This window comes from Pedobacter xixiisoli (assembly GCF_900215335.1).
GTDB classification, from domain to species: Bacteria; Bacteroidota; Bacteroidia; order Sphingobacteriales; family Sphingobacteriaceae; genus Pedobacter; species Pedobacter xixiisoli.
The window spans coordinates 173,014-403,699 of sequence record NZ_OCMT01000004.1; the positions used below are offsets into that span (position 1 = coordinate 173,014).

Here is a 230,686-nt window from a genome sequence, read left to right on the forward strand (position 1 = left end):
TGTTACGCATCGCACCAGACACCTCCATTAGTATTTCCAAGCGCTCTAAATCACTTATTAATTTATATGCTGTAACGTTAGATTTTTGTATTATTCCTTCTATTTTTGACACATCTACAATTGGTTGTGTATATAAATATTCTATTACTTTTTTTGCATCGACACTACGAGTACCCAAACTTTTAATCTTTACCTCCAAGTTCTTCTGCAATTGCATAATTCCATCAAAAGTTGTTACTCCCTTTTTTGCTGTTTCTATTACTCCTGTTAAAAAAAACTTTAACCATTGATTTAAATCATGATTAACCCTTACCCTCATCAAGTTATCGTAATATAATAATCTATTTCGTTCGAAAAAGTCGGATAGATATAATATAGGTTGTTTCAAAATTCCTCTCGCAACCAAATAAAGTGTAATTAGCAACCTACCAACCCTACCATTACCATCTAAAAATGGATGTATCGTTTCAAATTGATAATGTATAATTGCTATTTTTAGTAAATCTGGCAACGGATTAAGCTCGTCATTTGCAAATTTTTCCAAATCAGACATCAGTTCCGGAATATTGGAATGTATTGGCGGAATAAAAGTAGCATCATTTAAAGTAGCGCCTCCAATCCAGTTTTGACTCGTTCTATATTCGCCTGGAAGTTTATGTTTGCCCCTTACTCCATTAAGCAATATTTTATGTGTTTCTCTTATCAACCGCGATGAAAATGGCAAACTATGCAGCAATCTCACTGCTTCATTCATCGCAGAAATATAATTCTGCACCTCCTCCCAATCATCTCTTTTCTCTTGGGTAACTTCCTCCTTACTAAGAAAGGCCTCCTCCATATTTGTTTGTGTTCCTTCAATTTTTGAAGATTGCGTCGCTTCTTTAGCGATATGCATTCTAATAAACAAGTCTATGTTTACATACTCTGAATACATATCTAATCTCCCCAACTGCCTGTCTGCATTACTAAGCAATTGAATAATCTCCATATCGTTAAGCTGCCACTCCTTATTTATTTTAGAGGGTTCAAAACTCTTATAATAGCCCTGATTAATTTTAATTCCTGATTGGTAATTATTCATATTCAATAATCTCTTAACTAAAGATAGTCCTTATTTAAGAAAAAACATAAAAACTTAAATAAAGAAAACACTATTTAAGAAAAAAACATAAAAACTTAAATAACAGAAACTTTATTTAAGAAAAACTTTAAAAAAAAGCCCCATGCTTAAATAAAACATGAGGACTATATTTGGTTTTGAAAAGATTACAGTTTGATACCGATACCGAAGCTGCACAGCCAAGGATCTATTTTGGTATCAGCAACTACAGTAGCGCCACCTGCCACGCTAGGAACGGTAGTTACTGTTGCATCGGTGCTTAACCAAAGTTTCTTCACATCGAAGTTCAAAAACAACTTTTTAGTGATATCGAAATCTACACCTAATTGCGCTGCCGGCGCAAACGCATTTTTGTAAGAGGTTTCGGCAATGGCTGGCCCGTTTTTAACGCCATAGAAAATGGTATAATTAACTCCGGCGCCAACATAAGGCTGCACTTGCTTACTTACTGGCATGTGATATGCAAAAGTTAAAGTTGGAGGTAACAGCCATACTTTTCCTAGATCTACGTTTCCTAATGCAGTATTTATGGCATTTACTTCGTGCCTAGTTGTACCTAATATTAAATTGGCAGAAAAGTTTTTAGCCAAGAAATAGGTAAAATCCAACTCGGGAATAACCGTATTGGAAATATCCACATTGCCCTTGATTACGCTAATGTCTGCACTTTCTTGTGGAATTACTGCCGTAGCACGTAAACGCATTCTAAAGTCACCTTTTTGTTGTGCAAAACCGTTAATTGATAGTCCTGCGAATAGGAGGAAGGTTAATATTTTTCTCATTTTGATGTATTATTTTGTTGAGACAATATTAACAGGTGTAGCCGATGTAATTAATGAGGAACTACAGTTGTTTTAGTGATTTTGGTTACTCACTTTTTTTGATTTGCGAATATTTCAAACCTTAGTATTTAATCTTACCGCAAAGAAAGTAAAGAGTTTCGCAAAGAACGCAAAGGCTTTTTTAGTGACATTAGCTTTGACAAACTTCTATAAGTGTGTTAGAAGTTTGTCAAAGCCGGCTAGGAGTACAGGTTTGGATTATCAAAACCCTATTGAAGTGCTAATACTTTTTGGTAGCGGAAAACCTCATAGGTTTAATAGGCATGATGCAAGTAAACCTTGAGGTTTGTGTATGGGCATCAAAAAGATTATAACGAAAAGCTCCCGACTATATCGGGACAGGTGGACTTTCGTAACCTAAGCACTACTGACCTTGCTTTTCTAAAACAAAAAATCCCGCTCTTTGCAGAACGGGACTTTGTATTTAATAGCTTAAAATTCTTATTTAGTAACGTACATTACTTCTTTTACCGCTTTAACAACCTTTTCTGCATTTGGTAAACTTGCCGCAATTAAAGTTGGTGCGTATGGAAGTGGCACATCTTGACAAGTAACACGCAAAATTGGTGCATCTAAGTGATCGAATGCATTTTTTTGTACGTTAAAAGTAATTTCAGAAGAAATTGAAGCCAATGGCCAAGCTTCTTCGACAATTACCAAACGGTTAGTTTTCTTCACAGAGTTGATGATAGTTGCATAGTCGATTGGACGTACCGTACGTAAATCGATAACTTCTGCATTGATACCGTCTTTTGCTAATTCTTCGGCAGCCGGATTTACTACACGGGTTAACATTTTACCGAAAGTTACGATGGTTACATCTGTACCTTCTTTTACCACGTTAGCTTTACCGATTTCTAAGTAATACTCTTCTGCAGGCACATCACCTTTATCGCCATACATAACCTCAGACTCCATGAAAATTACTGGATCTGGATCTAAGATGGCTTGTTTTAATAAACCTTTAGCATCGTAAGGTGTAGCTGGGATAACCACTTTTAAACCTGGACAGTTTGCGTACCAGTTTTCGAAGTTTTGTGAGTGCTGTGCACCTAATTGACCTGCGTTACCAGTTGGGCCACGGAAAACGATTGGCACTGAAAACTGACCACCGCTCATTGACAACATTTTTGCTGCAGAGTTGATGATTTGGTCGATAGCTACCAACGAAAAGTTGAAAGTCATGAACTCGATGATTGGTTTTAAACCATTCATTGCAGCTCCAATTCCAATACCTGCAAAACCTAGCTCGGCAATCGGCGTGTCTATGATACGTTTATCGCTAAACTCATCTAACATACCTTGACTTACTTTATAGGCACCATTATACTGCGCAACTTCCTCGCCCATCATGAAAACGTTCTCGTCTTTGCGCATTTCTTCGCTCAATGCTTCGCGTAATGCTTCTCTGAATTGGATTTCTCTCATTGTTTTGTTGAAAATTAACGAAGGCAAATATAATATTTAGTTTATTGCTATGCAAAGGTTTAAAAAGCTCATAATTGTAATATTATAATTGCTTCGTAAGCAGTAGAAAATGTGTTAAAACGTTTGATTTGCCAAATGAAAATCTGAAAAGGTTTATTTTTCTCCAGAAATATCTTCGCCAAAATGGATGATGTTGCCATTATTATCTAAAATAGAGAACTGGCGCATGCCCCAAGGCATGTTTTTCAGTAGTCCGTTGGGATGAACAACCCCGTGCTGCCTATACAACGCAAATAGCGCATCTACTTCAGTTACTCTCACATAACAACCTGTAGCTTTTGGAACTTCTTCATCTGTAGTTGGCCATAAATGTATTTCAATCTCATCCTTACTAAAAATGAGATAGCCATCCCAATTGTTATGAAAGGTAAAACCTAACTTTTCGGTGTAAAACTTGATGGTTTCATCGGCGTTTAGTGAAGCGAGAATTGGCACTGCGGCTTTTAGCATGGCATTATTGTTTATTTTTGATGTAATATTCAGAGTCTATTTCTTCTTCTTGAAAAGTCATTTCCTTTTCCACTAATCTATCAAATTGGTAATGATTTCTTAGTAGGATTTTCCTAGAATTATCATTTCTTGGGTCTATTTTAGCTTCGATGATTTCTAAGTTGATTTGTTCGAAACCGAATTTTTCTACTTCTAAAATAGCTTCTGGCACATATCCTTTCCCCCAATAATCTGGATGGAGCATATAACCTATTTCGGCTTTGCATTGTTCTGGATAGAAATTGACATAGCCAATCATCCCAAAGATTTGTAATGGGTCCTCGATATTTGAAATAGCCCAATTGATAGACTTGCCTTCAGTGATTCCGCTAGTTAACACTTCTATCATAGCCGACGCATCTTCTACTGTTTTTGACCGAGGTCTTGGGATGTAGCGCATCGCTTCTTCGTTTCCTCTAATTTTCATGAGCGATTCAGCATCTGCTGGCAGCACTTGTCTTAACAACAACCGTTCGGTTTTTAATTCAGGAAATGGATTAAAATTGAGGTTTAACATGGGTTGAATTTACAGTTTTTTAGTTGATGAACTTCTACTTGGCTTTAGCTAATTAAGTTAAATCAGAATTAAAAGTAGGCACTAATTAATAATAAAATTCATAATTCCATTTCGCTCCTAAGCCGTCATTTCGACGATAGGAGAAATCTAACAGGTTACACTTTCTTTTTGCGAGATTTCTCCTATCGTCGAAATGACGAGAGTTTAATAAACACAGAAAAAAATAAATTAGATTTCCGCTTCGTCATCGGCTTTAGCCAAATCAAACCCCAAACAAAGTCTTATAAATAGAGTAACTATAATTATCTGGTACTTGACTAGCCCTAAAAGGAACGTTAACATCAAACAATTCTGCAATTTTAGCCTGTAGCTCTTCTAGAAAAATAGGTTTCACCTCCTCCAAATAAACATCAGACAACACCAATTTCCTCGAATTAAAATGCACCTTACCATCAGCCATAGTTTTTACGATAAAAAGATTAGGCTCTACGCCAGCTCTGCCCGATTGCCTTTCATAAGCATAAGTATAAATTAAGGTTTGTATCAAAGCCTTGTTGATGCTTTTTCCATTGGTATCAAAAAGCTTTTCGATGGCAGAAAAAGTCAATTTATCGCCGCCTGTTTTATAATCTACAATACGGACCACACCATTTCTTTCATCTACCCTATCAATAAAACCAAACAGTTTAACCTGTTCTTTTTTTCCGTTCAGCTCAAATTCTAATTCCGTGCTAATTTTTTCCTCCAAACTTAAGATGGTAAACGGTGCATCGGCCTCATCTCTGTTTAAAATGATTCCTGCATAAGCTTCTACAATAGCCAAAATCACTTTCTGCATACCAGAATACTCCAACGTGCTTTCTTCTTTGTTAGTCATCACAAGGTTGAATGCTTTTGCAACCATTTGTTTTATACCTTTTCTTTTGAGTTTGATGACTTCTGGAGTGACCTCTTTATTGATTTCATTTTCGTAGAAATACTCCATCACCTTGTGCAAAATTGAACCAATCTGGTTAGCTTCAATCACGGCAGTTACTTCTTCCGGCTCCTTAATTTCCGCAATGTAACGGAAGAAAAAATCTATTGGATTAGAAATGTACATCGTTAACGCCGAGGGCGATAGCACCTTTTCTCCGCTCAAGTATCGCTTTAAGGCCTTTTGGATATTTTCGTCGTTTTTATCAATCTCGATAGCTTGCTGAGGTGCTGTGCTAACTGGCAAGTTTAATGCACTATAATTGAATTTGAAGTTACTTTCATACTCTAGCTGTTTCAAAATCCTGCTCACTTCGCCAGTGTTACTTTCATCAGTCAAACTATTATAGACAAAATTGATATTCTTTGCTCTTTGCAATAGACGATAAACCATATAAGAAGAAATTGCATCCAAATTCTCTAGTACTGGCAAGCCATAAGCTCTACGAATACCATCTGGAATGAAGCTATTTCCAATGGAAGTTTTAGGGATAATCCCTTCGTTAAAGCCTAAAAATACGATATTATCAAAGTTGAGGTTACGACTTTCTAACAAACCCATCATCTGTACACCTTTCAACGGGTCTCCACTTAAGGGCACCGAAACAACTTGCAATGATTTTTGAATGAGTTGTACCACAAAGTGAAATTCTTCATCCTGCACAAAATCTTTTAGGGTGTCATTCAAACGGGTTAACTCCTCAATTGTCTTTACAAATAAATCTGCATCAATCTTTTTTAATGATTTTTGAGAAGATAAACGCGTTAACAAAAACCTCATCACATCAAGCAGCTCGCTTACTAAACCTGAAGGTTCATCTACTTTGTGATAAAATTTCTCGAAAATGCCACCTTGCTTTTGCAGACGAGCTAAATCGACGTTTACCACATTATCCTTCAATAACGCTTCTTGAATATTTGATTTCAGTTTGGCACTTAACCCTGTGAGCGGGTGCGTTACAAAAGCTTCGAGGGTTTGGTAAGTTACTTTGTCATTTTCTTTGAGCTCCAACTGGGTTGTCAACCATAAATCGGCCAAGCCAAAAACGGTAGAACTTGCCAAAGCAAAACCCATGGTCACATTCAAATCTATCTCATCATTGAGAGTTTGCAAAGCAGGCATCAACAAACTTTCATCGGCTAAGATAATGGCAGTTGTACCAATTTCTTCATCAACATCTTCGTTAATTTCAACTACCTGATTTAAGATTTTAGCCTGCGCACTTTGACCTTGAACTTTGTAAACATTTACCAAATGTTGTTCCGAACTAAAAGTATGGTTATGTGTTTCAAAAACATTTTTCAATCCAAGCTGATGTAAGTTTTTACGCAAGAACAAACCTGCTTCCTGCAGCTCATCTTCTACATAATAAGCATCCGTATCAAAATAAAATAGAGCCTTGTCCGCTTCTTGCAGTCGTGTAAAGACCTTCGCTTCAGCACGAGTCAGCGCATTAAATCCAACGAAAATAATCTTCCCTTTTTCAAAAGATTTGATAAAATCTAGAGCAGTTAAATCTGTGCCTGCCAATTGACGATAGACTCGTCCATTGGTGATATAATTTTGCGCTTTCAACTCTTCGTGAAAACGATGATATAGCTTTGGCATTCTGCGCCACATTTTAATAAAAAGCTCTTGCTGCTTTTTATGTTTCCCTTCGCTGTACGATTGCCAAAATTGTGCTAAAAATTCATATTGTTCTTTAGACAAATAATCGAATTCTAGGTTGATTTCAGCGACTTCTTCCATCTCCTGATACAGCTTATCTGCATCTACCAAATCGTTGTCTATTTGCGCAAAATCGCTCAGCATAATTTTAGCCAAGGGAAAAAACTGACTACTTTTCATTGGCAATAAACCTTCGTCCGCCAAAAGCTGATTATATACTTTCAATAGCGTGAAAAACTGCAAATAGAAATCAGCATTTTTTTCTTGTACACTGCCTGAAAAAAATTGCTGTATGGTGTAAATAGACGGACTAAAAAATGGCTTTTGAATAATATCTGCCAAATATTTTCGCAAATAAGTAGCAGGCCTATTGTTATTGAAAACGATAGCACAGTATTGTAAATCATCGCCAAACTTGGCAACTAAATCTTGAGCAACTTCTTTTAAAAATGGGGTCATTTTAATTTACGTATTTGCGAGTACAACGCAGTAAAGCGAAGTGGACTCTTTTTCTTTAACTCAACTGTAGTTTATTAAAGACCGCTTCATTTGTCACAGCGACGATAATAGGAACGTCTTTGCGAGGAGGAACGACGAAGCAATCTCTTTTTAATTAAATATTAATCTCATCAAACAAATCTTTCCATTCAGGATTTAAACTCTTTATCAATTTAATTTTAGAGAGCCTACTTGCTCCCTTAATTCTCTTTTCTTCAGCGATAGCATCTTCAATTGTTGGATAAAAACAATAGTAAACCAATTTATCACAATTAAATTTCGCTGTAAATCCCAACGAATACTCTTTATTTTTGTGTTGCAAAATTCTAGATAGAATATCTGACGTTACACCAGTGTAAAGTACGGTATTCAATTTATTTGTTATTATATAAACCAATCCACCTCTCTCCATATTTTCAAATCAGCCTTTTGCTTAGAGACTGCTTCGTACCTCGCAGTGACGACCTTGATTAAACCTCCCTTAGTTCTTGCTTAACGGCATAGAACAGATAGCTTTTCACTTTACCAAAACCCATCTGTGTTAGCAAATCCTTATAGTTTAAAATCTGCTCGATGTGTTGGTCCGTTTGTTCTAAAGTAAATTTGTAGTCGATAATGGTTACGCCATCTGCATGCACCACAATCCTATCAGGGCGATGCAATTTTCCGTCTGCATCGATGATATTCTTCTCAATAATATTTTCTGTGGATTGTGCTAAAATTGCTTTCAATTCTGGATGGTTGAGCACTTCCATCACACCGTCTCTCAATCCATCAAATTCATCCTTAGCAATTACACCTGAGAGCAGCATTTCGTTCAAGCAATCTTCCACTTCTTGGGCTGTAGTGGCATTTGCCAAAACTTCGTGTTTTATAGAACCAACCCGACCAGACTGCTCAATGTTGAGCACATGTTGTAAATGTTTTTCTTGTGACGGAACATACAAAGCCGACAAACGATTGGTCGTTGGATATTCTTCCAATTCGAAACCATTATTGTCTTCGGCTTTTTCAGGTTCAATTATATCTGCTATAATCTCATATCGATTGGTAGCTTCAAAGCCCTCTTCTTCACCAACATTTAACTGATTAATTACCTGTGCTAAAGCATCGCCAACCGAAGTGATATTCGAAGCATCTTTCTTTTCCATCACCGATAGGTACAGATAATCCTTAGACCTTGTTGTGGCTACATAAAGCATATTCAAAGCATCTAAATTACTATCTAACACTTCTTTATAATAGGCTTTGGCCACACTCGAATTACTCAAATCGTCTTCAAATTTTAGCGGAATTCCACCTAGTTCTTTATACGCAGTTTCGGCAGCCGAAACCCAAAAAATAGAATTGGCTTTGGTCTTTAAATCCCAGTTACAAAAGGGCACAAAAACCGCTCTAAAGGCCAACCCTTTTGATTTATGAATAGTAATAATTTGAACCGCATCAGCTTCGTCTGGCGAAGGCAGCGATTTCTTCACGCCATCTTCATCCCACCAAGTCAAGAAATTGACGATACCTTTTTCGCCCATTCGAGTTGCATTGGCAACTAAATCTCTAAAAGCTAGTAAGTAAGGAATATGTTGTTTCAAACCTGCAATACCATAAGCTTCTATCAGGTTTTCTACCAATTCTATCAATGGTAATTGCATCCAGTTTTGCCAATTTTCGCATAGCGATTTCGGAAGTAGTGCGGACAAATCGGTCAAAGATTTCCCTGTTAAGCCCAAATAAGCCGTTGGCGATATCTCTCTAGCATGCAAACGATGATAGAGCGAAATGCAATTTGCTTTGTAAAGTGCTGTTTGTTTGTCTATTCCTACCAAAATTTTAAGCGTATTGATAATCAAATCAATTGCATTATTATTTGCTATCATTAAAGCTTCGCCAGATAAAACTGGGATATTTTGCTCCATTAAACGCGTTACACAAAGCATTGCCTCGAAGTTAGAGCGAACCAAAATGGCTATATCTTTAGCTTGATAAGCTTTCTCCGTTTGTAGCACTTTGATTTCGTCAATCACATCTTGAAGAGCGATTTCCCTATAAACTGTTTCTGTAAAACGTTCTTCCGCTCGTTCTTCACCTACATCAGCTTTGCCAAAACGCTTAACTTTGATGGTACCACCTGATTTAGTAAATGGCGATAAATTCTGTTTCGCTTTTCCGTAAACCGAAGTTACAATATCGCTGTAGCCATTTTCATCCCACCATTCCAGTAATTCATCTGATTTTTCGGTAACGTTGGTGTTCAACTGGTTTTGCACTACCAAAGGCAGCGCTTGGTACAGATAATTATTAAAAGTGATGATATTTTCGGTGCTTCGGTAATTTTCTTCTAGATTCTCATCCAGCACATTATGCTCGCCAATTTCGTGTTTGGCCTGTTGATGCAAGATATTCCAATCGCCGTTGCGCCAGCGGTAAATAGATTGCTTGGTATCACCAACAATTAAATTATCGATGTGTTTTTGACTTGGCGAAGCAATGGCGTTGGATAAAATGGACCGAAAACTTTTCCATTGGTTAACGGAAGTATCCTGAAACTCGTCGAACAAGAAGTTACGGTACTTGCTACCCACTTTCTCCCAAATAAAGGACGGATTATCTCCAGCGTCATCGGTAATTCCAGTAATTAATTTTTGTGCATCACTGATAAGCAAATTGTCGTTTTCGTTACGATAGTCGCTCAATAAAACAGCCACCTCTTGCATTAAACGCAAATAATAAAGGTTTTTGTTAAAAGCGATGGATAAGCTGTAAGTTGCTAAATTTTGCTCGTGATAAGTCTTGATATTGCCCAATTGAGCATTCAATTCGCCATAAAAAGCTGGCAGATCAATGCCTTTTTGAAACCATTCATCCGGTTCATCAATGAGTTTAAATACCGCATCTAACTTGGAAAAATCTCCATCCGAAATATTGCGAACTTTTAATAATCCATTTCTAGATTTTCCTTTCAGTTGCTCTACTAAAATGCCGTGATTTTCGAAAACTTGCCATGCTGATGAACCCAACTCTTTCAATCTATTTTGAAATTGATTGATTTCTGCTTTAGTAACACTGATGTAGTTTTTAAAAAGTTCATCCAAACTCGACAAACCCAATGCATTAATTGCAGTTTCAAAAACCTCGTAACTATCTTTAAAAACCTCGCTAATTAAGTTAACGAGCTCAGATTTATAATTCCAACTTTTGTTCTCTCCAATGCGTTCTAAAGCCAAATCAATAATCCATTGTAATAATTGTTGGTTATGATTTAAACTTTCATCTAGCTTCTGCACCAACTCATCTTTCACCTTGTCGTAGTTCATCTCCAAGGTGTAATCTGCATTTAAACCAAGTTCAAAAGCAAATCCACGAATTACTTTTTGTACAAAGCCATCAATGGTACTCACCGCAAAGCGACTATAATCATGCAGAATTTTACGATAAACTTTGTCGGCTTTAAGCTTTAAGCTCTCTGCACTAAGCTCAGGATGTGCAGCCAAAACAATCACTCGATAATCCTCAATTTTCTTCGAAGCATCGCCCATGGCAAAACCTTTGAGTACTTCGAGAATACGGGTTTTCATTTCTTCAGTAGCCTTGTTGGTAAAGGTTACCGCTAAAATTTCCCGATATTTATTATCGCCACTAAAAAGTAGAGTAAGGTAATGTGCCGCCAAGCTGAAGGTTTTCCCAGAGCCCGCCGATGCTTGTAGTATTTTGAGTGGTTTTACAGCCATGAAGTGAAGTTAACCAAACTCCATCAATCAACAAATTTATTGAAACGCTTTAGGCTGGTCTTCTTTGCACCATTCTGCCCAAGAAGTTGGTGTTTCGTACAAGCGAATAGCCTGCAAAATAAAACCATCATGTTCAAAAGCAGTCTGTAATTTAAACTTCATATCGAGCAATAAATTTTCGCAAGTGGGCTGGAAAGCAACGAAGTGCACCTTCTCAGAAATGGCATAACAACTTGCTCGTAAAGACGCAGGAACAGCTTCGTTAAGCACCAAAGCATGGTCATATTTATCGATGATTTTTTCGGTGACGATTTTTTTGAGCTGGCCAAAATCTATCAACATACCACATTTTACATTTTGAGGATCTTGGTTAGCATAACCCGAAACCGTAACCTGCAAGCGATAGGTATGTCCGTGGATGTTTTTGCAAGGCCCATCATAATTAAAAAGCGCATGCGCCATGTCGAAAGTAAATTCTTTTGTAACTCGTATCATCTGATTTTGCATAGCGCCAAATTAGCTCAAGCAAAGCCGAAGAAAAATGAGCCACATCAGATATAAAAGTTACTTCAAACAAATAAGTTTTAGGATTTCTTTTCGCCTTTTTGTTGCGCCTTTGCAATTGCTTTTTTATTGATACGCTCTGGACGTTTTTCGATATCCACTTTATAGCCCAACAAATCTCTGATCACTACCGATGCACAAACGCCACCAAAAGCAGCGGGCAAATAAGACACAGTACCGTAAGCCGACCTTTTAAAATTGCTCCCATCAGTCATAATCAATGAATCTTTCATTATTTCTTCGATAGAAAACACAGCTTTGATGGTACTTGCATTGCCTAATTTCTTCAAACGCTTACGTACATATTGTGCAAAAACACATTGATAGGTATCGGGCAAGTAAGTAGTGCGAATTTTGGTTGGATCCATTTTTCCACCAGCGCCCATAGAACTCACTATAGGTAAATTGAACTGCAAAGCTGTAGAAAGCAAAGTAACTTTCGGCGTAATGCTATCGATGCAATCCATCACGTAGTCGAATTTGGCGGTCAAAATTTCTCTACACCTTTCGGGAGTTAGAAAGTCTTCTACTACGTGTAGCTTTAGTTCTGGATTAATGGCCAGCAAACGTTCCTTCATTATTTCAGCTTTGCTAACCCCGTGATTAGTTGCTAAAGCGGGTAATTGTCGGTTCCTGTTACTTGGATCTACCACATCTCCGTCTACAATGGTCATTTCGCCAACACCACTTCTGCAAATAAACTCTGCGGCAAAAGAGCCAACACCTCCCAAACCAATTACCAATACATGTTTTTGTTGCAACAGTTTAATTCCTTCGTTGCCCACCAATAACGCCGAACGCGATAACCAAGCTAAATCAGACATCTACTTAAGTAAAAAGTTAAAAATAAAAAGTTAAAAGATAGGATGGCGCACACCCAAACAACCAACAAACCAAACAACTATAAACCAATTTTCTTCCAATTCGCAAAAATAATATCTTTCAGTTCATCCAATGATATTTTTTTTATTTCGGCCACTTTGGTATAAATTTCTTTAATATCAACCACAGCTTCATCTGTTTCTAGAAAGAATGGATGTTTTGTCTTTTCTATAGCAAAAGCTACTTCTTCAGATTTTAAAACCGCAGCGCCAAACGACAAATAAAAACCTTGATTAATCAGTTGCTCTGCCATTTCATGCTTTTTATTAAAGCCGTGTATAATCATTGGAACGCTAGGTTGTAAACGTTTTTTCAACGCAATCAATTCATCGAAAGCTTTTACACAGTGCAGAATTAATGGCTTTTGCAGTTCTTCTGCCAAGGTAACTTGATCTTCCAGTATTTGCAGCTGGCTTTCCATTGTTTCGCCTTTCAACTTATCCAAGCCACACTCGCCGATCAGCTTTACATTTTTTTGCCGAGCCAAAACGCTTAAATATTTCATGTTTTTAGGCAATTCCTCCAATTTCCCATACCAAGGATGAATACCAATAGAAATAGGTTTGGTCTTAGGCATGGCCAAAAAAGTGCTTTCGGTTAAAGAAAGACTTTGGATGGCAACCACTGCTCGTTCTTGTTTGGCTTGATGGGTATGGATATCTAGAAACATGCTCATTTACTGCAAAGATAAACAAATGAACATTGCAAAAATTTACTCTACAAAAACAGTAGTCTATTCTTGAAAGGTGTATATTTGTAGCACTTATTATTTATCTTAATTTAAAATGATGAAGAGATTTCTGTTTCTTTTGATAGCCATGAGCATTGGTGTGGCAGGTTTTTCGCAAACTCAACCACAAAAAAATGAGAGTGCTGGCGTTAAAATTTATAATCCTACGGCAAATGCCCAAGCAGATATTGATGCTGCAGCAGCGAAAGCCAAAAAAGAAAACAAACATGTTTTTGTACAAGTTGGTGGCAATTGGTGCGTTTGGTGTATCCGTTTTCATAATCTGGTAGAAGAAACTCCTGAATTGAAAAACTATCTAAACAGCAACTTTGAAACTGTCTTGGTAAATTACAGTCCAGAAAACAAAAACGAAGCGGTATTAAAGAAGCTTAAAAATCCAGGTCGCTTTGGATTTCCTGTATTCTTGATCCTAGATGGAAATGGCGAAGTGATACATATACAAAACTCAGGGTATTTGGAAGAGGGAAAGGGTCACAGTGCGAAGTTAATTACAGATTTTTTAAAGAATTGGACCTACAAAGCGGTAAATCCAAGTTTGGCAAAATAAAAAAAGTCCCGAAAGATTATTTCGGGACTTTACTTTTATAAGTCTATTCTATAATCCGTCTCCGTATTTGAAGATATCATTTACAGAAACTGGCAATTTACCCGTCGGCAATAGTTTCTTAGTAAAAACCGAAGCCGCTGCTTTTTGCATAAAATCTTCTTTCTGATAAGCCACTACGATAGATCTCGCCATCTCAATTCCTGGTAGGTTTGCCAAGTTGTAAGGATTAGCAAAGAAAGCCACCATCGCATTTCTAGCGGACAAAGTGGTAATCAAATCTTTCGCATCTTTACCCAACGGAATGTTATTTCCAGGACGAGTTCTAGTATCTACAATAGCTAATACAATTTGGTCATCATCTTTGATTTGTTTGATGATGTTAGCAACCGTAGCTGCGTTCGCACTTCTATCTACGTTAAAAGCAATAGAGTTTTTGTAAGTACCTACAATTTCATTTTGGAAAGTTGTCGCTTGCGCAGTTCCAACATTGATGATTAACGTTCTTTTCTTAGGTGTTAAGCTCGAAATTCCATCACGACTCTTTAGCAAAGTCATACTGGCATCAGCTAATTGTTGCACCAAGGCCTGGCTTTCTGGTCGATTAATATCTTCTACAACATTATTTTCGTCGATCACTGGCTTTACATTTAAACCAGCCCAATACTTAGCAGTTAGCACTTTTTTCACACTTTCATCAATGCGTTCCATGCTGATACGCTGGTCTTTTATCGCCTCTTTAATTTTTTTAACCGCTTGTTTAGTATCGTGAGCCAATTCTAAAATATCATTTCCAGCAATGATTCCCATTACTTCCGCTTCGCCATCTTTATAGAATTTGGTCACCCCTTTCATATCCATCGCATCAGAAATAATTAAGCCTTTAAAGCCTAATTCATTTTTCAGCAAATCGGTAACAATTGGTTTAGATAAAGTTGACGGCAAGTTAGGCGTAGCATCTAACGAAGGAATATTCATATGAGCAATCATCACGCCTGCAGCACCTTTTTTAATCAGTTCTTTAAACGGATAAAGTTCCAAAGTATCTAAACGCTCTTTGGTAAATTTCAGCTGTGGTAGGTCGTAGTGCGAATCTACATCAGTATCACCATGACCTGGAAAATGTTTAATGCTAACTAAAAGCCCACCTTCTTGCATACCTTTTAAATAAGCTGCACTTTTCTCGGCAACGTTGTATTTATTTTCTCCGAACGAACGGAAATTGATTACCGGATTTTTAGCATTGTTGTTTACATCAACATCTGGTGCCAAATTCATTTGTATACCTAGTCTTTTGAAGTCTTTGGCAACTTCCAAACCCATTTTATACAACAATTCTTTGTTTTGTACGGCACCTAATGCCATTTGATAAGGATAAGAAACGGTACTATCTAAACGCATTCCTAATCCCCATTCTCCATCTATAGAAATGATTAGCGGAACTTTAGATTTACTTTGATATTTATTGGTTAAAACCGCTTGCCTAACCGGACCTCCTTGAAAAAATACAACACCGCCTAATTTCTCTCTCTTAATTACTTTACCAACAGAATCTTGATAAGCTTTACTTAAGTTAGTGTGCGCTCTTACAAAGAACAATTGTGCAATTTTGTGCTTGGTGCTCAGTTTATTAAATACAGAATCTACCCAAATTGGTTGCTGCTTTAGCAAATCTAGATAAGATGGCTGTTGAGCATTGGCTTTTCCCATAGCCAAAAGGGAAACGATACCGAATGCGTAAAGAAATTTCTTGTTCATTTTGTGTTGAAAATTTTGGTTGTTCTTCTCTACAATTGCAGTTTATTGCGGAAAATCCTTTAAAGATGCGTAATCAATTCGTTCTTGCCAATTATTTGCCTTACATTTTTATAAAGCATCATAAAAAATACACCATAGGCGATTTTCAAAACAGCATTGTATCAATTTCAATACACTACAGGCGGTTCTAAAGTTCACGAAAAAGCAGTTAAATATTTTTCTCAAACCATTAAAAATCTGCCTCTTACATACTCTAAAAAGGGGTAACACCTCGTCTTGCAAATAATCTACTTTCTTATTTGGCACATTTATTTGAGAGGGCTTATCCAGAATGAAGCTGCTAAAAAAGGCTTCGTCAACATCAAAAAACAAAAAATTAAAGAAATGAAAAAGATACTTATCCTAGCATTAGGTTTGTTCGTTACAGGTCTTACAGCAAACGCTCAATCAACAGACAGTTTCATTAGATTAGGTATTAAAGGTGGTGCTAACTTCTCCAACATTATTAAAGACGATGGCAACAACGATTTCAAAACAAATTACTTAACAGGATTTAATGCCGGTTTAACTTTAGACATCAAATTATTGGAAAACTTAGCCTTTACTCCAGAGCTTTTATACTCTACTAAAGGTTACAAAACAGAGACGGTTTTCGGTAATTTTACTCAAACTACTCACTTTATCGATGTGCCTATTTTAGCAAGCATTAAGTTAGCAGAGGGTTTTAACGTAGTTGCTGGACCACAAGTTTCGTTCTTAATGTCTACCAATAATAAGTTTGAGAATGGATTTGGAACAGCTCAGCAACAAATCGTTGAAGACGAATCTGACCGCTTTAAAAAGGCAATTGTTGCAGGTGTAATTGGCGCTCGTTTTGACTTTAACAACAAAGTTGGAATCTTCGGTCGTTATGCATTGGATTTCCAAAAAACGAATGAGAATGGAGATAGAGTTACTCCAGAATTTAAAAACCAAGTATTCCAAGTAGGTTTGGGACTAAAATTCTAACCGATTGATCGGTTTCAACATAGATCGAAACCCCCATTAAGCGTTCGCTTATCGGGGGTTTTTCTTTTTATTAAAACTAAACTGGAAGTTATGAGGTTATTCTATAAATCTATTTTTAATCACTTAAATTATAAAACGATGAAAAATACAGATCTTCCAAAAAATAATGGCTCGATGCATAAGAATTCGATAGCCGACAGAGCACACTACGATGTAAAACAAGACAAGAAGATGAATGGCATTACCAATGCCGGAGGGCAACGTTCCGATCAAACTTCCAACAAAGACAACGAGCGCAAACGCGGTCAATAATGAAAAAGGCATGGATAACTTCCATGCCTTTTTTTGTAAAGCTCCCTTTACATGTAATTATCTACATCCTATTTTAATATCTTTAAGGAAAATTATCCTTTTTGAAATAGCCATGTTTCCAAAAATGTTATAAAGATGAAGAGAACATCGCTATTCCATATTAAAGCTGAAAATATCATTATCAACATATGAAACTTCAATTCTCTAAACAACCTTTAAAATTGCTCCTAATGCTAGTGGTTTTAGTTGCTTCTGGCTTATTAATGAGCCATTGCAATATTTCCTCTAACAATGCAGACCTTACCGAAAAAAACCTAAAATCTGAAACTATAGTTACTGGTTTAAATATGCCATGGGCGATGGCTTTTTTACCTGATGGAAGAGTTTTGGTAACGGAAAGAGGAGGCAAATTACGTCTCGTAAAGGGCAATCAATTAGACCCACAAGAAGTTGCGGGCATACCAAAAGTTTACTATCGTGGACAGGGTGGTTTGTTAGATGTGGTATTACACCCAAATTACAAAGAGAACGGTTGGATTTACATCAGCTATTCGTCTCCTAAAAAAGAAGGCGAAGCAGGTGAGGATAATGGCGCAAACACGGCTTTGATGCGTGCAAAGTTAGACGGTCATCAATTAACCAATATCGAGCATTTATACAAAGCTAGTCCAAATGTTAGAGGTGGCGTTCACTTTGGAGGAAAAATTTTATTCGATAACAAAGGCTACGTTTTCCTTTCTTTGGGAGAACGCGGACAGAAAGAAAATTCTCAAAACCTGAGCAAAGCACAAGGCAAAATGGTTCGTTTACATGAAGACGGAAAAATTCCTACAGATAATCCTTTTGTGAAAACCAAAGATGCTTTACCTGAGATCTGGAGCTATGGACATAGAAATCCGCAAGGTTTGGTGATACACCCAGCTACAGGAACCATTTGGGCACATGAGCATGGTCCACAGGGTGGAGATGAACTAAATATTGTAGAAAAAGGCAAAAATTACGGCTGGCCTTTAATTACTTACGGTATCGATTATGATAATTCTATCATCTCCGACAAAACCGAAGCACCAGGCTTAGAGCAACCGGTAATTTATTGGAAACCTTCTATCGCTCCATGCGGAATGACTTTCGTTAACAGTCCTAATTTTAAGGATTGGAACGGAGATTTATTGGTGGGTTCATTGAAATTTCAAAACTTGGAGCATTTAATTATCAAAGGAAATAAGGTAGTAAAGAAAGAAATCATTTTTGATAAAATAGGTAGAGTAAGAGATGTAAAGCAAGGACCTGATGGCAATATCTATGTGGTAATAGAAAGCTCTGGTTCTATCGTTAAAATTAGTCCGAAAGCATAGCATGAAATTGTTGACCACCCTAGGTTGCGGAGCGATCTACGCCTTTACCTTTTTTTCTAATGTACAAGAAGATTTGAGCGCAAGTATTTCCAGAGGAAAAGAACTTTACAAAGAAAGCTGTATCACTTGCCATCTAGCCAATGGCGAAGGCGTAAAAGGTACATTTCCTCCTTTGGCAAAAGCTGATTTTTTAACGAAATACCCTGAAAAATCTATCTATGCGGTTAAGTTTGGAATGAGTGGCAAAATAACAGTAAACGGCGTAGCGTATAATAATGCGATGCCTCCATCAGGTTTTGGGGATGATGAAATTGCAGATGTGATGAACTACATCAGGAATTCTTTTGGGAATAAAAATACACAATTGGTTACCGAGAAAATGGTAGCAGCGATAAAAGAGAAATAAGATTCTCTTAAATTATTTTTGAGTTAAGAACTTCAGCTAATGCCAGAAATTTCCAATATTTTTGCGCATACAATGATGGAGCTAGCATAGCTAGGACCAATGAAAAGCCTACTTTCAATAAATGTTGTTTGTTGCTTTTTATAAGGCATAGAAATAGTCTTGAGGAAGCGCATGCCACTGCTCCTTATCGAATAAATAAGCACACGTAAAAAGCTCAATGGCTTTTTATTGCACTACGGAAATCTTTGCAGATTTCATTTCTGAAATTTAAACTTGTTCTGTCCTTTGCTATCGCCTGTAATTAAGGCTCTGCTTTAGAGAAATTTAAACCAATTGATGAGATTTTAGACTTTCTAAATATCGCTTCCTTTGGAATAATAATTTTTGAGATTGAGTAGTTTTTGTCTTCATAAAATTAGTTATAGATGGTCTGTTTTCGGCTTATTTATTCAATCAACCCTTATATTAAAAATACGCAATCTTTCTAGCATTGTCAGTCATTTTCCAACTCCTTTTAGAAGTACTTATAGGCTTTTCACCCCTTTTCATAGCCATAACATCAGAAAATTTAAAGCTTAAGGGAAACTATTAGTTTATCCTTTTGCGAAGGTAAATTTTAAGATCAAAAAAAAAATTTACATAGGCTTTAGGCCTATGTAAATTCCTCTTTTCGATTTTACCCAAATTAATAGGTCAACACAACATCATCTATATTCGCTCTCATTCTGTTATTTGTGCTTCTAAGGAAAGACTGGTTAACAATCTTCACTCTCACATTTTCTGTTGGCCCAGCATTTACCGTATACTCCATTTCTGTGAAGCTACCTTTAAGTCCAACTTTAGTTCCTAGTGATGTCCAGGTTACTCCGGCGTCTTTAGAAATCAATGCTTCTACCGCATAGTCTTTTCCATCACCGTCTCCTTCGCCAAGCTTGGTGCCACCAAATAAAAATTTGATAGATTTCAGTCCCTTCACATCAAATAGCGAGTAGATATGGCCACCACCAGTGTTCTTTCCCCTTAAACGTACGGATCCTACACCATTTCTCAGGTCATTTACTTCAACAGGACCTAGTACAGAAGCATCATTAAACACCCAACTACCAGAAGCAAGATTAGTAAAAGTTTGATCCCCAGAAGCATAAGAAGCTGGGCCTCCCATTTCAAAATCTTCTACGATGGTCTTTATTGTTGGAACTGCATATTTAACGATGTCACTACCCGTTCTAATTCTAATTTGAAGGTTGTTTTTGAATTTGGTAAGGTATCCCGTTACCGATAAGGCACTATCTGGAACCGTGTAGTTTAAGCGTTTACTAACGTGAAGTTGAATCGTATTACTCGTTAAGGAATCTTTAAAAACAAAGGTAGAATCATCTATTGTAGCAGTTTTTTTAAGGCTCTTTAACTTAACTAATGTAGATGACCAATCAGCATAATTGGTCGTAGCCAGTGCAATAGTTGTTTCTCTGGGAGTAAGTGTAGCCGCAGAAATTCTATTTGCGAAAATAAGGGGCACATTCCTCAAAACGTAGTCTCCATCTACAATTTGTAGATTTTGTTTAGCCAAGTAAACATTCAGAAAATCTCCTGATTTGAAACTATGTGGCACATCAAAACGAATCCTAATACTTTTATTGATCACTGAATCTTGGAGGATAACTGTGTAACTATCTTCTTGAGACACGTTTGAAATCACCTGTCCTGCAACTGTGTAGCCATCCGGAACTACTTTGCTCTCCGTAGAAGTTAAAGATAATAGCGAGCGCAAGGTGCCTATATCTGTAGCTTGTTTAGGCGCTGAGAATGTAGGTTTTTCTTCTTTACAGGAAGAAATACTAATGATGGTCAAAAGGCAAAAAGCCAATAATTTGATATATTTTTTCTCATAACTTATATTTTTAAATTTTGATTATGGGTCTAAGGGATCTGTTGAATCCATGTAAAGGGATGGAAGAACAGGGATGTATTCTAAATCGATTTCTGAGGTTTTTTTAAGCGAAAAAAAAGGCACATGGCCAATTTCACGGATGCACCTATCCACGAACAAAGGGTCGGCAATTTTTGCGGCTTGTTTTTTATCAGTAGTGATCAATATTTTTTTGCCTATTGGAAAACCATATCTGTATACAATTCTGTTTGCATTACGGAGATTGGTTGTGGTATGTCTGGCATGAGGTTCCATGATGATAGCTTTCTCTGGGATGTTGTAAAGCGTCATTAATTCCTTTTTCATCTCTATAGCCTCGTTATAAGGCGTTTGAAAAGGGTGCACATTACCTCCTGATATCATAATAAAAGGAGCCAAACCACTATTATATCTTTCGACAGATGATTTTAATCGCTTCTTAGCATTTTCGCTAAGCCTCTCATTTGCTTTCGGTCCATTACCGGGCACTAAAATCACAGCATACTCATAGTCCTTCCATTTGGTACGCTGTAGCTGTTCAAATGCTTTCTTATTTTCGCCAGCTTCCATAGGTTCATATCTAGCAGCCTCGTCTCGTTTGTTAATCTTTAAAAGATGCATAGCCATGCGCAAGGAAGGTTCAAAAAACAGTTCGCTTTTATCGCCCTCCTTAGCAATACCTGTTTTCTCATAAAGCTGTGCTACCAAATTCTTATAATTTTCAGATTTGATATCATAACTGGCAGAATCTATCTCGCTAAATTTACCTTTAAGTCCGAAACCATAAACCTTGTATATATGATTTAAACCGTACAAAGCCTGTTCTACAACACTCACAAGAAGTACGCTGTCTTCCTCTCCATCAAAACGATTAAAATATTGGGATGGCCTTAAATGATTGCTGATCAAACTTTTGAAGGAATCTCTGTTTTTCGAAAAAACATCTCCTAATGAACTCTTTACCTGCTCGATATCTCGGGCAGAAAACATGATATCTTTTAGGTAAGACAAGCTCTTTGATTCCTTGATATCTTTGCTAAGCAGTCTGTTCTTCTCTACAACAAACTGATTAAATGCACTCGATTTCAGGAGGATATTTTTGATATCCTCCTGTTGCTGAAAAAGTGTTAAAATATAAAAGTTTTTATCTTGAACTAGGTTTCCGCTGGATATAAAACGATAGTCTTTCTTGACAGCTTGTGAAAATACGCTTGTCGTGATCAGCAAAAATATGAGTAATACGAACAGTAACTTTTTCATATCAGTAGTTTGGATTTTGAGGGAAACTTTGTGCATTGTTCATAATCTGTACCTCAGTTAAAGGAATTGGATACAAAAACTGCCAGTTTTGAATGGTTAAGCCTACCTTCTTCATTGCCTCGATAGCAGTATTAGTCCTGATAAGGTCAAACCATCTGCTCCATTCTAAAGGAAGCTCCAATCTGCGTTCTTGATAAACAGCATCTCTAAAAGACACCTTATCGGCTAATAATGCTCCGGTAAAAAGAGAGGTATTGGCTCTAAAACGAATTAGATTCAAAGCTTCCATAGCACTGCCATTAGCTTCATAATTTTGCTCATTAAGAGCTTCAGCATACATTAGCAACACATCTGCATATCGCAAAATTGGAAAGTCATTACCTACATTATTCGTATTTAGATCAAAGGTGTCGTAGTATTTTTTTACTGGGTTTCGCGTATTAGATGATAGGGTATTTAGTAAATCTCTACGAGTATCCGTTGCAGCATAGCCACTTAGAAGCGCAGCATCCAGAACCGGTCCATCAAAATAGGTAGGTATAGCACGTCCTTCACCAACTACAGATTTATTAAATCGTACTGCAAAAATGATTTCGTTGTTCATTTTGTTATCTGTAGCAAATACACTAGATACGTTATCTAGAAGAATATAAGTTTTACTATCTATTACCTCTTTTAATACGGTAGAGGCTAAAGCATATTTTTGTTGTGTTAAATAAACTTTACCCAAAAGACTTTTTGCTGCACCTCTTGTCGCTCTCCCTAAATTATCACCTGTAAAAGTAGCAGGCAGATTTTCGGCAGCAACCTTTAGATCATCCTCGATAGCTTTATAAACCTCACTCTTGTTATTTCTAATCACTTTGTAAGATTCTTCTGGAGAAATGGGAGAAAGAACAAGCGGAATATCTCCCCAAAACCTAACTGCATTAAAATAGTTTAGGGCCCTTATAAATCGAAGTTCACTTTCGTATTGTGACTTTAGTGCACTATTAGCAACCACATCTATTTTCGAAAGCGCAGCATTGCAACGGTAGATTGTGTTATAAATGCTTCTCCAAGATTCTAAGAATACAATGTTGTCCGAATTCGCTAAAAAACGGTCAACATTGTAATCTCGACCAGCATTGCCGCCAGAGTTGTTATCCGAAATATTATCGGAACGCGTTTCCATCATGGTAATAAAGTGACCACGGTATTGGCTTCCGCTTTGCAAACTTGCATAACAACCACTTAAGGCATTTTTGATATCATCTGAGGTTTTGTAAAATGAGGCAGAGGTAGGGTCAGATTGAGGTACGATATCTAAAAATTTCTTGCAAGAGCATAAGCTGATCATCAGCAAAAAGCATATTAAAAGCTTAATTTTCGAGTATTTTTTCATAGGATTAAAAATCAAGGTTGAAACCGATATTAAAAGATTTGGCAATTGGATAGGTACCATAGTCTACACCTGGCGTTAAAGGATTATCTCGACTACTTACTTCAGGATTGTATCCACTATATTTAGTGAACGTAAATGGATTTTGTAAGGCAACGTATACACGAAGTTTGCTAACGCTGATGCTTTTCAATAATTCTTTAGGAAGAGTTGCACCCAAGGTAATGCTTCTGATTCTTAGGTATGATCCATCCTCTATATGTGCGGTAGATATCTGCCCATTTAAGCCTTTTGCCGTACGATTCGCACGTATGGTTTTTCCATCTCCATAATCCACTTCAGATTGCCATCTATTAATTGCATCTGCCATATTATTGGTATTTCCTTCCATGTTGTTGATGTATCTTTTGTAGATATTGGCAACCTTATTGCCATAAATACCTTGAAGGCTAGCTCCAAAATCGAACATACCATGGGTAAGGTTAACAGAATAGCCATAGGTAAATTGGGGTTGATAATTTCCAGTAACAGCTTTGTCGTTACCATCAATTACGTTGTTCCCATCCATATCATTAAACTTGTAATCACCAGGCCTTGCTCCTGGCACTTTAGGTAGAGAGTTATTTACGTCGTCCCAACTACGATAAATACCATTGGTTTCGAGGGTATAATAAGAAGCTATCGGCTGACCAACTCTTGTTACAAAGAAGATAACGTTATCACTACTTGAAATTATTTCTGGAAGCCCGCCCAAGTCTACAACCTTATTTCTGTTGAAAGAAATATTAGCACTATGGTTCATGCGTAATTTTCCTAAATCGTGGTTGGTGTTTAAGGTAAATTCTAATCCTTTATTATTTACTTTTCCAACATTTCTTAACGCGGTATTAAAACCAGAAGTTGCAGGAACAGGTAGCTCCAAAAGAAGATTAGAAGTATTGCTGTTGTAGGCGTCAACCTGTAGTGTAAGCTTATCATTGAAAAAGCCTATATCAGCACCAAGGTTAAACATTGCATTTGTTTCCCATTTCAAATCTTTGTTACCAGCAGTAGTTGGCACATAACCTGGAGCGAGAATTCCGTTTCCAGTTCCGAAAATATAATTGTCTCTACCGATTAGGGAAAGATGACCATAATTGCCAATACCGAAATTTCCAGTTACACCGTAACTGCCTCTTATTTTTAATGAACTGACGGCTTTTTGTTTAGTGAAGAAGCTTTCCTGATCTATGTTCCAGCCAACAGATGCTGATGGGAAATAGCCCCACCGAGTGTTTGTTCCAAAACGAGAAGATCCATCGGCCCTAAGCGCTGCAGAAAAAAGATACTTCCCTTTGTAGTTATATTGCAAACGAGCTAAACCAGATAACAGAGACCACTCTTGAACGATAGAACTCCAATCGGTAATCGTAGTAGCATAATTTAAGGTTTGTACCAAGTCATTCTGATAGCCTGTTCCTGAAATCAAATTGGTTGCAGAGTGCTCTGCTTGTGCTGTAAAACCACCTAATAGATTAAATGAGTGGCCATCTATGTTTTTCTTATAAGTAACGGTATTTTCAGAAACCCAGTTTGTGTTTCGTTTGGTTCTAGAGGTTCCAGTAGGTATTGATGGCACTGTTCTCGTAACATCGCTTGGTAAAGTAGATGGCCTAAATAAACTTCTTTGCCAATCTTTGATATTTGCACCAAATGAAGACTTTAAATGAAGTCCTTCTGCCAATTTTAGCTCAGCAAATACATTACCTACCAATCTAATCTCATTCATCTTGTCACTTTTTAAGTTAGCCAATGCTACAGGATTGATAGCCTGTGCTCTTGAATAGCCCCAGCTGTACTGATCGAAATTATAAGAGCCATCGGCATTATAAACCGGCATCGTTGGTGACATCGCCAAGGCAGTTGATACAATATTTTCATCGTTGAATCTACCTTCTGTTGGCACCCAATTGTAAATTGAATTGGTAATGTTTATGGAAGTCCCGAATTTAAACCTATCGTAGGTTCCATCTAAATTCACCCTTCCATTATATTTCTTAAATCCGCTTCCAATTACAGTTCCTCTTTGGTCTGCAAAATTACCTGACACGTAATATTTAATATTTTCAGAACCTCCTCTTAGAGACATCGAATGGCTTTGGATAGGTGCTTGCCTAAGTACCTGATCTTGCCAATCTGTGTTTACCAGCCCTTCTTCACCATTAAGATAAGGCAATAGATCTGTTGGTATAAAAGCCGCAGTGTTATTACCAATTTTACTTCTCCTAACATCATTTCCATCAAGAACACTTCCAGTTTTATTCTGATCGGCCAATAAATCTAGATAAGTATTATTTCTAGCATCATAAACCAATTTGGCAAAACCATAGGCATCTAGCATTTCAATTTTTTTGCTCACCTCTTGAAATCCAGCAAACCCGTTATAGCTAAAAACTGCTTTACCTTTATTCCCTCTTTTGGTAGTGATCATTACCACACCATTAGATCCCCTCGAACCATAGATTGCCGCAGCAGATGCATCCTTTAATACTTCGATAGAAGCCACGTCATTGAGGTTAAGGTCGTTTAATGAGTTTACCCTTTTACCTGTTCCATTATCGTCTTGGTCGGACATCGGTATTCCATCTATAACATACAAAGGGCTGCTACCTGCAGTAATTGTACTAGTTCCACGTACTTTAATAGCAATTCCACTTCCTGGCGCACCGCTTTGCTCTAGCACCTGTACACCTGCCATTTTTCCTGTCATGGCTTTATCTAAACCTACACTTGGAAAGTTATTGATATCGGCTTCTTTTAATGAAGCTATGGACGTAGTAATGTCTTTCTTATTTTGAGTACCATAGCCCACTACCAGCACTTCGTTTAATTGCTCATTTTCGTCTTCTAGTCTAATGAGGATAGAATTACTCTCTCCAGATTTCGCTAAGATGTTATTATGGATATATTTTTTGTACCCTACGTAAGAAAAAATCAAATTATACTTAGTGCCATTTTTCAAATTCTTTAAATTAAAAAAGCCCTTTTCATCTGAGACTGTCGTAATTGGCTTGCTATCTTCTTCAGATGTAGCAACTACAGTAACGCCCGAAAGAAATTTACCTTTTTTGTCGGTCACTGTACCACTAATCTGAAGGTTGCTCTGTTGGGCCATAACACTACTACTAAACAGGATTAGTAAGCAGATGACCCAATTCTTAATAATAGATGGGTATTGATGTTTCATAAATAAATTGTTTTGTTTTTTTAAAATTTTAGGCATAAGGGTAACTTGTCGCTTTATCGCAACTACTATAAATATTGATATGTCATTCTGATTATTTTTTTTGAATAGTGATTTTAGATTTGTTTTCCATAAAAGTTAGATTGTTCATTTCGCACACCACAGACAGAATATTTAATAAATCTTCTGAACGTTTAAAAGTACCGGTAAATAACATGCTGTCTATTTCTTTCGCATCGAATTCAATTTGTTTGTTATAGTTTTTGGAAAGTGTGCTAAATACGTTTGTTAGGCTAGTTTGATTAAAAGCCATGGTAGCATCTGATGGATACCCTGTTTTTATTGGCTTAACGAGCCCCATCGCATTTTTACGCTTAGTAATGATTCCTGAGCTTCTATTAACCGTTAAACCTTCGCCAGGCAGCAAATAAGTATCTTTTAAGTTATTACCTTTTAGATCTTGTGATCGCACTACCACTTTGCCACTTTTCAGGAGAACATTAACCAGGTTTTGCTCCCAAGCATCAACTGTAAATATAGTGCCTAAAGCAATAGTATGCACATTGTTTGCACTTACTGTAAAAGGATGCTCTTTATCTTTTTGAACAATGAATTCGGCTTTACCCTTTAGATTTATATTTCTATATCTATTCCCATAATCTGGATTGTGATCAAAAGAACTCTTCGGATATAGCATAACAATTGAGCCGTCGGGGAGAGAAATATTTAAGATATGCTTTGCTGTGTTGGAATAATTGTTCTTAGTGGTTGTGAGCGCTACTGATTCGTCTTTTTGATGGTCCGCCTTTTTATTTGAATAGAAGATGGCTACAGAAATAGAAAGTACTACTGCAATACTTGCTGCCCATTTTAACATTTGGAAATTTCTTCTCTCAAAAACGGCAGGCATTTGAACAGCCACAGCCATTTTGTGATGCAGGTTTTTTAAAATCATTTCAGCTCTCGCTCTTTCAATTTTAGTTGTTGTAACTTTTGTAGTTAACATTTGTTCATATTCTGTCCTTAGCTCTTGTTCCAAAACTTGACTTTCTTTTTCAAGTCTATCGTGAAGCCCTAGTAACTGCTCCTTGTTTAGTTGTGCTTTCCAGAATTTGACTACTAAATTTCTCATGCTTACTTACAATTATTAATACTACAGTGATTGAAAAAGGGGGTGCTTCTTTATGTTATTAAACCGTTAACATATCGTTAATTTAGAGAAAGTGTATAGCGTGATTTCGCTAACGTACCGCTGACCGAGAATAGCCGAAGAAAAAGACCACGACTTATAAGCGTTGACATACTCATGAGATTTATATTTTGGTTACTATAAATACTCTACTAAATTGAAAAGGGGGTATGGCTGATTTGATTTTTTTAGAGAAACTAGATATTTGCCATGATGAAGAGCAAAGAAAGCTTAGTTGCATTACTTAAACTATCTTTAGTTGCAACGTAATCCTTTATAATTTTCTTCGCTTCTTTTAGATAAGATTTTACAGATTCTTTAGAAAGCCCTAATATATTCGCAGTTTCTTCCTGAGATTTCCCTTCAAGTTTGCATAGTTTAAAAACTTTTTGCCTCTGTGGAGAAAGTTGATTTACCGCTTCTTCCAACACTCTCAACTGATCTTCTACTAGAATTTTGTCCGTAAAAATATCATCAGCAATAGAAACATAGTTGTCGTAATTTTCTACAAAATCAATGGCATCTTTTACTTTCTTTTTTAAATAGGAAAGTGATTTGTTATAGCTAACCACAAAGAGCCATCCAGCGGGAGACTTTTCATCGTCTATTTTTTGGCGGTTTTCCCACAGGGAGAAGAACACATCTTGCAAGATATCTTCTGCCGCAGTATCCGATTTTACCAGCTTAAAAATATTAGCATACACAACTTGATGATATTTATGATAAATATCATCGAAAATTGCTCTATCTTTTGACAAGTCTTCTCTAAACAACCCACTCATAGGTATATGATAATGTTGTTGGTGATTTTATTTGAGTAAAACTAGTACACTATTTTTAATTCAATATTAACAAATAGCCACCACTATTAGTATTTTTAAAACCTGTGGTTGTAAGATGCTTTGTAGTCCATCTCTAATCCCAAGAAGTAACTTATAAAAGCGTTACAATTCGATATCAATTGAATTGCCATCAACGGCTTAATCGAACCTAAAACATTAAGTATCGTTATTAACAAATTCATGAGCCTTTTTTGAGGTCTTTCAAAAAAGGCTCAATTCATAAGCTGAAAGTTTTATAAAATTCTTTCGTATTATTTTATGTCCTACTTCTGCTCTTGGTTTGCTCCTCTCAAATTATATTCTCTCGGAGTTGCTACACCCTTTAAATGTTTCACAAAGTAATCCCAACGGCGACGCATCATGTACGGATTATAAGCACCAAACCCGTGCGAGCTATGCGGGAAAAGTACCAAATCATAATCCTTATTGGCTTTATTTAACGCATCAATTACTAGATAAACATTATAAGGAGGCACATTATTGTCCATCATTCCGTGGGCTAACATGAGTTTTCCCTTTAGGTTTTTAGCATGAGTTTGGTTGGCTTGCGCTTCATAATCTGAGTTTTCTAACAGGCCATTATAGCGTTCGCCCCAATCATCCTCATAGTTTCTATTGTCATGATTTCCAGCCTGAGATACTCCTACCTTAAAGAACTCTGGATAACGAAACAACGCTGCAGCGGTCGCAAAGCCACCACCCGAATGCCCCCAAATTCCTACCTTATCAATATCTATTGGATATTTCTCTGATAGCTGTTTAATTGCGGTTATTTGGTCCGGCAAAGTATTTTCGCCCATATTACCATAGTTCATGTCATGGTAACTTTTTGATCGCATAGGGTTGCTCGTTCCCTCTATTAGCACAACGATGAAACCTAGTTCTGCCAAAGCTTGGTGATCAGACCTAAACGCAGAAAATGACCAATTCCCCACACTTCCACCCTGTGGCCCAGGATAAATATAATCCACAACTGGATATTTTTTTCCGGCTTTCATTTGAGTTGGCGTGAAAACCAAGCCATAAATATCCGTTTTACCGTCTGCCGCTAAAAGCTTAACTACATCTGGCGCTTTCCAGCCCTTAGCTTGTAATCTAGAAATATCTGTTCTGCCTAACTCTTCGATCTTTTTCCCATTAATATCCCTTAAAACTGTAATGCTAGGTACATTTGGTTGTGAGTATGTATCCACCATATATTTAAAGTCTGGAGAAAAAGACACTTGGTGGTTACACAAATCTGGTGTTAACAGCGCAAGACCTTTTCCATCAAAGCCTATTTTATATAAGTAAGAAAAGTATGGATTTCCTTGCTCGCGACCATATCCAGTAAAATAAAGCGTTCTGTTTTTTTCATCAACCTTCAATAATCTACCCACCAGCCAATTTCCTTTGGTAATTTGATTTTTCACCTTGCCTGTTTTGGCATCATACAAGTACAAATGCCCCCAATTATCACGCTCAGAGTACCACAAAATTTCATCAGTTTTAGGTAAATACCGCCAATTAATAGATCTAACTCCCGATTCGAAGTGTGTTTTAACGGTTTCTGTAAATACCTCTCTAACTGCACCAGTGGTTGCATTGGCAATTTGCAGTTTAGAAACTTTGTGGTCACGAGACGTTGACAAAAATGCAAACTCACTTCCATCAGCGTTCCAATCTACATCAGCCAATTGACCACCGTCTTTAATATCATCACTTAACGAACTTCTGTGCTCATCCAGAGGAATTTGCAAACTCACCACCTTCGCATTTTCCACATCAATAACCACTCTACGAAGTTTAGCAATCTCTTTGTCCCCTGGCAACGGATATTTCCAAGCTTTTAAAGTTGGCGAACCTACATTGGTCGTCACCAAGTACATATCTTTCAAATGACGCTCGTCTTGCTGGTAAGTGGCTATCTTTTTAGAATCTGCCGACCATTTGACAATCGCTCTTGCACTATTTGTCCAGCCTGCGTTATCGGTAGCATAACCATAATCTTTCACACCATCAAAGGTGAGTTGCATCTCCTTTTTAGATACGATGTCTTTTACCCAAAGATTCCAATCTTTAATAAAAACAGCCTTTTTACCGTCTGGCGATACAGTTTCTATGGTACCGCTCATCATTCTACCTCTTACTGGTTCAGTTTTGTTTGTTTTGCTTTCTGTTAGGGCATTCGTCTTGATATCGTAACTCCACGATTGCCCCTCTGCATAAAATGCAACGGTTAACGCATGAGTACTATAGACCAATGTTTGAAAAGGTAGTTTGGTAGCTTCCTGTGTTTTATTGGTTGCCTTGCTTAACTCTACCGCCAATTGTTGATGATTAAAAAGAGGTTGTTTGGTTTTCTTTGCGGGATTTACCAATAGGAATTGGTTTCCTTTATCAGTTTTACTTAAATACCAAAATTGTGTACCAACCCAGAAAGGCATACCCGCACCCTCATCTACAAATGGTTCGATGTGATAGCCTAGAAATTGTTCTGCCCTTGCATAATCTTGCTCGGTTAGTGGTTCATTTTGAGCCTTCAAGGTAAAAAAAGTTAAAATAGTACCAATGGTTAGTAATTGTTTCTTCATTTTGAAATACAAATAATTAAACTAAAATAGGATGCTTAATTCATTTGTAAATTAAGGTATTGATAATAATACAAAACGAAGAAGCTGGCGCTATTTTTAGCGCTTAAAATTGCTTTGGTTTCTGTTTTTTAGCAGCAAGTTCAGCCACTTCAGTAATTCTTTTTTCGCGGGTTTCTGTTTTTTTAGCAAAGGCGATCCATTGTAATATCATTTTCCTCACCGATTTGCTAAGGCTTAGGAAAAAATCTTTTGACCCAATATTTCTTGCAAAAGCAGCTTCCAAATCTGGAGAAATTGTAAGCTCTTCAACCTCATCTAACAAAGTCCAAGAGCCGTTTTGCTTGGCTATTTCTATACTTTTAAGTCCCGCTTCGGTCATTAAACCATCAGCAATCAAGCGCTCTATTTTTTCTTTATTGATTTTAGACCAGCCACTCTTAGGTTTGCGTTTACAAAGAAATTGTACAAAACTTTCATCATCAATGGATTTGCGCATGCCATCTATCCAACCAAAACAAAGGGCTTCATCTACCGTTTCGCTCCAAGCAATGGTCTCTTTATTTGCTGATTTTTTATACGCCAACAACCAAACTGCTTCTTCAGAAGCATGATTTTCTATTAGCCATTGCCGCCATTCTTGTTGATTTTTAGGAGATATGGTAGGGATGTCTTCTTTCATTAATCTAATATACCATCAAATAAGTAAGGACATAAAAAAAGTTTTTGAGGAATCTCAAAAACTTAACTGCGGAGAGGGAGGGATTTGTGAAACTCAAATAAATAACTGAATTACAAAAACTTATAAAACAAAAAAAATAACAGACAACGATTAAGACACTATTTGTCTTTTGAAACGACATCCCCATTTTTAAGCAGATTAGGCTTAAAAATTTTGTTTTCAATTTTCTGGTTATTAATATAATAAGATTTGACTAATAGCTTAATGTCCTTTGAAAAAATAAGTAAAGTCCATAAGAAAGTTCCAACACCAAGTAAGATCAATATTTTCCAGATGTACGTTCTTAATTTCTCATAAATATCGCCTTGACGAATCAACAACATCAAGAATACAAAAAAGCCTAAAGAAACAGCCAAACAAACAACAAATAAGGATGCTTGGTATGCATTCTTTATAAATTGAAAGTTCGCTACTGAACTTAATACGAAAGTCACAATAGTGGTAAATATAGCGATGGTTTCCATGGACTTCATCTCCTTGTCCACCAACTCTTTTTTCAAAGTTATTACCTCTTCTTTCATTTTACTCAGAGAACTTAATTCATCTTCTACGTTTTCTATAATTTTTAAGGAGCTTTCAACGTTGCCAATTCTTTCATTAAATTCATCAAACTCATTGATATAATTAGTCTTATTTAATGGTAACACGAAAGATGAGGCTAGAAATATTTTATCAATTTCTGAGTTGCCAGCCTTCACTAGGCATTCTTTGAATGGAAGATGGAAAACATAATTATAATTTCTCTCCGACCATTTAATATTTCTCTTGTAATCCTTCATTATCTCCTTGCACTTAGAAATAATTGATCGCAATTCTGTCAAGTCCTTTAATACTTTCTTTTCGCTAAATTTATTTTCCAAAGATTTTGCAAGAAAACTAATTACTTTATTCTGCGGAAAGAAATTTCTAATACCCGTTGTTGCTTGGACATCTATAATGAAATCGTAATGTTCTATAAGTTTTTCATACCCTCCATTCTCCTCAACTAATGACAGCTCATTGTTTAATGCATAATTAACTAAAATTGAGTATACAAACTTATCATAAGCATTGCTAGAGTCTTTAGATATTTCACACCTTCTAACAATTTCTAGTCTTATTTTCTTTAGGTTACTAAGGTTTTTAGATACATCTTTATAATACTTTATTAATCTATGAAGTTGAAGAATTGAAAGGCTTTCAAGGCTTCGGTTTTTTAATTCATTAAAGTCAGAATAACTTCCTTGCTTCCATTCAGAGTCAAATTGATAGTGCGACTTAATTATATCAATCCATTCCTTAAATGGATTTGTAATCAGATCATTTACATCTAATTCTTGTTCAATATTGTTTTTTATATGGTGAATTGGAAAGCTGCTTATATCTTTCTTTCGTAAAATCCACTTACATAATAAATAGTCATTTTTTTCTTTTAGCAAAAGAGAAAACTTATAACCACCCAGTTTTTTAGGTTTTAACAAATCTCTAGAGTAACCTAATAAATCTCTGTAAACCCTAATGTCAGGCGTTTGAAAGTGGTCGATACGGCTTATCATTAAATTAGCTTGGACAAAAGCTAACGACTTGTAAGATTCTTTATCGAATTCTTCATTTTCCAGCGCATCTGACAGCTCCTCATTATTATGACTTATATAGTCTACACTAGATAATTTTAATTTAACCGACACCCAAACGGTAAAATCTAAATACATGTTTATAGCAACCTTAAGGCATTCAATGTAATTTCGATTTAAAACCGATTGTAATTTTTCCTGTAGTTCAGCCGCTTCTGGCAATGGCTGCGGTATATTGGCTAGTCTCTCTTTTATACCGTTAAGTATTTCTTGAAAATTATCGGCACTAACATATTCCCCTGTTAGAATTGAGATATTAATATTATCAAAAAAACTTTCCTTCGATATTTTGATAAGTTCCAAAAAACTATTGTAATCTTCCTCTTTTGTTTCTTCTACGACTTCTTCTAGATTGAATTTCTTATACCATTCTTCAGGAAAATTTTCTGAAATAGAAGAGAGCAATTTTTCAGATGGAGTAGCCATGTATTTAGAATGGATTTAGTTTGAACAACTTATCCTCTGACTTGATAACTTCTGCTGGGATCTGGTTACTTAAAACACCTGCCCTTTGCGCCATCTTATAATATTTTTGCCAAGAGTACCACGCATGACTTAAGTTTACTAAATCAAAAGGAGGAAACTTGACCAGTAATTTATTTTGAGACTTCAGATAATCTAGTGAAAGATCTATTTCTTTTTTTATGTTCTCGTCTAAATTATCAAATATAGAAAAATCAGCGTCTTGCTTAACCTTTACACAACTGTTACTAATCGTATAAACATTCAATTCTCCATTTCTTTGTTTAATCTGTTTATAAACGGAACTTTCAACATGGCCATACGGCATAGCATAAAAATCGTCAAAAACTTCCTCCAATAAAATACTTTTTTTCTCAAGTTCGGAAGTTGCTGCTGAAACAAAGAAAAGAAGTTTTAAAGATTTAAGGACACTAAAGTTATTGGCAGACTCCTCTTCTCCTAATTCAGTGTACCAATCAATTAAGCCCTTAATAATATATTCAAAGTAAATAAGTTTATCTTCTGGCTGCATTTTGGTGAGATTAATCCCTTGTAAGATAGTTTAATAAACAATATCGATTCAGAAAAGTTATTCACAAATTCAAAAAGTATATTTGTTACAAACGCAAATATACTAATTTATTTAGCAATTAAGCCCCGCTGTAAATCTCTGAATACATTGACATACAATAGTCGTAATTGCAACTCATTGATTAAATATACATATAAGACTGTGGAGGAACTGCGTTAAAGGCATCTTTAATACTTAACGGCTCACTGTACTTTATAGTATTCTTAATTTTAATAGCATGAGCAATATCTCTATCTGCAAAATATTCGTCAAAAAAATCCTTTGTAATTCCAGAATATTTTTTTGTTAAATTCCAGATGCTATCTGGATCAAAACTCAGTATTGTATCTATTTCAAATTCGCCGATTACTTGTTGTACTGGAGATGAAGCGTAAACTACAACGGTTTTAATATTCGGCTTTTTAAATATCACTTTTCTAAATTCAAATTTCTTTGTTCCTTCAAAAATTTTAAAGGCATATTCTGGTTTAATTGATAGTAATACTTTCATTTTTTGTAGGAATATTTTGCAATGTTAATCAAATCTTCTCTTTTAATGGCACGAAATCCTCTAGGCATATCATTAATCTCTGGAATAACCCCTACTTCATTTAGCCATCTTAAATTTGGCCGCTTCGGCAATGAATGAGCATAAATAAAGTTTACTATAAAAGGTCTTCTAATTAAATGAACAGGTTTATTAAATGGGTTATGATTCCAGTGCTCTTTCAATTGCGCATCGGTAAAAACACTTCGTTTTCTACACAATAATAAAAACGTCTCTTCATCTGGAATGTTATCAATAACAGATTCAACAATACCAATAGTTGTTACCACTCCAGTATTTATAGCATTTCCAGGTATTCCAGTTCTATAAAAAACAATTATATCTCCTGACACCAAATTGCGTTCTTGCGATCTAGAAATATAAACTTTACTAAGTGCATTTCTATAAGGCTCACTTTCGATAAAATCCTTTGGTGATTCCGTTTTCAGTATAGAGTCTGGGAAAAGTTCTGTATGATACGCTGGGTATATTGGAACAATAAAAATATTAGACTTCTTAGAGAGAAATGGTGTTGTAAACTTAGGATTTTTTATGTTTGCTGGCAATGACTTATCGAATGATCTAGTATATACATTCTCTCTACCATTTACAGTTTCTTTCACACCATGAAATACAAACCCCCAGTCTTCTAAAAGATTAATTAGCAGCCGCTGTTCTTCTCGCTTGTCAAAGATGGTTACGTAAATTTCACTGACCTTCTGTGCCAACGCATTATCAAAAACAATCTTTAAAAACCTTTCGCCTAATTTAAAACCATTTGCAGTAACTTTAAAAGTTCCAATTTTTAATCTTTTCTTTTTGGGAAGAGCGGGATTCATATCTGAATAATTTTCATCTTCCCCTTCAACTTTAAGAAACAGAAATGCACTTAAAACATCATCTTGATAACATACGTATGCTAGTTCATCTGACTTGTTTGCAAACCATTTATCGAAACCTTGGTAGTCACCTCTAAAGCTATCAAAAAAAGCATCTTTTATGTCTGTTTCTCCAAAATAAAGCCTTTTTACCGCTAGCACTTTGTAATCCACTAATTCTGGATTTTCTGCGGTAACTTTTTCCAAGAAAGAGTTAATCTTAAACACTCTATCGCTAATCCCTAAAAGATTTGCCTTTTTATGTATTTTCTTGTCTTCAGATATTAAACAATCGACTCTGCCCTTAAATACTTCATTTAAGATTTTAGAGTCATTTACATCATTTTCATTATTGTCTACACTGTCACAAACATTTTTTATATCGTCTTCATAAGGCGCAACAGTCTTTAGTAAATGATAGTTAGCGATCTTAATATTAATAGTTTTAACTATATCCCTGTCTTTATGGGTATTAAGTTCTTCTACTGTAAGTGGGTGAATACATTTTATAGCTTTAATTTTGTCGAGCCAATTAAAGAGTATCCCTATATCATTGATATAAATTTTTGCAGCCTCACGATGAATTATAATGTTTGTATCTAAAAGAACTCTCATAAGTTATCGCATTAAAGAGGTTATTCCATCCTTGAATTTTTTCAAACCGTCTCTGTTGCCAACTATGAGGTTTTTTCCCAGTTCATTAGATAAAAAACTGGCGTATTCGACTTCTTGATTTTGCATCGACAATAAAAAATCAGCATCATAAGGCCTTTGATCTCTTTCCTCCAGGCCTTTTTGTATTTCAGTCACATTTCCAGTTACTAGGCAAAAAAGTCGTGGATTTATAGCGCTAAATAATGACAAAGGGACATTTGAGGCAATGCCTTCGGCATTCAATAAACAGTAATGCCCATCTAAAATGTAATTGCCATCGACTTCAACGTTTTCAATTAGCCCATTTATTAATCGATTTTGAGTTGACGGAATATCTCTAACTTTTTTATTTTTAGCATCAGAGTTAATCTCTGACCACTTAATAAGTTCGCTAGCAGATAAATATTCTAAATTAAAATCTAAACAAAGCTGTTTACACAAAGTGCTTTTTCCAACACCATGTATTCCCCCGACAAAAATTATGTTATTGAAACGGGGAGTTTGTTCATTGAGAGTGTTATTATTCATTTAGTGTATTGATTTAAAGTAATTATAAAAAAACTATTGCCTAAAATCAATTTTCAATTATTAACAATCACACACATTAAGATACAAAAACCTCATTATCAATATTTTAAATTGCATTTGTACTTTTTAAATAGTATATTTGTATTGTGAAACATAACTTATTTATAAGCGAAATAAGTTCATCAGATGTATTACATTCATATAAATCATCCGATTTAGAAAACCTATCTAATAAAATATTTCTTGGTTTAGACTTGTCAAAACCAACTATAACTGACTATAAATATAGGATAGGTAAGTTTGTTGAATTTATTAAAGAAAACGGATTTGAAAGAAATACACTTTTGAACTATAAACGACAACTGCACGAAAGCAATTTCAGCATATCAACGAAGAACAAGTATTTCATTTCAGCAAAGATCTTTCTTCGTGAACTTTATCGATTAGATTATTTAGATAAGGATATTACAGTAAACATTAAAGGGTTTAAACAAAATCAAGGGCATAAAAAGGATGGATTAACAGAAGATGATATTTTAATCATTCAAGAACATTGCAAGGCACTTACCCCAACTTCCGAAAATTTACGATTGAAAGCGCTTTTAGCGTTTTTTTTATTTCAAGGCCTCCGGCAGATTGAAGTTTGCAGAATGGATATAAATGATATTGACCTAAAAAACAAATGTGTTTTTATAACTGGAAAGGGTAGAGACGATAAAGAAATTGTTTGGTTACACCCTTACACTGTTAAAGCAATAAAAGACTACATAAACATTGAAAAAATAAATACTGGAGCAGTATTTAAAAGCAAAAGTAATTTCTGTAATGGCAATAGACTAACTACTAAATCAATTGGGGCGATTATAAAGGCCCTGTTAAACGATCTGGATATTGACGGCACAACTCACGGATTCAGACATTTCTTCACAACAAAGCTCATTAAAAACTATAAAGGAGAATTGCTAACAGTATCAAAGTATACTCGCCATCGCAGCATTCAAATGCTGGAGGTTTATAATGACGAAATAATAAGGCAAGCAGATTTGCCTAGGTTTTATAATGTATTTAACGATATTAAAATTTAAGTATGAAAGTAAATCATGTTTATCAGCATGATGACACAGGCTGCGGTATTGCTTGTGTTGCAATGATAGTTAACCAAACCTATTTCCAAGTTAAGGAAATATTAAAACAAGCAGGCTTCTTTGATAATGATGATTATTTAGGGACTGACTTTAAGGATATGAACAAAGCACTCAATATTTTTAATTTTAGTTCTGCTTCTAAACGAAAGTTTAAAAAGTGGAATAATATTCCTGCAAAAATTGCGATAGCATCAACTAACTATGACAGCGAAGGTGGCTGGCATTGGGTTTTGTTTGTTAGAGATATAGAGGGATGCTTCATTTACGATCCAGGTAAACGAAAGAAGAAAATACGAGATTTAAGAGGAAAGCGATCTGGATGGTTTATTGAAATTATTTAAATATGTAAGTATTTAATGATTTTACTATTTCTTCACTAGGAATGCCCGCAGCATAGGAAGGCTTACCTTTTTCAAAGAATTGCTTTTGTTCAAAAAAATCTTGCGCAACAATTCCGACAACTAACCCATGTTTATTTATAATAGGACTTCCACTATTGCCAGATGATGTTTTTGCTGAAATTAAAAAGAACTTATTGCCGTCATAATCCTCTACAAAAGAATTTACTTCCCCCTTATGATAAACTTGATAAGCTGCCTTTGTCATTGGAATAGAGGGATAGCCAATTGTAATAATTTCAGAAAGCACATCTGGCTTCGGTTCGAAATCCAAGTATAGAGATCCTAAAGGTTCTTTCAACACTATATAAGCCAAATCCAATTTAGGATCTTCAACAATCTCTTGATAAGGTAAAGCTGTATCATTATCTAAGTAAACATTAATTTTACTAGCGTTTTCTACTACGTGACGATTGGTAATTATCAAGTACTTGCTAATTTTACTATCCCCTGCCGCGTAATAATAGCCAGTACCTATAGAGCTATCACCAATTTTATTTATGTGTTCTATCTTCACTACAGACAGCCTGTACCTATTAATTATTTGTGACCAACCACCAATAAGATTTAATATTAGACCTCTTTTATTCAAATACTCCGCAAACTTCCCATTAGCCCTATATCTAATTCCAAAGGATTTTTCAAAAGAGGTTGGCGCAGGTGTAAGAACATGTTCTTCAACGAGAATTTTTAAAACTAATTCTACTGCATCAAATGAAATCCCTCCCTTAATCTTTCCTCTTTTATGTGCAAAATCTAAAAACTCATCAATTGAAAAGTAACCAAAATCAATTGCATCATTTAGTTTATCCCTTTTCATCTGAATATTTCGTTGTTTGCTTATCGCTTTTATTTCGTCAAAGTTTCCATTCACCTCAGCTGTAAAAAAGAGTATGACTTCATCAATCAAATCTTTATGTGTTTCGAGAAATAATTTTGGGATGTAAGTCATAGTTTACGTTTCAGAAATATAATTACAGAACGTTGAAGTTAAATAAAAAAGGAGGTCATCACAACCTCCTATGTTTTTTAGATTTTAAATATGTAAAAGTTAAACCCTCCATCTCTACGCTTCGTAACTATTATTTCTAATTTCTTCTTATCATTTGAATAGTATCTCTTCAGTGAATTACTAACTGAGCTGCGGAAATAAAAACCCGAGCCTAGGGCAGATTGAATTAGTTTATCACATTTTAAACTAGTAATGTCTAAAACATTAATTCCAGTAATTGGTGCGCTAATTTCTTTGTCAATGCTAATGATAAAACTTGAGGTTGGGTTTCCGTTCTTTAAAAGCACGTAAGTTATTTCATATTGTGGAATATCATGGTCTTTCGTTTGCTCATTATAAGAGAAACTAACTTTACCCTCGTCAACAAAATTCGGTAAATTTTTATCAAAGGTTTTTTTATTGGTTTTGATGATTAGCGTTTTTTGAAGACTCGAAAAATCCAATGAGAAGGTACCATTACCATTTCCACCAATGCAAGTCTCTGATATTATCTTCTTATGTAATTCATATTTTGAGGGATCTTGTGCCTTTGTTATTATTGGCAATAGGCATATTATTAGTATTAATATTCTTTTCATGTTTAGTTATTTTAACGTTTGAACGACTTTAAATTTTGGGTTTACAACAAATGTTTCAGAATAAATTTCTTTTCCAATTAGATATTTACATGCAATTAGATATTCGGACACTTCGACTTTATTCTTTTCATCCTTAACAAGAGCCAAAGCTTCGTTCTTATTTCTATTGAAAAGTTCTAATCCAGCTTCAAAATTTTTTATTGTTCTACTGATATTCTCATAAGTCTCGTCTATTTTGTTTTGATTCTCTTTATTTGAGAATAGACTAGCCATACCTGCGATATTATCATATTCGGCTTTATAGTCAATTGTCTTTTTCAACTCAGTATTAACATGTTCTATCTTTTGATTTATAACCTTAATTTCATTAACCAGTGAATCGTACCGAGTAATAGTATCAAAGTTGCTAAATTCTTGAAATGATATTTTTCGTGTTTTTAGACTGTCAGTGATATAAGTCTTTACAGATGTTTGAGTGCTGTCTTCGGGAGAAGGTTGTTTGCACGAATACAGTATGCCAGAAAAGGCAATAACTGTTAGAGTGGTCTTTCTATTCATATAATTCAGATTAATTACAAAAAATACGTGGGACATCTACAGAATACTTGCCACTGAGGGGGTCGAATCCCTATGCACAAAGTATAAGTAGCGCCCACGTATTACGTGGACGTACCTTCCTATACTTCTCTCTGTGCATTTTGAATTTTCGACCTTTCAGTTGGCAGAGATTTTAGGCGGTTACGCTAAATCTTGAATTCTATGTTATCTTCGTTTTATCTATATGTCATTTTTAATACGACTAAGTTAGTTATATAAATAACCACCCCAAAACTTCGCTCAAATTATTTATACCGTGAAGGAAATATAAATAATTTATAATCCTTAATCTGTAATTCTATTTTCTTTGCCTCACTATTCCCTCCTAATACCTCACTTGTATACAAAGGTAAACGACTACTATATTTACTTCAACTGAATATATAAACTACTATACTTATTTACACTACAGAAACTACTACTTCATCCGCTCTTCGTTTGACGATGTTGGCTGTACATTTTCACAACTCTAAATTAAGAGTACGGTTTTTTGCTATCTGAGGAACTTGTATCTTATACAAGTTAAGTCTATTGCGCTGTAAAGGCATATTGCTTTCCGTTGATTTTTAAACCCTTAAAAAATAGAAAAACAACTTGTATCCTAGGAAAACGTGAAATTTCAGTATTAGGAGGTAAGCCCTATTGTTTCATCAACTTAAAAATTATCCGCAATCTGTAAAAATTGCTGATCTAAAATTCTAGTGAGCTCACTCGGCTAAAAGCATCTAGCTGTAGGGTTGTTAGGGGCTATCAATATTTAATGACAACAACTCCTTTGCTTCCGAGGGAGTATCATCAAACACTCCATTACATCTAGAATAGACGGAAGCAAAGGAGTTGTTGTCTTAAAGGTATTTATTAAATAATTATTTATTTAACTCTTAATTTATATATGGTATTGTCTTGCTATTAACCGCAAATGGAAAAACGAAAATCGAAATTAGCTTATTAAAGAATTAACAAATCAATATGCCCGTAGTCAAAAATCCTTTTGACCCTATTATTATCTATAGAATACCATGTTGTTTGGTCATAACCATGTTTATTAAAATTTCCCCTAATAATGATACGATCATCTAATAGTTTATCGATAGCAGTCCTAAGCATACTTACTGATAAATATGGAAAATATTGATCCAATAAAAATTCTAATGTGCCGTATGTCCAATACCTATCTTCAAAATAATTCATTTTGCGTTCTTCATTATGCTTTATCCAAAAGCTTACATGGTTAAAGAAAATAGCAGAGTTTACTCCATAAGCACAAGCAATAAGAGAGTTAAAATAATTAGTCATTCCTAAAGGGTGCCTGCTCGCATAAGCAAGTTGTATTTTACTAAGTCCACGCTTTTTTAGCAAATCAATTCTAGTATCCTCTTTTCTAATTCTAAATTCGGCAGGCATTGGTCTAGACATTTTTTTTAAATACTTAGCCATTCATACCCCCCTCCATCATTTTAACTACATCCTCATACTTGTAAAACCATGTGCCATTGATTTTTTTGGAAGGTAAGGTGTTACTAATTCTTAGACGTTGCAGACTGCTATCAGAAATATTAAGAAGTTTTTTCACATCAGAAGATCTAAGATATTTCTGCTCTAATTTGGGAGCAATTATTAATGTCTTTAATTGCTGTACTGCGTTCATCAATTCTTCAATGTCCGCTTTTGTGGCTATGTCAGTTGTTTTCATTTTAATTGAGTTTATTAGCCATCTAAGACTGAAAAAAACTATTTAAAAAGCAAACTAAATTTTAGCCAATAAAAATTTAGTTTCAGAAAAAAGTACATAAAACAATGACTACTAGATAATTAAAAACAATATTATTTTTAAAAAAATATTGTTTTTAATTTTTTTAACCCGTTTTTTGACCACTTTTCAGCAAATCATTTACCAAATCCATTTCAGAATTAATTTTCTCCGCTACAATTTTTGCATAAATCTGAGTGGTTTTTAAATTGGTATGTCCGAGCATTGAACTTACCGATTCCATAGAAACTTTTTTTGTGAGCATTAATGTTGCAAACGTATGTCTAGCTATGTGGGTAGTAAGATTTTTTTCAATCTCGCATACTTCTGCAATTTCTTTTAAATACTCGTTATGTTTTTGATTACTCTTTGTCGGAAGAAGTCTATTATTATAAACACAGTCTGGATCGTCACTATATTTCTCTAAAATTTCCATTGCTTTATCTAACAATGGAATCTTAGCCAATATATCTGTTTTGGTTCTTCTAATTGAAATATGCTTTCTACCATTTATTCCGACACCGATATTTTCCTTATTTAATTTGGCAACATCAGAATAAGCGAGGCCTGTATAACAACAGAAAACAAATACATCTCTAATTTCTGAAACTCTTCCACTTTGAAAACTTTTTGTTTCAATTTTCTGTAGTTCTAATTCAGACAAATGACCTCTATCCACTTTTTCTAACCTACTTATGTATGTGTTTAAAGGGTTAGCATTCAACCATCCCATTCTGACGGCAAAATTTATAACCGATTTTAAATTTTTGATGTATTTAATAGCCGAGTTATGTCCACACTTTCTTATAGTCTTTAAGTAAAATTCATAGTTAGTAGCAAATGCAAGATTTAATTCTGAAAGAGCAATATCGGTTGATGAATATTGATAAATAAGAAACTTTTTAACATGCGCTAGTGACGTGCTATATCTTTCATAAGTTCCCGCAGCATAATCCTTACCAATTAAAGGTTTAACATGTTTTTCATTGTGGTAACTAAGTATTTCAATTAATGTATGCTTACGTTCTGTTTTACCTAAATGTGTATTAACCACTAATTCTGGCGTGATAATTTTCCCTTGCTCTTGAAAATTAGCTCGTATATTATAAAGATTTGTTTTAATAGCTTCAATCGTGTGATTTGCTGTTCTTGCAAATTCGTTGTTGCCGATAACTTTAGATGCTGCGGAGTTCCATTTTTTGTCCAGCATCCAAATTTGAGTTGAAAACTCTCTCGATTTACCCTGAATAGTTAATCTACAATAAATAGGGCATTCTTCATTTTTGTTTTTTTTGCCCCTGTGTATAAACATTAAAATTGAGAACGTATTTCTTTTAGTTACTTGCATAATAAATGTATTGAATACTCTTTAAGATACGTTATAACTAATTAAAAAGCAAATAATTAACTGTTAATCGTTGACTTTTTTAAAATTAAAAAACAGACAACGATTAGGGCATATTAAGTTGAGGAAATATGGTTAAATTGGATAAACCTACAAAAACAAAAACCCATTTAACTATAAAATTAAATGGGTTTGACTGCTACTGAATAACTTAACTGCGGAGAGGGAGGGATTCGAACCCTCGATACCCTTGCGAGTATACAAACTTTCCAGGCTTGCTCATTCGACCACTCTGACACCTCTCCTTTGTTTTGCAAAAATATAATTTTTGAGCAATAAAAATGCGCTAGCCAAACCGACTAGCGCATTTTGTATTTTTCTGATCGAAAAAATTACTCTATTACAGTAACCTTAACTGTATTGGTTCTGCTTCTTTTCTCCAAAGGAACCGCTGCTGTGTTAATTACTACATCGCCTTTTTTAACCAATTTTTTCTTTTTCAATACATCATTAACTTCTTCGATAGTGCTATCTGTGCTTTCAAATTTGTCGTAGAAGAAACCTCTAACACCCCAAACTAAACTTAAAGTGTTTAACAAGCTTTCGTTACTAGTGAAAGTAAAGATTGGCGCTTCTGGACGGTGACTAGCGACTTCAAATGCAGTATAACCGCTTGATGTCATCGTTACAATACCTACAGCATCCGTCTGTTTAGCTAAGAAACAAGCCGAATCACAAACTGCATCACCTAAGAAGCTATCAGATTTTGGCTTCAAAAACTTATCAGAGTGGAATGGATAGTTATTCTGTTCGATATTGTTAACGATTTTCTGCATCGTTTCAATAACGATTAAAGGAAATTCACCTACCGAAGTCTCACCGCTTAACATTACTGCGTCAGCGCCATCCAATACTGAGTTAGCCACATCATTTACCTCTGCACGAGTTGGGCGAGGTGTAGTAATCATGCTTTCCAACATTTGCGTAGCGATAATTACCGGCTTAGAAGCAGCTCTACATTTGTTTACAATCATTTTTTGCAACAAAGGAACTTCTTCCATTGGCATTTCTACCCCTAGGTCACCACGAGCAACCATTACCGCATCTGTTACCGCAATAATCTCATCGATATTAGCAATAGCTTCAGGTTTTTCGATTTTAGCAACAACTCTCGCTGTTTTTCCTCTTTCTTTGATGATATCCTTTAACTCAACAATATCTGCTGCGTTACGGACGAAAGAAAGACCAATCCATTCGACATCGCTTTCTAGTACAAAATCTAGGTTTTTTCTATCTTCTGGAGTTAATGAAGGGATAGAAACCTTAGTATTTGGCAAGTTAACTCCTTTTCTAGAAGTTAAGATACCACCGTGAACTACCTCGCAAACTACCTCATCCTTGTAGTTAGTTTCCAACACACGCATTTGCAGTTTTCCATCATCTAAAAGGATAATTTCACCCGCTTTTACATCTTTCGGGAAGTTCTCGTATGTAATGTAAATACGCTCTTCGTTACCGATGCACTCTTGTGTAGTAATAGTGGTTTTGCTACCGTTAATTAGGTTAATACCACCATCTTTAACCATACCAATCCTAATTTTAGGACCTTGTAAATCGGCTAAGATTCCAACGTTGTACTTATGTTTTTTATTGATATCTCTGATGGTATCAATTACCGCTTGATGATCTGCTTGCGAACCATGCGAGAAGTTTAATCTACAAACATCTAAACCAGCATTAAACATGCTATATAGAACATCTGGCTTTGCCGATGCTGGGCCTAAAGTGGCTACGATTTTAGTTCTTGAATGAAAAGGTTTCATTAAAATTGTCTTGTTATTTATTACTTACACAAAATGCTATTCGCAAAAGTTGTTTAAGCGATGGATTATACTATTTCAGTTTGATTTGATATTCAAATATAGTGTATTTACTACACTAACAATATAAAATTTACATTACCAAATTTTCCTTCGACTTCAATTTGCGTACATCAATTTGCGCAGCAACCTGAATATCAGGCATTTTGTTAAGGCTGCTGATGATAAAATTTAGGTCTTCCTTATCTATAAATTGATGAATCACAATAAAAAAATCTACCTTATTCATCTCCGGAATTAGAAAACCTTCGCTATTTCTATTGCTTACCAAAAAATATTCACGCTCTCCTTCTTCAACAAAAAAATAATATTTTGAGAATGATAATGGCGCCTCATCTGTATTAAAATATACCTCGTGATCTTCAATTTTATAAAACTCAATATTAAGATTAGTGTTTATCTTGTGACACAAAACATAATCCTTTAACGAAGCTGTAACTGCAATTAGAACGAAATCTAAATCGAGTGATAGTTTTAAGTAAGTTTTGTTCAAAATGTATTTTTTTATTAGGATTACGAAATTATAAAACTAATTTTACTTTCGGTTTTAAACGTATTAAAATTGACAGAGAAATAAAAACATTTGAAAAGTGTTAGAATTTATTTTTCTTTGCACAGAATTATTTAACCATTAAATTATAAAATTATGTCTGATATTGCTTCAAGAGTAAAGGCTATTATCGTAGAAAAACTAGGTGTTGACGAAAGCGAAGTTACGCCAGAGGCTTCATTCACAAACGACTTAGGTGCTGATTCATTAGACACTGTAGAGTTAATCATGGAATTCGAAAAAGAATTCAATGTAGCTATTCCTGATGACCAAGCTGAAACTATCGGTACTGTAGGTCAAGCAATTGCTTATTTAGAAAAAAACGTTAAGTAGAAATACTTTTTCTGTACAATACTTATAAATGGGATTAAAAAGAGTAGTAGTTACTGGGTTGGGTGCGCTCACTCCAATTGGAAATACTGTTCCCGAGTTTTGGGAAGCATTAACAAATGGTGTGAGCGGCGCTGCGCCAATCAAAAGTTTTAATACTGAAAAATTCAAAACGAAATTCGCTTGCGAAGTAAAAAACTTTAATCCAGAAGATTTTTTGGATAAAAAAGAAGCTCGCAAACTGGATCCGTTTGTTCAATACGCACTAGTTGCCACTGAAGAGGCTGTTAAAGATGGAGGATATGATTTCTCTAAACTTGATACAAACCGGATTGGTGTAATTTGGGGCGCTGGAATTGGAGGTTTAAAAACTTTCTTAGACGAGGTTACAAACTTCGCCAAAGGAGATGGAACGCCTAGATACAATCCTTTCTTTATTCCGAAAATGATTATTGATATTGCCCCAGGGCATATCTCGATGAAGTATGGATTGCGTGGACCAAACTTTGCCACTGTTTCTGCTTGTGCATCGTCAACCAATGCGATGATTGATGCATTTAACTATATTCGCTTAGGCACAGCCGATATTATTATCAGCGGTGGTTCTGAAGCGATTATAAACGAAGCTGGTATGGGTGGTTTCAATGCAATGCATGCTTTATCTACTCGTAACGATGACCCTGCAACCGCTTCTCGTCCATTTGATAAAGACCGTGATGGTTTTGTGGCCGGAGAAGGTGCTGGCACCATTATTTTAGAAGAATTAGAACACGCAAAAGCTCGTGGTGCTAAAATCTATGCTGAAATTGTTGGTGGCGGTATGAGTGCAGATGCACATCACATCACAGCTCCACACCCAGAGGGATTGGGCGCTAAAATGGTAATGACAAAGGCGTTGCAAGACGCAGGCTTAGAAGCCAATCAAATCGATTACATCAACGTACACGGTACTTCTACTCCACTTGGAGATATACAAGAAGCTAAAGCCATCGTAGATTTATTTGGAGAACATGCTTATAATTTAAACATCAGTTCTACAAAATCTATGACTGGACACTTACTAGGTGCGGCTGGTGCAGTTGAGGCTCTGGCAGCTATCTTGGCAATCAATAACGATACTGTACCGCCAACAATTAACCATTTTACAGACGACCCAGAGATCGATCCTAAACTGAATTTTACTTTTAACAAAGCTCAAAAACGTACAGTTAGAGCTGCAATTAGTAATACTTTTGGTTTTGGTGGACATAACGCTTCTGTAATTTTTAAGAAATACGAAGAATAAGCCAAAAAGCTTAGGGTTTAAGGCTATTGTGTCGTATATTTATACGAATGCCCCTCTGTATTAAATTTTGTGAAGCTAGTTGATGTCCTTGTTAAGCATTTATAAACTATATCTTTCGCCCAATAAGCAGTTTGTAAAAAAACTCAAAAACGTACTTGGCTTTGTGCCTGGTAACGTGGCGCTTTATAAAATGGCGTTTAGGCATCGCTCTGTAGCTAAAATTTTAAAAAATGGCAGCAGAAGCAGTAACGAAAGGCTAGAGTTTTTAGGTGATGCCATCTTAGGCTCTGTAGTTGCCGAGTTACTTTTCAAGAGCTATCCTTACAAAGAGGAAGGTTTTTTGACAGAAATGCGTTCCAAAATTGTAAATAGAGCAAACCTTAATCAGCTTGCACGTAAAATGGGCTTTGATGAATTAATCATCTTCGACCAAAAGACGGTAAACTTCCAATCTAAACATCATTCGATGTATGGTGATGCTTTCGAAGCGTTGATTGGTGCTATTTACTTAGATAAAGGTTACGATTTCACTAAAAACCTTATTCTAAAACGTATCATTAAGCCTTATGTAGATATTCATCACCTAGAAATTACGGAAACCAATTTCAAAAGCCGCTTAATTGAATGGTGCCAACGCCAAGGTAAAGAAGTTGCTTTTGACGTAGTGGAAAATGGTGAAGGAGAAAGTGCTAAATTATTTACCGTAAAAGTGATGATTGATAGTGAAAACTATGGCATTGGCAGAGATTACAATAAGAAAAATGCTGAAAAGTTAGCTGCTGAGAAAGCTTGCGAGGCTTTATCTATTTAATGCGATAATTGGTTGATTTGATAATGGGCTAATTGTTCTAAACAGTAAAAATGATCTACCCAGCACTCTTAACTTTTTCTACTTTTGACTTTTAACCTTAACAGTATCGCTATACTTCTTGTACGATTCGTTAATCCATTTGATGCTATCGTAAACATTCCAATTTTTTGATTGCTCGTAAGTTGGCCTATAGTTTACCAAAAAATCTTCCAGTTCTTTTCCTGTTAAGCCTGTTTGCTGATTGATCGTTGTTTTGTTAAAAAGCTGATCTACTTGGCTATCCTGCATCTCTGTCTGGTACATTTTGTTAAAGCGCCTAGCCTGCTTTGGCGTTTTTCCAAAGAGTTCGTAAAAGAAAGTTAAGGGAGACCCAAGTAAAGACAAAATGGGCGGTTTCCCTCCATAAAAAGAGCCTTTATTTCGATAATCTTTTTTAATCTCGTCTAGAGCCTGTTTTTTAGTTTGTCCAGTTACCGTTACCTCGTTTAATGTAGTTCCCTTGTTCAGGTAAAGTACCAAATCTTTATTGTTTCTAACTACGAACTCTAAGTCGCTAAAATTTCTTTTAGTAATGAGCAAAGTATCTCCTATATTGGCTTTAATAGTGAAAAGACCTATATCGTTACTACCTGTAGCAAAACCCGATTGTTTATTTTTAATTTCAGCTAAAGCAATCCTATTTTTTGATGCATACTCGAAAAGAACACCAGTAAGCGTGAAATTTTGTTGAGCGAACGCTGTGTTGACAGCGAATAGCACAACAACTAAAGAAAATATCAGACTTGCCTTTGTATACATTGCGGCGTAATTTTATAATTTGTAAACTTAACAAATGTTTTGCTTGCACTAAGTTAAAAAAGGTTAATTCATGAGAAAAGCATTATCAATTGTATATCTTCTTTATGCAGCCATCATCTTCATCACACTGATGTTTGCCGCATTACCTTTTGTGCTGATTTTCTCTGCAATGTTACCTATAGATACTGGTAAGCGATTTATTTTAACCGTACTAAGAACTTGGGCCTGGCTTTTTAGTTTATTCAGTTTCTTTTGGATAACTACAAAAAATAAAGCAAGCATCAATCGCTCCAAATCTCATATCTACGTAGGTAATCATGGCTCATACTTAGATGCAATAGCTGTTTGCTTAAGCATTCCCCAATATTTTAGTGCATTGGGCAAAGTAGAAATGACCAAAGTCCCTGTATTTGGTTTAATTTACAAACGTATTGTGGTAATGATAGACCGTAGCAGTAAAGAAAGCAGGGAACAATCTGTAACGCAACTGAAAAAAGACATCGCCAATGGGCAATCGATATTGATTTTTGCGGAAGGTACGATGAACCAAACCGAAAAACCCTTGGCCTATTTTTACGACGGCGCTTTTCGCATTGCGATAGAAACCCAAACGCCAATTATTCCTTTTGTGATGATTAACAACCGTAAATTGTTGCCAAGGAAAAACCCATTGAAGGTAAGGCCAGGCTTAATTACCACTATTTTTTTGCCAGAAGTTAGTGTGGTTGGTTTAACGATGGATGATGTTCCTACCTTGAAGAAGAAAGTTTATGATTTGATGGAAGAAGCAATAAGAAGCCCCTCTCTGCCTTCGGCATCTCTCCCCAAAGGGTAGAGAAAGGCTCATAGCAGGTAACTGCACAAGTTTTAGTTAGATAAACCTGATGGTAGCGGTTATACTTTTTTGTTGCGTCATTTCGAAGGAGGCACAACTGAGAAATCTATTCTTAGATGCTTTTAACTTCGAGATTTCTCACATGCGTTCGAAATGACGGTAAGCTGCTCAAAAAAGATAATAGCGTACAGCAGGATTGATGTTACCGAAGAACCAATGGCATTGTTTTTCTAAAATGATAGCTATAATCAAAACCTTAAGCCTTAACCTTTCAGCTAAAATCCTTTTTACTATCTTTGCACATGATAAAATCAATGACCGGCTTTGGCTTGGCTTCTACAGATCACGGAAGTGTGAAGTTTTCTGTAGAGATAAAATCTTTAAACTCGAAATTTCTTGAGTTAGGTTTAAAAATTCCTAGAGCGTTTTCTGACAAAGAACTTTACTTACGTAACCTTTGTAACAAGGCTATTGAGCGTGGTAAAGTAAGCATGGCAATTACGGTTGAACGTAGTGAAGAATCTCAGAAAGGCGCTTCGATTAACGAAACCCTGCTAAAGAAATACTACACGCAGTTAGTTGAAGTCAACAAAAGTTTAGGCGCTGATATTTCGAACTTATTGCCATCGGTACTTAATTTACCAGAGGTGATTACCTACACCGAAGAAGAGGCCAGCGAAAGTGAATGGGAGGTTTTAGAGGCTACCTTCCAAAAGGCATTGAGTAATTTCGGGCAATTTAGAGAAGATGAAGGAAAGGTATTAAAAACTGATTTGGAACTTCGCATTAAAAATATTCTAAGCTTTTTTGCAGAGGTAGAAACGTTGGCTCCACAGAGAATTCCGCACATCAAAACTCGTTTAACCCAGTTTTTGGAAGATACGGTAGGAAAAGTCAATTATGACCAGAATCGCTTTGAGCAAGAACTGATTTACTACATTGATAAATTAGATATTACCGAGGAGCAAACTCGTTTAAAAAGTCACTGCGACTACTTTGTTGCTACTTTAAAGGACAAAGATGCCAATGGCAAAAAACTTGGTTTTATTTCTCAAGAAATTGGAAGAGAAATTAATACCATGGGTGCTAAAGCTAACGATGCGCAAATACAGCAATTGGTAGTGGGCATGAAAGAAGAACTAGAAAAAATTAAAGAACAATTATTAAATGTATTATAGAAGCTTAAAGCTTTAAGCTCAAAGATTAAAACTTTGGACTTTTCGCTTTAGTCTTTGGTCTCAAAAACATGAAACAAGGCAAACTCATTATATTTTCTGCTCCATCGGGCGCTGGTAAAACTACCATTGTAAAGCATCTGTTGAGCAAATTTGACAATCTTAGCTTCTCTATTTCTGCAACAACTAGAGAGTTGAGGGGCGATGAAACTAACGAAAAGGATTATTATTTTATCAGCAAAGAAGAGTTTTTACATAAAGTAGCACACCAAGAGTTTGTTGAATTTGAAGAAGTTTACACTGGTACATTTTATGGTACTTTACGTTCGGAAATTGAGAGAATTTGGGAAGGTGGCAAACATGTAATTTTTGATATTGACGTAGAAGGTGGACTTCGCTTGAAACGTAAGTTTGAAGATGATGCATTAGCTATTTTCGTTCAGCCGCCATCTTTAGAAGTGCTAAAAGAACGTTTGGCAGGCAGAGGTACAGATAGCGAAGAAAAACTACAAGAGCGCTATGCTAAAGCTGAAAAAGAGTTGGCTTACGCTGATAAATTTGATGTTATCCTAAAGAATTTTGATTTGGAAACTGCTTGTGCCGAGGCAGAGCAGCTGGTGGGGAATTTCTTGAAATAGTTAACAGTTCTCAATTAGCAGTTTTCAATTGCTTAAAAAGCCCATACGGTTTTCCATCGACCTTAATAGAAACAAATGAGCGATTTTAATGATTTATTGGCTTACAAGAGGTCGTTTGATTTGGCAATGCAAATTTTCGAAATCACTAAAGCCTTTCCAAAAGAGGAAATGTACTCTTTAACCGATCAAATTAGGCGTTCTTCTCGTTCAACTAATATTTGTATTGTAGAGGCCTATAGAAAACGTAGGTATCCAGCTAATTTTGTCAGCAAACTATCTGATAGTGATATGGAGAATAGTGAAACAAAAGGCTGGCTCAAATTCGCCTTAGAATGCAAGTATTTAGCTGAGAAAGATTTTAATGATTTGATTAGTCTGAGCGACGAAGTTGGCAAACTGTTGAACCACATGATGAACAACCCTGAAAAATACGGAGCTAAGTAATTGTATGCAACACGAACTGAAAACTGAAAACCGAAAACTGATCACTGGTCTCTTCTTCGGTTCCTTCAATCCCATCCACATTGGGCACTTGGTAATAGCTAACTACATGGCCACCTACACTGATTTGAGTGACGTGTGGTTCGTGGTATCTCCTCACAATCCGTTAAAGCAAAAAAGCGGATTGGCAGACATGTACGACCGCTTGGAAATGGCTCGCTTAGCTACCGAGCATGCGCCACATCTCAAAGTTAGCGACATCGAATTCAAATTGCCGCAACCTTCTTACACCATTGATACACTAACTCACTTGAAAGAAAAATATCCAGATAAGGAATTTGCTCTGATTATGGGGGCAGATAACTTGGCTTCTTTTAAAAAATGGAAGAACTACGAGCTTCTACTCGAGAATCACAAGCTATTTGTTTATCCAAGACCAGGAATTGATTTAAGTGAATGGGAAAGTCACCGTTCAGTAGTGATTACAGAAACACCTCAAATGGATATTTCTTCGACGTTTATCCGCGATGCGATTAAGCAAGAAAAAAGCATCCAGTTTTTAGTGCCGGATGCTGTAATTGATTTTATGGATAAGAAGAGTCTTTATAAATAATTACGATTTTAGAGTTACGAATTACGATTGGGCTAGATGTATAAATCTAAAATCGTAACTCGTCATTCGTAACTTGCCTTATCCTTTCCAGCCGTCTTTTAACGAAACCACTCGGTTAAACACCAAATGGTCTGCTGTCGAATCTTTATCTAAACAGAAATACCCCTTACGGATAAATTGATATCCTGTTCCTAAAGTTGCGTCGGCTAGCGCAGGTTCGATATAAACGTTGCTCAACACCTCTTTACTGTTCGGATTTAGATAATCTTTAAAGTCACCTTCTTCCGCATCTGGAGAAACCACACTGAACAAGCGATCGTATAATCTCACCTCTGCAGTTTTAGCATGTTTGGTGCTCACCCAGTGGATGGTTCCTTTTACGGAAAGCCCACTGGTATCGTTGCCACTTTTTGAATCAGGGAAATAGGTACAGTGAATTTCAGTTACGTTTCCATCGGCATCCTTCACGAAGTTTTCACACTTCACAATGTATGCAAACTTTAAACGCACCATTGAACCTGGCGCCAAACGGAACCATTTTTTAGCGGGTTCTTCCATAAAGTCTTCGCGTTCTATCCAAAGTTCTTTACTGAAAGGAATTTCTCTAGTACCACCTTTATCTTCTGCTTCTGGGTTGTTTTCTCCAATTAGAATTTCTCCATCACCTTCGTAATTAGTAATTACCAATTTGATTGGGTCTAGCACCGCCATTGCTCTGGTTGCTTTCTTGTTTAAATCCTCACGGATACAGAACTCTAATAGGCTCAGTTCAATTAAGTTCTCTCTTTTGGCAATACCAATACGTTCACAAAACTCTTTGATACTTTCTGGAGTGTAACCTCTTCTTCTCAAACCACTAATTGTAGGCATGCGTGGATCATCCCAACCAGAAACTAAACCTTCGTTAACTAATTGCAGCAATTTACGCTTACTCATTACCGTGTAGGTAAGATTTAAACGTGCAAATTCATATTGTTTAGAAGGAAAAATACCCAATTGTGCGATGAACCAATCGTACAATTCTCTGTGCGAAACATATTCTAAAGTACAGATAGAGTGCGTGATGTTTTCAATACTATCGCTTTGTCCGTGGGCAAAATCATACATCGGGTAAATGCACCAAGCATCTCCAGTACGGTGATGATGCGCATGTTTGATGCGATAAATGATTGGGTCACGCATCAACATATTAGTGCTGGCCATATCAATTTTAGCTCTTAAAATACAAGCGCCATCCTCAAATTCGCCAGCTTTCATTTTGGCAAAAAGTTCCAAATTTTCTGCTATACTTCTATCTCTGTATTGATTTGGCGTTCCTGGTTCGGTAGGCGTTCCTTTTTGAGCAGCAATTTCTTCTGCCGTACTCTCATCTACATAAGCTAATCCTTTTTCAATCAACTGCACAGCAAAACCATGCAACTGATCGAAATAATCAGAAGCGTACAATTCGTTTTTCCACTGGAAACCTAACCATTGGATATCTTCCTGCTGGCTGTTTACGTACTCTGTTTTTTCAGTAACCGGGTTAGTATCATCAAACCTTAGATTGGTGTAACCTCCGTATTTCTGAGTCAATCCGAAGTTTAAGCAAATTGCCTTAGCATGGCCAATATGCAAATAACCATTTGGTTCTGGCGGAAAACGTGTGACCAATGTTTCGTACTTTCCACTTTTTAAATCATTCTCTATAATTTCTTCTATAAAGTTTAATGATTTTTCCTCGCTCATATAATTGTAATGTTTAAAGCTCAAAGTTAACCAAATTTGGTACAGACCTGCAAGGTTTTAAAAACCTTACAGGTCTTTTTTGTATTTTACCTACATTTACATTTATCAAGTACACCAGATATGAACAAAACTTTAAATAGACCCATTAGGGTTCTTGTAGCTAAAGTAGGCTTAGATGGTCACGATAGGGGTGCGAAAGTTATTGCCACCTCTCTACGTGATGCTGGAATGGAGGTGATTTATACCGGTTTAAGGCAAACACCAGAAATGGTTGTAAATACGGCCTTGCAAGAGGATGTAGACGCCATAGGAATCTCTATTTTATCTGGAGCTCACATGACTGTATTTCCAAAAGTTATTGACATGATGAATCAAAAAGGGCTTACAGATGTTTTAGTTACTGGTGGCGGAATTATTCCTGAAGCAGACATGAAAAAACTGCAGGGAATTGGTGTTGGCGAGCTTTTCCCTCCAGGCACAACCATGAAAGACATTGTAACTTATATCGAAAACTGGGTGGTAGAACACCGAAATTTTTAACCGTTATGACTTATCAGCAACTACTCGTAGAAGTAAAAAACAACATTCTATATATCACTATCAATCGTCCTCAAAAGCTAAATGCACTTAATAGAGAAGTATTGGCAGAAATAGCTCATGCAATAGCATCTGCTCAAACCGACAAACAGGTTCAGGCTATTTTACTTACTGGTGCAGGCGAAAAAGCTTTTGTAGCTGGCGCTGATATTTCCGAGTTTCAGAGCTACACATTGGAAGAAGGAAAACAACTAGCTAAAGATGGGCATGACAATGTTTTCAATGCTATTGAGAATTCTAGCAAACCTGTAATTGCAGCTATTAACGGTTTTGCTTTAGGTGGTGGCTTAGAGTTAGCCATGGCCTGCCATATTAGAATTGCAAGCGATAATGCAAAACTAGGTTTGCCAGAAGTAACTTTAGGATTAATTCCAGGCTACGGTGGAACGCAACGTTTGGCACAATTGGTCGGCAAAGGCTTAGCCTTCGAAATGATTTTTACTGCAGATATGATTACTGCCGAAAAAGCACATCAAATTGGTTTGGTTAACCATGTTGTTGCACTAAGTGATCTACAAGCAAAAGCAGAGGAAATCCTTGAAAAAATTAAGCAAAGAGCACCATTGGCCCTTGCTAGTGCTATAAAAGCTGTAAATGCAGGTTTTAATCCAAAAACTAATGGTTATCAAACAGAAATAGATGAATTCGGCAACTGCTTCCAAACGAATGACTTTAAAGAAGGAACATCCGCGTTTTTAGAAAAAAGGAAAGCAAATTTTTCAGGCTCTTAAAATCATTCCATTTCGTAAAAGTGATAGTTATCACTTTACATCAGTAATACTTCACATTTATAAAAAAGTGTAGAATAAATTTCCCATGTGCTTTTTTTTCTATACTTTAGCTATATAAATGTCTTACACCTACCTAAATTAAATAACGCGTATGAAAAAAATATTAATCGTTGACGATGAGATAAATATAGGATTATTACTTTCTAAATTTTTAACAAGAAACTCTTTTGATGTAACTAGTGCAACTAGCGGAAATTCTGCTATGGAATACCTCTCTAAAGACCACTACGACTTGGTGCTTTGCGACTACCGTTTAGAAGATACCGACGGCAAAGAAATGCTGGTTAAAATCAAAGAAAACTATCCTAAAACTGGAGTGATTATTATTACTGGATATTCGGATATTAAATTAGCTGTTGAGTTGATTAAATTAGGTGCCTACGACTATATTACCAAGCCATTATACCCAGATGAGATTTTAAATACCATCAACAAAGCTATTGAAACTCAAATTGCACTTAACGAAAGTGCAACCGAAACACAAACAACAGCTGGGCAAGAAAAATCAAAATCTACCAAATCTACCTACGCTTTTACCGACGAATTTGTAATTGGCCAAAGTAGTGCTTCGAGAGATTTAATGAAGCAAATTTTATTGGTTGCTCCTACCTCTTACAGCGTAATCTTAATGGGCGATAGTGGTACAGGTAAAGAATCGGTGGCCAAAGCAATACACCTAAATAGTCCTAGAAAAGACAAACCTTTTGTAGCTATGGATTGCGGTTCGCTTACAAAAGAGCTAGCAGGAAGTGAATTTTTTGGGCATGAAAAAGGTTCGTTTACTGGTGCACTATATACAAAAATTGGTCACTTTGAGATGGCTAATGGCGGTACTTTATTTTTAGATGAAGTAGGCAATTTGTCTTATGACATACAAGCGGCCTTATTAAGAACGGTACAAGAACGTAAAATAAAACGTATCGGTAGTACTAAAGAAATCGATTTAGATGTTAGAATTATCGTTGCCACCAACGAAAATCTGCAAGATGCCATTTCTAAAGGAAAATTTAGAGAAGACCTTTATCATCGTTTCAACGAATTTGCTATTAATCTTCCACCAATTAGCCAAAGAGGTAAGGATATTTTAGCATTTGCAGAAAGCTTCTTACAATTTGCGAATCAAGAATTGAATAAAAACATCAAAGGTTTTTCTGCTGAAGTGATCGACTGCTTTTTAACCTACAACTGGCCAGGAAACGTTAGGGAGTTAAAAAATGTGGTTCGTAGAGCAACTTTATTGACTGAAACAGAAGAAATTCAGTTAAAGGCACTTCCTTTAGAGATTTCTACTTACGCAAAGGCTCCTATGTTAAACTCATTTGCTTCAACTTCGGACAGTATTACTACTGAACGTGCGAAACCTAGAGACTTGAAAAATGCTGCTCTAGAAGCTGAATACGAAACGATCTTAAAGGTACTAAGAGAAGTAAATTTCAATAAAACGAAGGCAGCAAAAATATTAAACATCGACAGAAAGACACTTTACAATAAAATGAAAGCAATAGACCTCGATAACAAATAAATAGTGCTTAATCTATTCAAAAATTTGGGCTCGTCTCGGTTCAAAAACCGATACAATATTTCCAAGAAAATACTATGGATAGTGATGTTGCTGTGCATTGCACCATTGCTTTCCGTAGTATTGTCCATTTTTTTTGAAAACTCGTCTAAAGAGGTTCTATTTTTCAATGTAAAACCCAATTTCTACACTAGCATTTGGACAACCTTTGGCATTGCCGCCGCGTTTTTCACAGGTATTCTCGCAGCCATCGACTATAACATTCGCAAAGAAATTACCATTACACTTTTTGGCATTACGCTATTTATTTCAGCAATATTAGATGCCTATTACCTGCTTATCTTAAACGAAAATGCTTCGATAAAAGACATTTCAGATAACTTATACTTCATTTGGTGGATTAATCGGATATTTTATTCTCTGACATTGCTAATTGGCACCATTGCTTATCTTAAAATAAAGGCCAAGAATCTACGTACTCCAGAGCAAAAAATAAAAATCATTTATAAAACTGCCGCAATATGCATAGTAGCTGGTGTTACCTGTGTATTTATTATGGCCAATACCGATGCCATTTTGCAGAGGAAACAAGCGTTAAATGAAATCTCTCCAATAGATTTGCTTTCTTTTCTTCCATTGATTTTCCTATTTGTTTGGGCAGCCTTTTATTTGCCAAAATTTATGCTGCGCTTTCATGGCATTTTTTCGAAACTTTTGATTCTGAGTATAGCTCCACTCTTTTTGGCCCAACTGTTCATGGCGTTAAGCACTTACGCTTTCGATACTTATTATAACGCTGCACACTACTTGCGTTTTCTCAGCTATCTTGTACCTCTAGCGGGAATTATCCTCAATTACATAGAAACGGTTAGAAACGAACAACGTATCATCGCCAGATTGGATGTAGAAGTTAAGGAAAAACAAGCGCTTACTGCAAATTTGATAGAGAGAGAAGGTTTATTGGCCAATGCCGAAAAGATATCTAAACTGGGAAGTTGGGAACTCGATATTAAAACTAACTCTTACAAATGGTCTGATGAATTATATCGGATTTACGGTTTTGAAGGCAATACTTTTCATCCAACGCACGCCATTGCAGAGCAGGTAATTGTTCCCGAGTACAGTAAAAAGATTACCAAAGAACTAAGCAGCGCTGTAAAAAATAAAAGCACATTTGCGGTAGAATATCAAATTATTCAGCCTAATGGCGTAAAACGATATGTATTAAATCAGGGCTATTTTACAGGCAAGGAAAGTAAATTAGTAGGCACTATACAAGACATTACCGAACTTAAAGAGGCAACACTCAAACTGCGCAAGAACGAAACTTTGCTGCGAGAAGGCGAAGCTGTTTCAAATAATGGAAGCTGGGAATGGCACAGCAATGATGAACATGTTTTTTGGTCGGATGAAATGTTCAACATACACGGTTATTTGCCGCATTCTACCATTGTGAGCATTACTAGTTACTTCAACTTTGTACATAAAGAGGATACTGGCGAACTGCGAAGGACTTTTGCCGAAGCAAGAGCAAATAGAGCTTCCTTTAAAGCTAACTACCGTATCGTTAGACCAAATGGCGAGGTGAGATACGTTTCTACTACGGCCAAATTTAAAGAAGACGAAATCGGCAAAGGCTATTCCTATTTAGGCAACACACAAGATGTTACACTGCTCAAAGAAGCTCAGCGCAAGCTAGAAGAAAAAATAAGCGAGCTCAATGTCTCGAATAAAGATTTAGAACAGTTTGCCTACGTTGCTTCGCATGATTTGCAGGAGCCACTTAGAAAAATTAGAGCTTTTGGAGATAGGCTAAAGACAAAGTTTAATGATGAAATTAACGAAGAAGGCAAGGACTATATCGAGCGCATGCAGAATGCAGCCGAACGTATGCAAATCTTAATCGATGATTTATTGGCTTTTTCTAAGGTAACCCGAGAAGCAAAGGAGTTTCATTCGGTAGATTTAAACCAACTTTTCACCAAAGTACTTCTTGATTTAGATTACACGATAGAAAGCACAAATGCGAAAATCAAACTCTCTATTCACGAAACAGTAGATGGCATCTCAGCACAGCTAGCGCAGGTTTTCCAAAATATCATCAGCAATTCGCTAAAGTTTACAAAACCAGGTACACCGCCTTTAATAGAAATTTCTTCCGAAATTGTATTGGGTAGTACGTTGCCAACAAATGCAGCTTTACCTCAGGCATTGTACTGCACCATCAAAATAACAGATAACGGTATTGGTTTCGATGAAAGTTATGCCGGCAAAATATTCGATTTATTTCAGCGCTTGCACTCCAGAACAGAATATAAAGGAACTGGTATAGGATTGGCTATCTGCAAAAAAATTGTCGAAAACCACTCCGGATTCATCTTCGCCAAAAGCAAGGAAGGAGAAGGAGCATCATTTTTTATCTCTTTACCCCTTAAACACAACGCTGCTTAATGACTATCATGAACAACCCACTTATTTTAATTGCTGAAGACGATCCCGACGATGCACTGATGCTAAAAGACGCTTTTTCTGAAATTAACCAAAATGCCATTACCTTTTTAAACAACGGAAAATTATTGATAGAACATATACAAAAGTTATTAATTACTAAAAAGCTGCCAAACCTAATCTTGATAGACCTTAACATGCCTGTTCTAGACGGCAGAGGTGTCATTAAAGAACTTAGAAAAAGTGCAGAAACAAAAGATATCCCTTTGGTAGTGCTTTCTACCTCAAAAAACAGGGACGATATTGATTCTGTATTGGCTTTGGGTGCAAATGAGTTTTTCACCAAACCAGCATCTTTTAGTGATTTAGTAGGGATTACAAGTATGATTACCAATAAATGGTTGCATACCTAATATAGAATATATGGACAAAGTAGTAAAGGTCTTATTAATTGATGATGATGAAGATGATTATATCATCACCAAAGATATTTTTAGCCGTATCAGTAATGCTGGTAAATACGAACTTTCATGGATAGACACTTTTGAAAAAGGAATAAATGCAGTTTTAAAACATCAATATGATATTTACCTGGTTGATTACCGACTGGGCAAACATACCGGCGTAGATTTAGTGAACGAAGCAGTACTTTCTGGCGTGAAGCAACCTATCATCATCCTAACGGGTAAAGGGGATTATAAAATTGATGAACAGGCAATGAACGTTGGTGCGGCCGATTATTTGGTTAAAGATAAAATAGAACCCGATACCTTGGACAGAACTTTGCGCTACGCGTTAAAACAGGCAGAAACTTTAAAGGCCTTAAAAGAAAGCGAAAATAAATTCAAGATTATTTTTGATAAAGCCAAAGAGCCTATCCTTATTTCAGATTATACAGGCAAGATACACGACATCAACAAAGCTGGATTAGATTTTTTTGGTTACCACATCAAGGAAATACTGGTTACCAACGATAGATCTTTGTTTTATACGCAAGAAGACAGAGAGAACTTTATCCAAGAATTGGAGACTAAAGGCGCTGTAAGCGATTTTGAGTGCCAAATGGTTTCGAGCAAAGGACAGGTTTATTTTTGTAGTCTGTCTTCATTTTTGCAAATTGACCTTCAAAACATGGTAGAAGTTTACCATACGATCATCCACGACCTTACACATAGAAAACACCTAGAAACAAAGTCGATACATGAGAGCAAATTCTCTATCTCAGAACATATTGCTAAAGGCTTTGCAGAAGAAATTAGAAATCCTCTCTCTACCATTAACCTTGTTTTACACGAGCTTACCACAGATGAAAGCTTAGTTTATAACGAAACCCTACAAACCAGCCTAGAAGTTATCAAATCTAACTTCGACAGCATTAATCAACTCACAAAAAACTTTATCTCTAGCACAGAAAATAAACCTATCATTACTCAAGAGGTAGGAATTAAAGAGGTGATTGAAGAAGCGCTATCCGAAATTAACGACCTGATTTTGGGCCATCGAATTGTGTTGGAACAACATATTTTACCTACAGAAATTTATCTTTCGATAGATAGAAAACAGATTAAAAAAGCACTAGTTAACATCCTCAATAATGCCCTAGAAAGCATGGAAAGCTATCCAAAGGTTTTAAACATTAGTACCATTAACGATAGCGGATTTTACTCTATTTTAATTGAGGACAACGGAAAAGGTATTAGCTCAGCGTTAGAACATCAGATTTTTGAGCCCTTTTTTACAACTAAAAAAGATGCAGAAGGCTTGGGACTAACCGATGCGGAAAGGTCTATACTTGCGCATAGAGGGAACATCATTTTTAAGCCACAAGATAAAGGAAGCCTGTTCGTCATCCAGCTACCCATCAGCTAATGTGAGGTTCGTCAGTTATTGTTAAAATACTGGAATAATATTTGTTTCTGATTTGTCAGCGGCTTTTTTTTCCTTATCTTGGGATAGTCCAAAAAGGGAAAATTAGGCCACGATAAAAAGCAAATACTTAAAACAATTGTGTTTGTAAGTAGTTTAATTACTATAGTTTAGACAATTTTTCATTTTTAACATAAAACTATAAAGACATGAACGATAATTCAAAAGTAGTAGTAGCCTTATTGGCTGGCTTAGCTGCAGGAGCGGCGTTAGGAATACTTTTTGCACCAGACAAGGGTACAGATACCCGTGATAAACTGGGCCAATCTTTAAAAGATTTTGGAGATTCTATCAAAGAAAGAGCTGCTGATGAAATCAACAACTTAACCAGCCTGAAAGATAAAGTAGTAAATTCTATAAAAGGTAAACTTCGTGATGTTGAAGAAGAATATTCTGATGAAGTAGAACACGTATAAGAACACCCTCTGAAAAACGATAATGGAAGAGAAAAAAGAAAAAACCATTGAAGAACTAGTTTCCGATGCGAAGAGCTATGTAGATACTCGTATAGATTATATACATTTAAAATCCGTAGAAAAAGGTTCTAAATTATTTGCAGACCTCATTACCAATACTGTGGTAGTAGTATGTTTCCTATTGGCCTTTTTATTAGGTACGGTTACATTGGCCCTATACCTTGCTGAGGTATTTGGCAGCTTAGTCTCGGGATTTGGCTGTGTTGCAGGGATTTATTTGCTCCTATCCATTATCGTTTTCTTAACCAAGGATAACATCATCGAGAAGATTTTAGTGAACATGTTTATTAGGAAATATTTTAATAAAATAGCAGATAAAGACGATGAGGAATAGAGACATAAAATCCTTGGCAGAATTACATTTAGAAATTAGCCGCGTTAAAACTGACTATCAGTTTAAAGAAACGCAACTAAAAGCAGATGCCAAAAGTTATATCAAACAATTTTCGCCTATCAACTTAATCAAGGATTTCCTTAATCCTCAGAGCATAATGAAGTTTGACGAAAAAACCAATTTGAGCGGAAGCATCATGTCTCTAATTTTACCTATGTTTTTGAATAAAACTGTATTTAGAGGTTCTGGTTTTATTACTAAAAGTATTGCAGCCTTAGTTTCCGGCAAAATTGGTAAATCTTTAGATGCAGAAAGTTTAACTGGGATATTCAGTAAGGCAAAATCACTGTTTTCATCCTTTACTTCTAAAAAGAAGAAAACTAATGTAAACTTTGTTGATTATGGTATTCCACCAGATAGCGAGACTTACTAAAGTTTTAACCACCTTAGTCACCTAAGCATGTCGATAGTGACTTAGCTTCTATGAAGTGACTAAGATGGTCTCTGAAAAACTATTTTCCTTTGTAGATTAAGAATACGGTAGGCTTTTTATGAAAATCTACTTTTTCCTTACGCCATAGGCTGATGGGTAAAGTTTTAATGAACTCATCTTCAGCATTGATATTACAAGCTACACACAACATGGTAGTAGGTTGGCAGTTTTTCAGGATATCTTCAAAAAGATGGTTGTTTCTGAAAGGTGTTTCCATAAAAAGTTGAGTTTGCCTGTATCGCTGGGATAAATTTTCTAAATCCTTAATTCGCTGCACCCTGTCTCCTTTATCAATTGGCAGATAACCTGTAAAAGCATAGCTCTGTCCATTAAAACCTGATGACATTAGGGCCTGTAACATGGCATTTGGCCCAACAAGAGGTACAACTTTAACATTTCTTTTGTGTGCTTCGGCAACAATTTCCGCTCCTGGGTCTGCTACTCCTGGGCAACCCGCTTCACTCATCAAACCTACATCTATGCCTTTATTCAGTTCCTCGAAATAAGGAGACATAGACATCCCTCTTTTGTGCTTTCCATAATCGTGAATCACCAATTCGCTTTGTGGAGTTTTTATCCCCGCCTCTTTTAAAAATTTACGAGCCGTTTTTTCGTTCTCTACAATGTAGGTTTTGATACTATTAATGGTATCTACTAAAAATGGCGTAAAAGATTTATGAGCGGCATTATCTGCCAACGGAACGGGAATTAAGAACAAGGTACCTTTTTTCATCTATGATTGAGTTTATTCAGGTTGGCGGATATTACCACCTCGCCAACAAAATTAAAATTTACAAAAACAATAAAGTGCAACAAAGTGTTTTGTTTGGTTACTCATTGTATCAAATTTAGTTCTGTCCACAACAACAAATGACATAATTTCAATACATAATTTTGCACTTTCTGGCCGAAACTTACGTTAATTCTTATAAATGAGCAACTTTCTTGTTGCTTTTACAGTATTTAACAAAAGTTGGATTTTAAATTGATATAAAACTACCGTTAGGTTAATTATAAATTTTAAAACACACAGGACATGAAAACCTTAATCAAATTTCCGGCTATAATGCTGGGGCTTGTGCTTCTCCTCACCGGAACCACACAAATTGCAAAAGCACAGTATGATGATGTTTCATTGCAAACATTCTATGATGAGCTTTCTCCGTATGGAACCTGGATTAACGACCCTGAGTACGGGTACGTTTGGAGACCAGATGTAGACCAAGCAGACTTTAGGCCGTATTACAGTAATGGCCGTTGGGCTATGACAGAGTATGGCAACACTTGGGTATCTAACTATGATTGGGGATGGGCTCCATTCCACTACGGACGTTGGATGTACAACAGATACAACAACTGGGTTTGGTTACCCGATACCACTTGGGGACCAGCATGGGTAGATTGGAGAAGCGGTGGTGGACAGTATGGCTGGGCGCCAATGGGACCAAGCATTAACATCAACATTAATATTGGCCGCCGTTATGTAACTCCTGATTTTTGCTGGAACTTTATTCCCGTTGGACATATTTACTATAACAGCTATCCACGCTATTACAGTGGAAGAAACAGAGTTTATATTCAAAATACGGTAATCATCAACAACACTTACGTTCGTAACAATAGAACTTATTATACCGGACCCAGAATTGATGATGTGAGAAGAGCAACCAACCAAAATGTTACCGTATATAATGTTTCTAGAACTAGCAGATCAGGTGGAAATAGGATTGAAAACAATACCGTTAACGTTTATGCACCACGTCCAACTAGAGGAAGCGATAATGCCAACGCTGCGCCAAGACAAGCAATACGAGGTAGTGTTACGAGAGACAGAATAGAAAGAAATAGCGCAGTAACTAGAGAAAGTCGTGGTAGAGATAACAACGTTTACTCTAACAACGGTAGAGGTGAAAGAACTAGCGATAGAACCTTTGAAAACAATACAACCAGAGACCGAGGCAATAGCGCTCCTACTAGAGAAGGTAGAGTTGACAGCAACAACGAACGTAATACTGACAGAGGTGGTCTTTTTGGAAGGTCTAGAGAAAGGAGCGATGCAGGTAGTACCGAAACTAGAACAACTAGTCCTTACAACCAGCCCCGTGTAGAACGTAGTAGAGAGCGTAGTGAAAGTTCACCTTCTCGTTCATCATCTTCTGAAGGAAGGACGCAACAAGCTACACCTCAAAGAAGCATGGAAAGAACCGAGCGTTCACAACCACAAAGAACCGAAAGGGTAGAACGTTCGCAACGTTCCGAACGACCTCAATCTTCGGGTTCAAGTAGCCGATCATCGGGCGGTTCAGAAAGATCTAGCAGAAGCGAAAGTGGAGGCAGACCTGGCAGAGGTTAAATAGAATTAAAAGGATGGGCAAATAGACCATCCTTTCTTATTATAACTTATGTGTAAGTATAAAATAATTAAGTAACAGGCAGGCTACAACTTCCCTTTTTTTATTCCTCTTGTTTCTGTCTTTTGCAATCCTACTTTTTAATACCTTTGCTGCTCAAATAATTTTTATGGTATCTTTTTTCGAATCGAATTTAGCAGAGCTTTCAGTACATCACGTAGGCAATAAAACAAACGAAGAGTATTATTCGTTTTCCGAGAGTTCTATGCACGTAGAAGACGAAATGCTTAACCAACTGCTGAAACAATACTTCCTTTCTCCTTTCCAAAAGGTAAATGAAGTTTATCGTTTTACGCAGCACAGCAACGATTTAAATTCGAACGAGATTTACCGCTTAGTTTCGGAAGTTTTTGCCAATGGAGGTAAATTCCATGAAAACAGCCAAGAGATTGCGAAGTATCTTTTCGAGGTAGCAGATCATCCCAAGGTTAAAGGCGGCGAGCTTTATGTAGGTTATTTCGAAAACCTTCAAATCGAGGGTGATCTACATGATGCTATCGGTTTTTTCAGATCTGAAAGCAAAGAAAGTTTTATCAAAGTTTATCCAGAGCAAAGCGGATTTGGTATCAGCTATGAACAGCACGGCATCAACATTAATAAATTAGACAAAGGCTGCCTGATTTTTAATACCGAAAAAGAAGAAGGTTACAAGGTAGTGGTAATTGATACCACTAGTCGTACCTCTGATGCTGCTTATTGGAAAGACCAATTCTTGATGTTAAAAATAAGGAACGATAATTTTAACAAGACCCAAAACGTAATGGATGTTTACAAGAGCTTCGTTACTGAAAAACTGGACCAAGAATTTGATGTAGAAAAAACAGACAAAATTGACTTGTTGAACCGTTCGATGAAGTATTTTAAGGAAAAAGAAACTTTTGATATCGACGAATTTGCCAATGAGGTAATTGCTAACGAAGAAGGTATTGAGTTGTTTAAAAACTACAAACAGTCTTACGAAGAGGAGTTTGATACGCAAATTGCTGATACCTTCGATATTTCTGATGCAGCAGTTAAAAAACAAGCGAAAGACTTTAAGAGTATCCTTAAGTTAGACAAGAATTTTCACGTATATATTCATGGCAATAAAGAATTGATTGAAAAGGAATACGATGCCGAAAAAGGAATGAATTGCTATAAACTTTACTTTAAGGAAGAGCAATAGTTTCCAGTTTGATGGAACAATCGTTAAATTAGTACATGCCAATCCCTAAAAAATTACTGAGCCGTAAAGAAGAAATCACGAAAGATTTTTTTGTGCTGCTAGAAAAACATATTGATGATGTGTTGACGGGAAAAACAGATACGATGTACCACATCAAAGATTTTGCCGCGTTGCTTTTTATACACCCTACTCATTTTAGCAACACTATTAAATTAACTACAGGCTATTCTCCTTGCCATTTCGCAGAGCAGCGTGTAATGGAAGAAGCTAAAAAAATGCTAAGCGACACGAACAAACCCATCAACGAAATCAGTTACCGACTTACTTTTAACGAGCCTACCAATTTTACCAAATTCTTCAAATCTTTCGAGGGCATTACGCCAAAACAGTTCAGAAAACAGCTGCTCGAAAATACTTAAACTAGCACCATTTTTCAATTAGGTTTCCTACGGATATTTGTATCGTAATTAAAAGATACAACAATGATGGAGACACAAAAAATAGCCTTAGTAACTGGCGGAAGTCGTGGTTTGGGCAAAAACATGGCGCTTGCCCTAGCACAAAAAGGGAATGATTTAATTATCACTTACAACAGCAACAAAACGGAAGCCGATGAAGTGGTAAATTCAATAGAAGCCTTAGGACAAAAAGCAGCAGCCTTACAGTTAAATGTTGGCGAAGTAAAAAACTTTGATGGTTTTGTTACCGCGTTAAGCACTGTTTTAATCGAAAAATGGAAGAGACCAAGCTTCGATTTTCTAATCAATAACGCTGGTATCGGTATTTACACTCCTTTTGCAAGCACTACAGAAGAACAATTCGATTTATTGACGAACATCCATTTTAAAGGCGTTTACTTTCTTACCCAAAAGCTACTTCCGGTTATTGCTGACGGCGGTAGAATTATCAATGTTTCTACAGGTTTAACTCGCTTTTCACTGCCAGGCTATAGTGCTTATGCCGCATTAAAAGGTGCAATTGAAGTGCTTACCAAGTATTTGGCAAAAGAACTAGGAGCTAGGGGGATTGCAGTAAACGCAGTGGCTCCTGGTGCAATAGAAACTGATTTTGCTGGTGGAGTTGTGAGAGACAATGAACAGATGAATCAAGGCATTGCTGCTAACACCGCTCTAGGCCGTGTAGGCTTACCAAACGATATTGGGGGCGTAGTGGCGTTCCTATGTTCTAAAGAAGGTAGTTGGATAAATGCTCAAAGACTAGAGGTGTCTGGAGGGATGTTTATTTAAAACCGTACATATATTTATCTAAAGTGTCGTTTTTTCGTGCTTAAAAATGTAATTTTAATGTTGGTTGGCAACGTTAATCTATTGCCAATCAAATCAAAAGAGCTTTGAAATCAAGCAACACTATTAAAGCCCAGCGAATTGATTTCGTTGGGCTTTTTTTGTTAGTTTTAAATTAACGCTAGACTTACGAAGTTTAACTTTTGTCTTTTACTTCTTTTTTATGGTAAAGTTGAGGGCTTCGCCGTTTAAAGACTTCGTAAGTCTAGCGTTAATCTAAAGCACGTACTCCTCATTAATAGGTGTAATTGGTGGTGGAGTATTTTCTTCGCCCATCATCTGCAATAGGTTAATTTCGATAGTTCTGGTAATTTGATTTAAAGGAATACCTGCCACATTGTTTTCAAAAGGATCAACTAGGTTCATTCCGTTAATTTGTGTAGATACAAAAACAAAACCAATCATCCAGCCCATAAAAATAGACCAAACTCCCATTTCCTGACTAATAACCAAAGTAAAAGTAACTACAAATAACCAGATAAAAACCTTCGTCAAGTAACTGTAAGTAGTAGGGAATACCGTGTTCTTAATACGCTCACTCATTCCCATTTCATCACTAAATCGAACTAGCATTTCGTTAATCTGGATGAATTTAAAGCCATCGATCTGTCCACTTTGGGATAATTTTTGCAAATCTTCCGACTGTTTTAAAAGGATCGCATTATGCAGATTATTATGTTTTTCTATTTCCAGCCTATCACTTTCCTCCAAATATTTCACATAAATCAAATCTACTGTACTTCTTAAGTTTGCCTTTAAAGCATACAGAAACGCAATATGACGGCGAATCATTCTTTGTACAATCACATCATTTTCATCACTTTGCGGTACAAAAGCGATTAAGCTACGGGCGAATGAACGCGAATCGTTTACCAATCCGCCCCAAACTTTACGGGCTTCCCACCATCTATCATACGCCTGATTGTTATTAAAACCGATGAAAAATGCTATAGCTGTTCCTAAAACCGTAGGGATAATGGTTGGAATAGAAAAATGGTGCGCAATGAGGTACTCGCGAATAAAATAAGCGCCCATACAAGAGGCTATCATAATTAAATCTACATGCCAAGTATTTCTAATAATTCTACTTAGTCTAATGTTGTTAACAAGAAGCATAGGTGTTTTTTCTGTTTGTTGGTTTCTTAACAACAAATTAGAAAAATAGTTAGATATTTTTTCAAAAATAAGCTCCTTAGAATTTACAAACGTTTTTAATCGGCAATGTAAGAAACCGTATCTATTGTGTTTTTAGATTTTTGCGCTAAATATTTCATGATTTGATTTTGCTGATCATCATCATTTAAACTACTCATAGTATTCCAATAATTACCATCAATAAATTTCACGTAGTAATGCGGATATGGACTAATCTTCTTCTGGTCCTTTGAAATAGTATTTTCAACGTAGTAGATGTTTTTGATTTGTCTAAAAGCGTAACTCTTTTTCTCTGTGGTTAAAAAATCATTTAGTACGATTTGCTTCTCGGTAATTTCAATTTTATAATCTGACATTAGAAACAGTGAGACGATTGAAGCTAAACCAAAAATCCAAGCTATTGGTCGGTAAATTCTCATTCCATCAAATCCGTGCTTCAAATTAGTGTAGTGGAGATATTCATCGTAACGGTCTCTTAAAATCAATCTATAAATGGCCGTCATTGGAAAAATGATGACTGCAAAAGCCAAAAAAGTAGCAGGTACAAACCACATATAAAGGTTGGGAACAATTGAAAATATCAGATCCTCACTTTTTTCGGGAGAAGAATTCATCCACAAGAAAAAACTCCCAAAACTATAAATTATTGCTGCCATGAATATGAAAAAGGGAACTATTGCTAAAGCTTCCCATATGGCATATTCCTTTTGTAGAACTTTAAAATTACCTCCAAAAAATGTTTGTTTTGGCTTGTAGGGAAATAGGTTGGCCAATAATAAAAACACAAGAATTACCGCAACTTCTGTTGGAAAATGCATACTTCAAATATTTAAACGACTCTTACTAACAGTCCTTTTAGGTATTCTCCTTCTGGAAAAGATAATCTCACAGGATGATCCTCTGGTTGGCAAAATTGTTTAATGATTTGCACTTCTTTCCCCGCATCTAAAGCTGCCCAAGCAATAATTTGTTTGAAAGTATCGATATCTACCGCACCCGAGCAAGAAAAAGTAGCCAGTAATCCACCACTTTCTAATAATAACAAACCGCGGCGATTTAAATCTTTGTAAGCTCTAGCCGCTCTATCCAATACAGAACGAGATGGCGCATATTTCGGTGGGTCTAACACCACTACATCAAACTTTTTCCCTTCATCATTAAACTGTCGCAGCTGTTTATTTACATCACTTTGTATGGCGGTGTGTTTGCCTGCATCAAATTTATTCAGGTCGATGTTTTGCTTCAACGTTTCTATTGCTAAAGCAGAACTATCTACAGAAGTTACTTCGGCAGCACCTTGAGCATATGCGTTTAAGCTAAAACCACCACTGTAGCTAAAGCAATCTAGCACAGATTTTCCTTTGGTGTAAGATGCTAAGATTTTTCTATTATCACGTTGATCGCAGTAGAAACCAGATTTTTGCCCTTCGGCAATGTTGATATTGTACAAAATCCCGTTCTCTTTCACTTCAATAAACTCAGCGGGAGTTTCGCCCCAAAGCAAGCCATTTTCGGCGGTAATTCCTTCGTGTGTACGAGCGGTTGCATCACTTCTATCGAAAATCCCTTTGGGTTGTAAAAGCTTCACCAAAACAGCGATGATGATATCTTTTGCTTTCTCAATGCCAGAACTTAAAATCTGTAAAGAAAGAAAATCGGCATAGCGGTCTACAATTAAGCCTGGTAAAAAATCAGCTTCACTAAAAACCAAACGACAAGCGGTAGTTTCCTCGTCTGCTAACAGATGCGCTCTTCCAGCAATCGCAGTTTTAATTTTCTGCTCATACCAAGCTTCATCAATGGTAGTTTCTTCGTTCCATTCTATCAAACGAACAGCTACACGAGATTGGTCGTTGTAGTATCCATAGGCCAAAAAATCTCCACTTGCATCTACCAAACGTACGACATCTCCATTTTCGGGCTTTCCTTTCACTTTGTCCAATGCTCCAGAAAACACCCAAGGATGACGTTGATGAACCGCTTTTTCTTTTCCTTTTTTTAGCTTGATTTCTACCATTTTGCAAAGATATGTAAAAGTGGTCAGTTGTCAGGAAACAGTATTCAGTTAGCGTTAAAACTAAAAACATTAAAATCTATATAGTATTTTGGCTAAAGCCAACAACAGCTCAAACAATCCGTCGGTTAAAACCGACGGCAATGAAATGCATAAACTAATCTATTCATTGCCCTTGGCTTCAGCCAAGGGTATATTAAAACACAAAACTGGCTTTAGCCAAAAATTAAGACCTGTAGTATTGAAAATACAATCTCAAAATAAACCTTTGTGTACTTCGTGTCTTGGTGGTTTAATATTATTTTTACAGAATGGAAGAAATCACTTGGAACGATTTTGAGAAAGTAGAATTAAGAGTTGGAACTATTATCGAAGCTTTTGAATATCCCGAAGCAAGAAAACCAGCATACAAGGTAAAAGTAGATTTTGGCGAATTAGGCATCAAAATGAGCAGCGCCCAAATCACTAAGCATTACACGTTAGAAGAATTAATTGGCCGACAAATCATTGGCGTTGTCAATTTCCCTAAAAAGCAGATAGGTAAATTCATGAGTGAGTTTTTAGTGACTGGCTTTGCTGATGAAAACGGTGATATTGTACTGAGCACAGTTGAAAGAAAAGTACCTAACGGAAGTAAGTTAATCTAGAGCAAAGATGAAGGAGCAAGGAACAAAGATATATCGCCTAACATTCTAGTCTTTTATCTTTACTCCTTGCTCTTTATTCCAAAATATACAACATGAGTTTCTATAATTTCGAAGAAAACGCCAACCCACAGCAAGAAGACGAACACTACATGCGTTTGGCTTTAAGTGAGGCAAAAAAAGCGTACGATGCGCAAGAAATTCCCATCGGTGCAATAGTAGTTTGCAAAGGGAAAGTAATTGGCAGAGGCTACAACCTTACAGAGCAACTGAATGATGTAACCGCCCATGCCGAAATGCAAGCCTTTACCGCAGCTGCACAAACCTTGGGAGGCAAATATTTAAAAGATTGCACGTTGTACGTCACCATAGAACCCTGCGTAATGTGTGCAGGCGCCAGTTATTGGACACAAATTAGTCGAGTAGTTTACGGAGCAAAGGAAGAAAAGAGAGGTTTCACCAAAGTAGGGCAAAACCTTTTACACCCCAAAACGTTGTTAACTGGAGGTATTTTGTCCGAAGAGTGCGGAAGTCTCATGTCGGCGTTTTTTCTAAATAAACGCAAACAAAGTTGACAAACATTTGAACAAAACTTAACCTATCTCTATTATATTTGTAGAGATAACATTTTAAATAACCCTTAATCATATACATTATGGCATTTGAATTACCTGCGTTAGCATACGCAACAGACGCATTAGAACCACATATCGACAAAGCAACCATGGAAATTCACCATGGCAAACACCACCAAGCTTATGTTACCAACTTAAACAAAGCTTTAGAAGGTAAACCAGAAGCTAACAATAGCATCGAAGATATCGTTAAAAACATCTCAAAATATCCAGCTGCAGTACGCAACAACGGCGGTGGTCACTATAACCACTCTTTGTTCTGGACAGTTTTAGGTCCAAATAAAGGCGGCGAGCCAACTGGTGATTTAGCGAAAGCAATCAACGAAGCTTTCGGTTCTTTCGCAGAATTCAAAACTAAAATCCAAGATGCGGGTGCAACTCGTTTCGGCTCAGGTTGGGCTTGGCTTTCTGTAGGTGCAGATAAAAAATTAATAGTTTCTTCTACACCAAATCAAGATAATCCTTTGATGGATGTTGCTGAAGTAAAAGGTACGCCAATCTTCGGTATAGATGTTTGGGAGCACGCTTATTACTTAAAATATCAAAACAAACGCCCTGATTATTTAGCGGCAATTTGGAACGTAGTAAACTGGGATGCAGTAGCTGAGCGTTACAAAAAAGCTTTATAGTAAGCTTTTAACATCAGGTAAATAATTCAATTTTCTTTTTTAGAAAATCAATAAAAGCGGGGCGTCGGTTATGATAGTCCCGCTTTTCGTTTTTATCTTTTTGATGCCCACGCACAAACCTCATAGGTTTACTTGCATTAAGTCTATTAAACCTATGAGGTTTTCCAGCGACAAAAAAATAACCACTTCAATCGGGTTTATAACCGAGCGGAACTTCCTACATGGTTTCCTAAAAATTTCTTAAATTGCAGGTTCAAAAGTAAACTCACAATGAAAAAGTTTTTATCTGCTCTTTTCCTTTTTACAGCAATTGCAGTTTCTGCATTGGCACAGCCTAAAATGCCAACTCCAGAAGAAATAGCAAAAAAGAACGTAGACGAATTAGAAACTCGTTTAAAACTTACACCTACTCAAAAAGGTGTAATCTACAATTACGCCTACAACATGGCCAAAGAGCAAGTGGTTTTAATGAAAAAACAACAGGCAACTGGCTACGATGACGAGGAAGTAACCAAAATTTATCGTCTAAGTAACGAAACCAATAAAAACATCAAGGCAGTTTTGAAGCCTGAGCAAGCTTTAGAATATGATAAAATTGTAGAGGAACGCTTAGCAGGTATCGACCCTAAAAAGAAAAAGAAGAAGAAAAAAGGTGAAGAAGAGGAAAAAGTAGTAGGTATAGAAGGCTTAAAATCAGTGAAAGCTGGTCAGCCGTGAGCTTACAACTCTTAGATTATCTTTTCACCATTGTACATCTGCTCATCATTGGAGCAAATCTTTTTGCTTGGATATGGCCTAAAACCAGAAAAATCCATCTTTATATTGTAGCTATCACCTTATTTTGCTGGTTAATTTTGGGCATTTGGTACGGCATCGGCTATTGCCCAGTTACCGATTGGCAATGGGAGGTGAAGACCAAATTAGGGGAAACCAATTTACCAAGCTCCTTCGTTAAGTACTACCTAGACAAAATTTCTGGCAAAGATATTCCAGACACTACTGTCGATTTCATCACTTTAATCTCATTTTTGGCAGCTATTATTTGTTCTATCAAAATCAACTTTTTTAACAAAAGACAAACCAATTAACGCTTATGAAATTTCTAAAAATAGTTGCTCTACTTTTTTGTTTCATCACAGGTAAGGCCACTGCGCAAACAGTTAATATTCCTTTCGAATTAACGAATTACAACAACATTTCGATCGAGACTGTACTTAACAAAAAAGACACAGTTAAACTGATGTTTCATTTAGCGGCATCCTCAGTTACCTTAACAGAAGAAGCATTACAAAAAATTAACAGTATCAAATTTGAAAGAACCGATAGTGTAAATAGCTGGGGCGGCTCGGGAAATACATCGAGGTTCAGCAAGAGCAACGAGCTACAAATTGGCAGCTTAGTTTGGGAAAAAACGCCAATTTGGGAGAATAAAAATTCTGGTCAAAATACAAGTGGTAAATTTGGACTAGACTTATTTAAAGGAAAAATCATTAGCATCGATTTTGAGAAGAAAATCATCAGCATTAGCGAAGAACTTCCAAAAAACATCGAGAAATATCAAAAGTTAAATATCGACTACAAAGACGACATGATGTTTGTAGCCGCTAATTGCGAAGTTGGAGGAGCCTCCATTGCCAATAAGTTTTTAATCCATTCGGGGTATGCTGGTTCGATTTTATTTGATGACCAGTTCTCCAATGCAAATAAACTATCAGACCGACTTAAAATTACTAGTGAAAAACAGTTGAAAGATTCTTACGGCAATGTTTTAAAAACAAAAAAGGCAATTTTACCAACCTTCGCTTTAAGCAATTTCAATCTTAAAAATATTCCAGTGGGCTTTTTTGATGGCGCTATGGGTCGTCAGAAAATGAGTGTATTGGGCGGCGATATTTTAAAGCGCTTTAACATCGTTATCGATGCCAAACGTGAGTTCATTTACCTTAAACCAAATAAATTGAAAAATGCAGCTTATTTGGATGTTTAAACATTAAATCCCCACTACATCCTTTTTCTTTCTATTTTTCATTCCCTTTGGAATAAGCGCTAAAACTTCCTCTTTTAATGCATTGAGCATTTTCTTCTTCACGAAGCTTTTATGCGTTACCAAACTGATTTCGCGTACTGGCTCTGGCGACCTAAAGTAACGTACTTTGTTCAGTTGCTTGGTATTTAAATCATGTAGCGAAAGCTCGGGCAAAAGTGTTGTTCCATCGTTTACATCCACCATTCTAATCAAAGTTTCTACACTTCCTGTATTGTAAGTTAGGGCTTGCAGCTTATTGTTTTTGGTAGACCTGCAAATATTCAACACCTGCGAGCGCATGCAATGTCCTTCGTTTAGCAACCAAATATTTTCCTCTTCAAAATCTTCGGCATCGATGGTTTTCTTCTTGTAAAGCTTGCTGTTTTTACTCACATAACCCACAAAGGTTTCATAATATAAAGGTTGTTCACTAATGTTGGCATCAATCAGAGGAGTTGCCAAAATACCACAATCAATTACGCCAGTTTTTAAATGGTGAATGATATCTTCTGTAGTGTATTCCCAAATCATCAACTTTAAATCTGGATATTTACCTAACATCGAAGCAATTACTTCTGGCAATAAATACGGAGCAATAGTTGGGATAATACCAATCTTTAACTCTCCGGTAATTTCCTGCTCTTGGTCGCTAATAATTTCCTTGATCTTGCTATTTTCTTGCAATACAATTCTAGCCTGCTCTATAATTTGTACACCAATTTCTGTAGGCGTTACCGGCTGTTTGCTTCTATCGAAAAGTTTTACGCCAAGAAATTCTTCCAACTTTTGTATCTGCATACTTAAGGTGGGCTGGGTTACAAAACACTTTTCTGCAGCACTTACAAAACTTCTGTAAGTATCTACCGCAACAATATATTCGAGCTGAACTAAAGTCATATAGTTAAAATTGATATTAATTTTCTTTAACTATAAATTTAAACAATATTTATTAAAAAAGAAATCAACCATTAAGGAGTTAAGATAAATTAAGAGCTAACTTAACTCTTTAATGATTTTTATACTCCCACTACTGTACCGTATATTCCTTACTTTGTATAGTGTGTGCACTGAAATAACCTATTGCACCGCCTTTAATGTTGGTGACAGGGTTGGCTGGAGCTGCACTATCGCCACCACCCTGCGCTCCGTTATCTACACTAAACCAATATTTGTAAACGGGTTCGTCAATGGTTAAAAACTCCAACTTAATTCTATCACCTTTTTTAAGCTTACTTTCATCGTCAAATTCATAAGGAAATATCGTTTGATTTACTGTTTTTCCATCTGTAAATTCATCATTTGTAGCCATGATAGATTTGGTATAAACCCCATTTTTATACTCTATGAACCGATAGAAATTTTTCACTCCTATTGGATCCGTATATTTCACATGTGTAAACAACCTAGGGCCATCAAATAAATTTAACTCATAAGGATAAACATCTTCCAAGGGAACCACAGCAGGCATGATACATGTAGAAGTAAAAGTCTGTCCGCCAACAGCAATTTTAAGCTTATAAGTCTGTGTAGGGGTACCTCTTAACGTAGAATGCAGATATACTCCTTTCTTTGCACTTTCATCTAATCGGGTTATATTGCCCAACTGATCCTCTATTTCCACCACAGCTCCACTAACGCCAGCAAAATCATTTGAGCTGCTATAACTTTTAGTTTTGCTGATCAATACGCGGGCTCCATTTGCATGGTCTGTTAAATTCGCTTCAATTACATACTTTTCTGCCGCCGTATCTAAATTTAATTCAATTACTTCCTCACAAGAAGAAAGCAAAAAAACTATTGAAAAAAGTGCAATGAGATATTTAAAACTATTCATGAGTATCGGCTATTTAAATTTGAAATTGTAAGAGATTGATGGGAGAAATTGGAATAAGGTAGTACGCACCACTTCTGTTTTTGAAGGGTCATTTTCCGCTTCGCGGAAGTTAATCGAGTAAGCATTTTTTCTACCGTAGGCATTATACAAACTAAAAGATAGCTCAGAACTGTAATTCTTTCTTTCCCTTAACTGCAAATTAGCACCCAAGTCCAATCGGTGGTAAGAGGGCATACGGTACATATTTCTATCAGTATAGTAGAAAAATGTTTGTCCATCCATGTTATATTTTCCTGTCGGAAAAGTAATCGCATCACCAGTGTAATAAACCCAAGAAGCATTTAGATTCCATTTTTTGTTTAATTGATATGAACCTACCAAAGCTATTTCGTGTGTACGATCTTGACGGGCGTTGTACCAATTGCCATTATTAATTCCGTCTATTTGTCTTTCTGTTTTGGAAAGCGTGTAACTTAACCATCCCGTAAAATCACCTTTCTTTTTCTTGAACAAAACTTCTAAACCATAAGCTCTTCCAATACCATACAATAGTTGTGTTTCGATATTATCCGAGTTAAATGTTTCGGCTCCATCTCTATAATCAATTTGATTATCCATCGCTTTATAATAACTTTCTACATTCAATTCAAAAGCATTATCAAATAAATTTCTGTAGTAACCTACCGCGAACTGGTCAGAAACTTCTGGTTTTACCATTAGTGAACTTGGCAACCACTTATCGCTAGGGCGGCTAGAGGTTGAGTTAGAAATCATATGCATATTTTGTGCGTTTCTCACATACGAAGCCTTTAAAGAACTCTGCTGATTTAGCAAATAACTTAACGATAAGCGAGGTTCTAAATTGAAGTAATTTTTCACAAACTCTCCCTTGCTGTAGTAGGTAGAATTAAGGATATCTCCCTCTGGGCTTACCGTTAGAAAATCGCCGCCACCTAAAACACTAAAACCCGTTAAACGCAAACCAAAGCCAATGTTAAGTTTCTCGGACGCTTGCCAGTCGCTCGATGCGAAAAGGGCATTTTCCAAAGAGAACCTCTCCTGATAGTTTACTGGATTATAGCTAGAAGCCCCTTCAGAGGTAATCTCTCCAGGAGTAACGGTGTGGTAAATCGAGTTAAAGCCAAACTTCACTAGGTTCTTATCTGAAGCTTGCCAAAAGAAGTTTTGTTTTAATCCCCAATCTTTTAGTTGTGAAAATATGCGTACGTTGTCGATGCCCGTATTCACTTCTATTTTATTTTGATAACTCGTGTATGAAGCCGTTGTGGTTGAATTCAACTTCTCTGAAAAGATGTGCTTCCATTGTGCACTGGCAATTCCATTTCCCCAGCTTAATCCAAACGTTTTTGCTAAACCTAATTTATCGCTTCCTAAATAACCCGAAAAGGTTAGCTTATTGTTGTCTCCTAATTGAAAATCTGCTTTACCATTTACATCGTAAAAGTACATAGTGTTTTGGTTGATGGAGCTATCCGGAGAAAGTCGCAATAAAGCATCAACATAAGTTCTTCTCCCAGAAATAATGAAGGATGATTTGTTCTTTTGTATCGGCCCTTCCAAAGTAAGCTTAGAAGAAATTAATCCGATACCGCCCGAAGCTGAGAACTTTTCGGTATCTCCTTGTCGCATTTTGATATCCAACACAGATGACAATCTGCCACCGAATTGCGATGGCATTCCTGTTTTATACACCGTGATATCATCAACCGCGTCGGGATTAAAGGTAGAGAAGAAGCCTAACAGATGTGCTGCATTGTAAACAGGCACATCATCCATTAGTACCAAATTCTGGTCTGAAGAACCACCACGCACATAAATACCTGCACCACCTTCACCTGCAGATTTAATTCCTGGCAAAAGCTGAATGGCCTTTAAAACATCACGTTCGCCAAAAATGAGCGGAATATTTTTAATGGTCTTCATGCTCAATCGCTCTGCACCCATTTGCGGGCTAGCCAAGCTACGGTCGTCCCTAGCAGTAGAAATCACTATCTCATCCAAATTATTGGCGCTATCTTCCAACTCAAAATTGAGCGTCGTGTTTTTAGAAACCCGTACAGTCTTTCTTAAAGTAGTCATCCCAATTGCACTGATTACGAAAGTATAATTACCAGCTTTAAGTTCCACTTCGTAGCGACCCAAGCTATCAGCCATTACATTACGTTTTGCCTCAATAATGTTGATGGTTGCCGCTTCTATTTGGCTGTCACCAGATTTTACTTGGCCAGAAATTTTAAAGTTTTGCTGCCCGAAGACATTTGTAGCGTTGAGAACGTGGAGAGAAAATAAGCTGAACAAAAATATGAAGAGCTTAAAGAGATTTGATGTCATTTACGTATCGGAATTTACTATGTTAATTAAAAGGTATTTTGATTATGACAATGAAAAAAGGACATACCCCTATGTATTCCTTAATTTTTTCGCAAGTTAAATAGAATGAAAGCATTTATCTCTTAAAGAAATGTTAATTTTTAAGCATTAGATGGCATTTTCCTCGAATAGTTACTTCATATACAGAACGGAATAGACAATTAAATCTTACTTTTGTACTTTAATTTTTAGTTGTGGGAAAAGATAAACTCAGAAAATTCGCGGAAATAGACACCTTTCCAAATGTATATCAGTTAGATGAAGCAAAAGTACTGAAGGGAAATTGGGCAGAAACGCACTTCAAAAACAATAATCCTGTAGTACTAGAACTAGCTTGCGGAAAAGGAGAATATTCGGTTGGATTAGCTAGGCTTTTTCCTGAAAAAAACTTTATCGGTATCGATTTAAAAGGCAATAGAATTTGGAGAGGAGCGAGAACAGGTGTAGATGAAGCGATTCCTAATCTTGCTTTTTTACGCATCCAAATTGAGGATTTATTGGAATATTTCGGCGAAAATGAGATTGACGAGATTTGGATAACTTTTGCAGACCCACAACCTCAGATCAGCAGGGAGAAAAAGAGATTAACGTCTCCTAACTTCTTGGCGAAATACAAGCCATTATTGCGTGAAGGCGGTAAAATCAACCTAAAAACAGATAATGATGGCTTATATGGCTACACCAAAGAAAAAGTAGAGCAATTAGGTTTGCTTACACATAAAGATACCGACCATTTATATCAATCTGATTTAGCGGACGAAGTGCTTTCTATCAAAACGCATTACGAACGTATTTACCTTAAAAAGGATAAAAACATTAACTATATTCAGTTTTCGTTTAGCTAAACATTATCGTCATGCTGAATTTATTTCAGCATCTGCTTGAAAAGATCCTGAACTAAATTCAGGATGACGGAAAGGAGTAAAATGGATACCAATTTCTATGAACAGGTTTTCGAAGTAGCGAGGTTAGTCCCAAAGGGAAGGGTTACTTCTTACGGAGCAATTGCCAAGGCTTTAGGTGTGGCCAATTCATCGAGAATGGTGGGGCATGCCATGGCTTACGCTGGTCAGGCTAGTCCGCAAGTGCCGGCACATAGAATAGTAAATGGCAGCGGCTTACTAACAGGCCGATTTCATTTCTCTCCACCAACATTAATGCAAGAGTTGTTAGAGAAAGAAGGAATTACTGTAGCTAACGATAAGATAAAGAATTTCAAGCAGGTATTTTGGGATCCGTTGCAGGAATTGTAGAGGTCTGAAGTACGAGGACAGAAAGTCCAATGATATTATTACCAATTTAATCATTCAAAACTCACTCATTAGTCATTTTAAAATATGGGAAAATTAGCAGAAGAATTTAACAACTACCGCTCAAAAATGAACGAGCGAGTAATGGAAACCGCCAATACTAACATTAAACGTTTTTTTGCGCTAGATACCACCTCTTACGCAGAAGGCGCATTAAACGTAAAGACTAAAGAAATGCTTGGGTTAGTAGCTTCGATGGTTTTAAGATGCGATGATTGTATTAAATATCACCTAGAAAAATGCTATAACGAAGGCGTAACTAATGAAGAACTTAACGAGGTTTTCATGATTGCCAATTTGGTTGGTGGTTCCATCGTCATCCCTCATTACCGCAGAGCTGTTGAGTTTTGGGATGACTTGCAGAAATAGACTTTTACCACACCCCGTGCCGATGCTTTGGTAAAGGCACTAAGAACACAAAGAGAATTCTACTATGAACAAGCCTATCGTCACTATCGAATATTGCCCAAAATGTGGCTGGATGTTACGTTCTGCTTATTTCGCTCAAGAGTTATTGACCACTTTCTCCGAAGAACTTGATGGTGTAACCTTAAAGCCTAGCGAAACGAGTGGCACATTTTTGATTTCCGTGAATAACGATTTGATTTTTGACAGAAAAACAGAAGGTCGTTTTCCAGAAATTAAAGAGTTGAAGCAATTGGTAAGGAATATCGCTTGCCCAGATAAATCATTGGGACACTCGGATAGATAGTTTAAACCATTAAGGATTTAAGATACATTAAAACTACCGAAGTTTTTAAACGGCGAAACCCTCAACTTTAGCGCAAAAACAATAGCTAGAAAAAGTTAAACTTCGTAAGCTTGCAATAATCGTAATTCGTAAATCTAAAATCGTAAGTTACTTTACTGATTCGTTGTAGGATTTTACTAAAGCAATCAACATTTTTTCATCAAAATATTCAGTTGCTTTGATACTTTCCGTTAATCCTTCGTCTCCAGTAAGTTTAGCTAATAAAAGGTTTTTTGTAGCTGTTGTCCTAGAGCCGTCGGCAGCAATTTCTTGCATCGGTCCCGTGCCAGGTTTTTCAATGAAATAGAATAGTTTTGCTTTTGGAGGCGCTCCTGCTGGTCGTTCAACACCACCACCGCGATTACCGCCTAAGTTAATGCTTACACCGCCACCTAGACCTCCGCCCATTCCACCACCAGTACCCATGCCAACTCCGAAAGTAGGACGAGCCTTTACACGTGGCTGCACAGGCTCATCAACGCCAGAAGTACCACCAACTGCGTATAGATTCACTTTTCCCCCTTCTACCAATCTAAAAAAAGTGACCGTGGCTTTTTTACCTATAATGTAAGGTTTACTTTCGTAGGTATCGCCATTCCACAAAAATGATTTGATATCCTTGGCCTTATATTCCTTTAATCCCTGTTCCTCAATTTGTATAAAAACAGATTCGTAATTGGTGCCTTTAATTTCTCCTCTCACAAAATTGCCATCACTAATTAATACCGCATCTTGAGCTTTTGCGGTGAAAGCCAGCAAACAAATTACGACTATCAATTTCAAAATTTTCATATTCAAATTAACGGAAAATAACGTAGTATTGTTATACCTATAACATTTATTAACATCTTAATACCATGAAAAAATCGCTCTTATTATTTTATCAATTTCTTAAAAAGCCTTCATTTCTTAAAAAAAAAGACAAAGAAGTATTAGTCAAAGATTTTGCAGCGCTTTTTCTGCTCGATTTATTTTTTTCCGTGTTGATAGTAGGGCTGTTTTACATCTTACTACATTTCAAAATTATTAGAGAACATGAAAGTGCAGACCTCTTAAAAGAATATGGCATTTTAGGCACACTAATTATTGCTTGTTTTTTTGCGCCAATCTTAGAAGAGATATTTTTTCGATGGCATTTAAGAGACCTCCACGGATCAATCTATTTTACTTTTCTATCTGTATCGGGATTAATTGTTTCTCAGATCAATGGTTCCTTACTTCAATTTTCGATAGTTCTTGCGGCTTTAATAAGTGCAGCGTTCACCATTAGTTTTTTGAAGAAAAAAGGGAAGTTCTATTCGGTTAGAATTTGGCGAAAAAGCTATCCTTTTCTATTTTACTACACGGCAATCATTTTCGGGCTTATACATCTTAGTAACTTCAAAGACCTCACGATTACCGACCCAACTTTTCTAATTTACATTGCTTCGCAGACCTTTGGCGGACTTAGCCTTGGATATATCCGTATTAAACATGGACTCGTTTATAGTATACTTTTTCATGCTTGCTTTAACCTTGCGGCAGTTTCGCTTTCAATTCTTTTCCCTTAGTTATTTTCAATTTATCGTTACCTTTATCATCTGTCTTAAATATCAAATACGATTAAGCAAATGAGCAACAAAAAACTTTTCCTTTTAGACGGGATGGCGTTAATCTACCGAGCGCATTTCGCATTGAGCAAAAACCCTCGTTTTACCTCAACAGGTGTGAATACTTCTGCAGTAATGGGCTTTGCCAATACCTTATTAGAAGTACTTAAAAAGGAAAAACCAAGTCATATAGCGGTAGTTTTTGATACCGATGCACCAACCGAAAGACACACAGAGTTTGTAGCGTACAAAGCCCATCGAGAAGCTATGCCAGAAGATTTATCGAAAGCGCTTCCATATATTTTTAGGCTGATAGAAGGCTTTAACATTCCAGTAATTACTAAGGACGGTTATGAGGCGGATGACATTATTGGAACGCTTGCCAAAGAAGGCGAAAAAGCAGGTTTCCAAGTGTACTGCATGACACCAGATAAAGATTTTGCTCAATTGGTTTCTGATAATATTTTCATCTACAAACCTGCCCGTATGGGTAACGAAATGGAGATTTTGGGCGTACCTGAAGTTTTAGCGAAATGGGAGATTGAAAACGTGTTGCAGGTGATTGATATTTTGGGTTTGTGGGGCGATGCCGTAGATAATATTCCTGGGATTCCTGGTATTGGCGAGAAAACTGCCAAAGCGCTAATTAAGCAATATGGTAGTATGGAAAACATTATTGCCAACAGTCACGAGCTTAAAGGAAAGCAGAAAGAAAACGTAGAAAATTTTGCTGAGCAGGGATTAATTTCTAAGAAATTGGCCACAATTATTCTGAACGTTCCAGTAGAATTTAACGAACAAGAACTTTTACTAGAAGAACCTAGCAAAGAATTGTTAGAGCCATTATTTGCCGAATTAGAATTTAGAACTATCGGTAAGCGTGTTTTTGGCGATGCTTTTAGCGTGAACGAAGCCAAGACCAATGGACAACAAGATTTGTTTGGCAATACAGTAGCCAAAAAAGAAATCGAAAATCAGCCTTCGTTATTTGATACACCTATTGATGCAAAAAACATCGACAATACACCACACGACTACCAGTTAATAGCTACACCGGAAGCGAGAAAAGAACTAATTGACCTGCTATTACAGCAAAACAGAATTTCATTCGATACTGAAACCACAGGAACAGATGCTAACTTTGTGGATTTGGTAGGCTTGTCTTTTTCAGTAGAAACTGGCAAAGCATATTATATTCCAACACCTCAAAACAAGGAAGAAACTCAAGCCATTTTAGAAGAATTTAGGCCGGTTTTTGAAAGCGAAAACATCATTAAGATTGGTCAGAATATTAAATACGATATGTTGGTGCTTAAATGGTATGATATCAATTTAAAAGGCGAATTGTTCGACACTATGTTGGCGCATTACCTCATCGACCCAGATACCAGACACGGAATGGACGTGCTTTCGGAAAACTATCTGGGCTACACACCTATTTCCATCACCTCGTTAATTGGAGCCAAAGGGAAAAACCAATTAAACATGAAAGATATTCCGGTAGAAAAAGTAGTTGACTACGCTGCCGAAGATGCCGATGTTACCTTACAATTGGCTAATATTTTTGAGCCGATGTTATTGGAAAGAAATGCGACTAAGCTTGCTACGGAAATCGAAAATCCTTTGATCTATGTACTAGCAGATATGGAAAAAGAGGGCGTTAGAATAGATGCTGAAACTTTAGCCACTTATTCGGCACAGCTACAGGAAGAAATTTCTAAAGCAGAGCTGAATGTTTACGAAAAAGCAGGGCTTAAATTCAATCTGGCTTCACCAAAACAATTGGGAGAAGTTCTTTTCGACCATCTAAAACTCGACCCAAAAGCGAAGAAAACTAAAACTGGTCAGTATCAAACTGGTGAAGACGTGCTAACGGCATTAGCTAACAAAAGCGATATTGTTCAGGATATTCTGGATTTCCGCCAGATGCAGAAACTGAAATCTACTTACGTGGATGCTTTGCCTTTGCTGGTGAATCCAAGAACGGGCAGGGTGCATACGAGTTATAATCAGGCAGTTGCCGCTACCGGAAGATTGAGCTCTAACAATCCGAACTTACAAAATATCCCTATCAAAACGGATAGAGGTAGAGAAGTGAGAAAAGCATTTATTGCGAGAGATGAAAATCACATCCTTTTATCTGCCGATTATTCGCAAATAGAGCTAAGAATTATCGCCGAAATTAGTAAAGAAGCAAATATGTTAGATGCTTTTTTAAATGGCATTGATATTCACACCGCAACTGCGGCTAAAGTGTACGGAATTGGTATTGATGAAGTAACCTCTAACCAACGTAGAAATGCAAAGGCAGTAAACTTCGGGATCATCTACGGGCAATCAGCTTTCGGCCTATCGCAAAATTTGAACATCCCACGTAAAGAAGCTGCCGAAATTATCGAACAATATTTCGTTCAATATCCAGGCATTAAGAACTACATGAGTGATACAATGAATTTTGCTCGTGAGAATGGTTACGTAGAAACGATTATGGGTCGTCGTAGGTACCTAAGAGATATCAACTCGGCGAATATGACCGTGAGGGGCTACGCAGAGCGAAATGCGATTAATGCACCAATACAGGGTTCGGCAGCGGATATGATCAAGATTGCGATGATTAATATCCACAAAGATATGAAGGAACAAAAATTGCAATCGAAAATGACTATGCAAGTGCATGATGAGTTGGTGTTCGACGTAATTAAGAGTGAAAAAGAAGCTGTAAAAGAGATCATTACGCATAGGATGAAAACCGCTATTAAAACCGAAGTGCCAATTGAAATAGAGATTGGCGAAGGGATAAATTGGCTGGAAGCACATTAAAAAACAAATCGTGTACGGGCGAAACATTTTTCGCCCCAATTATAACAAAACCATGAAAAAACTAACGCTTATCTTATTTCTAGCCGTTACAAAAATCGGCTTTTGCCAAAATGCCCAACAAGACACAACGCTAGTTTACAATAGCCCAATATATACCAAAGACCCTGTTCGTTCTAAATGGCGACCGGTGGTTCAACAAGTCGGCGAATTTTACCAAGTTACTTTTTACAACGCTAAAGATGTAATTCAAGAAGTGATCAGTTTTGCTGATAAAGACTTAACGATTAGAAAAGGCCCCTATCTTTTGTATTTAGCGGGAAAACTTACAGATAAAGGTTTTTATGAACAAGGAAATAAACATGGCGAATGGATTCAATACAATAATGACGGAACGGCTCCATTAAAGATAGAAACTTTTAGATATGACAAACTAAATGGCCCATACAACGAATACTGGGCTAAAGGGGATCTATTTGCCTCTGGAAATTATATCAACAATAAAAAAAGTGGTGTTTGGAAATATTATTACTCTGAGGGAGAATTTGCGGGAGAAGAAACCTTTGACGAAAACGAAAAAAAAATTACTCACCAGTACTATGACAGAGAAGGTAATATAGCTGATTTCGATAATATATTTACAGCGCCAAATTATAAGGGAGGAATCAACAAATTTTATAGATTTCTAGCTAACCAGATGAGATATCCAAAGCAATCTGCAAAACAAAAAATACAGGGTATAGTAGTTCTGAAATTTGATGTGAAGAAAGACGGTAGTGTAGAAGATATTGAAGTTGTAGAAACTCCTAACGAAGAAATGGCCACAGAAGCGGTTAGAGTTTTAAAACTATCTAAAGAATGGACACCTGGAAAAATATTTGGGGAACCCGTGACCGTTAAATACCATATCCCAATTAGATTTGCTTTGTAATAAAAAATTAATTGTATCGTTATTAACCCACTTAAAAACTACTATAACAATGAAAAAATTATTAACCCTTGCTGCTATTGCCTTGTTCGGTTTTAGCGCAACTTTCGCTCAAACTACTACAACGGTAAAACAAGCTCCTAAAAAAGTAACTACAACAACTAAAACGGAAGCCAAAAAAGTAGAAAAAAAAGCTACTTCTACAGCTACTAAGCTAAAAGCAGACGGTACACCTGACATGCGTTACGCTGAAAACAAAGCAGCAAAAGTAAATCCGGCTGGACCAAAGAAAAAAGACGGAACTGCAGACATGCGTTATAAAGCAAATCAAGCCGCAGCTAAAAAGAAAAATTAAACAACGTTTAATATGCTACTAAACTTAAGACTTACGAAGTTTTCGAAACTTCGTAAGTCTTATTGGCCTATAAATCTATAGTCTCGCCAATAGCTGGCAACAACAATGTTTTCTGCGCTCTTTTGAAAGTTTCCAACGCAAAATCCTTATTGATTGCAATTACAGGGAAAGAGTCATAATGAACACCCATTACTTTCGAACAATTCACATACTCCGCAGCAATTACCGCATCATCTGGATCCATCGTATAATTACCACCAATTGGAAGGATAGCATATTCTAATTGGTACAATTCAGCTAGTAATTTCATGTCTAATGTTAAACCCGTATCTCCAGCAAAATAAATCTGCGTGCCATCAACATCTAAAACAAAACCTGCCGGATTACCTCCGTAAGAACCATCTGGCAAACTGCTAGAATGTGTTGCTGTAACCATTCGTACCGTTCCAAAATCGAACTTAAATTTACCAATGTTCATATCATGGATATTGGTAACACCTTGTTTTTGTAACCAACCAGCAATTTCTGGCATACAAATCACTTTGGCATTGGTTCTCTTGGCAATATCCACCAAATCTCCAACATGATCACCATGACCGTGACTTACCAGAATATAATCTGCATCGATTTTCTCTACATCAATCTCCTTGGCTAACGGATTTCCGCTAATAAAAGGATCAAACAACAACTTAACAGAAGAAGTCTCTAGCAAGAAACATGACTGACCGTAATACGTATATTTCATAACGATATATTTTATTGTCCAAATAAACCACCTAAACCGCCCAACATATCTTTGGTTGCAGCTTGCATTTCTACAGCACTCACTTGGTCTGCCTGCGCCAACGCTTTATTTACTGCGGCTTGCAAAAGCTCTTCCAGTTCCTCCTTATCAGATTGCTCATAAAACTCATCCGAAATGGCAATTGCAGTAATTGCCTTATTTGCAGTAGCAGTAACTTTAATTGCACCACCTTCTACCTCACCAAATACCGAAATAGTATCTAATCTCTTTTTTATTTCTTCGGCCTTGCCTTGCGCTGCCATTAATTTATCAAACATATATTTTCTTTTGAATGCTCTAAAATACAAAAAACCCTCTAGTTAAACTCAGAGGGTTTTGTATTGGTTTTAAAATTTTATAATTATTTTAATTGTTGATGCCCGTAATTTGCAGTTCAACCCTTCTATCATTTTTTTCTCCTTTTCCAAGCGGAAAGTTTCCCATCATTCCTTTGTAAGCTAGTCGGTGTTCATCTACCCCATTTTTAATAAGGTAATCGTAGACCGCTTTCGCTCTTGCTTGAGATAAATTTAATTCTCCAGTTACAAAATCTTTAACGTCTTTTCCTGGTGGATTACAGCATATATGGCCCAGAATAGCAATATCATATTGTTTTTTCTCTTTAATGATATTTGTTATTTTTTCTAATACTGGAATAGATTCTTTAAGAAGTATCGACTTACTATTTTCAAAAAGTACATTTTCTAGGATAATTTTATCGCCCACCTTAAGTGTATTTGGCAGTATAGAGTTATCAATTCTCAGGTTTTTCTTCACATATCCAATTACCAAATCTACTCGCCTATTATTGATTCGTTGCTTGTTTACATTACTAGGCTCAATAAGGTCTATCTTTCCATTCCCCGTTAACACCTTAACTTTCTCTGTATTGATTTCATGTTGCTCAAGCAGCTCCTTAATGTGATTAGCCCTATTTACAGACAGCACATCATTGTAACCTTTTCCTCCACGATCATCACAATAGCCAATAATAGATATAGAAACAATATCTACAGAATCCAGTTCGCTCAAAAATTGCGAAAAGGCTTTTTTCTGTTGCGCATCCAATACTCTTATATTCGTATCAAAAAAGAAACTGGCTATCTTTTTTTTCTGCGCATAAACCGAACTTATTAAAAGTGAGATTGAAAATAGGATCAGTATAAAACCCTTTCTTAACATGGCGTTTTTCATTTGGTATTTAAAGTTAGAAAAACTTAACCCTTAATAAGAATTAACGAAGCACTTCTTTAAACACCACAGGAGTAAGGACTTATTTAGCTCTTTCGTACTGTTTAGGCCAAGAGACATCTACTCCCAATTGTTTTGCTGCCTGTAATGGGAAATACGGATTTCTCAGCAGTTCGCGGGCCATGAAAATCAAGTCGGCTTGGTTTTTCTCTAATACTTCTTCTGCTTGCACAGCTTCGGTAATTAAACCAACGGCGCCCGTTAAAATAGCGGCTTCTTGTTTAATCGCTTCTGCAAATTTCACTTGGTAATTTGGTGCCACCGGAATTTGTTGCTCTCTAGCCAATCCCCCAGTAGAAGTGTCAATTACATCCACACCTTTTTCTTTTAAGATTTTAGATAGCTGAATGGATTCTTCCTCATTCCAACCTCCATCAACCCAGTCGGTAGCAGAAATACGCACAAATAAAGGATTTTCGCTAGGCCAAACTTCTTGCACCGCAGCAACTACTTCTAACAAAAACCTGATTCTGTTTTCGAAACTTCCTCCGTATTCATCGGTACGTTGGTTACTTAAAGGAGATAAAAATTGATGTATCAAATAGCCATGTGCAGCATGCACTTCCACTACTTTAAAGCCAACCTCTAAAGCTCGTTTAGTAGCTGCTTTAAAATCCGCTTTCACTTTTTCAATCCCTGCTGCATCTAAAGCAATTGGCATTTTATCTTTCGGATTAAACTGAATTGCACTAGGCGCAACCGTGTCCCAACCACCTTTTTCCTCATTAACCTGCGCAGGGTTTTCCCAAGGAATATCGAAACTTGCTTTCCTGCCTGCATGAGCTAACTGGATTCCTGAAACAGAACCATTCTCGTGAATAAAATCTACAATCTCTTTTAGCTTCGCTTTGTGCTCGTCTTTCCAGATACCTAAATCTACAATAGAAATTCGTCCTTCTGGGGAAACCGCAGCGGCTTCGGTGATGATTAGTCCAGCACCACCAACAGCTCTACTGCCTAAATGCACTAAGTGCCAATTGTTTGCAAAGCCATCAATAGAAGAATATTCGCACATTGGCGAAACCACAATGCGGTTCTTTAACACCACATTTTTTATCTGTATAGGGGAAAATAATATCGACATATCTAAATTTTTAACACAAATTAACGGAAGGTTCTATTTGCATCAGTATTTCCAATTCGAATATGACCTTTCAGCGACTGATATTCCTTATTTACCGATACTCATTTGAACTGATATGGCCAATGCTGTATGTTTGATTCATTAATAAGCACTTATAAATTCCTTAATAGTTTAAGCGGGCAAAATGTGGATGCATGGAACCCGCTTTTTTTAGTATTACAACTTATCTATCGGCATGTACCCCAAAACAATTTCGTCTTCTGGCAAGCCATCCATAGGTGTAAAAACCAATTTATATTTCGACTTCATTTCTTCCGGCAATACCTCCTCAATTTCAAAAACATCATCTACATCTACACCGTATTTATCATCAATATGTGGACTAAAAAATTGCTTAAAGAACTCACTTTCCTTCGCATTTTTAGTGGCAACCGCTTTGTCTTCAGCTACCATCAACATTTTATAGTGCAACTCCTCAAAAACATTGCTTTGATATCCACCTAAATTCATAAAAAACAAGTGCTTTGCTGATTCAATGGCCTTACTTTTCTCTACCACATCTACTTTATAACCATTCACATGATTAACAATTCGATAGGCATCTAAGTGGATTTTACCTTTAGCTTCTGGCCAAAATGCATTAATTGCAGGCACTAGCTCCTTTACCTCATCGGCAATAGCGAAGAAGATATCATGTTGCTCGGTGTGTCTTCCTTTGGGCTTACAGCCCAATAAAATCATAAATAGCTTTGGATTTGTCATGTGTTTTTGAATTTTGCCACAGATGCACAGATATCTTTCTTTAAATATTAAATTATCTATTTTGAAATCTGTGCATCTGTGGCGTCTTTATTAACAGAAGCATAAAGTTAAGCTAAAACAAAAACATTTATCTTCACGTTTTAAGAAGAAATCTACACACCATGCCAATTAACCAACTCCCTCCAGATGGCGGAATGCTCTACACGGAAACCAACATGGCTCAGCTTTTTCCAGAGCCATTAAATGCCATCACTGCTGTGTTTTTCTTATTCATTGCCATTTTCTGGACCATTAAAATCAAGGGAAATTTCAAAGCTAATCCGTTTTTAACCTATTGCTTAATCTTACTTTACATAGGCGGAATAGGAGGAACTGTTTATCATTCCCTTCGTCAATGGTCTGTTTTTATCATGATGGACTGGCTGCCGATTATGCTGCTGTGCGTATCCGCTGGAATCTATTTCTTAGCTCAAAGCACCCGATGGTATTATGCCGTTTTAATGGTTTTCGGCTATGCTGGATTACAATTTGCCCTTCGAGATTTACTTACCGCTGAAAATGCCCATCTTTTCATCAACATCAACTATGCGATGATGGCACTGCTAGTTTTAGTTCCGGTTTTAATTCATCTCATCTACACCAAATGGAAAGCAGGGAAATGGGTTGGCTTTGCATTGCTATCTTTCGCTTTTGCACTTACTTTTCGCATAGCGGATAAATGGGAATGGGTAAGTTTTGGAACACATTTCTTATGGCACAGCTTTGGAGCGATAGCTACCTACTGTATGTTTAACTACATCTATCTTACCCAGCAGAAAAGAACTGAATTGTCAGCTACGGTTTAAAAAGTTAAAATTCGTATTTTGAGCACATGAAGATTTTATTTTTCTCTGCCAAACCCTACGACCGTCAATTTTTCGAAAAAAGTAATGAAAGCTATGGCTTTGAATTAGAGTTTTGGGAAACGCATTTAGGACCACACATTGCGGATGCCATTAAAAAAGATACTTTTGAGGCTGTCTGTGTTTTTGTAAACGATAAACTCACTGCCGAAGTAATTGCTGTGCTTGCAGAAAAGGGCATCAAAATTATTGCCTTAAGGTGCGCTGGTTTTAACAACGTTGATTTAGATGCAGTAAAGAAACACGGACTGAGGCTTTGTAGAGTTCCTGCCTATTCGCCACAAGCCGTTGCAGAACATGCAGTTGCCATGCTGTTGACCCTTAATCGCAAAACACATAAAGCTTATAACCGAATTAGAGAGCAGAACTTCTCGCTCAATGGATTGATGGGCTTTAATCTGTACCGAAAAACACTGGGCGTAATAGGGACTGGAAAAATAGGCGCTGCATTTTGCAAAATCATGCTAGGTTTTGGCTGTAAAGTATTAGCCTTCGACCCCTACGAAAACGAAGAGTTAAAGAAGTTAGGCATCAACTACCTTCCATTTAACGAAGTCATTAGCGCTGCTGATATTATTTCACTGCATTGTCCTTTAACTGAAGAGAATCGCTATCTGATAAATGCTGAAACACTCCTTGGAATGAAAAAAGGTGCGGTAATTATCAACACAAGTAGAGGTGCATTGATCAATACCAAAGATGTAATTGAAGCATTGAAAAATGGTCAGATTGCGAGCTTAGGGATAGATGTTTACGAGCAAGAAGAAAAATTGTTTTTCAAGGACTTATCGGGCAGTATTATTGGCGATGACGACATTCAACGCTTAATCAGCTTCCCGAATGTTTTAGTAACAGGCCACCAAGCATTTTTTACAGAAGAAGCACTAGCGGAAATTGCATCAAGTACATTAAGCAGTGTCGCAGCATTAATTAAGGATGAAAATCCGAGTGATAAAAATGCCGTATTGGTATAGTGTGAAATCAGGAAGATGATATTAAGGTGTTCGCTAGCGATAGCAGCTCATTTCTCCGTTCACCGAGTTTTCGGTCTCTTATTTTTCGGTTTGCAACAATAAGCCGAACCACTTACTTTGAAAGAAACCTGCGGAGCAAGCATGAAGACAAATGAAAACATAAACCAACACTGAATAAATAAGCAACCGAGAGTTTTTGTTACTTTTTGCGGTCAAACCTGAGCATAGCGAAAGCTTAAATACCAATGAAAGAAATTAAACAAATATGAAAAAAGTAAGAGCCCAGCGGCGGCGAGCAAAAAACCTTACCTAATTTCTGTATATCAAAAAGGAGCTACCCACGTAGCTCCTCTAATATTTCTTTACATCTCTGTTCTACCTCTAAACTTACAGGCCCAAACAAATCATTATCGTAATAAGGGTCGGTCACTTCTCCTTCATCCACCAAAAACAACCTTACTTTTTGCTTATGCTCATTAGTTTCTGCTAAAGCCAAAACGTCTTTCAAGTTGTTTTTATCCATCACTAGGATGTGGTCATATTCATCAAAAAAACTCGGACTAAAATGTCTCGCTCTTTGCGCTCCAATCTCGTAACCTAAATTTCTTGCAGCCAACACACTCCTTCTATCTGGCGGATTGCCCACATGCCAGTTACCCGTACCAGCGCTGTGCACTTGCCAACCTAAATTTTCTTTATCTGCTAAATGTTGCAATATGCCATGCGCCAAAGGCGAACGACAGATATTGCCTAAACAAACCATGAGGATTTTCATACCCGAAATTAGGTATTTTGACAATTTGTTTTAACAATAAAATTGTAAAAGGGTAACTTGCAGGAAAAACATAATTATAATGAAAAAAACAAATCTAATTGTGGCCGTTATGCTGGCAGCTTTTGCTTTTACATCATGTAAAAAAGACGAAACTGAAACAGACGAAACTTCTACAGAATTAACGTTCGCTAACCTCTCAGTTGAAGAAAACAAAAAAGCACTTGAACAAAATGGAATTGAATTCGTGAATCACATAAATTCTTTACCAGATGAAAAATTTATAAGCGCATTAGAAAGTTTCGCAAAAATTTCTGATAGGGCAACAGGCGAAATTCCTTTTGAAATTAAGGAATTGGGTATTATTGGTGATGCAGCAAAAGCAAAAAATCTTGTAAAGATATTTGATGCTTCAACTTCTTTAAACTCATCAATAAACAAATTAGGAGATTATTATGGCACTTATACCTGGAATGCCAGTAATGATTCTTGGACAAAAGTAAGTTCGAATTCTAAACTCGAAATTAAGTTTCCAAGCGTAGGTTCATCTACTAATAACGTTACGTTTACTGCGAGCTACGTAGCTTCAGGTAAAACAGCTACAATTGATGGCGAAACTTTCGAACTTCCGTCAAGCGCTACAGCTTCCTTAGTGGTAGACGGTAAAGAAGAATTGAAATTAACATCTACATACCAATATTTGTCAGATGGGTCGCCATCTTTAGTTGATCTAAAACTAGTTTTTGGTAGTTTCTCGCTAACTACAAACGTAACTAGCGACAGCAAAAAAGGCACATACACTTTTAGCTTAAATAAAGGAAATGTTATTTTATTAGAAGCTGCTGGTGGAGGTAACGGAAACGCTAATATCAGCAAAATTGAAAATGCTGAAGATGTAGATGATTTATTAGAGAATGCTAATTCAATCGTAAGTTTAATGAATATTCAATTTGTTGGTAATGTAGATGTTAAATCAATTGCTACCGAACTTGACAAAGCAAATGGATTATCTGATAAAGCTTACAGTCAAAAAGAAGCAGAGTTATATAACAAGTATGCAGAAGCTTATGCTATTTACAAAAAGGAGAAAACACTTATAGCAAAAATAGCTTACGAATCCGTTGAAGAATCTTACTCTTACCAGACTTATTATGATGACAATGGTCAATACCTTCAAATCCCAAGAACAATAACCTATTATTATTATAATCTTGAGCCTAAGTTGGTTTTTAAAGATGGTTCTAAAATTAGTTTTGAATCATTTACTGATACAGGATTTTCTCAAATTATTGATAAGCTAGAAAGTTTAGCAGACAGAATGGAAGCCAAACTTCCTTAGTTGAAAACATAACTTTTAAAAGCCAGATTCTAGAAAAGAGAATCTGGCTTTTTATTTAGGAGCGATAATTTGATAGTAATTAACGCCGTATCCACACCAAATTCCGTTGGCTCTACCCACAATGTTTCCTTTTAGTGCAAAGCTGGATCCCATAAGTGGGTTAGAAGCGTTTACAATTTCATTCTCGTAAGATTGCCAAAATTCAAAAGCTTCTTTGTTCATCGTAGCAAACTTTACTGTAACTGTATCTCTCGAAGAAAAATGCGGCGTCCATGTTAGTTGCGTGTTACTTTTTTTACCGCGATTAAGCTGTAAGTTGACGCTTCTACCATTAAAATATTTATCATCATGGTTTGAGACAAAACAGCGAATAAAATCTTCTTCTTCTTGAGACTTGGTGTATATTTTATAGTAGTTTTTCGCATTCTCATCATCATCAAAATTAATATTTAATTGTTGTTTGCTCTCGGGCATTGCCGTAAACCAAATTCGATTCAACTTAGCATCCTGAGGAATTTCTGTTTCCGAAGTGAGCGTGTATCCACCATAAACTATCTCCAAGTAATATTTTTTACCAAGTTCACCCGTTAGACTAGATCCTTTATAGTAGAAATAAGGTACTTTTTTATTATCATAATAACCCGTTAAAACTTCCGAATTCTGACCATCGCTTACGGTCACCTTAGCATGACGTATTACGTTTTTTTCAAGTTCTTCAGAATTCACTGGAGCGTAAAAAGGCATATTCAGCATAATAGTAACATAAGCTGGTTTGCCATTTTCAATATATCCATTTACAATAAATTTCTGTTCAAATTTACTTTCATCTTCCTGCTTTTTACACGATCCTAATATGATAACAATAAAAAATAAGTAACTTAAATTTTTCATCTTAAAACTTGATTTTATAAGTTAGGCTAGGAAATATGGGCAATAAAGCAAGTTGCTTTTGACTTATAATAACTGAAGTTGATAAGTTGCCCTTATAATCGTAGTAAGCGAAAATAGGGTTGGCTCTATTATAGACATTATAAACAGAAAGTAAGAGTTCGGATTTTAATGCCTTTTTATGGCTAAACATATAAGCAACAGAGAAATCTAGTCGATGATAATCGGGCATTCTAGCTGCGTTAAATAAGCCATATTCATTTACCACATTGTCTTCAATAATATAACGACCAATTGGGGCTGTGTACGTGTTTCCAGAAGCATAGGTAAATAGCAATGAAAAAGCCCACTTTTTATTTAAATGAAAACTTGACGTAATATTAATATCATGCGGACGATCGAAACGAAAAGGAAATTGTTTTCCTCTGTTAATTTCAGGAAAAATACGTGTACTTTTAGATAATGTGTACGCAAAGGTTGTTTGCAAGCGTCCTGTTCTCTTTTTTATATAAAATTCTACACCTAGAACTTTACCCTTCCCAGTTATCACATTTTCTTCGATATTCAAATTATCAATCAAGCTTCCTATACCACCATTAAATTCGATTACCCGTTGCATATTTTTATGAAAAAAATCTACGTAAGCTTCAAAATTAGTCCAATCTTTAAACAAGCCAACAGATAGTTGATAAACATATTGAGGTTTGATTTGATTGAAGCTTGGTATCCAAAAATCTGAAGGAAAACTAGATGAACTTATAGGTAGTAAATGTATTGTTTGATAGTTTTTGTTAGCAGTAACACGCAAACTCAAATCACGATTAAAATTATATTTTACCAATAATGATGGCTCTAATAACCAAAAGGAACTAAAACTGCTTTCGTTACCTCGTTTATTTTTAACACTTGAGAAGTTAAGCCGAACCCCAGGTGTAACTGTTATTTTTTCAAAGAAAATGTCATTATTTGCGAAAATAGCAAAGTCGTTAACATAAAAAGTTTTATCTGGTCCAAAGTCAAAAGCAAAATCTTGATTAATTAAAGATGGTATGTTTGGCTTGATTTGCTGGCTCGAAAATTCAACACCTAGATTGATAGTTTGTTTGGAAAGAAAGAAGGTTAAAAAGTTCGAAATTTTTAAATCTCTTATCGACGATAATACGCCAATCTGAGAGTTTTCTTGACTAATATTAAAATCGAAATTATATCCAGAATGAGCTAAAGTACTTCGAAGTACAACATTAGTGTCAATAGGGCGTGTCCATGATAGAGAAAGTGCATCGTTACTCCATTTCATTTTATTTGTAAGCACTGCGCTGGTAATATCAATATCAAAAATATCTTTGCCATGATATGCCGATAGAAAAAATTTATTTTTACCTGATCGAAATGAACTATTTAAATTTATATCGTAAAAATCATATCCTATTTGACTTCCTTTTTCAGTTTTGTTATGTATAGGCCAAAGAAATAGATTCATAAAGGAAGTCCTCCCTCCTACAGTTACCGACCAGTTATTGCTCAACGGAATGTCAATCGAAGTATCTGCTGAAATCATACCAATACTTGCGTTGCCATTAAGGCTATCAGCTATTTTTGTATTACTAGTAATGTCTATCACAGACGACAAACGCCCTCGATAGTATGACGGTAAGCCAGATTTATAAAGTTTAACATTATCTACAAAGTAACTGCTAAAAACGGAAAATATTCCCAAAAGATGAGTCGGTTGATATATTACCGCATCATTAAAAAGAACCATGTTCTGTCCTGATGAACCACCTCTTACATATAGTCCACCGTTTCCTTCACCGCCCTTGCCAATACCTGGCAGCGTTTTTAAGGCACTTAAAATATCTGAATTACCGAATAGAGATGGTATACGACTTAAATCCGCACCTTTAAATAAAAAATAGTTAGAAGAAGCTAATGTATTATTCAGCTTAGATTTTTTTGTTGCGATTTCTACCTGTAATAGCTGTTCATCTTTTGGATTAAGATATAATGTGTCGAACATTTTTTTCGACGTAAAAGAATAATTTAAGGGCAAATAGCCTATGCTACTTACTTTCAGAGTTAAATTTTTTAATAAACTAATACTGAATAGCCCAGAAGAATCAGAAAGAACAGTTTTAAATCCATCTGATACGTTAGCTTTAGTAATTGGCTTATTATCTTTTGCATCTAGTATTAACCCTTTAAAATTATGCTGTCCATAGCTAAATAATGTCGATAAAAAAAAAATGACTGAGAGCGTTACTTTTAAATGTTTCAAGCTTTGTTACTATTTATAAATCTCGTTCAAAACTTTAGCCAAACGAACACCACCTTTTAACAATTGATTGTTCAGCGTTCCAACCCAATCGAAATTATAGTTATAGCTTAGTTTGTCATCGTTTTTAATTCCTGTAGCGTAGATTTTATTGCAAACTTCGTACGATTCGAAAATACAATCTTTCAAGCTAGCTTTGTTCCACTCGGTTAATTGTTGTGGCGTAGCAAAGTTGATGGCTTTGGTATATTCTGTATAGCTCAACTGTTGGAAATCGATTAATTGCTCATCCCAAACTCTATGTAAGTTAGATTTGGTACCGAACCACATTACAGAAATTCTGTTTCCACCTAAATCTTCTTTTCTTGCAGTGTGCATTGGCTGGTGCATGTCTCCCATTAAGTGAACCAATAATCGCATGGCAAATACTTTCTTATCTGCAGGAGTTTTAGGATTTTTCAACAGCGCAATCATTTCATTGGTTTTGCTGTAGATATTAGCATCCTTAAAACCATCTAAGAAATTGCTCATTCCGTTCTTATCCAAACCTTCTGGCAAGTTAACGTAGTGCCAATTGTTCAAATACCTGTAACTCGTATCCGATTTGATGAAATCTGCCCAGTTAGCGCTCATGGCTAGGGTTTCGTTACCTAAAATTTGCTTAATGCCTTTACGGGCATTTGGCGTTAAATAGCTATCGGCAATTTCACCAACAATACGGTGGCCTAATACACCCCAAGCATTAGCAGCAATTGGCGCATAAATAAAGGCAAATGCAAGGATTAATCTTTTTAAATTTTTCATGACTTGTATGTTTTTATCTTTCTGACTTGCCGACTTTTTTTGTCTTTCAGACTTTTAAAGCGCCTTTTGTACGCAAGTTATTTTTTCTTTTAATTTAAGTTTCACCTCCGTTTGGTCGCCCAAGTTTTCCAAATCCAACTGCTCCGCATTCCAAGACTTCACCTTAAAGCTACTGATATACCGCCCATTACGATAACAGCCCGAAACTTTCTGCTTGTAATTCGGTTTGGTAAAATCGCCAACTAATATTAAGGTATCGTTACGCAGCTGATAAGTTCCTTTCGCATATTCTTTCCAAACGCCATTATTGAAACACTCTTCTTCGTAATAGTTCACTTTAGAATGCGTGTTAAAATCGACGTAGAACGAATCGCAGGTAAACTTAAAATGATGTTGGGTATAGTTTTGTAACTGCGCTTTATTAGGTATGCTGTCTTGGTTCCAAACACCTTGTAAAAAGGTTTCGCCTTTGCCTTGTACGTCGGGGAGACGAGAGCAAGCGCTTGCAAAGATTAAGGCTAAAAACAGAATTAATATGTAGCGACCAAACATAAACTGCCTAAAAGTGATTGACTTTTTGATAATAAACCCGATTGTAGTGAAAATACTTTTTGTTCCTATCATCGCTTGTTAGTTCGCTTACGCTTCGACAGGCTCAGCATGACAAACGTTAATGGGCAGAGCAACAAAAAGATGGTAACGAAAAGCGGGACTGACGACCATAGCAGCTTTCAGCCCTGCTTTTCAAAACTTATTTCAAGCTACCCACCATTTCTTCTGGCTTCACCCAAGCAGTAAATTGCTCGTCGGTTAGCAAACCAGTTTCTATCGCAGCTTCTCTTAATGTTTTATTTTCTTTATGTGCTTTCTTCGCAATTTTAGCAGCATTTTCGTAGCCAATGTGCGGGTTCAAAGCAGTCACCAACATCAATGAGTTTTCCATGTGTTGTTGAATTACCGGACGATTAGGCTCAATACCTTCAGCACATTTATCGTTGAAAGAAACACAAGCATCACCAATTAAACGACCGCTTTGCAATACGTTAGCTGCAATTACTGGCTTAAAAACGTTCAACTCGAAATGACCGTTGCTCGCACCAATGCTCACCGCCACATCGTTACCCATTACCTGCGCACAAACCATGGTTAAAGCTTCTGGTTGTGTTGGGTTTACTTTACCTGGCATAATAGAAGAGCCTGGCTCATTGTCTGGGATGATGATTTCGCCAATACCACAACGAGGACCAGAACTTAACATACGGATATCGTTCGCGATTTTCATCAATGAAACTGAAACTCTTTTATAAGCACCAGAAAGTTCTACCATCGCATCGTGAGCAGCCAAAGCTTCAAATTTATTAGGAGCAGTTACAAATGGCAAGCCTGTTAAATCAGCGATTTTTTGAGCTACCAACACATCGTAACCTGCAGGTGTATTTAAACCAGTACCTACAGCAGTACCGCCCAGAGCTAATTCTTTAATCATCTCTAGAGCATTGTTGATGGCTCTCAAACCATTGTCTATTTGCTGTACGTAACCAGAAAATTCTTGTTTCAGAGTCAATGGTGTCGCGTCCATAAAATGGGTACGACCAGTTTTTACGATATCGCCCCAGCTTTCAGCTTTGCTAGCTAAAGTGTTTCTTAATTTTTGTAAACCTGGGATAGTAACCTCAACCGCTTGTTTGTAAGCTGCAATGTGCATAGCTGTCGGATAGGTGTCGTTTGATGACTGCGATTTATTTACATCATCATTAGGGTGCAACGATTTTTTGTCGTCTAACAAATTACCACCACCAATAACGTGACCACGGTTAGCAATTACCTCGTTACCATTCATGTTACTTTGCGTACCCGAACCAGTTTGCCAAATCACCAATGGAAATTGATCATCTAACTGACCAGCAATTACCTCGTCACAAGCTTTGGCAATTAAATCTGTTTTATCTTTAGAAAGTACACCTAATTCGTTATTCGCCAATGCAGCAGCTTTTTTTAGGTAGCCAAAAGCATGGATAATTTCCTTAGGCATCGATGCCTCTGGTCCAATTTTGAAATTGTTTCTAGAGCGTTCAGTTTGTGCTCCCCAATATTTGTCGGCAGGTACTTGTACCTCACCCATGGTATCGTGTTCTATTCTAAAACTCATGGTAATTGAAAATTATTTTTGCCCAAATTTAACCTTTTTGCCTCGTAAAGGAAATATATTTAGAAACGTTACACAAATAGTAGAAAAACATTGGAGCAGTTCTTCGGAAAGTGCAGTCCCGCTTTTGGCTAGTTTTTTGTGAAACGATGCGCACTAAACCTCGTAGGTTTTGAAAACCTACGAGGTTTCAATGCAAATGCAACAAAAAAGCTTTCCACCGTAATCGGGTTTAATTAACTCAAACTTGTGCCGCAATGATAGAACCCTCTCTGCCTTCTCAGGCATCTCTCCCTGATAGGGAGAGAATAGCGAATAGCATACCTGTCTTAACGTTCTTGTAATTTCTTCAATTTTCTTTGCGATTCTAACGCGACGGTCAATAAGGTTTCGAAGAACGCAAAGACTTGACATTCCAAATCCTGTTCAAAACAATATCGTTACTATTTCAAACCCCGCCTTTCCTGCTTTATGGTTTTAGTTTTGTTATTATTGCTACAGTTTTGATGAAAATTAATCCTGACATTATGAAAAAGACAATCTTTACATTCCTCAGCTTCATCATTTCGCTTTCTATAGTAAGCGCACAAAAAGGTATCGACTTTAGTAAAAAATACTCGGCAGGTGGTAAACTTTTAATGTCTGTTGATAGTGGGGCAAAAAATGTTTATTACGCCAACGTATTTCCTAATCAACCTAACACTTCATTTAGCTATTTACCCGATGTAAACAACCTTAGTATCCAGATTAATTTTAGAAAGAATATTAATATACCGAGTTTTAGGTACACTATTCTAGAAGACGACAAACCTATTGTAGTAAATCAGTCTATCGACAGTACCAAGTTAGAAGATACAGATGCTGGTGGAGACGAAGAAATATTCAGTTCAACATTTTTGGGGACTTTCGCTGTTAAAGGAAAAGTGATTACCGTATTAGTGTATAGCATAGAAAAACCTCAAGATATTGAAAAATCTGTTTTCTACGGGAACCCCATTCCGAAAGCAGAAATCCTAGCTTTTTCAAAACGAACTGCAACAGAGGAAGGTGTAGATTACAGTTGGGTAAAACATCCAAAAGGAAAAACAAAATTAACTTTCTCTGAAAAAGATGACCAAATCACCATTGTAAAAGATAAATCAGCCATAGATTATCTCTACTACACCTCTATTATAGATAAGCGAAACGACAAAGTAATTTTTGAATCTACCGCTTGGCAATATGGTGGTATAGTTGACAAACACGAGTTCCTTCCCTTTATTGATATCGATAGAAGCATTTTCAAGAAATCGGGAACGTATGAAATTATTATCCAGCCATTAATCAAGTGGAAAACCTCATCAAAGGAAATACAAAAATACATCACCCGACATACGCTTTCTATTACCTTAAAAGAAGAAAACTATACAAAAAAAGATCTCTTAGTTTATGGGTTAATTATTTGTGCTGTTTTTGGAGCTATTGCTGGCGCTATCCTAACTTATGTAAAAAAGAAAGAAGTTAAAAAGCTTATGCAGCAATTTAAGGAAAAGGAAATTGCAAAACTCCAATTGAACTCTGTTCGCTCCCAATTAAATCCTCATTTCCTATTTAATGCATTATCAGGCATTCAAAACTTGATGAACAAAAACGAGATTGACAATGCCAATAAGTACCTATCGAAGTTTGCAAGATTAACCCGTAACGTTCTTGATGATAAAGAATTGATTTCGTTAGCTCAAGAAGGAAAATTGCTAGATGATTACCTACAAATGGAGCAATTACGATTTGGGTTCAAATACAAAATCAATCAAGCAGAAGACTTAGATTTAGAGAATATCGAGATCCCAAGCATGTTGCTACAGCCATTTGTAGAAAATGCGGTGAAGCATGGCATATCGCAAAAAGCTAACGATGGAGAAATTATCATCGTATTTAATAAAAAAGCAAATGATTTGGTATTAACTGTTAGTGATAATGGGAATGGCTTTGATCCTATGAAAAAATACAACGGTCTAGGCTTACAGCTAAGCGACAACAGAATAGCCTTATTAAATAGTATTTATAAAGAAAATCGTTTTATTTTAGAAAAGCAATCAAGTAGTGAGGGCACTACAATCAACTTAACCCTAACCGATTGGCTATAGATAGATGAAGGCAATTTTAATAGACGACGAAATTTCCAACTTAGAAAACCTACGGACTTTGTTAGAAAAACACTGTCCGCAGGTTAATATTGTGGCAGCAGCGCAAAATGTAAATGATGCAGTAAATGCTATTGAAATATACTTGCCCGACTTAGTTTTTTTAGATATTCAAATGGGTAAGCAAACAGGTTTCGATGTGCTAAAGGCATTACCTCATCGTAATTTCGAAGTGATTTTTGTTACCGCTTACGACCAATATGGCATCCAAGCAGTTAAATTTGCCGCACTAGATTACCTCTTAAAGCCGGTAGACATCGATGAATTAAAAACAGCCGTTAACAAAGCCAGTCAGAAATTAGCAGCGCAAACGCAAACATCACAACTTGATTTTTTGTTGCAGCAGCTTAAACGACCCGAAGCTACTACAAGCAAAATTGCGCTACCCATGCAGAGCGAAATCAGATATATCGCCTTATCAGAAATTATTCGCTGCGAAGCTGATAACACCTACACTTTTTTCTACCTAACAGACAACGAAAAGATTTTAGTTTCTAAATCTTTAAAAGAGTACGCTGATTTATTAAAGCCCAATGGTTTTCTAAGAACGCACCAAAGCCATTTGGTAAATCCAGCCTTTGTTAAAAGCTGGCTTAAAGAAGATGGAGGTGTTTTACTTTTAGCTTCCGGAGATAAAATCCCTATTTCGAAGCCAAACAGGGAAATAGTCAAACAGGCTTTGCAACAGCTATAGGCAATTTGAGAGGTTGGCGTCTTGTCGATTATAGGAAGCACAAACTTTTCCATTTCAAACCCGATTGCAGTGAAACCCTTTTGAGCAGAGGAAAAACCTGCAAGGTTTACGGCATGGGAAACAAAAAGGTTGTAACGAAAAGCGGGACTATCCACTAAGATGTGTACCATTATTGCTTTTCAAAAAAGAACATTTTACTTGTATCAAAACAATGTTTAAAACTCTTTTACCGTTATCTTTTCAAGATTACGTAATTTTCCAGCTTTTATAACCACGTTGCACACATCAATGAGATTAAATATACTACTAACCGCTATAACCTTATCCATATTTACACTAAATGCTTGTACCAGTAAAGAAGAAAAGGAAAAAAAAGTTGCCGAAGACAAGAAAGTTAGAAAAGCTGAAGACGATAAAGCAGATAGCCTGTTATTAGTTTACGATAAAAACAAAGAAGACAAATGGATTGCTGATTTCATCAATAATTTGCACAAAAAATACAATTTTAACGGCAACGTTTTGGTTGCCAAAAAAGGTAAAATCTTGTACCAAGGTGCTAAAGGCTGGGCAGATTACCTACATCGCGATAGCTTAAAAATAAACTCCGAATTTGAACTGGCATCTATTACCAAAACTTTTACCGGTACCGCAATTATGCAGTTGGTAGAAGCTGGAAAATTAAATTTAGACGATAACGTTAAAAAGTTCTTCCCTAACTTTCCTTACGATAGTATTACCGTTAGACTTTTATTGCCACACCGCAGCGGCATGATGAACTACGTTTACTTTATCGATGACATTTGGCGCAAGGAAAAACGCCCTATGAAAAAGGGGGTGACCAATCAGGAAGTGATGCAGGTAATTGCTGATAAGAAGCCTAACCCCTACACTAAACCAGATAAAGTTTTTCATTACAACAACTCTAACTATATGGTGTTGGGAGCTATTATAGAAAAGGTTACTGGCATGCGCTACTCGCAGTACATGATGGAGCATATTTTTAAACCAGCAGGAATGAAAAACACTCACGTTTACTCTAAAGCAGAATACGAAAAAATACCTGTGGATGTAGTTGGTCACGATCGTAACAGCTTTAGATATTCGGTAGTACAAAATTTCTTAGACGGACCTGTTGGCGATAAAGGGATTTACAGTACCATCCATGATTTGGTACTATTTGACAAATACTTACGTAACGAAAGATTACTTAAAAACTCAAGCTTAGATTCAGCTTATGTGGGTAGGAACAAAGCGATTAAAGGTCATTTCAATTATGGCTACGGCTGGCGCTTGTTCGAAGAGAAAGGCAAAGCCAAAGTAGTTTACCATACTGGCTGGTGGCATGGTTTCCGCCATATCTACGTTCGCGATTTAGATAAGGACATCATCGTTATTTTCTTAGGCAACGTAACTAATGGAAGTTTGATGCAATTGGACGAATTGTACAAACATCTGAAAATGCCAATCATTCGTAAAGGCGCATACACTGGTGCTGGTGCTGCTCCTGGCACAGATGAGGATTAATTTCTAAAACTAATGAGTTCCACGACAACCATAAAAACAGATAGACTTCTTCTGCGAAAGATCATACCAGAAGACATACAAAATATCTACAAGGGCTTGTCGCATCCAGATGTAATCAAATACTACGGGATCAGCTTTACTTCGTTAGAAGCTACAGAGGAGCAAATGACTTGGTACAGGGAATTGGAAGAAAGCGAGACTGGCATTTGGTGGGCTATTTGCTCGCTAGACGGTCAGACTTTTTATGGTGCTAGTGGTTTCAACAACCTTAGCAAAGTGCACAAGAAAGCCGAGATAGGATTTTGGCTACTTCCTGAATTTTGGGGCAAAGGTTTGATGCAAGAAGCTTTTCCTTTAATTTGCAATTATGGATTCGAAACACTAGGCTTAAATAGAATTGAAGGGTTCGTTGACAACGATAACCTAAATTGTAAAAAAGCAATCGAGAAACTTAACTTCAAACATGAAGGCACTATGAGAGATTGTGAAATAAAAGATGGTAACTTCCTAAGCGTTGATATTTATTCGAAGTTAAAAAGCGATTAGTAAGCACAACCTTTACCCTAAAATTTAGACTTACGAAGTTTTCGAAACTTCGTAAGTCTTTATCAAATGCTTCGCTTACTCTGCGAAAACTTCCAAAATCTTTGCGGAATATCTTATTTATTTTTGCTAAATTTGTTAGCAAATGAAAAGAGCAGGAGTTGCCGATTTACCTTTACATTACGGAGCTGTTCCGCCTTGGTTGGCAGAGCGAATGGCTAAATTGGGTTTGGCAATTACCGAGCAAATTTTAGCCAACAAAGGTAAAGACGATTTCTTGAGTAGAATGAGTAGCCCTTTTTGGTTTCAAAGTTTGGGTGCTGTCATGGGCATGGATTGGCATTCATCGGGCATCACCACTTCGGTAATGGGTGCTTTAAAAAAAGCGATCAATCCTAATGCTGCAACTTTTGGTTTATACGTTTGTGGCGGCAAAGGAAAAAGTTCTCGAGAAACACCAACTGAGCTAAGGAGATTTGCATTGAATAATGGTTTAGATAGCGATAAGTTGGTGAGGAGCAGCAAGCTTTCTGCCAAGGTAGACAACACGGCTATTCAAGATGGTTTTCAGCTTTACCAACATAACTTTATCGTCAGTACTGAAGGCAATTGGACGGTGGTGCAACAAGGCATGAGCGATGAAAGCTCTACCGCTCGTCGTTACCACTGGCATTCGGCAAACATACAATCTTTCACAGATGCGCCACATACTTTCATTTACGGACAGAACCAAGGTAAGATCTTAAACCTCACCGATAAAAAGGCACAGCCAATTAAAACCTCAATGCTGGAGATGATGGCGGAACCTCCGAAGAAAATGCTAGCTGAAATCAGCAAATTGGTGATGCCCAAACATCACGATGTGCAAGCAAAAGATGTAGATTTAAAACGCTTGGGCTCCATATTATGGTTAGCTCAAAACAATAACATTTCTAATTTCGACGAATTACTGCTTTTAGAAGGTTTGGGGCCACGAACGTTACAATCTTTAGCACTAGCGAGCGAAGTAATTTATGGCACGCCCTCACGCTTTAAAGACCCCGCTAGGTTTTCTTTCGCCAATGGCGGAAAAGATGGACATCCATTTCCCGTTCCGGTGGATGTTTATGATGAAACCATCAAAACCTTAAACGACGCCATTAAGAAATCGAAGATTGGAAATACCGATAAAGCACAGGCTATCCAATCGCTTTCGCAGATTGCTGCCAGAGTAGAACAAGATTTTATTCCAAATGGAAATTTCGATGAATTGATTGCAAAAGAAAGAGCAGATTCTTGGAAATACGGCGGCAGAACTGTTTTTGGAAAAGCAAAGAAGCCGAGCAACCAATTGAGTTTGTTTTAAGCCGCTTCTCATCATTGCGAGTCAGACTTACGAAGTTTTAAAAACTTCGTAAGTCTATTATTTTTCCTAAATTCAACCTACCTATGAAAAAAGAAGAAGGAAAATGTTATCACATATATAATCGTGGAAATAACAAAGAAAATATCTTTTTTGAAGAAGAAAACTATCTCTTTTTTCTGGATAGACTTAAAATCTATTTGATTCCACATATCGATGTTTTTGCATATTGTTTAATGCCTACCATTTTCATCTATTTATTAGAGTAAACGATCTGTATAATTTTGAAAAGGGAATTAAGAACTTTTTAATCTCTTATGCGAAGGCTATCAACAAAAAGTACAAAAGAGTTGGAAGCCTGTTTCAGGGTCGATACAAAATTTCTGAAATTAATTCTGATGCTTACTTCACAAGAATTATAACTTACATTCATCAAAATCCAAAAAAAGCTAGTTTAGTTCTAAATTTGGAGGATTACAGATTCTCCTCATATTCAGCATATCTACATTCAAACCAACCGTCTTTATTAAGAAGAACAGAAGTCATAAATTGGTTTGGAGGACTAGAGTTATTTATCGCAACGCATGAAACTATCGAGACTTACGAAGTTTTGAAAACTTCGTAAGTCTAAATCAAACCGATTAAGAAATCTTATCAAAGCTAATCCCAACAATCTTCTTTGAAAGAAAACTCTTCAACAAACTATTTTCAGGATTTTCTACATTCGGGTCTTTATCCAATAGCTCAATCACCGTATTCCTTGCTTCCTGCAGAATCACTTGATCTTTAGCTAAATCCGCTACTTTCAACTCTATCGTTCCACTTTGCATCGTACCGGTAATATCTCCTGGACCACGTAGTTCTAAATCTATTTCCGAAATTTCGAAGCCGTTATTAGTGCGTACCATGGTTTCCAAACGCTTTTTAGAGGTAGGATTCAGCTTATCCTTAGACATCAGAATACAAAAAGACTGCTCGGCACCACGACCAACCCGCCCACGCAACTGGTGTAGCTGAGAAAGACCAAATCGCTCTGCATTTTCTATTACCATCACCGAAGCATTGGGCACATTTACGCCAACTTCAATCACCGTAGTAGCCACCATAATCTGCGTTTTACCATCAATAAAGCGTTGCATTTCATAAGCCTTATCCGCATTGCTCAATTTACCATGCACTATACTAATTTGGTATTGAGGCCGAGGAAATTGATAGCTCAACTGTTCAATACCTGCTTCCAAATGCAGTAAATCCAATTTTTCACTCTCCTTAATTAAAGGATAAACGATATACACTTGTCGGCCTTTGGCAATCTCCTCCTTCATCATTCCAAACATCCGCATGCGTCTACCTTCCACAAAGTGAAGCGTCTCAATGGGCTTTCTTCCAGCAGGTAATTCATCAATGATGGAAACATCTAAATCTCCATACAAAGTCATGGCTAAAGTTCTTGGAATTGGCGTAGCAGTCATTACCAAAATATGTGGCGGAACAACGTTCTTTCTCCAGAGTTTAGCTCGCTGCTCTACCCCAAACCGATGTTGTTCGTCAATCACTACCAAACCTAAATTCTTGAACTTTACTTTATCTTCAATGAGCGCATGCGTACCCACTAAAATATCAATCTCGCCGCTTTCTAATTGCTGATGCAAAATAGTTCGTTGTTTCTTCGTCGAGCTTCCTGTTAAGATACCCACGTTGACCAACTCGCCTTTCAACATTCCAACCAACGACTCGTAATGCTGACGAGCTAAGATTTCCGTTGGCGCCATCATACAAGCCTGACAACCATTATCGTTAGCCAATAGCATGCTCATTAATGCAACCACTGTTTTTCCGCTACCCACGTCACCTTGCACCAAACGATTCATTTGTGCACCGCGTTGCGTATCAATTCTAATCTCCTTGATTACCCGCTTTTGCGCATTAGTTAAATCGAAAGGAATAATTTCATTATAAAATTTGTTTACCCGTTCGCCGACATTACTAAAAACAGCGCCCTTAAATTTTAAACTTCTAAGGTGCTTATTGTGCAACAACTGCAGCTGAATAAAGAAAAGTTCCTCAAACTTTAGTCTGCGTTCCGCCTGCTGTAGCGCTCTCGTATTTGCCGGAAAATGTATGTTAATCAACGCTTCTTTCTTACCTATCAGCTTATATTTTTCCAAAACGTATTTCGGCAGCGTTTCTCTAACTTCATTAACATGAAGCTCTAAAATTTGATAAATAAGCTTTTGGATTCCCTTACTATCCAAGAAACTCTTTTTAAGTTTTTCGGTAGAATTATAGATGGGTTGTAAAGTAAGATTTCCTGTTACACCGCCAGAAGTTTGGCGAGGGTAAGTTTCCAAATCAGGATGAGAAATGCTGAAGCTACCGTTAAAGAAATTAGGTTTACCAAAGGCGATGTAAGTATTTCCTCGGTAGATATTGTCTTCTACCCATTTTAAACTTTGAAACCAAACCAACTCCATCGTTCCTGTTTCGTCTCCAAACCTCGCTACAATTCTTCGTTTGTGCTTCTCTCCAATCATCTCCTTGGTCATGATTTTACCAATCACCTGCACCAAAGGCATATCCGGATTTAGTTCGTTAATCTTGTAAAAACGAGTTCTATCAATATATCTAAAAGGATAATGATGTAAGAGTTGCTCGTAGGTAAAAACACCCAGCTCCTTTTGCAGCAGCTCGGCACGCTTAGGCCCAACGCCCTTTAAATAAACAAGAGGTGTTTCTAAATTGGAAGCAAACAAAACGTACTATTTTCTTTTAAAAGTAAGCATATCTTTCATCAGTATGTAATTTCTTTTAATGGTAATGAAGCTATCATGGTCATATTATTCATGAACTTTTACTGTTTTTATCGGTATTCATGAGCTCGCAAGCTCGGTTCATTCCTATTTACGACGGTATGCCCATGATGGTTTAATCATGTTCCAATTAAATAGAAAAACAGCAAATAGCAATAACAAATAAGCCATTAACTGATGCGGATCTATTTTCTCATTGAAATAAAGAATAGCTACCGTAAAAGCAATAATTGGATTGATATAAATAATAATGCCCAAAGTGGAGGAAGGAATTCCCACCAAAGCAAATAAGCTTAAGAACAACGGAATAACGGTGAACAGCACCGCAATTAAAGTTACATTCAACCAAAAGCCAGTTTCCAGCGGTAAACCTGTATGTTGGTAAATGAAGAAAGGAAGCATTAAAATCACAGCAATACTAATCTGTACAGCCAATACATTCAATTTGTCTAAGTGCTGCATCTTACGCTGGATGATCAGATAAAAAGCATAAAGCGCTGCAATCACTACCGACCATGTCACTTCTACCAGCGAACCTGAGGCCAACATTAAAATACTAGAAGTAGCTAATATCAAGGCAATAATTTGAATCCGGTAGAGATGTTCCTTTAAAATCACAAAACCACCAAAAGCAGTAATTAACGGGCAAACCATATAGGCAAAAGCGCCCGACTTGATACTGACGTTATTGATCGCATAAATAAAAGTATACCAATTGAGTACCAATAGTACCGTAGCTCCAATAATTTGTGCTAAAACAATTCGCTTTTCACGGATTCCAATTTGCCTGAAATAGCTAATATCTTTTTTCAGTTCTTTCCTTCTGAACAAGAATATCGCCAGCCAAATGACTACCAAAGATGTAAAAATGCGATAATATAAAATCTGCTCTGAAGGGTAAGCCTTGAGGTTTCTCAGCGGAATAGCAAAGAAACCCCAAATAATGGCAGATAAGACCCCTGAAAATAAATACTTCGATTTATTGGTTGCCAAAACTATCCTTTATATGCAGTTATAGAAATTTCTACATTCACCCCTTTAGGTAAACCTTTTACAGCAACTGTTTCTCTAGCAGGAAAGTCGCTCTTGAAGTATGAACCATAAATTTCGTTTACTTGCGCAAATAAGGACATATCAGATAAGAAGATCGTGGTTTTGATGATATGCTCGAATTCATATTCCGATTCCACTAAAACTGCTTTGATATTGCGCATCACCTGATGAGTTTCCTCTTCTAACGTATCATTATTTAATTCGCTGTTTTCTGGATTGATGGCAATTTGACCAGATGCAAATAAGAAGCCGTTGGCAACAATTGCTTGGCTATATGGTCCAATTGGCTCAGGAGCATTAGAGGTATAGATAACTTTTTTCATAATTTAATTATAAGACTGGTTATGTTATGGATGTATAAAACAAAAGTGAATACTAGATTATGCTTACAAATTTAGGCATAAAAAAAGGTCCCGACGTTAAGTCGGGACCTTTTATATCGTTTACTTTAAGAAAGATTAGTTTCTTGTAGTTTCAACACGACGATTTTGGATACGACCTTCTTCAGTATCGTTAGAAGCAATTGGTTTGCTTTCGCCAAAACCTTTCACAGCAACACTGCTAGCGCTAACGCCAGAGTTTACTAAGTAAGTTTTAACAGAGTTTGCTCTGTCTTTAGATAACTTCATGTTGTATGCAGCAGTACCTTCGCTAGAAGCGTGACCATTAACTGTCACTTTACCACCGTTTTCACGCAATACTGAAGATAATTTATCTAAAGTTGGATAAGATTCTGTTTTTAACACTGAGCTATTGAATTCAAAACCGATAGTTTCGAAACCAGTTTTATCAGAAGTTACAGCAGTAGCAGCTGGCTCTGGGAATTTGATTGTACGACCTGAACCATCAACTACAGCACCTGGAGCTGAATTAGGTTCTTTGTCAAACATATCAGCAACACCGTCACCATCGCTATCTTTTTTCAAATCATCAACTGATTTTTCAACGTTAGCAACACGGTTTTTCAAAGCTTCAACTTCTTGACGTAATGAAGGGTCTTTCAACTCATCATACATTACAGCAACTGGGTTAGTCCACTCTAAGCTAGGCTTAGATTTAGATCCTAATGAGAATTCTAAACCAGCATAACCGTAAGAGAACTTATCGTTGTTTGATTTAGCATAAGTACCGTCAAAGTTATCAGCATCAACAAAGTTAACTGTATAACCTAAGTTAAAGTTAACACGGTCAGATACTTTAAATTTGATACCAGCACCAACAGGAATGTAAACAGCTTTTACATAATCTTTATCGCCAGTTCCACCAACTGAATTTTTTCCGCTAACATCACTACCAGCTTTACCTTTCCAATCAGTTACAACACCGCTTCCGTTAGTAACTTTTGGAGCGTAAGCTGATAAACCAGCACCTGCAGTAACGAAGAATGATACTGAGTTCTCACGACGTAAGAAATCGATAGTACCAACGTTAACAACACCACGTAAATCTACTGCGTATTGTAAAGCAGTTTCAAATTCTCTATCAGTAGTACCTGCACCTCTGATTGCGAAATCGTTAGATCCTGATACTTTACCACGAACACCATTCAATTCTAAACCGAATGAAGGAGCTAATTGTTTACGGATATTTAAACCGTAACCCAAGTTTACATCCCAGCTGTTGTAGTCGTTAGAACCGATAACTGTTAATGGAGCTAAAACACCCGCATGAACACCTATTGACCAAGTTCTGTACTGTGATCTACCACCAAATACCTTGGCAGAAGAACTGGTTGCAGGAGCATCCTGTGCGCTAGCTAGAGAAGAAACTCCAACTAATGCTACTAAAGAAGCTGCAACGCCCTTTTTAAAAGTAGAATAATTCATAATTTTCTTTTTAAGGTTAAACAAATATTTTATTGTATAATTTTTTGCAAAACAAAATTAAACAAATTTTTATAATCTCAAAACCCTTTCACAAACTCCGTTCCAAACAAAACAGATGCCCCCTTTTATTCTTAAAACCTATAGTTTTATCCTGATAATCAACACCATGAACAATAAAAAGATTATATACAACTTAAGGCCTTTAACAAGTACACAATGTGTCTTATAGCAAACAGGCTGCACATTGAGTCCTAAATTATATACAACTACTAGAAGTTACACATATTTTTCTAAAAATTGATAAAGATTAAAGGAACCTTCTTCTAGTGACATTTTTACATGCAATAAAATTTCTTCCTTATTAACATTTCTCATTCTTTTATGTTGAATGAGCTTATAGGCCTGCTCGGCTAAAAGGTGTTCTTTTTTAATCAAAGATGTTTCTCCTTGTTCCAAAATCCAATTACATATCGGTATAACACCTATGTTTTTATCTGCCACTGTTTTAAAAACGGGCAACTCTTGATGTTGGTCTCTTATCATCTTTTGAAGACTATTGACAAACACATCAGCACCCTCTCTATCCGATTTATTGACCACAAAAGCCTGTGCAACTTCCATCAATCCAGATTTGATATGCTGAATTTCATCTCCAGCCTCGGGCACCAGCACCAATATTGTTTTATCTGCCAAGCCAGCAATCTCTACCTCCGACTGCCCAACACCAACTGTTTCTACAATAATTAGATCAAAATTACTGGCCCTTAAAACATCCACCATTTCAATGGTTTTTGCAGAAATACCGCCTAATGAGCCCCTTGTAGCGACAGATCGAATATAAACATTCGGATTATTGAAATGCTTCGACATCCTGATCCTGTCTCCCAACAAAGAACCATAATTAAAAGGCGACGTTGGATCTACAGCAAGAATGGCAACTTTCTTCTCAGCTTTTGTGCACTCTGCAACTATAGCATTTACCAAAGTACTTTTACCTGCTCCCGGTGGACCCGTCACTCCAACCACAGGAACCTTCCTATTGATATTCAGCTTTTTCAACAAGTCTCCCGCAGGGTGAATATCGTTCTCAACTAGGGTCAAAGCTCTGGCCAAAGCAATAAAATCACCACATTCTACGTGTTCCCTTAACCAATCAATGTCAATCCGTCTGGAAATCATAATCACAAAGAAACACAATTAATCAACTACATGCCAAAAGGAAAAACTTAATATATAACATAAGATTTTTAAAATCTGTAACTTTGCTCTCTTTATATACTTCAATGAAAATATATTTCAGGTTATTATCCTTCGCTAAGCCAATTGAAAAGTTTGCTATCCCTTATATTATAGCAACAATGCTATCAATTTTATTTGGCACGCTAAACCTAGCTCTACTGTCTCCTCTCTTTGAAACGCTACTTAAAACAAATAATACAGAAACAACCACTAATGTGATGACTAAGGTAAGTAAAGAAACATCTAGTTTCGACATCTTAGGCAAGTTTAGACAACTGGTAAATGAATCTATCAACAATGTTGGGGCTGAAAAAACACTCGCCTATGTCTGTGTTATAATTGTTTGTTCAGTCTTGTTTTCAAATTTATTTAAATATTTCTCTCAAAGAACAATGGAAGACTTAAGGGTACATACATTATTGAACCTTAGAAAATCAGTATTTAATAATGTGATGAACCTTCATGTTGGGTATTTTAACAATGAAAGAAAAGGCGATATCATTTCTAAGGTTGCTTCAGATGTTCAGGTTGTACAATTCACAGTTACCAATACTTTACAGGTTGTTTTCAAAGAGCCCGTAACCTTGATAGTTTACATTATTATGCTATTAACTATTTCTGCCAAATTAACCTTATTCTCCCTTTTGGTCATTCCTATATCCGCTTTTATAATCAGTAAAATTGTAAAGCGTTTAAAACAACAGGCCAAGGAGGCCCATGAATCTTTTGCTAAAATGATTGGATTTTTAGACGAAGCTTTGGGCGGAATTAAAATTATAAAAGCCTTCAACTCTTCGGAACGAATAAAAGAAAAGTTTAATCAAGAAAACATCTTCTATTCGAACTTAAATCGAAAAATGGTGAGGAGACAGCAACTAGGGTCGCCTGTATCAGAATTTCTTGGTGTATTGATGGTCGCCGTTATTGTATGGTATGGTGGCAAATTAATTCTTCATAACGATCGAAGTGCGCTATCACCTTCAGATTTTATCGCATATATTGCTATATTTTCTCAAGTAATGAGGCCGGCAAAAGCATTAACAGATTCGTTTAGTGGAATTCATTCTGGTATTGCAGCAGGAGAAAGAGTATTAGGCTTGATAGACACTAAACCTGAATTAACGAACAAACCTGAGGCAAAAATATTAGTTAAATTTAATACTTATTTAAGTCTTGAAAAGGTGAATTTTTTCTACGGGGAGAAACAAATTTTAAAGGATATCGATATAAAAATAGAAAAAGGAAAAACAGTAGCTCTTGTTGGTCCTTCTGGTGGCGGAAAGAGTACACTGATGGATTTAATACCTCGCTTTCATGACCCCAAAAATGGCAAGTTAACTATAGACGGAAATGATTATGCCGACTTAACTGTAGAAAGTATTAGAGCGCAAATGGGAATTGTTAATCAGGAATCTTTTCTGTTTAACGATTCTATCTTCAACAACATAGCCTTTGGCAAACCTAATGCAAGCTTTGAAGAAGTAATTACGGCAGCAAAGATTGCCAATGCACACGATTTTATTTCGAATACAGAAAATGGCTACGATACCAATGTCGGTGACCGAGGCAACAAGCTTTCCGGTGGACAGCGACAAAGAGTTTGTATAGCTAGAGCGGTATTAGCAAATCCCCCAATCATGCTATTAGACGAAGCCACTTCAGCATTGGATACTGAATCGGAAAAATTGGTACAAGAAGCCTTAAATAACCTCATGCAGAACCGTACTTCGATAGTGATTGCCCATCGTTTAAGCACGATACAACACGCCGATGAAATTGTAGTAATTGATAAAGGACAAGTTGTTGAGCAGGGAAATCATACTGAACTTTTAGCGAAAAAAGGTCTTTACCATCGTTTAATTGAAATGCAAACCTTTAACGACTAACCCATGATTTCAAATTCCAAAAGCATTCAAAAAAACGATTTTCCTTACGATTTCTCTATCTGTACCTTGGTAACAAGAACACAAGAATACGAAGAAATGCTACAATCGTTTGTTGAAAAAGGTTTTGACGTCAGTACTTGTGAATATTTGCATATAGACAATAGTGAACGCTGTGCTTTTGATGCATATAAAGGCCTAAATGAATTTTTACAGCAAGCGAAAGGAAAGTATATCATTATCTGCCACCAAGACATTATCTTACATGATCATGATAGAGTACATTTAGAAGCAAAAATCAAAGAAATAGAAATGCTAGATTCTAATTGGGCAATTTTAGCAAATGCAGGAGGGATTAATTTCAAATGGATAGCGACTAACCTAACGCAAGGATCAGGCAGAACAATTAAAGAAAAAAGGCTTCCTTTATTAACGAAGACAATAGATGAGAATTTTATGGTTGTTAAGAATAGTGCAAATTTAGCGCTTTCAAATCGTCTTTCGGGATTTCATATGTATGGAACAGACATTTGCTTAATTGCTGATATTCTTGGATATAAATCATACGTTATCGATTTTAATCTTACCCATAAAAGCGACGGGAATGCCGATGCCAGCTTTTATAAATGTAGGGAAGACTTAATGAGAAATTATAATCACGCCTTTAGAGGCAGATTTATAGCAACTACTATCACCAGATTTTACATCTCTGGAAATTGGCTTGCTTATTTGTCATACAACTTACAACCTGTTAAATTTTTTGTAAGACAGTTTTATAAATTTTTCTATCATAAAAAGAGATATCTATTAAAACACCCTAAAGGATGATTGTTAAAAAACAGCCCCTGATTTCAGTTGCGCTATGTACTTATAATGGAGAATTATATATAGAAGAGCAATTAACAAGCATTTTAAATCAAACTTATACAAATATTGAAATTATAGTTGTTGACGACGGGTCTACAGATAATACGGTCGGCATTATTGAGCAAATAGGGAAGAAATATCCTCAAATCAAAGTTTATAAAAATGAGTTCAATTTAGGCTATAACAAAAACTTTGAAACAGCTTTTAAAGCTTGTAATGGAGATTACATTGCCATAAGCGACCAAGATGATATATGGATCACAGAAAAACTAGAAATACTCCTCAACCAAATCTCTAACAATTGGTTAGTTTTTTCTAATTCTCAACTCATAAATGAAAAAGGCGAATTGCTTGGAAAGCAACTTTTAGACAAAAATTTTAGTATAGAAACCAGAGACTTTCGGAGTTGCTTATTTTATAATTCGGTTACAGGACATACCTCAATGTTTTCTAAAAATTTTCTAAAATACCTAATCCCAATTCCTGAACAAGGTTATTACGATTGGTACATGGGCTTTATTGCGATGTACCATACCAAAATAACATACGTTAGCCAATGCTTAACACTACATCGTATACATCAAGCCTCGGCTACTTTTAAAACTCAAGATAAAAAAACCAAAAAGGCGTTACTAAGAACAGAAACTGCAACCAATTTAACAAACTTACAAACCTATAGTGGTTTATTGCCAGCCGACAGAAAATTGATAAGTAGAATAGCTAATTCCTACTGGAAAAAAAACAGTTTGTTTCTGATCAAATTAATATTCGATGATTACGAGAAATTTTTTCCAGATTTAAAGCCAAGATCTGGTCTCAGCAGGCTGAACTTTGCTATAAAAGTTTAAATATATTGGTGTTACGTTAATTAAAAATTCTGCTATGCACCATATTATATTGGCTTTACTATCTATAACCTCTGGTAGATTAAGCCTTTTGTTCGTTTTATTATTTAAAGCCTTGATTTTTAACGTTCAGTCTACTTTATACATTTTAAAGAAAAGTACATTTAGCAAGCTAAATCTACTTTTTAAACACATTGGGAGCGAAAATTTTAAATACACATAGTTATGTCTTTGATATCTGTTATTATTCCGACTCACAATTATGGGCATCTAATTACGGAAACCATAAACTGTTTATTTGACCAAACCTTTAAAGATTGGGAAGCAATTATTGTTGATGATGGCTCTACCGATGGCACGAAGGATATTGTTGAAAAACTAATTAGTTTAGACTCACGTCTAAGCTATATTGAACAACCAAATAGAGGCGTTTCTAGCGCTAGAAACCTTGGACTTAAAAATGCGAAAGGGAAGTATATCCAATTTCTAGATGCAGACGATCTAATTTCTCCCAACAAAATAGAAGCGCAGTTGGCATTAATGGAAAGCAATCCCGAAATTGACATTTGTCTAGTCAATGCCAAATACTTCGAAAGCGAAAATAAAGAACAATATTACTCAACCATAGACAAAAAGCAACAGCATGCTCCAGAGAAGATAAGCGGTTTGGGATTTCCAATTATTCATGCTTATCTACAAAATAATAAATCGGTTATCCAAAGTCCAATTTTTAAAAAAGCAATTATTGAAAGTGTAGGAGCTTTTAAAGAAACCATGCCCTATTTAGAAGATTGGGACCTATGGTTCAGAATTGCTATCTATAATTATCGCTTCGGATTTCTGGATGATGAAAGTGCCTTGGCTTTAGTAAGAATTCATCCCTTAAGCGCATCCCAGAAAGATAATAGCCTTTTAGAAGCGGAAGCAGAATTGCGGGCGCTAATAAAAGGTTATGTCATAAATTCTACACTTCCAGCTCCTCAGAAGGCAGAACTGCTTGCACTCAATAAAAAACTGCTCATCAATACCTTTAAATATTTGATGGCAAAAACCCACATCTCAGACTTAAGTAAGTTCGTAAAATACTATCAGTTACTTGCTGGCAGCAATGTTTTTTCAAAGGCGTTTTTAAAATCGCTTAATATTAGAAGAAAAAATATTTAACGTATTCCTAAAAACTTCTTAATCTTAATAGTATACCTCAATTTTCTGAGCTGCCTTCTCGCAGCCCAAAGTTCTTCGTAGTTCGGCAAAAATGCAGAAAAATGTGCTTCTATAACTTTCTTCCGTTCTGCCAAAATTTGAGGCACGCTATCTTCTTGGGTACTAATGCCCCCTTCAATAAACTCTGACACTGTTATATCAATTCTTTTATAGCTACAATTATGTTTACAGACAGCTAATAAAAAGAACTTCCAATCGGAAACAATTTTGAGCTCATCATCATATAAGCCTACCAAATCAAATAGTTCTTTTTTAATAAATGTTGAAGGATGCGGAATTCCATAAAAATAGAACAAATCGAAAGTAAGCAAATGCTCAGGCTTCCAATCTCTCCTTTGTCCCTCATTAACAAAAACCATATCAGCTATGATAAGATCCTTATCAAATCCATAGGCTACGCAATTATTTATCACATGTTCAGTGGCCAACTTGTCCCCGCTATTTACGAATAAAAGATAATCTCCCGTAGCTTGCTTAATTCCTTTGTTCATGGCATCGAAAACGCCTTTATCTTTTTCGCTTACAGCATAGGCCAAATGATGCCTGTTGCTTTCAATTACATCGGTACTGGAGTCGGTGGATCCTCCGTCGATAACAATATGTTCTATTTCTGCATAGCTTTGGCCGGCCACGCTTGCTATTGTTTCTGCTAAACCTTCCGCATGGTTATAATTTACGGTTATTATTGATATTTTTAATTGTAAAGGTGTCATATCTTCGGCAGATTTTTTAATTCTTCTTCTAGTAACAATTCCAAAACTTTATAAAAATCGTAATCATAGTTCCAGCCCAGTTCATTCTTAGCTTTTGTGTTGTCGCCATAAATATCTAAAATTTCATTTGGACGGTACAACATCGGATTAACGATGCACCTATCTTTAGAAATATTTAACATATCAAACACGTAATGAATGATAGACTTTAAGCTAATTGATTTTCCAGAACAAATTAAATAGTCAGAAGCTCGTTCTTGTTGAAGCATTTGGTACATCGCCTCTACATAACTAGGTGAATATCCAAAATCGCGTTTAATGTCAACATTTCCAACTTCGATAAAATCCTGTAATCCATGAGCAATCCTAATACTTTGTTGAAGTACCTTTTTGACGAAGAAGTTTTCGCTTCTCAAATAAGATTCATGATTAAAAAGAATGCCACACGCCACATATAGCTTATAGCTTTCTCGATAATTCACACACGTAAAATGGGCTGCAACTTTTGAAGTAGCATAGGGGCTCAATGGGTGCAATACACTATTCTCTGTAATTGGAAGTTCGTTTACTTTGCCACACATTTCGCTACTACTTGCTTGATAAAGCCTGATAGCTGGATTAACCAATTTTATCGTCTCTAAAAAATTAAATACACTAATTGTGTTAAATTTAAACGTGTCAATGGGGTTATTAAACGACTCGAATACAGAGCTTTGAGCAGCAAGATTGTAGATTTCCTCAGGTTTTTCGCTTGATATGACGTCTACTATTGCTTTTTTGTTCATTAAGTTACACTCTTTGAGTATGATGTCACCTTTTACACCTAAATACGTTAAACCACCAAGCTCTTTAGATTGTCCTTCTCTAATGAGTCCAATAACTCGATAGTTTTTCTTTAATAACAATGCAGCAAGATAAGCCCCATCTTGTCCAGAAATTCCAGATATTATTGCTGTTTTCAACTTTTTAATGCCGATTTAAATACTTTTACACAATCTGCTACAGTTTTTTCCCAACTAAACTTACTTGCTTGCACAATACCTTTCTTACTATAATGTGTTCTTAAGTTTTCATCTTCCAAAAGTGCTCTTACCTTTTGATTCAAATCTTCTGCGTTGTCTAATTCAAAATAAAGCCCAGCATCTTCTGCAACTTCAGGAAACGAACTATGGGCTGCCAAAACTACAGGGCATCCACAACTCATTGCTTCAAGAACGGGGATGCCAAAGCCCTCATAAGCCGAAGGAAATACGAAGCATTTTGCTTTTTTATAATAGGTTGCCAATTCAAAATCTTTAAAGTTAATTTGAATAACCTTTTCATCTAACCCCAAGTTTTTAATCATTTCCCCCTCGTCTTCATTAAACGCATTACCTCCAGCACAAACTAAAAATAAACCTTGAGTGTCCAATAATAAAGAAGCAATAGCGTTTAGGAAAAATGCAAAATTTTTATAACCACCTCTATTTCCTACAAAAAGAATATAGTTTGCTGGAAGACCTAACTCTAAAATTTCGCTATTGTCTAAACTATGAGATAAGTAAACAACATCTATTTTAGAAGCGTCAGTTTTGGGATGAAATTTTAGAATGTCGTTTTTGGTACTTTGAGAAATAGCTATAATCTTGGTCGCTTTTTCTATCAATTTGGCTTTCTGTATAGCGATGTGGTCTTCTGAGGATAAATGAGAAGGGAAAATTTCATGAATCATGTCATACACATTCAATACAAAAGGCTTATCTCTTAAATCAGATAAGAAATCTGTATCATAATAAGTCGGCACAAACACATCAAAATTCTGTGATTGCAAAGATTTAGTAATCCCTTTCCCATTTTTTCTTGTACAGTATCTTTTCCTTTTTTCTATATTAAATCTTAATTCCAACATCATATTTAGCTGATCCAAAATGGGAATTTTAGGATTAATTTTTTCTGAATAATGTATGTTTTCTGAATAAATTATCGGGCAAATTGCTTGATGTGCAGAATAGCTATTAATACCGTTTATGAGTTCTGTAAAGTACCTTGAAATACCTCCAAACTTCTGTAGTTCAAAAATTTGTCCGTCGAATAAAACTCTCATAAATTTGCCAATTTATTTTTGATTTGTTCAAAATCCTTTGACAATAGGGATTCTCGTTCGGGATTTTGTTTTTGATCAAATTTTCTTAAAAATTTTCTAAATTTTCGAATAAGCAAAGGTTCTCTTTTTTTTATAAAAGGATTTTCAGACAAATTTTTCTTAGTAAACAAGTGCGTACTAATACCATCAGTATAAAAGTTATAACCAAACTTGGCTCCTAAGCTTGCCAGTGCTTTTTCTGTATATAGCGCAACATGCTGTCCGGTTTCTGGAATAAAATACCACCAATCTTCAACAGAGCTAATAGTTGGTTTTGGTAAAAGGATTGTACTAAATAAAATACTATCTGCTAAATTACTTATCTTTTCTACCTCAGCCATAGGATCTGGTAAATGCTCAAAAACTTCAAATGCCGTAACTAATTCAAATTTTTGTCCTAGCGGTAAGTCTGCTAAGTCAAAAAATTCAGCAAATATATTTTTACAATAAGGATCTGTATGATAAAAATCGAAACCTTTGTCACGCATCATTCTAGTAAATAGGCCGTAACCGCCAGCATAGTCCAAAAACTTTTTAGATGTATCAAAGTTCTCGAACAATATTTTAACGGTTTTATCCCTCAGTTCTTCATTTCTGCTTGCTAATCCAATATCCAGCTTGGTGATTGTGGAAGAGTAAGCTTCTTCTAACCAAAAAGGCTCTTCTGTTTGTATAAAACCAGTCTGGTTACATTTAAAATATCCTACTTCATATTTATTAAGAATGGTTGCAGTAAATATCTTCTCTGTATTTCCTCCTGTAATTTTGCTTAGCATATCTGTTATCTTAAGTTTTCGGTCATTATTTTTTTGAAAGAATCCTTCACGCTTGCCACGCTAAAATTCTCAAGAGTATAATTTTTTACTTTATTACTGCTTTGTAAGTAGTATTCATCGCTAAGTGCCAGCACCGCTTCAATATTTTGCATTAAACAATCTATGGTAAGCTCATCCATTTCAAAGATAAAATCCTTTTTAGCAAAACCACAATATTTGCTCACAATAGGGATCAAACCTGCAGACATTGGTTCTATGGTTCCTCCTGGCAATCCATCAACGTAACTCGGGGATAGCGTGTAACTACACTTTTCAATAATTTCACGCATCTCGACAGAATCCATGCGGATGTTTTTAAACAAGAATACATTTTTACGTTTATGTAAAACCTCGTAATAATATTCCTCTAGCTCTGGATTAAGGCTTGGCAAAACAATATAAAAATTCAAATCACTCCTAAGCTTTACTACTTCTAGTAAAATATGTAATCCTTTTGCAAGTTGATAAGCGCCACTCAGGTATAAAAAATTAGCCGTTCTACTGGCAGCGGTTTTTGGAGCAAGGCCAGCAAAGGCTCCTATAATATTGTTATTTAATGAGCATAAAGTATTTTTAAAGCGAGTCCTAAAATCGTTATAAATATGTGATTCGGCCAAAATTACTACGATATCCGAACTGTGCATTGCATAATAGGTGCTTGCCGCCAAAACCTTCGATTCCGATGGAAGCCAAAGCTTAGAAAGCTGATAAAAATCTTCCACACATTTAAGACTCATCATATTTTGGAATTCTTCATGAGCTCCTGTAACAAACAAAATACGAATAGAGTTATTTTGCATTTTGTGATAAAAAGACTGCTCAAAATTATAACCAAAACCAAAAACAACCTGATATTTTTCATAATTTATGTGTTCTGTTTTGGAAATAAAATCTACTACATCGACATTATAACCTAATTCGGAAAAAGCCTCAGTTATAAGATGCGCAGTAAAATAGTTTTGATGAAGAAAATTATTCTCCACTTTAAAAGGCGTAACAATATAAGAAATAAGCACATGCCTATCATAGGTGGTTTGGTAGAGATTATTTATCAACGTTTGATTAATAGCCTCTTTATCTCTCTTTTTAAAAATTTTCTTAAACATGCGATTCGAGATTTACTCTCTTATTATTTTACTTAAAAGAACACCTTTACCTTTAAAAATACGATTAATTAAAAAAGGAGCGATAAAATCGCTCCTTTTATATCTCAGATAAATTGTATTTACAACTTACGTTTTACTTCTACTTGTTCGTAAGCCTCTACGATATCGCCCACTTCAATGTTGTTAAAGTTTTGGATATTCAAACCACATTCGTAGCCTTTAGAAACTTCTTTCACGTCATCTTTATAACGTTTCAACGATGCCAATTCACCAGTATAGATCACTACACCATCACGAACGATACGGATTTTGCTATTTCTGGTAATTTTACCATCTAACACCATACATCCTGCAATGGTACCCACCTTAGTGATTTTAAAGGTCTCACGGATTTCTACGTTAGCCACAATTTTCTCTTCGAATTCTGGTGCTAACATACCTTCCATTGCCGCTTTAATCTCATTGATTGCATCGTAGATGATTGAGTACAAACGAATATCGATTTGCTCTGCCTCGGCCAATTTACGAGCACCAGTTGATGGACGTACTTGGAAACCGATAATAATCGCATCTGATGCAGAAGCTAACAATACGTCACTTTCAGAAATCTGACCTACTGCTTTGCTAATTACATTGATCTGTATCTCAGGTGTAGAAAGTTTCAATAATGAATCCGCTAATGCCTCGATAGAACCATCCACGTCACCTTTGATGATCAAGTTCAACTCCTTGAAGTTTCCGATCGCTAAACGACGGCCAATCTCCGCTAAAGTGATATGTTTCTGTGTACGCAATCCTTGCTCACGCATTAACTGCAAACGCTTATTGGCGATATCTCTTGCCTCAGTTTCACTTTCTAGTGCATTAAATCTATCTCCCGCAGTTGGTGCGCCTTGCATACCCAATACCTGTACTGGTACAGAAGGGCCTGCTTCGTTTACCTTAGCACCACGTTCGTTAAATAATGCTTTTACTCTACCGCTGTAGCTACCTGCTAAAATTGGATCACCAACCTTTAAAGTACCACCTTGAACCAGAACTGTAGTTACAATACCACGTCCTTTATCTAAAGTAGCCTCAATTACCGTACCTGTAGCACGTTTATTAGGATTAGCTTTAAGCTCTAATAACTCAGCTTCTAGCAATACTTTATCTAATAGTAAGTCTACGTTTAAACCGCTCTTACCAGAAATCTCTTGTGACTGATATTTACCACCCCAATCCTCAACCAAGATATTCATTACAGATAACTGTTCACGAATTCTATCTGAGTTGGCTCCTGGCTTATCGATCTTAGTAAATGCAAATACCAAAGGTACACCTGCCGCCTGAGCGTGGTTAATTGCCTCTTTCGTTTGAGGCATCACCGCATCGTCCGCAGCTACCACAATAATGGCAATATCTGCAACCTTAGCACCACGAGCACGCATCGCCGTAAAGGCTTCGTGACCTGGCGTATCTAAGAACGTAATTTCTTTTCCAGTACTAGTTGTTACCTTGTAAGCACCAATGTGCTGTGTAATACCACCAGCCTCTCCAGCTACTACGTTTGCTTTACGAATATAATCTAGCAATGAAGTTTTACCATGATCCACGTGACCCATAATGGTTACCACAGGAACTCTTGGAATTAAGTTCTCTTCAGAATCTTCTTCTTCAATGTTGATATCTTCCTCTTCATCTGGTTTTACGAATTGGATTTCGTAACCAAACTCATCAGCAACAATAGTTAAGGTTTCTGCATCTAAACGTTGGTTAATTGACACGAACATCCCTAAGCTCATACAGGTTCCAATAATTTTGGTTACTGGTACGTCTATCATGTTGGCCAATTCGTTGGCAGTAACAAACTCTGTTACCTTCAACACCTTCGATTGTGCTTCTTCCTCTAATGCTGCTTCTTCTGCCGAAAGTGCCACATCATCACGTTTTTGACGACGAAGTTTAGCTCTTTGTGCAAATTTACCAGATTTACCAGCGCCGCTTAAACGAGCAAGCGTTGCCTTAATTTGATCTTGGATTTCTTTCTCAGTAGGTTCCTCTTTTGGAGTATTGCTACCTGGAGCATTTCTATTTCCTTGATAACCTGGACGGTTATTGTTATTGTTTCTGTTACCTTGGTAACCACCACCTTGTCCGCCTCCAGGACGATTACCTTGGTAAGGTGTTCTTTGGCCACCACCTTGTTGGTTAGCACCTGGCGTACCCGTAGCAGTACCTCCTTGGCCTTGTTGCTGTCCACCAGCACCAGGAGCTCCCGGAGTTTTCTTACGTTTACGCTTACGTCTCGCATCAGCATCGCTGGATGAAGAAGCAACAGGTTGGTTTCTTCGATCTGGTGTAGTTGGCAATACAATTTTACCGATGATATTTGGACCAGTCAATTTTACCGAACGGGCTTTGATTACCTCGTCTTGTGGTGCCACTGGCTTAGCAGCAGGAGCTGCCTCCTCCTTCTTAGGTTCCGCTGGTTTAACTTCCGCTGGCTTTTCTGCTGCCTTAACTGGCTCTGCAGGCTTTTCGGCCACAGGTTTTTCCACTACAGGCTTCTCTTCTACTTTAGGGGCAACCACTTCTACTGGTTTTTCTTCCTTAACAACAGGAGGTACAACAGCAGCAGGAGGAGGAGCTTCTTCTTTCTTAACAGGGCGAGTTTTCGGGTTTAAATCATTAAGATTGATTTTCCCTACAATTTTGACACCTGGTAAACCAGCTTCTTCTACAGTTTCTGTAGGCTTAACTTCCGGAGCTTTTGGTGCTTCTTTAACTTCCTCTTTCACTGGCTCTACTGGTTTTTCAACCACAGGCTTTTCAGCTACAGGCTTCTCTGTAGGCGCAGTAAATTGGTTTAAGTTTTTGATCAGAACACCTTCGCTCTCAAAATCTGTATTTTTCTTAGGAGCTTCAGAAGCGCTTTCGTTTGTTACTTCAGGTTCATCACGACGAATTTTGCCAATAACTATTTGGTTAGCCTCTTCCTTTACTATTTTATCTCCCTGAAACTCTCTAAGCAAGACATTGTACATCTCTCCAGAAAGTTTGGTATTAGGCTTATTATCCACAGCATAGCCCTTCTTACCAAGAAACTCTACCGCGGTGGCAAGTCCAATGTTAAGTTCTTTTGCTGCTTTTAATAATACTATGGTTTTGTCGTCTGACATTGATTATCCTGTTTTTTTCTAATTATACAAAAGTAACGTTTATTCTGATTTAATTCAAGTAAGACTTTTACTCGAATTCTGATTGCAGAATAGCAACTACTTCTTTGATTGTTTCTTCTTCTAGATCGGTTCTTTTCACTAACTCATCTAAAGAAAGTGACAATACACTTTTTGCTGTATCTAGACCGATTGCTTTTAATTCATCGATAATCCAGCTATCGATTTCGTCTGAGAATTCTTCTAAATCCACATCCTCATCTTCTTCACCAGCCTCACGATACACATCTATCTCGTAACCAGTTAATTTACCAGCTAGTTTGATATTGTGTCCGCCACGGCCAATGGCTAACGAAACCTGATCTGGCTTTAAGTAAACCGCAGCACGTTTAGTTTCATCATCTAATTTAATAGACGTGATTTTTGCAGGGCTTAAAGCACGTTGGATATATAACGAAACGTTAGTAGTAAAGTTAATTACGTCAATATTTTCGTTTTTCAATTCTCTCACGATACCGTGGATACGAGAACCTTTCATACCAACACATGCACCTACTGGATCAATTCTATCATCGTAAGATTCTACCGCAACTTTAGCACGCTCTCCTGGTTCACGAACAATTTTCTTAACGGTAATCAAACCATCAAAAATCTCTGGAACTTCAATTTCGAACAAACGTTGCAAAAATTCTGGTGCTACCCTAGAAATAATGATTTTTGGTGTAGCGTTAATCATATCTACCTTAGAAATTACGGCACGTACTGCATCGCCTTTCTTAAAGTAATCGGCAGGAATTTGCTCTGTTTTAGGCATCAACAACTCGTTTCCTTCGTCGTCTAATACCAAAGTTTCCTTTTTCCAAACTTGGTAAACCTCTCCAGTTACAATTTCGCCAACTCTATCTTTATATTTTTTGAAGATTTCGTCTTTCTCTAATTCTAAAACTTTAGAAACCAAGGTTTGGCGAGCAGCTAAGATAGCTCTACGTCCAAAACTTTCTAAAGTAATTTGCTCAATGTAATCATCGCCCACTTCCAAATCAGCATCATACTGGTGTACTTCCGCCAATTCAATTTCTAGATCATCATCCTCAGAGAAACCATCTTCCATTACTTTTCTGGTTCTCCAAATCTCCAAATCTCCATTATCTGGGTTCACAATCACATCGCAGTTTTCGTCTGTTCCGTATTTTTTACGCAACATACTGCGAAACACCTCTTCTAATACGCTAATTACCGTAGGGCGGTCGATATTCTTAAAGTCTTTAAACTCCTGAAAAGAATCGATTAAATTAATATTGTTCATTTTTATTTAAATGAAATTAAAACCTTTGTTTCTGTTATATCTTTCAAAGCGATTTGGCTGCTCACCAATTGCACTTTTTTTCCTTTTTCTTTCACTTGCTCTTCAATCGTAATCGAAGCTTCGTCTGCAGCCGTTAACTTGCCTTCCTTTTTGTCTCCACTGGTCAACTTTAATGCCAATTCTCTACCAATATTTTTAACATATTGCCTAGTTAACTTTAATGGCTCGCCCACTCCAGGAGAAGACACTTCAAGATTGTAAGCCGTTTCGATCACATTTTCTTCTTCCAAATGGAAACCTACATGTCTGCTTATCGCTACACAATCTTGTATACTGATGCCTTCGTCTCCATCCACATGGATAATCAACTTATTGTTGGGCAACATCTTAACGTCAACCAAAAATAATTCTGGTCTATCTGCAATTTTTTCTTCAACCAGTTCTCTAACTCTCTTTTCTAGCTGCATAGTATAAATTATTGCTAAATAAAAAGAGGGGACACACGTCCCCTCTTTTCTTGTTTTGCTCTGCAAAGATACAAAAATATTTTAATTTAAAAAATCAATATCGCTTACAGCTAATGTTTTAGAAGTTGAACCTGGCACCAAGAGAAAAGTCTAATCTTGTCATGCTTTCTTTTTGACCGTCAGGCAAGGTCTCTGTCACCGACATGTTTCCTCTTTCATAGGTAAGCTTACTTAACACGCCCCCTACCAGGGAAACCTGTGCACCTAGTGCAAAATGTTTGATGATGCGATAATCATACCCAGCATCTATTGCAGACCCCACCGTACCCCCTGTAGTTTTAACTCGCATAGCATCTGTGTCACTTAAATATGCCATATACCCTATAGCCACATTAAAAAGAAATACGTGCTTACTGTTTGGACTATCATATTTTGTAGCAAAACTCGGCCCTATAAACGAATTCACTAAAGTCGTTTTCGCTTCACCTTGAGGAATCATCATTTCATCATAAACCATGATGCTATTCGACGATCTGAACTGGTTAAACTTTACACCCAATCCCCAAGTTGGCTTAATAAAATAAGATACATCTGCACCGTAATGATATCCAGATTTTAAGGCAGACACATGATCTCTAAATTCAGTCGGCACAGCATCGGAAGTTTTGGCTAATAATCTACTAAAGCCTCCCTGTACGCCAATTCTAAAACGTTGAGCGGTGACCGTTTGTGCAACGTCTTGTGCGTTCACTTGAAAAGCAAAGCTTACTAAGAGCGCAATAAGTAATTTTTTCATTTCTTTATAAAATAATTTAGATGGTATTTTTTGATCGTTTAAGCCGTGAAAATAAGAACTTAAGAGCAACACTCCAATAAGTATTGTCAAAAAAGAATACTCAAAATTTGTTTAACAAAATCAACAATTAAGAGCTGAAATACGCAGCATGATGAGAACACCAGCCACAGGTATAATCCGACAAAATGTAGCCTCGGTATCATCACTCATTATCTTTTAATAACAATGCCTAAACCAAAGGCATGCCGAGCTTGCTTAACAGTTAACGTATTTAATGTGGATACGCCAGAAGCAGTATTAAAATCTGATGAAATGAATAAAGCTCTTGTGCGTGTAAGATCATAAGATGCTCTCAGGCCATAGTTAAATGCATTATATTTGACCTCTGCTTTTTCAAATTTAATGTAGTTCCGCTGAAAACCAGCGTAGGGGGTGAGTGTAATGTTTCTTGCCTCTCTATTGAGGATAAATTCATTTGAAAGATGAAGGGCAAAGGTAGAAAGGCTAATTTTCTTCTTGTTCCAAAAATTGGATGCGGATTTAAACCCAACAAACATGCTTTTGTAAAACCTATAATCTGCACCCAAAGTAAGGCCATAATTGATGCTTTCTGGAATGGAATATATGTTACTGTTAGTCTCCATTGGAAGCTTAGAGGCACCATATTGAACCCTCATGTTATCTCCTCTAATGTAATCATAAACTTTTCTCCCGAAAGGTTTTTTATAATTTTCTTTGGCCGCAAGATTGTTCTTTCTAATGGTATCCAGTTTTACCATTGGAGTCATCTCTACCTTACCTGCCAATTCAGCTTCCCTAAATAACTTTTCATTTTTATCCAATCCCAAACTGCTTGTTGGCTTATTGATTAAAAAGATATCATCCATGTTTTGTACGATATCTTTGTAGGCCGCTTTTTTTACCTCACCAGTATCCAATTCAGTTCTAATGAAATCTACGACGGAGTGGGGTTCTTCTTCCTTATACGTTCCAATACTTTTCGAATGTGCTTCAGCCAAATACCACTTCTTGCCGATCTTTTCATAAACAACACGTTGCGCCAGTTCCTTACGGCCAATAAAAGGTCCAAACTTTGGTATATCGTAGTAGATCAGATTAGCTGATACAAAAGCATAGGAAGCCGTGTCTATATACAAGGTAGCTTCTAGTTTTCTGTATTTTTCATTGCTGTCTAATAAAACACTATTGATCACGAAAACCTTGTGGTTGTTGTAAAATTGCTTTCCCACTAAACGATAATCATACTTTCTTTTTCTCAAAAGCTTTTTGATGACATCTTCATTGTGCGCAATATCTGCAAATCTAACGAGGTTATAGCTGCTAATATTTCGGATGTATTTCAATGTTTCATCGTACAGCGTATCAAGCTGATTGGACAAAACCGTTACTGTAGTTTTTTCGTTGCTGGTATAAGCAGGAACATGTGCCTGTATTACTGCATCAGACTTAAAGTATTGGGATTGATTGCGCCACTTCTGGATACGTAAAATCCCTTTAATTGCAGTAGCCTTATCCGGATAGTTTTCAGGTATTTTTTTGATTGCCTTTTTGATGATGTCTTCTCCACTAACCCCTACAACCACTTCCCTTAATGAGGTACTATTTTCATCTAAGATAACTTTGTAAAAATGCTCAGCTTGGTATAATAAATTGACACTTACATAGCCAACATGACTAAAGTTAATCCCCTTTTCATTTACCGTTTTTAAAGATACATTGAGCTCAAAGTTCCCATTGCTGTTGGTACGGGTCGCTTGTTCGCCAATCCTTACGGTTACACCCGATAGTTTAAGGTCGCTTTTTCTATCGGACACCGTTCCCTTGATGATTACAGCTTGCGAAAAAATCTTGTTGACGTTAAGTAATAAAAGGAAAAATAGGAGATGCCTTAATTTCATTGATGACAAATATATATAACTAATTTAAGTTCGGAGGATAAGAAAAGTAGACTGTTAATGGTATTAGTCCTTCAAACCTTCGCTCAGCTAATGTTCGCTCTCCTTATCTTTTGGTTGGCGTTATCAATACAGCTGTTAAGAAGACTTAAATGTAGGTTTGGTAATAGGTTGCCACATCGCTATTCTCTCCGATAAACAGGAGTAAACTATCGCATGATGAAAATATGTGCGTCATTGCGAACTGAAGCGTAGGACTAAGAAGAGAGAGTGAAGCAATCTCTCCAATCTTAAAATCTTCCGAACACTTATGGTGATACATCAACCACAGGTTTAAAATTAGAAACACCGCTCAACCCAAACTACCCTACTACATAACCTTAATCCCGAACGATACCGATGATCTTTTCAATTCATAATCATGTAGCGGACTTTCAGCCAACGCATTACCTAAACCTAAACGATAAGAAAGCTCGGGCACCATTGTAAAATGTTTGAACTTAATGGCATAACTTACTCCCGCCAAAGCCAAATAGTTGTTCTTTTGAAGCTTGAATTCTTCGTTTTGCTTACTTAGGACGTAAAGGTATTCTGCTCCAGCAATTAGAGATAGCTCTTGATAAAGTTTAACGCTTAATTTTAAGGGTACAGCAAAACTGTTGTCTTTTAATTTTAGTGTCGAATTGCTGGGGATATGGGTTAAAGTATGACGCTCGAAATTAAGGTGCGGTTCCAAAGCTATACCAAGCGACTTATTTAAATTAATAGAAAATACATTACCGAAACCAAAGCCAAGATCTGTTTTTACATCTATTGTTGGCTCATTGATTTGAAAGAAATTTACATTACTTTTTAGAAAAAAGCCCCATTTTACTTTCTCGTTTTTAGCAGTGCTTTGTGCAAATGATTTAAGGCTGCCGATGATGAATAGGCAGCATAGTAGTTTTTTAGATAAGGTCACGATGTTTTTTATAGGTTAAATGTTAGGGTCAAACTAGATATATAATAGAAAATCTTCAAATTCGAAACTTGCTATTTTCCTCTTATAGCAGCTAAAAAGCCATCGATAGCTTCTTTTAAATTTAAGACTAGCGATATAATAATCACTATTGATATGATGACCAGTACAATTTTTAAAGGGTTATTTTTCATCGGTGAGATGGATGTTTGATTGTGTCGTATTTGTTAGCTATTAGCGAATGAAATCATTCAATCCAGAGAGGACTCCATTGAGAAATGCTGTTTTGTTATTGTAAAGAAATATGAATAAGAATGCGATGATAAATATCAGATTAATCAATTCTTGGTTTCTTTTTATTGATAAGTTTTTCATTGGCATATAGCTATTAGATCTTGGCAGGCTTGGCCTATTCCATTTATAAAATTTTGTTTATACAGAAGCACATATACAATAACTATTGCAAAACAAACGAAGGTGTTGTTGGTCAGTTTATTTTTCGTATTCATTTATTAATAATCAAAGCGCTATTAAAAAGCGAATAATAGCTGGCAAGTATTCGAAAAGTAACACTACCGAAACCACTACTGCCGCAGAAGCTAGCAATTCGAACAGCGTTATTGTTTTTAAGTTTTTTAACATGTTTGATGGTATTTCCTAAAGCTAATCTTTTAACTGTTTAAATTTTCAAATTCACAACCGCTCTGTTTAAGGTTTTGCTTTTACGCATCTACATAGATTATGGGAAACTAAACAGTTGAAAAACCTACTAAAATGTAAATCCTTTTATTATACTATCCACAAACTCTTTCGGACTTTCAATCACAGAGATTAATAATGCCGAGACCAGCACAGAGATTATAAAGTTTGTTGTTTTGTTGTGGTTGATCTTGATCATATGTTGAGTGTTTAATTACATATTCTTATTTCTACTACTATTACCAGACTAAGCCTTCGGTTTTCATGTTAGATTTATTGACCGCCCATAAAGCGAACACTTAAGCCAGTTAAGAGTGGTATGATGATAAATACCAACCAAAGTTTGAGTGGCATATTTTATTAATCGCCCTTTAAGCCTGCATTAAAACCTTCAATAAAATCGTTGATGTTTAAGACTAGTGATATAATGAATACTACTAATATGACGATTAGTACAATTTTTAAAGGTTTGTTTTTCATTTTTTCTAGGTTTATTTCTTTAAGATGATGTAAAAAAGTATCCAATAGTTGGAGGTAAGTTAAATAAGAAATGTAATAAAATGCTCCACAAAATCCCTCGTTTAAGCCTTAAGTATGCTAAGAAAAAACCAACGATCATTTGATGAATCACAAAAATTGGGGCGAAGAACAAAAGGTGCGTAGGCACTAGGTCCATGAAGTTGAAAATATGGAGTAATCCGAAAATAAGAGCCATAGCATAAAAATAAATGCGATAAGATTTTTCAGTTTGAAATTGCAGTAAATGAATTGGCAGTTTATAAACTATTAGGAACGCGATAAAAAAGTATGCTATAGAGCTCATCAATGTAGCCGTGTTAAAAATGTCTAATTCTTCCTTCGAGATAAAAACAAAAAGTAGATATGCAAAAACAAATGATGTTAAAATGTTTATCCTACTTGTTTTCAATGGAAGTCTAAATATTAGCTCTTCTACAATTGGCGCAAATAAAAGGAAAAATAAGACGCTGTTTTTATTCGAAGCACCCTTTTGTGCATCATTTATTGCATTCTGAAAAGAGAAATGAGTACTTTGAACAATAATAAAATCGATTAGAGAAACAAAAAGATAATTTAGGAAAAGAAAAAGGAATGCTTTTAAAAAAACAGCAAACAGATCCTTTAATGATTCATTAAAGGATCTGTTTAAATTAAAATGAATACTAGGATTCTTAAAAAAATCGTACATCATTTATTATTTTATCCTCTGGATGGTGTTACCAACTAATTTGGATTTAACTTCCGAACTATAATATGTGGTATGGTGATAACACCAACCACAGGTTTAAATAGTATTATAGTTTTACGCAATTCATTTTTCATTGTTATCGACAACAAATATTAATCATCTTAAAGTATTCTCCTATAAAAAGTCTCGAGACAATTACCATATTTTATACTCCTGTTACCAGACCAAGTCTTCGGTTTAAATGGTTAGATTTAAGTGACCGCTGAAAAAGCGAACACTTAAACCAGTTAGGGTATTGTTGGTTAGTTTGTTTTTCATATTAATTTTATTCGTTTTTATCTTCGAATTGAAGTGCCGCTAAAAAGCGAATAATAGCTGGCAAGTATTCGAAAAGTAACACTACCGAAACCACTACTGCCGCAGAAGCTAGCAATTCGAACAGCGTTATTGTTTTTAAGTTTTTTAACATATTTGATGGTGTTCTTGCCGTTATACTATTTTATGTAAAAAATCATCTTAGGCCTAAAGCTAGAAGAAAGCCATTCACGACGCCAGCAAAATCTTTTTCAATAAAATACGACAGGAAAGATGCCCCTGTCGCTACAATAAACCTTGAATCTATTTTTGAGAGTTTTTTCATTTTAGTTTTTTGATAAATCTAATTTTTTATTTGTTTAGTTTTTCAAATCCACAACCGTTATGTTTAAGGTTTTGCTTTTACGCAACTATAAAGTTATTGGAGACGAAACAGTTGGAAACTTACTAAAATATAAAGCCTTTTATTATACTGTCCATAAACTCTTTCGGACTTTCGATAACAGAGATTAATAATGCCGCGACCAGCACAAAGATTATAAAGTTTGTTGTTTTGTTATTGTTGATTTTGATCATATGTTGAGTGCTTAATTACATATTCTTATTTCTATGATATCGCCAGCCTTCATTTTAGATTTAAGTGACCGCAAGCGAACACTTAAACCAGTTAGGGTTAGGGATTTCTGAATTTTAGCCTTTTTTCAAATAAAAAATACAAAATTATTATACAGAAAACTTGCAACATTATGCATAATATAGACCCCTCAAATCCGAAAGAGCCTCCATTCCAAATCGTATCATCTTTCCTCATTTGCGTTATCATGCTATAACCGTTAAGACCACTAACATTAAATCCAAAAATTGAACCCTGAAAAAAATTCCAGCTAAAATGGAATGCTATTGATGGCCATAGGTTTCTCCTGTATATACACGGCAGACCTAATAATATGCCCGCTAAAATTAAATTAGTGAAAGAAATCAAATTAATATTTGGATTAGCTAAATGCATAATTGCAAATATTATAGAAGAGATTGTCAGGGCTAAAAATTTATTAATAGAGCTCATTAAATTATTTAGGATGTAACCTCTTATGAACAATTCTTCAGTAAAAGCAACCAATATGAAGATTGCGCAGTTTAAAATAAGCTCATTTAAAGAAACCTTAATTTGAATGTATTGAATTTGTTTGGTGAACAGAAGCAAAAAGAAAGCAAGGGACATGATTAATACAGGCATAAGCATACCCCATCGACATTCTTTTTCAAACATATTTAAAAAATCTAGCCCCAAGCTTTTAATAGATTCTCTATCTATATATATCCTAAATAGCCAAATTGTAAAAAAGGTACCGACAGCGCCAAAAAAAACGATTGTAAATTTTTCCCAACTTGTTCTATTGATCTCTGCATCCCCCACTGGTATCCCTAACAAAAAATGTGCAAACACTTGAAAAATACCTACAATAAAAAGATAGGGAATTATTATTGAAACACAATTAATCCATGAGGTCCTTCTAATCGTTACCATAGAGGTTATTTCTTTTTATTTCTCATCTTGTGCTGTAACCTCAAATAAAAAAAGTAGAAGACAGAAAGCAGAAGTATCTTCCAAAAAACAGAAATAAAGATAGCTAAGCTTCAATATGCTTATCTTTTTTTATGCTTAATAAACATTCTACACAAAAAATAACTAACAACAATACAAAAAATAGTATTATAGTTTTACGCAATTCATTTTTCATTGTTATCGACAACAAATAATAGTCATTTTAAATTTTTCTCCTACTAAATCTTCAGTTTTATGTTAGGTTTATTGACAGATGAAAAAGCGAACACTTAAACCAGTTAGGGATAACACCAACCACAGGTTTAATCATTTTTTATTTCCAGCTAAGAAATCAACTTCTTCATCTGTATTCTCCATAAATGCATAGTCTTTCCAAAATTCTGTTTGATATTGGTTGCCTCTCTTATACAAGAAATTTTTAGTGTATAGCTCTTCTTTAGAAAGTGAAGCATTGTCAGTTATCACATTACTAACCCAAAATTCACTTTTGAAAATAGTTTGTTGATTGATCCGTTTGCTTCTAATTCTCATTCCGAATTGTTGGCCCACGTAAGACAGGTGATAGTGGTCGTTCTCTAACTTATACCGCAGAGAAAGCATGCGAGAGATAACCCCTATATGGATGCCCAGAATATTTATATCCGTTAGAAAACTCCTTGATGATGGTGCTACGGTATAATCCAATCCTAAAATTAGCGAACTTTCTTTATCGATATAAATTTTACCGGTATAAAGAGATTTCTTGCTCCCAATGATAGGACTAAAGTTGATGACATAGATCTGCTTCTCTTTTTCTTCTATTTCCAGCAACTGATATTTATAATATTTGAAATTGGCGCTATCTAGCAGCGAAGTTTTGGCTGGGTCAGAAAACTCTCCAATTCCCTTGATTTTTATCGGTGTGTTCAGTTGGTTAATTTTATCCTCTTCCTCTGGTATTTCAATTTCTTTAACTCTCGATTGCGAAACCGCTAACGATACTTCAGGGGTCCCATTTTTTTGCCTCTTTATTAAATAGGAAACAATTCCGTCGGCATACTTGGTCAACAGACTGTCTCTTTTGACAAATTCTTTATAGTAGCCTTTCAACGTAGATGGAGCGCTATAATTCTTACTCGAGTTTCTTATAGCATTTTTTAGTATTTCTTCTGCTTTTAAAGGCGTTACGGTTACGGTGTTTAATAACGTAATATTTTCTTCTAAAACAATGACTATTTGTGGCTTAGAATTTAAATCTGATAGGGCAGTTTTAACTGTTGAGAATCCAACTGCACTAACGGCTATTGAATCTGTTGTTTTTGAATTATTAGATAGCACAAAAACACCTTCGATATTGGAAATAGTATTTTGACTGGAATTGTTTATTCTAACTGAGGCGTAGGGGATGGCTTGTCCCGTGCTTTTTTCTACAACCTTTCCCTGCAAATAGTTTAGCTTTTGGTCTTGGGCAAATAGCTGTGCATTGAAAAATAGCATGATGCAAACGAAGGATTTAAGAATGGTTATGGTTTTGCAAGTCATATGTTTATTGTTGCTCTTGTGGAAACTACATAACCTTAATCCCGAACGATACCGATGATCTTTTCAATTCATAATCATGTAGCGGACTTTCGGCTAGTGCATTATTTAAGCCTAAACGATAAGAAAGCTCAGGTATCATTGTAAAATGCTTGAAATTAATGGCATAGCTTGCACCTACCAAAGCCAAATAGTTGTTCTTTTGAAGCTTGAGTTCTTCGTTTTGCTTGCTTAGGACGTACAGGTACTCTGCTCCAGCAACTAGAGATAATTCTTGATAAAGCTTCATGCTCAATTTTAAGGGCACAACAATATTTTTGTCTTTTAATTTTATTGAGTTATTGCTATTGTAAGTCAACCTATGTCGCTCGAAGTTGAGGTGAGGTTCGAAATTTATATCGATCGACTTGTTTAAGCTAGTTGAAAAGATATAGCCAAAACCAAAGCCAAGATCTGTTTTCACATCTATTGTTGGCTCACTGATTTGAAAGAAATTAACATTACTTTTTGTAAGAACACCCCATTTTATTTTCTTGTTTTCGGCATTGCCTTGAGCAACGGATTTTATACTGCCAATAATCAAGATACAGCAGATGATATTTTTAGATAAGGTCATGATATTTTATAGGTTAGAGACTAGAATATATATTCGTGATAACACCGATTCCTTTTTAAAGGATTCTTTATTTCCAGTTAAGAAATCGATTTCTTCATCCGTATTCTGCATAAAAGATTATTCTTTCCAGAATTCTGATGTTACTTAATTCATCTTTATCAGCAACTTTGTTTTTTTAGAAAAGTAATTCCTAATAAATTCAGCAAAAAATATTAATAATTCATTATTAAAACTGGTGATAGCTGAAATTGTATATCTAAGGCTAAATGGAATTTCTTTACAAAATAAAGGGCAATGGAGCATTAATTTTGCTCCTATTGCACTTTTGAATTTTAAGTTATATTATTGGGTCGCAAATCCTATTGCGATTCCAATAGCCGCAACTACCCCAAGTATTACCCTGAAATTTCTACCAAACCAACTACCACCAGTAGTTTCTTTCATCTCTCTAGCATCCATCTCCTGAACACCAAAGTTTTCTAAATTTAAATTTTTCATTTTATAGAATATTAATTTCACACCTACCCTGTTTAATGTTTTTCGGCAAACACCTTTTTTGTTGCAACAGTACCAAGTTAGGCGCACTTGTTATAGAAAAATTATAGTTTGAAAAATTTATTAAAATCATACGTTTGAATTCGGTAGCCTGCATTTATTTCTACTAATTCTTTAGCGTCAATAGGCTTAAAAGTTGACTTCGCATCTATTTTGATTTAACTTCTGAACTATAGTATGTGGTATTGTGATAATACCAAACACAGGTTTAATTTTAAATTGAAATGACCGCAAGTGAACACTTAAACCAGTTAGGGATGGTTCTACATCTACTCCAATTAATTTACTGGTGTTTTTGGAATAGAAGTGACCTAAGCTCCAATCTAAACCTGTCTCTATATCTATAGTATGTTTGTTAATTTGGAAGAGATTGGCATTAGCTTTTTAAATAAAATTGCCCAAGTACAACCAATAGATTTCTTACAGCATGAATAATAAAAACTGCTAAAAATGCGTATTTGCTATAAGTTTTAAAATAATAGTAAACAAAACATAAATAGCATCCTAAGACAAAAGCAAAAAATTGATATTCGATACTAAAACTATGTATTACTCCAAAAATAAACCCTGAAATTAAAATGATGAAATAAATCCTCTTTTTAAAAAATGAAAATGCAATTAATTGCTCATAAACCAACCACTGAAAAATGAAAGTTTCTATCAATGGCGATAGGAAAATTGCGAAAAACATGAACAGCTTTTGCTCTTTACCCCAAAGAATACTTAAGTCTCTACCTCCATTGCTATCAGCATTAAGTGTTATTGGAAGTAGTAACAACGTTAAAAAGTAGCTCAAAATAATGAAAATAAATACTTGTCGAGCAAAGCTTTTATTAATTATCCACTTATGTAAAATCGCTAAATTACCCATATAAAAATCGCATTTTTCGATAATAATGGTGCAGGAAATCTACACCATTATTATAACTACTTTAAGAAAGCCTCAGGATGCTTTTTATAAGCCGCACTTATTGCCTTGTGTGTGCCAATAATATCATGCCTATGTTCCCATGCTCTGTCTACTAGGAAACCTATAACAACATCCAACAAACCACCCCCATCTACTTCTCTCATCTCCTTAGCATCCATCTCTTGAACACCAAAGCCTTCTAAATTTAAGTTTTTCATTTTTTAGATTTTAAATTTCACACCTACTCTGTTTAAGGTTTTTCGGTAATCACCTTTTTTGTTGCAACAGTACCAAGTTAGGCGCACTTGTTATAGAAAAATTATAGTTTGAAAATTTTATTAAAACCATACGGTTGAATTCGGTAGCCTGCATTTATTTCTGCTAATTCTTTAGCATCAATAGGTCTAAATGTTAACTGCGCAGCTATTTCATAGTCAAATTGGTAATAATAGGTTTTGTCTTTTTTAGAGTAGCAGATAGGCACTTGCATGATCTTTAATTCTTCTATCAATTGGTACAGCCTTATGGTAGATACTCCCAATTTTTGGGCAAATTTATCTGGGCATCCAGTTCTGCGCTCCTTAATCAGCTTATGCAATAAATTAATGCGTTCTATGTATTCGAATAGTTTCATGGGGGTTGGTTTTTGGTTGTTTAGGTTATTGGGTGGACTTCGACAGGCTCAGTCTGACAAAAGCAACTGCCTACTGTTAACAGCCTACTGCTAACCGAACTGCTGTTTCCATAAATTACTGTAATGCCCATTGCGTTGCAGAAGTTCATGGTGGCTCCCTTCCTCTATCACTTCCCCTTTGTCTAACACGATAATTTGTTCCGCTTTTTTAATGGTGCTCAACCTGTGCGCAATAATGATGATCGTTTTTTGCTGTTGTGCCAATAGCTCTATGGTACGTTGCACATACTGCTCCGAAGCATTATCGAGCGAAGAAGTGGCTTCATCCAAGATCAGTATTTCGGGCTTACGGTACAGCGCCCTTGCAATAGCAATGCGCTGCCGTTGGCCACCAGAAAGCGAGGCGCCATTTTCGCCTAAATAAGTATTAAAGCCCTCGGGCAGGCTCTCTATAAAATCTAAAATGCCCAGCTGCGTACAGATATCTACGATGCGCTGCTTATCTGGCTGATAATCGCCTACGGCAATATTTTCTATCACATTGCCCGCAAATAAATCGATCTGTTGTGGCACTACGCTGAGCAAGCTACGCAACGACTGATTGCTCAAATGTTTAATCGCATATTTACCAATGTAGATATTGCCCTTTTGTATAGGATAAATATTTTGCAGTAACGACATCAAGGTGCTTTTGCCCGAACCACTTTCGCCAACAATAGCCGTAAAGCTCCCTACTTTTATCTCGAGGTTAAGGTTGTTGAAAACATTTACTCTGGTGCCGTACCTAAATGCTACATTTTCAAAGCGGATGTTCCCCAATAGCGCTGGCGTTAGATCGATATTTTCACGATCGCTTTCTATCTCCAAGTCCATAATTTCAAACAATCTTTCGGCTGCAATTACGGCGTCTTGAATTATTTTGTTAGCGCCAATCAAAGAAGCTGCTGGTCCTGTAAAATAGCCGATAAGGGTATAAAAGGAGAACAGCTCGCCGGCGGTGATTTGGTTATCGAGCGCATAGCCGGCACCCACCCATAGCAATACAATGGTCAACATACGTGCTACCAACTCGGTTGCCGTACCCGAAAAAACGGAGTTTAAGCCCGATTTGTAAACCGAACGGAGTAGGGTAATAAAATGTGTTTCGGTTTTAAAGTTGGTATGTTCTTCCAAGCCAAACCGTTTAATGGTACCCACGGCATTGAGACTTTCTACCAATTGCGCTTCCAATTCGGCTCCTTGTTCCATCAGCCTGCGCTGTATTTTCTTGTTTAGCCGATTGGTAATGATATAAATCACCAAGTACAGCGGAATTACCGTAAGCATCAATAAAGCCAATTTCCAGTAATAAGTAAACATGAGGACAAAGGCAAAAATTACGATGAACACATTTACGGCAAGGTTAATAGAAACATCGTTAATGAAGGCCCGTATTTTAACCGCATCGTTAACTCTGGAGATGATTTCTCCCACACGCATGGTATCAAAAAACTGTTGTGGTAGTTTCAGGAGGTGCTTGTAGTAACCTAAAATTAATCGGGCATCTATCTGTTGCCCTGTGCGCATGGTAAAAATCGTTTTGGTAGTGCCAATAAAGAGCTGTAATAACAGCAAAAGTATCATGCCTACACTCATCAGGTTCAATAAATTGTGATTACCATCTACCAATACATGGTCGGTGATTTTTTGCACAAAAACCGAAGTGCTCAACCCCAATATGGTATAAACCACTGCCCCAAATAAGGCTTGTAATACAATGCTTCGATGAGGTTTTAGCAATTGCCAAAAACGCAGCTTTACATTTACCTTTTCATCTTTTGCGATAAAAGTTTCCGAAGGGAGCAATACAATCAACACGCCAGTCCATTCGGCAATAAATTCGTCGAAGGTTTTACGATGCATCTTGCCATCAGCAGGATCCATTACCTGCACTTCTTTCTTACTCACCTTATCAATCACCACATAGTGCTGTAATTGTTGTTTAATGATGACGTGAGCAATGGCAGGCAAAGGTATTTTGCTCAAACTATCGGCGGCGCCCCTTACACCTTTGGCCTCAAAGCCTAGCTTTTGGGCAGCTTCTACCATGCCCAGCACATTGGTTCCTTTTTGATCGGTACCGGCATATTGCCTAATGCGTGCAATGGGCATATTAAGTTGATAGTGGGCGGCAATAGAAGCCAAACAGGCCGCACCGCAATCGGTGATATCGCGTTGTTTAATATTTTTTGCTGACATGATGCGTGTTAATTAGAGATGATGGAAGGGTTCACCCAGTCGTCTACTTTATCGTAAAGCAATTGGAATAAGCTACGTTTGGCAACGGTAAAGTTGGCGGTAAGGGTCATGCCTTTTTTAACGTTACCCTTATAACCATTTTTGAGTTGTAGGTAATTTTTATCGAGCTTGCACTTTACCTTAAAGTACATGGTTTGGTTTTGCTGTATGATATCCTCGCTAATATCTATGACTTTACCGGTAAGCATACCCCATTGATTGTAATTGAAGGCATCGATCTGAAAGCGTACCATTTGCCCTGATTTAATCAATCCGATGTCCGTAGGTTTCACATAGCAGAAGGCCACAAGCGAGCTATCTGGCGATATTTCACAGAGTTTTTGATTGGCATGCACAAAAGAACCTACCTGTAAGCCAGTTGGGTTTTGTATGAAACCCGTAATTGGCGAACTAAGTTGATATAAAGCCTGTTGCTCTTTCAATTGTACTTGCTGCTTGTTCAACTCGCTTAACTCTTGTTGATATTGCTTGGCTTCGGTTTGCCATTGGGTTTGGTAGCGTTTGGCCACCAGTTGCAGTTCAGATGCCCGTTGGTCTACATCAAATTTATATTGCTCATATTCGCTCAGCGTAACTACCTTTTTTTGATAAAGCGTTTGGTAGCGTTCAAATATTTTTAGTGCTTGTTGATGCGCATTAAAAGCGGTGCTTTGCTGCTCTTTAAATTGCTGCCAACTGGCCAAGTATAAATTGGTGGCCAAGGGACAATCAGCTGTTCGATAAGCCAAGTATTGGGTTGCTTTTTGTGCATCTGCCAACCATGCCGTTAATTCTTGTTTTCGTTTGCCAAGAATATCTCCCTGCTGCTGTGGCGATGTTTGGTCGATGCTCAAGAGCAAGGTGCCTTTGCTAGCTTTTTGGTTGTCCTTTAAACGGATTTGGGTGATTTTGCCCGATACTGGCGCATATAGCTCTATCTTTTCTACATTGCTTTGCATCAGTCCGCTGCTTTTAACACTTACCGTAGTGTAAATAAAAGGTAGCGAGGCAAATAAAGTTACGATGGCTAAAAGGGTGGTGGTGTAAATCACTTGACTAAACACTCGGGTTTGGTAAAGGAAAACAATCGCACTGCTTTGCAGTTGTTGGTCATTTAGGGAGAACATAGATAGTTGATTAGGTGTAGCACACAAAGTTGTATAGGAATAGATTGGCACACAACAACCACAGGTTATATTTTCAGATTTTAAAGGTTACTTCGACTATAGGGAAAAACAAAAGCCCTGCCGTAAATATGGCGGGGCTTCCAATTGAATTTTGCTAGTTTTAGTAAAGTTCCAAAATATCCTGCAATGCCTTTTCAATACCATTATTTAGAGAAGGGATGTTCCAATTGCTTAGGTTTTTCCAGTAAGCAGAATGGTATGAAGATTTTTCGTCCAAGAAAATTCCATGTTTTAAGTCTTTTTTCTGAGACAACTGCTTTTTGTCGACAAACGTCTTAGCCGTTACGTAAAACTCATTCAAGAATTCCAGCTTTTTATAATCCGCTGTTTTCTTAGTTCGATATTCGCCAGCACTGTTTTCGTAAAATGACATCAGATTTTCCATCTTGTGCCCTTCTTGCTTAAGGGTGTTGTAAATCTCCAATTTTTCATTTCTAGTTGCTTTAACTGTCAACCATAATATTTTTTTTGTGCGAGCAGAATCTGGTGCAATCTTATCTATAAAAATTTCGGTCAATTGCCGCTGTGGAACAAACCTCATATAACCTACCGCAATACCTCTCTTCTGTATCTCAGTTTCTCCCTCCGAGACTTTCTTTAACACATAATCTGAATTTCCGGTTTGAATTAAATTCTCTTTTCTTAATGACGGAATACGTGGTGGTTCGTTAAAAAAGGATGATGAAAGCTTTTGTTGCTTGATTAGTTTCTTGTTGCCAAAAACTCTATATTCTACTAATTCATAGGAGACCTTATCCTTTTTATTTTTTGGAATATAATAATCTATAATTCCATCGGCAAAATATTTTGGCTCTCCATTATAGCCTTGGTAGGTGCGAAAATAACCTCTTAAAACCAAGTAATCATACTCCTTTGGACGAGCGGTTATTTCTACTTCAGCCAACGGAAGGATGCGATTTGAAAGCCGGATGGTAGTTTTTGGATAGTATAAAACTTTTTGTGGACTGTACGAGATATGTTGAAGATGCAGTTGTTGCCCATTATTTAAACCCTCAAAGAGGATTTCACCATCAGCATTAGAAATTCCTAATAGCTTGCCATGCTCATCGAATACATTTACTGAGGGGATCGGAGACAGCTCGATAGCATCTATAATTTTTATTTGCCCAAAAATATCTAGCACAAAAAGGCAGGAAAGCAAAAGAAATAATATAAAATTTTTAGCCATAGCAATGATATAAAATGACGCAGCCTCTGCAATTACAAAGGCTGCTTACTAATTTACTTAACAAGTTCTATCCCGAACAAAGTAATTTCAACGGCATCCCAAGAGTTACCTCCAAAAATAGCACCAAATAATCCTCTAACTTTAAACCATGCGCCGCCATTAATTTCATTCATCTCTTTTGCGTCCAATTCCTGCACGCCAATGTTCTCTAAATTTAAATTTTTAATTTTTTTAAAAATTTTAAGATTAAAAATTCTATTAATTAAATACATATTTTCTGCAGAAGTATGTGATGCTAAGTTAAAAGGGACTTTATGCTGTCACAACAACCACAGGTTATATTTTCATTTTATGAAAAAAGTATCCCTCTATTATCATTTGAAAATTACAACAGTTTCAGATTTTTCTTTAGTTTAGTAAAACTACACCCTACCTATGTTTCCTTCTTTCGCAGAAATGCCATTTACCTATAGCATTTGTTTATTGGTGATCATAACCAGTATCATTGGTTTTTACAATAAGCGCTTTTATCAATTGTTTGTCTACCACCCTTATGAAGTTTTTCGAGGAAAGCGATTACATACCATTTTGACCTCCGCCTTGGTGCATCAAAAATGGTGGCATTTGTTTTTCAACCTTTATGTCTTCTATCGTATAAATAGAGATGTAGAGTATATCATCATGGAATATGATTTTAGTTTTTGGATAATTGAATTGATCTGTGTTTTAGTGATTTTTATCGGTGTCGTTCTTCCCAATTTAATTACAGGCCTAAAACAAAAAGAGAACATTGCTTTCACATCTGTGGGGTTTTCAGGAGCAGTTTTTTGTAGTGCGGGATTTTGTATGCTCTATTTGCCATTAGATTTAGCCCCAAAAACTTATCTATTATTTCCTTTTCGATATTCTTATGAATTTGCATTTATCGGACTAGCAATTTTCTTTCTAGTTGCATTAATTTTTAGAAATAGTAAACAAACCAATCACAAGTTGCACCTCTATGCTTATGTAATTGGCTTGTTGATAGCCTTTACCCTTAGACCAAAATTAGTAATAGAGTTGGTAACGCATTTGACAACTAGATTTAATTGAACAAACCCGAAATCCATCCACTTAATCCACCGATTGCACTACCCATCATCTCAAGGACCCCATCATGACCACTTCTTACTTTTTTACCTACACCACCACCGCTAATTTCCATCATTTCTTGTTTGTTTAAGTCTCTCATTTTTTAAACATTTTTTAAGATTTCGCACAGTTATTTGTGCTTGGTCAAAAATGAGTAGAGCCCAAAAGCGAGGCAACAACCTGTAGTTGTTTTAAATAACTTGGAGTTGTTGCACCAAAGAATTACTTTGTGCGTTACAAATTTTATTATGAAAAGCATAGGAGAAAACATTAGGATAATAAGAGAAAGCAAGAGGATTTCGCAATATGCGGTTGCTTATAGCATGGATATATCGCAGGCAGCCTATTCTAAAATTGAACGTGGCGAAACAGAAGTAAAAGCAAGCCATTTGTATAAGCTTGCAGCTATTTTAGGAGTATCGATTTACGATTTATTACCGCCTTCTTTGGCCAGTAGTTTTGATGGCGAAGATTACTTGTTGAAGCCCATTGTACAATGGCTAAAGAAGTATTACTATGCTAGTGTGGAAAAACGTAGGTTTAAAAAATTTGTTGTGTAAAAGTATACACATTTCAAATTCAGGATAATGATAGGGATGGATAGTTGGCGACTTAACGTCCTTCGATTTTAACCAAGGGCTAATTAATGCTCCAAGTTTGGTGCTGCAGTTGCTATGGGCCTCGCTTTTGCTGATACCAGTTTGCTCACCCTAGACATGAGCCAAATGCTGATCAGCGTAATCACCACGATCACATAAGCCACTATATTGTAATGCTCCAAGGGTTGACCTTTGCCTGGCTGCGTTACAATCAAACCAGAGGCCGCAGCGGCAACACCTCCTGCAATTTGCTGTAGAGAAGCATTGATGCTCATAAAAGCACCACGGTCTGCTGGTTCGGGGATGGCGCTCGTTAACGCTTGCGAAGGAATCATCCTGCTCATAATGCCAGCCATCATCAACACATTCAAGATCATTACCCAAATGAAAGGCGTAACCGATAAATTGGTATAGATCACGCACATCAACATCATCCAAATAGAGGCAAATGCAAATATTTTGAACTTGCTTACTTTATCACTCAACCTGCCCACCAGTGGTAAAATTACCAGAGAACTCACTCCCGAAACCATGAACAACATTGGCAACTCGCTTTCGGTAATCCCCAAATTATTAACGGCAAAGGCGCTTCCAAAAGGCATCATCATGAAACCTCCGATAGACAATAGGGCAGTAGAAGTAAAGCCTATCCTGTGTTTTTTCTGGATAACGGTATGCCATAAATGCGCTATTGCAGATTTATCCCGTTGTATTTTTAAGTGTTCGTTTACCGACTTTAATTTAAAAGCAATGAGCAATGCGATAATCAAGGCCAGACCAACCACCAACCAAAAAGGTGCTTCCCAACCCCAAATATTGGCGAGGTAAAGCCCAATGGGTACGCCTAAAACCTGACTGGCTCCAAAGCCCATCTGTACAAAGCCCATTACCCTACCACGTTGCTGCAGGCTAAATAAATCGGTAATAATAGCCATAGAAATGGAACTGATGACGCCTCCGAAAAGCCCGGTGATGATTCTGGCAGCTACCAATTGTGTATAGGTATGCGCCAAGCCACAAAATGCAGTACCCAAGATAAAGCCAATGTAAAAGAACAGCAGTAATTTTTTTCTATCGAACTTATCTGCAAAACCTGCGGTCAACAGCCCAGATATGCCCGCACTGAAAGCGTAAGCAGATACGGCAATACCAAAATCTTTTGGGCTTAAGCTTAACGATTTCATCAAGATATCGCCCAAAGGAGACATCACCATAAAATCTAAAATGACCGTAAATTGTGTAACCGCTAATAGAAAAATAACTAGTTTTTGGTAAGAGGTAAATACATTTGGCTTTTCCTGCGACATTTGAAGGCTTTTATCTCACAAAGATAGCTTAACGAAGTAATACTTTTTCCTGTCGTTTTACCGTCTTGCCCATATCTGCCTTCAAGAGGTCTTCGGTTTTACCAAAACTACTGTTTAAAATGGTGTTAACTTCATATCGATGACCTTTCACAAAGGGATGTTGAGGAACAAAAATCAAGGTATCCCCTTTGGTTTCGATCTTGCCTTGAACCTGTTTTTCTATTCCTGAATTTTCATCTGTCTCGAAAACGCTGACTAGCTCTTGGGACAAGCTATCCTTTTGTTCTTTTGCCCTAAATAAGCTAACTTCATCTACACCAGTAAATAGGATCACTGTACGATCTGAAGAGAAATCGATCTTTAATTCATCTTTCTTATCGAAAGAACAAGAGAAAAGTAAACAACAAACAGCGAATAATGTTAATTTGCTAGACATTTAACAAAAATACAATGATTAAACTAATTTTAGAAGTACTATTAATGGGCCTTGCGGTGATGCTTGGCGCATATTTAGTCCCTGGAGTTACAGTAGATGGCTACGGCAGCGCCATTATTGCAGCAGTTTTAATTGCCTTGGCTAATGCCACTATCGGGTTAATTTTGAGGATATTTACTTTCCCGCTCAACTTCCTCACCTTAGGCTTAGTTTCTTTTATTATTTCGGTATTGATGATTTTGTTGGTAGACAGCTGGATGACGGGATTTAATACCACAGGCTTTCTTTCTGCAGCAATTTTAGCGATTGCGGTTGCGGTAATCAAGATGATTTTAGATGCTGCTTTTGGGGTTGAAAAATCGTAGAACATATTTACCAACACCTTAGACACCTAAGTTCAACTTAGACTATAATTCGAAATGAATCTAGCCTTACTTAGTTTTTTAGATATCTAAGGTGGTTAAAAACTAAGCCTTAAACCGTCACAAAATGAAACCACATAGAAGCGTAGAACTTTATATCACCAGAGAAAAACTCTTTAAGAAATCTATGTATCTATGTGGTTAAAAAACTAAGCTAAAATGCTTCTGCTAATGACCAGCTTTTGTATTTCAGAAGTTCCCTCGTAAATCTGTGTAATCTTGGCATCTCTCATTAAGCGTTCTACGTGATATTCTTTCACAAAACCGTAACCGCCATGTATTTGTACTGCTTCTACGGTCACATCCATCGCCACTTTACTCGCAAATAACTTAGCCATGGAGCCCTCCAAAGTGTATGATAAGCCTTGGTCTTTTAACCAAGCGGCCTTATGAACCAATAATCTTGCTGCTTCAATTTGCGTAGCCATATCTGCCAATTTAAAAGCAATGGCTTGGTGGTCTGCAATAGGTTTTCCAAAAGATTTACGCTCTTTGGCATAAGCCAATGCCAACTCGTAGGCTCCGGCAGCAATGCCCAAGGCCTGTGCGGCAATACCGATCCGTCCACCTTCTAAGGTCTTCATGGCAAACTTAAACCCAAAGCCATCTTCACCAATGCGGTTTTCTTTAGGGACTTTCACGTCATTGAACATTAAAGAATGTGTATCAGAACCCCTAATGCCTAATTTATTTTCTTTAGGCCCAATGGTAAAGCCAGGCGTACCTTTCTCTACAATAAATGCATTGATGCCTTTATGTTTAAGTTCTTTATGTGTTTGCGCAATTACCAAATAAGTGCTGGCTGTACTTCCGTTAGTGATCCAGTTTTTGGTCCCGTTTAATAAGTAGTAATCGCCTTTATCTTCTGCCGTAGTTTGTTGCGAAGTAGCATCAGAACCAGCTTCCGGCTCCGAAAGGCAGAAAGCGCCAATTTGTGCTCCAGACGCCAAAGGCTTCAGGTATTTCTCCTTTTGCTCTTCTGTACCATATTTCTCTAAGCCATAGCAAACCAACGAATTGTTTACCGATACCACTACCGAAGCAGAGGCGTCCACCTTCGATAATTCTTCCATCACCAAGGTATAGGAAACCGTATCCATGCCGCCCCCGTTGTATTTTGGGTCCACCATCATTCCTAAAAAGCCGAGCTCACCCATACTTTTTACTTGCTCAGCAGGAAATTTCTGATGTTCGTCTCTTTCTATTACTCCAGGTTTTAATTCATTTTGGGCAAAATCCCTTGCAGCTTGTTTAATCATTTGCTGCTCTTCGCTTAGTTCAAAATGCATAATGCTAAAGGTATATTGGTTAGTTTCAAAGATATTATTTTTCACATAATACTATGCAAACATAACAAATTTATAACAAAATTTTTCTCTTTGTCTGTTTAGAACGAGCTAAGAAAAGCTAATGACTGACCTTTGGAGTTTCGTGCTTTGCCGATTTGATCAAACTTATCAGTTTTTAATTCTGAGCAAACATTAAGGCAGTTTTTGATTAGCTTGGGGACGCAAAGTCACTATGCAGTTTTGCAGGAAGACTTAGCTGTTATAGGCAGGCTTAAGTTAATTAAACCCGATTGAACGGTTATCCTTTTTGGAGGTGGAAACCTCATAGGTTTTAATAGATATGATGCAAGTAAACCTATTAGGTTTGTGCTTCGGCATCAAAAAGATAAAAGTAAAAGCGGGACTACAGAAGCCACAGTGCACCAACAAACATTTTCTAATGAAAACGAAGCAAATAAAAAGTAGAAGTAAATGCTACTTTAACAACCTATTGTTATCGTCTGGGAAAACCAATATCGGTTCATACTTTTTAGCCTCTTCTATAGGCAAAGAACCGTAAGATATAATGATCAAAATATCGCCAATTTGCACTCTTCTTGCGGCAGCTCCATTTAAGCAAATAGCACCCGAGCCTCTCTCGCCTTTAATCACATAAGTCTCAAAACGCTCGCCGTTATTGTTGTTAACGATTTGCACTTTTTCATTAGCAATAATGTTAGCGGCATCCATTAAATCCTCATCAATGGTAATGCTACCTACATAATTTAACTCGGCTTGGGTTACCCTTACACGGTGTATTTTCGATTTTAGAATCTCGATAATCATGCTGCAAAGTTAGTAATTAAGTTTTCAGTTTTCATTAAACAGTTTTCAGTTTAAAGTCACATTTAAACCAACCAAGATACTTGCGCTTTTAAGTCTAACGTTTTCTTAGGTGTCTAAGGTGGTAAAAGCTTAAGGTTAATGGTCCACGGCTATAAATCCAATCTATTAACTATTCACCAACCCAACCAGTCATTAATTAATAATCACATTATCGATCAGCCTTGTTTCGCCAACTTTAGCCGCTACCAAAGCCACGGTATTTTTGTGTGTCTTTTCTTTGATAGGCAACAAAGTATCGCCATCTACAATGGTAAGATAATCTAATTCTACGCCAGTTATCGTGTTCACAATAGCCTTAGCCTCTGCCAACAATTCCGCTATAGATTTATCAGCGTAGTTTTCTTCGATAAAGAACAATGCCTTACTTAACACTAAAGAATGCGCCCTGTCTGCTTCGCTAAGATGGATGTTTCTAGAGCTCATGGCCAAACCATCATTTTCTCTTATAATAGGACAGGTTACTATTTGCACTTCAAGATTTAACACCGCCACCATGTTTTTAATCATCAGCACTTGCTGAAAATCTTTTTGACCGAAAAAGGCCACATCTGGTTTTACGGCATCAAATAATTTAAACACGATTTGGGTAACGCCTTGATAGTGACCTTTTCTAAATTCGCCTTCTAACACAAACTCTGCACTACCTAAATCTATTGCCCAGTTTTCTGGTGTAGGATAATTAGGGTACATTTCTTTCACGGCAGGCATGAACACAAAATTGCAGCCAGCCTCGGTTAGCATTTTTATATCGTGCTCCAACGGACGTGGGTATTTCTCCAAGTCCTTAGGGTCGGTAAATTGCGTTGGGTTTACAAAAATGCTGCAAACTACTATATCTGCTTTTTTTTGTGCTTCGGCAATTAACGAAAGGTGACCATTATGCAAAGCACCCATGGTAGGCACCAATGCTATTTTCAATCCTTTTGCCTTTAAAGGCTTAAGCGAGCTTTCAAGTTCGGCAACGGTTGCTATAACTTCCAATATCTTGTCTTGTTTTGAGGCTGCTAAATTGTACATTTCTGTGCTACTTACAAAGCCCTAACAGCAAGATATTGATAAATATTAATATTTTCCGTACCTTTGCCCCTTGATAATCTTTAAATTAACAGTAATTTATAATATATGGAGATGGCAAAAACGAAGCTACTGATTATTACCCATGAGATGTCGCCTTTCCTCGAAGTCACTAAAATTTCAGAAATTACCCGTCAACTGCCACAGGCTATGCAAGAAAAAGGATTCGAAATCCGCATCTTGATGCCTAAGTTCGGTAACATTAATGAAAGAAGAAACAGACTACACGAGGTAATCCGATTATCTGGGATGAACATCATCATTGATGACAACGACAACCCTTTAATCATCAAGGTGGCGTCTATACCAGCGGCTCGTATGCAAGTATATTTCTTGGATAATGAAGATTATTTCCACAGAAAATACGTGTTTAGGGATAAGGAAAACAAGTTCTATGCAGACAACGACGAAAGAACAATCTTTTTCTGCAAGGGCGCTTTGGAAACAGTTAAAAAACTAGGCTGGTCGCCGGATGTGGTACACTGCCACGGTTGGATGACTTCATTAGTACCAGCTTACATTAAGACTACGTACAAAAACGACCCAACTTTCAAGAACTCTAAAGTGGTTTACTCTGTTTACGAGAACTGTTTTGGTGAAAAGTTAAATGCAGATTTTCATAAAAAAGCAATCATGAACCACATGACTGCTGATGACACTAAAGCATTTGCTCCGGGTGACTGCAATAGCTTACATATAGGCGCTATCACTCACTCTGATGCAGTAGTTTTTGCAGATGAGAAGGTTGACGATGCTGTGTTAAAATTTGTTAAAGATTCTAATAAGCCAACTTTAGCCTTTAATTTAACCGAAAATTACGACAACTTCTATTCTTTTTATGAAGAAGTTACTAGTGATGAATTGGTTTCTATAGCATAATAAAAGCTTATTTAATTATAAATATGAGATTTTTAAAATTAGACTTATTAACCCTGTTGATAAGTCTTTTTCTTTTCGCTTCATGCGAAAACACGTCTACAATTGGTTTAGAGGTTGATCCAGCTACAGCCATACAAGGGAATTTGATTGATACCGCTACTATTTCTTCTAAGACAGTAAGAGATGACGCTATTTCTACACTTGGCTTGAGTGGCTATCCTTTTGGTTACATCAGCGACCCAGAGTTAGGCAAGACCGAATCTAGCCTAGCTTTTTCGGTTAATATCCCTAACGAAGCTTACAGTTTTGGAACTGCGGCAGTTTTAGATTCTGCGGTTTTAGTTCTAAATTTTGCTGGTGAGTTTTATGGCGATAGTACAGCAAATTATACCTTCGATGTAAAGCAGCTTCAAAAGAACTTGGCAAAAGAGACCTCTTATCTAAGCTCAAATCCAGAATATGCTACTCAAGGTAACGTATTAGCAAGCTACAATGGTAAAATTTATCCTACTACACCGATTAAAGTAACGGATGTACTGACAGGAGCAAAGGACACTGTAAAGAATGTTACGCCTCAAATTCGGTTAAAGCTAGATAATACGTTTATTACGAATAATTTGGTAAGCTTAAATGCAGCTTCATTGAAATACAACTCTTATTTTCAAGAAGCATTTAAAGGACTTAGCTTGAAGATCAGGAATCAAACTGGCAAAGGAATGATGTTTTTTAACTTTGCAAGTACCACTCCAACTACTTCTACTTCTGGCCTAGTATTATACTACAGAAAGCAAAATGCTACTACAACAACAGCGACAGATACGGTTTCAGTCAACTTCCCTATTTCAAACAGCTCTGGTCCAGTAGCAGCAAATGTTAGCCATGATTATTCTGGTACAGCCGCCAAGACTCAACTTGACGACAATACCAATTTTCAGTATACAGAAACCTATTTGCAACCTTTGGGTGGCTTAAGAACTAAACTTGCTTTTCCTTATTTGAAAAAAATGAGAACTGAAGTGGGCAAAATGGTAGTTAACAAGGCAGAATTGATCATTGATTTAAAAAGCGGTACAGATGTGGCTCCTTTTAGAGCTGCCCCTCGTTTAGCGTTGTATAGATTTGATATTGCTGGGCAACGTAGAAACGTACCAGATAATGATACAGGCGATGGAGTTACCACCGCAGGAGATCCACGTTCTGCAGTTAATTTAGGCGGAAGCTTTGGCGGTTACTTTGATTCTGTTAACAAAAGATATGTGTTTACAGTTACCGCTTATGTACAAGATTTGTTAGATGGAAAAACTGAAGACTACGGAACTTTCTTAGCCGTAACACCTTCTTCTACATTCCAATTTACTTCACCTTTTACAACGGCTTCCCGTGCAATAATCGGCAGCTTCAAGAAGAACCCCGCAGCGGGAGAAAAGGTTATTAAATTGAATATTTATTACACCAAAGTAAATTAGCAAAAATTTTACGCAAACGTTTGATTAAATCGCCCTAAAGGAATACTTTAGGGCGATTTATATTTTAACCCCCCGAATAACATGTGTGGAATTGTTGGCTATATAGGCTTTAGAGAAGCTTGGCCTATCGTTTTAAAAGGTCTAAAAAGACTCGAATATAGAGGATATGATAGCGCAGGAATTGCGTTGATTGACCAAGAAAATTTGAACATCTATAAGAAAGCCGGAAAGGTAAAAGAGCTTGAAGATTTCTCGGCAGATAAAAACCTTGCAGGCACTATTGGCATGGGACATACCCGCTGGGCTACCCACGGCGCACCTTCTGATAGAAATTCGCACCCTCACACCTCTCAAAAAGGAAACCTAAGTATCATCCACAATGGCATCATAGAAAACTATGCCACCTTAAAAGAAGAGCTCATTTCTAGAGGCCATACTTTTAGCAGTGATACCGACACCGAAGTCTTAATTCATCTGGTTGAAGACATCTATCAAAACAACAAAATTGACTTAACCGAAGCGGTGCGTTTAGCACTAAATGAAGTAACTGGAGCTTACGCCATCGTCATTATGGACGAAGAAAATCCAAACCAGCTAATTGCCGCAAGAAAAGGCAGTCCGATGGTAATTGGTGTTGGCCAAGGAGAATACTTTATTGCTTCAGACGCAACACCTATTGTAGAATATACCAAGAATGTAATCTATCTAAATGATAACGAAATTGCTTTCTTAAAAAGAGATGAGCTAGAGATTAAGCGTTTGGACAACGTGGTTCAAACCCCATACATCCAAGAGTTGGAACTTAAGCTAGAAATGCTAGAAAAAGGCGGCTATGAGCATTTCATGCTAAAAGAAATTTATGAGCAGCCTCGCTCTATCCGCGATTGCATGAGAGGCCGTATTTATCCAGAAGAAGGCAAGGTACAGTTAAGCGGTATCAAAGAATTTGCAGACAAGCTTAAAAATATTGACAGAATCATCATTGTAGCTTGTGGTACTTCTTGGCATGCAGGCTTGGTAGGCGAGTATCTGATCGAAGAATATGCCCGCATCCCCGTAGAAGTTGAATATGCATCTGAGTTTAGATACAGAAATCCAATCATTACAGAAAAAGATGTAGTTATTGCCATTTCTCAATCTGGAGAAACCGCAGATACCATGGCAGCCATTGAAATGGCCAAAGAAAAAGGAGCAACTATTTTTGGTATTTGTAATGTAGTTGGCGCTTCGATTCCTCGTATCACCCATGCTGGTGTTTACACCCATGCTGGGCCAGAAATTGGCGTAGCTTCTACTAAAGCATTTACTGCTCAGGTTACGGTGCTTACGCTGATGGCCTTTTACATGGCGCAACAAAAAGGGACTTTAAGTAATTCTAAATTAACCGAATTGCTAACTGAGCTGGACTGTATTCCTGATAAGATACAAATTGCCCTACAATCTAACGATATCATTAAAGAGGTTTCGGCAAAAATTAAAGATGCAAGAAACTGTCTTTTCTTAGGTCGAGGAAGTGGTTTCCCTGTGGCGCTAGAAGGAGCGTTGAAGTTGAAAGAAATTTCCTACATCCATGCAGAAGGATATCCGGCAGCAGAAATGAAACATGGTCCAATTGCTTTGATTGATGAAGAGATGCCAGTGGTATTTATTGCTACTAAAAACTCATCTTACGAAAAAGTAATTAGCAACATCCAAGAAGTAAAAGCCAGAAAAGGGCAGGTAATTGCAATTGTGACAGAAGGAGATACCGAGGTGAAGAAAATGGCCGACTATTGCATTGAAATTCCAGATGCAAGTGAAGCATTCTTGCCTTTGTTGGCTACTATTCCTTTACAACTTCTATCATACCATATTGCGGTAATGAGAGGCTGTAACGTAGATCAGCCTAGAAACTTGGCAAAATCGGTTACGGTTGAATGATGGTCTATTTGAAATAACCCTAGATATTGGTTAAAATATTTTTTTAGCTCGCCGCCGCTGGGCTCTTACTTTTTGCGATCAAAAAGTAACAAAAAATCTCGGTTGCCTACATTTCTTTCAAAGGAAGTGCTTTAGCTTATCGTTGCGGGCCGAAATATAGGAGACCGAAAATTAGCTTAACGGATGGATTATAGGGCTATCGCTAGCAAAAAGCTTACCTTATCCCGGATTTCAATTAAATAGAGAAGCCCCGAACAGTTATTGTTCGGGGCTTTTGTATTGTTTAGATTTAGTTTGATATTTAAAATGGCAAATCTCCAGATTCATCTATTGAAGTAGAGAAGTCATCTTCAATTTTATTATTTGGCGGCAATATTCCGTTAGCAGGCGTAGGCTCAAAATCGCTCTTTCTACCCAACATGGTAAAGTTTTCTGCCACTACCTCTGTTACATATTTTTTTACTCTTTCTTTATCTTCAAAAGAACGAGTTCTTAGCTTGCCCTCTATGTAAACCAATTTACCTTTTTGAAGGTATTTAGATGCTACCTCGGCCAGGCCTCTCCACAACACAATGTTATGCCACTCCGTTTGTTCAACCCGTCTTCCATCTTTGTTAAATGTTTCTGAGGTGGCTAAAGGAAAACTAGCTACGGTAACACCACCTTCTAAATGTCTAACTTCGGGGTCCTTTCCTAAGTGGCCCACCAAGATTACTTTGTTAATACCTGACATAAATATATTTGATTAGTCTATATGCTTTTCAATAAAATCCCCAATAATTTTGGGATGAGGCAATTGTTTAAAAGCTTCAATTTTAACCGATTTAATTTCGGCATGTTGATTAAAGTTAACAATATAATTATCTATTGCAAAAAATTGAACATATATTATTTGGTGAGTTAAAATGTGTTTTTTGCCCTCCAAAACTTTTAGCTCTAAGTCCTTGCCAAACAGTTTTTCAACTTGAGTTAAAAACTCATTGCTTGTCATAGATACCTCTTCCTCTGTTTCAATTAGAGGAAAATCATATAGATGCTGCCAAACATCACCAGGCATTCTTTGCTTAGTGAGGATCTCATCACCAGTAATACCAACAAAATAATTAAACCATCGTTTTCTAACTTTTACCTTTTTTAATTTAACGGGAAGCTGATCAATCTTTTTATGTTTAAAGGCATAACAACCAAGCTGAACGGGGCACTCACTGCATACAGGAGATTTTGGTTTGCACTGTAAAGCGCCAAATTCCATGATTGCTTGATTATAAATAGCAGGCTCTTGATCAATAATCAATTCCTTGGCCAATTCAGAAAACATTTTTTGCCCTAGATTGGAGTTGATAGGCTCTTCGATACCGAAATATCTAGACAGTACCCGATACACGTTTCCATCTACCACAGCTTGTTGCTCGTTACTAGAAAAAGAAGAAATCGCCGCAGCGGTATAACTGCCTACCCCTTTAAGCTTTATCAATTGTTCATAGCTAGTGGGAAACTGGCCGCCATAATTCGCTACAACATACCTGGCAGTATACAACATATTCCTACCTCTAGAATAGTAGCCCAAGCCCTGCCAAAGTTTTAGCACTTGTTCTTCGCTAGCACTTGCAAAAGCACTTACATTAGGAAAGTTTTCTAAAAATTTAAGGAAATAAGGTTTACCCTGCTCTACCCTTGTTTGTTGTAAAATAATTTCAGAAAGCCAAATGACATAGGGATCTGTAGTATCCCTCCAAGGCAAATCTCTTTTATTACTTAAGTACCATTTTACTATTTCCGATTGAAAAGACATTGTAACAAAAATACAATAAAAGGCACTAAATCGCTAAAAGTTGCAATGATATGATGGTCTAATGCACAAATAAATCATCTTTTATTTTCCTATCTCGCTAAAAAGCAATACTTTTGCAACCCCAAAACAGATGTAAATAAAAAACACACAATAATTAATTAATTTTAGAAATATGACTAAGGCAGATATTATTGCTGAAATATCAACAAAGACAGGGATTGAGAAAGTTGACGTTCAAGAAACAGTAGAAGCGTTTTTCAAAGTAATCAAGAATAACATGATTGCAGGAGAAAATGTATACGTAAGAGGTTTTGGCAGTTTTGTAGTGAAGAAGAGAGCTCAAAAAACGGCGAGAAATATCTCTAAAAACACAGCCATCATTATTCCAGAGCATTTTGTTCCTAGCTTTAAACCAGCAAAAGTATTTGTTGACAAAGTGAAAAACAACACTAAAAAAGCTAAAGCTGAGGCTTAATATTGATTAACATGAAAAGCCCACGCACAACACAGCTAGTAATTATTGCAGGTATTGTATTGCTTGTGGGCTTTTTGTTTAGCCAAGATATTAAAGGTTTAGTAAAGCCAAAAGAAGATACGGCGGCAACCATGCCGCAGGAAGCGCAAGCTCCAGGCTTAAGCTTGCCGGAGGTATCAGCAACGGCAAAAAACTTAATTAGTAACGCCGCTGCAAAAGAATTTACTTCATTAGAAACGGCTTATCAAAAAGCTTCTGGTGAAGAAAAAGTGAATCAAGCTAAAGTGTTAGCCCAAAAATGGGATGATTTAGAGCAATCTATTCCTAGTGCACTTTATTTAGAGGAAGCCGCTAATGGTCAATCTACTTTGGTAAACTGGGTAAAAGCTGGAGATCGTTTCTTAAAGGCTTTCGATAATACACAGGATAGCATTGCAAAGCCTGTTATGTTACAAAAAGCAAGCTTGGCTTATACTAAGGCTACTGAGATTGACTCTACAGACTTAGATGCCAAAACAGGATTGGGAATTACGATGGTGAATGGCGGTGGTGCTCCAATGGCGGGTATTACAATGCTATTAGACGTGGTAAAGAAAGATCCAAAAAACTTTAGAGCTAACATGAATTTAGGCATGTTTGCGATCAAATCTGGTCAATTCGACAAAGCAATTATACGTTTTGAAGAAATTGTGCAGCACATTAAAGCAACTCCTGATGCTTACTTTTATTTGGCTACAGCCTACGAAAGTTTAGGAAAAAACAATGAGGCAATTGATGCCTACTTGCAAAGCAAAAAACTAGCGGCAAATCCAACTTTATCTAACTTTATAGATAAGAAGGTTGCTGAGTTGAAAAAATAAAAAGAATTAGTAAAACATTTAAAATTTAAAACTATGCCAAGCGGTAAAAAAAGAAAAAGACATAAAATGGCTACGCACAAACGCAAAAAACGTTTAAGAAAAAACAGACACAAGAAGAAATAATTTTTCTTGATGTATGGCCAAAACTAAATGCTTTTCTAAAGACATTTAGTTTTGGTTTTTTAAAGTTTTTTGGTCCATGTGTTAATAAGGCGTAACAACCTTAAAATCTGTAGCTTTGGTAAAAGAATTAATAATAGATTCTACTCCCACGGGAGTAACCATAGCTTTAATAGAAGACAAGCAACTTGTTGAGCTTCACAAAGAACACGTTAACAACAACTACGCTGTAGGCGATATTTATTTAGGCCGCATTAAGAAAATTATGCCCGGCCTAAACGCTGCGTTTGTAGATGTTGGTTACGAGAAAGATGCATTTTTGCATTACTTTGATTTAGGCCCTCAGGTTCAATCTCTGATAAAGCTAACGAAGATTAGACGTAACGGCACACAGGGCACTTTATTGGATAACTTTAAGTTAGAAGCTGATATCAACAAAGCGGGAAAAATCTCGGAAGTTGTAAGCAAAAACTTACTGGTACCCGTACAGATTGCCAAAGAACCCATTTCTACTAAAGGTCCCAGATTAAGTTCAGATCTTTCTATTGCAGGAAGATATACTGTGCTGGTTCCTTTTTCTAATGTAATTTCCATCTCTAAAAAAATCAAGAGCAATACGGAACGTAATCGTTTAAAAAAGATTATTGAAAGTATTAAGCCTAAGAATTTTGGGGTAATCATTAGAACAGTTTCTGAGGGAAAGGGCGTTGCCGAATTACAAAAAGACTTACTTGATTCTATTTCCAAATGGGAAAGCTTTATGAAAAAGCTGCCAGAAACAGAACCTGCTAAGCGTGTTTGGGGTGAAATGGATAGGACATCAACGCTTATCCGCGATATTTTAAGTACCGATTTCACCAACGTATATGTAAACGACCAAGCATTATTTGAAGACATTCGTTCTTATGTGCACGAAATCTCTCCAGAGATGGAGCGTATTGTGAAACATTACAAGCACAAAGAACCAATTTTTGACCACTTTGGGGTTGAAAAACAAATTAAAAACGGTTTTGGAAAAACTGTGAACTTGGCCGGCGGTGCCTACTTAGTGGTAGAACACACCGAAGCTTTGCACGTTATAGACGTAAATAGTGGCAATAGAACTGCTAGCAAAGAGAACCAAGAAGAAAATGCACTGCAGGTTAATAAAGAAGCTGCTAAAGAAATTGCCCGCCAATTAAGGCTGAGAGATATGGGTGGTATTGTGGTTATCGATTTTATTGATATGCACAAACCCGCCAACAGAAAAGTATTGTTTGACCACTTGAGAGAGCTGATGCTCTTGGACAGAGCTAAACATACCATTCTGCCTCCTAGTAAATTTGGATTGGTACAAATAACCCGTCAAAGGGTAAGACCAGAAATGAACATTGTAACGGTAGAAAAATGCCCTACATGTGACGGAACTGGTGAGATAAAGGCCAGTATTGTATTGATGGACGACATCGAAAGCAATATGACCTATATCCTGCGTGAGCAGAACGAAAAAAATATTACGTTATGTGTGCACCCTTACATAGCGGCCTTTATCAAAAAAGGATTGGTTTCTTTACAATGGAAATGGTTCTTCAAATTTGGGCAACGCGTAAAGGTTAAAGAAGTATCTTCTTATCATTTAACGGAGTTTCACTTCTTGTCTGCTAAAGATGAAGAAATAAAACTCTAACAAGATTAAAAGTCTCGATGCGAATCGGGACTTTTTTTGTTTAAAACTTGCCTAGCATTTCCAAGCTATTAAATCTAAATTCGTAGCATATAATGCGGTGATCAATCGTAACTCGTCAATCTAAAATCTAAAATCAATTGGCTAAAATCAAATCAGCATATTTCTGTCAGAATTGCGGCTATGAGTCGGCAAAGTGGCTTGGCAAATGTCCATCTTGTAACGAGTGGAATACTTTCGTGGAAGAAGTGATTGAAAAACCTACTGCAGCTAATTCTGCCGTTTGGAAAACTTCTACAGGAACGCAGAGAGTAAATAAACCAAGTAAGTTGGAAGAAATTCAAAGCGCTAGCGAAGATAGGTTACCAACAGGAGACGAAGAGCTAGACAGGGTTTTAGGCGGAGGATTAGTGCCAGGCTCCGTAACTTTAATTGGTGGAGAACCTGGGATAGGAAAATCTACACTGATGCTACAATTGGCATTAAATATTAAGCAAAAGCGTGTTTTATACGTATCTGGTGAAGAAAGTGAGCAGCAGATTAAGATGCGAGCCGAAAGGATTACCAAAACCCCGAAAGCCGACTGCTTTATTTTAACTGAAACCTCGACGCAAAATATTTTTAAGCAACTGGAACAACTAGAACCAGAAGTATTAATTATTGACTCGATACAAACGTTACATTCGGCACACATCGAATCTACACCCGGTAGTGTATCTCAGGTTCGCGAGTGTACAGCCGAATTACTTCGCTTTGCGAAAGAAACAGCCACTCCTATTTTTTTGATTGGCCACATTACCAAAGACGGCGCCATTGCCGGCCCTAAAATATTAGAGCATATGGTAGACACCGTTTTGCAGTTTGAAGGCGACAGGCATCACATTTATCGCATTCTACGCTCTATCAAAAACAGATTTGGTGCAGCCGCTGAGTTGGGTATTTATGCCATGCATGGCAATGGTTTGAGGGAAGTTTCCAACCCTTCGGAAGTTTTGCTTTCGCAACGTGATGAAGAGCTAGGTGGGATTACGATTGGTGCAACTATTGAAGGTGCAAGGCCAATGGTGATAGAAACTCAAGCACTGGTAAGCATTTCCGCTTATGGCACACCGCAGCGCTCGGCAACGGGTTTTGATACCAAAAGAATGAACATGCTTTTAGCCGTGCTGGAGAAAAGATGTGGATTTCGGTTAAGTGCAAAAGATGTATTTTTAAACATCGCAGGTGGTATTAAAGTAGAAGACCCAGCCATTGATTTATCTATCGTTGCCGCTATTATTTCTTCACATGAAGATATTCCTGTATCCTCTAAAATCTGTTTTGCGGCAGAAGTAGGTTTGTCTGGAGAGATTAGAGCCGTTAACCGTGTAGAACAAAGGATTTTGGAAGCGGAAAAGCTAGGTTTCGAAAAAATATTTATCTCAAGTTATAATCTAAAAGGAATTAACAAAGATAAATTTAAGATAGAACTGGTAACTGTTTCAAAAATTGAAGAAGTATTCTCGGCGTTGTTTGGATAAGCGGTGATTATCAACATGTAACTATTAAATGATTTTGCTCATTAATTTCGTATCCATACAATATATTACTTGATGTAAGCGTTTTTTGCTCGGATTGGGGAGTAGTTCAAATGAAAATATAATTGAAGCGGTCGTTATTTAGAAAGGTTTTAAATATCTTTGTAGCTCAATCTTAACTAAATAGACGTGAAACAGCATTAGCTCGCTTCATTAACAAATTAACAACAAAAATATAATCTCATGAAAAAGATAGTACTAAGTTTAGTTTTCTGTGCTTTCGCATCTTTTGCTTTTGCGCAAGATAAAGTAGAAGGTCAAGTTTTTGGCGAAGGTGTTACCAAAGGCAATATCATTTCTGCCACTGAAGTAAATAGCAAATTAGGTGCAGCAACTAAAGCTGATATGAAAGTAGAAGGCGAAGTTGTTAACGTTTGCAAGAAAAAAGGTTGTTTCATGACCGTTAAAATTTCTGATAAGGAAACAATGTTCGTGAAATTTAAAGACTATGGTTTCTTTATGCCAAAGGATATGGCTCCAGGAACTAAAGTAGTCATTGATGGTTTTGCAGAAAGAAAAGTAACTTCTGTTGAAGATTTACAGCATTATGCTAAAGACGCAAAAAAATCTGAAGAAGAAATAGCGAAAATTACTGAACCTAAAAAAGAAATCGTTTTTGAAGCGAAGGGCGCAGTAATTGTAAAATAATTAGAAAGGTTCTCCTTTTTAATATTGATTGATTGAAAAGCTCCGAGGCAACTCGGGGCTTTATTTTTGTCCCTATATTTATTTGTAATAATTTTATTTAATATAGATTTAGTTATTAAATTTTTTTAATTATTAAATATTTGAGCTATCTTCACTTTATTAACAAATGAACCCTAATCAAATGATGAGACTGAACAAAACCGCTTTTTTAATAGCTGGTGCTTGTATTTTAAGTACAAAAACCTTTGCTCAACAACTTACTAAAGCTCAAAATCAAGATTTATTAAAAGCAAACCAAGGTGCCATTGTAAAACTTGATGGCTTTTTAACAGAGAAAATAACTCAAATTCCTTTCCAAAAATACCCCACTCCAGGACCACAGTATATCATCTCTGACGACCCTGAATATATCCGAGTTCCAGAGGCAATTGCTTTAAAAGAAAGTGTAGTTCCAGGGGCGGTTCGTTTTTACCTATACAACGTAAACGGCGTTAAGGAACCTAAACAAATTGATAGGAAAATCATTGCGATGATTAAAAATACTGGCAAGGCTCCTATGCGTATTAAAATGTTAAAATATGTGTCGCAAGCACCAAGCACCAATTATTTTAAGTTGGGAAAAGAGGGTTTAGCTTCATTTTTAGCAGCGCAGCCTAGCGAAGAGGTTCGCATTATAAAGCCTGGTGACGCTGTACCTATTGACGAGAAATTGGAAAAATACATCGTTAAATATGATGAACTGGTACATGGATTTTATGAGTTTTTAGTAGACCAACCCGCAGAAATCACCGTATTGCAAACAGATCTTAAAACTAGCGGAAAAGATGCATTGAAAAGAATTACTAATGTATTGCCTCCAAAAACAAAAAGCGGAGCTGGTAGAGGTTTGTATGGCGTGAGCAACTATCATGTAAGTAATACTACAGTTATTGATACGAAGAATGGTACATCTTCATTGGTAATTGCGGATGGCGTTAACGACCCGTGGATTATTGGTAGAGAAGGAACCACTGGACAACAAGCTAAATTAGCAGGCAATTATGGTGTAATCTATGATGTAGAATTAAAGTGGAAAAGCACTGACGGTAAAGGATTGGCTTTAATTACTTGGAATTCTCGCTCTGCGGATAACCAGTGGTGTAGTGGAATGGCAGCTGCCATGAAAGTAAGTGAAGGCAAATTTAAAGATGGAATTATTCAGTTGCCAAAAGACCAACTGGTAACCAAAGCTGCACCAGAAGCAGTGTTAATTCAAGTATTTAAACCAGCTGCAAATGGCGAAGAGCAAACCATTAAGCTAACCTACTCGCCTCCTGGCGCATCTTGCTTACCAACCCCATTAATTTTAGTGCCTGTTGATTTAAATCCATAACCATGAGGTTTAGCTTTCAACTTATTTTGATTTTAATCTTGGGTGTGTTTAATGCGCATGCCCAAGATCTTTTGACTATTCCTTCAAAGAAAAACCTGAAGCAAGTTGATTCGGTTCTAGTCTTTAAACCGCAACAGCAAAATTTAGACAAGTATCCTGTTGTTTATCTTTTACACGGCCATAATGCCAATTACAAAAGTTGGAGCAAACTCACCGATCTACAAAAGCTGGCTAATCAATATCAATTTATTATCGTTTGTCCCGATGGATTGAAAAAAAGTTGGTATCTAAATTCTCCAAATAAAGATAGCTTGCAGTATGAAACTTTCTTTTTAGAAGAGCTCATGCCTGCTATTAACCAAAAATATAAGGTAGATCATAACAATGTATTTATTACTGGAGCAAGTATGGGTGGTTTCGGAGCAATGTATATGATGACCAAATATCCGCAACTATTTGCTGGAGCAGGAAGCACCTCTGGTGTTTTGAACCTCCGTTATTCAGCTTTCAGAAAAACAACCATTGCTTATCTGATAGGTACTTACGATGACAAAAACAAGCTTTACGATGATTACTCTCCTGTAAATAACCTGCAAGCATTACAAGGTTTAAATAAAGCGTTAATTTTTGATACCGGCACCGAAGATTATCTATACATCACCAGTAAGCAATTTAGGCAAAAGTGCGATGACCTGAAGATCAAAGCAACTTACATTGCACAACCAGGAGGCCATACTGGCGGATACTGGAGTAAATCCATCATCAGACATTTCGAGTTTTTTGCTGAACATCTCAAGAAATAATTCCATGAAAATTCTAATTAAGACGCTATTCTTATTGGCTACTACTGCTTTTCTTGCTGTTGCCCAAGAAGAAAACAAACTAGCCTTAATTCCACAGCCATCTCAATTAACTATCGGCAAATCAACATTTAAATTAAGTTTGCTGACTAGCATTTCTTTGCCAAAAGAAAGAGAACATACGGAGCTAATTAACCACTTTAAAGAACAACTTTCTTCTGCATTAAATACGAAGATTAAAACGACAGCAAATGCATTAAGCAAAAACAACATTTCGTTTTCTATCAAATCTGGCTTAGCGAAAGAGGGCTATGAGCTAAAAGTTTCAAAAGATAAAATTGTAATCAGCGCAGCTCAACCTTCGGGTTGGTTTTATGGCTGGCAAACTTTAATGCAATTGGTTCGATTGAATTTACAAGGAGCCAGCAGCGTAATCCCAGAAGCTAGTATTAAAGACGAACCCAAATTTGCTTGGCGAGGTTTGATGATTGATGTAAGCAGACATTTTTTCGGTAAAGATGTGTTGAAACGATACATCGACCAAATGGCGAAATATAAATTGAACGTACTTCATTTACATTTAACCGATAATCAGGGCTGGAGACTTGAAATTAAGCAATTGCCAAAGCTAACGAGCGTTGGTGCATGGCGGGTGCCTAGAACAGGGTACTGGAGTGGTATGCCCGCACCGGAGCCAGGAGAGGTTGCTACCTATGGTGGATATTATAGCCAAGAAGACATTAAGGAGCTGGTAGCTTATGCGAAACAACGCTTTGTAGATATTGTGCCAGAAATTGATTTACCCGGACATAGCTTGGCTTTTGTGGCATCATATCCTGAAGTTTCCTGCACCAAAACACCACAGCAAGTTTTGGCCGGCGACCCATGGAATGCCAAAAGAACCAATGTAGTTTGCGTGGGCAATGATTCAACTTATACCAAAATAGACCAAATCATCGGTGAAATTGCTGCAATTTTTCCATCGAAATATATTCATATTGGCGGCGACGAGGTGACCAGAAATTATTGGAGCAATTGCAAGGTTTGTCAAAGCAGAATTACAAGCGAAGGACTTAATAATGTTGACGAACTGCAAAGCTACTTCGTGAATCGCGTTGCGAAAATGGTTAAATCTAAAGGTAAAACACCAATTGGATGGTATGAAACTTTAGAAAAAGGGCTAGATACCGGCATTGTACAAATGAGCTGGAAGGATGAAAAAGGAGCGGTAAAATCATCAAATGTTGGACAGAAAGTAGTTTTAACACCTGCCTTTTTAACTTATCTGGATTTTTATCAAGGTGATCCTTTTTTAGAAAATGCTCCTTTTACGGTAAATCGATTGAGCAACACTTACAAGTTTAATCCGCTGCCAGAAGGTATTAATGCTAAAAATGTAATTGGTGGACAAGGCAGTTTATGGACGGAACAAGTTCCGAACGAACGTAAATTACAATTTATGACCTGGCCTAGAGGCTTTGCTTTAGCCGAAAATCTTTGGTCTAATGCTCCAAAAGTTAGTTGGCCAATATTCCTTAAAAAAATAGAAGCACATTTGCCATTACTGACTTTAGACAGCACCAACTACAGCAATTATTTTTACGACCCTATGGTAAGTGCAAAGAAGGCTGAAAATGGAGACGTTGTGTTAAGTATCGATACAGAGGTGCCTGATGTTAGCGTATTCTATGCGTTTGACGACACAGACCCAGACCAGTTTTACCCAAAATATAAGGGACAAGCAATTCAAATTCCGAAAGGTGCGAAGACAATTAGAATGGTTAGCTACAGAGGAGACAAGCAAAAAAGCAGAATCGTGAAACTGCCAATTAGCGAGCTAAAGAAAAGAGCGAAACTTTAAACGAGCCCGAGTAGTCGGTTTCTTACCAACAAACAAGCGCCCACTACTCCTGCTTTTTCTCCTAATTTCGACATTTTTAACTGCGTGTCGTTATTTACCAAACTTAGCGAAAACTTGTTTAAAGCACTTTTTATCGGTAGCCTGATATATTCGCCCGTTTCGGCTAAACTTCCGCCAAGTATGACCATTTCTGGATTAAAAATGTTGATGAGCACTGCAATACCTTTACCTAGTTTCTCTCCAACTTCTGCCACTAGTTCAATGGCCAAAACATCGTCTTTGATGGCCGCTTCAATAATGTCACTTAGTTTAATATCATCTGCCGGCATGTTAGAGAGCACAGAAGTAGATCCTTCGATCAGTTTCTCCTTAAACTTTCTCACTAAAGCCCAACCAGAAACTTCGGTTTCCAGACATCCTTTTTTACCGCAGCTACACAATATTTCGTTGTTAAAAAACGGGATATGTCCAAACTCGCCTGCAAAACCAGATTTTCCGTAATACAGCTGGCTGCTAATCATGATACCGACACCCATTCCGTAATCCATATTTAAGAAGAGCACATTTTCTTCCTCATGAACTACACCAGCCGAAAATTCACCAAAAGCCATGGCCCTCGAATCGTTTTCTAAGAAGATGCGCAAACCAATGTTACGTTCTATTACCCTACTAAGTGGTTCTTCGTTGAAATGGAAAAAGCTATAACTATAACCTGTAGCGTAGTTAATGCGCCCAGATAAATTTAGGCCAGCGCCTAATATTTTTTCTCTCTTAACCGGCGCTTCTTTTATAAAATTATTAATAAGCTCACAAAGCTGATTTAGAGACTCTTCGTTATTATTTAAGCTATATGGAATGTTAGATTTTACGTGAACCAAGTTCTTCTGTAAATCTGTTAAACCAATATTGATATGTGACTTTTTAACATCAATGCCCAAGAAATAGCCCGATTCCATTACCAATCCATAGATATTTGGTTTTCTACCTCCGCGAGATTGCAGTTTACCAAAGTCTTTTACCAAGCCCTCAGCAATTAAATCATTCAATACATTGTTGATTTTAGGCGTACTTAAGCCCAATTCTCCGCACAAATCTGCTATAGTAGAATTGCCATTTTTACTAAAATAAGCCACAATAGCCTTCTTTATCGTAATGTTTTTATAAGCAACTCCTGATATATTTTCGTCACCGAGCTCGTTAAAAAAAGTCATTTTCTAATATTTTTTAAAAATCAAAATTAAAATAATATCTCATTTAAACTAGCAAACAAATAGATTTTATATATAAACATGGCCTTTGAAAAAATTAAAATTTAAAAAAATGACACAACTTATTAATTTTTTTAAAAAAGTATCTATATTTACACTATAACTAACAGACAAGCTGATGAAGAAGCTTCTTTCTAACCTTTTAATTCTGGCAACAAGTGCAGTAGTTTATAGCTGCAGCAAATCAGAAACAGGAGATTACCATCCTAAGCAAATTATACAGCCTGTAGATTCTACAGCTATAACTGCATTATCATCAGACTGGATGAAAGCCGTTCATTTGATGAAAGATTTCCCGACAGGTGTTCAGGTTTATCTTAACAAGAAGCCTATTAACAACAAAACTACGGTTATGTATGCGGTTGTATTTGATCCAAAATTAATTGAGCTAAAACCTGTTGCATCATCTACCAACAAAAAGGTAAGTGACTTTTATAATGAAGAAATTTCTAAAAAATTCGCTTGTATCAATGCTGGCTTCTTCGGGCCTAATGCATCTTACAGCTTAAGCATGTTCAATGGTACAGTTAGTGCCATCAATATTAAATCGCTGACCAGAAAATATAATGGCAATGATGCAACTTATTATCCTACTCGGGCCGCTTTTGGACTAAAGACTGACAACACTGCCGACGTAACCTGGGTTTATCACGTAGGTAGCGGAAACGGAACGATATACAGTTATCCTGCACCTTCACCAAATATTTTGAACAGTGCGCCACAGGCATTACCTAGCGCTACATTTCCTGCTGGAGGAACCATATGGGATGCCACTACAGCAATTGGCGGTTCGCCCATGTTAATCAAGAATAACAACATCAATATTTCTGACGACGCAGAGCTTATTGTGATAGACAACAACAGTTCTAGAGCAAGGTCGGCAATTGGCTATACCGCAAATAAAAAAGTAATTATGCTTGCTGTGGAAGGAAATAACACGAGCGGTGGCACTGGCTTAACACTAGCAGAATTAGCTCAAGTAATGAAAGATATGGGTTGCGTTGGCGCAATTAACTTAGACGGTGGCGGTTCTACGGCATTATATGTTAATGGTGCGCACACGGTGAAACCTTCAGATGCAGCAGGAGAAAGACCTGTAATTACTGCACTGATTTTGAAAAGCAAATAACCAAGTATGAATATAAAATTTACCAAAATTCTTGTTTTTAGTGCATTACTAACCTGTTATCAGGCGGTAGCGCAAGTAAAAACAGATGTATTAATTATTGGAGGAGGTGCCAGCGGAACAACGGCTGCCATCCAATCTGCACGAATGGGAGTAAAAGTATTGGTGGTAGAAGAAACCGAATGGTTGGGCGGTATGCTAACTTCGGCTGGTGTTTCTGCCATTGACGGCAACCACAATATGCCTTCGGGTTTGTGGGGCGAATTTAGACAACACCTTTACGATTACTACGGAGGACCTAAAGCCGTTGAAACTGGCTGGGTAAGCAACACGCTTTTCGAACCTTCTTTCGGTAACAAAACATTAAAAACAATGGCTCAAAATCCAAACCTTAACGTTTGGTATAGAAGCACATTAACCAACATTGCAAAAGAGGGCAAAACTTGGAAAGCGGAAATCAGCAGTAAAGGCAAAAAACAAAGTGTAGAAGCTAAAATTGTAATTGATGCTACCGAGCTAGGAGATGTTATGGGAAAACTGAAAGTTCCTTATCGTATAGGAATGGATAGTCGTTATGATACAGGAGAAAGTTTTGCACCAGAAAAAGCAAACAACATCATTCAAGATTTAACTTATGTAGTGGTTTTAAAGGATTTCGGTGCTAAAGCAAACAAGACCATCAAAAAACCAGTTGGATATGATCCAAGCGAATTTGATTGCTGCTGCGATGTTCAAGACCCGGCTTCGCATGACAATACGCCCAAAATAGACTGCAGCCAGATGATTACCTACGGCAAATTGCCAAACGGCAAATACATGATTAACTGGCCAAAATGTGGTAACGATATTTACATGAATATCATTGAAATGACTGATGCAGAACGCAAAAAATCCTTAGAAAAGGCAAAGCTACATAGCTTACGTTTCATCTATCATTTACAAACCAAACTGGGTTTCAAAAACTTAGGCATAGCCGATGATGAATTCCCGACTGCAGACCGTTTACCGATGATTGCTTACCATAGAGAATCTCGTCGTTTAGATGGAAAAGTAACTTTGACCTTAAATGATGTAACTTCTCCTTACGGTCAGAAAACAGCACTTTATAGAACAGGTATTGCTGTAGGAGATTATACTATAGACCACCATCACCTTAAAAACCCCGATGCACCACAAATTGAGTTTGTGAAAATTAAAGTGCCTTCTTACAACATCCCTTTGGGAGCTTTGGTACCTAAAAATGCAGAAGGTTTAATTATTGCTGAAAAGAGCATTAGTGTAACCAACATCGTTGCTGGTGCTAGTCGTTTGCAGCCTGTGGTTTTAGGCATTGGACAAGCAGCAGGAGCGTTAGCAGCCACTGCTGTATTAAGCGACACCGACCCATCAAACATTAATATTAGAGCGGTACAAAACGCCTTATTAGAAAGCAACGCTTATTTAATGCCTTTTATTGATGTTAAACCAGCCGATGCTTCTTTCAAAGTAATCCAAAGAATAGGAGCCACAGGTATTTTAAAAGGAACCGGTTTATCATACAAATGGGCAAACCAAACCTGGTTCTATCCAGAGCTTCCTGTTAGCGAATGGGATTTGGTAAATGGATTAAAGTCATTTTATCCTGCATTTGCAGAATTACATCCATCAGGAAATTTGGTTAATGTAGGCTTTATGTCTGCCGCAATCAAAGCTATTGGACAAAAAGAGGTAAGCGCAACGCAAATCACCGACTTTTTAAAGCAACAGAACTTTACAGGCTTAACACCAGAAAGCACATTGAACAGAAGAATGGTAGCTCATGCATTAGACCATTTTCTAAATCCATTTAAAGCGGAGATAGATTTTACCGGAAAAACAAAGTAATCAACAACCTAACAATAAATATTTATTAACCATGAAGAAACGATTTTCAATTAGAAAAGGCAGATTTCTCGCTTTGCTAGCTTTATTGCTGCTCACTTTTTCTGCTTCGGTAATGGCGCAGACCAAAGTAAGCGGAACAGTAAAGGATGACCAAAACGATATTCTTACCGGCGTGAGTGTATTGGTGAAAGGCACTAAGTTAAGTACCACAACCAATCAGGAGGGTAATTTCCAAATCACCTTACCTGCAGGCTCAAACACTTTAATATTTAGCTACCTAGGCTACGAAACAAAAGAAACCGCAGTTAGTGGAAATGTAATAAATGTAACGTTAAAATCGAGCGTATCTACCCTTAACGATGTAGTGGTGATTGGTTACGGTACCACTACCAGAAAAGATCTCACCGGTTCGGTGGGTAGTGTAAGTATCTCTGATTTGCAAAAAGCCCCAGTAAAATCATTCGATGAAGCTTTGGCTGGTCGTGTAGCGGGTGTGCAGGTAACCTCCAGCGAAGGACAACCTGGATCCAGCATCAACATTACCATCCGTGGTAATAACTCGGTTACGCAAAATAACTACCCATTGGTTGTAATTGATGGAATTATTTTCGAAGACCCGAACAACCTTTCTGTTAACCCGTTAAACACTATTGATCCCAACGATATCGAGTCGATTGACATTTTGAAAGACGCATCTTCTACCGCTATTTATGGAGCAAGGGGTTCTAATGGTGTAATCATGGTAACCACTAAAAGAGGTAAAGAAGGCATCCCAACTATTTCATATAATGGCTATTATGGCTTACAAGAAAACACAAAGAGAGTACAGAGTTTATCGCCTTATGAGTTTGTGAAACTACAGAACGAAATAGACCCGGTAAGAACGAAAAATCTATATTTCGCAAACAACATGACCCTGGACAGTTACGCTGGCCTAAAAGGTATTAACTGGGAAAATGAAGTAACACGTGTGGCTCCAATGCAAAACCATTACTTAAACTTAAGCGGCGGAACTAAAAAAACTAAATACAATGCCTCTTTATCTTATACTGGTCAAGACGGTATTTTGTTAAACTCGGGTTTTAATCGCCTACAAGGAAAATTTGCATTAGACCAAGAAGTTTCAGACAGATTAAAAGTAGGGATAACGGCTACCTATTCGGGGGTAAAGAATTATGGTAGCCCTACCTCTACTGGTAGTTTTACAAACGAATCCAATTTACTGTTCAGCGTTTGGGCATTTAGACCATTGGCGGTAAATCCAGCTATCAATTTATTGGACTTAGCTAATGACCCAGAGGTTGAACAAGCAAGCAATTTTACCTTCAACCCGGTTTTAACCGTTAAAAATGAATTGCGAGAAAACTATGGTGAAAACTTAGCCGCTAGCGGATTTGCAGAATATCAAATTACCAAAGATCTTAAGTTTAAAACCGTAGCAAGTATCAATAGAGGCTCAAGAGTATACGACGTTTTCAATGGCTCAATGTCTAGAAGTGGTATTGCTGGAAATTATTTAGTTAACGGTAGCAAAACCTATCTTAACTCTAATACCTGGCAAAGTTACAATACCTTAAATTACGCAAAGCGACTAAACAAAGACCATTACTTTGATGTAATGGGCGGCTTTACGATAGAAGAAAACAAAAGTAATTCTTTTGGTGCTGCAGCTGCATTGTTGCCAAATGAGAGCTTGGGTTTAAGCGGTCTTGACGAAGGTAATCCATTAAATATTACTTCGGTAACATCAAAATCTACGATGGCAAGTTTTATTGCTAGGGCAAATTATAAATTGTTTGACCGTTTCCTATTTACAGGTTCACTTAGGGCAGATGGAAGTTCTCGCTTTTTAGGTGATAACAAATGGGCTTACTTTCCATCGGCAGCAGTAGCTTGGCAATTAAACAACGAACAGTTTGTGAAGAATATCAGAGCTATCTCTAATGCCAAACTACGTGTATCTTACGGTGCTACTGGTAATAATGGCGTAGGTAACTTTGCTGCACATCCGGCACTTAGCTTTGCCAACCCAGACGGAACTTATACCATCAACAACTTCCCGAGCTATACTTTTGGAGGATCAGATAGTAAAGGTTTAATGTATTCTTCGTTAGGAAATGCTGAACTAAAATGGGAAGCTACCAAACAAATGGACATTGGTTTAGAACTAGGCTTCTTTAAACAACGATTAACTGCTGAGATAGATGTTTATAAGAAAACCACCGACGATTTATTGCTAAATGCTCCTATGTCCCCTAGTTCGGGCTACAATAGAGTATTCAAAAACATCGGAAAGGTTCAAAATCAAGGCTTAGAGATTACCTTAGGCGGTACGCCAATTCAAACCAAAGACTTTACCTGGACCAGTTCATTTAATATCGCGTTTAACCGCAACAAAGTATTGGAATTAACAGATAACCAACTTTACATGTTAACTTCACAAGGGTGGGGCGATGATTGGAAAAACATTCCTGGCTATGTTGCCAAATTGAATGAACCAATTGCACAGTTTTATGGCTTAATCTACGCTGGAACTTACAAATACGAAGATTTCGACTTATTAGGTGGAGTTTACACTTTGAAAAACAACGTTCCTTCTAACGGTGGCTCTAGAGCTAATGTGAAACCTGGAGATGTAAAATATGTGGATTTAGACGGAGATGGACAAATCACAGAAATCGACAAAACCGTTATCGGAAATCCAAACCCAGTTCATGTAGGTGGTTTTTCTAACAACTTTAGCTATAAAGGATTTGATTTAGGAATTTTCTTACAATGGTCGTATGGTAATGATATCATCAATGCCAACCGCATCATGTTCGAATCTTCTTACAAATACGGATACAATCAGTATGCCACTTACACAGATAGATGGTCGGCAGAAAACCCTACTTCTGATATGCCAGGTGTTGCAGCGGGAAGAGGTTCTTCTTTAAAATCTTATTCTACCCGTGTCATAGAAGATGGTTCTTTCTTGAGGTTAAAAACGGTTTCTTTAGGCTATACACTGCCTTCTGGATGGTTACAAAAATCAAGAGTCTTCAAAACTGGGCGAGTATATGTATCGGCACAAAACCTATACACTTGGACTAACTATTCTGGCTACGACCCAGAGGTATCTGTTAGAAATAGTGCCTTAACCCCAGGTTTCGACTACTCTGCGTACCCGAGAGCAAGAACGATCACCTTTGGTATCAACACAACTTTTTAATCATTATTTAAATATAAAAAGATGATGAAACGTATTTTAATTTTACTCTTTGTATCGGCATTTGCACTAGCTTCTTGTAAAAAGTTCCTAGATGTTAAACCTACCGATTCTTTAGCCCCTGCAAATTATTACAATACAGAGGCCGATATTAATGCCGCTTTAACCGGCGTTTACGATGTACTAGCCAAAACAGCTACTTACGGTAGGTACCTATATTTTGAAATGGATGTGGCCGATGATTCTTTTATCGCACTATCTTCATGGACACAAGATATTGGTTTGTACAACTACAATCCATCAGATACTAAATTAGGCGAAGCTTGGACAGCTTTCTATAATGGTATCAATAGAGCAAACATGCTTTTAGAAAATATCGATAAAGCAAACATGGATCCTGTTAAGAAAAATGCAGCAAGAGGCGAGGCTTTGTTTTTGAGAGCATATTATCATTTTGTTTTAACTAGCAATTGGGGTAATGTGCCGTTGAGATTGGCTTCAACAAAATCGCCAAACGATACGCATTTCCCAAATTCGCCTTACAAAACCAACTATGCACAAATAGTTGCCGACATGGAGACCGCGGCTGATTTGGTTAATCCAATCTCGAACTACAATCACGCTGGACGAGTGACCAAATCTGTAGTGTGGGGAATTTTAGCTCGTGTAAACTTGAAGATGGCTGGAGCGCCACTTAGAGATGCTTCTCGTTATGCTGAAGTAGTAAAATGGGCTGAAAAAGTGAAAACAGCTGGCCACAGTTTAAACCCTAGTTATTCGCAGGTATTCATTAATATGTGTCAAGATAAATACGACACCAGAGAATCTCTTTGGGAAGTTGAGTTTAACAGAAAAAATGGCACTCAAGAAGAAGATGGTTCCGTAGGTTCTATCAACGGCATTGGTGCTAACGCAAGTTTGGGCTTTAGCTACGGTGCTAAACACACTACAGATAGATACTATAAAAGCTTTAAAGATGGCGATTTGCGTAGAGATTGGAATATCAGCCCGTACTCGTATGATTCTGGCAACGGCAACGCAAGAGTTGGTTACGGACCTACACAGATTTACAACCGTTACGATGCGAAATGGAGACGTGAATATGAAACCACAGCAGCAAAATTCAATGGTACAACAGCTATCAATTTCCCATTGCTAAGATATGCGGATGTTCTTTTGATGTTAGCAGAAGCAGAAAATGAAATGAATGGCCCAACGGTAAAAGCGTTTGATGCCATCAATGAAGTACGTCGTCGTGCTTTTGGTAAAACCTTAACTAATGCAGAGCTAGTGAAATCTGTTGCCGTTACAGCTGGTGGCAGTGGCTATACTATAATTCCTACAGTTACCTTAACTGGAGGCGGTGGAACTGGTGCCAAAGCAACTGCTACAATTGCTTCGGGCAGAGTTACTGCAGTATATGTTACTGATATGGGTACAGGTTATACATCTGCTCCAACGGTAACCTTTACTGGTGGATATGCTACAAACGCACCCGTAGCAACTGGCGCTACTGCAACAGCAACATTAACCAACACACAAACGGCAAACAACGATTTAACTATTGCAAATACCACAGCTAAGGAAGATTTCCGTATTGCCGTTAGAAACGAAAGGTCTTGGGAGTTAGGTTATGAAGGTTTGAGAAGATTTGACCTTATTCGTTGGGGAGAGTTTTACTTAACCATGAAGAGTATAGCAAACGAGATTGCTGCTACGGCACCTGCAGCCTATACTTATGCCGCTAAATCTGGACAAAACGTCTCTGAAAAGGATACGCTTTTCGCAACGCCTGCTGCAGAAATTAGCTTAAACAAATTAATTGTTCCTAACAAGGGATGGTAATGATGAACTTTAAAAAAACGGTCATGAATAAATTTAAATATATACTTGGCGCACTTTTAATTACTAGCGTTTATGCTTGTAAAAAAGATAATCCCGAAGAACTAACATTTAACGTAAGCACTTCTAAAGCAGAATATAACGTTGCCGATTCTGTAGAATTTAATATCGAAGGTTACGCAGATGTAATTGGATTTTACTCAGGTGAATCAGGGAAAGAATACAGATTCAGAAATAGATTAGAGGCAAATGATGCCAAAGTTTTCCTAGATATTTCTACTCAAGTATTAAACGCATCACAACGTAATAATTTATCCCTTTGGTATTCTACAGACTTTACTAAAGTTTATACCCCAGAAGGTATCCAGAATTCAACCTGGACCGATATCACAAGCAGATTTACGTTAGCTCCCGATGGAGGTACTGCAGCAAGTGCTGTTGTGCCATCAGGCAAAATAGATATTACTGATTTAGTTGTATTGGGCAAGCCTATCTTTTTCGGTTTCAAATATGTAGCACAAAATAGCCCTACGGCAGGTACTGGCGGTAGAACATGGAGAGTGCCAGTATTTAATTTAACTAGCGAATTTCCTGGGGGGACTTCTTCTTTGGCCAATGTAACAGATGCACTGTGGACAGCTGTCGATGTAAAAAACCCTGCAAATAAGTGGATAATTCAGGCAACAACTCCATTTTTATATTTTGCGCCCAATAGTACTTTAACAGAATCTGAAGATTGGGCAATTACAAGAGATATCTTTACCAACAAGGTTAATCCAGACAAAGGCGTAGGTATTAAAGCTTACATAGATAAGATTAAAAACTACAAATACAAGTTCAGTACACCGGGAACTTATACCGTAACTTTTGTAGGTAAAAATGGCTTAAACGGAAACGTAAAAGAGGTAGTAAGAGAGCTGACTGTTACCGTTAAATAAGCGTTTGATTTAGCACATGAACAAACGTTTAAATAGTCTCGATGCTTTTAGAGGGCTTGCCATACTTTGTATGGTGCTCTCTAGCAGCATTGCTTTTGGTGAAATGATGCCCGCCTGGATGTTTCATGCACAAACTCCACCACCAACGCATGCTTTCAATCCAAGCTTGCCAGGCATTACATGGGTAGATTTGGTGTTTCCATTTTTCTTATTTTCTATGGGGGCGGCAATTCCTTTGGCTTTGCATAAAAAAGCCGAAGCAGAACCATTCCACAAAATATTTGTACAGCTGTTTACCAGATTAATATTACTAGTGTTCTTCGCTATCTTTACTTTCCATGCCAGGGCTTGGATAATGGAAAAAACACCAAGCACCTTAACACATTTGATTTCAATTGCGGCATTTGCCAGTCTTTTCCTCATTTACGGTAGCTGGAATTCATTCGTAAACACTAAAATTGCCATCGCCTTAAAAGTTATTGGCATTGCTATAGCAGTTGCTTTTTTAGGTTACTATTCTTTTGCCTACGGCGATTTCAGCTTGGCTAAAAGCGATATCATCATTATTGTCTTAGCTAACATGGCTTTCTTTGGTGGTCTGATTTGGTATTTCACTCGTAAACAACCTCTTTGGCGAATTGCAATTTTACCCTTTGTAATGGCGGTATTTCTAGCATCCAAAGAAGATGGCAGCATCAATGAATTGATTTTTAACGCCACTCCCGCCAACTGGTTTTACAAGTTCTACTACCTTAAATATTTGTTCATTATTATTCCGGGCACCTTTGCTGGCGAATGGTTTATTAAGGAAGGAAAAAACGAAAATCCAGAAACCGCTCCTAAAAAAGTATTAGCTCTTATTGCCCTAATTGCTATGGTTTTAGTTTTTGTAAATCTCTGGGGATTATTTACCAGAACTTTAGAAATCAATCTTCTACTTAACATTTTAGGTTGCGCATGTTTATTACTTCTTGCCAGGGATGTAAAGCACAGCGAATTAATTAACAAAATGATTACCGCCGGGACATATCTGCTTTTGTTAGGGCTATTTTTCGAAGCTTACGAAGGCGGAATCAAGAAAGATTTCTCTACTTACAGTTATTACTTTGTTTGTTCTGGATTATCATTTCTAACCTTATTAGCTTTCAGCTTATTGGAGAAGTTAGGTTATCTAAAATCGATGACCACCTTTTTGGCAGCCAATGGTAAAAACCCAATGATTGCCTATACCGCAGGAAACTTGTTACTCATCCCATTATTAAAAATTACTACGCTCTCTACATTTTTAGATACAATGAACACCAGTGCCTTCATCGGCTTTGCCCGAGGTGTTATATTTACAGGTATTGTTGCCTTAATTACCGTTCTATTCACACGCCTCAAATTCTTCTGGAAAACCTAACCCATCAATATACACACCGTGAAACCAACAGAAACTAAAAACATTAATCCTATTCTCTGGATACCAAGCACATGGTTTGCCATGGGTTTACCCAACTTGGTATTGGGAGGTACATTGCTATCACTTTTGTACAAAAACATGGGTTTTTCAGATACTGAAATTACCGTTTACACGGGCATCATTATTCTGCCTTGGAGCTTTAAACCACTTTGGGGACCTTTTATGGAACTCTACAAAACCAAGAAGTTTTACATCTATGGTTCGCAAATATTAGCCGGTTTGCTATTTGCTGCTGCGGCTGGTTTATTGTTCCTTGATAATTTCTTTGCAGCATCGGTAGTGGTCTTTCTATTAATTGCCTTTTTAGGTGCTACGCAAGATATCGCTGCCGATGGTTTATATCTTCAATCTTTAAATAATAAAGATCAAGCCAAATACGTAGGCTGGCAGGGCACTTTCTACAACTTCGCTAAACTATTCTCCAACGGAGGAATGGTATTTTTAGTAGGAGTACTTATTCCGCTTTATGGCAACACCAAAGCATGGGCTACGGTATTATTAGTTTATGCCGCAGTGATGTTTTTGTTGGGCTTGTACAATAAGAAGGTTTTGCCTCAAACGCAAACACAGGTTAAGGTACAAACCACAGCACAAGTTTGGCAAACTTTAAGTGACGTGATTACTAGTTTCTTCAGAAAGAAGCATATTTGGTTCGGTATTCTTTTTATCGTTTTATATCGCTTTGCGGAAGGGCAAGCCATTAAAATAATGCCGTTGTTTTTTAAAGCAACCAGAGATGTTGGCGGTTTGGGACTTAGCGAAGCCACTTTAGGCATGCTTACTGGTATTTATGGCACTATTGCTTTCGTACTGGGTTCGTTAACAGCAGGTTATTTCGTATCAAACAAAGGATTAAACCGCAAAACCTTACTACTGCTTTGCGCTTGCTTTAACCTGCCCTTTATCACTTATGCCTATTTGGCATTTACACAAACCTCCAACTTGTTCATTATCGGCAGTTCGGTAGCTATCGAGCATTTTGGTTACGGTTTTGGCTTCATTGGCATCATCTTGTTTATCATGCAGCAAATTGCCCCAGGGAAATACCAAATGGCACATTATGCTTTTGGTAGCGCTATCACTTATTTCGGCTATACTTTGGCCAGTATGATTAGCGGTCCTATCAGTGATCACTTGGGTTACAAAAACTTTTTCATTTGGGTGCTCATCGCAACTATTCCTGCTTTTATTGCCACTTGGATTGTACCGTTAAAAAAAGCTGAAGAAGATAGCAACGAAGGAGAATTGATTAAAGAATAACATGAAGAAATTATTATATACATTTTGCTTAGTCGTTGCTGCCCATTCACTGAATGCGCAAGAAACCGTTGCGATAGATAGTGGCTATTTAAACAGTCACTATACGCAACGATTGGATTTTTTTAGGAAGATGCCTAACCGCAAAGGCGAAATTGCTTTTGTGGGAAATAGTTTAACCGAAGGCGGGAAATGGCAAGAACTTATTCACAAGAAAAACATCATTAACAGAGGGATTAGTGGAGATGTAACTTACGGCATTTTGGCTCGTTTAGATGAAGTCCTAACATCAAAACCTTCGAAAATCTTTTTATTAAGCGGTGTTAACGACATGAAACGCGGCACTCCGAATCATGTGATTTTAGCCAATTTCAAACGCATGATCGTAATGGTGAAAACACAGTCGCCAAAGACTAAACTGTATATGCAAAGCTTGCTGCCTGTTAACGAAGACATGTTGCCAGCAACTTACGCTCAGGTAAAAAACAGTAAAATCAACGATTTGAACCAGAAGCTGGAAGAACTTTGTAAAGATATGGGGGTGTTTTACATCAACCTACATCCAGCATTAGCTGATGAAAAAGGGAGTTTAAAAAAGGAATTGAGCTTAGACGGTTTGCACTTGCGTCATGCTTCTTATGTGTATTGGGCTGATGAATTAAAAAGATTAAAGGTTATTTAAAATGGAACAGAATTCACTTCATAGTTCGCAGGAACAAAAATCAAGGCGTCATTGCGAGGCACAGCTATTGGAAAAAGTTTTTTCCCTCCCCCTGCCCCCTCGAAGAGGGGGATATACAAAATGCTTAAGCTCATCGTGTCCCCCTTTGGAGGGGGATTTAAGGGGTAGGATAGAGCCAGTACGTACTTACCAAAGGAAAAATTGCAACAAGCGTTTTCTGCTAACAATGACGGCAGGACTTATCATAGCCACCGCACTTTTCGGCACTGCCCAAGCGCAAACTGTAAAAATTGACAGCAATTATGCCAATTGGTACTACCAACAACGCATGGAGTATTTTGCCAAAACACCTATTCCTAAAAACGCCATTATCTTTTTAGGAAACAGCATTACCGAAAGAGCGGAGTGGCAAGAATTATTGGCAGATAGCAAATATCCAGTAGTAAACAGAGGTATTGGTGGCGATAACTCCTTCGGCATTTTAGCAAGGATGGACGAAATCGTAGCTGCAAAACCTAAAGCCATTTACCTTATGGATGGCATTAACGACCAGTTCCGCAAGCTGCCCCACGATGTAAGTGTGTACAACTACAAGCGTATCATCAGGAAGATTAAACAGCAATCGCCAAAAACTAAGATTTACGTAGAAAGCTGCCTACCCATTAACGAAAGTATGACCAAAGAGGCTTACACCAAAGACCGCAATGTTTTGGTTCCAGCACTCAATAAAAAAATTAAGGCATTGGCCGAAGAGGAAGGCGTGACTTACATCGATATCTGTCCGTTATTTCAAGACGATAAAGGTGTATTGAAACAAGAGTTTACAATGGATGGTGTGCATTTGAAAGCCGCAGCCTACATCGACTGGGTAAAATATTTGAAGGATAAAAAATACTTGTAAAGGTTCGTCAAAAAACCTTTCAACATAATTAAGAAGAAAAGAATGAGAATAACGGGAACTTTTATTGATGAAATTTCTCACGATATCCCACACCAAAACTGGGGAAGAGAAGAATGGGCGAAGGATTTCGCCCATATGAAAGCAATGGGAATTGATACAGTGATTCTCATTAGAAGTGGGTACCGCAGGTTTATTACCTATCCATCGGTTTACCTAAAAAACAAATTTGGCTGCTACGAACCACCTATTGATTTGGTTGAGCTGTATTTAGAACTGGCGGATGAACACGATATGAAATTCTATTTTGGTTTGTACGATAGCGGTCATTACTGGGATACAGGAAATTTACAGCACGAAATAGATGCCAATCGCTACGTTATCGACGAGGTTTGGGCCAGATACGGACACCACAAAAGTTTCGGTGGCTGGTATTTGAGTATGGAAATCAGTCGCCGCACCAAAGGCGCAACCGAAGCTTTCAACACGTTGGGTTTGCAGTGCAAAGGCGTAAGTAACGGTTTACCAACTTTCATCTCTCCATGGATCGACGGTAAAAAAGCGGTAATGGCCGCAGAAGCAACGTTGACCAAAGAAAATGCGGTATCGTTAAAAGAGCACGAGGATGAATGGTCGGAGATTTTCGCTGGCTTGAAAGGTTCTATAGATGCCGTTGCTTTTCAGGATGGCCACGTAGATTACCACGAACTGCAAGATTTCTTTGAAGTGAACAAGAAAATGGCAGACAAATTCGGTTTACAATGCTGGACAAACGCCGAAAGTTTCGACCGCGATATGCCGATCAAGTTTCTTCCCATCAAGTTCGAAAAATTGAGATTAAAACTGGAAGCTGCCCGTAAAGCTGGTTATGATAAAGCCATCACTTTTGAATTCTCTCACTTTATGAGCCCACAATCGGCTTATCTACAAGCGCAACACCTTTATAATAGATACCAAGAATACGCAAAGACTTTATAAGATGAACAAGTACATAGATATATACAAGAACGAATTGCTAAACGAGATTGTTCCGTTTTGGAGCAAAAACTCTTTAGATAAAGATGCAGGAGGATATTTTACCTGTTTAGATGCCAAAGGAAATGTTTACGATACCGATAAGTTTGCTTGGTTACAAGGTCGCCAAATTTGGACGTATTCGATGCTTTTTGATAAAGTAGAAGCCAAGCAAGAGTGGAAAGATATTGCCGAATTGGGTGCATCTTTCATGAGAAAACACGGTAGAGATGCCAATGGCGATTGGTATTTTTCTTTCACCAAACGAGGAAAACCGCTCGTACAACCTTACAATATTTTCTCTGATTGCTTTGCTACGATGGGCTTCGGTGCACTTTGTAAAATCAATAATAGCAACGAAGATGCGGACATTGCTTTAAAGACTTTCAACAGAATTTTAGAAAGAAGAAACAATCCAAAAGGTAAATACAGCAAAGGATTTCCTGGCACCAGAGATTTAAAGAACTTCTCGTTACCAATGATTTTGTGCAACCTTTCTTTAGAATTGGAGCACTTGCTAGATAAATCTACCGTAGATGGTTTAATTGACGAGGTTTTGCACGAAGTGATGTCTGTGTTCTATCAGCCACAATCGGGTTTGATTTTGGAAAACGTACACCAAGACGGAAGTTTTTCTGACTCGTACGAAGGCAGAGTAGTTAACCCAGGTCATATTATCGAAGCAATGTGGTTTATCATGGACTTAGCAGTGAGGAAAAACGACCAAGCCTTAATAGATAAAGCGCTAGAAATTGCATTTACAGCTTTAGAATTTGGTTGGGATGATAAATATGAAGGAATCTTGTACTTCAAAGATATTAAAGGACATCCAGTACAACAATTAGAATGGGACCAAAAACTTTGGTGGGTACACGTAGAAGCTTTGGTAACGATGGCAAAAGGTTATGCCATTACGCAGAATGAAAAGTGCGTGGCATGGTTCGAAAGACTGCACAATTATACTTGGAAAAGCTTTAGAGATGCAGAAAACGGTGGCGAATGGTACGGCTATTTAAACCGCAGAGGCGATGTTTCCATTCCTGCTAAAGGCGGTAAATGGAAAGGTTGTTTCCACATTCCTAGAGCATTATATCAGGTTTATAATACTTTAGAAAAGGTCGCTGAACCAGCAAAAATTTAACAATAAAAAACGGGATGCTGTATTGAGCATCCCGTTTTTTTATGGTTTTTTAAACACCCCTGTCTTCGACCACCCCTCTAAAAGAGGGGAATGACTGCATTTTTTCCCCTCTTTTAGAGGGGTGCCCAACGGGCGGGGTGTTGCTATAAAAAGATACCATTAGCGTAATAAACTTTAATTAACTCTAAAAGTAGCAGAGCTATACCTTACGCTCACTTTTACATTAGATGCGCCACCTTTGCCTATCGTACCAGCGTAATCTCTTCTAGAGCTGCTACCTCTATCATCATCGTCATCTCCCACTCTTCTAGCGTTGATACCTTCTCCAGCTTTAAGGCTTCCGTACTGCGTATCAACGTTTAAGCTACCTCCATAGTTAGCAGCAAAACCTAAGGTTACTCCCAAATACTCCGTATCTATGTTCACGATTTTACTGCTAGCTTCTACTTTCTCAACAGCAAATCTGCTGCCGTATTGAGCTTTTGCAGTCATATTTCCGGTCAGTCTTCCAACCCTAACTGCTGCATACTGAGCGGTTAGGCTCAAATTGTCAACTTGTTCTATGTTTAAACCGCTGCCATATTGTATTTTGATCCCAGCATCGCCTTTGATAGCTCCTACTTTTACCGAAGCATATTGCGCATCTAAATCTAAGTTGCCACCTACCGACGCGATAGTTAATCCACTGCCATATTGTTGTCTAATGCTTGCACTTCTTTTGATATCGCCAATGCGAACTGTTGCATATTGTGCATTAAGGTTCAAATCTCCAATAGAGGCAATTGTTAAACCACTACCGTATTGCTGTTTGATGGTTGCTTTGTTAACATTTTGTAGGTCTACGCTAGTATATTGTGCCGAAATAAAGTTGTTTGAATTGCTTAAGTCGCCAGTAATCAACTTTCCATATTGAACTTTTAATGCCGTTGCTCCTGCAAAATCTGGCACCTCTAAGTTTCCATATTGTTGAGAAGCCGTTAGCGCAGCACTCGAAGGCAGATAAACTGTCATAAAGATCTTCACTTCTCTACGCCATCTTTTACCATTTCTGCTTCCATTACCCCAATTGCCATTTCTGTCTTCCATTTGTGTTTTGAACACGGCTTCATCACCGTTTTTTGAGCTTGTGATAGAAACGTTGTCGATTAGCTTTTGGGCTTCATCTTCAGAATTTGCAAATGCTCTAATGTCAGCATCTACTTTAACTTCGTTCTTATCCCAGGTTTTAATGATAAGATTTCCGTAAATGTTAGAGACATTTACTTTCTCGCCCCTACCTAAACCATATGACTTGGAGAAAGATTTAGTTCTCTGCGGATCGTCATATTGACCTTGTTGTAGATTAGAAGTGGTGTAACTTTCAGATACAACTTCTGTTTTTCCGTTTTTAGTAGTTTTAGTACGGGTAGTTACGTTAGTGTTGCTATTTGTACTGTTACTATAAGCTTCCACCGCAGGCATTGCCGGAGTTGGTGGTGCAGGCGGCAATCCGCCCACTTGTGCACTTGCTTGCATAAAAACCCCAATTAGGGCCGATATGCTAAATATGATTTTTTTCATTTTAAAACTTGATTTGGTAGAAAAACCTGTTTTAATCCCATTATAACCGACGTCGAAGAAATAAGTTATTAAATAGAGTTCTCCTCTTTTTTATATTGATTGACTTGATTGATAATATATAGCTGCTGACTAATCATCTGTAATTGTATTTCCAGATTTTTCATCATCGCTTTGCCCACTAAACTCTTATTTGGGCTTGTTTGTAATTGCCTCTTTAATTCTTGATAATCGTTATCCAGTTTGCCCATATCGGTAATAAATTGCTTATAAAGCGCTGGATCGGTAGCTGCTAAAATTTGCAGACTATCTCTTTTTTCTTCTATCAGACTGGTGAACCTTACTTCCTTTTTACCCATTCCCGGGTTAATATCCGCCACTAAAATCTCAGCATTTGTTTTTTGATACTGATACCCGAAATAAACGCCAACCGTAAGTAATAGCATCGCAGCAATACTCATCCATTGGTACATTCCAAAGGTTTTTTTAACTGGTTTTTTTTTATCTAGCTCTGCTTCTATTTTGCTCCAAAGTGCATCTGACGGAACTTTTACCTCAAATTCTCTTTTGTTGTCTCTTACAAACCCCTCTAATTTATTGCTCATCTTGCTACTCCTTTCGTTACTAATAAACTATTCAACTTTCTTTTTGCCCGCATATACTGTGTACGCGATGTGTTTTCTGTTATTTTTAAAATATGTGCGATTTCTTCGTGGTCGTACCCTTCAAAAAGGTATAAACTCAGCACCACTCTATATCCATCTGGTAGTTCGGCCATCGCACTTTTTATGGCTTCTACCTTTAAATGTGTTTCTTCAAAATCTGTTTCCAGCTCTTCCGCTATTTCTACCCCATCTACACTTACCATCTCCATTTTCCGCTTACGCAGATAATTGATAGACCTGTTAATTACGATTTGTTTTAACCACAAACCAAAAGTTGTTTCCTGCCTAAAATCCGCAATGCGATTAAAAGCATCCAAAAAGGCCTCCTGTAAAACATCTTCGGCCTCTGCATCATCATTCACTATTCGCAATGCCACGTTGTACATAGCCGTAGCATACAACTTGTATATTTCAAATTGTGCTTTGCGACTGCCATTGCGACACTCGTTAACTAAATCTGCATGCTTGTCTATGTAAACTGTTTCCAAATCTGTAACATTCTCTAAAGCGTTCTAATCAAAAGACAACGTGATTTTCAAAACGTTGCATCATGCTACAAAAATATTTTTTTTGCTTTGGAAAAGTAGTTTCCATACTACTATTTTCGGCAGCCTCGCTTTCCGTTACTGCCGATAAGATCGACATCCACTTCAATCGAGTTTAGCTAACAAAAACCATTTCAAATATTTACGGCATTCCAAACTCATCGTTAAAAATAAAGTGCACAAAAAAAGCCGCCCATAAAAATGAACGGCTCCCCAAATCAGTTAATTAATTTAACTAAAAACGATACCCAATTCCAATATTAGCTCTAATGCCAGCCCAAGGACCTTTCAAATCTATAGTGGCGCCGCTAGCATTTACTGTACTCGAAATGTTTCCAACTGGCAAATCAATTTCATCCAGCTCTTGTTTTAAATCTTTTTGTTCTTGAGCCGTTAATGTTTTAGATCCTTTCAAGTTACCTCTAGAAATACCATACTGAGGACCAAAAATTGACCAATCTAAATAAAACTTGTTTGCTACACGCCATTGTGCGCCAAACAAAACACCTGCCGTGTAAGTATTTAACTTGCCACTCAAAGGAATTTTCTCTGCATCAGAACCATATTCATAGTCGATAGAAACATTGTAATTAGCATATTTTAAAAATGGAGCGATGTAAAATCCTTTAAAGACTCCTTTACCCATGTAGAACTTAATCTCTGGTGTAATTGCGAAGTTACCCATTTCTAAACTGCCTAATTGGTCGTCAATACTTTCTAATGCCGATCCAAAAGGCAAAGAGCCTTTTGGCATAAACCTAATGCCTAAACCTACACTTGTTTTACCATAAATGGCACGCTCATATTGAACGTTTACTGTCTTCATCGCAAGTGATGGCAAATTTAATTTGATTAGATTTTTACCAGTATCTAAGGCGCTAGCTTTTAATACCTTTTGCTGCGTTTGCGCAAAACTACTTGATAAAAAGAATAAGCCGCCTATTAAAAGCAGCATTGTTTTTTTTGTAAAATTAATTTTCATATTAAAGATGTTTGCTGTCGCAAGACAAATTAAAATCCAAAAAACAAGCTACTGCTAATGAACACATTAAACATCCTGTAAAATCTGTAGTTTGAGGTTTTATCGTCTCATTTGTAGAAATAATATCTCACATGAGCCTACAAACCACCAATCGAAATCCTTCAATTTTAAAAATCCTATATTTGCCGACATGGCACGTATCATGGCTTTCGATTATGGCACCAAAAGAATTGGAATTGCCATTACCGATCCTTTGCAAATTATAGCGACGGGATTAGACACCATACACCCGAAAGATGTAGTCGCATTCATCAAAAAATACTTAATGTCCGAGCAAGTTGAAGCTTTCGTTTTAGGCGAACCGAAACAAATGGATGGTACACCATCTGAAAGCTACCAGCATGTAAAAGGGTTTTCTACTATTTTAAAAAAAAACTTTCCTCACATTCCGCAGCATTGGGTTGACGAGCGTTTTACCTCTAAAATGGCACATGCAACTATTATGCAAAGTGGCTTAAAAAAGACGGACAGAAGAGACAAAGAAAGAGTAGATACGATATCAGCCACAATAATTTTGCAATATTTTATGGAACAAACCCGTTTATAAGCACAATGGTAAGCGACGAACTACAACAATTATTAATAAAATATTGCGAGCCCGAAGATCAATTGTTGCAACATATTGACAGGCAGACCAACCTTAAAGTTTTGTTGCCACGCATGCTTAGCGGCCACTATCAAGGTCGTGTGTTAAGTATGTTAAGTAAAATGATTTCTCCAAAAAGGATATTAGAAGTAGGTACTTTTACCGGTTATGCCACCTTATGCTTAGCAGAAGGCTTAACCGAAGACGGTTTCATTTACACCTTAGATATCAATGCAGAATTGGAAGATATGGTTCGTGAAAACTTTGCCAAATCTGTTTTCAACTCCAAAATCAAGTACACCATCGGCGATGCACAAGAAAGCTTAAAAAGTATTACCGAAACTTTTGATTTGGTTTTCATCGATGCCGATAAAAAAAACAATGGTACTTATTACGATTTGATTTTTGAGCAAGTGCGCCCTGGCGGTTTAATTATTGTAGACAACGTACTTTGGAGCGGCAAAATTGTAAACAACGCACAAGATAAAGACACTAAAAATATCAGTTCTTTTAACGATAAAATAAATGAAGATACTAGGGTAGAAAAGTTGATTTTACCCGTTAGAGATGGCTTGTTCGTCATCAGAAAGAAGTAATCAGTTGACAGTTTTTAGTCAACAGTTAACCGATTAACCAGTTAACCAGCAATTAACAATGAAAAAAACTCTACTTCTCGTCATTCTCCTAATCAATGTGTTTTTTGCATCGGCACAAAGTACCGCAGAATACATCGAAGAATATGCAGATATAGCACAAGACTTAGCCGAGGAACATCACATTCCTGCTAGTATCATCTTGGGTGTAGCCATACACGAGTCTGCCGCTGGAAAAAGCAAGATTGCCCGTTACCTTAACAATCATTTTGGTTTCAAGGGCAAAAACTCCAATACCGAAATCCGCTCTGCTTACAGAGATTTCCCAACGGTAGATTCTTCTTACGTACATTTTATCACTTTTCTAAAAAGCCGAAATCATTTTAATACCCTTTTTGATAAGCACGACCAATACGATTTTAAAGCTTGGGCAAGAGGTATACAGCGTGGTGGGTACGCCCGCAGCAGAACTTGGGCATCACAGGTAATTGCGCTGATAAAAAAATATGAGCTTTACCAGTATGATAATAGACCTGAAGACTATCTGGAACCAGTAGAGCCAAAGCCTGTTTATCATGCTAAAAAGAAAAGTAGAAGAACATACACTGTAAGAAAAGGTGATAATTTAGGGAGCATTGCCAAAAGAAATAAAACAACAGTAAAAGCATTGATGAGCAAAAATGGACTTAAATCAAGTGCTTTAAAACCAGGACAGAAACTTAAACTTTAATGCCGTAATGAGTAAAAATAGAAACCTCCTTTTTTTAGCTTTCTTAGTTGTATTTGCAAGTGCATGTAAAACCAAACAGTACAGCAAAAACAATAAGCAAATTGAAAAAAATGCTAAAAAGGACAATCCCAATCCTATTTCTTATACAACTTTATCTTATATAGATGCTTTTAAAGCCATTGCTATCGAAGAGATGAACAAATATGGTATTCCGGCAAGTATTACCTTGGCACAGGGCATTTTAGAATCGGGAAGCGGTGCCAGCGATTTAGCTAAATACGCCAACAACCATTTTGGCATTAAATGTACTTCAGACTGGAAAGGCAAAGCCTATTACAAAGACGACGATAACCGAAACGATTGTTTCCGTGTTTACAAAGATCCGAGAGAATCTTACAAAGACCATTCTGAGTTTTTAAAACGCAAACGCTACGCTGGACTTTTTGAACTAGATAAAAACGATTATCGCAATTGGGCAATTGGGTTAAAAAATGCTGGCTATGCTACTAATCCAAAATATCCAGATTTATTAATCAATCTGATTGATAAATACAAACTTTACCAATACGACCAAACAGAAAGTGAACGCGAAAAGCTGGCTCGAGAAGACAAAGTATTTAAGGAAATCAATGCCAACATTCCTAACGAGAAGAAATTATACACACCTGTAACCGTAGCGCCAAAAGACCCACCAGCAAGTTTAGAAAACGGCAAATATCACATCGTTACTCAAGGTGAAACTTTATTTAGGATTAGTCAGACTTATAAAATTTCTGTAGACGACCTAAAAATGCTGAACCAATTAATGGATAATAACATTAAAATTGGGCAAAAACTATTGGTAGTTAAATAATGTTAAGATAAATAGCCCAATTTTTATAAATTGTAGCTTTGCTTAATTAATGAGAATTCTACTTTCCTTTATATTATTTTTAAGTACTGTAACCGCATTTGCACAACAAAAAGCGGTTTCTGGTTTCGTGGTTGATAGAGATACAAAACTACGTTTGGCCAAGGTGTATATCTATAATTCGTCTATTGATGAAGGTTTTTATAACAATACCAAAGGCGAATTTGCGGCTCCCGTTAAATTAGGTGATACACTTTTTGCAGCTTTAAGTGGCCATGCGATGGATACGGTGGTTTATCGCGGACAAAGTGCCATCGTTTTTCAACTACGTTCTTTGGGAATTAGATTGAAGGAAGTAAACATTTATGGAAAAGCTAAAACACCGCAAGAGCTTTACAAATCTAAATTGGAGGAGTATAAGCAGAAACTTGACCAAGGTAGTAGTAAAGACCTGCTCAACTTAGGACAAAGAGGTGTTGGCTTAGGAATTGACGCCATTTACAACCTCTTAAGTAGAGATGGGAAAAATGCCCGCCACTTACAGAAAATCTTAGAAAAAGACTACAAAGAACAGGTAATCGATTACCGTTACCGCCAAGATTACGTCATGGGTTTGATTGACATTAAGCCAGAAAACGTTCAAGATTTTATGACCCAATATAGGCCAACTTACCAATTTGTTTTGAGCGCTTCCGAATATGCCTTTATCCAGTTCGTAAAAAACAGCTATGCTTCTTACAAGCGTAATCCGGCTATGTTTCGCTTGCCTACATTACCAAAGCTATCCATAAACGAACATTAATGGCTTTGTTTATTGTTGTTCCCAAACTACCAGTAGCAGCAATGGCCATTTACCCGTTTATCCTCATTAAAAGAAAGGCCTATAAAAACGATAAGATTTTGGTTAATCACGAAAAGATACACCACCAACAACAAATTGAATTGCTCATTATCCCTTTTTACCTTATCTATCTTGCCAATTATTTGATAAATCTTTTTCGTTTCAAATCCCATCATCAAGCGTATTTGAACATCATTTTTGAGAAAGAAGCTTATGCTAACGAAGGCAACTTAAATTATAATAAGATTAGAAAAACATTCGCTGCTTTTAGGGGATAAAAGTCTAGTTTTGCTATTTTTGCAGCGCAAACCTTGTTTGTCTATCAATATTTCATGAACTTTTACGTTATTTTGTAGAAAATGAAGCGTTTATTACTCACATCCTTTACATTTTTAGCCATTTGCTTCTCTCTTTCTGCGCAAGAAATAGATACCGTTCCTATTTCTGTAAAGGATATGGAAATCAAGTTGAAACGGAATCCACTTCCTTCTAGAACTGGCGTAATTACTTTCCAGCCAGTAGATTTAAAACCAGCCTTGGTGCAGGCAAAAATTAATTATTGGAAAACCAAAGCAACTGTAGGAATTAATGCCAACCAAGCTTCATTTAGTGATAACTGGAAAGGTGGTGGTGTAAACTCCATCGCAATTGGAGCACTGCTAAACCACAAAGCAGAATATAGTAAAGAAAGCTACAGTTACACCAGTGAGGTGATTTTACAATACGGAAAAGTTAAAAACAAAGATCAGCTACAAAAGAAAACAAATGACCGTATTTACTGGGATAACAAAGCAGCATTCCAATTATCTAAAAATTGGTACTTCTTTGCCTCGGTTAGTTTCGAATCCCAGTTTGATAAAGGTTTTTCTTATTCAAAAGACGCAAACGGTAATGAGGTGGCAAAAATACTTTCCAAATTTATGTCGCCGGGCTACCTAACCGAATCTTTAGGTTTTGAGTATAAACCGAGTAAAGTTTTCTCTACTCGTATTGGTACGGGTACCGCCCGTCAAACCTTTGTATTAGATACCACTATTTACAGAACTAATGCCAAAAATTTCGGTGTTGATATTGGCAAAAGAATGAGGAATGACCTAGCTTTTCAAATTGTAAGTAACCTTGAAAAGGAAATTATGAAGAACACGATTCTGAAAGCTAAATATAATATGTTTATCCCTTATGAAGATTTTGGGGAAACAGACCATCGTTTAGATGTTGTAATTACCTCTAAGCTGAATCGTTTCTTAAATGTATCGTTAACAGGCGTAATTTTATACGACAAAGACATGGACTTGAAAGTACAGCGAAGTCAGGCGTTGGCGTTGGGAGCGAGCTTTACCTTTCCTAGGTAATTTTTGAAGCGCAATATATGTGCTTCTATTATCGTAACTTCCGCCAACCTGTCCCGATACTTCAGGATCCATTTTACTTCATGACAACACATGTGTTTTCTACTTATCGTAGGATTTTCAATCCAATTGACAATATGAATCAAGATTCAGCAATTTAGCTTCGGTATTGCAAATCCCAAAGCAGAAGTCTTAATCTGAAATTCAGCTTTGACAAACCTCTATTCTATTTGCTTGAGGCTTGTCAAAGTTAGCTAGTAGCATAGGTTTTTGTCATCTAAACCCGATTGAAGCATAAAGCCCGCAAGCGAGTGTAACGAGTGCGGACTAGAAGTGAAAAGCGGGACTATCGGGACCAATTTGTAGCTTCATTGCTTTTCAAAAAGCTTCTATATAATTCGTTCCGATACCTACAGAACAAAATCGCAAATTATTAATATCTTTGCGTTTCAATAAAATAATCAATACCAATGTTTGAAAATTTACAGGATAAGCTAGATAGGGCGTTTAAAGTTCTAAAAGGACAGGGAAGCATTACTGAGATTAACGTGGCAGAGACCATGAAAGAAATCAGGAAGGCCTTACTTGATGCGGACGTAAATTATAAAACTGCCAAAACCTTTACCGACCAGGTAAAAGAAAAGGCTTTAGGTGCTAACGTATTAACTACGGTTTCGCCTGGGCAGTTGCTTACCAAAATCATGAACGATGAGCTTGCTGCCTTAATGGGTGGCGAGGCTACAGAGTTGGATTTGAAAAACAACCCAACGATTATATTAATTGCTGGTTTAAATGGTGCGGGTAAAACTACTTTCACTGGTAAATTGGCTTTACACCTAAAAAGCAAGGGCAAAAAACCTTTAATGGTTGCTGGCGACGTTTACCGTCCGGCAGCTGTAGACCAGTTACAGGTTTTGGGCGAGCAAGTTGGCGTGCCAGTTTATGCTAACAAAGAATCTAAAGACCCTGTGGCTATTGCCTTAGAAGGTATTGCTGAAGGTAAAAAGAACAACAATAACGTAATTATTGTCGATACCGCTGGTCGTTTGTCTATTGACGAAGCGCTAATGGCCGAGATTTCGGAAGTTAAGGCACAAACTAAACCACACGAGATTTTATTCGTAGTGGATTCGATGACTGGTCAGGATGCGGTGAATACGGCAAAAGTATTTAACGACCGCCTTGATTTTACCGGTGTGGTATTAACCAAATTAGATGGTGATACTCGTGGTGGTGCGGCACTTTCTATCAAATCGGTAGTAGATAAACCTATTAAGTTTATCGGTACTGGCGAGAAAATGGAGGCCCTAGATGTTTTCTATCCAGACAGGATGGCTTCTCGTATTTTGGGTATGGGTGACGTTGTTTCCCTTGTAGAGCGTGCTCAGCAGCAATTTGACGAGAAAGAAGCTGCCGAGCTACAAAAGAAAATCCGCAAGAATAAATTTGATTTCAACGACTTCTACAACCAAATTCAGCAAATCAAGAAAATGGGTAACATGAAGGATTTGATGGGTATGATACCAGGTGTTGGTAAAATGATGAAGAACGTAGATATTGAGGATGATGCTTTTAAAGGTGTCGAGTCGATTATCCAATCGATGACGCCTTACGAAAAGGAAAATCCAGATGTGATTCAACAAAGCCGTAGAGTGAGGATTGCAAAAGGTTCTGGCAACAAGGTGGAAGACGTAACCAAACTTTTGAAGCAATTTGAGGATATGAGAAAAGTGATGAAGCAATTCTCTAATCCAGCTGCTGCAGCCAAGATGATGCGCAACATGCCAAAAATGCCACAGCGCTAGTAAGAAAGTTGAATGCAGTGAAATCCCGATGCTTCGGGATTAAAAGTCAAAAATAAAAGTTAAAATCCCCGACATCTTAGCGATATCGGGGATTTTAACTTTTATTTTCTCTATTTTAGAGATTATATACTACTTATAAAACTGTTTTTACAATTTAATCAAAATGAATCTATCGCTATTTAAAAGTTGTTATAAAAACTATTTAAATATAGATTTAGAAGCAATTCATTTTGAATTGAACTCCTACTCCGAATACCATAGTATTAATGGAAGTAAATTAGAAATTGAACATCTAAACCTCATAAATAATCCCATCAAGTTTACAGATGAATCAAAAGAAGTTTTTAAATTAACCAATTTTGAAGGTAAGAATTTTCTAATTAGTGCTTCAAGGTGCTACCCATGCTCTAGAGTCTACGAGAATATTGAGGGTCATCGCTGGGTTGAAATTTTAATAGTTCCAGATGGAAAAAAAATAGACCTTTTAAAGCAAAACAATTCCGTTAACTATAGCTTCTATACCCTTAAGCTTTTTGACTATTTAGAATCATTTGATGATTTAATAACTTTTGATAAACTATATGTAGATACTTTCTCTGATAACAATTGGTTCTCCATTTTAGAACGAATTCAATTTCTGACAAGATCAAAAGCAAAACCAAAAGAAATTTTAAATGCCTTTATAGTTTTGAAATTACTTAATCCTTTTCAAATAAGCGTTCTATCAATAATACTAAACTTAGAGATAAAAAATAGTGACATACAAAATTACCTTTTCAATGGTAATGCTATACCTCTATCAATTCCTTATATATCAAACCCTACATTTAAATTCAAAATCTCAGATAGTACCAGTAAACTAATAGAAACCACAGAATTTTCAGATTTTGTAAATTCATTATCTAACGAAGAAATAAATGATTTTTTTGAATTAAGCTACCTCGAAATTTCACTTTATAAAGAGAATATTTATCCAGATTTAATACTTGACCTTCTAGGAATAAAAATTTTGCAACGATGGAGAGACGCTGGGTCAAAAGATAATGTATCTGAGAATATTAAAAGTCGTTTAATATCCGTAAATATATCAAAAGGCCTAATTGATACCTATTATAAAAAACTAAAAAACAATCTCAGATCAATTGAGAATATAATTCGATCGAAAAAAGGGTTTAATGTCGTTGGTAGCCTATTTAACGAAAGTTTACTTTATAAACAAATAAAAAATATATTTCCAGATTATAAAGTTATTAGTCAATATAGCTCGGACTGGCTAGGTCGTCAGCGAATAGATATATTTATTACAGAACTAAACATAGGTATAGAATATAATGGTAGGCAGCATTACGAACCAATATCATTTTTCGGAGGCGAAGAAGGCTATTTAAAGACAGTAGCAAGAGATGAGCAAAAAAGGTTAAAATGTAAAGAAGCAGGTTGCGAATTAATTGAAGTTAAATATGATGAAGATCTTCAATTATTTTTAGAAACAATAAAAATTAAATACAAAAAAGCTAAAAGCCCTTGACATTTTAGAAATGCCAGAGCTTTTTTATGCGCATAGGTAAAAGCCCCTTTAGGGTTTGGGATTTAATCTTCTAAAACTACAGCGGTTCCGCTGGCTGTTACCATTAACATACTACCACCGCTGCCTACAGTTTCGTAATCTAAGTCTACACCTATAATTGCATTGGCTCCCATTGCTGCTGCATATTGCTGCATTTCACTAACCGCTGTATTTTTTCCTTCGCGTAATACCTGCTCATAAGATCCAGATCTGCCACCTACGATATCTCTCAAACCAGCAAATAAGTCTTTAAAAATGTTGGCGCCAATAATGGTTTCGCCTGTTACAAGGCCTATATATTTTACAATTTTTTTGCCTTCTATGGTATTGGTTGTGGTTACTAACATAGTCTTAAGTTTTTTATAATTCGACTTTTTCGATAGAACTATGTTACATCGTGAAGAAAATTTTGTGTATTTAAAAAACTCTTGCACAGCTTTTATTCAATTTATAAAAACAAGAAAAACAGCATTTTACATTTTTTGATATAAAAACCTTTATCTTTGCAGCCTCAGCACAATGTATTTTACTTGTGTTTGGTATCAAGCTCACAAGGGCTTCACTATCAAAAGAAACTAAATGAAAAAACTTGGACTATTAATTTCCGCTCTTGCAACTGCTTTTTTAGCTAATGCACAAGGTCCTATTGTTTCGGGTACATCGCCAAGTAATGCGCCCCAATTTTCTATTAATTTAGCCGTACTAGGTAGCGAAACCCGCAGTGCAGCCGACGAGTTTCTTGAACAGGCAGAACGTTACGAAAAATTTGGTGATTTTGACAGTGCCGCAGCTATGCTTAGCAAAGCCGCAAATGATTATCAACAAAACAAAAAATTTGCTAGTTACGGAGCAACTTTAATCCGCTTAAGTAACCTTTATATTTTACTAGCGAATTACAGCGAAGCCGAACAGATTGTTTTAAAGCAAGTTTTAAGAAACTACACTAAAATGGGCAGCAGAACTGGGCAAATGGCTGCTTACCAACAATTGGGCAAAATATATCTGGCAGCCAACAAACTTCCTCAATCTCTTTGGTTTTATACCCAACAGGGAATTTTAGCACAACAACTTAACGATAACAATGCCTACATCGAATCTGTATTAGGTATCGTATCTGTCAAAATCAAAAAGAAAGATTACCAACTAGCCGTTAAAGATTTAAACAGAGCAGAACTGCTATCTAAAAATATCAATACCATTCAATACAACCAGTTGATTAAACGCAATCGTGCTCTTATTGCCGAAAAAACTGTTGTAAAAAAGGGATAAACATCCTTCTCTCCTGAAAACTAAGGAGATAAATGGCCTTCGAAAAATTTTCCTTAGGAAACCAAAAGTTAAAAACTGTTAAATTGGTTGTTCTTGTTCTTAAAAGCAATTTAGGGCTTTAATTATGCGTTGCTTTTTACAATCTTTACAAAAAAGATACAGACTAAAACTGCTTCTTTTTTGTTTATTACAGAAATTGGTATCATATTGGATAATGATTTTATAAGAATGGATTTTAAAACAGTTAGAGAAATGCTGAAAAGAATATTTGCCATTACCTTTACCGCCGCAGTTTTAGCCTGCACCGCCTCACCAAAGGCGCAAAAACCGGTAGACGGTATTCCGAACATAAAGCCCGACGAACAACAGAGTTTGGTGGCTAAAGAAGTGGTGGGATTAATTGAAAACTACAACTATAAGAAGATAAAGTTAAACGACTCTATTTCTTCGCTTATTTTTGATAGGTATATTAAAGCTCTAGATCCTTCTAAATATTACTTTTTAGAGAGTGATATCAAAGAATTTGAAGCTAACAGAAAGAACTTAGATGACGATTTAAGAATAGGTGATCTAAGTGCTCCTTTCTACATCTTTAACGTTTATTTAAAAAGATACAACGAACGTGTAGATTATTCTATTTCTCAAATTAAGAACAAGTACGATTTTAACCAAAATGACACCTATGTTTACGATAGGGAAAAACTGCCTTGGACTAAGTCTACTGCGGAATTGAACGATATTTGGAAAAAACGCGTAAAGTACGAGTTGATTAACTTGAAAATCGCAGGTACAGACGAAGCCAAAAACATCGAGACTTTAACCAAACGTTATACTAATCTTAAGTCTCAAGCTGCAAAATTCAACAATCAAGACGTTTTTCAAATCTTGATGGATTCTTTTACAGAAGCTATTGACCCACATACCAACTATTTCAATCCTCGTAATGCGGAAGCTTTTAACCAAGAAATGTCTCGTTCGCTAGAAGGTATTGGTGCGGTATTGCAATCAGAAAATGAAGTAACTAAAATTGCTTCTGTAATGCCTGGTGGTCCTGCATTTAAAAGCAAAAAACTAAACGCTGGAGATAAAATTATTGCGGTAGCGCAAGGTGCTGATGGCGAGTTTGAAGATATTGTTGGTTGGAGAATTGACAATGCTGTTTCTAAAATCAAAGGTCCAAAAGGTACTACAGTACGTTTAAAAGTAATTCCTGTTGGGCAAGAACTTTCTTCTAAACCTCAAATTATTACTTTGGTGAGGGAGAAAATTATTTTGGCAGATCAATCAGCTAAGAAGACAGTGAAAACGGTAGAAAGCGATGGCAAACCTTATAAAATTGGAGTGATCAAAATCCCTGCTTTTTATGCCGATTTTAAAGCGGCTAATGCTGGAGACCCGAATTATAAGAGTACCACGAGAGATGTAAGGTTATTAATTGATACGCTTAAAAATATGGATAAGGTTGATGCCATTGTGGTAGACCTTAGAGCAAATGGTGGTGGTTCTTTAAACGAAGCTATCGAACTTTCTGGTTTATTTATCGGTAAAGGTCCTGTAGTGCAAGTTAAAGACTACAAAAACAGCGTAAAAGTTTATAAAGATGAAGACAGCAACATCACTTGGGATGGTCCTATGGGTGTAATGATTGACCGTTTAAGCGCTTCTGCTTCTGAAATCTTTGCTGGTGCAATTCAAGATTATGGACGTGGAGTAGTAATGGGAACGCAATCTTATGGTAAAGGTACTGTACAATCTTCTATAGATTTAAATTCGTTGATGAACTCTTCGATGTTACAGAAGTTGGCTAGCATGTTCAAAAAGAATGAAAGCGAAAAGAAAGCTGCTGCCAAGACAGACGTTAATTCGCCTACAGTAACTATTGTTGATAAAAATGGTATTCCTCAACTAGGACAGATTAACCTAACAATGGCGAAATTCTATCGTGTAAGCGGTAACAGTACGCAACATAAAGGTGTTATTCCCGATATCAACTTCCCTTCTATTTATCCGTTAGATAAAATTGGAGAAGATACAGAACCTTCGGCTTTACCGTTTGATATGGTTAATCCTTCAACTTACAATACTGTTTATGATTTAAATGCGATTAAAGCTAACTTGGTTAAGCTGCACGAAAAACGCATGCTTAAATCTGTAGATTATAAAATATTGAAGGAAGATATTGCTGAAGGCAAGAAGAGAGAAAGCGAAACTTCAGTAACCTTAAATGAAACAAAATTGAAAACTGAGCGTGATGCTTTAGAAGCAAAATCATTAGCTAGAATGAATCAGTTAAGAGCAGAAAAAGGTTTACCAGCGCTTAAAAAAGGTGAAAAAGTAACCAAAGAAGATGCGCTTGATTTTATTGAAGACGAAAGCATGAATATTATGGTAGACTTCATGAAACAGACAGAAGGCTCAAAATTGAGCAAGAACACTAACAAATTGGCTCCTTTAAATAAATAGTTGATTTCATATCATTAAGAAAGGCGATTAGAAAATTCTAATCGCCTTTCTTATGCAAAATATGCCGTCATTTCGACGAAGAATGAGGAGAAATCTAGCAAACTAAAAATAGAATATAGCTAGATTTCTCTCTTCGTTACTCTCAGTTCGAAATGACGAAATCAAACCCTACACCTCACAACCATTCTCATCGCAGGTATTATCCGAATTGGTATTTAAGCTTTTCAAAGATGAATTCTCCTGTGCTACTTTCCATTCATTATAACCTTGCGTAATGGCTTGTTTAAATGCCTCTACAGGCTGTGCTCCCGAAAGTGCGTACTTTCTGTCCATTACAAAAAATGGAACGCCCCTAACGCCCAATTGCTGACTTTCGTAAATATCAAATCTTACTTCTTCTTCAAAAGCATTGCTTTCCAATGCAGCCTTGACTTCTGATCTATCTAAGCCCAATTCCAAAGCAATATCAAGCAAGACCTCTAAATTATCGATATCCTTATTTTCTGTAAAATGAGCTTTAAAAAGCGTTTCTTCCGCATCGTCTTCCTTTCCTTTACTAGCTGCAAAATGGATTAAACGATGTGCATTGAAAGAATTTGCTGGAATATTATTCTCAAAATCTATATCCAACCCTACATTATTGGCCATTTCAGAAACTTGCGTAGTCATTTGCTTGGCTTGTTCCAAACTTATGCCTTTGCTTCTAGAGAGATAATCATATAAACTTTCTCCGTCTTCGTTTTTATAATCTGGATTGAGTTGATAGCTTTTCCAATTGATTTCGATTGAATCTTTAAATGGAAGCTCTGTTAAAGCTTGCTCCAAATGTCTCTTCCCGATATAACAAAAAGGACACATTACATCAGACCATATTTCTATTTTCATCTGTTAAATTTTTATCCCACAAAGTTAGGTACTTTGGTAAAAGCCTTGGTCTAAGGGAAGTAAAATATGCGATTATAGCAGCAGTCGTCATTGCGAGGTACGAAGCAATCCTAAAGACCTAATTATTTTTGTAAGATTGCTTCGTACCTCGCAATGACGGCAATCCAAAATATTCAAACAAAAAACGGACAGCTCACATAGGAACTGCCCGTTAAAAATCAAACACTATAATTTAACTTATAGTTTCTTTATTTATACAGCTGGTTAAATAGCCATTTAAATGTACCGTGAGTTTGCGCTCTGAAGGTAATTTCTGGACCGAAGGCTAATAACTTTCCTTTGCCATAATCTGCCTCAAAAGCAGCAACGCCATCCTTCAAATATGCTTGTCCCCAAGCCCAACCACTGCGCAATGGTTTATCTGTAGCAAACCAAGCCAAAGGTTTAATTTTAGTGCTATTATCGGTAATTTTAAATACAGGGCTATTGTCAAAATACACATCCGTATTTTCATCCAAGCCCCAGTTTTCTTTCAAGCTACCATCTACTTTTACACTTAGCACACTTCCTGGAACATAATATTTATCATTAGGCAAACGCTTTCCATCTGCAGTTAGCAGAGCATTTTTAACTGGTAAACCTAAATGCATGGCTAAGTTTGTCGCCGAACCTATGGTTACGATATTTCCACCATTTTCCAAAAAAGCTTTGAGTTGTGGAACTGATTTTTCAGCGGTCATTCTGCCTACTCTTCCCTTAAATTCATCTGGAATGTTTTCAACAGTTGGTGGGTTAAATCCTCTACCTCCCATTTCTGGATTGAGTGCTGGTACCGAGCCGCCAACCATAATCAACACATCATACTGATCTTTCAATTTTCCTGCATCGATATCTGGTGGATAAACTACTGTCACCTCATAATGGTACTGTTCCATAATGTAGCGCATCCAGCCGGATGGCATAGAACCACCATAAGTATCCCAAAGGGCAATACGAGATGGCTTTACTTTAATTGCTCCTTTTGGCTTGTTTGCCGCTGTAACTTTCATCCCGAAATTATGCTCTGCTTTATTCAATGCCGCTTTTGCCGCAGCAGATGCTGGAACATAAAAAGAACCATCCACAGGGTTTCGCAATACTTCTACCTTAGCTTTTAACAATTCATTTACTGCCAAATAACTTTCGTTAGCTTGAGCACTTAAAGCATAACCACTCGCATTAGGCAAAGCTTGTGGCGTAGCTTTTAACAATTCGCCATAAGTGGTTTTTTGGAAAGGCCCATCAAAGGCATTTACGATACGGTCGAATTTAACGTTCATTAAGTAAGCCAAAGTCCAACCTGCTGCATCATACGGTGCTACTGGCGGCCCGCCTTCATATTTAAAATCATTGGGGTGGTCTTGTGGTTCGAACATATCCAATACGTGCGGTCTAAATGCTTGGTCTGTTTTTACCACATAAGAACCTGCCGGATATTGTTTTCCTTCTACAGTAAATGGAGCCGTAGCTTTTTGTACCACCACACCAGTTCTGATCAAAGCATTTAAGAAGCGAATTGCGGTGGTAAAATCAGGCTGATCGGCAGAAAGAATGTATCCCCTTGCATCGCGATTTTTAGGGTCTTTCATCACTTCATCCAAATATTTTGGATCCATCGTTCTCCTTGCGCCACCTTCTGATTTATCTTTTTTCGCTGCAGCGTTGATCGCTTCTATTTTTTGTGGCGAGAATGACCAAGTATCTTTACTACCTCTATCGATAGAATTTTTACCCATTTTGTACACATTGAACAAAAGCTCGTCGTGATAACGCTGTGCATAATTTAATACGGCATAATTTAAGGAAACCGAATAATCTATAGCACTTTTGAAGTACCACTTTTGCGGTAAAACCGGATTTGGAGAATCGCTATTTGGCAACAAACGAGAGGGTACCAAAGGAATTTCCATTGGTGTAGGGTTACCCACAATTTCTGTCAATAAACCCACCATATTGTGGAAATAGGTAGTGGTTCTTAAACCGCCATTGTACCAAGTAGAAAATACTGAACCCCCGCGTTGGGTATAACCTGGCTTGTCTTCTACATTTAAACGGTTGTGCATTGCTGCGCCAACTGCATCTAAACTGGTCAAAATAATTGGATCGAAAACATAGTTGTGCGGATCACGGAATGGAGGGCCTGCCACTACCGTACCCGCTGGCCCAGATTGATGATGGTTGTACATAATCTGTGGGTTCCACTCAATGAACAACTGACGCCCCATATTCTGTGTTTCTTTCAAGTTCAGCATAAAGAAATCACGGTTGTTATCGTGTCCAGCGTATTTTTGATACAAACGAGGCAAACCCGCTAAAGACCTTTTTTCAGGAGTTTTTTCTCTCAAATACCAATTGGTTTGCAGCTCCTGTCCGTCTGGATTAGCATGTGTCATTAACACGATTACCTCATCCAAAATTTTAGTAGTTTCCGCATCTGTTCTACTTACCAAATTGTAGGCAGTTTGTATCAACTGATGAGCACCAACAGTTTCATTGGCATGTAATCCTCCATCAATCCACACTACGGCTTTACCTTGTTGAGCTAGCTCCTTCGCATCTTTTTCCGTTAAACCTTCGGCTCTTGCCAGTTTTTGTGAAATGGATTTGTACTTCTCTAGATTCTTGTGGTTCTCTGGTGAAGTTACGATCAGCATATACTGACTTCTTCCTTCTTCGGTTTTGCCAATATCAACCAATTTCACTCTTTTGGAACTGGCTGCTAATTTTTTGAAATAAGCTTCGGTTTGGGTGTAATTGGCCAGTTGGTAGTTATCCCCAATATCAAAGCCAAAATGAGATTTAGGCGATGGAACTTCCTGAGCAACTGCAGTAATGCTACTTGCCAACAAGAAAATTAAAGCCCCTTTCCTTAAGTATCTTTTAATCATATAAGTTTTAAGTTTGATGGTTCAAATCAAATATATGACAGATAAATCTGTGTTTTACGACCGCCTTAAATTTGTTACACGAACATTTATTAGCTTTGCGCATGACATTAGAAGAAAGAATTGAACGTTCGCAAACCAGTATTTTCAAAGCAGTTTTCCCAAGTACAACCAATCACTACGATACGCTATTTGGTGGTACAGCTATGCACATGATGGACGAAGTTGCTTTTATAACGGCTACCAGATTCAGTAGGCAGCGTATGGTAACAGTAAGCACAGACAGAATTGATTTCAAACGACCTATTCCGGCAGGAACTTTTGTAGAGCTTGTAGGCAAAGTAATACATGTGGGCAATACCAGCCTAAAGGTTGCAGTAGAGATTTACATTGAACAAATGTATGCCGAGGGTAGAGAATTAGCTATTCATGGCGATTTCACTTTTGTGGCATTAGATGAAAATAAGAAGCCTACAGCGGTAATAAAATAATTTTCCTTAACCTTAAATTAGGTCACAAGAAAAAAGTAGAGGGGCATTAAGCATTACAGCTTTGCTCTTTTTATCTTGATGTTGATTTTTTGAGCACAGCTGAAAAAAGCTAATGTAGAATTGAAGATAAGTGTCTATTAACTTCTAATGAACCAACAAATACAAGTAAACATAAACAATAGGCGCTGCAATCAACAAACCATCAAAACGGTCTAAGAAACCCCCGTGGCCAGGTAAAAAGCTGCCCGAATCTTTTACTTCTAAACTACGTTTTAGCATTGATTCTACTAAATCGCCAAGAGTACCGAAAGAAGAAATGATGGCAGCCATTCCAGCCCAAACTATCGGTTCTACTTCCGTAAATTGAAATGAGATAATGATAGCCACCACTAAACTGGTAAAAACACCTCCAAAAAAGCCTTCCCACGATTTCTTAGGTGAATGTCTTTCGAATAGTTTGCGTTTGCCCAACTTCATTCCGAATAAATAAGCACCCGTATCATTTGCCCAAAGCATCAATAAAAACGCCAACGGAAAATGGAAACTGTAGGTGTCAAAATCCATCATGAAGCCTAGAGAATAGAAGAAACAGAAGGGAATAGTGATATACAAAAATCCCACGAATGTGTAAGAAATATTAGCAAATGGAATTTTATTTTTCTTGTAAAGCTCTGCGATAAAAATTGCAAAAACCAAAGGGATAATCAACAAAAGGTATTTCAATTCAAATTGAAAAAAGTGATAGGCAGCCGTGGTTAAAAAGATAAGCGCAGCAACGGCAACACCTATATTTCGGTGTGGGCGTATCCCTCCTATTTTTACCATTTTGTAAAACTCTAACAACGCTACCAAACTTAACAGCAAGTAAAAAGCAGAAAAAGTATAAGCCTCTAACAAGGAAGCTAACATTACGATGGTAAAAAAGAAGGCTGTTATGGCTCTGGTTTTCATTATTAAATTTGAGATATTAGTATTGAGTATTGAGACAAGATTTTATTGTGCTGTAACTAATTTTCGACTGACGAAACCGCTCTCTCATTCTCGGACTTTTCACTTTTGACTTTAAACTTTTGACTTATAGTTGCGAACAAAGCTAAGGTTAATATTGCACTAATTAAATAACCATACCAAGGCATATTGATATCATCTGCATTGGTGTAAGATTGATTATTCATTTGCAAGTAATAGGCTACGCAAACGGCATAAGCGTTATTTAGAAAGTGGGCAAAAACGGCGTACCAAATGCTGCCCGTAAAATAGTAAACATAACCAAATGCTGCTCCCAACAATAAGCGAGGGAGGAAACCATAAAATTGAAAATGGATAGCACTGAAGATCATTGCGGAAATCCAGATGGCTACATGAGGATTAGATTTGATACGGAAAATGGTTCTTTGTACCGCACCCCTAAAAATCAATTCTTCGCAAATGGCTGGCGTTACGGCTATCACAAATAGGTTTATCAGTAAATCTCCAACATTGTTCATTTTAAGGATGGCTTCGGTAACCTTTGCTGCAGAATCCTCCATTGCCCTCATCCATCGCTCAATCCCTTTTAAAAACTCGGGAAATACCATTTTCTGGTTCCATTCGTTCGAAAGTCCCATCAATGGCATCCAGCAAATGGATAGTATTGCGATCAATAACAACCAATTAATTTTCGGAGCTTTGAAACCGTAAAAAGCAGATAATTTTCTTCTTTCTATTACAGCAATTAAAACTGCCGGCGTCAAGAAAAGTCCAATTTGTTGCGCTACTACCAATATTTTGAAAGCAGAGATGTAACGGTAATCGTTCACCGCAGCACCTTTGAGCCCTTCAAATCCGCTAGTTAAAAAAACCAACACCATACCAATGATTGCGAAAACAATTAATCCGCCGAAGGCGAATAAGAGGAGCAATAACATTTGTAAAAAAGGACTATTCTCTGGCTTGTGTGGGCTACTTTGATGCATTTTTATTTTTATGTGTAACTTTGCAACGTTTTAATTGGCTTTGAAGATAGAAAAATGTCTGTAAAGATAGGAAATATTGATTTAGGAGAATTCCCGCTATTATTGGCACCGATGGAAGATGTGAGCGACCCTCCTTTCCGTTACGTGTGTAAACAAGGTGGTGCGGATATGATGTATACGGAGTTTATTTCTTCGGAGGGATTAATTCGCTCTGCGGCAAAGAGCAAGGCAAAGCTTGATATTTTTGAATACGAGCGACCTATCGGTATTCAAATTTTTGGTAGCGATATAGAAAGTATGCGTGAAGCTACCGAGATTGCCACTTTAGCTGGTCCAGACTTGATGGATATTAACTACGGCTGCCCAGTTAAAAACGTGGCTTGTAGAGGTGCGGGATCTGCCCTTTTGCAAGACATCGATAAAATGGTAAAAATGACGGAAGCTGTTGTAAAAGCTACACATTTACCCGTAACCGTTAAAACCCGCTTAGGGTGGGACGATAACACCAAAAACATTGAAGAAGTTGCTGAACGTTTGCAAGACATCGGGATACAGGCTTTAACCATACACGGAAGAACTAGGGCTCAATTGTATAAAGGAGAGGCAGATTGGACCTTGATTAGAGAGATTAAGCGCAATCCTCGTATTAAAATTCCAATTTTTGGGAATGGAGATATCGATAGCCCAGAAAAAGCAGCTAATTGGCGTTTAGAATATGGTGTAGATGGAATGATGATTGGCAGAGCAGCTATTGGTTATCCTTGGATTTTTAGAGAAGTGAAACATTTCTTCCAAACTGGCGAGCATTTAGCTGGGCCAACTTTAGACGAACGCGTAGAAGCTTGCAGAACACATTTCATCAAATCTATTGAATGGAAAGGCCCAAAAGTAGGCGTATTCGAAATGCGTCGCCATTATGCCAATTATTTCAAAGGACTACCTGATTTTAAACCTTATCGTACTCAATTAGTTAAGGAAGAAAATATAGACACCATCTATGCTATACTAGACGAAATTTCTGACAAATATGCTAATATATCTCCCATTAACGAAATGGCGTGATTATTGAGCTAAATCAACCTTTTACAACTTATAGCTATGGTTACAGCAATCACACAAGGCGTTAAAATATCGGTAGATACCATTTATCAGGATGAACATTCTAATCCTGCCAATGGTCACTACATGTTCGCCTACCGTATCCATATCGAGAACCTTTCTGATTATGATATCCAATTAATGCGCCGCCAATGGTTCATTTTTGATTCTAATGGCGTAGTTAGGGAAGTAGAAGGCGAAGGTGTAGTTGGCGTACAACCTGTAATTGCTGCTGGAGATAGCTATTCTTACGTATCTGGTTCTAATCTTAAAACAGATATTGGTAGTATGCGAGGCAGATATTTAATGCATCGCAGCGTAGATGATACTGAATTTATGGTTGATATTCCCGAATTTGAACTGATTGTTCCTTTTAGGTTGAACTAATTTCTTTTACCGATTTATCGGGTTGATTTCCTCTATACGTTTTTACTCTTTCCTAGTATGCGTAAGCCAAGTCACAGCTAGCTGACTGATGCTTAGTACGTGTATATTCTTGTTGTTGTACGTTTTTTACTCCTTTTAAGACTATAAATTGTCGGAGAGACTAATGTTGTTATATTTGAGTATTAACCATTTAAATTCAACATAAACCCATCGACATGAAACAATTACTTACTCTCATTTTCATTACACAAACCTTCGCTTCTTTCGGTCAAGACAAACACAATTACGTTCATTTTAATAAGCTAACCGACATAGAGGGCACTGCTTATGTAATTGCTTCAATCGAAAATTTAGGGAAAATGTATGACACCAAAAGTCAGTATCTTTTATTCATTAACACTCAAACTGGTGATACCAAACAAGTTGATTTTCCCAAAAGCCCTTATATAGAAAAAATTGAACAAATTAAAATTGATAGCTTAGGAATAAACAAAATTGTTATCGCTGCTAAAACAGTTGACCTTGATGGCAAAAATGGCGTCAATTGGAATGACCCAAAACAAATTATCGTACTTTCTGTAGACGGAAAAGAGAAAACCCAGTTAACGGACAATAAATTTTATTCTAGACAATGGATAGTTAACAGACAAACGGGAACAATTGTAGTGACTGGACATTACGACACCAATAACAACAACAAATACGATAAGACAGATAAAAATGAAATCCATATTTACGACCTAAAGACGCTTAAATTAATTAGAAAATTATGATAGAAGTATTTAAAGAGAAAGGCGAGCAGGTATTCAAAAAGGTAACTACTGATCCCAGATGGGATATTAATGACCAAACTTTGTTTAATGTTTTTGGGCTCACCTATTATGGTTACTGTTTTGGAATTGGCAGGTTGGTTTGCTTTCTCGAACCCGAAGATATAAATGCCTTTGTGCAAGAAAAACTAGAGGAACTAGGTGCAGGAAAAAAGTATGTAAGTGGACTGATTGAATTTGCTTATTCAACATTTACACAATCTACAGAGGGCATTAATGCGCAATTAGTTGGAATTGGGCACAGCCATTTTACTTCAATAAACACAGATGATTTAGTAAACTCGGTATTTAACAATGCCAAAAGCATAGCATAATTATCGATTACATGAAAAATGAACAAGCCCCACCAGTTCAATTCCAATTTATTGATAGTGTTAAAAAATTGATGCTCAATTGGGCTCAAGAAAACGACATTAAGCTTCATGATATTGATTACGTAGTTCCATTTGTACAAACAGATAAAAGCCTTGCTGTATGGTTATTTTATGATACCGACAATACAATGAACTTTTTTAAGAACAATGGGACAACCGAAACTGTTAAGCTTAAATACCTACAATTATTAGCCGAGCTCAATTATCCAGCAGATTATTTAAATGAAGTTAGTTTTTTTATTGATTCAAACGAGAATATAAAGACACATTTTAGAGGCAGCAACTTTTATAGGCTACGTTAAGAGCTAGCTCGAAAACAAATAAAGTAAAATATATGGACAACAATGAGCAAAACCCAGAATATCAACTTTTATTAAACCGTCTTCAAGACCCGAATGTAAATAAATGGGAAAAATCAAAAATTAGGGCAAAACTAGGCATCTATTTAAAATTGGAAGAAGGGGATTTTGATAAACCTCATGATCACAATTACTCCACCTTTTTCTACGATTATATTAGCGACCATATTGGAAGGCTTAAAAAGAACGATGCCTCTTTTCAGTTTGATCATTTACCACAACCTATAAAAACTATCTACTACTTATGGGGCTTTTCTTCTGTATTTGAAAGTGATGGATTTAAAGATTATGCTGAAAGTGCATTAGACGAGTACGAAAAAAGGAATGGCTATTCGCTTCGTGATGATAAAACCAATATTTTAAACGGTCTTGAAATTTTAGGTTTAACAGAGGATAAAAAACTACTGGAAGATATCTGGAGCAAAACTGAAAACATTACTGATGATGAAATTACAAAATTGCAACAAAGGTTTTGGGACGCTGATTATAAAGCTGACTTTGAGGCACGTTTAACAAACTTTATCAAAGATCATCCTAAGGAATTATTAGAACTGCAAAACCTATAAAGCCGCATTTAATACTTTTAATTGATGTTGATAGCTTGTCGCATAGTAAGAAATTTTTAAACTTAAAACCACAGGTACATTAGTGAAAAAGCCATACATGCTCGTTTTAATTCTCACCTGCCTTTCTTTTTCATTTCAATCTTGTGAGGATAGATCAAAGCCGAAAGAGATCCAAGAAGCAAAAAAATCTGATGCTGCTACAAAGAAAGTAATACCCACAGACGAGATTGTGAATGAGTTTTACGATGCTATTTTTGATAAGGATAACCAAAAGGTTAGCCAGATGTTGGGAACTTCCTTTCCAGCTGATTATCTGCCAAAAAACAAAATTAGTCCGTTACAGGCTTTAATTTGGTCGTCTGACGATGCTGATTTAGCCAAACAATTGATAGAAGGTGGAGCGAATTTCAATAGCAAAGACAATCCTGCAGTATTGATTGCTTGTGAATATAAAAGACTAGAAACTCTGAAATATCTTATAGCAAAAGGGAGTGACATCAAACAAACCGAGGCCTTTAATAAAGCAGGATTCTATCAATTTTATGAAGGTGCAAAGGTACTGTTACTTAAAGGTGCTAATCAAGAAAAAGGCGATATAAGAGGAAAAATTTGGGTGTATGAACAAGCAGTAACCAAATCTGATTATGAAGTACTCAAAGCGCTTAAACTAACCAAAGAAGAGATCAACCAACACAGCTGCGATGGAGAAACAGCGCTGATTATTGCCGTAAAGCAAAACAACCCTAAAATGGTAGAATATCTAATTAAAAGAGGTGCCAACAAGAACAAACCTGAAACTTTTGATTGCGGAGACGATATCCACTATGGCAAAACACCAATCCAAATTGCGAAAGAACACAACTTTCGAGAAATTGCTGCGTTGATTGAATAAATCTACACCTATGAAAAATTTAAAAATAGCACTCTTCTTTCCTTCAATAATAATGCTGGTATCAATCGCTCAGGCGCAAACCATCCCCGACAACATTAAATCAGCATTTAAGGGCACCTGGGCGTACGAGCAATATGGACATACCAATACCATTGTCATCAAATTTGAGAAAGGAAAAAACTATGCTACCTTTTTAGATATTGGCACTGGCGAGGCTCCCACAGAAACTTTTCAAGCAAAGGTGAAAAAAAACCTACTTTTTATCCCAGCACAACACCATAAAAACGATGTAAATATCGAGATGGAGGTGATTAAAGGTAAGTTATATTTTAGGCAACAGTTGGTAATTTGGGATGCCGAAGGAAATGCTATCCCTACTAAAAGCAATTTTAAGACAGAGCAGATTTTTAAGCGAGTTAAGCCCTAATTATTTTGAAATTTAATGGATTCATCTTTCATTAGAAAATTATACATCCCGGTACAGCCTACTGTCAAATCTTATGGTAAGGTTAGCTATCAAGAGTTCTTGCCAGATCTACAATTACAACCTTTCATTTATTGTTATTGGCAGTTAAAAACAAACGAAAGACTAGCAGAGCCTTTCAATTATCGGGTGGTAGCTGATGGATGTATTGACATTTTCTTTGAACTAAACGAGCCTAGCGAAAATTTTGTGATGGGCTTCTGTAAGAAATATACCGAATTCCAACTAAATGAAGAATTTAACTATGTAGGCATTCGATTTCTTCCTACTATGTTCCCTCAATTATTTAAGGTAGATGCATCTAGTATCAGCAATAAAGCAGAACAACTGCATACTACACTACCTCAGGTAGCTTCATTTATCCAATCAAATTTCCACACTACTGTGGATATCAAATCTGTCATTAAATTATTGGATGTATTTCTTTTGGAGCAGCTTTCTGAGGCAGATTTCCAGAATGATTCCCGTCTTTACAATGCGATTTCAATCATCATGAAAAACTATGGTATTATTGATTTAGAAACTATTGATACAGGTGTTAGCCATAGGCAACTGCGTAGACTCTTTTATTTCTATATTGGCGATTCGATGAAGACTTTCAGCAAGGTGGTCCGTTTTCAAAACATATTAAGAGCTAAACCATCCACGCAAAGTTTACGAGCAAATAAACTATTCTTCGATGCTGGTTTCTTCGACCAAGCGCATTTCATTAAAGATTTTAAGCACTTTTATGGTGTAACACCAAGTAGGGCTTTTGGAAGATAATTATGTATAAAAAAACCATTAAGGAATTAAGATTAGTTAAGAATATATTTTAATTTTTCCTTAGCTTCTTAATGTTTAAAATATCTAATTAAGTCCGATTTTTACAATTTTTGCAAAGCCCGATTATCGAATTTTGTTTTCATGATGTCGTTAACAAAATATCTAATAGTAATCATGTTCGCCCTAACAAGCAACATGTACTGTCAAACTAAAAACGAAAAAACTATGAAACTAAATGCAGGTGTTGTTACCGAAAAACTAGCCGAAACCAAGAAGTTTTACACCGAGGTTTTAAACTTCGGTGTTACTTTCGAGAACGAGTTTTATTTATTACTTCATACTCCAAATAAAACTGCTGAAATCAGCTTTTTACTACCCAACCATCCTTCGCAGCAGTCCTTATTTCATGCGCCTTTTAATGGCCACGGAATGTATTTAACCATCGAGGTTGATGACGTTGATGCTTTATATCAAAATTTAAAAAAGAAAGGTGTAAACATTAAAATAGACTTAAGAAATGAACCTTGGGGCGATAGGCATTTTGCTATTCAAGACCCCAATGGAATTGGAATTGATTTGGTAAAATATGCTCCGTAATATAGTCTTTCCATTATCCAAATTTCGATATATTACCATTATAGTATTTAAATTATCTTTACATCTGTCTCATAAAAGTAATGAGATTAAAAAAAATGGAAGAAAAGAATAAATTCATTATCTACAATAATACTAATGGACAAGTTAAGGTTGATGTCTTTTTTAGAAAATGAAACAGTATGGCTTACTCAAAAGTATGGCGGAGCTTTTTGGTATAACAAATAAAACCATCAGTGAGCACTTGGGTAATATATATGGAACTAACGAATTGCAACGCGAATCAACTGTCCGGAATTTCCGGACAGTTCAACAAGAAGGTGAGCGATTGGTAAATAGAGACCTATATCGATTACTATAATAACGACGGAATAAAACTCAATTTAAACAGAATGAGCCCGATAAAATATCGGGCTCATCATTATCAATTTTAATTATTTAATTTATCTAACTTTTTGGGCGCAGTCTATAAGCTATCCTTTTTTTGCTTTTACTCCCTACTTCTACCAAATAACATTGATGCGTAGTATAATAAATTGGCCAATGCGCCTAAAGCAGCAACTACGTAAGTCATGGCGGCCCACCATAAGGCATCTTTAGCTTGTACGTTTTCTTCGGCTGTTTGCATTACCCCGCGGTTATTTTTTAACCACAATAGCGCTCTATTACTGGCATCAAACTCTACCGGCAGCGTAACAATACTGAAAAGCGTAATTACCGCCAACCCTACTACCCCAATACCTAAAACTATTGGATTGCCAGTAAAACCTATGAGTAGTACACCAATAAGTAATACCCATTGTAATAGGTTAGATGAAATGCTCACAATAGGTACCATATTAGAGCGAAATTGCAGCCAGCCATAGCTTTTTGCATGTTGTATCGCATGTCCACATTCGTGAGCGGCAACAGCAGCTGCAGCTACACTTCTTCCATAATATACGTCTGTACTTAAGTTTACGGTCATGTCACCCGGATTATAGTGATCCGTTAATTGACCTTCTGAGCTGAGTACTTTTACATTGTAAATTCCATTATCATGTAGCATCTTTTCTGCTACCTCCTTGCCCGAAAAGCCTGAGTTAAGCTGCATTTCGGCATATTTAGAGAACTTGTTTCTGAAACGCCACTGTACAAACATACTAAGCAGAAGTATCGGAACTATTAAAATCAAATATGTTTCCATTTTATTAATGTTTGTGTTATCCATTTCGCTAAATCAAAAAGTGTTCCCATATTTATATGAAATATTTTTTTTACAATTTTTAATGGAAACCCTTAACCTATCTTACTGGGAAAAAACTAGTTTCTATAATTCCGATGTAATCATTATAGGTAGTGGTATCGTGGGATTGAATGCAGCTATTACCATCAAAAAACAACAGCCTAATGTTAGCGTAACTATCTTGGAAAGGGGTTTCTTACCTGCTGGTGCAAGTACTAAAAATGCTGGTTTTGCCTGTTTCGGGAGTCTTTCCGAATTAATTGAGCAGGAAAAAAGTGGTACAATTGCACTTCAAGAACTTATTGGAAAACGTTGGAAAGGTTTACAAAAGTTACGTTCGTTGGTGGGAGATAGCAGACTAGATTTTCAAATTAATGGAGGTTTTGAGCTTTTTAAACCAACGCAATCTGCTCTGAGTGAAGAATGTGTATCAAAAATTGGGCATTTTAATGATATCATACAGGATATTACCAATGAGAAGACTGCTTTTAGCATCGCAAATTCTAGGATAGAAACTTTTGGCTTTGAAGGAATTGATTGCTTAATTGAGAATAAGTTAGAAGCACAGTTAAATCCTGGCCAAATGATTAAGGCACTTACCGAGCTTGCTATTTCTTTACGTGTAACCATTTTAAATAGCTGTACAGTTCATCGTTTTGAAGAAAGCGATACGTCTTTGTTGGTGTCTACTTCACAGGGTGAGTTTAAATGTAAAAAACTACTGTTCTGCACCAATGCTTTTGCGAGTCAACTTTTGCCGCAGTTAGATTTGAAACCTGGCCGTGGGCAAGTATTGATTACCAAACCTATCGAAAATTTGAAATTGAAAGGTACCTTCCATTACGATAAGGGCTATTACTATTTCAGAAATGTTGGCGATAGGGTTTTGCTCGGCGGTGGTAGAAACCTAGATTTTTTTACTGAAGAAACCCACCAATTTGGCGAAACACCTTTGGTACAAAATACGTTGATTCGCTTGTTAAAAGAAGTGATTTTACCTAATACAGCTTTTGAAATAGACCAAAAATGGAGTGGCATTATGGCTTTTGGTCCAGAACTATCTCCAATAATTAAGGAAGTAAGTACTAATGTATTTTGTGCGGTAAGATGCAATGGAATGGGCATTGCAATTGGTAGTCAAACTGTCGAAGAAGCTGGTGAAATGGTGTTGAAGAGTATTTAATTTCATATCAGCTTAATTCAAAGCCAATCGAATCTACTCAAAAACTACCGTCTTATTTCCAACCACAAAAACTCTATCATCAAATATCAATTCTAAAGCTTTGCTTAATACGGATTTTTCAATTTCCCTACCTGCAATAGCCATCTGCTTTGCTCCATAAGTATGGTTTACGTGTATAGTTTGTTGATTAATGATGGGTCCTTCATCTAAATCGTTGGTCACAAAATGTGCGGTAGCCCCAATAATTTTTACACCTCTTTTAAAAGCCTGCTGGTACGGACTGGCACCAATAAATGCGGGCAAAAACGAATGATGTATATTGATAATTTGATGTTTGTATCTAGCTACAAAATTAGGAGAAATGATACGCATGAATTTGGCCAATACAATATAATCCAGCTCGTATTGGTCTAATTTTTTAATAATTGCACTTTCAAAATCTTCTTTTGAAATATTTTCATGAGAAATATAATGAAACGGAACATCCAATTTCTCTGATAGCTCCTTTAGATTTTCATAATTACCAATAACACATTTAACTTCAGCACCTAGTGTTTTAAAATAGTTTCTTATCAGGATATCCGATAAACAATGAAATTCCTTAGTCACCAATACTGCGATACTTTTATCCGCTTTCGGCACTACTTCAATCAATGCATTTTGGGGCAATCTTTCCTGTAATTCTAGCTTCAGCACTTCTGTATTTTCAATACTATTGCTACAAGATATCCTCGCAAAAAAACGTTGCTCCTCTTCATCCACAAATTCACGCATTGCGATGATATTAAGCTGATGGCTTGCTAAAATTCTAGTGATATTTGCCACCAAACCTACTTCGTCCTTACATTGTATTAAAACTAAAAGCTTATTCATAAGCTAAATATAGTAATCAAACCTTAGCTCGTACATTAATTTCGTTATTTTGTATTCTTATTATCTTAAATAAACCACATAGATACATAGAGTTTTTAATAAACTATGTATCTATGTGGTAAATAAATTGAATATGGAAATTGCTATCGTTGTCTTATTATTTATCATCCTCGTTTTTCTAATAGTTTTAATCAGCAGAAACACAAATAAACCTACAGCACAAGAACTATTTTCTATAGATTTTTTAAAGGATGAAAACCAGAAATTGCAACAGCAGCTCACTCATTTAAGGGCCGACTACATCAATGAAAATAACCGTGCAACCAGAGCCGAAGAAAATTTAAAAGCACAACGAGAGATAGCTGCAAAGCAACAGCAAAATTTAGAAGAACTACAACATAAATTTACTTTAGAGTTTTCTAACATCGCCAATAAAATATTGGATGAAAAATCTGCAAAGTTTACTGCTCAAAACCAAACTAACCTAGATCAGATTCTTAATCCTTTAAAAGCCAATATCAAATCTTTTGAAGAAAAAGTAGACAAAGTTTACCAAACAGAAGCTGCTGAGCGTAGCCAATTGAAAGGGGTAATTTTTCAGTTGATGGACCAAAGTAAACAGATACAAACTGATGCCAATAATTTAACCAAAGCATTAAAAGGTGATAATAAAAAGCAAGGCAGCTGGGGAGAAATTATCTTGGAAAGAGTGTTAGAAACTTCAGGATTAGTTAAGGACAGAGAATACAGTATCCAGAAAAGCTTAAACAGCAGCGAGGGCGAACGTTTTCAACCAGATGTAGTCATAAATCTACCCGACGATAAAAATTTGATTATAGACGCTAAAATTTCGTTGTTAGCTTATGAACGAATGATCAGTGCAGAGCTAGAAGAAGAAAAAACGCACTACCTTAAACAACATCTGCTTTCTATTAAAAGTCATATCGATGGTTTATCTGCAAAAAACTATCAGCATTTATATGCCATTAACTCACCAGACTTTGTGCTTTTATTCATACCTATTGAGGCTTCATTTAGCGTAACTGTACAAGCTGATACTGAACTTTTCAATTATGCCTGGAATAAAAAAGTAGTTTTGGTTAGTCCTACTACTCTTTTAGCAACGTTACGCACTATCGCAAGTATTTGGAAAGTAGACAGGCAAAATAAAAATGTTTTTGAAATTGCCGAAGAGGCCGGTGCACTCTACGATAAATTTGTTGGTTTTTTAGAGGATATGCAAAAAATAGGCAAACACCTAGAGCAAACTCAAAAAGCCCACGACGATGCTTTTAAAAAACTACAATACGGCAGTGGAAATTTAATTGGTAAGGTAGAAAAAATCAAAAAATTAGGTGCCAAAACAAAAGCGAACAAACAGATAGATAGTAAGTTTTTGGAAGATGGAGAACTATAATTTTCTGATTAACGCTATCAGTTTTTCTTCTTGAGACTGTCTACTCAATTCATAAAGCTCATTATCAGTTCTTTTGATGATCACCGGTGTTCCGCTAAAATGACTGATCAAATTATTGTTTAAAACCTCTATTATTTCTGATTCCTTTTCACAAATAAAGCCAGCATCGTATTTTCTAATGCTTTCTTCCAAATCTCCATGATCGTTAATAGGCAATAAAATAGGTTTTTGAAACGCTAAATATTCATACTGTTTGGTGGTGATGATTTCCTGTCTTTCTCCATATTTGAGGTGCAGAAACATAGCTGCACTGTATAACTCGGCATAAACCTGTTCTATTGGCATTTTCTTACCAATATGTACATAAGGTTCTAAATTAAAATGCTTGATAGTTTCCTTTAATTTCAATGATTCTCCAGTGCCTACAAATCTAATCTGAAAATTCTGTGGCTGAATTGCATACTTATTGATAAACTTTCTTACTGCTTTAAAAAAAGTAGTATCTACCAATTGATCATTGTAAACAGAACCTAAATAAACTAGCTTAAAAGTATCGGTATAATGCTTTATTAAACTAAAATTTATCTTATTTGCATCGTAGCCATTTCTAATTACCTGTACAGAATCAGTATATTTTTCTGGAAATAACCTACGAATAGAATCAGAAATAGTGATGATTAAATCTGCGCTTTTTAAATTTCTGAGTTCTCTTCTTTTCAAGAAAAATCTTCTCAAAAAAGATAAAATTTTACTTTCTTCTATCAACTGATAACCAAAAACACCAGGATCTCTGTAATCTAATATCAACTTACAGCCAAACTCTTGTTTGAGGGAATAACCTAGATTATGAACAGTAATAGAAGGAAAAGAAGCGATGACAATATCATCTTTGGTAAGTGTGATATTGGTATTTTTTTTATACTTTTTAAATTCTCTACCTAAATCGAATATTTCTTTCCCGGTAAAAAAATAGTAAGTAATCAAAAGTAATTTAGCTAGACCTCGCCTTCCGCTATCTAATAAATCTTTATAAAAATGATGAAAGAAATTTGATGAATAATTGAGTGGTATTTCTACCAAATTTCCTTTAATTTTTATAGGTTCTTTAACCTTATTTCTGTCGCCGTACACAAAGTGCACTTCATAAGATTTAGATAGACTTTCTGATATACTCAATAGTCTATTAAATCCGGTCTGGAATGATTCCTTACCATGATAAGAAAATACAAAAATTCTCTTCAATATGTATTGGTTTTAGGTAGACAATATATTGAACGAGGATAAAGATATTAAATTATATATACGAAAGGCAACCATTAATTGATGAAACAGTAATTACTGCTTAAAAGCGTTCCAACCTTGGGCCTTTAATTCGTGTACTACATCAGATTTTGAAATCATTTTTACTCCTGAATTTTTATCAGTAATATGACCAATAATACTGATATCTACATCATTCTTAATTTTCTCGTAATCAGCTTGTTTAATAGTAAAAAGTAGTTCGTAATCTTCACCTCCGTTTAAAGCACAAATGGTAGGATCTAAACCTAGTTCTCTCGCTGTTTCGTAAGTAACCGGGTCTATAGGTAATTTATCTTCATAAATCGTACAACCTGTAGCGCTTTGAGTAGTTAAGTGTAAAATTTCGGAGGCTAAACCGTCAGAAACGTCAATCATTGAAGTAGGTTTTATTTTTAGCTGTGCTAATAAATCTACTACGTCTCTACGTCCCTCTGGTTTTAATTGACGCTCAATAATATAATCTTTTCCTTCTAAATCAGGTTGAATTTGAGGATTTTCCAAGAAAACTTGTTTCTCTCTTTCTAAGATTTGTAAGCCAACGTAGGCTCCACCCAAATCGCCAGAAACGCATAATAAATCAGTTTCTTGGGCTCCATTTCTGTAAGTTATATCTTCTTTAGCAGCATAACCAATACTGGTAATACTGATGATCAAACCTTGTTTACTTGATGAAGTATCTCCACCAATTAAATCAATATTAAACTTATTACAAGCTAGCTCAATACCTTTATAAATTTCTTCGATAGCTTCTAAAGGAAACTTGCTAGAAACGCCTAACGAAACTGTGATTTGAGTAGCTATACCATTCATAGCATAAATATCACTCAGGTTTACTTGTACTGCTTTATAGCCAAGGTGCATTAAAGGCACATAAGACAAATCGAAATGTACACCTTCTAACAATAAATCAGTTGAAATTAAAGCTTGTTTATCCTTAAAATCAAGTACTGCTGCATCATCTCCAACTCCTTTGATAGAGCTTTCGTGTCGTATTTGAAAGTTATTTGTTAAGTGTTTGATTAATCCAAATTCACCTAATTCTTCTAACGAAGTACGTTCCTTATTCTCGAACATTATCCTTTTCCTTTAATATCTGTTAAAATCCATTGTAACTCTCTTTCGTAGTTACTTATTCTATCTTTTAAGGTAGATTGCACCTCTACATCTGGAAAAACGCCTCTACCATATAAATCTTGCTGATAAATGGGAGCCATTCTATTTAATCCAAACCTTAAATCTAATTTACTATTCTTTAATGTAACTACTGGCATTCTACCAGCAGTACATTGATTGGCACCACCGCCAGTTTCCGTACCTACAAAAGTAGCACGATTAATCCCTTTTAGATTAGCGCTAATCAAAGAAGATGCTGAGAAACTAAATTCGTTAATCAACACATACACTTTGCCTTTGTAGTTATTTTTATGAGGTTTTTGCGGTTTATATCCCTTCATAAATGAGAAGAAATTTCCTTCATCATCTTCATATATATTACCATTATCATTAAATGCAGTGAGGTAATATCTCAATTTTTTTAAACCAGTTTGATATTTATCTGCACTAAAACCTCCATTATTAATCGGCTTTGCCAAATACACAAAATCTTTATCGGTTAAGTACGAAAATAACGCCAAACTAGCACTTAAAGTTCCACCAGGATTATTCCGGATGTCAATAACTAAGTTCTTACTTTTCGAAAGTGAAATACTATCAAAAGCCTGTTTATAAAACTGTTTAAAATTAGCAGTAGGTACGCTAAAACTTTTAATTTTTAAGTAGGCAATATCTTTCTCTTGATCTAAGAATTTAAAATCTAACTGATACTCGTTGTTAACTTTATTGCCTCTGTATTTTAACGTTTTCTTTATTTTTTTATCAGGTACTTTCGCAACAGTTTTAGCTGTATCTAACTTCTTTTTTGCTTCTGCATCCTTCTTTTTATCATAAAATGAAACAAAGGTGTTGATAACTGCACTGTCCGTTTTAAATTTGATGGCTACACTATCTTGCTCTGAAAAATAAATTTTATAGAGCTGCGCAAAATTTCTTTCAATACGTTTATTTCTTGATAATGAGTTATATCCATCGTAACTAAACCCTGTGGAAACAATGTTGAATATCTCTTTTGGCGCTAAACCATCAATTTCTAAAATCTCTGTTCCAGTCTTTATGTTTTTGTTTTTACTCTTATTGTTAATAACAATCAGTTTATCTTCGGAAACTGCATAAGTAAACTGATGGAGTGGATAAATCTTATTTTTTGTGGCTTCTCTTTCTTTTTTATCTTTTTGGATTACTGAAGGAAAACGTAACGCAGTATGACCACATCTGATAGCTGCTACCACCGGTGAAAGTTTTTGGTAAAATTGTCTAGTAGTAAGTGGTTCATTGATAGCATTTTTTAAACTATCGAACTTAAAGTCTAGTTGTTTTTTTGAAATATACCAATACAAACCAGGGTGTCCATCTTTTAAGATTTGATGGGTAAGATCTATGTCTTGTTTTAAAGTTTGAACGCTGTGCTTTTTCTCCGTAATGGCTAAATTATATTCCTTTACAGAAGAGCAGGCAGCTAACGAAACTGTAGTTATTAACAATAAGTTTTTAAGAAAAAACTGTTTAAACATACTATAAACCTAATTTAGCAGAAATTTCCAACATCCTTTCTATTGGTTTTCTAGCTTCTTCAATAATGTTTGCAGGTACTGTAACTTCCGGTAAACCATTTTTTATACACAAATACAATTTTTCTAAAGTATTTCTCTTCATGTACGGACAATCATTACAAGCACATGCATTGGTAGGAGGGGCCGGAATAAAAGTTTTATCTGGACAAGCCTTCTGCATTTGGTGAATAATTCCACTTTCTGTAGCTACAATAAACTCTTTAGCATCGCTATTGATGCTATATTTCAACAATCCCGTGGTAGAACCAATGTAATCAGCCATTTTTAACACCGCTTCTTCACATTCTGGATGCGCAATAAACTTAGCATTCGGGTGGCGTTCTTTTAGCTTGGTAATCTTCTCTCTCGAAAAAATCTCATGTACCATACAAGCACCATTCCATAAAACTAAGTCTCTACCTGTCTTTTTAGCAACCCAAGCTCCTAGGTTTTTATCAGGACCGAAGATAATTTTCTGATCTTTTGGTAAGCTTTCCACAATTTGTACGGCATTTGTTGATGTACAAACGATATCGCTCAAAGCTTTTAACTCAGCTGTACAATTCACGTAGGTAATCACCAAATGATCAGGATATTTTTCCTTAAATTTTTTAAACAAATGTGGTGGACAACTATCCGCCAACGAACATCCAGCTTTTAAATCGGGTAGTAAAACTTTTTTTTCTGGTGATAAAATCTTCGCTGTTTCGGCCATAAAATGCACTCCAGCAAATACAATTACATCAGCTTCAGTTTTTGCAGCTTCTTGAGATAAGCCTAAGCTATCGCCAATATAATCCGCAATATCTTGTATATCAGGTTCTTGATAATAATGTGCTAAAATAATTGCATTTTTTTCCTTTTTTAGCTTCTCTATTTCCGCAAATAAATCCAACGTTGGATCTATTTTTTCTTCTACGTAACCTTTTCTATTAAGTTCTTCTAAAATTTCCATTGACATGCTATTTAGCTCAAATGCTTTCAACGCTCTTCAGCGCCTTTTAATTTTTTTGTAAAGATACACAGCTTTAACCGCTCTCCACACTTCAATAAAATATAATTTAATTATTTAAATAGAATCTTATTCTTTATTAGTGTGTTGGTAATGGGGAAAAAATAAATTTAAAAAGTAGCTAAATATGAGTTATCCTATAGTTATCAACAATTATTATGATTTTTTAAACTAAACTTACGTTGATTTTCAATGTTATAGTTTTTGATCGATTAAATTATCAATATCAAAATGTGTATTGTTAAGAGTGTTGTTAAAAGTTGATAACCTAGACCAAGTTGCTTAAAAATTCTTTAAAAGATTGTGGCAAACTTGGGTTTTTACTTAGCTTTAAACAATCAAAAATAGTTGTTACGATAATTTATACATTCTATTCACAGGGTTATTAACGTTATCAACATAGTTGTTATAATTAGTTAAATTAATGAAAAAAGTCGATTTTTTAGTCATAGGATCGGGTATTGCTGGTCTTAGTTTTGCACTTAAAGCAGCTAAGTATGGTAAGGTTCTGATAGTTACCAAATCAAACGAAGACGAGTCTAACACTAAGTATGCCCAAGGTGGTGTAGCCGTAGTTGTGGATAAGTCTGATTCTTTTGAAAAACATATAGATGATACTTTGATTGCTGGTGACGGATTGTGTGATAAAGACATTGTAGAAATCGTAGTAAAAGAAGGCCCAGAGCGTATTCAAGAGATTATAGATTACGGAATTAACTTCGATAAAAATCCGGCTGGAGTTTTTGATTTAGCAAAGGAGGGTGGTCATTCTGAACACAGAGTGCTTCATTATAAGGATATTACGGGATACGAAATTGAAAGTGTTTTACTGAAACAGATTCATCAAAATGAAAATATTGAGATATTAACACACTATTTCTGTTTGGAGCTAATTACACAACATCACCTAGGGAAACATGTGGATAAAAGTAGTAAAGACATCAATTGCTACGGTATTTATGCATTTAACACAGAAATCAACCATGTGGAGAAGATTTTGGCTAATGTAACCGTATTGGCAAGTGGTGGAGCGGGGCATATTTATGCAAATACAACCAACCCAGTTATTGCTACAGGTGATGGAATGGCAATGGTTTATCGTGCAAAAGGAAAAGTGAGGAATATGGAGTTCATTCAGTTTCACCCTACGGCATTATATCATCCGGGAGAGTATCCTTCATTCCTTATTTCTGAGGCAGTTAGAGGATTTGGTGGCGTTTTGAGAAGAAGAAATGGTGAAGAATTTATGTACGAATACGATGAACGTGGTTCTTTAGCTCCTCGTGATATTGTAGCTCGTGCTATTGATAATGAAATGAAAAAATCGGGAGATGATTTCGTTTATTTAGATATCACCATGCGTAAGAAAGCTGATATTTTGACACATTTTCCTAACATTTATGCCAAGTGTTTATCCATTGGTATAGATATGACTAAGGATTATATTCCAGTAACGCCAGCTTGCCATTATATGTGTGGTGGTATTTTGGTAGATGAGTACGGGAAATCATCTATTAACAATTTATATGCTTGTGGCGAAGTTTCATCAACAGGTTTGCATGGTGCTAATCGTTTGGCTTCCAATTCTTTATTAGAAGCTACTGTATTTGCTCATCGTATTTTCTTATCCGCTATTGAGCGTTATCAACACAATATGATACCTGATGATATTCCAGAATGGGATGATAAAGGTGTAATTCAATCTAATGAAGATATTCTAGTTACACACAATTTGAGGGAAACCCAAAAAATAATGAGTGATTACGTGGGTATTGTACGCTCTGATTTTAGGTTAGATAGAGCTTTACGAAGACTTTATCTATTGTTTGAAGAAACAGAAGAATTCTATAAAAACAATAAGGTATCTGTAAAACTATGTGAATTGCGTAATGTAATTCAAGTGGCGTATATGGTAATCAAATCTGCAAAAGCTAGAAAAGAAAGTAGGGGATTGCACTATACCACGGATTACCCTCAACATGCTAAAGAATTAGTTGATACAATAATTTAGTTTTCAATTAACAGTTTCAGTCTAATATCTAATACTATATACTTAATTCAATGCCAGTAATTTTACCAGTAAAGGGAGTGAATCCGCAATTTGGAAGTGATTGTTTTTTAGCACCTAATGCTACCATAGTGGGTGATGTTAAAGTAGGAAAAAACTGTTCAATTTGGTTTAATGCCGTGGTGAGGGGAGATGTGAATAGTATCACCATTGGTAACGAAAGTAATATACAAGATGGTGCAGTAATACATGCTACCTATTTAAAAGCAGCTACTATTATTGGAAATAGAGTTAATGTTGGACATAATGCTATTGTGCATGGTTGTACCGTAAAAAATAATGTTTTAATAGGTATGGGAGCCATTGTAATGGATAATGTGCTTGTAGATGAGTACTGTATTATTGCTGCAGGCTCGGTGGTACTAGAAAATACGATCTGCGAGAGTGGTTACATCTACGCAGGCACTCCGGCAAAAAAAATAAAGCCCATTACTGATGAGCAAAGGGCTTTATTAAACAAATTACCTGATAATTATATCATGTATGCTGATTGGTTTAAGTAACTAATTTCTAATTGGCGAACCTCCAAATCCTGTTGGCTGGTTATTATTTGAAGGAGCTGGCCTAGGTGTATTACTAGTTGCCGGCTTTTCTTTTGGCTTAGGTATGGGTAAAGGCGCCACTAATGGAATGGTGATAGTTTCATTTCTATCCCAATTTGCTCTGATAGACAGCTCTTTAGTATAGTTCCAAATCTTTTCCGGCTGGATTCCCAATTTTAGATTACCAGTGTCCCAAATACCATTTTTATTTTCATCGTAAACAATTCTTCCAAAGTAAATTCCCTGCTTATAGTTACTTAATTTTACTAAAGATTTATTGGCTATCGGATAGCTAGCGATAATATGATTATCCTTATTTACAATTTCTAGGATATATCGTTTAGCTGTATCTGGAGTTTCTACAGTTAGTATCAATGATCCATATTCATTAGCATCAGCTAGGGTAAAAGTCTTTTTTAACTCTTTATTTTTAGCATCAAAAATAGCATTTATGGCATTTTCTCTAATTAATAATATGTATTCTTCCTTGGCTCGCCACTTATATTTTACATGATATTTTAACTGATTAATACTATCTTTTACCAAAGTAAACTTTCTAGGTATACTATCTTCAAGTAATAAAATCTTACTCTCATCAATATTTTTTATAGGAAAATTGAAAGTAATGCTCAAGTCTTTAAAAGGATTTAGCGTACCTCCTTCTAAGTTATCAACTATATTAATTACCCTGGTATAAGTGTCTCTTTTCGACCTGCTGAACTTTACTGTATCCAATATTTTTCCATCATCTTTAACTGCTATTTTAACCGAATCAAAAGATAAATCTCCTAACCATAAATTTGCAGAATCTTTGGTTTTATTGAATTGAAAGATCTTTCCTTGATCTACAGAAGGAGGGAAGAGTACTGTTAAATCTGGCGTATTTAGCTTTTTATTAAAACTTAATGAAATACTTCCGTCAGCATTTAGTTTTCTATCGGTAACTTTAAAATCTGAAGCTATTTCTTTAAATACATTTAATCTTACGCTATCGATGTTTTTTTCTAAAAGAAATGGTTCCTTAACAAATCCAATTTCGTCACTAATTTGTTGATAGATCCTATCGCCACCTTTTTCTTTTAAAGCATAGATTCTGTAAGTATCCTTTTTAAGATTATTCAATTTGAAGTTTCCACTACTATCTGTTAGCGTAAATATTGGAGCACGTTTTTTTCCAAACAAACTATCTCTAGATAAAGGAAGAATAAATACAGTACTTTCTAGTTCAGCTTCTCCAGTTAATGCATTGGTCACAGTTCCGCTGATACTTAAAGAATCTAAGGTAGGACCTGTAGAAAAAGCATAGCTGAAATTCTTAAGTTCGTTACCTTCATTTAAGTCTACAATAGATTTACCAAAATTTAAAGTATACGTGGTATTTTTTTCCAAAGTATCTGGTAAACTGATTTCCAATCTTTTTTGTTTGATCTTCAATTCGGGAATAGTTTCCAATTCTGGAGAAATGGAAAATTCTTTAAACTGGTTATTCAATTTTACATATTCGTCAAATTCTATGATGATTTTTTGTGCCTTGAAATTTCTAGTCAAATTTTCAGGAGTCATCTTTAAAATTTTCGGTGGGGTAGTATCTCTTGGTCCACCTTCTGGATTTTTCATTGCGGCGCAGCCATAAATGAAACATGCTACTAGAATTATGTAGAAAAAATTAATCGAAAAATGGTGTTTTTTGTTTTTCAGCATTTTTAATCGTTTTAATCGATTTTTACCTTTTTTGGAACTGTAATATTAAAATTTTGAGTTATGCTTTTATAACGCTTTATTTTAACTAGTTATTTTTTATTAATAAATTATTGATTTTCAGTTATTTAGCTATGTGAACCATTAAAACAGAGATATCTGAAGGAGAAACGCCAGAAATTCTAGAAGCTTGCCCTAAAGTTCGTGGTTTTATCTTCAATAATTTTTCTCGAGCTTCTTTTGATAAAGATACTAATGTATTATAATCGAAATCTGGATTGATAGCTTTGTCTTCCATCTTCTGCATTTTATTTACAATCTCTTGTTCTTTTTCAAAATAGGCTTCGTACTTAATCTTGATTTCCGCCTGTTCTACAGTTTCTATTTCGAAGGTATTAAGTAAATTATTAAAAGGTTCACTGACTTTTCTGATGTCGCTAATGTTTACTTGAGGTCTAGTTAATACACTGAATAATTTTACATTTTGAGTTAAAGGCGATGTACCCAGCTCTTCCATTAGTACATTAGCTTCTGACATTTCTATTCCTTGCTTTTTAGTGAAAGCTACAATATCATCAGAATCTTTTACCTTTTGTTTTACGATTGCTAGACGTTCATCATTAACCAAACCTAAATCATGAGCAATAGGAGTGAGGCGAATATCAGCATTATCTTGTCTTAGTAATAAACGATGCTCTGCTCTAGACGTAAACATTCTATAGGGTTCTTCTGTACCTTTTGTTACCAAGTCATCTATCAAAACACCTATATATGATTCTGAACGCTTCATAATAAGTTCATGTTTGTCATAAACCTTCTGGTGTGCATTGATTCCTGCTATAAAACCTTGACTAGCAGCTTCTTCATAACCAGTTGTGCCATTAATTTGTCCTGCAAAAAATAAATTGCTTATTAATTTAGTCTCTAAGGTTAATGAGAGCTGTGTAGGCGGAAAGTAGTCATATTCTATAGCATAACCTGGTCTAAACATCTTCGCATTTTCAAAACCAGGTATTTGAGTTAACGCTTTATATTGTACATCTTCTGGCAAAGAGGTAGAAAATCCATTAACATAAATCTCACAAGTATGCCAGCCTTCTGGTTCCACAAAAATTTGATGACGTTCACGTTCTGCAAATCTGTTGATTTTGTCTTCAATTGATGGACAGTAACGAGGACCTAAACCTTTGATTCTACCAGTAAACATCGGAGATTTTTCGAAGCCTTCTTTCAAAGTTTCATGTACTTTATCGTTGGTATAGGTAATCCAGCAGCAACGTTGATCTGTTGGAAGTGCTACATTAGTGTACGAAAATCTACCTCTTTCTTCATCTCCCCATTGCTCTTCCATTAAGCTATAATTTAACGAACGACCGTCAATTCTAGGAGGGGTACCCGTTTTCATTCTTCCAGCTTCGAAGCCTAATTCTACCAATTGTTCTGTTAAACCAGTAGCAGATTTTTCTCCGGTTCTGCCGCCACCCATTTTTTTCTCACCGATATGAATGATTCCATTTAGGAAAGTACCGTTGGTAAGTACTACGGATTTGCCTTTAATCTCTACACCTAAATTAGTTTTTACACCAACAACAGTGTTGTTTTTTATCAAAAGTGAACTCACCATTTCTTGCCAAAAGTCTACATTTGGTAAACTTTCTAGGGTTAGTCTCCATTCTTCTGCAAATCTTTTTCTATCATTTTGGGTACGTGGACTCCACATTGCTGGACCTTTAGATTTGTTCAGCATCCTGAATTGGATAGTTGTTTTATCTGCGATGATACCAGAGTAACCACCCATAGCATCAATTTCTCTAACTATTTGTCCTTTGGCTACGCCACCCATAGCTGGGTTACAACTCATTTGGGCAATAGTCTCCATGTTCATGGTAATTAATAGCACCGATGAACCTAAATTTGCAGCAGCAGCAGCAGCTTCACAACCGGCATGACCTGCTCCAACTACAATTACGTCGTATTCTTTAAACATATTTCTAATTATGTTTCACGTGAAACATTGTTTTGTTTATATTTTTCTTTCGTGTTTCACGTGAAACATGAAAAGAATTTATATTATTTTTCAGACAATTCCATCCAACGCATCATATCTGTTTCAATAGTTTTATTGATTTTTTCTATTGTTTCTGATATTTCTTGAATTTTGATATAGTCTGAAGGATTAGTATTATTTAAATCTTGCGATAAATTTTTAACCTTCGCTTCGTTTTCTGCTAAAGCTTCTTCCAAGTTTTTAAACTCTTGTTGTTCTTTGAAAGTTAATTTACTAACGCTTGAAGTATTTGTATATTTTTGTTCGTCTGCTTTTTGCTTTTTAACAGCAGCTTCTTTTTCTTGTTCTAAGCTGTTACGATGTTCTGAATAGTTTCCGTTGAATATTTTTACACTACCATTGCCTTCCATGATAAATAGCTGGTCGCTCATTTTGTCTAACAAGTATCTATCGTGAGAAACCAATATTAGTATACCTGGAAAGTTTTCTAAGAATTCTTCTAATACATTTAGCGTATCAATATCTAAATCGTTTGTAGGTTCATCTAGAATTAAAAAGTTTGGATTTTGCATCAGAACTTTCATTAGATGTAAACGCTTCTTTTCTCCACCACTTAATTTTTCTACAAAGCCATGCTGTTTCTTTGGTGGAAATAAAAATAGTGTAAGTAGGGCAGAAGCTGAAATGGTTTGTCCATCCGCCATTTTAATATATTCTGCATCTGCTTTGACGATATCAATTACTCGTTCTTTTCCGCTGAAACTTAATCCGCCTTGTTTGTAATAGCCATATTGAGTAGTATCTCCAATGTCTACCTTACCATTGTCTGGATTTAAATTTCCAGTAATAATATTTAATAGTGTTGATTTTCCAGTGCCATTTTTACCAGCTAAGCCAATTCTATCACCTTTTTTGAAAACATAACTGAAGTCTTCGATAATTGTTTTATCATTAAAACTTTGGTTAATGTTTTCTAGTTCCAGAATTTTATTTCCTTGACGGGCCATTTTAACATTAAGCGTAACTTTTTGATGGTCTACTCGCTGTTTAGTTTTTTCCTCTAAATCATAAAATGAGTCGATTCTAGATTGAGATTTAGTAGTACGGGCAGCCGGCATTCTACGCATCCATTCCAATTCTTTCTTTAAAAGATTTTTATTTTTCTGAAATGTAGCATCATCTTGAG

General features: G+C 36.5%; 218 protein-coding genes and 1 tRNA gene (2 of these 219 running past the window's edge). 108 read left to right on the plus strand and 111 right to left on the minus strand.

Features of this window, described 5'->3' with window-relative positions:
- The 11 genes from CRO54_RS16840 to CRO54_RS16895 form a co-directional block, all read right to left on the minus strand.
- On the minus strand, positions 1–1,081 hold the 5' portion of the coding sequence (locus CRO54_RS16840) for a Fic family protein (protein WP_097133258.1). Its footprint begins 47 nt before the window's first position; the window shows 1,081 of its 1,128 coding nt (coding positions 1–1,081); its start codon is at positions 1,079–1,081; the stop codon falls past the left edge of the window.
- A gap of 185 nt (positions 1,082–1,266) precedes the next feature.
- Positions 1,267–1,902, minus strand: coding sequence for an OmpW/AlkL family protein (locus CRO54_RS16845; protein ID WP_097133259.1), 636 nt, complete (start codon positions 1,900–1,902; stop codon positions 1,267–1,269).
- Between the two features lie 501 nt (positions 1,903–2,403).
- Positions 2,404–3,390 carry a pyruvate dehydrogenase complex E1 component subunit beta gene (locus tag CRO54_RS16855; protein WP_097133261.1) on the minus strand — a complete coding sequence of 329 codons (987 nt, stop codon included), beginning with the start codon at positions 3,388–3,390 and terminating at the stop codon, positions 2,404–2,406.
- 153 nt (positions 3,391–3,543) lie between these two features.
- Entirely contained in the window at positions 3,544–3,900 is a 357-nt protein-coding gene (locus tag CRO54_RS16860; RefSeq protein WP_097133262.1) for a bleomycin resistance protein, read from the minus strand.
- 4 nt (positions 3,901–3,904) lie between these two features.
- Entirely contained in the window at positions 3,905–4,456 is a 552-nt protein-coding gene (locus CRO54_RS16865) for a GNAT family N-acetyltransferase (RefSeq protein ID WP_097133263.1), read from the minus strand.
- A 262-nt stretch (positions 4,457–4,718) separates the two neighbouring features.
- The gene (locus CRO54_RS16870) at positions 4,719–7,559 is read right to left on the minus strand and encodes a PD-(D/E)XK nuclease family protein (protein ID WP_097133264.1); all 2,841 of its coding nucleotides are present in this window, start codon (positions 7,557–7,559) and stop codon (positions 4,719–4,721) included.
- Positions 7,560–7,713: 154 nt separating this feature from the next.
- Positions 7,714–8,010 (minus strand): GIY-YIG nuclease family protein, encoded by a 297-nt coding sequence (locus CRO54_RS16875; RefSeq protein WP_097133265.1) that lies wholly within the window; start codon positions 8,008–8,010, stop codon positions 7,714–7,716.
- A gap of 58 nt (positions 8,011–8,068) precedes the next feature.
- Complete coding sequence (locus CRO54_RS16880) at positions 8,069–11,323, minus strand: UvrD-helicase domain-containing protein (protein WP_097133266.1); 3,255 nt, start codon at positions 11,321–11,323, stop codon at positions 8,069–8,071.
- Positions 11,324–11,359: 36 nt separating this feature from the next.
- A complete protein-coding gene (locus CRO54_RS16885; protein WP_097133775.1) occupies positions 11,360–11,818 on the minus strand; it encodes a 6-pyruvoyl trahydropterin synthase family protein in 459 nt (152 codons plus the stop codon).
- Positions 11,819–11,907: 89 nt separating this feature from the next.
- Positions 11,908–12,711, minus strand: a complete 804-nt coding sequence (locus CRO54_RS16890) for a tRNA threonylcarbamoyladenosine dehydratase (protein WP_097133267.1) — start codon at positions 12,709–12,711, stop codon at positions 11,908–11,910.
- Between the two features lie 77 nt (positions 12,712–12,788).
- Positions 12,789–13,445 carry a TatD family hydrolase gene (locus CRO54_RS16895; protein ID WP_240775164.1) on the minus strand — a complete coding sequence of 219 codons (657 nt, stop codon included), beginning with the start codon at positions 13,443–13,445 and terminating at the stop codon, positions 12,789–12,791.
- A 112-nt stretch (positions 13,446–13,557) separates the two neighbouring features.
- Here CRO54_RS16895 and CRO54_RS16900 point away from each other — a divergent pair, with 112 nt between their 5' ends.
- Positions 13,558–14,067, plus strand: coding sequence for a thioredoxin family protein (locus CRO54_RS16900; protein ID WP_097133777.1), 510 nt, complete (start codon positions 13,558–13,560; stop codon positions 14,065–14,067).
- Positions 14,068–14,115: 48 nt separating this feature from the next.
- On the opposite strand, the gene CRO54_RS16905 is transcribed toward CRO54_RS16900, so the two are convergent.
- Positions 14,116–15,822 (minus strand): glycoside hydrolase family 3 protein, encoded by a 1,707-nt coding sequence (locus CRO54_RS16905; RefSeq protein ID WP_097133268.1) that lies wholly within the window; start codon positions 15,820–15,822, stop codon positions 14,116–14,118.
- 384 nt (positions 15,823–16,206) lie between these two features.
- On the opposite strand from CRO54_RS16905, the gene CRO54_RS16910 reads away from it, so the two are divergent.
- The 4 genes from CRO54_RS16910 to CRO54_RS16925 all read left to right on the plus strand — a co-directional run bounded on the left by CRO54_RS16910 (position 16,207) and on the right by CRO54_RS16925 (position 18,903).
- The gene (locus CRO54_RS16910; protein WP_097133778.1) at positions 16,207–16,830 is read left to right on the plus strand and encodes a porin family protein; all 624 of its coding nucleotides are present in this window, start codon (positions 16,207–16,209) and stop codon (positions 16,828–16,830) included.
- Between the two features lie 138 nt (positions 16,831–16,968).
- Positions 16,969–17,142, plus strand: a complete 174-nt coding sequence (locus tag CRO54_RS21255) for a hypothetical protein (protein ID WP_171047959.1) — start codon at positions 16,969–16,971, stop codon at positions 17,140–17,142.
- Positions 17,143–17,330: 188 nt separating this feature from the next.
- Positions 17,331–18,497, plus strand: coding sequence for a PQQ-dependent sugar dehydrogenase (locus tag CRO54_RS16920; RefSeq protein ID WP_097133270.1), 1,167 nt, complete (start codon positions 17,331–17,333; stop codon positions 18,495–18,497).
- A 1-nt stretch (position 18,498) separates the two neighbouring features.
- On the plus strand, positions 18,499–18,903 hold the full coding sequence (locus CRO54_RS16925) for a c-type cytochrome (protein ID WP_097133271.1): 405 nt from the start codon (positions 18,499–18,501) through the stop codon (positions 18,901–18,903).
- A 685-nt stretch (positions 18,904–19,588) separates the two neighbouring features.
- Here the strand turns inward: CRO54_RS16925 and CRO54_RS16930 are convergent.
- The 13 genes from CRO54_RS16930 to CRO54_RS16990 all read right to left on the minus strand — a co-directional run bounded on the left by CRO54_RS16930 (position 19,589) and on the right by CRO54_RS16990 (position 37,272).
- Positions 19,589–20,770 carry a DUF5689 domain-containing protein gene (locus CRO54_RS16930; RefSeq protein WP_138765865.1) on the minus strand — a complete coding sequence of 394 codons (1,182 nt, stop codon included), beginning with the start codon at positions 20,768–20,770 and terminating at the stop codon, positions 19,589–19,591.
- Between the two features lie 45 nt (positions 20,771–20,815).
- A complete protein-coding gene (locus tag CRO54_RS16935; protein WP_171047958.1) occupies positions 20,816–22,072 on the minus strand; it encodes a YdcF family protein in 1,257 nt (418 codons plus the stop codon).
- A gap of 1 nt (position 22,073) precedes the next feature.
- The gene (locus CRO54_RS16940) at positions 22,074–23,456 is read right to left on the minus strand and encodes a RagB/SusD family nutrient uptake outer membrane protein (RefSeq protein WP_205944025.1); all 1,383 of its coding nucleotides are present in this window, start codon (positions 23,454–23,456) and stop codon (positions 22,074–22,076) included.
- Between the two features lie 4 nt (positions 23,457–23,460).
- Positions 23,461–26,679, minus strand: a complete 3,219-nt coding sequence (locus CRO54_RS16945; protein WP_171047957.1) for a SusC/RagA family TonB-linked outer membrane protein — start codon at positions 26,677–26,679, stop codon at positions 23,461–23,463.
- A gap of 91 nt (positions 26,680–26,770) precedes the next feature.
- On the minus strand, positions 26,771–27,808 hold the full coding sequence (locus CRO54_RS16950; RefSeq protein WP_097133275.1) for a FecR family protein: 1,038 nt from the start codon (positions 27,806–27,808) through the stop codon (positions 26,771–26,773).
- A 254-nt stretch (positions 27,809–28,062) separates the two neighbouring features.
- Positions 28,063–28,647, minus strand: a complete 585-nt coding sequence (locus CRO54_RS16955) for an RNA polymerase sigma factor (RefSeq protein ID WP_097133276.1) — start codon at positions 28,645–28,647, stop codon at positions 28,063–28,065.
- A gap of 323 nt (positions 28,648–28,970) precedes the next feature.
- A complete protein-coding gene (locus CRO54_RS16960) occupies positions 28,971–31,280 on the minus strand; it encodes a S9 family peptidase (RefSeq protein ID WP_097133277.1) in 2,310 nt (769 codons plus the stop codon).
- A gap of 103 nt (positions 31,281–31,383) precedes the next feature.
- Complete coding sequence (locus CRO54_RS16965; RefSeq protein WP_097133278.1) at positions 31,384–31,959, minus strand: YdeI/OmpD-associated family protein; 576 nt, start codon at positions 31,957–31,959, stop codon at positions 31,384–31,386.
- 158 nt (positions 31,960–32,117) lie between these two features.
- Positions 32,118–34,058: a hypothetical protein gene (locus CRO54_RS16970; RefSeq protein WP_097133279.1), complete on the minus strand. Its 1,941-nt coding sequence runs from the start codon at positions 34,056–34,058 to the stop codon at positions 32,118–32,120.
- Between the two features lie 4 nt (positions 34,059–34,062).
- Entirely contained in the window at positions 34,063–34,626 is a 564-nt protein-coding gene (locus tag CRO54_RS16975) for a Panacea domain-containing protein (RefSeq protein ID WP_097133280.1), read from the minus strand.
- A 181-nt stretch (positions 34,627–34,807) separates the two neighbouring features.
- Complete coding sequence (locus CRO54_RS16980; protein WP_097133281.1) at positions 34,808–35,176, minus strand: ASCH domain-containing protein; 369 nt, start codon at positions 35,174–35,176, stop codon at positions 34,808–34,810.
- Positions 35,173–36,705 carry a PIN domain-containing protein gene (locus CRO54_RS16985; RefSeq protein ID WP_097133282.1) on the minus strand — a complete coding sequence of 511 codons (1,533 nt, stop codon included), beginning with the start codon at positions 36,703–36,705 and terminating at the stop codon, positions 35,173–35,175. The genes CRO54_RS16980 and CRO54_RS16985 overlap by 4 nt, the downstream gene beginning before the upstream one ends.
- A 3-nt stretch (positions 36,706–36,708) precedes the next feature.
- Positions 36,709–37,272 (minus strand): ATP-binding protein, encoded by a 564-nt coding sequence (locus CRO54_RS16990; RefSeq protein ID WP_097133283.1) that lies wholly within the window; start codon positions 37,270–37,272, stop codon positions 36,709–36,711.
- Positions 37,273–37,418: 146 nt separating this feature from the next.
- Here CRO54_RS16990 and CRO54_RS16995 point away from each other — a divergent pair, with 146 nt between their 5' ends.
- Together CRO54_RS16995 and CRO54_RS17000 are read left to right on the plus strand one after the other, a co-directional pair.
- Positions 37,419–38,357 (plus strand): tyrosine-type recombinase/integrase, encoded by a 939-nt coding sequence (locus CRO54_RS16995; protein ID WP_171047956.1) that lies wholly within the window; start codon positions 37,419–37,421, stop codon positions 38,355–38,357.
- Positions 38,358–38,359: 2 nt separating this feature from the next.
- A complete protein-coding gene (locus CRO54_RS17000) occupies positions 38,360–38,758 on the plus strand; it encodes a cysteine peptidase family C39 domain-containing protein (RefSeq protein WP_097133284.1) in 399 nt (132 codons plus the stop codon).
- On the opposite strand, the gene CRO54_RS17005 is transcribed toward CRO54_RS17000, so the two are convergent.
- From CRO54_RS17005 to CRO54_RS17045, 9 genes are all read right to left on the minus strand, one after another.
- Entirely contained in the window at positions 38,751–39,767 is a 1,017-nt protein-coding gene (locus CRO54_RS17005; RefSeq protein ID WP_097133285.1) for a S1 family peptidase, read from the minus strand. The genes CRO54_RS17000 and CRO54_RS17005 overlap by 8 nt on opposite strands.
- 77 nt (positions 39,768–39,844) lie before the next feature.
- Entirely contained in the window at positions 39,845–40,405 is a 561-nt protein-coding gene (locus CRO54_RS17010; protein ID WP_097133286.1) for a hypothetical protein, read from the minus strand.
- A 6-nt stretch (positions 40,406–40,411) separates the two neighbouring features.
- A complete protein-coding gene (locus tag CRO54_RS17015; protein WP_097133287.1) occupies positions 40,412–40,963 on the minus strand; it encodes a hypothetical protein in 552 nt (183 codons plus the stop codon).
- Positions 40,964–41,950: 987 nt separating this feature from the next.
- Positions 41,951–42,406, minus strand: a complete 456-nt coding sequence (locus CRO54_RS17020) for a hypothetical protein (RefSeq protein WP_138765864.1) — start codon at positions 42,404–42,406, stop codon at positions 41,951–41,953.
- Positions 42,407–42,431: 25 nt separating this feature from the next.
- A complete protein-coding gene (locus CRO54_RS17025) occupies positions 42,432–42,695 on the minus strand; it encodes a helix-turn-helix domain-containing protein (RefSeq protein WP_097133289.1) in 264 nt (87 codons plus the stop codon).
- Between the two features lie 163 nt (positions 42,696–42,858).
- Positions 42,859–44,100 (minus strand): site-specific integrase, encoded by a 1,242-nt coding sequence (locus tag CRO54_RS17030; RefSeq protein ID WP_097133290.1) that lies wholly within the window; start codon positions 44,098–44,100, stop codon positions 42,859–42,861.
- Positions 44,101–44,315: 215 nt separating this feature from the next.
- Positions 44,316–44,402 (minus strand) — tRNA-Ser (locus CRO54_RS17035).
- An 87-nt stretch (positions 44,403–44,489) separates the two neighbouring features.
- Positions 44,490–45,920 carry a pyruvate kinase gene (pyk, locus tag CRO54_RS17040; protein ID WP_097133291.1) on the minus strand — a complete coding sequence of 477 codons (1,431 nt, stop codon included), beginning with the start codon at positions 45,918–45,920 and terminating at the stop codon, positions 44,490–44,492.
- A 130-nt stretch (positions 45,921–46,050) separates the two neighbouring features.
- Entirely contained in the window at positions 46,051–46,470 is a 420-nt protein-coding gene (locus tag CRO54_RS17045; RefSeq protein WP_097133292.1) for an IPExxxVDY family protein, read from the minus strand.
- A 153-nt stretch (positions 46,471–46,623) separates the two neighbouring features.
- Between CRO54_RS17045 and CRO54_RS17050 the strand changes: the two genes are divergently transcribed.
- The 3 genes from CRO54_RS17050 (at position 46,624) to rnc (ending at position 48,953) form a co-directional block, all read left to right on the plus strand.
- Complete coding sequence (locus CRO54_RS17050) at positions 46,624–46,860, plus strand: acyl carrier protein (protein ID WP_008508386.1); 237 nt, start codon at positions 46,624–46,626, stop codon at positions 46,858–46,860.
- A 28-nt stretch (positions 46,861–46,888) separates the two neighbouring features.
- Positions 46,889–48,142, plus strand: a complete 1,254-nt coding sequence (gene fabF, locus CRO54_RS17055; RefSeq protein WP_097133293.1) for a beta-ketoacyl-ACP synthase II — start codon at positions 46,889–46,891, stop codon at positions 48,140–48,142.
- Between the two features lie 82 nt (positions 48,143–48,224).
- Positions 48,225–48,953, plus strand: a complete 729-nt coding sequence (gene rnc / locus CRO54_RS17060; protein WP_097133294.1) for a ribonuclease III — start codon at positions 48,225–48,227, stop codon at positions 48,951–48,953.
- Positions 48,954–49,031: 78 nt separating this feature from the next.
- On the opposite strand, the gene CRO54_RS17065 is transcribed toward rnc, so the two are convergent.
- Positions 49,032–49,751 (minus strand): hypothetical protein, encoded by a 720-nt coding sequence (locus tag CRO54_RS17065; RefSeq protein ID WP_097133295.1) that lies wholly within the window; start codon positions 49,749–49,751, stop codon positions 49,032–49,034.
- 70 nt (positions 49,752–49,821) lie between these two features.
- Between CRO54_RS17065 and CRO54_RS17070 the strand changes: the two genes are divergently transcribed.
- From CRO54_RS17070 to nadD, 5 genes are all read left to right on the plus strand, one after another.
- A complete protein-coding gene (locus CRO54_RS17070) occupies positions 49,822–50,586 on the plus strand; it encodes a lysophospholipid acyltransferase family protein (RefSeq protein WP_097133296.1) in 765 nt (254 codons plus the stop codon).
- Between the two features lie 314 nt (positions 50,587–50,900).
- On the plus strand, positions 50,901–51,764 hold the full coding sequence (locus CRO54_RS17075; protein WP_097133297.1) for a YicC/YloC family endoribonuclease: 864 nt from the start codon (positions 50,901–50,903) through the stop codon (positions 51,762–51,764).
- 68 nt (positions 51,765–51,832) lie between these two features.
- Positions 51,833–52,399, plus strand: coding sequence for a guanylate kinase (gene gmk / locus CRO54_RS17080; protein WP_097133298.1), 567 nt, complete (start codon positions 51,833–51,835; stop codon positions 52,397–52,399).
- 75 nt (positions 52,400–52,474) lie between these two features.
- Positions 52,475–52,843, plus strand: coding sequence for a four helix bundle protein (locus tag CRO54_RS17085; RefSeq protein WP_097133299.1), 369 nt, complete (start codon positions 52,475–52,477; stop codon positions 52,841–52,843).
- A 4-nt stretch (positions 52,844–52,847) separates the two neighbouring features.
- Complete coding sequence (nadD, locus tag CRO54_RS17090; protein ID WP_171047955.1) at positions 52,848–53,453, plus strand: nicotinate (nicotinamide) nucleotide adenylyltransferase; 606 nt, start codon at positions 52,848–52,850, stop codon at positions 53,451–53,453.
- A gap of 78 nt (positions 53,454–53,531) precedes the next feature.
- Here nadD and CRO54_RS17095 read toward each other — a convergent pair whose 3' ends face one another.
- Positions 53,532–55,181 carry a glutamine--tRNA ligase/YqeY domain fusion protein gene (locus tag CRO54_RS17095; RefSeq protein WP_097133300.1) on the minus strand — a complete coding sequence of 550 codons (1,650 nt, stop codon included), beginning with the start codon at positions 55,179–55,181 and terminating at the stop codon, positions 53,532–53,534.
- Between the two features lie 120 nt (positions 55,182–55,301).
- On the opposite strand from CRO54_RS17095, the gene CRO54_RS17100 reads away from it, so the two are divergent.
- From CRO54_RS17100 to CRO54_RS17140, 9 genes are all read left to right on the plus strand, one after another.
- The gene (locus tag CRO54_RS17100; RefSeq protein WP_097133301.1) at positions 55,302–55,721 is read left to right on the plus strand and encodes a cobalamin B12-binding domain-containing protein; all 420 of its coding nucleotides are present in this window, start codon (positions 55,302–55,304) and stop codon (positions 55,719–55,721) included.
- 5 nt (positions 55,722–55,726) lie between these two features.
- A complete protein-coding gene (locus CRO54_RS17105) occupies positions 55,727–56,509 on the plus strand; it encodes an enoyl-CoA hydratase/isomerase family protein (protein WP_097133302.1) in 783 nt (260 codons plus the stop codon).
- 151 nt (positions 56,510–56,660) lie between these two features.
- Positions 56,661–58,091, plus strand: a complete 1,431-nt coding sequence (locus CRO54_RS17110; protein ID WP_097133303.1) for a sigma-54-dependent transcriptional regulator — start codon at positions 56,661–56,663, stop codon at positions 58,089–58,091.
- Between the two features lie 84 nt (positions 58,092–58,175).
- Positions 58,176–60,539, plus strand: coding sequence for a PAS domain-containing protein (locus CRO54_RS17115; RefSeq protein ID WP_097133304.1), 2,364 nt, complete (start codon positions 58,176–58,178; stop codon positions 60,537–60,539).
- Positions 60,540–60,547: 8 nt separating this feature from the next.
- Complete coding sequence (locus CRO54_RS17120; protein ID WP_171047954.1) at positions 60,548–60,949, plus strand: response regulator; 402 nt, start codon at positions 60,548–60,550, stop codon at positions 60,947–60,949.
- Positions 60,950–60,959: 10 nt separating this feature from the next.
- Positions 60,960–62,405: a hybrid sensor histidine kinase/response regulator gene (locus CRO54_RS17125; RefSeq protein ID WP_097133306.1), complete on the plus strand. Its 1,446-nt coding sequence runs from the start codon at positions 60,960–60,962 to the stop codon at positions 62,403–62,405.
- A gap of 206 nt (positions 62,406–62,611) precedes the next feature.
- A complete protein-coding gene (locus tag CRO54_RS17130) occupies positions 62,612–62,878 on the plus strand; it encodes a YtxH domain-containing protein (RefSeq protein ID WP_097133307.1) in 267 nt (88 codons plus the stop codon).
- 22 nt (positions 62,879–62,900) lie between these two features.
- Positions 62,901–63,272, plus strand: a complete 372-nt coding sequence (locus tag CRO54_RS17135; RefSeq protein WP_097133308.1) for a phage holin family protein — start codon at positions 62,901–62,903, stop codon at positions 63,270–63,272.
- Complete coding sequence (locus CRO54_RS17140; protein WP_097133309.1) at positions 63,262–63,705, plus strand: hypothetical protein; 444 nt, start codon at positions 63,262–63,264, stop codon at positions 63,703–63,705. Before CRO54_RS17135 ends, CRO54_RS17140 begins: the two co-directional genes overlap by 11 nt.
- A gap of 79 nt (positions 63,706–63,784) precedes the next feature.
- Here the strand turns inward: CRO54_RS17140 and CRO54_RS17145 are convergent, their stop codons facing one another.
- Complete coding sequence (locus tag CRO54_RS17145; protein ID WP_097133310.1) at positions 63,785–64,498, minus strand: SAM-dependent methyltransferase; 714 nt, start codon at positions 64,496–64,498, stop codon at positions 63,785–63,787.
- 303 nt (positions 64,499–64,801) lie between these two features.
- Here CRO54_RS17145 and CRO54_RS17150 point away from each other — a divergent pair, with 303 nt between their 5' ends.
- The 4 genes from CRO54_RS17150 to CRO54_RS17165 all read left to right on the plus strand — a co-directional run bounded on the left by CRO54_RS17150 (position 64,802) and on the right by CRO54_RS17165 (position 68,588).
- Entirely contained in the window at positions 64,802–66,118 is a 1,317-nt protein-coding gene (locus CRO54_RS17150) for a DUF6600 domain-containing protein (protein ID WP_097133311.1), read from the plus strand.
- A gap of 167 nt (positions 66,119–66,285) precedes the next feature.
- The gene (locus CRO54_RS17155; protein WP_097133312.1) at positions 66,286–67,341 is read left to right on the plus strand and encodes a nucleoid-associated protein; all 1,056 of its coding nucleotides are present in this window, start codon (positions 66,286–66,288) and stop codon (positions 67,339–67,341) included.
- Positions 67,342–67,376: 35 nt separating this feature from the next.
- Positions 67,377–67,760, plus strand: a complete 384-nt coding sequence (locus tag CRO54_RS17160) for a helix-turn-helix domain-containing protein (protein WP_097133313.1) — start codon at positions 67,377–67,379, stop codon at positions 67,758–67,760.
- Positions 67,761–67,826: 66 nt separating this feature from the next.
- Positions 67,827–68,588 (plus strand): SDR family NAD(P)-dependent oxidoreductase, encoded by a 762-nt coding sequence (locus tag CRO54_RS17165; protein ID WP_097133782.1) that lies wholly within the window; start codon positions 67,827–67,829, stop codon positions 68,586–68,588.
- Between the two features lie 273 nt (positions 68,589–68,861).
- Here the strand turns inward: CRO54_RS17165 and CRO54_RS17170 are convergent, their stop codons facing one another.
- The 3 genes from CRO54_RS17170 to CRO54_RS17180 form a co-directional block, all read right to left on the minus strand.
- Complete coding sequence (locus CRO54_RS17170) at positions 68,862–69,761, minus strand: bestrophin family protein (RefSeq protein ID WP_097133783.1); 900 nt, start codon at positions 69,759–69,761, stop codon at positions 68,862–68,864.
- A 95-nt stretch (positions 69,762–69,856) separates the two neighbouring features.
- Positions 69,857–70,618 carry a hypothetical protein gene (locus CRO54_RS17175; protein ID WP_097133314.1) on the minus strand — a complete coding sequence of 254 codons (762 nt, stop codon included), beginning with the start codon at positions 70,616–70,618 and terminating at the stop codon, positions 69,857–69,859.
- A gap of 11 nt (positions 70,619–70,629) precedes the next feature.
- Positions 70,630–71,817, minus strand: a complete 1,188-nt coding sequence (locus CRO54_RS17180) for a class I SAM-dependent rRNA methyltransferase (RefSeq protein ID WP_097133315.1) — start codon at positions 71,815–71,817, stop codon at positions 70,630–70,632.
- A gap of 308 nt (positions 71,818–72,125) precedes the next feature.
- Between CRO54_RS17180 and CRO54_RS17185 the strand changes: the two genes are divergently transcribed.
- The 6 genes from CRO54_RS17185 to CRO54_RS17210 all read left to right on the plus strand — a co-directional run bounded on the left by CRO54_RS17185 (position 72,126) and on the right by CRO54_RS17210 (position 75,709).
- Positions 72,126–72,461, plus strand: a complete 336-nt coding sequence (locus CRO54_RS17185; RefSeq protein WP_097133316.1) for a tRNA-binding protein — start codon at positions 72,126–72,128, stop codon at positions 72,459–72,461.
- A gap of 92 nt (positions 72,462–72,553) precedes the next feature.
- The gene (locus tag CRO54_RS17190) at positions 72,554–73,033 is read left to right on the plus strand and encodes a nucleoside deaminase (protein ID WP_097133317.1); all 480 of its coding nucleotides are present in this window, start codon (positions 72,554–72,556) and stop codon (positions 73,031–73,033) included.
- 80 nt (positions 73,034–73,113) lie between these two features.
- Positions 73,114–73,722 (plus strand): superoxide dismutase, encoded by a 609-nt coding sequence (locus CRO54_RS17195; protein WP_097133318.1) that lies wholly within the window; start codon positions 73,114–73,116, stop codon positions 73,720–73,722.
- Between the two features lie 270 nt (positions 73,723–73,992).
- Positions 73,993–74,439, plus strand: coding sequence for a hypothetical protein (locus CRO54_RS17200; protein ID WP_097133319.1), 447 nt, complete (start codon positions 73,993–73,995; stop codon positions 74,437–74,439).
- On the plus strand, positions 74,436–74,810 hold the full coding sequence (locus CRO54_RS17205) for a DUF2784 domain-containing protein (RefSeq protein WP_097133320.1): 375 nt from the start codon (positions 74,436–74,438) through the stop codon (positions 74,808–74,810). The genes CRO54_RS17200 and CRO54_RS17205 overlap by 4 nt, the downstream gene beginning before the upstream one ends.
- A gap of 5 nt (positions 74,811–74,815) precedes the next feature.
- Positions 74,816–75,709 (plus strand): hypothetical protein, encoded by an 894-nt coding sequence (locus tag CRO54_RS17210; protein ID WP_097133321.1) that lies wholly within the window; start codon positions 74,816–74,818, stop codon positions 75,707–75,709.
- Positions 75,710–75,712: 3 nt separating this feature from the next.
- On the opposite strand, the gene CRO54_RS17215 is transcribed toward CRO54_RS17210, so the two are convergent.
- The 3 genes from CRO54_RS17215 to CRO54_RS17225 form a co-directional block, all read right to left on the minus strand.
- Complete coding sequence (locus CRO54_RS17215) at positions 75,713–76,645, minus strand: hydrogen peroxide-inducible genes activator (protein WP_097133322.1); 933 nt, start codon at positions 76,643–76,645, stop codon at positions 75,713–75,715.
- 130 nt (positions 76,646–76,775) lie between these two features.
- Positions 76,776–77,582, minus strand: coding sequence for a DUF4249 domain-containing protein (locus CRO54_RS17220; protein WP_097133323.1), 807 nt, complete (start codon positions 77,580–77,582; stop codon positions 76,776–76,778).
- Between the two features lie 9 nt (positions 77,583–77,591).
- The gene (locus CRO54_RS17225) at positions 77,592–79,934 is read right to left on the minus strand and encodes a TonB-dependent receptor (protein WP_097133324.1); all 2,343 of its coding nucleotides are present in this window, start codon (positions 79,932–79,934) and stop codon (positions 77,592–77,594) included.
- Between the two features lie 233 nt (positions 79,935–80,167).
- Between CRO54_RS17225 and trmB the strand changes: the two genes are divergently transcribed.
- The 4 genes from trmB to CRO54_RS17245 all read left to right on the plus strand — a co-directional run bounded on the left by trmB (position 80,168) and on the right by CRO54_RS17245 (position 81,995).
- Positions 80,168–80,818, plus strand: coding sequence for a tRNA (guanosine(46)-N7)-methyltransferase TrmB (trmB, locus tag CRO54_RS17230; RefSeq protein ID WP_097133325.1), 651 nt, complete (start codon positions 80,168–80,170; stop codon positions 80,816–80,818).
- A gap of 63 nt (positions 80,819–80,881) precedes the next feature.
- Positions 80,882–81,226, plus strand: coding sequence for an MGMT family protein (locus tag CRO54_RS17235; protein WP_420812689.1), 345 nt, complete (start codon positions 80,882–80,884; stop codon positions 81,224–81,226).
- Positions 81,227–81,310: 84 nt separating this feature from the next.
- Positions 81,311–81,652 carry a carboxymuconolactone decarboxylase family protein gene (locus tag CRO54_RS17240; protein ID WP_097133326.1) on the plus strand — a complete coding sequence of 114 codons (342 nt, stop codon included), beginning with the start codon at positions 81,311–81,313 and terminating at the stop codon, positions 81,650–81,652.
- Between the two features lie 64 nt (positions 81,653–81,716).
- Complete coding sequence (locus CRO54_RS17245; RefSeq protein WP_097133327.1) at positions 81,717–81,995, plus strand: Rdx family protein; 279 nt, start codon at positions 81,717–81,719, stop codon at positions 81,993–81,995.
- Between the two features lie 147 nt (positions 81,996–82,142).
- Here CRO54_RS17245 and CRO54_RS17250 read toward each other — a convergent pair whose 3' ends face one another.
- A complete protein-coding gene (locus CRO54_RS17250; RefSeq protein ID WP_097133328.1) occupies positions 82,143–82,826 on the minus strand; it encodes a hypothetical protein in 684 nt (227 codons plus the stop codon).
- Positions 82,827–82,891: 65 nt separating this feature from the next.
- Here CRO54_RS17250 and CRO54_RS17255 point away from each other — a divergent pair, with 65 nt between their 5' ends.
- The 4 genes from CRO54_RS17255 to CRO54_RS17270 are packed head-to-tail and all read left to right on the plus strand — an operon-like array spanning position 82,892 to position 87,723.
- Complete coding sequence (locus CRO54_RS17255; protein ID WP_097133329.1) at positions 82,892–83,584, plus strand: CPBP family glutamic-type intramembrane protease; 693 nt, start codon at positions 82,892–82,894, stop codon at positions 83,582–83,584.
- Positions 83,585–83,644: 60 nt separating this feature from the next.
- Positions 83,645–86,443, plus strand: coding sequence for a DNA polymerase I (gene polA / locus CRO54_RS17260; protein ID WP_097133330.1), 2,799 nt, complete (start codon positions 83,645–83,647; stop codon positions 86,441–86,443).
- A gap of 52 nt (positions 86,444–86,495) precedes the next feature.
- Complete coding sequence (locus tag CRO54_RS17265) at positions 86,496–87,371, plus strand: energy transducer TonB (protein ID WP_097133331.1); 876 nt, start codon at positions 86,496–86,498, stop codon at positions 87,369–87,371.
- A 49-nt stretch (positions 87,372–87,420) separates the two neighbouring features.
- Entirely contained in the window at positions 87,421–87,723 is a 303-nt protein-coding gene (locus tag CRO54_RS17270; protein ID WP_097133332.1) for a hypothetical protein, read from the plus strand.
- Positions 87,724–87,790: 67 nt separating this feature from the next.
- Here the strand turns inward: CRO54_RS17270 and CRO54_RS17275 are convergent, their stop codons facing one another.
- The 5 genes from CRO54_RS17275 to CRO54_RS17295 all read right to left on the minus strand — a co-directional run bounded on the left by CRO54_RS17275 (position 87,791) and on the right by CRO54_RS17295 (position 91,604).
- Positions 87,791–88,468: a metal-dependent hydrolase gene (locus CRO54_RS17275; protein ID WP_097133333.1), complete on the minus strand. Its 678-nt coding sequence runs from the start codon at positions 88,466–88,468 to the stop codon at positions 87,791–87,793.
- 11 nt (positions 88,469–88,479) lie between these two features.
- Positions 88,480–88,785 carry a YbaB/EbfC family nucleoid-associated protein gene (locus tag CRO54_RS17280; protein ID WP_097133334.1) on the minus strand — a complete coding sequence of 102 codons (306 nt, stop codon included), beginning with the start codon at positions 88,783–88,785 and terminating at the stop codon, positions 88,480–88,482.
- 88 nt (positions 88,786–88,873) lie between these two features.
- Positions 88,874–89,701, minus strand: a complete 828-nt coding sequence (locus CRO54_RS17285) for an OmpA family protein (protein WP_097133335.1) — start codon at positions 89,699–89,701, stop codon at positions 88,874–88,876.
- Positions 89,702–89,780: 79 nt separating this feature from the next.
- Positions 89,781–90,842, minus strand: a complete 1,062-nt coding sequence (gene namA, locus CRO54_RS17290) for an NADPH dehydrogenase NamA (RefSeq protein ID WP_097133336.1) — start codon at positions 90,840–90,842, stop codon at positions 89,781–89,783.
- Between the two features lie 216 nt (positions 90,843–91,058).
- A complete protein-coding gene (locus CRO54_RS17295; RefSeq protein ID WP_097133337.1) occupies positions 91,059–91,604 on the minus strand; it encodes a DUF1543 domain-containing protein in 546 nt (181 codons plus the stop codon).
- Positions 91,605–91,765: 161 nt separating this feature from the next.
- Here CRO54_RS17295 and CRO54_RS17300 point away from each other — a divergent pair, with 161 nt between their 5' ends.
- Together CRO54_RS17300 and CRO54_RS17305 are read left to right on the plus strand one after the other, a co-directional pair.
- A complete protein-coding gene (locus CRO54_RS17300; protein WP_097133338.1) occupies positions 91,766–92,449 on the plus strand; it encodes a hypothetical protein in 684 nt (227 codons plus the stop codon).
- A gap of 26 nt (positions 92,450–92,475) precedes the next feature.
- On the plus strand, positions 92,476–93,480 hold the full coding sequence (locus tag CRO54_RS17305) for a 2-hydroxyacid dehydrogenase (protein ID WP_097133339.1): 1,005 nt from the start codon (positions 92,476–92,478) through the stop codon (positions 93,478–93,480).
- A gap of 334 nt (positions 93,481–93,814) precedes the next feature.
- Here CRO54_RS17305 and CRO54_RS17310 read toward each other — a convergent pair whose 3' ends face one another.
- The gene (locus CRO54_RS17310) at positions 93,815–94,255 is read right to left on the minus strand and encodes a low molecular weight protein-tyrosine-phosphatase (RefSeq protein WP_097133340.1); all 441 of its coding nucleotides are present in this window, start codon (positions 94,253–94,255) and stop codon (positions 93,815–93,817) included.
- Positions 94,256–94,334: 79 nt separating this feature from the next.
- Here CRO54_RS17310 and CRO54_RS17315 point away from each other — a divergent pair, with 79 nt between their 5' ends.
- The gene (locus CRO54_RS17315; RefSeq protein WP_097133341.1) at positions 94,335–95,591 is read left to right on the plus strand and encodes a hypothetical protein; all 1,257 of its coding nucleotides are present in this window, start codon (positions 94,335–94,337) and stop codon (positions 95,589–95,591) included.
- Between the two features lie 51 nt (positions 95,592–95,642).
- Here the strand turns inward: CRO54_RS17315 and CRO54_RS17320 are convergent, their stop codons facing one another.
- The 5 genes from CRO54_RS17320 to fumC all read right to left on the minus strand — a co-directional run bounded on the left by CRO54_RS17320 (position 95,643) and on the right by fumC (position 101,704).
- Complete coding sequence (locus CRO54_RS17320; protein ID WP_097133342.1) at positions 95,643–96,482, minus strand: DUF4249 family protein; 840 nt, start codon at positions 96,480–96,482, stop codon at positions 95,643–95,645.
- A gap of 1 nt (position 96,483) precedes the next feature.
- Entirely contained in the window at positions 96,484–98,754 is a 2,271-nt protein-coding gene (locus tag CRO54_RS17325) for a TonB-dependent receptor (RefSeq protein WP_097133343.1), read from the minus strand.
- A gap of 9 nt (positions 98,755–98,763) precedes the next feature.
- Positions 98,764–99,555 carry a S1/P1 nuclease gene (locus CRO54_RS17330; RefSeq protein WP_097133344.1) on the minus strand — a complete coding sequence of 264 codons (792 nt, stop codon included), beginning with the start codon at positions 99,553–99,555 and terminating at the stop codon, positions 98,764–98,766.
- 54 nt (positions 99,556–99,609) lie between these two features.
- Positions 99,610–100,179, minus strand: coding sequence for a fumarate hydratase (locus tag CRO54_RS17335; RefSeq protein ID WP_240775163.1), 570 nt, complete (start codon positions 100,177–100,179; stop codon positions 99,610–99,612).
- 127 nt (positions 100,180–100,306) lie between these two features.
- Positions 100,307–101,704 carry a class II fumarate hydratase gene (fumC, locus tag CRO54_RS17340; protein WP_097133346.1) on the minus strand — a complete coding sequence of 466 codons (1,398 nt, stop codon included), beginning with the start codon at positions 101,702–101,704 and terminating at the stop codon, positions 100,307–100,309.
- A gap of 524 nt (positions 101,705–102,228) precedes the next feature.
- On the opposite strand from fumC, the gene CRO54_RS17345 reads away from it, so the two are divergent.
- The 7 genes from CRO54_RS17345 (at position 102,229) to CRO54_RS21800 (ending at position 108,612) form a co-directional block, all read left to right on the plus strand.
- Positions 102,229–103,827 (plus strand): sensor histidine kinase, encoded by a 1,599-nt coding sequence (locus CRO54_RS17345; protein WP_097133785.1) that lies wholly within the window; start codon positions 102,229–102,231, stop codon positions 103,825–103,827.
- Between the two features lie 4 nt (positions 103,828–103,831).
- Positions 103,832–104,578, plus strand: coding sequence for a LytR/AlgR family response regulator transcription factor (locus tag CRO54_RS17350; protein WP_097133347.1), 747 nt, complete (start codon positions 103,832–103,834; stop codon positions 104,576–104,578).
- Positions 104,579–104,866: 288 nt separating this feature from the next.
- The gene (locus CRO54_RS17355; RefSeq protein WP_097133348.1) at positions 104,867–106,102 is read left to right on the plus strand and encodes a serine hydrolase domain-containing protein; all 1,236 of its coding nucleotides are present in this window, start codon (positions 104,867–104,869) and stop codon (positions 106,100–106,102) included.
- Positions 106,103–106,114: 12 nt separating this feature from the next.
- Positions 106,115–106,648 carry a GNAT family N-acetyltransferase gene (locus tag CRO54_RS17360; RefSeq protein WP_097133349.1) on the plus strand — a complete coding sequence of 178 codons (534 nt, stop codon included), beginning with the start codon at positions 106,115–106,117 and terminating at the stop codon, positions 106,646–106,648.
- 142 nt (positions 106,649–106,790) lie between these two features.
- Entirely contained in the window at positions 106,791–107,990 is a 1,200-nt protein-coding gene (locus CRO54_RS17365) for a DUF763 domain-containing protein (protein ID WP_097133350.1), read from the plus strand.
- An 83-nt stretch (positions 107,991–108,073) separates the two neighbouring features.
- Positions 108,074–108,256, plus strand: coding sequence for a hypothetical protein (locus CRO54_RS21385; protein ID WP_205944032.1), 183 nt, complete (start codon positions 108,074–108,076; stop codon positions 108,254–108,256).
- On the plus strand, positions 108,217–108,612 hold the full coding sequence (locus tag CRO54_RS21800; protein WP_205944021.1) for a transposase: 396 nt from the start codon (positions 108,217–108,219) through the stop codon (positions 108,610–108,612). The genes CRO54_RS21385 and CRO54_RS21800 overlap by 40 nt, the downstream gene beginning before the upstream one ends.
- A gap of 16 nt (positions 108,613–108,628) precedes the next feature.
- Here the strand turns inward: CRO54_RS21800 and recG are convergent, their stop codons facing one another.
- The 5 genes from recG to meaB all read right to left on the minus strand — a co-directional run bounded on the left by recG (position 108,629) and on the right by meaB (position 114,855).
- On the minus strand, positions 108,629–110,740 hold the full coding sequence (gene recG / locus CRO54_RS17375) for an ATP-dependent DNA helicase RecG (protein WP_097133351.1): 2,112 nt from the start codon (positions 110,738–110,740) through the stop codon (positions 108,629–108,631).
- 144 nt (positions 110,741–110,884) lie between these two features.
- Positions 110,885–111,790: an EamA family transporter gene (locus CRO54_RS17380; RefSeq protein ID WP_097133352.1), complete on the minus strand. Its 906-nt coding sequence runs from the start codon at positions 111,788–111,790 to the stop codon at positions 110,885–110,887.
- 2 nt (positions 111,791–111,792) lie between these two features.
- Positions 111,793–112,173: a RidA family protein gene (locus CRO54_RS17385; protein WP_097133353.1), complete on the minus strand. Its 381-nt coding sequence runs from the start codon at positions 112,171–112,173 to the stop codon at positions 111,793–111,795.
- A gap of 135 nt (positions 112,174–112,308) precedes the next feature.
- Entirely contained in the window at positions 112,309–113,676 is a 1,368-nt protein-coding gene (locus tag CRO54_RS17390; protein WP_097133354.1) for an OmpA family protein, read from the minus strand.
- Between the two features lie 276 nt (positions 113,677–113,952).
- The gene (meaB, locus tag CRO54_RS17395; RefSeq protein ID WP_097133355.1) at positions 113,953–114,855 is read right to left on the minus strand and encodes a methylmalonyl Co-A mutase-associated GTPase MeaB; all 903 of its coding nucleotides are present in this window, start codon (positions 114,853–114,855) and stop codon (positions 113,953–113,955) included.
- 104 nt (positions 114,856–114,959) lie between these two features.
- On the opposite strand from meaB, the gene CRO54_RS17400 reads away from it, so the two are divergent.
- From CRO54_RS17400 to CRO54_RS17415, 4 genes are all read left to right on the plus strand, one after another.
- The gene (locus tag CRO54_RS17400; RefSeq protein WP_097133356.1) at positions 114,960–116,801 is read left to right on the plus strand and encodes an ABC transporter ATP-binding protein; all 1,842 of its coding nucleotides are present in this window, start codon (positions 114,960–114,962) and stop codon (positions 116,799–116,801) included.
- 3 nt (positions 116,802–116,804) lie between these two features.
- The gene (locus CRO54_RS17405) at positions 116,805–117,626 is read left to right on the plus strand and encodes a hypothetical protein (RefSeq protein ID WP_097133357.1); all 822 of its coding nucleotides are present in this window, start codon (positions 116,805–116,807) and stop codon (positions 117,624–117,626) included.
- Complete coding sequence (locus CRO54_RS17410) at positions 117,623–118,513, plus strand: glycosyltransferase family 2 protein (RefSeq protein WP_097133358.1); 891 nt, start codon at positions 117,623–117,625, stop codon at positions 118,511–118,513. The genes CRO54_RS17405 and CRO54_RS17410 overlap by 4 nt, the downstream gene beginning before the upstream one ends.
- Before the next feature lie 222 nt (positions 118,514–118,735).
- A complete protein-coding gene (locus tag CRO54_RS17415) occupies positions 118,736–119,674 on the plus strand; it encodes a glycosyltransferase family 2 protein (RefSeq protein WP_097133359.1) in 939 nt (312 codons plus the stop codon).
- Here CRO54_RS17415 and CRO54_RS17420 read toward each other — a convergent pair.
- From CRO54_RS17420 to CRO54_RS17525, 24 genes are all read right to left on the minus strand, one after another.
- Entirely contained in the window at positions 119,671–120,447 is a 777-nt protein-coding gene (locus tag CRO54_RS17420; RefSeq protein WP_097133360.1) for a glycosyltransferase family 2 protein, read from the minus strand. The genes CRO54_RS17415 and CRO54_RS17420 overlap by 4 nt on opposite strands.
- Positions 120,444–121,409: a GDP-mannose 4,6-dehydratase gene (locus CRO54_RS17425; RefSeq protein WP_097133361.1), complete on the minus strand. Its 966-nt coding sequence runs from the start codon at positions 121,407–121,409 to the stop codon at positions 120,444–120,446. Before CRO54_RS17425 ends, CRO54_RS17420 begins: the two co-directional genes overlap by 4 nt.
- Positions 121,406–122,530, minus strand: coding sequence for a glycosyltransferase family 4 protein (locus tag CRO54_RS17430; protein WP_097133362.1), 1,125 nt, complete (start codon positions 122,528–122,530; stop codon positions 121,406–121,408). The genes CRO54_RS17425 and CRO54_RS17430 overlap by 4 nt, the downstream gene beginning before the upstream one ends.
- Entirely contained in the window at positions 122,527–123,345 is an 819-nt protein-coding gene (locus CRO54_RS17435; RefSeq protein ID WP_097133363.1) for a class I SAM-dependent methyltransferase, read from the minus strand. The genes CRO54_RS17430 and CRO54_RS17435 overlap by 4 nt, the downstream gene beginning before the upstream one ends.
- A 5-nt stretch (positions 123,346–123,350) precedes the next feature.
- The gene (locus tag CRO54_RS17440; protein WP_097133364.1) at positions 123,351–124,490 is read right to left on the minus strand and encodes a glycosyltransferase; all 1,140 of its coding nucleotides are present in this window, start codon (positions 124,488–124,490) and stop codon (positions 123,351–123,353) included.
- A gap of 119 nt (positions 124,491–124,609) precedes the next feature.
- Positions 124,610–127,651: a translation initiation factor IF-2 gene (gene infB / locus CRO54_RS17445; RefSeq protein WP_097133365.1), complete on the minus strand. Its 3,042-nt coding sequence runs from the start codon at positions 127,649–127,651 to the stop codon at positions 124,610–124,612.
- A gap of 67 nt (positions 127,652–127,718) precedes the next feature.
- A complete protein-coding gene (gene nusA, locus CRO54_RS17450) occupies positions 127,719–128,954 on the minus strand; it encodes a transcription termination factor NusA (RefSeq protein ID WP_097133366.1) in 1,236 nt (411 codons plus the stop codon).
- A gap of 2 nt (positions 128,955–128,956) precedes the next feature.
- Positions 128,957–129,421 (minus strand): ribosome assembly cofactor RimP, encoded by a 465-nt coding sequence (gene rimP / locus CRO54_RS17455; RefSeq protein WP_097133367.1) that lies wholly within the window; start codon positions 129,419–129,421, stop codon positions 128,957–128,959.
- Positions 129,422–129,539: 118 nt separating this feature from the next.
- Entirely contained in the window at positions 129,540–130,217 is a 678-nt protein-coding gene (locus CRO54_RS17460) for an outer membrane beta-barrel protein (RefSeq protein WP_138765863.1), read from the minus strand.
- Between the two features lie 209 nt (positions 130,218–130,426).
- Positions 130,427–132,136 carry a carboxypeptidase-like regulatory domain-containing protein gene (locus tag CRO54_RS17465; protein WP_097133369.1) on the minus strand — a complete coding sequence of 570 codons (1,710 nt, stop codon included), beginning with the start codon at positions 132,134–132,136 and terminating at the stop codon, positions 130,427–130,429.
- Between the two features lie 367 nt (positions 132,137–132,503).
- Positions 132,504–133,094, minus strand: a complete 591-nt coding sequence (locus CRO54_RS17470) for a hypothetical protein (RefSeq protein WP_097133370.1) — start codon at positions 133,092–133,094, stop codon at positions 132,504–132,506.
- 1,195 nt (positions 133,095–134,289) lie between these two features.
- Complete coding sequence (locus CRO54_RS21755) at positions 134,290–135,000, minus strand: CPBP family glutamic-type intramembrane protease (protein ID WP_097133371.1); 711 nt, start codon at positions 134,998–135,000, stop codon at positions 134,290–134,292.
- A gap of 322 nt (positions 135,001–135,322) precedes the next feature.
- Positions 135,323–135,466, minus strand: coding sequence for a hypothetical protein (locus CRO54_RS21260; protein WP_171047952.1), 144 nt, complete (start codon positions 135,464–135,466; stop codon positions 135,323–135,325).
- A gap of 519 nt (positions 135,467–135,985) precedes the next feature.
- Complete coding sequence (locus tag CRO54_RS17480) at positions 135,986–136,840, minus strand: CPBP family intramembrane glutamic endopeptidase (RefSeq protein ID WP_097133372.1); 855 nt, start codon at positions 136,838–136,840, stop codon at positions 135,986–135,988.
- Positions 136,841–137,185: 345 nt separating this feature from the next.
- Positions 137,186–138,355, minus strand: a complete 1,170-nt coding sequence (locus tag CRO54_RS17485) for a carboxypeptidase-like regulatory domain-containing protein (protein WP_171047951.1) — start codon at positions 138,353–138,355, stop codon at positions 137,186–137,188.
- A 70-nt stretch (positions 138,356–138,425) separates the two neighbouring features.
- Positions 138,426–139,013, minus strand: coding sequence for a hypothetical protein (locus tag CRO54_RS17490; protein WP_097133374.1), 588 nt, complete (start codon positions 139,011–139,013; stop codon positions 138,426–138,428).
- Positions 139,014–139,355: 342 nt separating this feature from the next.
- Positions 139,356–139,511 carry a hypothetical protein gene (locus CRO54_RS21265; RefSeq protein WP_171047950.1) on the minus strand — a complete coding sequence of 52 codons (156 nt, stop codon included), beginning with the start codon at positions 139,509–139,511 and terminating at the stop codon, positions 139,356–139,358.
- Between the two features lie 433 nt (positions 139,512–139,944).
- A complete protein-coding gene (locus tag CRO54_RS21760) occupies positions 139,945–140,439 on the minus strand; it encodes a CPBP family glutamic-type intramembrane protease (protein ID WP_097133375.1) in 495 nt (164 codons plus the stop codon).
- A 56-nt stretch (positions 140,440–140,495) separates the two neighbouring features.
- Positions 140,496–140,696 (minus strand): hypothetical protein, encoded by a 201-nt coding sequence (locus tag CRO54_RS17500; protein ID WP_097133376.1) that lies wholly within the window; start codon positions 140,694–140,696, stop codon positions 140,496–140,498.
- A gap of 101 nt (positions 140,697–140,797) precedes the next feature.
- Positions 140,798–141,112: a DNA-binding protein gene (locus CRO54_RS17505; protein WP_097133377.1), complete on the minus strand. Its 315-nt coding sequence runs from the start codon at positions 141,110–141,112 to the stop codon at positions 140,798–140,800.
- Between the two features lie 90 nt (positions 141,113–141,202).
- Positions 141,203–143,350, minus strand: a complete 2,148-nt coding sequence (locus CRO54_RS17510) for a peptidase domain-containing ABC transporter (RefSeq protein WP_097133378.1) — start codon at positions 143,348–143,350, stop codon at positions 141,203–141,205.
- A gap of 8 nt (positions 143,351–143,358) precedes the next feature.
- Positions 143,359–144,516, minus strand: coding sequence for an HlyD family secretion protein (locus tag CRO54_RS17515; protein WP_097133379.1), 1,158 nt, complete (start codon positions 144,514–144,516; stop codon positions 143,359–143,361).
- Between the two features lie 160 nt (positions 144,517–144,676).
- Positions 144,677–145,765, minus strand: coding sequence for a peptidase associated/transthyretin-like domain-containing protein (locus tag CRO54_RS17520; RefSeq protein WP_097133380.1), 1,089 nt, complete (start codon positions 145,763–145,765; stop codon positions 144,677–144,679).
- 53 nt (positions 145,766–145,818) lie between these two features.
- Positions 145,819–146,037: a hypothetical protein gene (locus CRO54_RS17525; RefSeq protein WP_097133381.1), complete on the minus strand. Its 219-nt coding sequence runs from the start codon at positions 146,035–146,037 to the stop codon at positions 145,819–145,821.
- 184 nt (positions 146,038–146,221) lie between these two features.
- On the opposite strand from CRO54_RS17525, the gene CRO54_RS17530 reads away from it, so the two are divergent.
- A complete protein-coding gene (locus CRO54_RS17530) occupies positions 146,222–146,857 on the plus strand; it encodes a rhomboid family intramembrane serine protease (RefSeq protein WP_171047948.1) in 636 nt (211 codons plus the stop codon).
- On the opposite strand, the gene CRO54_RS21270 is transcribed toward CRO54_RS17530, so the two are convergent.
- Positions 146,850–146,996 (minus strand): hypothetical protein, encoded by a 147-nt coding sequence (locus tag CRO54_RS21270; RefSeq protein ID WP_171047947.1) that lies wholly within the window; start codon positions 146,994–146,996, stop codon positions 146,850–146,852. The genes CRO54_RS17530 and CRO54_RS21270 overlap by 8 nt on opposite strands.
- Before the next feature lie 148 nt (positions 146,997–147,144).
- Here CRO54_RS21270 and CRO54_RS17535 point away from each other — a divergent pair, with 148 nt between their 5' ends.
- Positions 147,145–147,456 carry a helix-turn-helix domain-containing protein gene (locus tag CRO54_RS17535; RefSeq protein ID WP_097133383.1) on the plus strand — a complete coding sequence of 104 codons (312 nt, stop codon included), beginning with the start codon at positions 147,145–147,147 and terminating at the stop codon, positions 147,454–147,456.
- An 83-nt stretch (positions 147,457–147,539) separates the two neighbouring features.
- On the opposite strand, the gene CRO54_RS17540 is transcribed toward CRO54_RS17535, so the two are convergent.
- Complete coding sequence (locus CRO54_RS17540; RefSeq protein WP_097133384.1) at positions 147,540–148,802, minus strand: MFS transporter; 1,263 nt, start codon at positions 148,800–148,802, stop codon at positions 147,540–147,542.
- 28 nt (positions 148,803–148,830) lie between these two features.
- Complete coding sequence (locus CRO54_RS17545; protein ID WP_097133385.1) at positions 148,831–149,238, minus strand: hypothetical protein; 408 nt, start codon at positions 149,236–149,238, stop codon at positions 148,831–148,833.
- 17 nt (positions 149,239–149,255) lie between these two features.
- On the opposite strand from CRO54_RS17545, the gene CRO54_RS17550 reads away from it, so the two are divergent.
- On the plus strand, positions 149,256–149,603 hold the full coding sequence (locus CRO54_RS17550; protein WP_097133786.1) for a phage holin family protein: 348 nt from the start codon (positions 149,256–149,258) through the stop codon (positions 149,601–149,603).
- A gap of 206 nt (positions 149,604–149,809) precedes the next feature.
- Here the strand turns inward: CRO54_RS17550 and CRO54_RS17555 are convergent, their stop codons facing one another.
- The 3 genes from CRO54_RS17555 to panC all read right to left on the minus strand — a co-directional run bounded on the left by CRO54_RS17555 (position 149,810) and on the right by panC (position 152,851).
- On the minus strand, positions 149,810–150,949 hold the full coding sequence (locus CRO54_RS17555; protein ID WP_097133787.1) for an acyl-CoA dehydrogenase: 1,140 nt from the start codon (positions 150,947–150,949) through the stop codon (positions 149,810–149,812).
- A 474-nt stretch (positions 150,950–151,423) separates the two neighbouring features.
- Positions 151,424–151,774: an aspartate 1-decarboxylase gene (gene panD, locus CRO54_RS17560; RefSeq protein WP_097133386.1), complete on the minus strand. Its 351-nt coding sequence runs from the start codon at positions 151,772–151,774 to the stop codon at positions 151,424–151,426.
- Between the two features lie 192 nt (positions 151,775–151,966).
- A complete protein-coding gene (gene panC / locus CRO54_RS17565; RefSeq protein WP_240775162.1) occupies positions 151,967–152,851 on the minus strand; it encodes a pantoate--beta-alanine ligase in 885 nt (294 codons plus the stop codon).
- Between the two features lie 111 nt (positions 152,852–152,962).
- Between panC and CRO54_RS17570 the strand changes: the two genes are divergently transcribed.
- The 3 genes from CRO54_RS17570 (at position 152,963) to glmS (ending at position 157,173) form a co-directional block, all read left to right on the plus strand.
- Positions 152,963–153,787, plus strand: coding sequence for a glycogen/starch synthase (locus CRO54_RS17570; protein WP_097133789.1), 825 nt, complete (start codon positions 152,963–152,965; stop codon positions 153,785–153,787).
- A 23-nt stretch (positions 153,788–153,810) separates the two neighbouring features.
- Positions 153,811–155,253 carry a DUF4270 family protein gene (locus CRO54_RS17575; protein ID WP_097133387.1) on the plus strand — a complete coding sequence of 481 codons (1,443 nt, stop codon included), beginning with the start codon at positions 153,811–153,813 and terminating at the stop codon, positions 155,251–155,253.
- Between the two features lie 81 nt (positions 155,254–155,334).
- Positions 155,335–157,173, plus strand: a complete 1,839-nt coding sequence (glmS, locus tag CRO54_RS17580) for a glutamine--fructose-6-phosphate transaminase (isomerizing) (RefSeq protein WP_097133388.1) — start codon at positions 155,335–155,337, stop codon at positions 157,171–157,173.
- Positions 157,174–157,474: 301 nt separating this feature from the next.
- Here glmS and CRO54_RS17585 read toward each other — a convergent pair whose 3' ends face one another.
- Both CRO54_RS17585 and mutY read right to left on the minus strand, forming a co-directional pair.
- Entirely contained in the window at positions 157,475–157,906 is a 432-nt protein-coding gene (locus CRO54_RS17585; RefSeq protein WP_097133389.1) for a single-stranded DNA-binding protein, read from the minus strand.
- A 12-nt stretch (positions 157,907–157,918) separates the two neighbouring features.
- Positions 157,919–158,965: an A/G-specific adenine glycosylase gene (gene mutY, locus CRO54_RS17590; protein WP_097133390.1), complete on the minus strand. Its 1,047-nt coding sequence runs from the start codon at positions 158,963–158,965 to the stop codon at positions 157,919–157,921.
- 172 nt (positions 158,966–159,137) lie between these two features.
- Here mutY and CRO54_RS17595 point away from each other — a divergent pair, with 172 nt between their 5' ends.
- From CRO54_RS17595 to CRO54_RS17630, 8 genes are all read left to right on the plus strand, one after another.
- Entirely contained in the window at positions 159,138–159,440 is a 303-nt protein-coding gene (locus CRO54_RS17595; protein ID WP_097133391.1) for an HU family DNA-binding protein, read from the plus strand.
- An 11-nt stretch (positions 159,441–159,451) separates the two neighbouring features.
- A complete protein-coding gene (locus tag CRO54_RS17600) occupies positions 159,452–160,300 on the plus strand; it encodes a tetratricopeptide repeat protein (protein WP_138765862.1) in 849 nt (282 codons plus the stop codon).
- A 238-nt stretch (positions 160,301–160,538) separates the two neighbouring features.
- On the plus strand, positions 160,539–162,086 hold the full coding sequence (locus tag CRO54_RS17605) for an Rne/Rng family ribonuclease (protein WP_097133393.1): 1,548 nt from the start codon (positions 160,539–160,541) through the stop codon (positions 162,084–162,086).
- A gap of 137 nt (positions 162,087–162,223) precedes the next feature.
- Positions 162,224–163,603 carry a DNA repair protein RadA gene (gene radA / locus CRO54_RS17610; RefSeq protein ID WP_097133394.1) on the plus strand — a complete coding sequence of 460 codons (1,380 nt, stop codon included), beginning with the start codon at positions 162,224–162,226 and terminating at the stop codon, positions 163,601–163,603.
- Positions 163,604–163,843: 240 nt separating this feature from the next.
- Entirely contained in the window at positions 163,844–164,308 is a 465-nt protein-coding gene (locus CRO54_RS17615; protein ID WP_097133395.1) for a DUF4920 domain-containing protein, read from the plus strand.
- A gap of 166 nt (positions 164,309–164,474) precedes the next feature.
- Positions 164,475–165,680: a copper amine oxidase gene (locus tag CRO54_RS17620; protein ID WP_240775161.1), complete on the plus strand. Its 1,206-nt coding sequence runs from the start codon at positions 164,475–164,477 to the stop codon at positions 165,678–165,680.
- A 2-nt stretch (positions 165,681–165,682) separates the two neighbouring features.
- Positions 165,683–166,483, plus strand: a complete 801-nt coding sequence (locus CRO54_RS17625) for an alpha/beta hydrolase (protein ID WP_097133396.1) — start codon at positions 165,683–165,685, stop codon at positions 166,481–166,483.
- A 4-nt stretch (positions 166,484–166,487) separates the two neighbouring features.
- Complete coding sequence (locus CRO54_RS17630) at positions 166,488–168,341, plus strand: beta-N-acetylhexosaminidase (RefSeq protein ID WP_097133397.1); 1,854 nt, start codon at positions 166,488–166,490, stop codon at positions 168,339–168,341.
- Here the strand turns inward: CRO54_RS17630 and CRO54_RS17635 are convergent.
- Positions 168,338–169,552 (minus strand): ROK family transcriptional regulator, encoded by a 1,215-nt coding sequence (locus CRO54_RS17635; protein ID WP_097133398.1) that lies wholly within the window; start codon positions 169,550–169,552, stop codon positions 168,338–168,340. The two genes, CRO54_RS17630 and CRO54_RS17635, sit on opposite strands and share 4 nt — an antisense overlap.
- A gap of 175 nt (positions 169,553–169,727) precedes the next feature.
- Between CRO54_RS17635 and CRO54_RS17640 the strand changes: the two genes are divergently transcribed.
- From CRO54_RS17640 to CRO54_RS17690, 11 genes are all read left to right on the plus strand, one after another.
- Positions 169,728–170,738, plus strand: coding sequence for a phosphodiester glycosidase family protein (locus CRO54_RS17640; RefSeq protein ID WP_097133399.1), 1,011 nt, complete (start codon positions 169,728–169,730; stop codon positions 170,736–170,738).
- Positions 170,739–170,744: 6 nt separating this feature from the next.
- Positions 170,745–172,598 carry an FAD-dependent oxidoreductase gene (locus tag CRO54_RS17645; protein WP_097133400.1) on the plus strand — a complete coding sequence of 618 codons (1,854 nt, stop codon included), beginning with the start codon at positions 170,745–170,747 and terminating at the stop codon, positions 172,596–172,598.
- 31 nt (positions 172,599–172,629) lie between these two features.
- A complete protein-coding gene (locus tag CRO54_RS17650) occupies positions 172,630–175,809 on the plus strand; it encodes a SusC/RagA family TonB-linked outer membrane protein (RefSeq protein WP_097133401.1) in 3,180 nt (1,059 codons plus the stop codon).
- Positions 175,810–175,833: 24 nt separating this feature from the next.
- On the plus strand, positions 175,834–177,651 hold the full coding sequence (locus CRO54_RS17655; RefSeq protein WP_097133402.1) for a RagB/SusD family nutrient uptake outer membrane protein: 1,818 nt from the start codon (positions 175,834–175,836) through the stop codon (positions 177,649–177,651).
- Between the two features lie 23 nt (positions 177,652–177,674).
- The gene (locus tag CRO54_RS17660) at positions 177,675–178,586 is read left to right on the plus strand and encodes a DUF5017 domain-containing protein (protein ID WP_171047946.1); all 912 of its coding nucleotides are present in this window, start codon (positions 177,675–177,677) and stop codon (positions 178,584–178,586) included.
- Positions 178,587–178,602: 16 nt separating this feature from the next.
- The gene (locus CRO54_RS17665; protein WP_097133404.1) at positions 178,603–179,988 is read left to right on the plus strand and encodes a DUF5009 domain-containing protein; all 1,386 of its coding nucleotides are present in this window, start codon (positions 178,603–178,605) and stop codon (positions 179,986–179,988) included.
- Positions 179,989–180,006: 18 nt separating this feature from the next.
- The gene (locus tag CRO54_RS17670) at positions 180,007–181,308 is read left to right on the plus strand and encodes an MFS transporter (protein WP_240775160.1); all 1,302 of its coding nucleotides are present in this window, start codon (positions 180,007–180,009) and stop codon (positions 181,306–181,308) included.
- 1 nt (position 181,309) lies between these two features.
- Complete coding sequence (locus tag CRO54_RS17675; protein ID WP_097133406.1) at positions 181,310–181,987, plus strand: GDSL-type esterase/lipase family protein; 678 nt, start codon at positions 181,310–181,312, stop codon at positions 181,985–181,987.
- Positions 181,988–182,213: 226 nt separating this feature from the next.
- Complete coding sequence (locus CRO54_RS17680) at positions 182,214–182,888, plus strand: GDSL-type esterase/lipase family protein (protein WP_097133407.1); 675 nt, start codon at positions 182,214–182,216, stop codon at positions 182,886–182,888.
- Positions 182,889–182,930: 42 nt separating this feature from the next.
- Positions 182,931–183,863: a DUF4434 domain-containing protein gene (locus CRO54_RS17685; RefSeq protein WP_097133408.1), complete on the plus strand. Its 933-nt coding sequence runs from the start codon at positions 182,931–182,933 to the stop codon at positions 183,861–183,863.
- 1 nt (position 183,864) lies between these two features.
- Positions 183,865–185,040, plus strand: coding sequence for a n-acyl-d-glucosamine 2-epimerase (locus CRO54_RS17690; RefSeq protein ID WP_097133409.1), 1,176 nt, complete (start codon positions 183,865–183,867; stop codon positions 185,038–185,040).
- A gap of 174 nt (positions 185,041–185,214) precedes the next feature.
- Here the strand turns inward: CRO54_RS17690 and CRO54_RS17695 are convergent, their stop codons facing one another.
- The 4 genes from CRO54_RS17695 to CRO54_RS17710 all read right to left on the minus strand — a co-directional run bounded on the left by CRO54_RS17695 (position 185,215) and on the right by CRO54_RS17710 (position 188,762).
- Positions 185,215–186,600 (minus strand): hypothetical protein, encoded by a 1,386-nt coding sequence (locus tag CRO54_RS17695; protein ID WP_097133410.1) that lies wholly within the window; start codon positions 186,598–186,600, stop codon positions 185,215–185,217.
- A gap of 68 nt (positions 186,601–186,668) precedes the next feature.
- Positions 186,669–187,202 (minus strand): hypothetical protein, encoded by a 534-nt coding sequence (locus CRO54_RS17700; RefSeq protein WP_097133411.1) that lies wholly within the window; start codon positions 187,200–187,202, stop codon positions 186,669–186,671.
- Positions 187,199–187,750 (minus strand): RNA polymerase sigma factor, encoded by a 552-nt coding sequence (locus tag CRO54_RS17705; protein ID WP_097133412.1) that lies wholly within the window; start codon positions 187,748–187,750, stop codon positions 187,199–187,201. The genes CRO54_RS17700 and CRO54_RS17705 overlap by 4 nt, the downstream gene beginning before the upstream one ends.
- A 292-nt stretch (positions 187,751–188,042) precedes the next feature.
- A complete protein-coding gene (locus CRO54_RS17710) occupies positions 188,043–188,762 on the minus strand; it encodes a DUF3575 domain-containing protein (protein ID WP_171047945.1) in 720 nt (239 codons plus the stop codon).
- Between the two features lie 217 nt (positions 188,763–188,979).
- Here CRO54_RS17710 and ruvX point away from each other — a divergent pair, with 217 nt between their 5' ends.
- The 9 genes from ruvX (at position 188,980) to CRO54_RS17755 (ending at position 197,131) form a co-directional block, all read left to right on the plus strand.
- Positions 188,980–189,396 carry a Holliday junction resolvase RuvX gene (gene ruvX / locus CRO54_RS17715; protein WP_097133414.1) on the plus strand — a complete coding sequence of 139 codons (417 nt, stop codon included), beginning with the start codon at positions 188,980–188,982 and terminating at the stop codon, positions 189,394–189,396.
- A gap of 5 nt (positions 189,397–189,401) precedes the next feature.
- Entirely contained in the window at positions 189,402–190,031 is a 630-nt protein-coding gene (locus tag CRO54_RS17720) for an O-methyltransferase (protein ID WP_097133415.1), read from the plus strand.
- 58 nt (positions 190,032–190,089) lie between these two features.
- On the plus strand, positions 190,090–190,758 hold the full coding sequence (locus CRO54_RS17725; protein WP_097133416.1) for a glucosaminidase domain and LysM peptidoglycan-binding domain-containing protein: 669 nt from the start codon (positions 190,090–190,092) through the stop codon (positions 190,756–190,758).
- 7 nt (positions 190,759–190,765) lie between these two features.
- Positions 190,766–191,611, plus strand: coding sequence for a glucosaminidase domain-containing protein (locus CRO54_RS17730; RefSeq protein WP_097133417.1), 846 nt, complete (start codon positions 190,766–190,768; stop codon positions 191,609–191,611).
- Positions 191,612–191,660: 49 nt separating this feature from the next.
- Positions 191,661–192,410, plus strand: a complete 750-nt coding sequence (locus CRO54_RS17735; protein WP_097133418.1) for a hypothetical protein — start codon at positions 191,661–191,663, stop codon at positions 192,408–192,410.
- Entirely contained in the window at positions 192,410–192,727 is a 318-nt protein-coding gene (locus tag CRO54_RS17740; RefSeq protein WP_097133419.1) for a hypothetical protein, read from the plus strand. The genes CRO54_RS17735 and CRO54_RS17740 overlap by 1 nt, the downstream gene beginning before the upstream one ends.
- An 81-nt stretch (positions 192,728–192,808) precedes the next feature.
- The gene (locus CRO54_RS17745; RefSeq protein WP_097133420.1) at positions 192,809–193,801 is read left to right on the plus strand and encodes a DUF3078 domain-containing protein; all 993 of its coding nucleotides are present in this window, start codon (positions 192,809–192,811) and stop codon (positions 193,799–193,801) included.
- A 467-nt stretch (positions 193,802–194,268) separates the two neighbouring features.
- Positions 194,269–195,603 carry a signal recognition particle protein gene (ffh, locus tag CRO54_RS17750; protein ID WP_097133421.1) on the plus strand — a complete coding sequence of 445 codons (1,335 nt, stop codon included), beginning with the start codon at positions 194,269–194,271 and terminating at the stop codon, positions 195,601–195,603.
- A 163-nt stretch (positions 195,604–195,766) separates the two neighbouring features.
- Positions 195,767–197,131, plus strand: a complete 1,365-nt coding sequence (locus tag CRO54_RS17755) for a hypothetical protein (protein WP_097133422.1) — start codon at positions 195,767–195,769, stop codon at positions 197,129–197,131.
- A gap of 62 nt (positions 197,132–197,193) precedes the next feature.
- Here the strand turns inward: CRO54_RS17755 and CRO54_RS17760 are convergent, their stop codons facing one another.
- Positions 197,194–197,517 (minus strand): heavy metal-binding domain-containing protein, encoded by a 324-nt coding sequence (locus CRO54_RS17760; RefSeq protein ID WP_097133423.1) that lies wholly within the window; start codon positions 197,515–197,517, stop codon positions 197,194–197,196.
- A 232-nt stretch (positions 197,518–197,749) separates the two neighbouring features.
- Between CRO54_RS17760 and CRO54_RS17765 the strand changes: the two genes are divergently transcribed.
- On the plus strand, positions 197,750–198,439 hold the full coding sequence (locus tag CRO54_RS17765) for a tetratricopeptide repeat protein (RefSeq protein WP_097133424.1): 690 nt from the start codon (positions 197,750–197,752) through the stop codon (positions 198,437–198,439).
- Between the two features lie 252 nt (positions 198,440–198,691).
- Entirely contained in the window at positions 198,692–200,902 is a 2,211-nt protein-coding gene (locus tag CRO54_RS17770) for a carboxy terminal-processing peptidase (RefSeq protein WP_244904297.1), read from the plus strand.
- Between the two features lie 168 nt (positions 200,903–201,070).
- On the opposite strand, the gene CRO54_RS17775 is transcribed toward CRO54_RS17770, so the two are convergent.
- Positions 201,071–201,787 carry a DsbA family oxidoreductase gene (locus CRO54_RS17775; protein WP_097133425.1) on the minus strand — a complete coding sequence of 239 codons (717 nt, stop codon included), beginning with the start codon at positions 201,785–201,787 and terminating at the stop codon, positions 201,071–201,073.
- A gap of 248 nt (positions 201,788–202,035) precedes the next feature.
- A complete protein-coding gene (locus CRO54_RS17780; RefSeq protein ID WP_097133426.1) occupies positions 202,036–204,714 on the minus strand; it encodes a M14 family metallopeptidase in 2,679 nt (892 codons plus the stop codon).
- A gap of 101 nt (positions 204,715–204,815) precedes the next feature.
- On the opposite strand from CRO54_RS17780, the gene CRO54_RS17785 reads away from it, so the two are divergent.
- Positions 204,816–205,202 (plus strand): acyl-CoA thioesterase, encoded by a 387-nt coding sequence (locus CRO54_RS17785; RefSeq protein WP_097133427.1) that lies wholly within the window; start codon positions 204,816–204,818, stop codon positions 205,200–205,202.
- A 144-nt stretch (positions 205,203–205,346) separates the two neighbouring features.
- Here the strand turns inward: CRO54_RS17785 and CRO54_RS17790 are convergent, their stop codons facing one another.
- Together CRO54_RS17790 and CRO54_RS17795 are read right to left on the minus strand one after the other, a co-directional pair.
- Complete coding sequence (locus tag CRO54_RS17790) at positions 205,347–206,153, minus strand: phosphatidate cytidylyltransferase (RefSeq protein ID WP_097133428.1); 807 nt, start codon at positions 206,151–206,153, stop codon at positions 205,347–205,349.
- 56 nt (positions 206,154–206,209) lie between these two features.
- Positions 206,210–207,157 carry a CPBP family intramembrane glutamic endopeptidase gene (locus tag CRO54_RS17795; RefSeq protein ID WP_097133429.1) on the minus strand — a complete coding sequence of 316 codons (948 nt, stop codon included), beginning with the start codon at positions 207,155–207,157 and terminating at the stop codon, positions 206,210–206,212.
- 54 nt (positions 207,158–207,211) lie between these two features.
- Between CRO54_RS17795 and dusB the strand changes: the two genes are divergently transcribed.
- From dusB to CRO54_RS21765, 11 genes are all read left to right on the plus strand, one after another.
- Positions 207,212–208,219, plus strand: a complete 1,008-nt coding sequence (gene dusB, locus CRO54_RS17800) for a tRNA dihydrouridine synthase DusB (RefSeq protein WP_097133430.1) — start codon at positions 207,212–207,214, stop codon at positions 208,217–208,219.
- 36 nt (positions 208,220–208,255) lie between these two features.
- Positions 208,256–208,642 carry a Co2+/Mg2+ efflux protein ApaG gene (apaG, locus tag CRO54_RS17805; protein WP_097133431.1) on the plus strand — a complete coding sequence of 129 codons (387 nt, stop codon included), beginning with the start codon at positions 208,256–208,258 and terminating at the stop codon, positions 208,640–208,642.
- Between the two features lie 215 nt (positions 208,643–208,857).
- Complete coding sequence (locus CRO54_RS17810; protein WP_097133432.1) at positions 208,858–209,415, plus strand: hypothetical protein; 558 nt, start codon at positions 208,858–208,860, stop codon at positions 209,413–209,415.
- Positions 209,412–209,786: a hypothetical protein gene (locus CRO54_RS17815; RefSeq protein ID WP_097133433.1), complete on the plus strand. Its 375-nt coding sequence runs from the start codon at positions 209,412–209,414 to the stop codon at positions 209,784–209,786. The genes CRO54_RS17810 and CRO54_RS17815 overlap by 4 nt, the downstream gene beginning before the upstream one ends.
- An 11-nt stretch (positions 209,787–209,797) precedes the next feature.
- Positions 209,798–210,148 (plus strand): hypothetical protein, encoded by a 351-nt coding sequence (locus CRO54_RS17820; protein WP_097133434.1) that lies wholly within the window; start codon positions 209,798–209,800, stop codon positions 210,146–210,148.
- Between the two features lie 32 nt (positions 210,149–210,180).
- Positions 210,181–210,771 (plus strand): hypothetical protein, encoded by a 591-nt coding sequence (locus tag CRO54_RS17825; protein ID WP_097133435.1) that lies wholly within the window; start codon positions 210,181–210,183, stop codon positions 210,769–210,771.
- A 97-nt stretch (positions 210,772–210,868) separates the two neighbouring features.
- Positions 210,869–211,663, plus strand: coding sequence for an ankyrin repeat domain-containing protein (locus CRO54_RS17830; protein WP_097133436.1), 795 nt, complete (start codon positions 210,869–210,871; stop codon positions 211,661–211,663).
- A 10-nt stretch (positions 211,664–211,673) separates the two neighbouring features.
- Entirely contained in the window at positions 211,674–212,090 is a 417-nt protein-coding gene (locus tag CRO54_RS17835; RefSeq protein WP_138765861.1) for a hypothetical protein, read from the plus strand.
- A 15-nt stretch (positions 212,091–212,105) separates the two neighbouring features.
- Positions 212,106–212,912: an AraC family transcriptional regulator gene (locus CRO54_RS17840; protein WP_097133438.1), complete on the plus strand. Its 807-nt coding sequence runs from the start codon at positions 212,106–212,108 to the stop codon at positions 212,910–212,912.
- A gap of 225 nt (positions 212,913–213,137) precedes the next feature.
- A complete protein-coding gene (locus tag CRO54_RS17845) occupies positions 213,138–213,509 on the plus strand; it encodes a VOC family protein (RefSeq protein WP_097133792.1) in 372 nt (123 codons plus the stop codon).
- A 332-nt stretch (positions 213,510–213,841) separates the two neighbouring features.
- Complete coding sequence (locus CRO54_RS21765) at positions 213,842–213,940, plus strand: IS3 family transposase (protein WP_138765869.1); 99 nt, start codon at positions 213,842–213,844, stop codon at positions 213,938–213,940.
- 56 nt (positions 213,941–213,996) lie between these two features.
- On the opposite strand, the gene CRO54_RS17855 is transcribed toward CRO54_RS21765, so the two are convergent.
- Positions 213,997–214,692 (minus strand): zinc metallopeptidase, encoded by a 696-nt coding sequence (locus tag CRO54_RS17855; protein WP_097133793.1) that lies wholly within the window; start codon positions 214,690–214,692, stop codon positions 213,997–213,999.
- Between the two features lie 82 nt (positions 214,693–214,774).
- On the opposite strand from CRO54_RS17855, the gene CRO54_RS17860 reads away from it, so the two are divergent.
- A complete protein-coding gene (locus CRO54_RS17860) occupies positions 214,775–215,914 on the plus strand; it encodes an NAD(P)/FAD-dependent oxidoreductase (RefSeq protein WP_097133794.1) in 1,140 nt (379 codons plus the stop codon).
- A 33-nt stretch (positions 215,915–215,947) separates the two neighbouring features.
- Here the strand turns inward: CRO54_RS17860 and purU are convergent, their stop codons facing one another.
- A complete protein-coding gene (gene purU, locus CRO54_RS17865) occupies positions 215,948–216,787 on the minus strand; it encodes a formyltetrahydrofolate deformylase (RefSeq protein WP_097133440.1) in 840 nt (279 codons plus the stop codon).
- A gap of 133 nt (positions 216,788–216,920) precedes the next feature.
- Here purU and CRO54_RS17870 point away from each other — a divergent pair, with 133 nt between their 5' ends.
- Entirely contained in the window at positions 216,921–218,204 is a 1,284-nt protein-coding gene (locus tag CRO54_RS17870) for a DNA recombination protein RmuC (protein ID WP_097133441.1), read from the plus strand.
- On the opposite strand, the gene CRO54_RS17875 is transcribed toward CRO54_RS17870, so the two are convergent.
- From CRO54_RS17875 to nadA, 4 genes are all read right to left on the minus strand, one after another.
- The gene (locus CRO54_RS17875; protein WP_138765860.1) at positions 218,199–219,446 is read right to left on the minus strand and encodes a glycosyltransferase family protein; all 1,248 of its coding nucleotides are present in this window, start codon (positions 219,444–219,446) and stop codon (positions 218,199–218,201) included. The genes CRO54_RS17870 and CRO54_RS17875 overlap by 6 nt on opposite strands.
- Positions 219,447–219,539: 93 nt before the next feature.
- A complete protein-coding gene (thiL, locus tag CRO54_RS17880) occupies positions 219,540–220,580 on the minus strand; it encodes a thiamine-phosphate kinase (protein ID WP_097133443.1) in 1,041 nt (346 codons plus the stop codon).
- A complete protein-coding gene (locus CRO54_RS17885; protein ID WP_097133444.1) occupies positions 220,580–222,133 on the minus strand; it encodes a S41 family peptidase in 1,554 nt (517 codons plus the stop codon). Before CRO54_RS17885 ends, thiL begins: the two co-directional genes overlap by 1 nt.
- A gap of 1 nt (position 222,134) precedes the next feature.
- Positions 222,135–223,127, minus strand: a complete 993-nt coding sequence (gene nadA / locus CRO54_RS17890; RefSeq protein ID WP_171047944.1) for a quinolinate synthase NadA — start codon at positions 223,125–223,127, stop codon at positions 222,135–222,137.
- A 481-nt stretch (positions 223,128–223,608) separates the two neighbouring features.
- On the opposite strand from nadA, the gene nadB reads away from it, so the two are divergent.
- Entirely contained in the window at positions 223,609–225,195 is a 1,587-nt protein-coding gene (gene nadB / locus CRO54_RS17895) for an L-aspartate oxidase (protein WP_097133446.1), read from the plus strand.
- 50 nt (positions 225,196–225,245) lie between these two features.
- A complete protein-coding gene (locus tag CRO54_RS17900; RefSeq protein WP_097133447.1) occupies positions 225,246–225,755 on the plus strand; it encodes a gamma carbonic anhydrase family protein in 510 nt (169 codons plus the stop codon).
- Here the strand turns inward: CRO54_RS17900 and CRO54_RS17905 are convergent, their stop codons facing one another.
- The 3 genes from CRO54_RS17905 to CRO54_RS17915 form a co-directional block, all read right to left on the minus strand.
- Positions 225,756–227,411, minus strand: a complete 1,656-nt coding sequence (locus CRO54_RS17905) for an Ig-like domain-containing domain (RefSeq protein ID WP_240775157.1) — start codon at positions 227,409–227,411, stop codon at positions 225,756–225,758. It lies immediately after the preceding gene.
- A gap of 205 nt (positions 227,412–227,616) precedes the next feature.
- Complete coding sequence (gene mnmG / locus CRO54_RS17910) at positions 227,617–229,479, minus strand: tRNA uridine-5-carboxymethylaminomethyl(34) synthesis enzyme MnmG (protein WP_097133449.1); 1,863 nt, start codon at positions 229,477–229,479, stop codon at positions 227,617–227,619.
- An 83-nt stretch (positions 229,480–229,562) separates the two neighbouring features.
- Positions 229,563–230,686 carry the 3' portion of an ABC-F family ATP-binding cassette domain-containing protein gene (locus CRO54_RS17915; protein WP_097133450.1) on the minus strand. It continues 739 nt past the right edge of the window, so the window shows 1,124 of its 1,863 coding nt (coding positions 740–1,863); its start codon lies off the right edge, out of view — the gene reads right to left on this strand; the stop codon is at positions 229,563–229,565.

What these genes read in the sequence shown, in the direction of transcription:
- CRO54_RS16880 (WP_097133266.1), bottom strand. Translation starts at nt 11,323, where the DNA reads ATGGCTGTAAAACCACTCAAAATACTACAAGCATCGGCGGGCTCTGGG.
- CRO54_RS17195 (WP_097133318.1), top strand. Translation starts at nt 73,114, where the DNA reads ATGGCATTTGAATTACCTGCGTTAGCATACGCAACAGACGCATTAGAA.
- meaB (WP_097133355.1), bottom strand. Translation starts at nt 114,855, where the DNA reads ATGATTTCCAGACGGATTGACATTGATTGGTTAAGGGAACACGTAGAA.
- CRO54_RS17645 (WP_097133400.1), top strand. Translation starts at nt 170,745, where the DNA reads ATGAATATAAAATTTACCAAAATTCTTGTTTTTAGTGCATTACTAACC.
- CRO54_RS17410 (WP_097133358.1), top strand. Translation starts at nt 117,623, where the DNA reads ATGATTGTTAAAAAACAGCCCCTGATTTCAGTTGCGCTATGTACTTAT.
- CRO54_RS17330 (WP_097133344.1), bottom strand. Translation starts at nt 99,555, where the DNA reads ATGAAAAATTTAAAAAGATTAATCCTTGCATTTGCCTTTATTTATGCG.
- CRO54_RS17005 (WP_097133285.1), bottom strand. Translation starts at nt 39,767, where the DNA reads ATGACTTACATCCCAAAATTATTTCTCGAAACACATAAAGATTTGATT.
- CRO54_RS17405 (WP_097133357.1), top strand. Translation starts at nt 116,805, where the DNA reads ATGATTTCAAATTCCAAAAGCATTCAAAAAAACGATTTTCCTTACGAT.
- CRO54_RS17855 (WP_097133793.1), bottom strand. Translation starts at nt 214,692, where the DNA reads ATGGAAACATATTTGATTTTAATAGTTCCGATACTTCTGCTTAGTATG.
- fumC (WP_097133346.1), bottom strand. Translation starts at nt 101,704, where the DNA reads ATGAGTTTTAGAATAGAACACGATACCATGGGTGAGGTACAAGTACCT.
- CRO54_RS17505 (WP_097133377.1), bottom strand. Translation starts at nt 141,112, where the DNA reads ATGAAACTATTCGAATACATAGAACGCATTAATTTATTGCATAAGCTG.
- CRO54_RS17160 (WP_097133313.1), top strand. Translation starts at nt 67,377, where the DNA reads ATGCCAATCCCTAAAAAATTACTGAGCCGTAAAGAAGAAATCACGAAA.
- CRO54_RS16890 (WP_097133267.1), bottom strand. Translation starts at nt 12,711, where the DNA reads ATGTCTGATTTAGCTTGGTTATCGCGTTCGGCGTTATTGGTGGGCAAC.
- CRO54_RS17810 (WP_097133432.1), top strand. Translation starts at nt 208,858, where the DNA reads ATGAAACAATTACTTACTCTCATTTTCATTACACAAACCTTCGCTTCT.
- CRO54_RS17905 (WP_240775157.1), bottom strand. Translation starts at nt 227,411, where the DNA reads ATGAAAAATCCAGAAGGTGGACCAAGAGATACTACCCCACCGAAAATT.
- CRO54_RS17545 (WP_097133385.1), bottom strand. Translation starts at nt 149,238, where the DNA reads ATGTCTAGCAAATTAACATTATTCGCTGTTTGTTGTTTACTTTTCTCT.
- CRO54_RS17690 (WP_097133409.1), top strand. Translation starts at nt 183,865, where the DNA reads ATGAACAAGTACATAGATATATACAAGAACGAATTGCTAAACGAGATT.
- nusA (WP_097133366.1), bottom strand. Translation starts at nt 128,954, where the DNA reads ATGAACAATATTAATTTAATCGATTCTTTTCAGGAGTTTAAAGACTTT.
- glmS (WP_097133388.1), top strand. Translation starts at nt 155,335, where the DNA reads ATGTGTGGAATTGTTGGCTATATAGGCTTTAGAGAAGCTTGGCCTATC.
- CRO54_RS17245 (WP_097133327.1), top strand. Translation starts at nt 81,717, where the DNA reads ATGAACAAGCCTATCGTCACTATCGAATATTGCCCAAAATGTGGCTGG.
- CRO54_RS17275 (WP_097133333.1), bottom strand. Translation starts at nt 88,468, where the DNA reads ATGAAATATACGTATTACGGTCAGTCATGTTTCTTGCTAGAGACTTCT.
- CRO54_RS16925 (WP_097133271.1), top strand. Translation starts at nt 18,499, where the DNA reads ATGAAATTGTTGACCACCCTAGGTTGCGGAGCGATCTACGCCTTTACC.
- CRO54_RS17150 (WP_097133311.1), top strand. Translation starts at nt 64,802, where the DNA reads ATGAAAACCTTAATCAAATTTCCGGCTATAATGCTGGGGCTTGTGCTT.
- CRO54_RS17350 (WP_097133347.1), top strand. Translation starts at nt 103,832, where the DNA reads ATGAAGGCAATTTTAATAGACGACGAAATTTCCAACTTAGAAAACCTA.
- CRO54_RS17345 (WP_097133785.1), top strand. Translation starts at nt 102,229, where the DNA reads ATGAAAAAGACAATCTTTACATTCCTCAGCTTCATCATTTCGCTTTCT.
- CRO54_RS17270 (WP_097133332.1), top strand. Translation starts at nt 87,421, where the DNA reads ATGAAAAAATTATTAACCCTTGCTGCTATTGCCTTGTTCGGTTTTAGC.
- CRO54_RS16990 (WP_097133283.1), bottom strand. Translation starts at nt 37,272, where the DNA reads ATGAATAATAACACTCTCAATGAACAAACTCCCCGTTTCAATAACATA.
- CRO54_RS21265 (WP_171047950.1), bottom strand. Translation starts at nt 139,511, where the DNA reads ATGAAAAATTTAAATTTAGAAAACTTTGGTGTTCAGGAGATGGATGCT.
- CRO54_RS17615 (WP_097133395.1), top strand. Translation starts at nt 163,844, where the DNA reads ATGAAAAAGATAGTACTAAGTTTAGTTTTCTGTGCTTTCGCATCTTTT.
- namA (WP_097133336.1), bottom strand. Translation starts at nt 90,842, where the DNA reads ATGTCGATATTATTTTCCCCTATACAGATAAAAAATGTGGTGTTAAAG.
- CRO54_RS16905 (WP_097133268.1), bottom strand. Translation starts at nt 15,822, where the DNA reads ATGAACAAGAAATTTCTTTACGCATTCGGTATCGTTTCCCTTTTGGCT.
- CRO54_RS17000 (WP_097133284.1), top strand. Translation starts at nt 38,360, where the DNA reads ATGAAAGTAAATCATGTTTATCAGCATGATGACACAGGCTGCGGTATT.
- CRO54_RS17140 (WP_097133309.1), top strand. Translation starts at nt 63,262, where the DNA reads ATGAGGAATAGAGACATAAAATCCTTGGCAGAATTACATTTAGAAATT.
- CRO54_RS17300 (WP_097133338.1), top strand. Translation starts at nt 91,766, where the DNA reads ATGCCAATTAACCAACTCCCTCCAGATGGCGGAATGCTCTACACGGAA.
- CRO54_RS17825 (WP_097133435.1), top strand. Translation starts at nt 210,181, where the DNA reads ATGGACAACAATGAGCAAAACCCAGAATATCAACTTTTATTAAACCGT.
- CRO54_RS17500 (WP_097133376.1), bottom strand. Translation starts at nt 140,696, where the DNA reads ATGAAAAACTTAAATTTAGAAGGCTTTGGTGTTCAAGAGATGGATGCT.
- CRO54_RS17510 (WP_097133378.1), bottom strand. Translation starts at nt 143,350, where the DNA reads ATGTCAGCAAAAAATATTAAACAACGCGATATCACCGATTGCGGTGCG.
- CRO54_RS17255 (WP_097133329.1), top strand. Translation starts at nt 82,892, where the DNA reads ATGAAAAAATCGCTCTTATTATTTTATCAATTTCTTAAAAAGCCTTCA.
- CRO54_RS17145 (WP_097133310.1), bottom strand. Translation starts at nt 64,498, where the DNA reads ATGAAAAAAGGTACCTTGTTCTTAATTCCCGTTCCGTTGGCAGATAAT.
- CRO54_RS17225 (WP_097133324.1), bottom strand. Translation starts at nt 79,934, where the DNA reads ATGACATCAAATCTCTTTAAGCTCTTCATATTTTTGTTCAGCTTATTT.
- CRO54_RS16940 (WP_205944025.1), bottom strand. Translation starts at nt 23,456, where the DNA reads ATGAAAAAATACTCGAAAATTAAGCTTTTAATATGCTTTTTGCTGATG.
- CRO54_RS16875 (WP_097133265.1), bottom strand. Translation starts at nt 8,010, where the DNA reads ATGGAGAGAGGTGGATTGGTTTATATAATAACAAATAAATTGAATACC.
- CRO54_RS17830 (WP_097133436.1), top strand. Translation starts at nt 210,869, where the DNA reads ATGCTCGTTTTAATTCTCACCTGCCTTTCTTTTTCATTTCAATCTTGT.
- CRO54_RS17780 (WP_097133426.1), bottom strand. Translation starts at nt 204,714, where the DNA reads ATGATTAAAAGATACTTAAGGAAAGGGGCTTTAATTTTCTTGTTGGCA.
- CRO54_RS16970 (WP_097133279.1), bottom strand. Translation starts at nt 34,058, where the DNA reads ATGGCTACTCCATCTGAAAAATTGCTCTCTTCTATTTCAGAAAATTTT.
- CRO54_RS17440 (WP_097133364.1), bottom strand. Translation starts at nt 124,490, where the DNA reads ATGTTTAAGAAAATTTTTAAAAAGAGAGATAAAGAGGCTATTAATCAA.
- CRO54_RS17435 (WP_097133363.1), bottom strand. Translation starts at nt 123,345, where the DNA reads ATGCTAAGCAAAATTACAGGAGGAAATACAGAGAAGATATTTACTGCA.
- CRO54_RS16895 (WP_240775164.1), bottom strand. Translation starts at nt 13,445, where the DNA reads ATGAGCATGTTTCTAGATATCCATACCCATCAAGCCAAACAAGAACGA.
- CRO54_RS17520 (WP_097133380.1), bottom strand. Translation starts at nt 145,765, where the DNA reads ATGGCTAAAAATTTTATATTATTTCTTTTGCTTTCCTGCCTTTTTGTG.
- CRO54_RS17665 (WP_097133404.1), top strand. Translation starts at nt 178,603, where the DNA reads ATGAACAAACGTTTAAATAGTCTCGATGCTTTTAGAGGGCTTGCCATA.
- CRO54_RS17135 (WP_097133308.1), top strand. Translation starts at nt 62,901, where the DNA reads ATGGAAGAGAAAAAAGAAAAAACCATTGAAGAACTAGTTTCCGATGCG.
- CRO54_RS17655 (WP_097133402.1), top strand. Translation starts at nt 175,834, where the DNA reads ATGAAACGTATTTTAATTTTACTCTTTGTATCGGCATTTGCACTAGCT.
- nadA (WP_171047944.1), bottom strand. Translation starts at nt 223,127, where the DNA reads ATGGAAATTTTAGAAGAACTTAATAGAAAAGGTTACGTAGAAGAAAAA.
- infB (WP_097133365.1), bottom strand. Translation starts at nt 127,651, where the DNA reads ATGTCAGACGACAAAACCATAGTATTATTAAAAGCAGCAAAAGAACTT.
- CRO54_RS17700 (WP_097133411.1), bottom strand. Translation starts at nt 187,202, where the DNA reads ATGAGCAATAAATTAGAGGGGTTTGTAAGAGACAACAAAAGAGAATTT.
- CRO54_RS17030 (WP_097133290.1), bottom strand. Translation starts at nt 44,100, where the DNA reads ATGCAAGTAACTAAAAGAAATACGTTCTCAATTTTAATGTTTATACAC.
- CRO54_RS17840 (WP_097133438.1), top strand. Translation starts at nt 212,106, where the DNA reads ATGGATTCATCTTTCATTAGAAAATTATACATCCCGGTACAGCCTACT.
- CRO54_RS17845 (WP_097133792.1), top strand. Translation starts at nt 213,138, where the DNA reads ATGAAACTAAATGCAGGTGTTGTTACCGAAAAACTAGCCGAAACCAAG.
- CRO54_RS17720 (WP_097133415.1), top strand. Translation starts at nt 189,402, where the DNA reads ATGGTAAGCGACGAACTACAACAATTATTAATAAAATATTGCGAGCCC.
- CRO54_RS16965 (WP_097133278.1), bottom strand. Translation starts at nt 31,959, where the DNA reads ATGAAAGAAGACATCCCTACCATATCTCCTAAAAATCAACAAGAATGG.
- panD (WP_097133386.1), bottom strand. Translation starts at nt 151,774, where the DNA reads ATGATTATCGAGATTCTAAAATCGAAAATACACCGTGTAAGGGTAACC.
- CRO54_RS17385 (WP_097133353.1), bottom strand. Translation starts at nt 112,173, where the DNA reads ATGAAAAAAGTTATCTATACCTCTAATGCTCCTGAGCCAATTGGACCA.
- CRO54_RS16885 (WP_097133775.1), bottom strand. Translation starts at nt 11,818, where the DNA reads ATGATACGAGTTACAAAAGAATTTACTTTCGACATGGCGCATGCGCTT.
- CRO54_RS16960 (WP_097133277.1), bottom strand. Translation starts at nt 31,280, where the DNA reads ATGAAGAAACAATTACTAACCATTGGTACTATTTTAACTTTTTTTACC.
- CRO54_RS17640 (WP_097133399.1), top strand. Translation starts at nt 169,728, where the DNA reads ATGAAGAAGCTTCTTTCTAACCTTTTAATTCTGGCAACAAGTGCAGTA.
- dusB (WP_097133430.1), top strand. Translation starts at nt 207,212, where the DNA reads ATGTCTGTAAAGATAGGAAATATTGATTTAGGAGAATTCCCGCTATTA.
- CRO54_RS16860 (WP_097133262.1), bottom strand. Translation starts at nt 3,900, where the DNA reads ATGCTAAAAGCCGCAGTGCCAATTCTCGCTTCACTAAACGCCGATGAA.
- CRO54_RS17515 (WP_097133379.1), bottom strand. Translation starts at nt 144,516, where the DNA reads ATGTTCTCCCTAAATGACCAACAACTGCAAAGCAGTGCGATTGTTTTC.
- panC (WP_240775162.1), bottom strand. Translation starts at nt 152,851, where the DNA reads ATGTACAATTTAGCAGCCTCAAAACAAGACAAGATATTGGAAGTTATA.
- CRO54_RS17155 (WP_097133312.1), top strand. Translation starts at nt 66,286, where the DNA reads ATGGTATCTTTTTTCGAATCGAATTTAGCAGAGCTTTCAGTACATCAC.
- CRO54_RS21760 (WP_097133375.1), bottom strand. Translation starts at nt 140,439, where the DNA reads ATGGGTAATTTAGCGATTTTACATAAGTGGATAATTAATAAAAGCTTT.
- CRO54_RS17215 (WP_097133322.1), bottom strand. Translation starts at nt 76,645, where the DNA reads ATGACTTTAGTTCAGCTCGAATATATTGTTGCGGTAGATACTTACAGA.
- CRO54_RS17240 (WP_097133326.1), top strand. Translation starts at nt 81,311, where the DNA reads ATGGGAAAATTAGCAGAAGAATTTAACAACTACCGCTCAAAAATGAAC.
- mnmG (WP_097133449.1), bottom strand. Translation starts at nt 229,479, where the DNA reads ATGTTTAAAGAATACGACGTAATTGTAGTTGGAGCAGGTCATGCCGGT.
- pyk (WP_097133291.1), bottom strand. Translation starts at nt 45,920, where the DNA reads ATGAAACCTTTTCATTCAAGAACTAAAATCGTAGCCACTTTAGGCCCA.
- CRO54_RS17220 (WP_097133323.1), bottom strand. Translation starts at nt 77,582, where the DNA reads ATGAATAGTTTTAAATATCTCATTGCACTTTTTTCAATAGTTTTTTTG.
- CRO54_RS16855 (WP_097133261.1), bottom strand. Translation starts at nt 3,390, where the DNA reads ATGAGAGAAATCCAATTCAGAGAAGCATTACGCGAAGCATTGAGCGAA.
- CRO54_RS17695 (WP_097133410.1), bottom strand. Translation starts at nt 186,600, where the DNA reads ATGAAAAAAATCATATTTAGCATATCGGCCCTAATTGGGGTTTTTATG.
- CRO54_RS17400 (WP_097133356.1), top strand. Translation starts at nt 114,960, where the DNA reads ATGAAAATATATTTCAGGTTATTATCCTTCGCTAAGCCAATTGAAAAG.
- CRO54_RS17595 (WP_097133391.1), top strand. Translation starts at nt 159,138, where the DNA reads ATGACTAAGGCAGATATTATTGCTGAAATATCAACAAAGACAGGGATT.
- gmk (WP_097133298.1), top strand. Translation starts at nt 51,833, where the DNA reads ATGAAACAAGGCAAACTCATTATATTTTCTGCTCCATCGGGCGCTGGT.
- CRO54_RS17745 (WP_097133420.1), top strand. Translation starts at nt 192,809, where the DNA reads ATGAAGCGTTTATTACTCACATCCTTTACATTTTTAGCCATTTGCTTC.
- mutY (WP_097133390.1), bottom strand. Translation starts at nt 158,965, where the DNA reads ATGTCTTTTCAATCGGAAATAGTAAAATGGTACTTAAGTAATAAAAGA.
- apaG (WP_097133431.1), top strand. Translation starts at nt 208,256, where the DNA reads ATGGTTACAGCAATCACACAAGGCGTTAAAATATCGGTAGATACCATT.
- CRO54_RS17485 (WP_171047951.1), bottom strand. Translation starts at nt 138,355, where the DNA reads ATGCTATTTTTCAATGCACAGCTATTTGCCCAAGACCAAAAGCTAAAC.
- CRO54_RS17085 (WP_097133299.1), top strand. Translation starts at nt 52,475, where the DNA reads ATGAGCGATTTTAATGATTTATTGGCTTACAAGAGGTCGTTTGATTTG.
- CRO54_RS17010 (WP_097133286.1), bottom strand. Translation starts at nt 40,405, where the DNA reads ATGAAAAGAATATTAATACTAATAATATGCCTATTGCCAATAATAACA.
- CRO54_RS17185 (WP_097133316.1), top strand. Translation starts at nt 72,126, where the DNA reads ATGGAAGAAATCACTTGGAACGATTTTGAGAAAGTAGAATTAAGAGTT.
- CRO54_RS17015 (WP_097133287.1), bottom strand. Translation starts at nt 40,963, where the DNA reads ATGAATAGAAAGACCACTCTAACAGTTATTGCCTTTTCTGGCATACTG.
- CRO54_RS17200 (WP_097133319.1), top strand. Translation starts at nt 73,993, where the DNA reads ATGAAAAAGTTTTTATCTGCTCTTTTCCTTTTTACAGCAATTGCAGTT.
- CRO54_RS17170 (WP_097133783.1), bottom strand. Translation starts at nt 69,761, where the DNA reads ATGCTTCTTGTTAACAACATTAGACTAAGTAGAATTATTAGAAATACT.
- CRO54_RS16900 (WP_097133777.1), top strand. Translation starts at nt 13,558, where the DNA reads ATGAAGAGATTTCTGTTTCTTTTGATAGCCATGAGCATTGGTGTGGCA.
- CRO54_RS17630 (WP_097133397.1), top strand. Translation starts at nt 166,488, where the DNA reads ATGAAAATTCTAATTAAGACGCTATTCTTATTGGCTACTACTGCTTTT.
- CRO54_RS17770 (WP_244904297.1), top strand. Translation starts at nt 198,692, where the DNA reads ATGCTGAAAAGAATATTTGCCATTACCTTTACCGCCGCAGTTTTAGCC.
- CRO54_RS17070 (WP_097133296.1), top strand. Translation starts at nt 49,822, where the DNA reads ATGAGAAAAGCATTATCAATTGTATATCTTCTTTATGCAGCCATCATC.
- CRO54_RS16935 (WP_171047958.1), bottom strand. Translation starts at nt 22,072, where the DNA reads ATGAAAAAGTTACTGTTCGTATTACTCATATTTTTGCTGATCACGACA.
- CRO54_RS17285 (WP_097133335.1), bottom strand. Translation starts at nt 89,701, where the DNA reads ATGAAAAACGCCATGTTAAGAAAGGGTTTTATACTGATCCTATTTTCA.
- CRO54_RS17100 (WP_097133301.1), top strand. Translation starts at nt 55,302, where the DNA reads ATGAACAAAACTTTAAATAGACCCATTAGGGTTCTTGTAGCTAAAGTA.
- CRO54_RS16910 (WP_097133778.1), top strand. Translation starts at nt 16,207, where the DNA reads ATGAAAAAGATACTTATCCTAGCATTAGGTTTGTTCGTTACAGGTCTT.
- CRO54_RS17870 (WP_097133441.1), top strand. Translation starts at nt 216,921, where the DNA reads ATGGAAATTGCTATCGTTGTCTTATTATTTATCATCCTCGTTTTTCTA.
- CRO54_RS17280 (WP_097133334.1), bottom strand. Translation starts at nt 88,785, where the DNA reads ATGTTTGATAAATTAATGGCAGCGCAAGGCAAGGCCGAAGAAATAAAA.
- CRO54_RS17820 (WP_097133434.1), top strand. Translation starts at nt 209,798, where the DNA reads ATGAAAAATGAACAAGCCCCACCAGTTCAATTCCAATTTATTGATAGT.
- CRO54_RS17305 (WP_097133339.1), top strand. Translation starts at nt 92,476, where the DNA reads ATGAAGATTTTATTTTTCTCTGCCAAACCCTACGACCGTCAATTTTTC.
- CRO54_RS17105 (WP_097133302.1), top strand. Translation starts at nt 55,727, where the DNA reads ATGACTTATCAGCAACTACTCGTAGAAGTAAAAAACAACATTCTATAT.
- CRO54_RS17570 (WP_097133789.1), top strand. Translation starts at nt 152,963, where the DNA reads ATGGCAAAAACGAAGCTACTGATTATTACCCATGAGATGTCGCCTTTC.
- CRO54_RS17835 (WP_138765861.1), top strand. Translation starts at nt 211,674, where the DNA reads ATGAAAAATTTAAAAATAGCACTCTTCTTTCCTTCAATAATAATGCTG.
- CRO54_RS17235 (WP_420812689.1), top strand. Translation starts at nt 80,882, where the DNA reads ATGACGGAAAGGAGTAAAATGGATACCAATTTCTATGAACAGGTTTTC.
- CRO54_RS17540 (WP_097133384.1), bottom strand. Translation starts at nt 148,802, where the DNA reads ATGTCGCAGGAAAAGCCAAATGTATTTACCTCTTACCAAAAACTAGTT.
- fabF (WP_097133293.1), top strand. Translation starts at nt 46,889, where the DNA reads ATGGGATTAAAAAGAGTAGTAGTTACTGGGTTGGGTGCGCTCACTCCA.
- nadB (WP_097133446.1), top strand. Translation starts at nt 223,609, where the DNA reads ATGAAAAAAGTCGATTTTTTAGTCATAGGATCGGGTATTGCTGGTCTT.
- CRO54_RS17095 (WP_097133300.1), bottom strand. Translation starts at nt 55,181, where the DNA reads ATGAGCGAGGAAAAATCATTAAACTTTATAGAAGAAATTATAGAGAAT.
- CRO54_RS17175 (WP_097133314.1), bottom strand. Translation starts at nt 70,618, where the DNA reads ATGCATTTTCCAACAGAAGTTGCGGTAATTCTTGTGTTTTTATTATTG.
- thiL (WP_097133443.1), bottom strand. Translation starts at nt 220,580, where the DNA reads ATGTTCGAGAATAAGGAACGTACTTCGTTAGAAGAATTAGGTGAATTT.
- CRO54_RS17790 (WP_097133428.1), bottom strand. Translation starts at nt 206,153, where the DNA reads ATGAAAACCAGAGCCATAACAGCCTTCTTTTTTACCATCGTAATGTTA.
- CRO54_RS17530 (WP_171047948.1), top strand. Translation starts at nt 146,222, where the DNA reads ATGCCATTTACCTATAGCATTTGTTTATTGGTGATCATAACCAGTATC.
- CRO54_RS21270 (WP_171047947.1), bottom strand. Translation starts at nt 146,996, where the DNA reads ATGAGAGACTTAAACAAACAAGAAATGATGGAAATTAGCGGTGGTGGT.
- CRO54_RS17765 (WP_097133424.1), top strand. Translation starts at nt 197,750, where the DNA reads ATGAAAAAACTTGGACTATTAATTTCCGCTCTTGCAACTGCTTTTTTA.
- CRO54_RS16945 (WP_171047957.1), bottom strand. Translation starts at nt 26,679, where the DNA reads ATGAAACATCAATACCCATCTATTATTAAGAATTGGGTCATCTGCTTA.
- CRO54_RS17335 (WP_240775163.1), bottom strand. Translation starts at nt 100,179, where the DNA reads ATGATAGGAACAAAAAGTATTTTCACTACAATCGGGTTTATTATCAAA.
- CRO54_RS17295 (WP_097133337.1), bottom strand. Translation starts at nt 91,604, where the DNA reads ATGACAAATCCAAAGCTATTTATGATTTTATTGGGCTGTAAGCCCAAA.
- CRO54_RS17620 (WP_240775161.1), top strand. Translation starts at nt 164,475, where the DNA reads ATGAACCCTAATCAAATGATGAGACTGAACAAAACCGCTTTTTTAATA.
- CRO54_RS17555 (WP_097133787.1), bottom strand. Translation starts at nt 150,949, where the DNA reads ATGCATTTTGAACTAAGCGAAGAGCAGCAAATGATTAAACAAGCTGCA.
- CRO54_RS17390 (WP_097133354.1), bottom strand. Translation starts at nt 113,676, where the DNA reads ATGAATTATTCTACTTTTAAAAAGGGCGTTGCAGCTTCTTTAGTAGCA.
- CRO54_RS21385 (WP_205944032.1), top strand. Translation starts at nt 108,074, where the DNA reads ATGAAAAAAGAAGAAGGAAAATGTTATCACATATATAATCGTGGAAAT.
- CRO54_RS17420 (WP_097133360.1), bottom strand. Translation starts at nt 120,447, where the DNA reads ATGACACCTTTACAATTAAAAATATCAATAATAACCGTAAATTATAAC.
- CRO54_RS16985 (WP_097133282.1), bottom strand. Translation starts at nt 36,705, where the DNA reads ATGAGAGTTCTTTTAGATACAAACATTATAATTCATCGTGAGGCTGCA.
- CRO54_RS17900 (WP_097133447.1), top strand. Translation starts at nt 225,246, where the DNA reads ATGCCAGTAATTTTACCAGTAAAGGGAGTGAATCCGCAATTTGGAAGT.
- CRO54_RS17735 (WP_097133418.1), top strand. Translation starts at nt 191,661, where the DNA reads ATGAGAATTCTACTTTCCTTTATATTATTTTTAAGTACTGTAACCGCA.
- CRO54_RS17760 (WP_097133423.1), bottom strand. Translation starts at nt 197,517, where the DNA reads ATGTTAGTAACCACAACCAATACCATAGAAGGCAAAAAAATTGTAAAA.
- CRO54_RS17650 (WP_097133401.1), top strand. Translation starts at nt 172,630, where the DNA reads ATGAAGAAACGATTTTCAATTAGAAAAGGCAGATTTCTCGCTTTGCTA.
- CRO54_RS17460 (WP_138765863.1), bottom strand. Translation starts at nt 130,217, where the DNA reads ATGAAAAAATTACTTATTGCGCTCTTAGTAAGCTTTGCTTTTCAAGTG.
- CRO54_RS17115 (WP_097133304.1), top strand. Translation starts at nt 58,176, where the DNA reads ATGTTGCTGTGCATTGCACCATTGCTTTCCGTAGTATTGTCCATTTTT.
- CRO54_RS16950 (WP_097133275.1), bottom strand. Translation starts at nt 27,808, where the DNA reads ATGAGAAATTTAGTAGTCAAATTCTGGAAAGCACAACTAAACAAGGAG.
- rimP (WP_097133367.1), bottom strand. Translation starts at nt 129,421, where the DNA reads ATGCAGCTAGAAAAGAGAGTTAGAGAACTGGTTGAAGAAAAAATTGCA.
- CRO54_RS17415 (WP_097133359.1), top strand. Translation starts at nt 118,736, where the DNA reads ATGTCTTTGATATCTGTTATTATTCCGACTCACAATTATGGGCATCTA.
- CRO54_RS17785 (WP_097133427.1), top strand. Translation starts at nt 204,816, where the DNA reads ATGACATTAGAAGAAAGAATTGAACGTTCGCAAACCAGTATTTTCAAA.
- CRO54_RS17465 (WP_097133369.1), bottom strand. Translation starts at nt 132,136, where the DNA reads ATGAAATTAAGGCATCTCCTATTTTTCCTTTTATTACTTAACGTCAAC.
- CRO54_RS17730 (WP_097133417.1), top strand. Translation starts at nt 190,766, where the DNA reads ATGAGTAAAAATAGAAACCTCCTTTTTTTAGCTTTCTTAGTTGTATTT.
- CRO54_RS17600 (WP_138765862.1), top strand. Translation starts at nt 159,452, where the DNA reads ATGAAAAGCCCACGCACAACACAGCTAGTAATTATTGCAGGTATTGTA.
- CRO54_RS17775 (WP_097133425.1), bottom strand. Translation starts at nt 201,787, where the DNA reads ATGAAAATAGAAATATGGTCTGATGTAATGTGTCCTTTTTGTTATATC.
- CRO54_RS16870 (WP_097133264.1), bottom strand. Translation starts at nt 7,559, where the DNA reads ATGACCCCATTTTTAAAAGAAGTTGCTCAAGATTTAGTTGCCAAGTTT.
- CRO54_RS17755 (WP_097133422.1), top strand. Translation starts at nt 195,767, where the DNA reads ATGAATCTATCGCTATTTAAAAGTTGTTATAAAAACTATTTAAATATA.
- rnc (WP_097133294.1), top strand. Translation starts at nt 48,225, where the DNA reads ATGTCCTTGTTAAGCATTTATAAACTATATCTTTCGCCCAATAAGCAG.
- CRO54_RS17360 (WP_097133349.1), top strand. Translation starts at nt 106,115, where the DNA reads ATGAGTTCCACGACAACCATAAAAACAGATAGACTTCTTCTGCGAAAG.
- CRO54_RS17065 (WP_097133295.1), bottom strand. Translation starts at nt 49,751, where the DNA reads ATGTATACAAAGGCAAGTCTGATATTTTCTTTAGTTGTTGTGCTATTC.
- CRO54_RS17815 (WP_097133433.1), top strand. Translation starts at nt 209,412, where the DNA reads ATGATAGAAGTATTTAAAGAGAAAGGCGAGCAGGTATTCAAAAAGGTA.
- CRO54_RS17575 (WP_097133387.1), top strand. Translation starts at nt 153,811, where the DNA reads ATGAGATTTTTAAAATTAGACTTATTAACCCTGTTGATAAGTCTTTTT.
- CRO54_RS17125 (WP_097133306.1), top strand. Translation starts at nt 60,960, where the DNA reads ATGGACAAAGTAGTAAAGGTCTTATTAATTGATGATGATGAAGATGAT.
- CRO54_RS16975 (WP_097133280.1), bottom strand. Translation starts at nt 34,626, where the DNA reads ATGCAGCCAGAAGATAAACTTATTTACTTTGAATATATTATTAAGGGC.
- CRO54_RS17265 (WP_097133331.1), top strand. Translation starts at nt 86,496, where the DNA reads ATGAAAAAACTAACGCTTATCTTATTTCTAGCCGTTACAAAAATCGGC.
- nadD (WP_171047955.1), top strand. Translation starts at nt 52,848, where the DNA reads ATGCAACACGAACTGAAAACTGAAAACCGAAAACTGATCACTGGTCTC.
- CRO54_RS17660 (WP_171047946.1), top strand. Translation starts at nt 177,675, where the DNA reads ATGAATAAATTTAAATATATACTTGGCGCACTTTTAATTACTAGCGTT.
- CRO54_RS17120 (WP_171047954.1), top strand. Translation starts at nt 60,548, where the DNA reads ATGAACAACCCACTTATTTTAATTGCTGAAGACGATCCCGACGATGCA.
- CRO54_RS17315 (WP_097133341.1), top strand. Translation starts at nt 94,335, where the DNA reads ATGAAAAAAACAAATCTAATTGTGGCCGTTATGCTGGCAGCTTTTGCT.
- CRO54_RS17110 (WP_097133303.1), top strand. Translation starts at nt 56,661, where the DNA reads ATGAAAAAAATATTAATCGTTGACGATGAGATAAATATAGGATTATTA.
- CRO54_RS17210 (WP_097133321.1), top strand. Translation starts at nt 74,816, where the DNA reads ATGAAATTTCTAAAAATAGTTGCTCTACTTTTTTGTTTCATCACAGGT.
- CRO54_RS16955 (WP_097133276.1), bottom strand. Translation starts at nt 28,647, where the DNA reads ATGAGTGGGTTGTTTAGAGAAGACTTGTCAAAAGATAGAGCAATTTTC.
- purU (WP_097133440.1), bottom strand. Translation starts at nt 216,787, where the DNA reads ATGAATAAGCTTTTAGTTTTAATACAATGTAAGGACGAAGTAGGTTTG.
- CRO54_RS16865 (WP_097133263.1), bottom strand. Translation starts at nt 4,456, where the DNA reads ATGTTAAACCTCAATTTTAATCCATTTCCTGAATTAAAAACCGAACGG.
- CRO54_RS17525 (WP_097133381.1), bottom strand. Translation starts at nt 146,037, where the DNA reads ATGTATTTAATTAATAGAATTTTTAATCTTAAAATTTTTAAAAAAATT.
- CRO54_RS16920 (WP_097133270.1), top strand. Translation starts at nt 17,331, where the DNA reads ATGAAACTTCAATTCTCTAAACAACCTTTAAAATTGCTCCTAATGCTA.
- CRO54_RS17365 (WP_097133350.1), top strand. Translation starts at nt 106,791, where the DNA reads ATGAAAAGAGCAGGAGTTGCCGATTTACCTTTACATTACGGAGCTGTT.
- ruvX (WP_097133414.1), top strand. Translation starts at nt 188,980, where the DNA reads ATGGCACGTATCATGGCTTTCGATTATGGCACCAAAAGAATTGGAATT.
- CRO54_RS21260 (WP_171047952.1), bottom strand. Translation starts at nt 135,466, where the DNA reads ATGTTAAAAAACTTAAAAACAATAACGCTGTTCGAATTGCTAGCTTCT.
- CRO54_RS21255 (WP_171047959.1), top strand. Translation starts at nt 16,969, where the DNA reads ATGAAAAATACAGATCTTCCAAAAAATAATGGCTCGATGCATAAGAAT.
- CRO54_RS17680 (WP_097133407.1), top strand. Translation starts at nt 182,214, where the DNA reads ATGACGGCAGGACTTATCATAGCCACCGCACTTTTCGGCACTGCCCAA.
- CRO54_RS17020 (WP_138765864.1), bottom strand. Translation starts at nt 42,406, where the DNA reads ATGCCTGCCGAATTTAGAATTAGAAAAGAGGATACTAGAATTGATTTG.
- CRO54_RS17025 (WP_097133289.1), bottom strand. Translation starts at nt 42,695, where the DNA reads ATGAAAACAACTGACATAGCCACAAAAGCGGACATTGAAGAATTGATG.
- CRO54_RS17860 (WP_097133794.1), top strand. Translation starts at nt 214,775, where the DNA reads ATGGAAACCCTTAACCTATCTTACTGGGAAAAAACTAGTTTCTATAAT.
- CRO54_RS17685 (WP_097133408.1), top strand. Translation starts at nt 182,931, where the DNA reads ATGAGAATAACGGGAACTTTTATTGATGAAATTTCTCACGATATCCCA.
- CRO54_RS17710 (WP_171047945.1), bottom strand. Translation starts at nt 188,762, where the DNA reads ATGCTGCTTTTAATAGGCGGCTTATTCTTTTTATCAAGTAGTTTTGCG.
- CRO54_RS17725 (WP_097133416.1), top strand. Translation starts at nt 190,090, where the DNA reads ATGAAAAAAACTCTACTTCTCGTCATTCTCCTAATCAATGTGTTTTTT.
- CRO54_RS17075 (WP_097133297.1), top strand. Translation starts at nt 50,901, where the DNA reads ATGACCGGCTTTGGCTTGGCTTCTACAGATCACGGAAGTGTGAAGTTT.
- CRO54_RS17180 (WP_097133315.1), bottom strand. Translation starts at nt 71,817, where the DNA reads ATGGTAGAAATCAAGCTAAAAAAAGGAAAAGAAAAAGCGGTTCATCAA.
- CRO54_RS17355 (WP_097133348.1), top strand. Translation starts at nt 104,867, where the DNA reads ATGAGATTAAATATACTACTAACCGCTATAACCTTATCCATATTTACA.
- CRO54_RS17795 (WP_097133429.1), bottom strand. Translation starts at nt 207,157, where the DNA reads ATGCATCAAAGTAGCCCACACAAGCCAGAGAATAGTCCTTTTTTACAA.
- CRO54_RS17050 (WP_008508386.1), top strand. Translation starts at nt 46,624, where the DNA reads ATGTCTGATATTGCTTCAAGAGTAAAGGCTATTATCGTAGAAAAACTA.
- CRO54_RS17585 (WP_097133389.1), bottom strand. Translation starts at nt 157,906, where the DNA reads ATGTCAGGTATTAACAAAGTAATCTTGGTGGGCCACTTAGGAAAGGAC.
- polA (WP_097133330.1), top strand. Translation starts at nt 83,645, where the DNA reads ATGAGCAACAAAAAACTTTTCCTTTTAGACGGGATGGCGTTAATCTAC.
- ffh (WP_097133421.1), top strand. Translation starts at nt 194,269, where the DNA reads ATGTTTGAAAATTTACAGGATAAGCTAGATAGGGCGTTTAAAGTTCTA.
- CRO54_RS17310 (WP_097133340.1), bottom strand. Translation starts at nt 94,255, where the DNA reads ATGAAAATCCTCATGGTTTGTTTAGGCAATATCTGTCGTTCGCCTTTG.
- CRO54_RS17535 (WP_097133383.1), top strand. Translation starts at nt 147,145, where the DNA reads ATGAAAAGCATAGGAGAAAACATTAGGATAATAAGAGAAAGCAAGAGG.
- CRO54_RS17740 (WP_097133419.1), top strand. Translation starts at nt 192,410, where the DNA reads ATGGCTTTGTTTATTGTTGTTCCCAAACTACCAGTAGCAGCAATGGCC.
- CRO54_RS17490 (WP_097133374.1), bottom strand. Translation starts at nt 139,013, where the DNA reads ATGACCTTATCTAAAAATATCATCTGCTGTATCTTGATTATTGGCAGT.
- CRO54_RS17625 (WP_097133396.1), top strand. Translation starts at nt 165,683, where the DNA reads ATGAGGTTTAGCTTTCAACTTATTTTGATTTTAATCTTGGGTGTGTTT.
- CRO54_RS17675 (WP_097133406.1), top strand. Translation starts at nt 181,310, where the DNA reads ATGAAGAAATTATTATATACATTTTGCTTAGTCGTTGCTGCCCATTCA.
- CRO54_RS17130 (WP_097133307.1), top strand. Translation starts at nt 62,612, where the DNA reads ATGAACGATAATTCAAAAGTAGTAGTAGCCTTATTGGCTGGCTTAGCT.
- CRO54_RS17635 (WP_097133398.1), bottom strand. Translation starts at nt 169,552, where the DNA reads ATGACTTTTTTTAACGAGCTCGGTGACGAAAATATATCAGGAGTTGCT.
- CRO54_RS21755 (WP_097133371.1), bottom strand. Translation starts at nt 135,000, where the DNA reads ATGATGTACGATTTTTTTAAGAATCCTAGTATTCATTTTAATTTAAAC.
- CRO54_RS17165 (WP_097133782.1), top strand. Translation starts at nt 67,827, where the DNA reads ATGGAGACACAAAAAATAGCCTTAGTAACTGGCGGAAGTCGTGGTTTG.
- CRO54_RS17250 (WP_097133328.1), bottom strand. Translation starts at nt 82,826, where the DNA reads ATGAAAATTTTGAAATTGATAGTCGTAATTTGTTTGCTGGCTTTCACC.
- CRO54_RS17480 (WP_097133372.1), bottom strand. Translation starts at nt 136,840, where the DNA reads ATGGTAACGATTAGAAGGACCTCATGGATTAATTGTGTTTCAATAATA.
- CRO54_RS16845 (WP_097133259.1), bottom strand. Translation starts at nt 1,902, where the DNA reads ATGAGAAAAATATTAACCTTCCTCCTATTCGCAGGACTATCAATTAAC.
- CRO54_RS17885 (WP_097133444.1), bottom strand. Translation starts at nt 222,133, where the DNA reads ATGTTTAAACAGTTTTTTCTTAAAAACTTATTGTTAATAACTACAGTT.
- CRO54_RS17190 (WP_097133317.1), top strand. Translation starts at nt 72,554, where the DNA reads ATGAGTTTCTATAATTTCGAAGAAAACGCCAACCCACAGCAAGAAGAC.
- CRO54_RS17320 (WP_097133342.1), bottom strand. Translation starts at nt 96,482, where the DNA reads ATGAAAAATTTAAGTTACTTATTTTTTATTGTTATCATATTAGGATCG.
- CRO54_RS16980 (WP_097133281.1), bottom strand. Translation starts at nt 35,176, where the DNA reads ATGAAAGTATTACTATCAATTAAACCAGAATATGCCTTTAAAATTTTT.
- CRO54_RS17430 (WP_097133362.1), bottom strand. Translation starts at nt 122,530, where the DNA reads ATGAGAGTTTTATTCGACGGACAAATTTTTGAACTACAGAAGTTTGGA.